This window comes from Nocardia sp. NBC_01730 (assembly GCF_035920445.1).
Classification (GTDB): domain Bacteria; phylum Actinomycetota; class Actinomycetes; order Mycobacteriales; family Mycobacteriaceae; genus Nocardia.
Genome location: NZ_CP109162.1, coordinates 2,190,253 through 2,420,938, shown reverse-complemented (window position 1 = coordinate 2,420,938; position 230,686 = coordinate 2,190,253). Strand labels below are relative to the sequence as shown.

General features: G+C 66.5%; 141 protein-coding genes and 5 pseudogenes (2 of these 146 running past the window's edge). 70 read left to right on the top strand and 76 right to left on the bottom strand.

Features of this window, described 5'->3' with window-relative positions:
* Positions 1-10,246, top strand: partial view of a non-ribosomal peptide synthetase gene (locus tag OHB12_RS09205; RefSeq protein ID WP_327118039.1) — the final stretch only. It extends 14,231 nt beyond the left edge of the window; only the last 10,246 of its 24,477 coding nucleotides appear in the window; its start codon lies off the left edge, out of view; its stop codon occupies positions 10,244-10,246.
* 190 nt (positions 10,247-10,436) lie between these two features.
* Here OHB12_RS09205 and OHB12_RS09200 read toward each other — a convergent pair whose 3' ends face one another.
* The 3 genes from OHB12_RS09200 to OHB12_RS09190 form a co-directional block, all read right to left on the bottom strand.
* Complete coding sequence (locus OHB12_RS09200; protein ID WP_327118037.1) at positions 10,437-11,435, bottom strand: DUF4185 domain-containing protein; 999 nt, start codon at positions 11,433-11,435, stop codon at positions 10,437-10,439.
* A gap of 261 nt (positions 11,436-11,696) precedes the next feature.
* Positions 11,697-13,007: an FAD-dependent oxidoreductase gene (locus tag OHB12_RS09195; RefSeq protein ID WP_327118035.1), complete on the bottom strand. Its 1,311-nt coding sequence runs from the start codon at positions 13,005-13,007 to the stop codon at positions 11,697-11,699.
* 34 nt (positions 13,008-13,041) lie between these two features.
* Positions 13,042-13,527, bottom strand: a complete 486-nt coding sequence (locus OHB12_RS09190) for a MarR family winged helix-turn-helix transcriptional regulator (RefSeq protein WP_327118033.1) — start codon at positions 13,525-13,527, stop codon at positions 13,042-13,044.
* A 527-nt stretch (positions 13,528-14,054) separates the two neighbouring features.
* On the opposite strand from OHB12_RS09190, the gene OHB12_RS09185 reads away from it, so the two are divergent.
* Positions 14,055-14,252, top strand: coding sequence for a three-helix bundle dimerization domain-containing protein (locus OHB12_RS09185; RefSeq protein WP_327118031.1), 198 nt, complete (start codon positions 14,055-14,057; stop codon positions 14,250-14,252).
* A gap of 12 nt (positions 14,253-14,264) precedes the next feature.
* On the top strand, positions 14,265-14,522 hold the full coding sequence (locus OHB12_RS09180; RefSeq protein WP_327118029.1) for a hypothetical protein: 258 nt from the start codon (positions 14,265-14,267) through the stop codon (positions 14,520-14,522).
* 6 nt (positions 14,523-14,528) lie between these two features.
* Here OHB12_RS09180 and OHB12_RS09175 read toward each other — a convergent pair whose 3' ends face one another.
* The 5 genes from OHB12_RS09175 to OHB12_RS09155 all read right to left on the bottom strand — a co-directional run bounded on the left by OHB12_RS09175 (position 14,529) and on the right by OHB12_RS09155 (position 19,059).
* A complete protein-coding gene (locus OHB12_RS09175) occupies positions 14,529-15,380 on the bottom strand; it encodes a serine/threonine-protein kinase (RefSeq protein ID WP_327118027.1) in 852 nt (283 codons plus the stop codon).
* 124 nt (positions 15,381-15,504) lie between these two features.
* A complete protein-coding gene (locus tag OHB12_RS09170) occupies positions 15,505-15,903 on the bottom strand; it encodes a rhodanese-like domain-containing protein (protein ID WP_327118025.1) in 399 nt (132 codons plus the stop codon).
* Between the two features lie 99 nt (positions 15,904-16,002).
* The gene (locus OHB12_RS09165) at positions 16,003-16,527 is read right to left on the bottom strand and encodes a cysteine dioxygenase (protein WP_327118023.1); all 525 of its coding nucleotides are present in this window, start codon (positions 16,525-16,527) and stop codon (positions 16,003-16,005) included.
* A gap of 556 nt (positions 16,528-17,083) precedes the next feature.
* Complete coding sequence (locus OHB12_RS09160) at positions 17,084-17,806, bottom strand: L,D-transpeptidase family protein (protein ID WP_327118021.1); 723 nt, start codon at positions 17,804-17,806, stop codon at positions 17,084-17,086.
* 491 nt (positions 17,807-18,297) lie between these two features.
* Complete coding sequence (locus OHB12_RS09155) at positions 18,298-19,059, bottom strand: PP2C family protein-serine/threonine phosphatase (protein WP_327118019.1); 762 nt, start codon at positions 19,057-19,059, stop codon at positions 18,298-18,300.
* Positions 19,060-19,505: 446 nt separating this feature from the next.
* Here OHB12_RS09155 and OHB12_RS09150 point away from each other — a divergent pair, with 446 nt between their 5' ends.
* The 8 genes from OHB12_RS09150 to OHB12_RS09115 all read left to right on the top strand — a co-directional run bounded on the left by OHB12_RS09150 (position 19,506) and on the right by OHB12_RS09115 (position 29,771).
* A complete protein-coding gene (locus OHB12_RS09150; RefSeq protein WP_327118017.1) occupies positions 19,506-21,155 on the top strand; it encodes a sulfatase-like hydrolase/transferase in 1,650 nt (549 codons plus the stop codon).
* A gap of 692 nt (positions 21,156-21,847) precedes the next feature.
* The gene (locus OHB12_RS09145; protein WP_327118015.1) at positions 21,848-23,074 is read left to right on the top strand and encodes a hypothetical protein; all 1,227 of its coding nucleotides are present in this window, start codon (positions 21,848-21,850) and stop codon (positions 23,072-23,074) included.
* Positions 23,075-23,178: 104 nt separating this feature from the next.
* Positions 23,179-24,159 carry a glutamate ABC transporter substrate-binding protein gene (locus OHB12_RS09140; protein ID WP_327118013.1) on the top strand — a complete coding sequence of 327 codons (981 nt, stop codon included), beginning with the start codon at positions 23,179-23,181 and terminating at the stop codon, positions 24,157-24,159.
* Positions 24,156-24,329, top strand: a complete 174-nt coding sequence (locus OHB12_RS09135; RefSeq protein ID WP_327118011.1) for a hypothetical protein — start codon at positions 24,156-24,158, stop codon at positions 24,327-24,329. The genes OHB12_RS09140 and OHB12_RS09135 overlap by 4 nt, the downstream gene beginning before the upstream one ends.
* A complete protein-coding gene (locus tag OHB12_RS09130; RefSeq protein WP_327118009.1) occupies positions 24,326-26,623 on the top strand; it encodes a serine/threonine-protein kinase in 2,298 nt (765 codons plus the stop codon). The genes OHB12_RS09135 and OHB12_RS09130 overlap by 4 nt, the downstream gene beginning before the upstream one ends.
* A complete protein-coding gene (locus OHB12_RS09125; protein WP_327118007.1) occupies positions 26,620-27,645 on the top strand; it encodes a PP2C family serine/threonine-protein phosphatase in 1,026 nt (341 codons plus the stop codon). The genes OHB12_RS09130 and OHB12_RS09125 overlap by 4 nt, the downstream gene beginning before the upstream one ends.
* A 24-nt stretch (positions 27,646-27,669) precedes the next feature.
* Complete coding sequence (locus tag OHB12_RS09120) at positions 27,670-29,007, top strand: vWA domain-containing protein (protein WP_327118005.1); 1,338 nt, start codon at positions 27,670-27,672, stop codon at positions 29,005-29,007.
* A gap of 77 nt (positions 29,008-29,084) precedes the next feature.
* The gene (locus OHB12_RS09115; protein WP_327118003.1) at positions 29,085-29,771 is read left to right on the top strand and encodes an FHA domain-containing protein; all 687 of its coding nucleotides are present in this window, start codon (positions 29,085-29,087) and stop codon (positions 29,769-29,771) included.
* 363 nt (positions 29,772-30,134) lie between these two features.
* Here OHB12_RS09115 and OHB12_RS09110 read toward each other — a convergent pair whose 3' ends face one another.
* Positions 30,135-30,335 (bottom strand): hypothetical protein, encoded by a 201-nt coding sequence (locus tag OHB12_RS09110; protein WP_327118001.1) that lies wholly within the window; start codon positions 30,333-30,335, stop codon positions 30,135-30,137.
* A 470-nt stretch (positions 30,336-30,805) separates the two neighbouring features.
* Between OHB12_RS09110 and OHB12_RS09105 the strand changes: the two genes are divergently transcribed.
* Positions 30,806-31,960, top strand: coding sequence for an FIST signal transduction protein (locus OHB12_RS09105; RefSeq protein ID WP_327117999.1), 1,155 nt, complete (start codon positions 30,806-30,808; stop codon positions 31,958-31,960).
* On the top strand, positions 31,957-32,706 hold the full coding sequence (locus OHB12_RS09100; protein WP_327117997.1) for a Mut7-C RNAse domain-containing protein: 750 nt from the start codon (positions 31,957-31,959) through the stop codon (positions 32,704-32,706). The genes OHB12_RS09105 and OHB12_RS09100 overlap by 4 nt, the downstream gene beginning before the upstream one ends.
* A 331-nt stretch (positions 32,707-33,037) precedes the next feature.
* Here the strand turns inward: OHB12_RS09100 and OHB12_RS09095 are convergent, their stop codons facing one another.
* Entirely contained in the window at positions 33,038-34,306 is a 1,269-nt protein-coding gene (locus tag OHB12_RS09095; protein WP_327117995.1) for a hypothetical protein, read from the bottom strand.
* A gap of 856 nt (positions 34,307-35,162) precedes the next feature.
* Here OHB12_RS09095 and OHB12_RS09090 point away from each other — a divergent pair.
* Positions 35,163-37,484: a hypothetical protein gene (locus OHB12_RS09090; RefSeq protein ID WP_327117993.1), complete on the top strand. Its 2,322-nt coding sequence runs from the start codon at positions 35,163-35,165 to the stop codon at positions 37,482-37,484.
* Between the two features lie 29 nt (positions 37,485-37,513).
* The gene (locus OHB12_RS09085) at positions 37,514-39,076 is read left to right on the top strand and encodes an MFS transporter (protein WP_327117991.1); all 1,563 of its coding nucleotides are present in this window, start codon (positions 37,514-37,516) and stop codon (positions 39,074-39,076) included.
* 389 nt (positions 39,077-39,465) lie between these two features.
* Here OHB12_RS09085 and OHB12_RS09080 read toward each other — a convergent pair whose 3' ends face one another.
* Positions 39,466-40,056: a hypothetical protein gene (locus tag OHB12_RS09080; protein ID WP_327117989.1), complete on the bottom strand. Its 591-nt coding sequence runs from the start codon at positions 40,054-40,056 to the stop codon at positions 39,466-39,468.
* A gap of 455 nt (positions 40,057-40,511) precedes the next feature.
* Here OHB12_RS09080 and OHB12_RS09075 point away from each other — a divergent pair, with 455 nt between their 5' ends.
* The 6 genes from OHB12_RS09075 to OHB12_RS09050 all read left to right on the top strand — a co-directional run bounded on the left by OHB12_RS09075 (position 40,512) and on the right by OHB12_RS09050 (position 46,100).
* The gene (locus OHB12_RS09075; RefSeq protein WP_327117987.1) at positions 40,512-41,066 is read left to right on the top strand and encodes a CAP family protein; all 555 of its coding nucleotides are present in this window, start codon (positions 40,512-40,514) and stop codon (positions 41,064-41,066) included.
* Positions 41,067-41,235: 169 nt separating this feature from the next.
* Positions 41,236-42,852 carry a hypothetical protein gene (locus tag OHB12_RS09070; protein ID WP_327117985.1) on the top strand — a complete coding sequence of 539 codons (1,617 nt, stop codon included), beginning with the start codon at positions 41,236-41,238 and terminating at the stop codon, positions 42,850-42,852.
* 74 nt (positions 42,853-42,926) lie between these two features.
* Entirely contained in the window at positions 42,927-43,292 is a 366-nt protein-coding gene (locus OHB12_RS09065; protein WP_327117983.1) for a hypothetical protein, read from the top strand.
* Positions 43,293-43,358: 66 nt separating this feature from the next.
* Positions 43,359-44,543, top strand: coding sequence for a hypothetical protein (locus OHB12_RS09060; RefSeq protein ID WP_327117981.1), 1,185 nt, complete (start codon positions 43,359-43,361; stop codon positions 44,541-44,543).
* On the top strand, positions 44,540-45,085 hold the full coding sequence (locus OHB12_RS09055; protein WP_327117979.1) for a hypothetical protein: 546 nt from the start codon (positions 44,540-44,542) through the stop codon (positions 45,083-45,085). Before OHB12_RS09060 ends, OHB12_RS09055 begins: the two co-directional genes overlap by 4 nt.
* A 379-nt stretch (positions 45,086-45,464) precedes the next feature.
* Entirely contained in the window at positions 45,465-46,100 is a 636-nt protein-coding gene (locus OHB12_RS09050) for a hypothetical protein (RefSeq protein WP_327117977.1), read from the top strand.
* A gap of 402 nt (positions 46,101-46,502) precedes the next feature.
* On the opposite strand, the gene OHB12_RS09040 is transcribed toward OHB12_RS09050, so the two are convergent.
* The 14 genes from OHB12_RS09040 to OHB12_RS08975 all read right to left on the bottom strand — a co-directional run bounded on the left by OHB12_RS09040 (position 46,503) and on the right by OHB12_RS08975 (position 61,096).
* Positions 46,503-47,666, bottom strand: a complete 1,164-nt coding sequence (locus OHB12_RS09040) for a C40 family peptidase (RefSeq protein WP_327117975.1) — start codon at positions 47,664-47,666, stop codon at positions 46,503-46,505.
* A gap of 412 nt (positions 47,667-48,078) precedes the next feature.
* Positions 48,079-48,831, bottom strand: a complete 753-nt coding sequence (locus tag OHB12_RS09035; RefSeq protein ID WP_327117973.1) for a FadR/GntR family transcriptional regulator — start codon at positions 48,829-48,831, stop codon at positions 48,079-48,081.
* Between the two features lie 5 nt (positions 48,832-48,836).
* A complete protein-coding gene (denD, locus tag OHB12_RS09030) occupies positions 48,837-49,880 on the bottom strand; it encodes a D-erythronate dehydrogenase (RefSeq protein ID WP_327117971.1) in 1,044 nt (347 codons plus the stop codon).
* Entirely contained in the window at positions 49,877-50,680 is an 804-nt protein-coding gene (otnI, locus tag OHB12_RS09025; RefSeq protein WP_327117969.1) for a 2-oxo-tetronate isomerase, read from the bottom strand. The genes denD and otnI overlap by 4 nt, the downstream gene beginning before the upstream one ends.
* Before the next feature lie 33 nt (positions 50,681-50,713).
* Positions 50,714-52,021 (bottom strand): MFS transporter, encoded by a 1,308-nt coding sequence (locus OHB12_RS09020; RefSeq protein ID WP_327117967.1) that lies wholly within the window; start codon positions 52,019-52,021, stop codon positions 50,714-50,716.
* Between the two features lie 77 nt (positions 52,022-52,098).
* On the bottom strand, positions 52,099-52,770 hold the full coding sequence (locus tag OHB12_RS09015; RefSeq protein ID WP_327117965.1) for a class II aldolase/adducin family protein: 672 nt from the start codon (positions 52,768-52,770) through the stop codon (positions 52,099-52,101).
* Positions 52,767-54,050, bottom strand: coding sequence for a 3-oxo-tetronate kinase (gene otnK, locus OHB12_RS09010; protein WP_327117963.1), 1,284 nt, complete (start codon positions 54,048-54,050; stop codon positions 52,767-52,769). The genes OHB12_RS09015 and otnK overlap by 4 nt, the downstream gene beginning before the upstream one ends.
* 1 nt (position 54,051) lies before the next feature.
* Positions 54,052-55,011, bottom strand: a complete 960-nt coding sequence (gene ltnD, locus OHB12_RS09005) for an L-threonate dehydrogenase (protein ID WP_327120963.1) — start codon at positions 55,009-55,011, stop codon at positions 54,052-54,054.
* Positions 55,012-55,377: 366 nt separating this feature from the next.
* Positions 55,378-56,619, bottom strand: a complete 1,242-nt coding sequence (locus OHB12_RS09000) for a PepSY-associated TM helix domain-containing protein (protein ID WP_327117961.1) — start codon at positions 56,617-56,619, stop codon at positions 55,378-55,380.
* A 369-nt stretch (positions 56,620-56,988) separates the two neighbouring features.
* Positions 56,989-57,378, bottom strand: a complete 390-nt coding sequence (gene rbsD, locus OHB12_RS08995) for a D-ribose pyranase (protein ID WP_327117959.1) — start codon at positions 57,376-57,378, stop codon at positions 56,989-56,991.
* 27 nt (positions 57,379-57,405) lie between these two features.
* Positions 57,406-58,350 (bottom strand): PfkB family carbohydrate kinase, encoded by a 945-nt coding sequence (locus OHB12_RS08990; RefSeq protein ID WP_327117957.1) that lies wholly within the window; start codon positions 58,348-58,350, stop codon positions 57,406-57,408.
* Positions 58,347-59,117 carry an ATP-binding cassette domain-containing protein gene (locus OHB12_RS08985; RefSeq protein ID WP_327117955.1) on the bottom strand — a complete coding sequence of 257 codons (771 nt, stop codon included), beginning with the start codon at positions 59,115-59,117 and terminating at the stop codon, positions 58,347-58,349. Before OHB12_RS08985 ends, OHB12_RS08990 begins: the two co-directional genes overlap by 4 nt.
* A 9-nt stretch (positions 59,118-59,126) precedes the next feature.
* Complete coding sequence (locus OHB12_RS08980) at positions 59,127-60,104, bottom strand: ABC transporter permease (RefSeq protein ID WP_327117953.1); 978 nt, start codon at positions 60,102-60,104, stop codon at positions 59,127-59,129.
* A complete protein-coding gene (locus tag OHB12_RS08975) occupies positions 60,101-61,096 on the bottom strand; it encodes a sugar ABC transporter substrate-binding protein (protein WP_327117951.1) in 996 nt (331 codons plus the stop codon). Before OHB12_RS08975 ends, OHB12_RS08980 begins: the two co-directional genes overlap by 4 nt.
* Before the next feature lie 163 nt (positions 61,097-61,259).
* Here OHB12_RS08975 and OHB12_RS08970 point away from each other — a divergent pair, with 163 nt between their 5' ends.
* The gene (locus tag OHB12_RS08970; RefSeq protein ID WP_327117949.1) at positions 61,260-62,264 is read left to right on the top strand and encodes a LacI family DNA-binding transcriptional regulator; all 1,005 of its coding nucleotides are present in this window, start codon (positions 61,260-61,262) and stop codon (positions 62,262-62,264) included.
* 166 nt (positions 62,265-62,430) lie between these two features.
* Here the strand turns inward: OHB12_RS08970 and OHB12_RS08965 are convergent, their stop codons facing one another.
* From OHB12_RS08965 to OHB12_RS08950, 4 genes are all read right to left on the bottom strand, one after another.
* Entirely contained in the window at positions 62,431-63,735 is a 1,305-nt protein-coding gene (locus OHB12_RS08965; RefSeq protein WP_327117947.1) for a cytochrome P450, read from the bottom strand.
* Positions 63,736-64,234: 499 nt separating this feature from the next.
* The gene (locus OHB12_RS08960; RefSeq protein ID WP_327117945.1) at positions 64,235-64,936 is read right to left on the bottom strand and encodes a hypothetical protein; all 702 of its coding nucleotides are present in this window, start codon (positions 64,934-64,936) and stop codon (positions 64,235-64,237) included.
* Positions 64,937-64,987: 51 nt separating this feature from the next.
* Positions 64,988-66,313 (bottom strand): FAD-dependent oxidoreductase, encoded by a 1,326-nt coding sequence (locus OHB12_RS08955; protein WP_327117943.1) that lies wholly within the window; start codon positions 66,311-66,313, stop codon positions 64,988-64,990.
* Between the two features lie 141 nt (positions 66,314-66,454).
* A complete protein-coding gene (locus OHB12_RS08950) occupies positions 66,455-68,401 on the bottom strand; it encodes an oxidoreductase (protein WP_327117941.1) in 1,947 nt (648 codons plus the stop codon).
* A gap of 223 nt (positions 68,402-68,624) precedes the next feature.
* Between OHB12_RS08950 and OHB12_RS08945 the strand changes: the two genes are divergently transcribed.
* The 5 genes from OHB12_RS08945 to OHB12_RS08925 all read left to right on the top strand — a co-directional run bounded on the left by OHB12_RS08945 (position 68,625) and on the right by OHB12_RS08925 (position 74,184).
* Positions 68,625-69,662 carry an ABC transporter substrate-binding protein gene (locus tag OHB12_RS08945; protein ID WP_327117939.1) on the top strand — a complete coding sequence of 346 codons (1,038 nt, stop codon included), beginning with the start codon at positions 68,625-68,627 and terminating at the stop codon, positions 69,660-69,662.
* A gap of 40 nt (positions 69,663-69,702) precedes the next feature.
* Complete coding sequence (locus OHB12_RS08940) at positions 69,703-70,491, top strand: SDR family NAD(P)-dependent oxidoreductase (RefSeq protein WP_327117937.1); 789 nt, start codon at positions 69,703-69,705, stop codon at positions 70,489-70,491.
* Positions 70,488-71,660 carry an ABC transporter ATP-binding protein gene (locus tag OHB12_RS08935; protein ID WP_327117935.1) on the top strand — a complete coding sequence of 391 codons (1,173 nt, stop codon included), beginning with the start codon at positions 70,488-70,490 and terminating at the stop codon, positions 71,658-71,660. Before OHB12_RS08940 ends, OHB12_RS08935 begins: the two co-directional genes overlap by 4 nt.
* A gap of 8 nt (positions 71,661-71,668) precedes the next feature.
* Complete coding sequence (locus OHB12_RS08930; protein WP_442799993.1) at positions 71,669-73,357, top strand: ABC transporter permease; 1,689 nt, start codon at positions 71,669-71,671, stop codon at positions 73,355-73,357.
* Between the two features lie 62 nt (positions 73,358-73,419).
* Complete coding sequence (locus tag OHB12_RS08925) at positions 73,420-74,184, top strand: SDR family NAD(P)-dependent oxidoreductase (RefSeq protein WP_327117931.1); 765 nt, start codon at positions 73,420-73,422, stop codon at positions 74,182-74,184.
* A gap of 34 nt (positions 74,185-74,218) precedes the next feature.
* On the opposite strand, the gene OHB12_RS08920 is transcribed toward OHB12_RS08925, so the two are convergent.
* From OHB12_RS08920 to OHB12_RS08855, 14 genes are all read right to left on the bottom strand, one after another.
* Entirely contained in the window at positions 74,219-75,238 is a 1,020-nt protein-coding gene (locus tag OHB12_RS08920) for an MBL fold metallo-hydrolase (RefSeq protein WP_327117929.1), read from the bottom strand.
* Complete coding sequence (locus OHB12_RS08915; protein ID WP_327117927.1) at positions 75,235-75,570, bottom strand: EthD domain-containing protein; 336 nt, start codon at positions 75,568-75,570, stop codon at positions 75,235-75,237. The genes OHB12_RS08920 and OHB12_RS08915 overlap by 4 nt, the downstream gene beginning before the upstream one ends.
* A gap of 71 nt (positions 75,571-75,641) precedes the next feature.
* Positions 75,642-76,265: a TetR/AcrR family transcriptional regulator gene (locus OHB12_RS08910; RefSeq protein ID WP_327117925.1), complete on the bottom strand. Its 624-nt coding sequence runs from the start codon at positions 76,263-76,265 to the stop codon at positions 75,642-75,644.
* A 45-nt stretch (positions 76,266-76,310) separates the two neighbouring features.
* On the bottom strand, positions 76,311-77,825 hold the full coding sequence (locus OHB12_RS08905) for a class I adenylate-forming enzyme family protein (protein ID WP_327117923.1): 1,515 nt from the start codon (positions 77,823-77,825) through the stop codon (positions 76,311-76,313).
* A 59-nt stretch (positions 77,826-77,884) separates the two neighbouring features.
* Positions 77,885-78,937, bottom strand: coding sequence for an NAD(P)-dependent alcohol dehydrogenase (locus OHB12_RS08900; RefSeq protein ID WP_327117921.1), 1,053 nt, complete (start codon positions 78,935-78,937; stop codon positions 77,885-77,887).
* Positions 78,937-79,716, bottom strand: coding sequence for an SDR family NAD(P)-dependent oxidoreductase (locus OHB12_RS08895; protein ID WP_327117919.1), 780 nt, complete (start codon positions 79,714-79,716; stop codon positions 78,937-78,939). The genes OHB12_RS08900 and OHB12_RS08895 overlap by 1 nt, the downstream gene beginning before the upstream one ends.
* A gap of 13 nt (positions 79,717-79,729) precedes the next feature.
* On the bottom strand, positions 79,730-80,488 hold the full coding sequence (locus OHB12_RS08890; RefSeq protein ID WP_327117917.1) for an SDR family NAD(P)-dependent oxidoreductase: 759 nt from the start codon (positions 80,486-80,488) through the stop codon (positions 79,730-79,732).
* On the bottom strand, positions 80,485-81,687 hold the full coding sequence (locus tag OHB12_RS08885; RefSeq protein ID WP_327117915.1) for an acyl-CoA dehydrogenase family protein: 1,203 nt from the start codon (positions 81,685-81,687) through the stop codon (positions 80,485-80,487). The genes OHB12_RS08890 and OHB12_RS08885 overlap by 4 nt, the downstream gene beginning before the upstream one ends.
* A 29-nt stretch (positions 81,688-81,716) precedes the next feature.
* Positions 81,717-82,673 carry a phosphotransferase family protein gene (locus OHB12_RS08880; RefSeq protein ID WP_327117913.1) on the bottom strand — a complete coding sequence of 319 codons (957 nt, stop codon included), beginning with the start codon at positions 82,671-82,673 and terminating at the stop codon, positions 81,717-81,719.
* Positions 82,673-83,899 carry an acyl-CoA dehydrogenase family protein gene (locus OHB12_RS08875; RefSeq protein ID WP_327117912.1) on the bottom strand — a complete coding sequence of 409 codons (1,227 nt, stop codon included), beginning with the start codon at positions 83,897-83,899 and terminating at the stop codon, positions 82,673-82,675. The genes OHB12_RS08880 and OHB12_RS08875 overlap by 1 nt, the downstream gene beginning before the upstream one ends.
* A 7-nt stretch (positions 83,900-83,906) precedes the next feature.
* Positions 83,907-85,058, bottom strand: coding sequence for a thiolase family protein (locus OHB12_RS08870; RefSeq protein ID WP_327117911.1), 1,152 nt, complete (start codon positions 85,056-85,058; stop codon positions 83,907-83,909).
* Positions 85,055-85,432 carry a Zn-ribbon domain-containing OB-fold protein gene (locus tag OHB12_RS08865; RefSeq protein ID WP_327117909.1) on the bottom strand — a complete coding sequence of 126 codons (378 nt, stop codon included), beginning with the start codon at positions 85,430-85,432 and terminating at the stop codon, positions 85,055-85,057. The genes OHB12_RS08870 and OHB12_RS08865 overlap by 4 nt, the downstream gene beginning before the upstream one ends.
* Positions 85,433-85,468: 36 nt before the next feature.
* On the bottom strand, positions 85,469-86,257 hold the full coding sequence (locus tag OHB12_RS08860; RefSeq protein ID WP_327117907.1) for an enoyl-CoA hydratase/isomerase family protein: 789 nt from the start codon (positions 86,255-86,257) through the stop codon (positions 85,469-85,471).
* Positions 86,258-86,367: 110 nt separating this feature from the next.
* Positions 86,368-87,507 (bottom strand): acyl-CoA dehydrogenase family protein, encoded by a 1,140-nt coding sequence (locus tag OHB12_RS08855; protein ID WP_327117905.1) that lies wholly within the window; start codon positions 87,505-87,507, stop codon positions 86,368-86,370.
* Between the two features lie 93 nt (positions 87,508-87,600).
* Here OHB12_RS08855 and OHB12_RS08850 point away from each other — a divergent pair, with 93 nt between their 5' ends.
* Positions 87,601-87,984, top strand: a complete 384-nt coding sequence (locus OHB12_RS08850; protein ID WP_327117903.1) for a nuclear transport factor 2 family protein — start codon at positions 87,601-87,603, stop codon at positions 87,982-87,984.
* Positions 87,981-88,355 carry a hypothetical protein gene (locus tag OHB12_RS08845; protein ID WP_327117902.1) on the top strand — a complete coding sequence of 125 codons (375 nt, stop codon included), beginning with the start codon at positions 87,981-87,983 and terminating at the stop codon, positions 88,353-88,355. The genes OHB12_RS08850 and OHB12_RS08845 overlap by 4 nt, the downstream gene beginning before the upstream one ends.
* A gap of 182 nt (positions 88,356-88,537) precedes the next feature.
* Here OHB12_RS08845 and OHB12_RS08840 read toward each other — a convergent pair whose 3' ends face one another.
* Positions 88,538-88,939: a hypothetical protein gene (locus tag OHB12_RS08840; protein ID WP_327117901.1), complete on the bottom strand. Its 402-nt coding sequence runs from the start codon at positions 88,937-88,939 to the stop codon at positions 88,538-88,540.
* Positions 88,940-89,520: 581 nt separating this feature from the next.
* Here OHB12_RS08840 and OHB12_RS08835 point away from each other — a divergent pair.
* The 3 genes from OHB12_RS08835 (at position 89,521) to OHB12_RS08825 (ending at position 98,188) form a co-directional block, all read left to right on the top strand.
* The gene (locus tag OHB12_RS08835; protein WP_327117899.1) at positions 89,521-90,093 is read left to right on the top strand and encodes a GNAT family N-acetyltransferase; all 573 of its coding nucleotides are present in this window, start codon (positions 89,521-89,523) and stop codon (positions 90,091-90,093) included.
* A gap of 77 nt (positions 90,094-90,170) precedes the next feature.
* Complete coding sequence (locus OHB12_RS08830; RefSeq protein WP_327117897.1) at positions 90,171-96,587, top strand: type I polyketide synthase; 6,417 nt, start codon at positions 90,171-90,173, stop codon at positions 96,585-96,587.
* Between the two features lie 218 nt (positions 96,588-96,805).
* A complete protein-coding gene (locus OHB12_RS08825) occupies positions 96,806-98,188 on the top strand; it encodes an aminotransferase class I/II-fold pyridoxal phosphate-dependent enzyme (protein ID WP_327117895.1) in 1,383 nt (460 codons plus the stop codon).
* Positions 98,189-98,560: 372 nt separating this feature from the next.
* On the opposite strand, the gene OHB12_RS08820 is transcribed toward OHB12_RS08825, so the two are convergent.
* From OHB12_RS08820 to OHB12_RS36210, 5 genes and pseudogenes are all read right to left on the bottom strand, one after another.
* Positions 98,561-98,887 (bottom strand): hypothetical protein, encoded by a 327-nt coding sequence (locus tag OHB12_RS08820; protein ID WP_327117893.1) that lies wholly within the window; start codon positions 98,885-98,887, stop codon positions 98,561-98,563.
* A 549-nt stretch (positions 98,888-99,436) separates the two neighbouring features.
* The gene (locus OHB12_RS08815; protein ID WP_327117891.1) at positions 99,437-99,760 is read right to left on the bottom strand and encodes a hypothetical protein; all 324 of its coding nucleotides are present in this window, start codon (positions 99,758-99,760) and stop codon (positions 99,437-99,439) included.
* 130 nt (positions 99,761-99,890) lie between these two features.
* Complete coding sequence (locus tag OHB12_RS08810) at positions 99,891-101,168, bottom strand: serpin family protein (RefSeq protein ID WP_327117889.1); 1,278 nt, start codon at positions 101,166-101,168, stop codon at positions 99,891-99,893.
* Positions 101,169-101,204: 36 nt separating this feature from the next.
* Complete coding sequence (locus tag OHB12_RS08805) at positions 101,205-102,122, bottom strand: MHYT domain-containing protein (RefSeq protein WP_327117887.1); 918 nt, start codon at positions 102,120-102,122, stop codon at positions 101,205-101,207.
* A 1,618-nt stretch (positions 102,123-103,740) separates the two neighbouring features.
* Positions 103,741-104,801, bottom strand: a pseudogene (locus tag OHB12_RS36210) (IS3 family transposase); the annotation flags it as partial.
* A 1,322-nt stretch (positions 104,802-106,123) separates the two neighbouring features.
* On the opposite strand from OHB12_RS36210, the pseudogene OHB12_RS36205 reads away from it, so the two are divergent.
* The 5 genes and pseudogenes from OHB12_RS36205 to OHB12_RS08780 all read left to right on the top strand — a co-directional run.
* Positions 106,124-108,766: pseudogene (locus tag OHB12_RS36205) on the top strand (type I polyketide synthase); the annotation flags it as partial.
* A gap of 6 nt (positions 108,767-108,772) precedes the next feature.
* Positions 108,773-113,281: an SDR family NAD(P)-dependent oxidoreductase gene (locus OHB12_RS36200; protein ID WP_442800079.1), complete on the top strand. Its 4,509-nt coding sequence runs from the start codon at positions 108,773-108,775 to the stop codon at positions 113,279-113,281.
* A 50-nt stretch (positions 113,282-113,331) separates the two neighbouring features.
* Positions 113,332-129,123, top strand: coding sequence for an SDR family NAD(P)-dependent oxidoreductase (locus OHB12_RS08790; protein ID WP_327117882.1), 15,792 nt, complete (start codon positions 113,332-113,334; stop codon positions 129,121-129,123).
* A gap of 25 nt (positions 129,124-129,148) precedes the next feature.
* Complete coding sequence (locus tag OHB12_RS08785) at positions 129,149-140,035, top strand: type I polyketide synthase (protein WP_327117881.1); 10,887 nt, start codon at positions 129,149-129,151, stop codon at positions 140,033-140,035.
* Complete coding sequence (locus OHB12_RS08780; protein ID WP_327117879.1) at positions 140,032-150,945, top strand: type I polyketide synthase; 10,914 nt, start codon at positions 140,032-140,034, stop codon at positions 150,943-150,945. The genes OHB12_RS08785 and OHB12_RS08780 overlap by 4 nt, the downstream gene beginning before the upstream one ends.
* A gap of 44 nt (positions 150,946-150,989) precedes the next feature.
* Here OHB12_RS08780 and OHB12_RS08775 read toward each other — a convergent pair whose 3' ends face one another.
* Complete coding sequence (locus OHB12_RS08775) at positions 150,990-151,493, bottom strand: winged helix-turn-helix transcriptional regulator (protein WP_327117877.1); 504 nt, start codon at positions 151,491-151,493, stop codon at positions 150,990-150,992.
* 62 nt (positions 151,494-151,555) lie between these two features.
* On the opposite strand from OHB12_RS08775, the gene OHB12_RS08770 reads away from it, so the two are divergent.
* Positions 151,556-152,074, top strand: coding sequence for a PaaI family thioesterase (locus OHB12_RS08770; RefSeq protein ID WP_327117875.1), 519 nt, complete (start codon positions 151,556-151,558; stop codon positions 152,072-152,074).
* A 471-nt stretch (positions 152,075-152,545) separates the two neighbouring features.
* Here OHB12_RS08770 and OHB12_RS08765 read toward each other — a convergent pair whose 3' ends face one another.
* A complete protein-coding gene (locus OHB12_RS08765; protein WP_327117873.1) occupies positions 152,546-153,127 on the bottom strand; it encodes a hypothetical protein in 582 nt (193 codons plus the stop codon).
* 679 nt (positions 153,128-153,806) lie between these two features.
* On the opposite strand from OHB12_RS08765, the gene OHB12_RS08760 reads away from it, so the two are divergent.
* Positions 153,807-154,559 (top strand): glutamine amidotransferase, encoded by a 753-nt coding sequence (locus OHB12_RS08760; RefSeq protein WP_327117871.1) that lies wholly within the window; start codon positions 153,807-153,809, stop codon positions 154,557-154,559.
* 39 nt (positions 154,560-154,598) lie between these two features.
* Here OHB12_RS08760 and OHB12_RS08755 read toward each other — a convergent pair whose 3' ends face one another.
* The 3 genes from OHB12_RS08755 to OHB12_RS08745 form a co-directional block, all read right to left on the bottom strand.
* A complete protein-coding gene (locus OHB12_RS08755; protein WP_327117869.1) occupies positions 154,599-155,948 on the bottom strand; it encodes a family 1 glycosylhydrolase in 1,350 nt (449 codons plus the stop codon).
* A 241-nt stretch (positions 155,949-156,189) separates the two neighbouring features.
* Entirely contained in the window at positions 156,190-157,017 is an 828-nt protein-coding gene (locus tag OHB12_RS08750; protein WP_327117867.1) for an alpha/beta fold hydrolase, read from the bottom strand.
* A gap of 628 nt (positions 157,018-157,645) precedes the next feature.
* Positions 157,646-158,329: a hypothetical protein gene (locus tag OHB12_RS08745; RefSeq protein ID WP_327117865.1), complete on the bottom strand. Its 684-nt coding sequence runs from the start codon at positions 158,327-158,329 to the stop codon at positions 157,646-157,648.
* Positions 158,330-158,664: 335 nt separating this feature from the next.
* On the opposite strand from OHB12_RS08745, the gene OHB12_RS08740 reads away from it, so the two are divergent.
* The 3 genes from OHB12_RS08740 to OHB12_RS08730 are packed head-to-tail and all read left to right on the top strand — an operon-like array spanning position 158,665 to position 161,581.
* A complete protein-coding gene (locus OHB12_RS08740) occupies positions 158,665-159,225 on the top strand; it encodes a hypothetical protein (protein WP_327117864.1) in 561 nt (186 codons plus the stop codon).
* Between the two features lie 11 nt (positions 159,226-159,236).
* Entirely contained in the window at positions 159,237-160,571 is a 1,335-nt protein-coding gene (locus OHB12_RS08735) for a Dyp-type peroxidase (protein WP_327120961.1), read from the top strand.
* Positions 160,568-161,581, top strand: coding sequence for a hypothetical protein (locus OHB12_RS08730; protein ID WP_327117863.1), 1,014 nt, complete (start codon positions 160,568-160,570; stop codon positions 161,579-161,581). The genes OHB12_RS08735 and OHB12_RS08730 overlap by 4 nt, the downstream gene beginning before the upstream one ends.
* Positions 161,582-161,657: 76 nt before the next feature.
* Here the strand turns inward: OHB12_RS08730 and OHB12_RS08725 are convergent, their stop codons facing one another.
* The 5 genes from OHB12_RS08725 to OHB12_RS08705 all read right to left on the bottom strand — a co-directional run bounded on the left by OHB12_RS08725 (position 161,658) and on the right by OHB12_RS08705 (position 166,564).
* Positions 161,658-161,804: a DUF1059 domain-containing protein gene (locus OHB12_RS08725; RefSeq protein ID WP_327120959.1), complete on the bottom strand. Its 147-nt coding sequence runs from the start codon at positions 161,802-161,804 to the stop codon at positions 161,658-161,660.
* A 212-nt stretch (positions 161,805-162,016) separates the two neighbouring features.
* Complete coding sequence (locus tag OHB12_RS08720) at positions 162,017-162,898, bottom strand: hypothetical protein (protein WP_327117862.1); 882 nt, start codon at positions 162,896-162,898, stop codon at positions 162,017-162,019.
* Positions 162,899-162,999: 101 nt separating this feature from the next.
* A complete protein-coding gene (gene shiA, locus OHB12_RS08715) occupies positions 163,000-164,343 on the bottom strand; it encodes a shikimate transporter (RefSeq protein WP_327120957.1) in 1,344 nt (447 codons plus the stop codon).
* A 35-nt stretch (positions 164,344-164,378) separates the two neighbouring features.
* Positions 164,379-165,713, bottom strand: a complete 1,335-nt coding sequence (locus tag OHB12_RS08710; RefSeq protein ID WP_327117861.1) for an MFS transporter — start codon at positions 165,711-165,713, stop codon at positions 164,379-164,381.
* A gap of 188 nt (positions 165,714-165,901) precedes the next feature.
* Complete coding sequence (locus OHB12_RS08705) at positions 165,902-166,564, bottom strand: TetR/AcrR family transcriptional regulator (RefSeq protein WP_327117860.1); 663 nt, start codon at positions 166,562-166,564, stop codon at positions 165,902-165,904.
* Between the two features lie 123 nt (positions 166,565-166,687).
* Here OHB12_RS08705 and OHB12_RS08700 point away from each other — a divergent pair, with 123 nt between their 5' ends.
* Together OHB12_RS08700 and OHB12_RS08695 are read left to right on the top strand one after the other, a co-directional pair.
* Complete coding sequence (locus OHB12_RS08700; RefSeq protein ID WP_327117858.1) at positions 166,688-167,566, top strand: shikimate dehydrogenase; 879 nt, start codon at positions 166,688-166,690, stop codon at positions 167,564-167,566.
* Positions 167,567-167,589: 23 nt separating this feature from the next.
* On the top strand, positions 167,590-169,542 hold the full coding sequence (locus OHB12_RS08695; RefSeq protein ID WP_327120955.1) for a sugar phosphate isomerase/epimerase and 4-hydroxyphenylpyruvate domain-containing protein: 1,953 nt from the start codon (positions 167,590-167,592) through the stop codon (positions 169,540-169,542).
* A 61-nt stretch (positions 169,543-169,603) separates the two neighbouring features.
* On the opposite strand, the gene OHB12_RS08690 is transcribed toward OHB12_RS08695, so the two are convergent.
* The 6 genes from OHB12_RS08690 to pcaH are packed head-to-tail and all read right to left on the bottom strand — an operon-like array spanning position 169,604 to position 175,536.
* Entirely contained in the window at positions 169,604-170,815 is a 1,212-nt protein-coding gene (locus tag OHB12_RS08690) for an acetyl-CoA C-acetyltransferase (RefSeq protein ID WP_327117856.1), read from the bottom strand.
* Between the two features lie 27 nt (positions 170,816-170,842).
* Positions 170,843-171,622 (bottom strand): IclR family transcriptional regulator domain-containing protein, encoded by a 780-nt coding sequence (locus OHB12_RS08685; protein WP_327117854.1) that lies wholly within the window; start codon positions 171,620-171,622, stop codon positions 170,843-170,845.
* A complete protein-coding gene (gene pcaDC / locus OHB12_RS08680) occupies positions 171,619-172,806 on the bottom strand; it encodes a bifunctional 3-oxoadipate enol-lactonase/4-carboxymuconolactone decarboxylase PcaDC (protein WP_327117852.1) in 1,188 nt (395 codons plus the stop codon). Before pcaDC ends, OHB12_RS08685 begins: the two co-directional genes overlap by 4 nt.
* Positions 172,803-174,188, bottom strand: a complete 1,386-nt coding sequence (locus OHB12_RS08675) for a lyase family protein (RefSeq protein WP_327117850.1) — start codon at positions 174,186-174,188, stop codon at positions 172,803-172,805. The genes pcaDC and OHB12_RS08675 overlap by 4 nt, the downstream gene beginning before the upstream one ends.
* Before the next feature lie 9 nt (positions 174,189-174,197).
* Positions 174,198-174,824, bottom strand: coding sequence for a protocatechuate 3,4-dioxygenase subunit alpha (gene pcaG / locus OHB12_RS08670; RefSeq protein ID WP_327117848.1), 627 nt, complete (start codon positions 174,822-174,824; stop codon positions 174,198-174,200).
* Entirely contained in the window at positions 174,817-175,536 is a 720-nt protein-coding gene (gene pcaH / locus OHB12_RS08665; RefSeq protein WP_327117846.1) for a protocatechuate 3,4-dioxygenase subunit beta, read from the bottom strand. Before pcaH ends, pcaG begins: the two co-directional genes overlap by 8 nt.
* Before the next feature lie 154 nt (positions 175,537-175,690).
* On the opposite strand from pcaH, the gene OHB12_RS08660 reads away from it, so the two are divergent.
* Positions 175,691-176,437, top strand: a complete 747-nt coding sequence (locus OHB12_RS08660; protein WP_327120953.1) for a CoA transferase subunit A — start codon at positions 175,691-175,693, stop codon at positions 176,435-176,437.
* Entirely contained in the window at positions 176,434-177,090 is a 657-nt protein-coding gene (locus OHB12_RS08655) for a CoA transferase subunit B (RefSeq protein WP_327117844.1), read from the top strand. The genes OHB12_RS08660 and OHB12_RS08655 overlap by 4 nt, the downstream gene beginning before the upstream one ends.
* 245 nt (positions 177,091-177,335) lie before the next feature.
* Here the strand turns inward: OHB12_RS08655 and OHB12_RS08650 are convergent, their stop codons facing one another.
* Complete coding sequence (locus tag OHB12_RS08650; protein WP_327117842.1) at positions 177,336-178,292, bottom strand: AraC family transcriptional regulator; 957 nt, start codon at positions 178,290-178,292, stop codon at positions 177,336-177,338.
* A 391-nt stretch (positions 178,293-178,683) separates the two neighbouring features.
* On the opposite strand from OHB12_RS08650, the gene OHB12_RS08645 reads away from it, so the two are divergent.
* From OHB12_RS08645 to OHB12_RS08635, 3 genes and pseudogenes are all read left to right on the top strand, one after another.
* The gene (locus tag OHB12_RS08645; protein WP_327117840.1) at positions 178,684-179,517 is read left to right on the top strand and encodes an alpha/beta fold hydrolase; all 834 of its coding nucleotides are present in this window, start codon (positions 178,684-178,686) and stop codon (positions 179,515-179,517) included.
* A 151-nt stretch (positions 179,518-179,668) separates the two neighbouring features.
* Positions 179,669-179,881: pseudogene (locus OHB12_RS08640) on the top strand (hypothetical protein); the annotation flags it as partial.
* Positions 179,882-179,905: 24 nt separating this feature from the next.
* Entirely contained in the window at positions 179,906-180,217 is a 312-nt protein-coding gene (locus OHB12_RS08635; RefSeq protein WP_327117836.1) for a hypothetical protein, read from the top strand.
* A 125-nt stretch (positions 180,218-180,342) separates the two neighbouring features.
* On the opposite strand, the gene OHB12_RS08630 is transcribed toward OHB12_RS08635, so the two are convergent.
* The 7 genes and pseudogenes from OHB12_RS08630 to OHB12_RS08600 all read right to left on the bottom strand — a co-directional run bounded on the left by OHB12_RS08630 (position 180,343) and on the right by OHB12_RS08600 (position 189,522).
* A complete protein-coding gene (locus OHB12_RS08630; protein ID WP_327117834.1) occupies positions 180,343-181,062 on the bottom strand; it encodes a maleylpyruvate isomerase family mycothiol-dependent enzyme in 720 nt (239 codons plus the stop codon).
* Between the two features lie 11 nt (positions 181,063-181,073).
* A complete protein-coding gene (locus OHB12_RS08625; RefSeq protein WP_327117832.1) occupies positions 181,074-181,892 on the bottom strand; it encodes a fumarylacetoacetate hydrolase family protein in 819 nt (272 codons plus the stop codon).
* A gap of 6 nt (positions 181,893-181,898) precedes the next feature.
* On the bottom strand, positions 181,899-182,966 hold the full coding sequence (locus OHB12_RS08620; RefSeq protein ID WP_327120951.1) for a cupin domain-containing protein: 1,068 nt from the start codon (positions 182,964-182,966) through the stop codon (positions 181,899-181,901).
* 132 nt (positions 182,967-183,098) lie between these two features.
* A pseudogene (locus tag OHB12_RS08615) lies at positions 183,099-184,667 on the bottom strand ((2,3-dihydroxybenzoyl)adenylate synthase); the annotation flags it as partial.
* Between the two features lie 32 nt (positions 184,668-184,699).
* Positions 184,700-186,907, bottom strand: coding sequence for an acetate--CoA ligase family protein (locus OHB12_RS08610; RefSeq protein WP_327117830.1), 2,208 nt, complete (start codon positions 186,905-186,907; stop codon positions 184,700-184,702).
* On the bottom strand, positions 186,904-188,610 hold the full coding sequence (locus OHB12_RS08605; RefSeq protein WP_327117828.1) for an FAD-dependent monooxygenase: 1,707 nt from the start codon (positions 188,608-188,610) through the stop codon (positions 186,904-186,906). The genes OHB12_RS08610 and OHB12_RS08605 overlap by 4 nt, the downstream gene beginning before the upstream one ends.
* A 99-nt stretch (positions 188,611-188,709) precedes the next feature.
* Positions 188,710-189,522, bottom strand: a complete 813-nt coding sequence (locus OHB12_RS08600; RefSeq protein WP_327117826.1) for a PaaX family transcriptional regulator — start codon at positions 189,520-189,522, stop codon at positions 188,710-188,712.
* Positions 189,523-189,753: 231 nt separating this feature from the next.
* On the opposite strand from OHB12_RS08600, the gene OHB12_RS08595 reads away from it, so the two are divergent.
* The 12 genes and pseudogenes from OHB12_RS08595 (at position 189,754) to OHB12_RS08540 (ending at position 215,620) form a co-directional block, all read left to right on the top strand.
* Positions 189,754-190,485, top strand: coding sequence for an alpha/beta fold hydrolase (locus OHB12_RS08595; protein ID WP_327117824.1), 732 nt, complete (start codon positions 189,754-189,756; stop codon positions 190,483-190,485).
* A 96-nt stretch (positions 190,486-190,581) separates the two neighbouring features.
* Positions 190,582-191,190 carry a TetR/AcrR family transcriptional regulator gene (locus OHB12_RS08590; RefSeq protein WP_327117822.1) on the top strand — a complete coding sequence of 203 codons (609 nt, stop codon included), beginning with the start codon at positions 190,582-190,584 and terminating at the stop codon, positions 191,188-191,190.
* A 66-nt stretch (positions 191,191-191,256) separates the two neighbouring features.
* Positions 191,257-192,147 carry an alpha/beta hydrolase gene (locus tag OHB12_RS08585; protein ID WP_327117820.1) on the top strand — a complete coding sequence of 297 codons (891 nt, stop codon included), beginning with the start codon at positions 191,257-191,259 and terminating at the stop codon, positions 192,145-192,147.
* Between the two features lie 369 nt (positions 192,148-192,516).
* Positions 192,517-194,681, top strand: a pseudogene (locus tag OHB12_RS08580) (acyltransferase family protein).
* A gap of 421 nt (positions 194,682-195,102) precedes the next feature.
* Positions 195,103-196,533, top strand: a complete 1,431-nt coding sequence (locus OHB12_RS08575) for an amino acid permease (protein WP_327117818.1) — start codon at positions 195,103-195,105, stop codon at positions 196,531-196,533.
* A 461-nt stretch (positions 196,534-196,994) separates the two neighbouring features.
* Entirely contained in the window at positions 196,995-203,576 is a 6,582-nt protein-coding gene (locus OHB12_RS08570) for a polyketide synthase (protein WP_327117816.1), read from the top strand.
* Positions 203,569-208,866, top strand: a complete 5,298-nt coding sequence (locus tag OHB12_RS08565) for a type I polyketide synthase (protein ID WP_327117814.1) — start codon at positions 203,569-203,571, stop codon at positions 208,864-208,866. The genes OHB12_RS08570 and OHB12_RS08565 overlap by 8 nt, the downstream gene beginning before the upstream one ends.
* On the top strand, positions 208,863-211,853 hold the full coding sequence (locus OHB12_RS08560; RefSeq protein ID WP_327117812.1) for a type I polyketide synthase: 2,991 nt from the start codon (positions 208,863-208,865) through the stop codon (positions 211,851-211,853). The genes OHB12_RS08565 and OHB12_RS08560 overlap by 4 nt, the downstream gene beginning before the upstream one ends.
* Positions 211,850-212,515 carry a glutathione S-transferase family protein gene (locus OHB12_RS08555; protein ID WP_327117809.1) on the top strand — a complete coding sequence of 222 codons (666 nt, stop codon included), beginning with the start codon at positions 211,850-211,852 and terminating at the stop codon, positions 212,513-212,515. Before OHB12_RS08560 ends, OHB12_RS08555 begins: the two co-directional genes overlap by 4 nt.
* Positions 212,512-213,720 (top strand): cytochrome P450 family protein, encoded by a 1,209-nt coding sequence (locus OHB12_RS08550; RefSeq protein WP_327117807.1) that lies wholly within the window; start codon positions 212,512-212,514, stop codon positions 213,718-213,720. The genes OHB12_RS08555 and OHB12_RS08550 overlap by 4 nt, the downstream gene beginning before the upstream one ends.
* A gap of 138 nt (positions 213,721-213,858) precedes the next feature.
* Entirely contained in the window at positions 213,859-214,497 is a 639-nt protein-coding gene (locus OHB12_RS08545) for a hypothetical protein (protein WP_327117805.1), read from the top strand.
* Between the two features lie 220 nt (positions 214,498-214,717).
* Positions 214,718-215,620: a class I SAM-dependent methyltransferase gene (locus OHB12_RS08540; protein ID WP_327117803.1), complete on the top strand. Its 903-nt coding sequence runs from the start codon at positions 214,718-214,720 to the stop codon at positions 215,618-215,620.
* A gap of 180 nt (positions 215,621-215,800) precedes the next feature.
* On the opposite strand, the gene OHB12_RS08535 is transcribed toward OHB12_RS08540, so the two are convergent.
* Positions 215,801-217,417 (bottom strand): MDR family MFS transporter, encoded by a 1,617-nt coding sequence (locus tag OHB12_RS08535; RefSeq protein ID WP_327117801.1) that lies wholly within the window; start codon positions 217,415-217,417, stop codon positions 215,801-215,803.
* Positions 217,414-218,052 (bottom strand): TetR/AcrR family transcriptional regulator, encoded by a 639-nt coding sequence (locus OHB12_RS08530; RefSeq protein WP_327117799.1) that lies wholly within the window; start codon positions 218,050-218,052, stop codon positions 217,414-217,416. The genes OHB12_RS08535 and OHB12_RS08530 overlap by 4 nt, the downstream gene beginning before the upstream one ends.
* 264 nt (positions 218,053-218,316) lie before the next feature.
* Between OHB12_RS08530 and OHB12_RS08525 the strand changes: the two genes are divergently transcribed.
* The 7 genes from OHB12_RS08525 (at position 218,317) to OHB12_RS08495 (ending at position 227,189) form a co-directional block, all read left to right on the top strand.
* On the top strand, positions 218,317-219,732 hold the full coding sequence (locus tag OHB12_RS08525; protein ID WP_327117797.1) for a purine-cytosine permease family protein: 1,416 nt from the start codon (positions 218,317-218,319) through the stop codon (positions 219,730-219,732).
* 252 nt (positions 219,733-219,984) lie between these two features.
* The gene (locus OHB12_RS08520) at positions 219,985-221,334 is read left to right on the top strand and encodes a Rieske 2Fe-2S domain-containing protein (RefSeq protein WP_327117795.1); all 1,350 of its coding nucleotides are present in this window, start codon (positions 219,985-219,987) and stop codon (positions 221,332-221,334) included.
* Complete coding sequence (locus tag OHB12_RS08515; protein ID WP_327117793.1) at positions 221,324-222,856, top strand: class I adenylate-forming enzyme family protein; 1,533 nt, start codon at positions 221,324-221,326, stop codon at positions 222,854-222,856. Before OHB12_RS08520 ends, OHB12_RS08515 begins: the two co-directional genes overlap by 11 nt.
* Entirely contained in the window at positions 222,856-224,262 is a 1,407-nt protein-coding gene (locus OHB12_RS08510) for a 3-isopropylmalate dehydratase large subunit (protein ID WP_327117791.1), read from the top strand. Before OHB12_RS08515 ends, OHB12_RS08510 begins: the two co-directional genes overlap by 1 nt.
* A complete protein-coding gene (gene leuD / locus OHB12_RS08505) occupies positions 224,262-224,864 on the top strand; it encodes a 3-isopropylmalate dehydratase small subunit (protein ID WP_327117789.1) in 603 nt (200 codons plus the stop codon). The genes OHB12_RS08510 and leuD overlap by 1 nt, the downstream gene beginning before the upstream one ends.
* Before the next feature lie 22 nt (positions 224,865-224,886).
* A complete protein-coding gene (locus OHB12_RS08500; protein WP_327117787.1) occupies positions 224,887-226,125 on the top strand; it encodes a hypothetical protein in 1,239 nt (412 codons plus the stop codon).
* Positions 226,122-227,189, top strand: coding sequence for a DUF3179 domain-containing (seleno)protein (locus tag OHB12_RS08495; protein ID WP_327117785.1), 1,068 nt, complete (start codon positions 226,122-226,124; stop codon positions 227,187-227,189). The genes OHB12_RS08500 and OHB12_RS08495 overlap by 4 nt, the downstream gene beginning before the upstream one ends.
* A 79-nt stretch (positions 227,190-227,268) precedes the next feature.
* Here OHB12_RS08495 and aztA read toward each other — a convergent pair whose 3' ends face one another.
* Positions 227,269-227,946 (bottom strand): zinc ABC transporter ATP-binding protein AztA, encoded by a 678-nt coding sequence (aztA, locus tag OHB12_RS08490; protein ID WP_327117783.1) that lies wholly within the window; start codon positions 227,944-227,946, stop codon positions 227,269-227,271.
* Between the two features lie 48 nt (positions 227,947-227,994).
* On the opposite strand from aztA, the gene aztB reads away from it, so the two are divergent.
* Complete coding sequence (aztB, locus tag OHB12_RS08485) at positions 227,995-229,989, top strand: zinc ABC transporter permease AztB (protein WP_327117781.1); 1,995 nt, start codon at positions 227,995-227,997, stop codon at positions 229,987-229,989.
* On the top strand, positions 229,986-230,686 hold the 5' portion of the coding sequence (aztC, locus tag OHB12_RS08480) for a zinc ABC transporter substrate-binding protein AztC (protein ID WP_327117778.1). 217 nt of this gene lie beyond the right edge of the window; only the first 701 of its 918 coding nucleotides appear in the window; it begins with the start codon at positions 229,986-229,988; its stop codon lies off the right edge, out of view. Before aztB ends, aztC begins: the two co-directional genes overlap by 4 nt.

The window sequence follows — 230,686 nt, the reverse complement described above, 5'->3', positions numbered from 1 at the left end:
CACGTACGGCGAGCTCGACCGTCGGGCCAACCAGCTTGCCCGTCACCTGATCGCCGGGGATGTCGGTCCGGGAGCGTTTGTCGCGCTGGCCGTGCCGCGGTCGGTCGACTATCACGTCGCCATGTGGGCGATAGCGAAGACCGGCGCCACGTTCGTCCCGGTGGATCTGCGGTATCCCCCGGACCGGATCGCGCACATGGTGAACGATTCCGGTGTCGAAGTCGGGATCACGCTCGCGGCCGCCTGTACGTCGCTGCCGGGCGGTGTCCGATGGCTTGTGCTCGACGACCCGCGCTCGGCAGCCGGGACCGCGGCGCATTCCGACGGCGCGGTCACGGATGCGGATCGCCCACGCGCACTGCAGATTCAGGATGCGGCGTATGTGGTGTATACGTCCGGATCGACGGGAGCACCGAAGGGGGTCGTGGTCACGCACGAAGGGTTGGCGGGTTTCGCGGCCGAGCAGCGTGATCGTTATCGGGTGGACCGCACATCGCGAGTGCTGCAAGTAGCAGCGCCCGCCTTCGACGCGGTCCTGCTCGAGGCGTTGATGGCGCACGCGGCCTGCGCGTCGTTGGTGGTGTCGCCACCGGACGTGTTCGGTGGCCAGGAACTGGCCGAGTTGATCCGGACGCATCGGGTGTCGCATGCGTTCCTGACACCGAGTGTGTTGGCCACGATGTCGCCGGCCGACCTCGAATCGGTGCGGATGCTGGCAGTGGGCGGCGAGATGGTGGCTCCGGATCTGGTTGCGGCCTGGGCACCGGGCCGACGGTTGCACAATATCTACGGTCCGACGGAGACGACGATCGTGATCACGATGAGTGATCCGGTCCAGGCCACCGACGTGATCACGATCGGCGGTCCGATCCGTGGTGCGGAGGCTATGGTCCTGGACGGCCGGTTGCGGCCGGTGCCGGTCGGAACTCCGGGCGAACTGCACCTGTCGGGTGCCCAGTTGGCGCGCGGATATCTGAATCGGCCTGCGACGACCGCAGGTGCGTTCGTAGCGAATCCATACGGCGGTCCGGGTTCGCGGATGTACCGCACCGGCGACATCGTCCGCTGGACCGCGGAGCGCACGCTCGAATACATCGGTCGCATCGATTTCCAGGTCAAGATTCGTGGCCAGCGGATCGAACTCGGCGAGATCGACGCCGCGCTGCTCGCGCATCCGAGGGTGGCCACCGCTGTGACCGTGAGTCGCAGCGGACCGGGCGGGCAACCTGTGCTCGCCGCGTACATCGTGCCGGAGCTCGGAACGGTCGTCGAACCGAGCGCCGTACTCGATCATGTGGCTGCCGTATTGCCCACGCACATGGTGCCCTCGACAATCACGGTGCTCGACCGCATGCCGCTGTCCTCGACCGGCAAAGTGGATCGAAAAGCGCTGCCGGAACCTGTCTTCGAGACGGCCGGAGACGACGTGGTCGCGCCGGCGACCGACCGGGAACGCATCATCGCCACCGTCTTCGCGGACGTACTCGGATTAACGTCGGTCGGCGCGACCACCTCGTTCTTCGCGCTCGGCGGTGATTCCATCATGTCGATCCAGTTGGCCTCCCGACTGAAGTCCGCAGGTGTCATCGTGACTGCTCGGGACATCTTCGAGCGCAAGACCGTTCGCGGGCTGGCGCGAGTGGCCGAAGCCGCTGAACGGGTGTCGCTCGAGGAGCTGCCCGGGGGTGGTGTGGGCGAAATCCCGTTGACGCCGATCGTGTCCTTCTTCACCGATCGACTCGGGGCCGCCGATCGGTTCGCCCAGTCGATGCTGGTGCGCTTGCCGCGCGACGTGCGAGCCGAGGACGTGACCGCGACTGTGCAGGCGATGCTCGAACGGCATGACATGCTGCGCTCGAGGCTGCGTGAACGGCGGCTGCACGTGCTGCCCGAAAGCGCCGCCGATGCCGCGGGTTCGGTGTCGACCCGCACATTCCGTGCGGACGAGGTTCCAGGCAGCGACGGTTTCACCGCCGTGGTGGAAGCGGCATTGGCCGGGGCATCCGACCGTCTCGATCCGGCCGAGGGCCGGATGCTGCAGGTCGTGTGTCTGCTGCCCGAATCGGGTGTCGATGCCGATGCCCGTGCCCTCATCGTGATCCATCACCTGGCTGTCGACGGGGTGTCGTGGCGGATCCTGATCCCCGACTTCGTGGCCGCCTGGCAGCAGATCACGCAGGGGCGGCCGGTGGAGTTGCCCGCGCAGGGCACATCCATGCGCCGGTGGGCGCACGCGTTGGCCGCCGCCGCCGCAGGTCGCGCGGGCGAGTTCCAGCTGTGGCATCGGATGAGTGCGGCCGCCGATCCGCTGTTCGGCCGTGCGGTGCTGGATCCAGCCGTCGACACCCAGTCGACTGTGCGGCATCTGGCGGTGTCCATCCCGACGGAGGTGACCTCGGCGTTGCTCGCCGCGGTGCCCGACGCTGTTCGCGGCAGCGTCGACGATGCGCTGCTGGCCGGTCTCGCCGTGGCGGTGACGCGCTGGCGCAGGCGGCGCGGCGTCGCACATGCGGGCATGAAAGTCCTGCTGGAGGGCCATGGCCGGGAGGAGCAGATTGCCGAGGGAGCAGACATCTCACGCACTGTGGGGTGGTTCACCAGCGCGTATCCGGTTGCGCTCGACCTGAGCGGAATCGAGGACGCGGATCTGCGCGCGGCAGTGAAGTCTGTGAAAGACCAGTTGCGCGACATCCCAGACAAGGGAATCGGTTACGGCCTGTTGCGTTATCTGAACACCGAGACGGCCGACCGGCTCGCAGCGTCTCCGGAGCCGCAGATCAGTTTCAACAATCTCGGCCGCGTCGGCGTCGATCTGACGACACTGTCGGACGTCGCGTGGATTCCGGCCGACGAGCAGTTCGACCGGCGGGCCGCATTCGATCCGGAAATGCCTGCGGCAGCCGCCGTCACGATCGACGTGAATATCGTGGACGCCGAGGCCGGACCTCAGCTGTCGGCGCACGTGGGCTACGCCTCGCGGTTGCTCGACCATGATGACGTGGCCGAACTCGTGGGTGAATGGGTGGACGCCGTGACCGGGATCGCCACAGCGGCCCGCGGGAACGATGACTGGGGACTTTCCCGAGCAGATGTTCCGCTCGTCCATGTCACCCAGCCCGACCTGGACGCGTTCGCCGACCGGTACGGACCGCTGACCGACGTATGGTCGCTGGCGCCGCTCCAGGCGGGGCTGCTGTTCCACGCCGAACTCGCCGCAGGCGAACTCGACGTATACACGGCACAATCGGTACTCGCCCTGGCCGGCGAAGTCGACGAGAGCCGGCTCGAACGTTCTGCGACAGCCTTGCTCGGGCGGCATCTCAACCTGCGCGCCGCCTTCACCCGTACGGCCGACGGCGTTCCAGCGCAGATTGTTCCCGCCGACACCGCCGTGCGCTGGCGCAGCGTCGATCTGAGCGACAGCCCGATGGAACTGGACGAGCTGATCGTGGCAGAGCGGGCGGTCACATTCGATCCCGCCGATCCGCCGCTGTTGCGATTCCTGATCGTTGCTGTAGCGCCGCAAGACTTCCGGCTGGTGTTGACGGCACACCACCTCTTGCTGGACGGCTGGTCATTGCCTTTGCTGTGGCGTGAGCTGATCGGCCTGTACGCGGTGGACACCAAGGCGGATCTGTTGCCGGCTGTGGCGTCCTACCGCGATTACCTGGATTGGCTGGATCGGCGCGAGTGGTCCACCGGCATCGAAGCCTGGCGAGACGTGCTGCGCGATTTCACCGAACCCACGCTGGTCGCCGACTCGCGCACGGAGACGACGGTAGACATACCGATCGATCTCGCGATCGTTCTCGATCGCGCCGGCACGGCCGAGTTGGTGGAGTTCGCTCGGGCACAAGCGGTGACGATGGCGACGATTGTGCAGTTCGCCTGGGCGGTGGTCCTGGGGAACCTGCTCGGCGTCGAACGCGTGGTGTTCGGTAGCACGGTCTCCGGGCGTCCGGCCGAGCTGCCGGGCGTGGAGTCCATGATCGGCCTGTTCATCAACACGGTTCCGATCGGCGTGAACGTGTGCCGGGACTGGACCATCGAGGACGCGCTGAACCGATTGCAGGCGGACAACACCCGTCTGCTCGACCATCACTACGTCGAACTGTCACAGATCATGTCGGCCGTGGGCGCTGGACAGTTGTTCGACACACTGGTCGTCTTCGAGTCGTATCCGGTCGACAGCAGCGGCCTCGGCGACGCCGACATCGACGGTATGCGGGTGGTCTCGGCGGAAGGAAGTGACGCCGCGCATTACCCGATCACCGTTCAGGCGCACCAGACCGACGAGTTGCACGTCCGAATCCGCTACCAGCAGTCCCGTATCGATGCTGTGACGGCGTCCGGTCTTGCCGCCCGCGTCGAAACCGTCCTGCGCGCTATCACGATCGATCCGCGAGTGCGGCTCGGTGCGGTCGATCTGTTGTCGGCTGATGAGCAGTGTGAATTGGTGCCGGCCTCGGGTGGTAGCGCCGAGGCGCCGCGAGTGCTGCCGGAGTTGCTGTCTGCCGGCGTGGATGTGAACCCTGCTGCGGTGGCATTGGTTTCGGGTGAGCGCACGGTGTCCTACGCCGAGTTGGACGAGTGGTCGAACCGGGTGGCGCGCGAGTTGATCGGTTGGGGTGTGGGCCCGGGAGATCAGGTCGCGTTGGCGATGGCGCGTTCGGTGGAGTTCGTGGTCGGGGTGTGGGCCGTGGCCAAGGCGGGCGCTGGGTTGGTGCCGGTCGATCCTCGGAACCCGGCCGAGCGGGTCGCGCACATGGTCGTGGACTCCGATGTGCGGGTAGCGATCACGGTCGACGCATGGCGGAACCTGCTTCCTGACCGGGTCCGGCTGATGGTTCTCGATGATCCGTACGCCGAGGCGTCGATCGCATCGCGATCGGCGGAGGTGGTTACCGATCCGGATCGCGTGCGTGCGCTGGATGTTCAGGATGCCGCGTACGTGATCTACACCTCGGGGTCGACGGGGACGCCGAAGGGCGTGGTGGTCCCGCACGAGGGATTGGCCAATTTCGCGGCCGAGCAGCGTGACCGTTTCCGGCTGGACAGTGGGTCGCGGGTGCTGCAGGTCGCGGCTCCGGGATTCGACGTGATGGTTCTCGAGGTGCTGTGGGCCCACACGAATGGTGCATCGTTGGTGGTGCCGCCGGCGGAGGTGTTCGCCGGCGTGGAGCTGGCGGAGTTGATTCGCACGCATCAGATATCGCACGCGTTCGTGACACCGAGTGTGTTGGCGACGATGTCACCTGCCGGATTGGATTCGCTGCAGGTGCTGGTTGCCGGTGGGGAGGCGGTATCGGCCGAGACGGTCGAGGAGTGGGCACCGGGGCGGCGGTTGTTCAATGGGTATGGGCCGACCGAGACCACGATCTTGGTCGGAATCAGTGACCCGTTGCGCGTCGGCGACCCGGTCACCATCGGTGGTCCGATCCGTGGTGTCGAGGCTGTTGTGCTGGATGCGTGGTTGCGGCCGGTGCCGGTCGGGGTGGTCGGGGAGTTGTACGTCGCGGGTGTGCAGTTGGCACGTGGATATGTGAACCGGCCTGTGGCAACGGCGGTGGCGTTCGTGGCGAATCCGTTCGGTGCGGTGGGCTCGCGGATGTACCGCACCGGTGACCTGGCACGCTGGACCGCCGATCACACCCTCGAATACCTCGGCCGCACCGACTTCCAAGTCAAAATTCGCGGTCAACGGATCGAACTCGGCGAAATCGAGACGGTTCTCGCCGGACACCCCGGAGTAGAGCACGCGGTCGTCGTGTTGCGGAAGGACGAGCGCGGCATCGACCGGCTCGTCGGCTACCTCGTCAGCGACGAGGATGTGGATCCGAGCGACGTCAGAGTTACCGCACGGTTGCGGTTGCCCGGCCACATGGTGCCCGACGCGTTCATGGTTCTCGCCGAACTCCCGCTCACCACGACCGGCAAGCTCAACCGCTTGGCGCTTCCCACGCCGGAATTCTCGGACGGTCGGGAGTGGATCGCCCCCCGCGACGATACCGAGCGGCGCGTCGCGGAAGTGTTCGGGAACGTCTTGGGCATCGAAAGAATAGGAGCAACGGACAGCTTCTTCGACCTCGGTGGCAATTCGCTGTCGGCAACTCGGGCAACTGCCCAGTTGGGCACGGCACTCGAAGTGAGCATCGGCGTCCGGGACCTGTTCGAAGCGTCGACTGTCGCCGAGCTCGCCGCGCGTCTGGCCACTTTCGATCGGAGCGTTCGGGTACCGCTGACACCGCGAATTCGGCCTGCTCTTGTGCCGCTTTCGCCTGCACAGCAGCGGATGTGGTTCCTCAATCAGTTCGACACCTCGGTCGGTGCGTACAACATCCCGCTGGTGATTCGGCTCAGGGGCGAGCTCGATATCGACGCGCTGCGGCAGGCGTGCGAACTGGTCATCGACCGGCACGAGTCGCTTCGCACCAAGTTCCCGATGACCGACGGAACGCCTCATCAAGTCGTGGTGCCTGTCGAAGAGGTCGCACCCGTACTGACTCCGGTCGAGGTTGACGAAGAGCATGTCATGGAGCGGGCCATTGCCGCGGTCTCGGCGAGCTTCGATGTGACACAGGCGCCTCCGTTGTGTGTCGAGGTGTTCGCCCTCGGTGCCCGTGATCACGTTTTGGTGATCACTGTGCATCACATCTGCGCCGACGGACAGTCGATGATGCCGCTGGCGCGGGACGTGGCAGCGGCCTACCAGGCGAGTAAGGAAGGGACAGAGCCGATGTGGCCTGTCCTTCCGGTCCAGTACGCGGACTACTCGTTGTGGCAGCGCGAGGTGCTCGGCGATGAGCGCGATCCCGACTCGGTAATGTCCCGACAGTTGCGATTCTGGAAGGACACGCTCGGCGGGCTGGCCGAGTTGCTCGAGTTGCCGACCGACCTGCCCCGACCGCCGGTCGCGTCCATGCGCGGCGCTGCGGTCGAGTTCGAGATCCCCGCCCGGTTGCGGGCGCGAATGGACGCGGTCGCGCGCGAGGCGAACGCGACGGTGTTCATGGTCCTGCATGCCGCGTTGACCGTCCTGCTGTCCAGGCTGGCAGGCGTCGACGACGTCGCGGTGGGCACACCGGTGGCCGGCCGCGGGGAACGTGAACTCGACGATCTGATCGGCATGTTCGTCAATACGGTCGTGTTGCGGTCGCGGGTACAGTCGCAGCAGCCGTTCGTCGAATTGCTCGCCGCGACGCGTGAGACGGACCTGGCCGCGTTCGCACATGCGGATGTGCCCTTCGAGCAGATCGTCGAGGCACTGAATCCGCCACGATCCACCGCGCATCTTCCGGTGTATCAGGTGATTCTCGACGTCCAGAATCTGAGCAAAGCCGCGTTGGAGCTGCCGGGGCTCACCGTCGAGCCCGTCGAGAACGGTTTCGACCAGGCGCAGGCGGACCTGAGCGTGAAGCTTGTCGAAAGGTTCACCGAGCAGGGGCGTCCGGCCGGCATGGTGGGGCGACTGACCTTTGCGACCGACCTCTTCGTCGAGGAGACGATTAGTCGGTTCGCGCATGCGTACGTGCGGATCCTGGCGGAGGTGACCGCGAATCCGCAAGTCGTGGTCGGCGATATCGAGATCGTGGATCCGGTGCAGCGGGGCGAATTGCTGGACGCGGCCGGGGACGTCGGCGTCGCGGTCACGGACGCGACGCTCGCGGAGCTGTTCGCCGCCCGCGCGGTCGCACGGCCGAATGCGGTTGCGGTGACTCATGGCAATTCGCAGCTGACCTACGCGGAGCTGGATCAGCGCTCCGCCGTGGTGGCCGCTCGACTGACCGAGCACGGCGTGGGACCGGAGTCGCTGGTGGCAGTGGCCTTGCCGCGGTCGATCGAGCTGATCGTGGGCCTGCTCGGAGTGCTGCGAGCAGGCGCGGGTTATCTGCCGCTGGATGTGGCGTATCCGCAGGAGCGATTGCGGTTCATGCTCGACGACGCAGGTCCGGCAGCCGTGTTGACGTCGGCAGACATGCTGTCCTCGGTACCGGAGTACGCGGCGCCGGTGGTGCTCGTCGACGATTGCGTGGACGCCGTCGCAAGTGGTTCCGGCCCGGTGGTGTCGGGCGTGCGGCCGGACAACGTCGCCTACGTGATCTACACCTCCGGGTCCACGGGCCGCCCCAAGGGGGTGGCGGTGAGCCATCGGGAAGTGGTCACATTGTTCACCAACGCGGCCGAGCGATTCGACGTAGGCCCCGATGACGTGTGGACGATGTTCCATTCGTACGCCTTCGATTTCACGGTCTGGGAAATCTGGGGTGCATTGCTGTCCGGCGGCAGGCTGGTCGTTGTCGATTACGACACGTCGAGGTCGCCGGAGGCATTGGTGGACGTCGTGGCGCGGGAGCGCGTGACGGTGTTGAGCCAGACCCCGTCGGCGTTCTACGGGTTCGCCGAAGCGGAGCGGGTGTATCGGGAATCCGATTGCCTCGCTGGTGATCTCGCCTTGCGATATGTCGTTTTCGGTGGGGAAGCGTTGGATGCGTCGCGGTTGACCGGCTGGTTCGCGGCGCACGAGCCGAAATCGCCGCGATTGGTGAACATGTACGGGATCACCGAGACGACTGTGCATGTGACATTCTGCGAGGTCGGTGCGGCGGGCGTGGCCGGGATCGGATCGCCGCTGCCGGGATTGCGGGTGTATGTGCTCGACGACCGGCTGCATCCGGTGCCGATCGGCGTCGATGGGGAAATCTATGTGGCAGGTGGCCAACTCTCGCGTGGGTACCTGGGAGCTCCGGCGTTGACGGCGGGCCGATTCGTGGCGAACCCGTTCGATCCGGATGGGGTCCGGTTGTATCGGTCGGGGGATGTCGGTCGGTGGCGGAAGACCGCGACCGGGCTGGAGTTGATGTACGTCGGCCGGGCCGACGCGCAGGTGCAGTTGCGCGGTTTTCGGATCGAGATGGGCGAGGTGGAGTCGGCGCTGCTCCGGCATCCGCTCGTGACGCGGGCGGCGGTGGCAGTGCATCGTCACGATCGTGGCGTGGATCAGCTGATCGGTTATGTCGTGGGCGTCGACGGTCAGCAGATCGATCCGGGCGAGGTCCGGGAGACCGCTGCTCGGGTGTTGACGAGCTACATGGTGCCGTCGGCGATCATGGTCTTGCCTGAACTGCCGTTGACGGTCAACGGCAAGCTCGACCGAAAGGCATTGCCTGCTCCCGATTTCGACGTACCGGCGAATGAGTTCGTCGCGCCGCGGACCCATACGGAGAAAGTGATCAGCGAGGTTTACGCGCAGGTCCTGGGAGTCCGGCGGGTCGGAGCATCGGACGGGTTCTTCGACTTGGGCGGCAATTCGCTGCTGGCCACGATGGTGGTGACCGAGCTCCGTGCTCGCGGTGTGACGATCGCATTGCCGTGGATGTTCGACGATGCGACGCCGAAGGCGTTGGCGGTCAGAGCCGACGACGCGGAGGGCGGCTCCGGTCTGCAGGTGCTGCTTCCGCTGCGTGCGAGCGGCCCGAAGCCCGCCGTATTCGGCGTGCACCCCGCGGGCGGGTTGGCGTGGTCCTACGGTGGCGTGGTCGAACATCTGCACAAAGACCGACCGATCTATGGCCTGCAGGATCCGCATGTGGTAGCGGGGGGACCACCTGCGGATTCCGTGGACGAACTGGCCGAACGCTATGTGGCCGAGATTCGCCGAGCACAGCCGAGCGGCCCGTATCACCTGCTCGGATGGTCGTTGGGCGGTGCGATCGCGCATGCCATGGCGGTACGACTCCAGCGCGATGGTGAGCAGATCGGCATGCTGGCGATGCTGGACAGCGCCGCCGGTTCAGAGGAGGAACTGGCCGCGTCGACGATCACCACCGAGGACGAGGCCGCACCGGGACAGCTGATGGCCGACCTGCTCGGCGGCTGGCGGGAACTGTTCGACCTCGGCGACGAGGTAACGGCGGCCACCCCCGAGCAAGCATGGGCCGTCATTCGTGAGCAGGTGACCGGAACCGGGATGTTCACCGCCGACCAGGCTGATCGGGTGATGAAGAGCTTCGAGACCGCGAGCGAAATCGCGCACGATTACCGGCCGGAAGTCTTCGACGGAGACCTGGTTTTCTTCACCGCAGGAAAAGACCGCGTAGACCACGATGCTGTGGCACAGACGTGGAGACCTTACATCGCGGGCGACATCCACAACACGATCGTCGACGCACGTCACCTCGAGATGACCCACCCGTACGCACTGTCCGTCGTCTGCCCGATCCTCGAAAGGTTCATGAACGAATGCTGACAACTCTCCGGCAAGTCCGGCTCGACAACGGCGGTACAGTCGCCTGCACGAGCCCGGCTGAGGCACGGATGCGGTGGGGCGAGATATCGCGGTGATGCCCCAGGCCATGGCTCGGGGCCGGTCGAGGGCGGCGCGGTGGGAGGCGCGCCGCCCGAGAGCCGTCACCCGGGCCGGGTCGGATCCGATGGGTCTAGGCGATCGGAACGGCCGACCAGATGCCGAAGATTCGAAATTGCATTGCGCGATAGGGGTTACCGGATTCTGCCCATTCGCTCACGATCATGCAGAATGCGCCGTCGAACCTGCTGTCTGGGTGGACATAACAGCCGTAGAGGCGGGGCACGATATCCGGGCCGCCCAGCACCCACGGCGACCCCTTGACCGGCCGGTACGTCCTGGCCGTCCGCCAATTATCGGTAATCCTCCCGGCCACCTTGACGAAGGAACTGTAAGCGCCCGCGTCGAAACCGGACATCACCCAGTTCCCCTGTATCCGGCGAAGCCCGATCTCGCCGAGCCTGGTGCCATCGGCCAGTATGCCCAGTCGCGGATCACTGCCCGGATCTCGGCCCCAGCCCCAGTTCTGGCCGTTCCATCCCCACCCCTGCCAGGCGGCCGGGTTGGTGAGGTCGGCATGATTCTCGCGCACCCGCCACAACAACATGTTCTTGTTGCGGGCGAGCCCTCCGGTGGAGATGATATAGACGTAACCGTCACCACCGCGCTCCCAGGAAATCATGGTGCGTTTGCCACCGAACACACTGGTCGACCACCGAATTGCGGTGTCGGTCCAGTTCTCCCCGTTGTCATCGGAATAGTGGATCTCACACCACCGCTCGTTCCCAAGGCCCTGAGTCACCATCACCCACAAATAGATTCGGCTACCGATGGTTATCGCATCACAGGGCAATACGGTCGAGAATTCCGGATTGTCGTGGACGTAATCCCACAACTGTCGAGCGCCACGTGCGGCCGATTGGAACTCGATCGGTTCGGCCATGTCGTGGGTGTTGCTTCGCAGCAACATCGGCGAACGCCAGTTCGGTCCGCCTACCGCGGGCTCGGTGCCCGCGAACGTGTCACCGGAAACGAATCCGATGTCACCACTCGGCATCCTGAACGGGATAAATAGATCCGAGCCGCCGATGTCGGCCATCCGGAGCGGATTCAGATTCTTGATCTTGGTCATCGCGGGACCCCCCTTGATTCGTATTGTGTTGCGTCCCGGACAGCTTGTACAGCGCACCGAGATAGCAGACCTACACGACCAGTATCGGGTTCGGTGACTGGAGCGTTGCCCGTTCTGCCCGATCTCCTCGCGAGACACGCCGCCGGGACGGCACCTGGGAGTGGGCCTGCCACTGCACATCCGGGACGAACCCGAGATTCACCTGATTCGGCAGCGGCGTTCCCCCGGCTTCTCGCGGCCGATCCCTCGATACGGAGACCGTCAGTCGGCGCCCAGCTCGGCGAACATCCTTCGTTTCAGCGCCGGAACCGATCGGGCGACGCGGAACACCGTCTTCGCCATGGCCCGCGCGACGCGACTGTCGGACACCGTCTGATTGGCGGTGGTGAGCGAAGCGCGCACCGCTGCGAATCCGTAGTCGATCATCTGCGCCTCGTATCCATGGATGGCCTGGAGCACCGGCAGCTCGCCACGGTCGGCGGCGACGAGGTTCGCGCACAGCAGCCGGGCATCGCGCAGTGCGACATTGGCGCCGATACCGCGGAACGGGGTCATGCTGTGCACCGCGTCGCCGAGCAGGGTGACCGCAGTGGTCTCCCACGGCTCGACCGGAACCGAGGTGCGGATCGGGATGAGGGTCACCGTGTCGGTGGCGGATTCGCCGACCAGCCGGCGCAACTGTGGCGACCAACCCGCGATCATCCGGTCGACGAGCTCGTGCAGTTCCCGCGCGCTGAGTGATTCCAGCTCACGGTCGGTGGCGTAGTCCGCGCGTTTGGCGGCGAACGCCCAGAACACGTAGGGCTGAGTGTTGTCGAAGAGAACGCCGGGGACCAACTCGGCGGCACCGTCGTTCCCGCCGACACGCTCGGCAGTCGGCTGCTCGAATTCGTGTGGAGCGATGAACATACCGAAGCTCTTCGGGGGCATGACAGACAGCGGCGAATTCAAGAACTCGGGCGCGATTTTCGCCCGGCTCTCCGCAGTGAGCGCGAATTTGCCGGCCACAGTGACGATTCCGGTGTCCACCCGATCGGCATGCGGCAGCAGCTGTGCCCGCACACGAGAGGTTCCGCCGTCGGCGCCGACCAATACATCACCGATTGCAGAAGTGCCGTCGGCGAAGTGGGCCTCGACCCGGCCGTCGGGGAGCTGCCGGTATCCGGTGACGGCCGTGCCGTAATGCACGAGGTCGTCCAGTTCGGCGAGCAGGATCTGTCGCAAGGTGATCCGGCTGATGCCGTAGTGCCTGCCCTTGCCCGGAGCGACGGCAGTCTCGGGGTCGAGGCTGACGAGCTCCTTCATCTGCTCGGTGACGAAGCCGAATCCGTTGCCGCCCTTGCCCGAATTGTCGATGAAGGCTCGGAACAGCTCCGGTGAGAGGAGCTCCTGCAGCGCGCGGCTGCCAGGTGGATTGATGTGGATGCGGAATCCCTGGACCCGGTCGGTCCGATGCCGATCGCGCTCGTAGACCGTGACGCTGACACCGGCCTTGCGCAGCCCGTTGGCAAGGGCGAGGCCGCCGATGCCGCCACCTGCGACGAGTACGTGCAGCGGAATTCTGTTGGACATCAGTCTTTCCCTTTCGATGGCGTCGTGGATGTCGTCAGCCCCGGCTCCAGCCGAAGGGGTTGCCGCGCCGGGTGTTTGCCCGGTTCTGTTGTTCGGTCCCGAGCCGGGCCCAGGATTCGATCAGCCGGTCGAGCAGGCCGGTGAGGGCGACGACGTCCTCGGCGTTCCAGTCGGCGACGACCGCGCCGAAGACCTGGTCACCGATCTGCAGGAACTGCCGCAACTCGATGCGGCCCGCCTCGGTCGCGTCGACAAGCACCGCCCGCCGGTCGGCTGGATCGGGGGTGGTGGTCACCAGCCCCGCGTCGGCCAGTGCCTTGACATGCCGGGTGACCGAGGACGGCAACGCGTCCAGTCGCTCGGCGACCTCACCGGCCCGCAGCGGGCCGTCCTCTGCGGCCGACTGAAGCACCCCGACCCGAACCGGGTCATAGGCCCTGGAAGTCCCCTGGCGCATCGCCTCCGCGAAGCGGCTGGTCGTGCGAGCCAGCTCGGAAACCTGCTCTTTGTTTGCTTCCATGAAACAACAGTATATTACTTGCTTCTGTGAAGCAATAGATTCGCAAGTTGGGTGTGACTCGAGCCCGTGCTGCGGCCGTTGGGGTGTGCCAAGGGGTGCCCGCAGTCGGATTCCGCTGCGCGCCAGTCGTGTTGATGGTCCGCCACGGTCGCTGCGGCGAACTCCAGTGCCGCATTCGATGCGTCGGCCGCTACCTGCCTGCGGCGCAGCCGGTTTCGCGTATATCTATTCAGGCATTGTCGCGATGGTTGCCAGTTGGTCTCAGCTAGGCCAACCGCCAAAAGTCCTGCGCCGCCATTGATCGTACCGTCGAGCAACGGTACATTAGTTAGCGTGACGATCTGGCACTTCAGCGTACGCCGGTCCGTCACGAAGTTACTGTCTCGCCGTACTACCCAGGGCGGACAGCAAGACAGTGCCGAAGAGCATCGAGACGCCCCGCCAGGGCCGTGCGGTCACTTCCGGGGAAGCCATGATGCGGGTCGGCGTGCTTGTTCGCATACAAACCACCGAGCAGGGACCGAGCCATGCAAAACGACGAGGCTACGCAGATCCGGTATGTCGTCGCGCGACTCACGGAGTGCCATTCAGAGCTGACCGCCGAGACCATCGCGTCGGTTGTCCAACGAATCCACAAACGCTTCATGGGCGCGTCGGTGCGCGAGTTCGTCCCGCTACTCGTCGAACGTCGCGCCGGTCGAGAACTGGCCGAAACCTCGAGGTGACACGAGCCGACGGTGAACGACCACGCTGACAAGGCTCAGGCCACGGTGTTCTTCGACTTGCTGGTCGCGGAGGCAGACGAGTTGGCCTACTTCATCGAAGCGATGAAACGCGCAGGGCCATCGGGTCCTGCGGGACGCACCACAGAGCTGCGTCGGCTCCGGACCGAACTGCATGAGGTCCTCCGCTGCATCTCCCAGATCCGCCGCAGATTCCCCGGGGTCTCCGCGGCGGGATCACTATCCGAGAGGGAATTGGCTGACCGACCCTAATCGGGGTCATTCGGATGGTTCGATACCACGCAACGCGTGGGCGATCAGCCGGATCGGCTCCGCGCAGGTGGCATATCGCGCGAACGGATCCTTAGCCAGCGACTTGTCCAGGATCGAGTCGACCGCGTGCGGAATCCAGTGCCGACGCCACGAGACGTCCGGCGGATGCTTATGCAGCTGCGCCTCTGCGAGCGCGAACCGAGTCGACCGGAGGAACGGCGGGTGACCGGTGAGCAATTCGACCGCCGAGCACGCGAGCGAGTACTGATCGGTCGCCGGATACAGCTTCTCGCCCCGCAACAACTCCGGCGCCGCATATGGAATCGACCCCACCACGAAGCCACCGGGGGCCACCGGTTCGACCTCCTCCCATCGGCGAGCCGTCCCGAAATCGGTGAGCATCACGGTCCTCGGATCGCCATGGCCGACAAGGATGTTCGACGGTTTGACGTCGAGGTGAGCCACACCCCGCGCGTGCGCGTAGTCCAGACCCTCCGCGATTCCGGCGAGCACATTCAGCGCCAGCGCCAGATCCGGACTCTTGTGCGGCGCCGGCGCCAGCGCAGATGCGGTTACACCGTCGACATACTCGGTCGCGAGCCATAACAAGCCTTCGGACTCGCCATGCGCATACACCTGCACGATGTGCGGGTGATGCAACGCGTGCGCGATATCGAACTCGTCGCGAAACCGGCCCCTCGCCACCTCGGACCGGCCGTCGGCGCCGCTCAGGATCTTCAGCGCCACCGCCCGCGACCGTTCCGGATCCTCTGCGAGGTACACTTCGCTGCTGCCGCCACGTCCCAGCGGCGCTCGGACGACATACTCCGCGAACCGGGCTCCTGGACTGAGCAACACCGGCACAGCCTAGAGCCACCACAACAATCTCGTCGACCAGCGGAGGTCACCAACCGACCGGTCGAGACGGCGGTCATACCTGCCGGGAATCGCTCGCCGAAACTGCTGCGAGGCGGCGCGGTGGCTACGGCACCGCTTGCGTTCCTCCCGGTACCACTGGCAACCCGGCTGCCTTCCACGCTCGGAATCCACCGATGAGGTCGGTGACGTGACGCAAGCCGAGGCGGCGTGCGTCGGCCGCGGCGAGACTTGACGCGTAGCCCTCGTTGCACAGGATCACCACCGGAGTGTCCGTGGTGATGCTCGGTAGCCGGTGGTCGCCGTTCGGATCGAGGCGCCACTCCAGCACGATCCGCTCGACCACCACCGCACCGGGAATCTCTCCTTCGGCAAGCCGGTTCGCGTACGGCCGGATATCCACCACGAGAGCTCCGTCGGTCTGCAACGCCGCCGCCTGCTCCGGGGCGACCCGATCCAGCTGTGCTCGGGCCAGGGCGACCATCTCCTCGGCGCCTGTGCTCATCGTTCGCTCCGCTCACTCATAACTCCGCCTCGCCGGCGCTCGACTCCATCATGACCGAGCGATGCTCGGCTGTGCCCACCGAGCGCTCACTGCGCTCACTCATGCGCCCGCGAAATCTGTGAGCGTTCGGTACTCGCGGACCGGCCGCAGCGGTGGCGAATACGCATGCACTGTCGCGGCGGGGCGCGCGCTGCGGTTGCGGAGCTGGTGCGCCCGATCGGGTCCGAATGCGACCGTGTCGCCGGCATGCCATTCCGCGGTCCGGACCGGCCCACCGGTGTGCAGGTATTCCTCGCTGAGTTCGCCGATGGCGACGGTGAACGCACCGGACGCGCCGCCGTGGTCGTGCGGTTCGGTGCCTTGTCCCGGAGCCCACGACAGCAGCCACAGTTCGACGCCCATGGTCAGTGCCAGTCGGGTCCACCAGCGTTCCTCGGCGCCGAACCGCACGATGTCCAGCAGCGGCGTCGCCAATTCACCAGCCACCTCGCTGGTCAGTTTGTGCAGTTCCGCGGGTGACCACAGCGCTCGGTCCGGATGGATGGCATCCCGAACCAGCGGCACATCGATGTCGGGAAGGATATCGCGAGTGTGCTTGAGATTCACCGCGAGGGAAGTGGTCACATGTGCTCCTGACGTGGTCGTGCGGACAATCCGGTGTAGCTACAGCACCGTGGCGAACCCGGCGCGGAGGCGGACAAGGATGTCGTCTACCGCGCCGTGCCGACCGCGCCTCGAACGAGTCCGCAGTGACACCGAGCGGACGCTATTGGCTCCGTCGGCGCCGAACGGCCATCTACGGGGTGCGGTTGTGCCGCTTGGATTATCCGCCATCAAGGCGCGTATGCCACCAAACACAATCAGCGCGAGTAAAATTCGAGGGCCTGATCAGAGGACATTGTCGCCACTTTCGCTATCGAGCCGGGCGGCCGGCCGTCGATGCCGCAGGGTTGTCCGACACGCCGGACACCGTGGTCGCATCCGATCTGCCCTATCGACGATGATTTTCGGAGCGGAAGAGAGCTGACTACCAGGAGATCCAGCTGAACGGGCGGTCGTTGGACGTGATCGTCGACGAGCCGCAGCCAGCTCGTCGATCACCATCCGGTCAGGTCGGCTTTTCGCGGCGGCCCGCACCGCCTACCAGCACGATACGAATCCGGCCTGCCCAGGGGGTGATTCAAGTGGAGTACATGCCGATGACCGGCTTTCTCGAGGGTTGGAGGGTGGTCAGGAGGGTGCGCATGACTTCGTCGGCGACCGCGACGCAGCCTGCGGTTGGCCTACCGGCTTCGACGTGGACAAAGAAGGCCGACCCCTTCTTCGGCACGACAGGAAAGCGGTTGTAGTCGATGACCAGCGCGTAGTTGTATTGCGGCTCGGTTCTCCCGAGGTTCTCGCTCACAGTGGTGTCGAACGGGCAGTCGGCCTCGACGCACTGGTATTTCTGGTTGTACAGCGGGCTTCTCGTGTCGGATATCCACCACCAGGTGTTCGACGAGTCGACCGACAGGTAGGGAAGTTTCGCACCCACATCGGACAACCGGCCGAAGCCTTCGGTCAACGCGAATGTTCCCTCCGGTGTGTACCTGGAGCCTTCCTCGGCTTCCTTCGAAATCCCTTCCGCGCCGACCCACGCCGACACCGTGAACGTGCGTTCCCAGTGCCGGAGCCTGTTTCGCTGCCACAGTTCCAACGTTCCGTGGTCGGCGCCGACCGGCGCCGTCACCCAAACAACCTGTGTGCCGGGGACGGTAGCCGGGTCGAACGGCGGCCGGTCGCCGGTGATACCGGGCAGCAGTACGATGCCGAGCACCGCGACGGCCACCGTCGCGGTCGCCAGAATGATCGTGATGGACCGCCGCGCGCCCCTGCCTCGGGCACCACTGTCAGCCAACTCCATTCACGCTCCTGCGATTCAGGCTTCGGTGGGCACACCACGCCCAGGTCATGCTGCCGCGAAACAACTCGCACAGCAGGTTATAGGAGAGGGCGCCGTCAGCCGACCAGTTCCCGCCGGATCGGTAGCGGCTGGATCTCGCAACCGAGTAGGCGGCAGCACCGCACTCACCCTCCCGGTGCGACATTCCACGTGATCAAGCGCCGCGTAATGACCTGGGCCGCCGCCGGGTAGCCCATCGGCGCTGTTTCAGGCGGGCGGGACGTCACTGCGGGACGCCAACCGGGTATCGACGTCGGTTCCGGCCGCTGATTGTCCGTGGGCTCGTTTGGCTGACCTCCAGCCACGACACTGGAGGACCCGTTTCCCATGTCACCGCGAACCGCTTCGGTTCCTCGCGCTGCTCGACGACACCATTCGCGTTGTGGCGAGATGGCGAGGCGGGCGGAGATCGAGCTCTCCGGCGGGCCGCGCCGACGGCCGCGTGGAATGGCTTATGAGATATTCGGCACTGGGGGACGGTAGTCCGCGACAAGGGCGGTGGCGTTGTCGGTTCCTCCGGTACGGAGGGCGGTGTCCACCAAGGTGTTCGCGATGGCCCCGACTGTGTTGCCGTCCGCGAGCAGGGCTTTAATCGTAGCGATGCCGAGTGGCTTGTGCACGCCGTCGGTGCTCAGCAGCAATCTGCCCGTGCTCGATCCGGTCACGGCGTAACCGATATCGGCCGCACGCACGGTGCGCGCCGAGGTGGTGACGAGATGGTTCATGCGTGGTGGAGGAACGAGCCCACGGGCTCGCCAGAACTCGGCGACGGTGTGATCGGTGGTGATCTGGTGCAGCACCCGCCCGTTCCACCGATACGCGCGACAATCACCGACCCACGCCACCTCACAGGGCCGATCCGGCCGACCCGCGGCGGGCAGTACCGCGACGACGAGCACACTGTCGGCCGACGGCTCCGGAAACTCGTGCAGCAATACCTGTTGCGCCACAAGAATTCCCGCTCGAGCCCCGGCGCGCGCACCTACCCGCGCCGCGGTCGAGGCAACCATGCGCGCCGCTCTGGCGGCAAGCAGATGATCCCCGACACCGTCGGCGACGACGAACGCTGTCGCCCCGGTCACCACGTCGGTCTCGGCAGCCACCGCATCAGCGTTGATCGCCCGCGCCCCACGCCGGCTCGCCGAATCCCCCAACGCTCCGGCAAGCCCCAGAATCTCGATCCGCGGCAGGCCCGATGTAGTGGCAGTATGCATGGCTGACCTCCTCGGGGCCGGATCTTGCTCGGTGAGCACCCTCTCAATACAGCGCCCCACTCCGTGCGCTCCGCCAGAATTACCCGTGTATTTGCTGTGAAGTCGCTCTCGATCAGGTCACGGCGCGCGTCCTGAGCAGTCCCCGGGTTCTGGTCGGCATGGGTCAACACCACCGCGCGGCCGGTGCCCGGCACCGGATGGCGCACCGCGCAGGGGAGGCGCGACCGCCGACCGAACCCGGCGCACGCGGGCTCGGGGAAGTCGACGCGATCGCACTCGTGGCCGCCTTGAACCCTTTCGCGGGACTACTCACTTATAGTGCCGATGGCCATCGAGTTCGGCACCAGGCGGGGTTCCCCGGATCTGTCGCGACATTTCCGACGGGTGCCGACTGATCCAGATCTGAGAAAACCGAGATGTGCGACATTCCGTGAATGGAGTAAAGCGTGTCGATCAACAGGCGTGGGTTCTTTGTCCGCGGTGCCGCGGCCGCGACGGCTGCCACCGCGATGTCGGGCGCGACCGGGGCCGGCAAAGCCCGCGCCGATATCGACCCTGACCGGCCGAATATCCTCGTGGTGCTCGTGGACGAGATGCGCGCGCCGATGTGGTTCCCCGACCAGGAAGCGTTGGACGGGATACTGCCGAATATCGCTCGAATTCGCCGAGCCGCTGTGTCATTCGAGCAGCACTACACCGCGGCGAACGACTGCACACCGTCGCGTGGGGTCCTGCTGACCGGCTTGTACTCACATCAGACCGGCTGCATGATGACCTCGCAGTCGACATTGTCGCCGCTGTTCCCCACTTGGGGCTCGATGATCCGTGAACACGGATATGAGACAGCGTGGTGGGGGAAATGGCATCTCGGGCACGACTCGGACACTGATCCGGGGTCGCTGGCGAATTACGGATTCGCGGGCGGCACCTATCCATCGCCCAACGGGGCGCCCGGCCAGGGCTTGCAGATGGACCCTGCGATCGTCGACCAATTCCTCGCCTGGCTGGACGCGGAAGCAGGTCGAGGGCCGTGGTGCTGCACGGTGTCGCTGGTCAATCCGCACGACATCCAGTGGTGGCCCCGATGGACCCGACGCCTTCAAGCGCAGCTCGATATTCCACGCTGGATGAACGACCTGCCCGCGAACTACGAAACTCTCGAACAGCTGGCCGAGAAGCCACGCCTGCAGATGGCGTTGGTAGAAGCCTCGGCAGTCGCGTTCGGGATGGCACCCTACGGAACTCCCGGTGCCGAGCAGCAGTGGATCGACATGCGCAACCTCTACCTGTGGCTGCAGCAGCAGGTCGACATCCAGATCGGCCGGGTACTCGACGGGCTGCACCAGCGCCCGGATGTCGCCGCCAACACTGTGATCGTCTTCACCTCCGACCACGGGGACTATGCCGGCTCGCACGGGCTGCACGGCAAAGGTGGCGCGGCCTATGACGAGGCGATCCGAGTGCCGCTGTATGTGCACGATCCCCGCGGCCTGCTGAGCCCCACGTCTTCCACCAGTCTCCGCGGACAGCTCACTTCCAGCGCCGATATCACCCCGCTGCTGCTGACGATCGCCACCGGCGGGAGCGAATGGCGGGGGGACGCGAGGTACGTACACCTCGCCGATCGCCTCGACATCGCCGCTCTGTGCCGCGATAGGGGCGCTCCCGGGCGGCCATGGATCGTCCATGCCACCGACGAACCCACCATCGAAGAAGTAGCCGTCCTCTTCAACCAGAATGCGCCCGGACACGTCGCAGCGGTGCGCACCGCCGCCGCCAAATACGTGTCCTACTCACACTTCGTCAACGGACGTATAGAAATCGATCCGGCTCAGCAACAAGAATACGAGCTCTACGACTACGCCGCGGCGGGCGGACAACTCGAACTCGACAACCAATCCGCACGCAACAGTGAGCTGCGCGCCCAGATGGAACCGCTACTGCAACAAGCCATTGTCGAACTGAACCAGCCGCTTCCACCTTACCTGCGCCAAGCGCAGGAACAAGGCTGGGCGGACCGCCTGGCACAGGAACACAACATCCTCGCAATCGCACAGCACACGCTGGGCGAACTACAAAACGTGCTCCCCAAATAGTCCCGACCGCTGTCCACTGTGCCGGCTGATCCCGACACCGCCGCCGCTGACTTCTCGGCCGCCGAACCACTTCTTCACGGCTGCAGCAGAACTCGGGTGAGTGGGTGACCTCGGCCTTCGAACGCTGCCTTGATCAGAACCCGCTCCGCCGTATCAGGCTGCGGCGGCGCTCTCTCGACTACGACCACATCCGCAAACCCGCCCCGCCCATCGTCGCTACACACCAACGAGATCAGCATCTCCATCCTTATTTCTCCGATCCGCTTTCCTTAGCTTGAGCATGCCGGCTGGGTACGGCGAACTTGCCCGAATCCACGGCGGCGAACCGATCGACGGCGGCGACATCTGTCCGCACAGCGGCTGGCCAGCACGTACACCACCGCGGTAAAGGCGCAGTTCGCACCGGACGGTCGCAAGCGGCGAGCATGCGCTGAGTATTGTGTCGAGCCATTGTCGAGGGCGCTCTTGCGGATCCGGCGAACAGCCGCCGATTCGTCCGGCGTGCGCGCGGGACAATCGAATTCGCCGGGCGGCGCGTCAGTGCACGGCTGGATGCACGCAGTTCCGCGATCCCCGGCGAACTGAATCAGCCTCCCGTACACTGTCGCGATCGGAGACACCCGCTGGCAATCGGATTGGGGAACGGTGTGGGACCTCGCGTACCGGCGAGCATCCGCAACGGAGGATTGTGGGTGCGACGCCTCGCCGCGACGACGCCCGGCGCGATCGGCGCGATCATCGTCGTCTCGGCCGTGCTGTGCCTGATCGCCGGACTCACTTGCGCGAATCAATTGAATGGCAAGGTAGCTCGGCGTGATGCGGTGCTGGAGCGCACCGAGCCGGTGGCCTATGCGGCGCAGAGTCTGTATGTCGCACTGTCAGCGGCCGACGCGCTGGCGGCCGCGGCGTTCCTGTCCGGCGGTATCGAGTCACCGGAGGTGCGCACCGGATACCAGCAGGCGCTGGCCGATGCGGCGGCCGCGCTGGCGGAGGCGACGACAGGCGCCTCTGATGATCTGACCCGCCGGATCGTCGCACAGATTTCCGCTGAACTGCCCGCGTACACCGGGCTGGTCGAGGCGGCGCGTGCGAACAACCGCCAGGGGTTTCCGGTCGGCTCGGCATACCTGCGAGAGGCGTCGAGCCTGATGCAGCGGTCACTGCTGCCGAGCGCCGAACGGCTCAGCAGTCAGCGCTTGGCGGCGGTCCGTGCCGATCAGCGGGATATCGGCGCCCTGCCGCTGACCAGTATCGTGCTGCTGCTGTTGGTACTGATCGCCTGCGGCGCAGGCTCGTTCGTGCTGTTGCGGCTGACTAATCGTCGCCTGAACGTGGGGTTGGCCGCCGCGGGTGGCGCGGCAGCCATCGCGCTGGTGTGGACCGTCGGGGCGACCTTGATCGCCGCGGCGTCCGTCGAGACCGGCCGATCCAGCGTGACCAGCCGGTTCGAGGCGCTGGCCCAGGCCAGGATTCTGGCTCAGCAGGCCAGGACCGATGAGACGTTGCAGTTGGTCACTCGCGGCGATATCTCGGCGGGCGAGCATGATTTCGTCATTCACACGACAGCTCTGCGGGATCGCCTGGCGAACGCGACGGGCCCGGATTCGGTTGCCTCGCAAGGATTCTCGAGGTGGGTCGCCGGGCATCGCAGGCAGCTCGATGCGTACGAGGCGGCGAACTATCCCGCGGCGGTGACGCAGGCGATCGGTTCCGGTGCGGACAGTTCGGCGACCAGATTCGCGGATCTGGACCGCGAGGTGCGTGACCAGCTCGCCGCCACGCGGGCCGAACTACGCGAGGGAGTCGACTCCGCGGGGGATGCGCTGGCCTGGAGTCCCGCGGGCACGTTGGTGCTGCTGTTGGTCGCAGGGGGCGCGGTCGTCGTCGGATTGTGGCCGCGACTGCAGGAGTTCTTGTGAGTGCGCGAAAGACGGAATGAGGCCACCCGATGCAGATCCGCGGCTGGATACGAGACCGACCGAGAACCCGAGGTCATCGGAGGATCGCGCGTAAGGCGGTTCTGGTGAGCAGGCGACTGTCGCCGTTCGAAGCGGCGGTTCTGGTCGGTGTGGCGGCGCTGGTGACCGCCTGCGGTTCCGGCACCTCCACTCGCGCGCCGATGACGCTCGGCCGGGTGAACCCGCTGCCGCCCGGCGCAGCGGAGATCACCAGCGCACCGCACCAGCGCGGTGACAAAACCTGCGATGCGACAGCGAGTCTGCGGCCCGGCCCGCTGGCGCAACCCGGCTCTATGCCACCAGGTTCGGCGATGGCGAAGATCGTCGCGAACGGTCGGGTCCGGGTCGGGGTGGAGCAGAACACCTACCTGTTCGGGTTCCGCAATCCGCAGACCGGTCAGGTGGAGGGTTTCGATATCGACCTCGCGCGGGAGATCGCCCGCGCCCTGTTCGGCGACCCGGAGCGGATCGAGCTGCGCACGGTCCCCTCGGCCGAACGTATCGACGCGCTGCGCGACAACGAGGTCGATCTGATCGTGAACACCTTCTCTGCCACCTGCGAACGTGCGAAGGACGTCGACTTCTCCAGCGTGTACTACGTTTCGGCGCAACGAATTCTGGTGGCCAAGAACTCCGGCATCCGTTCCCCGGACGACCTTGCGGGAAAACGTGTCTGCGCCGCGCACGGCAGCACCTCGGCGGAGCCGCTGTTCGCCCTTCCTGCGCGGCCGACGGTCATCGGGACGACCAGCTGGACCGACTGCCTGGCGGCGATACAGCAGGGACACGTCGACGCGGTCAGCACGGACGAGACGATCCTGCACGGACTCGCGATGCAGGACGCCAATCTCGAAGTCGTCGGCGATCCGCTGGGGCGGGACAACTATGCGATCGGTCTGCCGAAGGGGAACTCCGAACTCGTCCGCTTCGTCAACGGCGTACTCGACCGGATCCGCTCCGACGGCACCTGGGATCGGATGTACCGCACCCGGCTCAGCGTGCTCGGCCCGTCGCCAGGTCCACCGGCCCCGCGGTACCGGGAATGACCTCGACCATCACGCGGGTTCCTCCACTCGGCGAGGATCTCGACGTTCCCACCTCGAATCGGATCGCGGCGGGCCGGCTTTCATGGACACTATGGGAGCTGACGGTGGTCACCCGCCCGGTCCCCGACTGTCGGCACATCATGGCGGAGAAAGCGGGGAAGAACGCATGACCTGCGGCGAGCCCGGGTGCGGCGGAATTGTCGAGGACGGCTACTGCGTGGTGTGTGGCACGGCGCCCATCAAGGAAAGCGTGGCATCGGCGCCGCCTGCGCGGCCGGCGGGCCGTCTGTGCACCGAGTCGCGTTGCGCCGGAACGATTGTCGACGGATACTGCGACGCTTGCGGCACTGCTCCCACCGCGGCTGCTGTCGTGGGCACTCGCCCCGCCGGCAGATCGGCGCGGACCAGCCGGTCCTCGTCGTCCAGCGCCACGGCTCGCGGCAGGCTCGGCGCAGGCATGGTGGATGTGCCGCGGGTGCCGCGGATCGACCCGTTGCGAGCGGTCATGGCGGCACCGCATGTTGCCGAGAGCAAGCGCTACTGCGGGAAATGCGAGCAGCCGGTCGGCCGGACCCGCGACGGAAAGCCTGGGCGCACCGAGGGTTTCTGCGCCAACTGCGGCACCAGGTTCTCCTTCAGCCCGAAGCTGGTCAAGGGCGACCTGATCGGCGGCCAGTACGAGGTGGCAGGATGCCTGGCGCACGGCGGCCTCGGCTGGATCTACCTGGCGACCGACCACCGGGTCAACGACCGCTGGGTGGTGTTGAAGGGCCTGTTGAACTCGGGCGATTCGGACGCACTGCGAGCCGCGGTGGCCGAGCGTCGCTTCCTCGCGGAGGTCGACCATCCGAATATCGTCAAGATCCACAACTTCACCGAGCACACCGGATCCGACGGTACCGCGGTCGGTTACATCGTGATGGAGTACGTTGGCGGCACCTCGCTGAAGCAGATCCTGCGCGACCGCCTTGACATGGACGGCTCGCATCTGCCGCCCGCTCAGGCCATCGCCTACATCCTGGAGATGCTGCCCGCGCTCGGCTACCTGCATTCGCGCGGTCGCGCGTACTGCGATTTCAAACCGGACAACGTGATGCAGACCGATGAGCAGCTGAAGCTCATCGACCTGGGCGCGGTGATCGAGATGGACGACAACGACAGCCCCATTTACGGCACTATCGGCTACCAGGCTCCCGAGATCGCCGAGACCGGGCCGACGGTCGCCACCGAGGTGTACTCCATCGGGCGAACACTCGCAGTACTGATCATGACCGTGCCGCACCAGGACGGGCACATCGACGCGCTGCCCGGTCCGGACACCGAGCCGCTGCTGGCCTTCTACGAGTCGCTGTACCGGTTCCTGCTGCGTGCTACGGATCCCGATCCGCAGGCCCGGTTCTCCTCGACGGTGGAGATGTCCGATCAGCTCGTCGGCGTGCTGCGCGAGGTGTTGTCGACCGACGACGGTATTCCTCGCCCGGGAATGTCGAACTACTTCGGCCCGCCGCGGGCGGTGTTCGGGCTCGGTGGTGTGCCACTGGACCCGCGTGCGGTCATCGCCGCACTGCCGGTGCCGTTGGTGGATGCCGCCGACAGCGGGGCGACGCTGTTGGCGACGACGAACGGCACCGATCCCAGCGAACTGGAGCTTGCGTTCGCCGCTGGGCTGCGATCGGTTGTCACCGGTGGCGCCGAATCGGTGGAGATCCCGCTGCGCCTGGTGCGCGCAGGCCTCGAAGTGGGCGCGGTCGAGTACGCCCATCGGCGGCTCGACGAGCTCTCCTCGAACCTGCCCGGCGATTGGCGGTTAGCCTGGTACCGCGGCCAGGCGCGGCTTCTTGAAGGCGATTTCGGCAGGGCTGCAAAGGAATTCGACGCCGTGTACGCGGCCCTGCCCGGTGAACCCGCACCGAAGTTGGCCCTCGCCGCGGTGACGGAACTGTTCGGCAGTGATCCCGGACGGGCGGCGCGGCACTACGCGACGGTCTGGCACACCGATCACACCTTCGTCAGCGCCGTCTTCGGTCTCGCGCGACTGCGTACTGCCGTCGGTGACCATGCGGGCGCGGTGGCGGTGCTCGATCAAGTGGATCAAACCTCCGCATTGTTCACCGAGGCCAGAATCGCCGCGGTGGAAGCCCTGCTCGCTGATCGGGCCCCCGCGCAGCTGACCGAATGGGTACTGCGCGAAGCGGGTAGTCGAGTGGAGCGACTGGCACTGGACTCGAGACATCGTGTCGCTCAGATACGGATGCGGGTGCTGGCCGCCGCGCTCGGTTGGTTGCGTGCCGGCAAGGCTCCCTCATATCCGGCTCCGCTGTTGGGCGCCGAGCTGAATCAGGACGGCGTGCGCACCGGCCTCGAGCAGTGCTATCGCGAGCTGGCCCGCGGAACCGACGACTTGTGGACGCGGATCGAGCTGGTCGACAAGGCGAACGCGATCCGGCCGAGGACCACGCTGTGACCGCGGCCGTATGCCCGGACTGCGCCGCGGAAGTCGACGCCGAGGACAAATACTGCGAAGCCTGCGGACGCGAGCTCAGCATTCGACGGGTTGCTCTGCCGCGCAATGACATTCCATCGACAGCGTGCGCCGGTTGCGGCGCGACACGGTACGACGCCGACCGTTACTGCGTCCGATGCGGCGAACTGAGCCGTGCGCCCGATCGCTGCGAGGCAGACCTGGGTGCGGTGTGTGTGCTGACCGATCGCGGCATCGCGCACGCGCACAACGAGGACGCCGTGGCCGCCGCAGTGCTCGACGGCGATGTTCCCGGACGGCCCGCAGCCCTGGTGATCGTCGTCTGTGATGGAGTCTCCACCTCGGAGAACCCGCAGGCGGCCTCGGGTGCGGCGGCGCGCGCCGGTGTCGATGCCGCAGTGGCGGCGCTGGCAGGGGAACGGTCCGCCGACGCGGCGGTGATGGCAGGGCTCGAGGCGGCGGCGCAGGCTGTCCGCGCCACAGCGGCGCACGAAAGGCATTCCCCCTCCTGCACGTACGTCTCGGCCGTCGTGCGCGATCGTGGCGTCGCGGGGGTGGAGATCGCGGTTGCCAATGTGGGGGACAGCCGCGCGTATTGGCTGCGCACCGAGACGTCGCCGACTGCGCACGACGACGGCAACCCGCCCACACAGCGCCTGACAGTGGACGACTCGTGGGCACAGGCCCTCGTTGATGCTGGTGCCATGGATGAGGAGTCCGCAATGAATGATCCACGGGCTCATACGCTGCTACGCTGGCTCGGCGCGGACGGCGGGTCGCAACCCTGGTCGGACAACTGCGTGCGGACATTGCGCACAACGGGTCCTGGGATATTGCTGTTGTGCACCGACGGACTGTGGAACTACCAGTCTGATGCCGCATCGCTCGCCGCCATGGCCACTGGCGCCGTCCCACTGTCCGCCGCGCGTGAACTGGCCGAGTTCGCCCTGCGTAGCGGAGGCAGCGACAACATCACCGTCGCGCTCGCCCCCGTTCGCCCGTGACCGGTCCGACCGAGCAGGAGACGTATGTTGGGTTCTACTGACAGCAAAGGGATTTCGGTTGCCGTCGACCAGAACGAGTACTTGGGCGCCGGAGCTGGCACAGTAGATGCCGTGGTGACCGTCGAGGTGAGCAGCGACCTGATGGTGACCGCTCCGCCGCAGGAGCGAGTGGAGATCCTGATCATCGATTGCTCGGGTTCGATGGGTACGGGCCACAAGTTCGAGGGCGCGCGCAGCGCGACCTTGGCCGCGCTGGAGAAAGTGTCCGATGGCACGCAGTTCGCCATCGTCGAGGGCACCCATGTGGCGCGCTCGGTGTTTCCGACCAAGATTCCCTCGGTGCGCGCCGATCGCCGCTCCCGGGCTGCCGCGCGCCGCGCACTGAACCAGCTGCGTCCGCACGGTGGTACGGCGATGGGCACCTGGCTCGGCCAGGCCAGACAGCTGGCGACGCAGCATCCCGGCGCGATGGTGCACGCCATCCTGCTGACCGACGGCAAGAACGAACACGAGGAGCCGGAGACGCTGGCTGGGGAGATCAAGCTGTCGGAGGGAATGTTCACCTGCGACTGCCGCGGTGTCGGAACCGATTGGCGGGTGGACGAAGTGCGCTCCATTTCCTCGGCCCTGCACGGGACGGTGGACATCGTCAGGGATCCGGCGAACCTCGCGGCGGACTTCGCGGCCATGATGCAGACGTCGATGGCGAAGGCGATTCGGGAGCTGAAGCTGCGGGTGTGGACACCGCGGGGCGCGCGGGTGCAATTCGTCAAGCAGGTCGCGCCGACGATCGAAGACTTGACCGGACGCCGCGCCGAGTTCGGTCCGCAGGTGGGAGAGTACTCGCTGGGTGCGTGGGGCGTGGAGAACCGCGACTATCACCTCCAGGTCTGGGTGGAGCCCGCGGCACCGGGGCGGGAGAAGCTCGCTGCCCGGATCAGTGTGCTCGCGGGGGAGCAGATACTCGGCCAGGGGCTGGTTCGGGCGCTGTGGACCACCGACACCGCGCTGTCGGCCCGGATCAGCAGACGCGTCGCGCACTACACCGGGCAGGCCGAGCTGGCGCAGGCGGTGCGGGACGGGCTGGCGGCGCGAAAGAACGGCGACGCCGCGAGCGCGACCGCGAAGCTGCGCCGGGCGGTGGAGCTGGCCGAGGAGTCCGGCAACGAGGGCACGGCGAAGCTGCTGCGCGGCGTTGTCGAGGTCGACGAGCGCACCGGGACCGTGCGGCTGCGGTCGCACGTGGACGCGGCAGACGAGATGGCCTTGGACGCTCGGTCGACCAAGACGGCGCGGATACGGGAGGAGCTGCCCGTAGAGGCCGGCTCGACCAAGACCGCGCGGGTATGGAAGGAAATGTAGATGAGCGATCCGTATGCAGCCTTTCTCGCTGGAACCGACCGGACAAGGGCGGTCGGGATCAGATGGCAGGAGGGGTGATGGACATCTGTCCGGACGGTCATCTGTCCCTCGCGCCCTACCACTGCGATGTCTGCGGAAAGCCGGTCGGTGCACAGGCATCCGTCGCGGACGTGAACGTGTCGGCCGCGCTGTGTCCCTCCTGCGGTGCTGTGCGCACCGGTCGATTCTGTGAAGTGTGCGGGCGTGATTCGGCGCTTGCCCGGCCGTTGCAGCGCCCCGCGGAACCGGCGCCACCCGAACCGGCCGCCGCGGCACCGGCTACGCCCGAGCCGGCCGCCGCGGAACCGCCGCGCCCGGTCGCCTGGATCGCCACGATCGTCGCCGACCGGGAGTTCTACGATCGGGTCATCGCCCGCAAGGGTCCCGACGTCGAGCAGGTCGGCTTCCCCACCTACTATCCGGAGCGTCGAATCGTCTTGCACGGCAGCGAGATTCTGATCGGTAAGCGCAGCGTATCGCAAGGTATCGCGCCCGAAATCGATCTCGGCATCGCCCCCGCCGATATCGGTGTTTCGCGCGCGCATGCCATGATCCACGTCGATGGCCGCGGCCTGACCGTCACCGACCTCGGCTCGACCAACGGCACCAGCCTGAACGGCAGCGAGGACCTACTACCGCCCAAGGTTGCCGTTTCGCTGCGCAGCGGCGACCGCATCCACCTCGGCGGCTGGACCACCATCACGCTGTCCGCCGAACCCGCCTGAACGGCCGCACGCGGCGTTCGGGCAGGAAATCGCGCGGTTTGGTGGGCTCGGATAGGAGTTCTTGTACGGTCCAGCGACTGCGCGATCGTGGGGTCGGGTTGCCTCCCGGGCTGATCGCGTTCGGCCTGGTCGTCGTCGGCGCGTGCGCGGCCCGCACGGACTGCGGACTCACCTGCGACACAGGGCAATCAGCTATCTTCGGTTGCACCGAAGATAGCTGAGCGATCGGGCGAGCACAGATGTCGCGATCGTGCCGAACCCGTAGTCGGCCAGACGCTCATCTCGGTGCGGATTGTGCAACGGTATATGTCATCGCATCATCTACCGCGCGCATATCCGCGAAAGGCGTTGTGTTCGTGTCACCTACGGGCTGGGCTGGGGCACATTGCAATCCGCGATCTTCGGATTCAGGCCCATGTAGTTCAGCGGACCGGCGAGCACTGTCAGCGCGGTTGTGCCGAAGCCCGCGCAGTTGATCGGACCGCTGTCGAAATAGTCGCGCTGGCCTGCCGCGACCAAGCCGATGATCAACCAGGACAGGATCAGCAGACTTCCAAGACTCATGTTCTTCACGTGCATCGTTCCGGTCCTTCTCGCGCCTATGACCCGATTATCCGTCTCGCTGCGCGACGCGCCCGCAACTTCGACACCGATTGCGTGGCGCGTATTTCACCACGCCTCCAGCAGGGACGGCCACCGGTGTCGCCGGACCCGCACAGTTGAGCCCGACGGCGGGTGCCGACTCGGCTGACGAACGGTGACCGGTCGCCTTCAGCGATGCAATCGCCGGGAAAACCGAGTTCGAGTGGGACCGCCGCCTCGAGCGTACTTACCGCGTCCTCCGGTAACGACAGGTCGACAGCGCCCAGATTCGCCACGAACCGGGCGGCCTCCTGACGCCGAGCGCCACGTTCGACGCCGAAGACGCCACCATCGTGCTCGGCGTCGAGGGCTGAAAATACCGCGTCTCACCTGTGGAAATGCACTGTGTAGCAACAACGGCTGCGTTCGCGCGGGTTGGCTACGATGGAAGGGTGCGGATCGGAGTCGGGCTCTCCACCGCGCCCGAGGCGCGGCAGGCAGGCGTGGAAGCCGCAGCGCACGCGCGCGATCAGCTCGCGGGCGAGACGCTGTCGCTTGCCGTGCTGCTCACATCACGCGCCCACACCGACGAAGCCTCGGCCGTACTCGCCGGTGTCCACCAGACTGTCCGGGTGCCCGCACTGATCGGATGCGTGGCGCAGGCGGTCGTAGCAGGCCGCCGCGAGATAGCGGACGAGCCCGCGGTGGCAGTGTGGCTGGCATCCGGGTTGCCTGGTGCCGAGACCTTCCAGTTGGACTTCGTCCGCACGGCGACTGGAGGGCTGCTAGCCGGCTACCGCTTCGACAAGACCGCACGCGACTTCCATCTGCTGCTGCCGGACCCGTACTCGTTCCCGGCCGACCTGCTGCTCGAGCACTTGAATGCCGATCTTCCCGGCACCATCGTGATGGGCGGGCTGGTGAGCGGCGCACAGGGGGCGACCGGCAGCAGGCTGTTCCGCGACCGTGACGTTTCGACGTCCGGCGCGGTCGGCGTGCGGCTTCCCGGCCTGCGCGGTGTCCCGATCGTGTCGCAGGGCTGCCGGCCGATCGGGTACCCCTATATCGTCACCGGCGCGCGTGGCGCGCTGATCACCGAGCTCGGTGGTCAGCCACCGATCGAACGGTTGCGGGAGGTCATCGACATCCTGCCACCGGATCAGCAGGAACTGTTGACGCATGGCCTGCAGATCGGAATCGTGGCGGACGAGCATTTGGCAGCGCCTGGGCAGGGCGATTTCCTGATCCGTGGGCTCCTCGGTGCCGACCTGTCGAGTGGTGCGATCGAGATCGGCGAAGTCGTCGAGGTCGGCACGACCGTGCAGTTCCAGGTCCGCGACGCGGTCGGCGCGGACAGAGATCTGCGTGCGGCCCTCGAGCGTGCCAGCTCGGACCTGCCCGGGCGTCCGGCCGGTGCGTTGCTGTTCACATGCAACGGACGCGGCAAGCAGATGTTCGGGGTCGCGAATCACGACGCCGCGACCATCGAGGACTTGCTCGGCGGCATTCCGCTCGCGGGCTTCTTCGCCGCCGGCGAGATCGGCCCCATCGCGGGCCGCAATGCGCTGCACGGATTCACGGCATCGATGGCGCTGTTCGTCGAATGAGCGTCGACATCCGGGTCTACGCCGAGCTGAACGACTTCCTGCGGCCCGACGAGCGGTACACGGTGCTGCGCCGACTGTTCCGCCCGCACCAGACCGTGAAGGATGTCGTCGAGGCCGCCGGCATCCCGCACACCGAGGTCGACCTGGTTCTGGTCAACGGGCAACCGGTGGACTTCGACCATCACCCGCAGATCGGCGACCGGATCACGGCGTATCCCGTGTTCGAGACCCTCGACATCGGCCGGGTTACCAGGGTGCGCCCACGCCCGCTGCGCGAGCCGCGCTTCGTCGCCGACGTCAATCTCGGCGGACTCGCCAAGCTGATGCGGCTGATGGGCCTCGACGTTCACTGCCGCTGGGACGCCGACGACGCCCAACTCGCCGAGATGTCGGCGAACGAGCACCGGATCCTGCTCACCCGCGACCGCGGACTGCTGAAGCGGCGCAACGTCACTCACGGCGTATATGTCCGGTCGGACCAGCCGGTCGACCAGGTCGTCGAGGTGATCCGGCGGCTCGACCTCGTCGAGTGTCTGGCGCCGTTCACCCGGTGCCTGCGCTGCGGCGGCGCCGTCGCAGCGGTCGCGAAAGCCGAGGTCGAAGATCGGCTGGAACCGCTCACCCGCCGCTACTACGACACGTTCCGGCAGTGTCGCGACTGCGGTCGGATCTACTGGCCGGGTTCGCACCAGGTGCGGCTGGACGCGACGGTGGAGGCGATCCGCGCTGGGCTGGACCGATTCTGACCGGTGCGCCCAGCGGGCTCTGGTGGCGGACGTCTCTCGACTCCCGGACCGCGGGACCGGCTGGTCGGAGGCGCTCTCTGCTTCGCGCAGCGCTTGGAGTCGGTGAGCGCGCCCAGGTGGATGATGCACCGGTCTCGATCACTCGTGCGCCAGTCAGGTATCGTGTGCGGCGACCGGTCAGGTGGCGCCGGTCGTCGATCGGCCGGTCCGGATCACGGTCTGCGTCAGCCCGATTCCGGAACGTCTGGGCAGCCGCCGGTCGGGCAGGGCGGTGAGATTCCGGCACCCCGCAGGTGCGCGGCGCGGATGGTTTCGGCGCAGGCGCGTCGGATCAGGTTTCTGATGTTCGTTGGCGTGCGCGGCGTCGGCGAGGCCGTTGGACGAGCTTCAGACCGAACAGTAGGTCGGTGTTGCGAACAGGTGATGGTTGCTCGGACATGCGGAGAAGCCCAGCTTGTCGAATCCAGCTGTGGTGCCAGTGGTACAGGTCCGGGATGGTCAGCCCGCATGCCGCGGCGATCTTGCGCAGTCGGAAGCCCGCTCCGCCGATAGCTCCCGCGAACAGTTTGCTGTCGGATGTGTCGTGCATTTCCCGGTAGAGGCGGGCGGAGTGGAGCAACGGCCGTGCCAACGGCGGTATCACCCACACGTACAGGTCGGATGCGTGTGTGTAGCCGATCGGACCGTTGAAGATCAGCGCGTCTGCGGTGAGCGCGACGCAAGGAACCGCGTTGAGTTCGATCGCGGTGGCGCCGGTGAACAGCACGGTGGCGATCGCGGCCGCGTCGGCCAAGTTGGCGGTCCCGGCATGGATACGGGAGATGACCTCGTGATCGATCGGGACGGTCGTCAGCCCCGGACCGACTGAGTACGCCAGATCCGGCGGCAGGTCCAACCGCAGACCGTGAAGTAGGAACGCTGCTTGAGCGCCGCGAAGGCGGGTGATGGTATGTCCGCGGCTGGGACTGTCGGCGACGAGACCGCCGAGGAACCGGTACAGGCCCAGGATGTCGTTCCATTCTTCGACCAGGCCGGCGCCGCGACCGCTACGCAGGTGATCTGCGACGGAGAGACGGGGTTGAAGAACCGTGAGCATGTACTCGGCGAGGTCGGTATGCGCGCCGAGTCCGCTCCAATCGCCGTTTTGGTCCAGGTCGTGGTGGCATGGCTGGCCGCTGTTTTCGGCCAGCCATCGACAGGTTGCTCGGATTCCTTGGGTGTAGACGGCATCGATTCGTGCGAATTCGGCGGGCGGCAAGCTCCGGTAGGCATCCGCTCGGAACGTCGTGACGTCACCATCGGAGATTTGCGGCAACGGCTCGTCGCCGGCCGTCTCCGGCAACGTGACAATGCGCGACTGTCGGACTCTGATTTGTCGATAGCCGACCTGCCTGGTGGGTGCGTCGGTGAGCTCGTCGAGTTCGGCCGGCGCGGAACCCGCGCGGCGGGCCTCCAGCCACCGCCATAGGGTTTGCTCGGGCACACCCAGCTTCTGCGAGGTCGATCGCACTTGGTCGGCAGACAGAATTTTGTGCTCGTCGAGCTGACCCAGTCTGTCCAGTTCGGACAGACGCAGCGTGGGTACGCTTGCGTCGGCCACAACTACAACCTCCTGGATCGACAGACCCGCAACCTATTCGAGGGTTTCGGCATCAGTTGGAACGGGTTCCAGAGCATTCGATCACGTACCCGGCGGTAGGGACGCAAACTTTACCGAGTTTTGATGTTGCCTACCTCACCCCTTTACTTCGGGTCGACCGAAGCTTCGGTGAACTCTGGATAAACTATAGGGTGTCTCATGCCGCGGCTGATCCGACTCCGCCTCCGCCCGGGCAAATCGGTACCGGGACAGCGGACGTCGTTGCCCTCCGGCCGAGCGGGAATGCCTCACCTACTCCGTGACGACTCCAGCGCGAGAAGGATCGAGGATCCGAATGCTCACTGCGGCAACTGTCGGCGGAGGCGACAGTATGAGCTACGTCCGGACGCCTCAAAACGTTTGACGGACAACATGTTCAGCTCCTGCACTCGCAAGCTGTCGACCCGGATCGGTGTCAGCGTCGCACCACCCCGCCGCAAGCTTTCCGTTCCAATGAGTAAGCCGAACCTACACGCTGTTCCCATCCCTGTGCGGACACGGAGCAGTTCGCCGCCGCCGACCTCAGCGCGAATACCGTCAAGGACCCTGACGGTCCAGTGGTGTGTCGCTGGTCGCCGACGGACCGGACCGCTGCGCGTCAGGCCGGTCGTCTGCTCGACCTGCTCATCGATGGGCTGCGTGCCCGCCGACGGGGAGTGCCCCGCGGCGGCCGCCACGGGCCGGCTGCGACGGTGTACGTTACGCTGTGACACATTGAACTCCCAAGTAACGGCACGTTAAATAGTGAGCCAATGCACACGTAACATAAATGTAACCGATTCCAGGCTCGTGGGGGTGATGACGGATGCGACTGCACATGTCGAGCCTTGCCCAGGACTCCTGGCTCTTCTGGTCCAGGACGTGGGACACGGCGTTTCGGCCGCCGCGCGCCCTGCTGGTGCGATGTCGCGACTGGGCCAACTCCACCCTCACGCGGCGGATCGCCGTCCGGCTTCTGGTCAGCGCGCAGGTTCTGCTTGTGGTCTGGACCGCCGCCGGCGGGGTAGCCGCCGGCGGCACCGACACGGTTACCCGGGGCGGGAACATGTCCGCGATCGACGGGCTCGCCTGGACGGGTGTGCAGGACTCCTCCGGGATTCGCTTGTCGGACTATATGTTCGCCACCGACGGCGGCAGTCTCCTCGCGCCGCAGGACACGGCGTTGTCGATGGTGCTTGGCCTGGAATTCACGGTGTTCATGGTTATCGTGATCAGTGCGATCTGGCTGATCGGCTTCGTGGTGAGCTTCCGCTGGCTCGACTGGCTCGGCAAGCCGTTGAACGACGTAGCCAACGCCCTCACCGATCAGGTGGCCACGCCGATCATCTTCGCCGTGGCTGCGTCGATCGGCGCGTTCTTCGTAGCGGTCTTCGTTGTGCGGGGATATCATGCCAAGGCCGTCCTGCAGGTCGTCGTGATGCTCGCGGTCGCTGTCCTCGGCGCCACCTACCTGGCACATCCTCTGGCCGAGGTGTTGTCGTCGAACGGCCTGGTGGTCAAGGGGCGTGACGTCGGGATTGCGATCGCGGCGGGACTCAACGGGAATTCCACTCCGGATGCGAGGTCCATCGTCGGCGAGCTGAACGGCACCTTGGCCGACAACTTCGCACGGCACCCGCTGCAGGTATGGAATTTCGGTCATGTCATCGACGACTCTCCGATGTGCCGCGCGGCGTGGTCGTCGGGGGTGGCGGCGGGTAGTGACGCGCAGGTCGCGCGAGCGATGCGCGACTGCGGTGACTCCTATGCGCACGCCAAGATCGAGAATCCGAGCATGGGGCAGGTTGGTACCGGCCTCGTGCTGATGGTCTTCGGGACGATCCTGCTGCTGTTCATGTCCTACCTTGCGATCAAGATTTTCCTCGCAGCACTCTCGTCGGTCTTTCACGCTCTGATGGCCATTTTCGGTTTCGCCGCAGGGGGATTCATATACGGTCCCACCCAGGGAGTCTTGATGCGCAACCTGGTCGGCATGGTCGGTGATGCCGCGTCGATGGTCGCCTACACGATATTCCTCGGTTGCTACGCCTTGGTGCTGGACAGCGTGTTCCGGGCGGCGCCCGGCAGCGGTATGGCCGTGATTTTCGTCGGTGGCATGCTGTTGATCGCGGGCTTCGTGCTGCTGCGGCGTCTCGATCTCAACCTCATCGGCGGCCAGAGCCAGCTCACCGGGCAAATCCGAGCCGCACTCGCCGGCAATCCTGCGCCAGCGGGGGGAGGCGGTGCCACACCCGGGATCGGCGAGGCAAGCCTTCGCTACACGCTGTCACCCGGTCACCTCGCCCTCACCGGCATGCGTTGGCTCAACGACCTCAGCGCCATCAACGCCAGCCCCATAACGTCGTGGGTCTTCCGTCGCCCGATGCCGCTTACGTACTTTTCCAAGGGGCAACAGGATATGAACTATCTGAATTATCGGTTGCTCCTGGGGGAGGTGCCGCCCGAGACCGCCGAGAGCTGGATGGGCCGGCTCACCGCCGGGAAGAATGCGCACGATGCATCCGCAAGGGCGGCAGTAGCGGAATTCGGTGGTCTCAACCATCGAGCCGCTGCGGCGGCCGTCACGAATGTGCTCCATCTCGGCGGGGACAGAGGCGATGCCTTGGGTGCCATCAAGGTCGCCGGATTTTCGGAGGAAATGGCCACCGGAGCGATTCAGGCGAATGTCCGGATGGTGGCGGCTGCCGAGGAGAACCCGGTGACCTACGACCCGCTCTCGAGAGCCGCCGCTGCGTTGGAACTCGCGCATACGGCCAGAGGTTTCCGCCCATCGGAAAGGGATGCTTATATCGCGCAATTCGCGGAATCTGCAAGCTTGTTCCACCTTCTCTCCCCGCGCCCCCTCTACCGAGACAACAGGAATGTGGACCAAACTTTCGTTCGCAAGGTTCAACGGCATTGGGACGAGTCATGGGAGGGCTTCAAGGATGCCGTCCCGGTCGGAGAATGGGGATCCGTCAACGACGACACCCGCCGGTACATCGGAAGCGGCCTCGCACGTGATCTGCACCAAGCAGCCTTGCGCTATTCGAAAGACCCGTCCGACCAAAATATCGCCGATGCGATGAGGATAAAGAACAGGGCGGTGAATATTGACATGATCCTATCGAATACCCATGCAGGCCCGTGGACGAACTAGCATTCTTGAGAAAATGAGGTGATCACAAGGTGTCGACAACGCAAACGAAAGTAATTCGAAGTCTGGTCCCCGCCAGGATGGACAGGCTTCCGTGGACGAAGTTCCACTGGCTCATCGTCGTCGGTCTCGGCGTCTCCTGGATTCTGGACGGAATCGAGATCCAGATCGTCAGCAGCATGGCCGGACCGCTGCAGAACGCCGGAACCTTGCATCTGACGAGTGGTCAGGTCGGCGCGATGGCGTCGTGGTATCTGGCCGGTCAAGTCGTCGGTGCACTCGTCTTCGGTCGGCTCACCGACAGACTCGGTCGCAAGAAACTGTTCATCCTGACCCTGGCAATCTATCTGATCGGCAGTGGACTGGCCGGATTCTCCTGGAATGCGTGGTCACTCTACTTTTTCCGCTTCATCGCAGGCACCGGAATCGGTGGAGAATACACGGCGATCAATTCGGCGATCGACGAGATCATGCCATCCAAGTATCGGGGCCGAGTCGACATCGCGATCAACGGCACCTATTGGGGTGGCGCGGCGCTGGGAGCGGCGGCCAGTCTGATCCTGTTCAACGAAAATTTCATCCCGACCGGGTGGGGATGGCGAATCGGATTCTTCATCGGACCCGTCCTCGGGCTCGTCATCATCTTCTTGCGCAGGCACATCCCCGAAAGTCCACGTTGGCTGCTCACCCATGGGCGGGCCGCGGAAGCCGATCGGACCGTCGACGAGATCGAGGCGCAGGTTCGAAGTCAAGGAGTCGAACTCCCTCCGGTCGACGAGAGTAAAGCTCTGGATATCGTGGACACGGATCGACTCTCTTACGTGCAGATGGGTCGGATATTCTTCGGTCGATATCCTGGTCGTTCCTTCCTTGGATTCACGATGATGGCCACGCAGGCCTTTCTATACAACGCGATATTCTTCACCGTAGGATTGGTGCTTATCCACTTCTACAACGTGCCGGACGATCACACGGGTTACTACTTCTTCCCGTTTGCCGTCGGCAATCTGATCGGCCCATTGGTACTCGGCCCGCTCTTCGACAGCATCGGCCGTCGGAAGATGATCTGCGCGACATACGTAGGGTCCGGTATCCTGCTTTTTGTTTCCGCTTGGGCGTTCAATGCGGGCATCCTCAACGCCACTACTCAGACTTTGTTCTGGTGTGTCATCTTCTTCTTCGCCTCGGCCGGTGCGTCCTCCGCCTATCTCACGGTCAGCGAGATCTTCCCGCTGGAACTGCGCGGTCAAGCCATCTCGTTCTTCTTCGCCATCTCGCAGGGCGTCGGTGGTGTCATCGCACCGTTCCTCTTCGGTCACCTGGTCGGCGGTTCCGACAACCCGGACCCCGACCGGTTTCCGCTCACGGTGGGGTACCTCATCGGCGCCGGGTTCATGATCTTCGGTGGCGTGGTCGCCTGGTTCTTCGGCGTGAACGCCGAAGGTCAGTCCCTGGAGGACATCGCGGATCCACTGTCCAAGGTGGAATCGCCGGAAGCGGCTTCTGTGTCGGTGGAATCGCCACAAGCGGCTTCCGTGTCCGAACTCGTGGTGACCGAACCGCTCGGACAGGAAAGTCCTGCCAGCACACCATGAGTGGACATTCCCGGTCGCGGCAGGCTCCGAAGTCTCGGATTCCTCCGCTGTGCGGGAATGTCGAAACCACGTCGAGAACCGTCGGGGCCGCGGTATATCCGGTCCCGACGGTTCGCTTCGTCTGACTCGAAGCCACGAGTCCAGGGCGATGCACCGGATGGTCGTACACGGAATGCCACGGCCATGATTGCCGGATCGGTGTACAGCGATGACGCCGCTCGCGGATCCGGTTCCCCTGGAGGCTGAGCGATGCCGTTGATGCTTCTCGATCGCGGAATCTATGGGCGGTGTCTCCGCGAGGGCCACTGAGCCGCAGCAGCTCCTGAAAGACGCGGTTCACAAGTCCCGAGTGACGGTTCCCGGCGCGGCCGGTCGATGATGCAGATCTTTCAGAACTTGCCCATTTGATGGTTGATTCGGTGTCCCAGTCGCGCGCCGAACTCGGTGATGAAGCTATCGGTGAGCGGTGGCCAGCCCCAGAAATCGAAGGCGAGCGCGCCGAGGGCGAACCCGGACGGCCAGTGCCACTCGGTGACCGGAACGGCATCGCCACAGGAATGACAGCACGCAGCCCCGACACCCGTCTGCTTCCACGCGTCGATGCCGTCCCGGAATGGCTGCCAAGCCTCGGGATCGGCCTCCCACTGTTGCGGGTAGTCGATGATCAGGGTCTTCGCCTGGCAACGCGGGCACACGGCCGAGTCCGGCTCGATCGCGCCTTGTCCGCCGAAGTGATCGGCGCGCCCGACAATCACGGCTACCGGACCAGGAATCCAGTCGCCCCATTCCTGGGTGATCTGCGCCCAATCCGGCCCGGGCACATAACCTTTGTCCACGCTGAGGCTGTACATCGCCTCGCCGGACATCTCCCGTGAGAGCAGCCGTCGGGAAATCATCCAATCCAGCATCCGTGCCGCCAGCGCGTCCGCCTCCGCGGCGGTCACCTCGACGTCGACGATTCGTTCGAAGTAGTCACCCACGATTGTCGAGCACCTCCTGGAGCAGTCGTGCACACTCTGCCAGCACCATCCGACAGCGTTATCCGGTGGTGGACCCGTACGGCGGTCAGGGGCGTTCATTCGAGCAGGTCGTCGGACATTCGCTGCCCGACCCCACGCCGCGTACGAGGCGCACCGGGAACCGCTCCAGCTCTCCGCAGCTCGGCTCAGCGGGCCTGCCGTTCTCGGCACCCACGCATCATCGCGGGTCGAGTGCCGTTCCGCATCCCACTCCAGCACCGACTGGGAGACCGATCCGCGCCCGAAGTGCAGACGCATCGGTAGACTGACCGCCCGACATCTACTCCATCCCAATGACTTCCGCCACCTTCGCCACCGATTCCACCCGGGTCGGCACAGAGGGTTCGCGGGGCCGGGATGCAGCTGAGGTATCCGTTCGGACCGGTTCCACTCGCACAACATCCAGGGAGATCGCGATGCATCCTGCCCGTTTCCTCTCAGTCGCATTCGCGCTGGCGGTCGTGGCCGCCATGACCGGCGCGGGCACCACCTCGGCGCAACAGGAACCGAACTACCTATGCACCGACAATGCTTTTCGGGACGAAATGCTCGCCCTGCACAACACGTTCCGGGCCCGTCACCAGGCGCCGGGGCTCGACCTCGACCAGACACTGAACAAGGTCGCCGAGGAATGGGCACAGCATTTGGCTCGGACCCACAGCTTCGAGCATCGACCGAACTCCGAGTACGGCGAGAACTTGTACATGATGACAAGCGGTGGTTCCGGCCACGCGGGCGCAGCTGAAGCGTTCCGCGCTTGGGCGGACGAAGAGGCTGTCTACGACTACGACAATCCCGGATTCGCCTCGAAGACCGGGCATTTCACCCAGGTGGTCTGGAAAGGCACCGAGCGACTGGGGGTTGCGCGCGCCTGTGCGCCGGATTCGTCCGAGACCTACGTGGTCGCCAACTACGACCCGCCCGGGAACTACCAAGGCCGTTTTCCTGACAATGTGCATCCGGCCCGGTAAGCGACTGGCTCGCCCGGAGATCAGGAGGTGACTCGTTCTCGGTCGGCTGTCGGGAGTGCCGCTCAGGGATGATCCGGAGCTTCGGGTATCGCGGCATCACTCCAGCGGGGAGGCGGAATCCCCTCTGGAGATGATGATCTCGTAGATTCCTGCCCTTACCATGGCGGTCGTGCCTGTCGCCGTCCGCTGCCGCGCTCTGCTCGTCGCGGGGCTGTGTGCCCTGATCCTGGCGGCCGGGATGGCACCTGCCTTCGCCGACTCCCCGTCCTCCGGCGCGGATGTCGCGGTCGCACAGACCCTCGGTGATCGTGAACTCACGATCGTGCTGCGCCGGGTGACCAGCGTGCCTGGCCCGTTGCGCGTGGATGTCGTCACCCATGCCGGTACCGCCGCCGGACAGCTCAGGCTCGCGGCGACACCGACGGGGGTGACGGCGCAGTCGGCATTGCCCGCACCGGGGCAACCCACTGCCGAGGCCGTAGTCGAACTCGGCGGCATACCCGGGATGTACTCGACCACCTTGGCAATGGACCGGGCCGGCCCATGGGAACTGGGCATAGGTGACGGCGTGCGGGTGGCGCGGATTCCGTTCATCGTGTCGAAGCAGGTCACCTCTCCACCGGAGCGTCTGGTCTACGGCGGGTTCCTGGTGGCAGGTGTGCTGCTGGTGGTCTCGGTGCTGACAGCAATACGCGCCCGGCGCAGCGTGTGGGTATTGCTTCCGGCGGGGGGCATGGTGGCGGGAATCGCCGTGTCGGTGACCGCCGCAGTGCTGTCGGCATCGTTGCCGCTGCCCCCGCAGCCCGGCGGCCAGCTCGACCCGACGGTGGACAACGTCACGGATCCGTACACTCTGAACCAGCCGTTGATCTCGGACTTCTCGCGCCCACCTGTCCTGCTCACCGTCGAGGGTGTACCCGTAACCACCGGGCAGCCGAGCGATTTCGATCTTGCCCTGATCGACGCGGCCACCGGCGCACCCGTCGACGATCTCCTCGTCCACGACAGCGCCCTGATGCATCTGTTGGTGATCGGACCGACGGGCCGCTTGTCGCATCTGCACCCGATCCGGACCGGACCGGGTCACTATCAGGTCCATCTGGCATCACCAGAGCCCGGGCACCATGTACTGTCCGCCGAGCTGGCCCGGCGCGGCGGCGGGGTTCAAATGGTGCGTGGCGTAACCGGTTTCACTGTCGAGCCCGATCACGTGGCCGGCGTTGAACCGCCACCGCCGGGTGTACCACCGCATCTCGGTGCCGGCGACACAACCGCGTCGACCGTCATCGACGCAAATCCCGTCACCATCAGGACGACGACCCCGTTTGCCGGAGCACCCACGACCATCACCGTCGAGGTCGGCGATACCGCTGACCTGCAACCGTGGCTCGGCATGGTCGGGCATATGATCACGGCAGGTCCGCTGCCGGACGGCGGCGACGCGGATATCGCTGTGGCCGTACAGAACTCGCCCATCTGGGGACACGCCCACTCGATGGGTCCGACATCGATGCATGGCATGTCCGACATGCCGGGGATGAGCATGCCGGAGATGCGTGGCATGACCGACGCCGCAGCGGGACGAGGAGTCATGCTCATGCCGCCGGTCAACGGTGACAGTGCCCCCGACGAGACTGTGGCCGCGTACGGACCCGATGTTCCTTTCACCTACACCTTCCCCATCGCGGGCCGGTATCGGCTCTGGATCCAGGTCGAACGGCACTACACCGTGCTCACCGTTCCCGTCGTTCTCGACGTCGCGCCGGCCTCGGGGGCGCATCGATGAGCGCGTCGACATCCGCCGAACGGGCAACCGATCGCGGCTCTCGTCTCCGTCGTGTTCTCGTCGCAGGGGGCGTAGTGATCGCCGCCATCGTGTGGCTGGTATGGCCGAACCCGCCCGACCCGCTCGTGCTGAACACCGGTACGTCTCACCACCTCGTCACAGTCACCATCGACAGCCTCCGGATCGGCAACAACGACATCGACATCGACGTCACCGACCGTGCCGGTGCCCCGATAGGCCACGCGGCAGTACAGATTCAGGCGAACCAGCCGATCATGGGCTACGCCGGACCGCCCGTCGCGGCGATCCCCGCTGGGCGGCATCGCTTCCACGCCGCGGCGCTGCCTTTGATGATGACCGGCCAGTGGGAGCTTCGACTGTCGATCGAAGCGCACGACGGCGTCGACCAACTCGCGCTGCCGCTCTGGGTGGGTGGCTGAGACCAGGCCCGCCCGTACGCGTCAGCAGGAACCGTCGGAGCACGACCAGAGGAAGGACCGCCCGCCATGAGCACTCCAGCACCGTCCGATGCGACCGAAGGCCGCGCCGGACCGGCAGCGACCACCGCCGAAGGCGAGCCGGCATCCGCGTCCGCCACCGAATCCGCCGACGGCACAGCGGCACGCGTTGGCGCCTGGGTCGTGTTACTCGGCACGGCCGTCACATTGGTAGGGCTCAGTTGGGATATCCAGTGGCACAAAGAAGTCGGCCCCGACACCTTCTTCACCCTGCCGCACCTGTTCCTGTATTCCGGCAGCGCCATATCGGGGTTCGCCAGCCTCGCCATGGTGCTCATCACGACCTCCGCCCAACGTGCCGGGCGGCCCGTGCCCCGGATGGGCGGTACACCCATCCGAGTGTTCGGCAGTAACCTCACTGCCCCGATCGGCTACACGATCGCTGGAGCGGGCGCCGCGTTGTTCTTGCTCTACGGCCTGCTCGACCTGGAATGGCACTCGATCTACGGCTTCGACGCGGTGCTGAACACCCCATCGCACGTGGCGCTGTTCCTGTCGATCACGCTCACTATGATCGGCAGCATTATCGTCTTCGCAGCCCACCGCGACTATCTCTGGGGCCGGATCGGCATTGTCCTCGCGATCCCGATCCTGATCACCTTCGCGCCCATTCCCACCAACGCGTTGAACAACCTGCACCTGCCCGCTGACCCGACCATCCTCGGGATCGTCCTGTTCGGGCCGATGCTGCTCATCCTCGGCGGGGCATTGCTGGCCCGCCTGGGCGCCACCATCGCCATCGCGGCGGCGCTCGGCGCCATGCAGGCCATCCTGTGGTGGTTCTCGCCGTGGGCCGCGGAAACCTACGCCTCGGCAATCGGGCTTCCGCTGCGTGACGGTCTCACATCACGCCCACCGGAACTGCCCGCCATCATGCCGATGTTCCTGATCGTCGCGGCCGTCGCCGTCGAGGGTTTGTTCTGGCTGGTCCGCGCCCGCGGTTTCGACGCCGAGAAGATCGTGTTGGTGGCGGGTGTGGTGACCGGCGTCATCGTCGGCGTGACGTTCCCGCTGCAAATGAACCTCACGCATGCCATGCCGCACATCGCATTCGGCGACGTCGTGACAATCACGATTCTCGGGGTGCCACTGGGGCTGCTCGCCGGGTTCCTCGGTAGCCGATTCGCCACCATGCTGCCCGCGTTCGCACCCGCGCCGAAGGCCGTCCGATGACCGTGCTGCGCAGGCTCGCCTTCAGTGTGCTGGCGATGGTCACCCTCTCCCTGGTAGCGATCGCCCCCGCGTCCGCGTACGCGCCGGTCGACATCGTCCACACCGAGCGTGTCCAGGCCGGTCCCTATGGCGTTACCGTCGGGTTCTCCACGTGGCCCATCCGCGCAATGAAGTCGCTGGACTTCACCTTCATGCCCGACGGTGGCATCGCCGACAAGTCCGGGACGCTGCGGTTGACCGGACCGGGGATCAAACCCGGCAGGCGCGCCGGGCCGCTGGTGCGCCATCCCCGCAAGCGCGACTCGTGGGGCCTGGATGTGAAGGCCTTCGATGCCCCGGGCGTCTACACCTTCACCTTCGCGATCGACGGCCCGCTCGGACACGGGGAAGGGACCCTGGGCGGTGTAGAGATACTCGACCAGCCCGGACCGCCACTGCCGCTGAGTTGGACGATCGGCACCTTGCCACTGCTGGGCCTTGTCGTATTCCTCGCCGTGGCATGGCGTCGGACCCGGCCCGGTCGACAACCACTGATTCTCTGAACTCGTCACGGCGATCTTGTCGTCGTACGGACTGAAGTAGTGCTGGCACGACCTCCGAGGGCGGGCGCCTACGGTACCCCGGGCCGGCTGTCAGGGAGGCGAAAGATCATGCATCCAGGGGTACCGGGCAATGGTCGATCGTCCGCGGCGCGTGCGAGCCTTCAGCAACGACTTGCCCATCCGAGCGTTCACCGCCCCAGCCGCCGGATCGCCTGGTCGGCGGTGTTGCCGCTGAGGAGTCAGCCCATTGCTATGGCGAGTGTGATGTAGCGCACAACACGATGATGGTGCACCGGGTGAACCGGTGGTCGCTGTAGTTCGTAGTACGAGTGACGAGATGCACTGTGCGCCTCATCGAAAGCGACGGAAGGTCCGAAACATGAGTTCAGCCAAACGATTCCAGCGTGCCGCAGTGCCGGTGGCGGCGACCGCGGTCGTTCTCGCGGGTCTGCTGAGCGCCTGTGGTGGCGACAAGGGTGGCCAGCCCGAACCTGCGGCCGCGCCGGCGTCGCAGGTGGCGTCGCAGGTGGCTTCGTCGACCACGACCACCGCCGTGCTGGCGCCCGCTGCGGGGCAGGCCCCCGCAGTGGCGAAGACGCAGGGCTGGCTGAAGATCTACGGCGGAGCAGCCCCGGCCGGGACCGCGAATGCGGTGCAGTTCAATGTGACCAGCAACCCGAGTGTCGGACAGTACGTGTCGGACGGGTCGGGCCGGTCGCTGTACCGGTTCGACAAGGACACCGCGAAGCCGTCGGTATCCAACTGCGCCGGGCAGTGTGCCGTGACCTGGCCGCCGCTGACCGTGGCCCGTGACCAATCGGTCTACGCGTCGGGCGTCGACCCGCAGCTCGTCGGGTTCATCGAACGGGCGGACGGTACCTGTCAAATCACCATCGGGGGTTGGCCGGTGTACTACTTCTCGAAGGACCAGAAGCCGGGGGATCTGCTCGGTCAGGGTGTCGGCGGGACATGGTTCGCGGTGGCTCCGAATGGCGGCAAGGCTCTGTCGAAGTGATCCGAATGCCGCGGGATCACCGACAGGCCGTTCGGTCGGCGGCACGACGTGTTCGGCGATGACATCGTCGCCGCCGCTGATCGACCGGCTGGTCCACCACGCCGAAGTCATTTCCTCTGAGGCGACGGGTACCGCCGTGAGGACCGCGAGTCTTGGCCGAGTCCCGGCGGCCAAGGCCAGCGACTGACCGAACGTGTGATCCGCGGCATCTGAGTGTGTTGCCCCGGGACGTGGATCACCGGGCAGATACCTTGTCGGACAAGTCATTAGCGGCAGTTCGTGACGTCAGTCGCGTAGCGGCCTCTCGCAGCACTCCATTGCATCGAGCTCCGATGCCAACATGAGGCCGATAGTTGCCGCAGATCGCCGGTGCCGACCGGTAGGGACGCAGTTCGAACTCCGCTAGACCGCGACGCTTTGCGTCGGCGGCTTTACGACACCGGTGAGGCGCGGGTCGCCCACGCGATAGTTGTTGCGCCTTACCGCGTCGCTGGAGTTGCCTTCTATGGTGGTGATCGAAGTGCCGTTGACGGATTCCACGATTCCGATGTGGTCCGGTGTCCCATCGCGGTTCCAGTTGAAGATGATCAAGTCGCCGGGTTGAGCGTCCGCCGAGTTCGTCGACGTCCGTAACATTCCTCTGGCGTCATTCCAGATGGCAGCCACACCATCCTTGTTGGTCCAGTTGACCTTGTAACCGGCTTTTTCCCACACCCAGGTGGCGAAGGAGGCGCACCAGGCGGCGTTGATGTCGTACGGCGTTCTCCCGATGAAATTGCCGTCCTTGTCGTAGTACCCGGCAACGTTGTTGCCGCCACTCTCATGGACATTGAGACCCAGCTCGTGCCGTGCTCTGCTGACGATATCGTCCACAGTGCCACTTCCGTTCGGGTCAAAGCTGGCATTGCTCGCGGTCGACGGTGTCGAGAGGGTCGACGGTGTCGAGAGGGTCGACGGCGGCAAAGAACCGTTGCCGCGGGGTGCGCTCGCGAAAGACGGGCGCGAGTCATCGATGCCGGCCGCCTGACTTTCGATCTGGTCGGACGCGCCCTCGACCGCATCGTGCACGTCCTCGACGGCTTGCAGTACGTAGCGCAGCGCACGTATTTCTTCCGCGACCGAAAGCGGCAGATACGCTCCGTTCTCGTCCTTGCGCTGGTTGATATCGCGGAGATCGTTGTCGAGTTTGCCGACCCTTTCCTTGATCGACATATACGTCTCGTTCGAGAGACTGAAGGTCTTGAACGATGAGTCCTTGACTTTGCGACTCTGCCGATCCATTTCGTCTTTTTTTGTGTTGACTTCGGTCTGGCGCGAGCCGTAATTCTCGGCCATCACAGACTCACCTGGTGGCTCATCGAGTCCGTCGTCGCTGAGCAGGTTCCGTTTGTCCAGCCAACCCACCAGATCGGGTTGCTCGCTACCATCGCCGGAGGCGAACAGCAGGATCGAAACCTCCATGGCCTCTTGCGCCGCGTGGATCACGGCCGTGAGGCCGCCACTGGCGATCTTGGGAATGTACAGGTCTTCGACGAACCCGATCAGCTCATCGCGGGTAGTCGCCATTCGCGCCCCTTCCTGCGACCGCCCTGGCATCGCGTGCCAGCGGGCTTACGAGCACCATTCCGTAACCTCACTCGGCCAGGACCGCCGAATGCTGAGGCGGCACGGTTCCTGTCTACCGCCGTAGTATCGGGCATTCCCGACATTGGTAACTCGTGTGTCGCACCCTGTTGCCGTCGCTCGGGCACCGCGCCGCTCGCTGCGGCACCGGACGACAGTGCCGACACGTCGCCGAAACAGTCTGTCTGCCTGCGCATTTCACGCGAAGCCAGCGAGTCACGCGACCGGATACTCGAGGTTCCCTTCCGAGGGACGTCGGGCATCGAGGTGATTCAGCGGCGTCCCGCTGATCCGAAAGTGAAGGGTCTGGCGGAACGGGCGAACGGATATATGAATCGAAACCGGGCTGCGGGCGTCAGGGAGCGGTGTCGAGATCTACGTCGAGCTCATCGGTTTCGGTCCAGAACCGATCATCCGCATCCTGGAGCCGGGCGGCGGCATGCTTCATATGGCGGCGCGCGGCGGCCCGTGCGGCCGCAGCGTCTGCGGCCTCGATGGCGGCCAGGATGGCGTGATGCTCCTGCCGGACGGCAGCGATGAAATCGGCCCGCCGCGCCTCGTTCGCGCGTGTCACGCGGATACCGCCGTGCATCAGGTCGCCCAGGTACCGCACCGTCGAAGCCATCACCGCGTTCCCGGTCGACTCGGCAATAGCGCGGTGGAATGCGAGATCCTCGTCCACGCCGTCACCGCCTGCCCTGACCGCCGCGTCGATCGCGTCCAGCGCCTGACGGATCCGGGCAACAGTACCGGGTGTGGCTCGGGTGGCCGCGAGACCGGCGGCCTCGGCCTCCAACGCGCGGCGAACCTCGACGATCTGCAAAACCTTCGACTTTGTGTCGGCGGCCTCGGCCGCCAAGTCCAGCGGACGGGTGCGCCGCGACGTGACGAACACGCCGAGACCTTGGCGCGGCTCGACCAGCCCCGCGTTACGCAGCCGCGACACAGCCTCGCGCACCACTGTGCGACTGACCCCCAACTGTTTGACCAGCTCCACCTCGGTCGGTAGCCGGTCGCCCTCGGCGAGCTGCCCCGAAACGATCTCCTCGGAGAGCATCGCGGCAACCCGATCCGCGAGCCGGACCGGGCCGCGCACCTTGGAAAGCATGGTTGTCAGTCTATCGGCGCTCCGTCGGGCGCTGCCGCAAGGGAATACGCGATCGCCTCGGCATTGTCGGCGAGATAATCCCGTACCAGCGACTCGAAGTCCGGGTCGGCCTCCAGCCCGAGCGCGGCGGCGCGCGCGTTGTCGAAGACCGCGGGCCACGAACCGACGAGTGCCTCCATCTCAGGATCAGGCGCGATTGCCACCAGGTCGGCGACGGTATCGCCGGCCACCCTCCGCAGCGTGGCCAGCATGTCGGCGACCGAGACCGTGAGCGCCGGAAGGTTGACCGGCCCAGCGCCGTCGAGCCGGCCCGGCCCGGTGCCGCGTTCGACTTCCGCGACGCGCAGGATTCCCTCGACCGTCCGCCGCGGAGAGGCCAAGGCCACTCGCAGACCCGGATCGACGGGGCAGATCGCCTGGAGGCCCGCGAGCGGCTCCCGGACGATGCCGGACAGAAAGCCGGAGGCCGCCGCATTCGGCTTGCCCGGCCGCACCGACACGGTCATCAGCCGGGCGACGCGTCCGTCGATGAAGCCGCGGCGGGTGTAGTCCGCGATCAGCAGCTCGCAGACAAATTTCTGCGTTCCGTAGCTCGACCGCGGCGCAGGCAAGGTCGCTTCACTGACTGCTGGCGGTAGCGGCGACACCGGGTCGGACCCGTAGACGGCGACACTGCTGGAGAACACGACCCTCGGCGTCCGTCCTCCGGCATCCGACTGTGCCCGAGCGGCCTCGAGCAGCGCGCGCGTCGTATCCAGGTTGGCGCTCATGCCGAGGTCGAAGTCGGCCTCGCACTCGGCCGAGACGGCAGAGGCCAGATGGATCACCGCATCCACCGGCTCGGCGAACAGCTCCGCCAGGCCATCGATCAGATCGCCCCGGACGATGTCCACGAGGGGATCGGTCGCCACCGACGAGTCGGGCGGTACGAATCGGTCGGCGAGCACCAGGCGCTCGATCGGGGCACCGCGGAATGTCCGCCGGTCGAGGAGCGCGGCGGCGACTTGCCGGCCGAGGAAGCCGAAGCCGCCCGTGATGACGATCCTCATGCGTGTGCTCCTCGGTATGCGTCCAGCCAGCCGAGCCCCTCGCTCGTTCCGGCCATGGGCCGGTACTCACAGCCGATCCACCCGTCGAAGCCCAGGTCGTCGATGACGCGGAATAGGTGGTGGATGTCGAGCTCACCGTGGTCCGGCTCGTGGCGCTCGGGTACACCCGCGACTTGCAGATGACCGACCCCGCCGGTCGGTATGTCTCGGCGTAGGGTCGCGGTGAGGTCGCCCTCGACGATCTGGCAGTGGTACAGGTCGAGCTGCACCTTCAGATTCGCCGCTCCCACGTCACGCAGCAGAGCGTGGGCCTCGGCCTGCGTGGTCAGGAAATAACCCGGCATGTCGCGGCGGTTGATCGGTTCGATCAGGATATCGACCCCCCTGCAGGCTGCCCGCTCCGCCGCCCAGCTGAGGTTGGCCAGGTAGGCGTCACGGTGCTCGGCCACCTGCGCCGGAGTGGTGTTCGGCGGGACCAGCCCGGCCATGACATGTACCCGCGGGCAGCCCAGTGCGGCGGCATAATCCAGTGCCCGGTCGATCCCGGAGCGCACTTGCTCCTCGCGCCCGGGTAGAGCCGCGATCCCGCGGTCGCCGGCTTGCCATGCCCCGGGCGGCGCGTTGAAGAGCACCTGTCGCAGTCCGTGGTCGTCGAGTCGGCGGCGCAGCTCGGTGGCATCGTATTCGTACGGAAAGAGGTACTCGACGGCCTCGAATCCGTCCGCGGCCGCTGCGGCGAAGCGGTCGAGAAAATCGTGTTCGGTGTACATCGTGGACAGGTTCGCGGCGAACCTCGGCATGTTGGCTCCTGTGCTCGGATACTGACCATCCGGTCAGCGGTTGACGGCCTGCTTTTTGGTGGTGAGCACTGCGCCGGCGCCGATGACCAGGGCGAACGCCAGGACGTACATCGGGATCGACGTCGAGCCGGTGGCGTCTTTGAGTGCGCCGATCATGTAGGGGCTGACGAAGCCTGCCAGGTTGCCCACCGAATTGATCGCGGCGATGCCTGCCGCGGCCGCCGCGCCGCCCAGGAATCCGGTGGGCAGCGACCAGAACAGCGGCGCGCAGGTGAGCACCCCGGCGGCGGCGATGGCCAGCGCGACGAGCGACAGCGTGGTCGACCCGGTCCAGCTTGCCGCGAGCGTGAAACCGACGGCCCCCATGAGTGATGGGATGACCAGATGCCAGCGGCGCTCGCGGCGCTTGTCGGCCGAACGGCTGAACAGGTTCATCGCGACGAGTGCGGCCAGGAACGGCACGGCGCTGAGCACCCCGACCGCGAGGCCACCCTTGATCCCGGTGGACTTGACGAAGGTGGGCATCCAGAAAGTCAGGGCGTACTGGCCCATCACGAAGCAGAAGTAGATGACGCTCATCAGCCATACCTTGGGTTCGCGGAATGCGTCCCACACCCGGCCGTGCACCGTCTGGTGCGCGGCATCGGCGGCGACCGCCCGCTCGACGATCGACTTCTCCTCGTCGGTGAGCCACTTCGCACTCCGCACACTGTTGTCGAGGTACAGCAGCGTGATCACGCCGACGACCACCGCGGGCAGCGCCTCGAGCAGGAACATCCACTGCCAGCCCTGCCAGCCGTGCACACCTTGGAACCGATCGATGATCCAGCCGGAGAGCGGGTTGCCGAAGATGCCGGCCACCGGGATGGCGGACATGAACATCGCGATCACCCTGGCCCGACGGTGGGACGGGAACCAGTAGGTGCAGTAGAGGATCACCCCCGGATAAAACCCCGCCTCGGCGGCGCCGAGGAGGAACCTGAGCACGTAGAACATCGTCTCGTTGGTGACGAATACGAACAACGCGGAGACCAGGCCCCAGCTGATCATGATCCGGGCTATCCAGACGCGGGCGCCGATGCGTTGCAGCAGCAGATTCGAGGGGACCTCGAAGAGGAAGTACCCGATGAAGAACAGGCCGGCACCGAGACCGAACGCCGCCTCACTGAACCCGAGGTCGTCGGACATCTGCAGTTTCGCGAAGCCGACATTGACCCGGTCCAGGTAGGACACGACGTAGCAAAGGATGAGGAATGGAACGATGCGGCGCACGACCTTGCGGAAGACGGCGTCCTCGCGGGCGAGGTCGGGCGTCTCGGTCGTCGTGATGGGCAGGGACATGATGTGGAACTTTCTCGGCGTTGAGGAGGGTACCGGGCGTGGCCGGCGAGGTGATTTCAGGACTACGTCGGCGCCGGTCACCAGGCGGCGTCGAAGGTGGACCTCAGCTCGTCGATGGCCGAGGCGTGCAGTGGCTCGGGGCGACGGTCGGTCAGCAGCCACAGGCGTGCGGTCTCCTCGAGTTCCTCGAGGACGGCGACGGCGGTGGCCGCGTCGGGACCCCAGACCACAGGGCCGAGCCGGTCCAGCAGAATGGCTCTGATCGGCGTCCCTCGTGCCGCACGGTCGGCGATCCGAGCGGTCACGAGGTCGGCCACGCGCGGGTCGCCGGGCCGGTGGTAGGGGATGAGCGGGACGTGTCCGACCTTCATCACGTAGTAGGGCGTGAGGGGTGGGAGCACGTCGTCGGGGTTCCACACGCCAGAGAGGGTGAGCGCGACCAGGTGTGTCGAATGGGTGTGGACGACGAAACGGGCTGCGGGGTCGGCGGCATAGATACGCTGATGCAGGGCCAGCGTCTTGCTGGCGCGGTCCCCGGCGATCTGCTCGCCATCCGCGTCGACCAGCGCGAGCCGGTCGGATTCGAGGAAGCCGAGAGCGGCGTCGGTCGGGGTGATCAGGTATTCGTCGCCGACTCTGCCGCTGATGTTGCCGGCGCTGGCGTGGACATAGCCGCGGGCGAACAGGCTCGTGCCTACCCGGACCATCTCCGCGCGCGCATCGTCCACCACGGTGCTGAGCGTGGTCATGCGGCAGCCTCCTGGTCCAGCAAGGCGAACGCGGTGGTGAAGAACTCGGCACCGCCGAAATTTCCGGATTTGAGCGTGATGTGGAGGGCGTCCCCGTCGGGAAGGGTTGCCGCGCACCACGGCACACCGGGGTCGATCTGCGGTCCGATTCGAAGCCCGGTGATGCCGAGGGCCTGTACCACCGCCCCCGAGGTTTCGCCACCGGCGACGACGAGCTGGCGAACGCCCTGCTCGACGAGCCCCTGCGCGACCCGGGCAAGGGTCCGCTCCACGAGTTCACCGGCCTCGGCAGCGCCGAGGCGGCCCTGGACGTCGCGGACCACCTGCGGTGACTCGGTGGAGTAGACCAGGATGGGGCCGTCCGCCAGGTGTGCCTCGGCGAAAGCCAATGCCTGACCGACGACGTCCGTGCCGGCCGCGACGCGCAACGGGTCCACGCTGAACGCGGGACGCCCGCTGCGCAGGTGCTCGTAAACCTGGCGGTTCGTCGCCGCGGAGACCGAACCGGAGACGATGGCCCGGCGGCCGTGCGGAGGTGGCAGCTGGGTAGCGGCCCTGGACGGTGCGAACCCCCAGTTCGCGGGCAGACCGATCGCCAGACCCGAGCCCGCGGTCACCAGCGGCATTCCCCGCACCGCCGCGGCCAAGTGCACAAGGTCGTCGTTGGAGAGGGCGTCGATGACCGCCACCGCGACGCCTTCCCTGATCAGGGCATCGATGCGTGACCGGATCGCCTTCGCGCCGTCCGCGACGACCGTGTAGTCGATGAGGCCGACCGCTCGCGTCGTCTGCGCGCCGAGGACCGAGACCAAGTTCGAGTCGGTCATCGGTGTGAGCGGGTGCTGGCGCATGCTGCTCTCGCTGAGCAGCACATCGCCGACGAACAGATGGCCTTTGAAGACTGTTCGCCCATTGTCGGGGAACGCCGGGGTAGCGATGGTGAAGTCGGCGCCCACCGCCTCCATCAGGGCCTCGGTCACCGGACCGATGTTCCCTTCCGGCGTCGAGTCGAAAGTGGAGCAGTACTTGAAGTAGATCTGGTCGGCACCCGCGGACCGCAACCAGGCGAGTGCCCGGAGTGCGGCGGCGACGGCGTCGGCGGCCGGGATCGTGCGCGATTTGAGCGCGATGACCACGGCGTCGGCGTCGATCTCTCGCTTCGCGTCAGCGGGTGGCACCCCGATCAGCTGGATCACGCGCATACCTGCGCGCACCAGATTGTTGGCCAGGTCCGTGGCGCCGGTGTGATCGTCGGCGATGCAGCCGAGTCGGATTCCCATGTCAGACCTCGGCCCGCTTGGGCAGCTCGATGCCCGGGAAGATCTTGATGACCGCGCTGTCGTCCTCGGCTCCCAGACCGGAGGCAGATGCCTGGCGGAACATCGCATGCGCCGTTTCGGCGAGCGGGAGCGGGAACTGTTGCGGCCGTGCGGACTCGAGCACGATGCCCAGGTCTTTGACGAAGATGTCGACCGCGGACAGCGGAGTGAAGTCGCCGGCCAGCACATGGGCCATGCGATTCTCGAACATCCACGAGTTGCCTGCGCTGTGCGTGATGACCTCGTAGAGCGCCTCGGCCGGTACGCCTGCCTGAATGCCAAGAGCCATCGCCTCGGCCGCCGCGGCGATGTGCACGCCCGCCAGCAGCTGGTTCACGATCTTGACCTGCGAGCCGAGTCCGGCGTGGTCGCCAAGGCGGTAGACCCTGCTGCTCATGGCCTCGAGCACCGGGTCGGCGACCGCGTATGCCGCGGTGGAGCCCGACGTCATCATGGTGAGCTCGCCGGTCGCGGCGCGCGCGGCACCACCAGAGATGGGTGCATCAAGGTAGAGCACACCCTTTTCGGCCAGGCGCCCTTCGAGTTCGGCGGACCAGCCGGGGGCGACCGTGGAGCACATCACGAAGACAGCGCCCGGCCCGAGCTTGTCTGCCACCCCGTCAGCGAACAGGACTGATTCGACCTGAGCCGCGTTGACTACCACACCGACCAGGACATCCACCGTGGCAGCCAGGTCCAGGGCGGAAGCGAATGCTGTCCCGCCGTCGTGGGCGAAGGCCTCGGCCACCTCCGATCGCAGGTCGTGGACGCCGACGTCGTACCCGGCGTTCCGCAGGCTGCGGGCCATGCCGAGCCCCATGGCTCCGAGCCCGACCACGCCCACGCGCGGCCGCGCGGACCTGTCCTCTGCCGGTCTGTGCTGGTCGTCCATCGCCCATCCTTGTTGTGTGTTCGGTGCGATGCCACGCCAGGCGCGGCCTCCTAATGTGATCAGGTCATATGATGACCCGATATGTGATTGCAGACACTGTGATGTTTATCACATTCATGCTGGGAATGGTTCCCCTACCTCTCTTGGCGTCACGCAGAATCCGATCGCAAGCGTCTACGGCATGTGGTCGGGCTCTACTGCGATGGAGGCTGTTGGATCCGCACCAACTCTGACCGGGTCACCCCCTATGGGCGGTGGCGAGCGATCCGCACCCCCGCACGCTCTCGGATCAGGCACGTCGCTGGACGGGCGCGTCTCGTGTAGTTCAGATCTTCCGCAAGGTGTCGGAGTGCGTTTCGCCCACCGGGTATATCCGAGGTGCCCGTGATTTCTCGCTTATGCGTTGTCGCTGCTCGATTCGGTGCGCCCCGAAGCGTCTACCGAGCCGAATGGTGGGCCGCCGCGCGGCTGGGCGGCTCGTCTGCGGTGCTGGGTAGCGCGCTTGACAAGCCAGGTGGAGAGGCCGGTGACGGCGAGGGCCAGTGGGGTGAGGCCGAAGAGGAGCCAGATCAGGCGCCACCAGCTGTTGACCAGCCAGCCGAAGTGAGCAGCTTGGAAGACCTGGTCGTAGAAGCTGTTGGCGAGCGGCCGCGCCTGGCTGGAGTCGACGGTCATCGTGTCCGTGGGGTCGTTGGCGTTGATGTAGACGAAGACGTCGCCGCTGTAGAAGGCTCGATTTTCGTAGGGGGAGTAGGCGTCGGCGGCCGCGATGGCGGCGCGGTAGTAGTTGGTGGATTCGGTGGGAAGCATGAGGTAGGCGAGTCGGCCGGGGACTTGATGGAGGGCGAGGTCGGAGGCTTCGGTGATGGAGATCGTCCGGGTCTCGGGGGGTGCTTGCCTGGGGATGAAGCTGTCTTGTGGCAATGCGGTGACGGGCTCGCCGCCCGTTATGGCCAGCCAAGCTCGTTCCACCGCGGGAAATTCGAAAGCGGCGCCGGTGATTCCCCACATGAGCAGGAAAGGGACGCTGACGATGCCGATGACGTTGTGCAGGTCGCGGTCACGGGCGAAGCGGCCCTTTCTGGTTCGTACCCGGAAGCCGTGGCGCAAACGCTGCACGGACGGCCACCATATGATGGCGCCCGACACCGCGAGCAACACCAGAAGTAGACCCACAGTGCTGAGAATCAGCGCCGCCCAGGTGAAGCCGAGAATCGGTACGTGTCCGTTGACAGCAGGCACGGCACCCGCGTAGCGGAAGCAGCCGAAGGCGCAGTTGTGCAGGTTTTGTAGCAAGCCGAGTGCGCCGTCGGTGATACTCGCGTGTTCGTTGATTCGTCCGGTACCGGGGTCCACCGAGTAGGCCGCGGTACGGTCGCGGTCGCCGACGGCGATCACGCCGCCGTCCGAACCGACCCAGCCGACGTCGAAGTCAGGGTCGGCGGTTCGCACCAGGTCCACTGCCTGCTCGGTCGTCACGACCGGCGGGGTGTCGGTGTGCTGGTAGAACGACGGGTGGCTCGCACGGAACAGTTCCGCGTGATACAGCAGGACCGCTCCTGAGGTCGACTGGATCACCAACACGAGCCCGAGAACCAGCGACGACCAGCGGTGAGAAACGATCAGCGTCCGGCGCACCGGCTTTCGTTTTCGGATGCGAGCCGGAGATGCGCTGCCTCGATCGGCGCGTACGTCTGCCGATCGACGGCTGGACGTAGGGTTGTCGACACCGTCCGTCCGCACCCTGGCTCGAGTCATAAAGCAAAGGCTAACCTAATTATTGGTGGCGCAGCAGATACCAAATGCCTGTCGGCGATCAGGAGGCCGGCAGCGGTCGACGAGTAGACGCCTGTCGATTCCGCAACCGGACCCGAGTTCTCGACGGCTTCGGCATGCATCGACGCAGCGCGGAGTTCGGGCTGATAGTAGGCAGGCCACGGCCCGAGTTCGCCGATCGCAGTGAGGCATGGGGCCCTGGGGATTTGCCTTCGCCGGACCTTCCGCCCACTACAGCCAGGGGACCCCCGCCCGCAGCAACACATTCGCATAAGGCTGGGCCTCTCCGGTGCGAACTACGAAGCGACAGTGCCCGATGTGCCGCTTGAAGTCGTCGTGGTCGATGAGTTCGGCCTGCAGGCGATCCGTGAGCAGCGCTGCCGCTTCAGGGTTCTGGTCGGCGACGTCACGGCTGCCCCAGGCTGCCTCGACGGTGACCTCGCGCAGGATCAGGTCGAGCACCGGCTCGAATCGAGGGAATCCGTAGCTGATTCCAAGATCGATGACCGGCACGCCGACGGGCACCGGAAGCCCGGAGTCGCTGACAGCGAACAGGTCGGTGTGGCGCAGCGCGGTGAGCGCCGAAAGTAGTTCGGCGTGAATGAGTCCGGTGGTCCGCAAGTTCGGTTCCTTTTCGAAGAGGGTGGTTCAGTCGAGCCGCTGAGTCAGGGGAAGGGCCGCGAGCGCGGTGACCACCTGATCTCGGGTGGGGTAGGAGGCGTGGGTCCCGGGAGACTGCACCGCGACGGCCGCGGCGGCGGTCGCGAAGGCCACGGAGTTGCCCAGGTCCGATCCGTCGGCGAGTGCTGTGGCCAGCGCGCCGACGAACGCGTCGCCGGCTCCGGTGGAATCCACCGCATTCACCTGTGGTGCGGGTTGATACGTCCCGGCGACAGTCGCTGATTCCTCGATGCGGCGGGCCCAGACCGAACCGGAGGCACCCAGCGTGGCGACCACGGACGGTATCCCGCGCAGGCATAGGGCGCGGGCCTGATCGAATGCCTCCTCAGGCGTCTCCGCCGTCACCCCGCTGAACGTAGACAGCTCGGATTCGTTGACGATCAGCGGGTCACAGCGGCGCAGTAGTTCATCCGCCAGCGCCGCGGCAGGGGCGGCGTTGAGCACGAACCGGCGGGCGCGCCGCGCCGCCCAAGCCACCACCGGCACCGGCACTTCCAGTTGGGCGACAACGACATCCGCCGAGCCGAGCAGCTCGGCCTCGGCCAGAGTGCCGAGCTCGGTCTCCGACTCCCAGTGGAAGTTGGCGCCGGGATCGACGACGATCTGGTTCTCGCCGTCGGCGACGGTGATGTAGGCCCTCCCGGTCCGCGCGCCGGGGACCTCGCGCAGCGCAGTGAGCCCGATGCCGTATTCGCGCAATGATTTCCGCAGCTCCGGATCCGCATCCTGGCCGACCCTGGCCACGAATTCGACCCGGCCACCGGCGCGGGCCGCCGCGACGGCCTGATTGGAACCCTTGCCGCCCACGTTGGTTCGCGACCGGAGCGACAGCACCGTTTCCCCTGGCCCGGGCAGCCGTTCCACCTCGCACACCACGTCCTGGTTGACCGATCCCAGGACGACGACCTTCACGAGGCTCCCTCTGCCGCGGCGACCTCGAGGTTGCCGGGCGCGGCGCCGGTGATCAGCGCGACCAGCCGGTCGCCGTCGACCTCGTCGATTCGATGCGCCGCAACGGATCTGCCGCGGCGCAGCACCACCACGTTGTCGCAGATGCGCATCACCTGCGCCAGGTCGTGGCTGATGATGAGTACCGTGACACCGCGGTCCCGCAGGCCATGCACGAGTTTCTCCACCGCGGCGGTCTCGCGCACGCCCAGTGCGGCTGTCGGCTCGTCCATGATCACCATCGACTTGCCCCAGGCCACGGCCCTCGCGATGGCGATGCTCTGGCGCTGGCCGCCGCTCATCCGGCGCACGGTGGTGCGGACCGAGGGCACGTCGACGTCGAGGTCGCGCAGGATCTCCCCGCTGCGGGCGATCATCGCCTTGCGGTTGACGATGCCGAGTGGATACACCAGCTCCCGGTTGAGGAACAGGTTCTGCCATACGGCCAGATCATCGATGAGCGCGAGGTCCTGGTAGACGGTCTCGATACCCATCTTGCGCGCGTCCTCGGGGGAGCGCAGCCGCACCGACTCGCCCCGGAACAGAATCTGCCCCGAATCCGGCGGCTGCACCCCGGTGAGGCAGCGCACGAGCGTGGACTTGCCTGCGCCGTTGTCGCCGACCAGTGCGGTCACCTCGCCTTCCGGAATTGTCATCGTGACTCCGGCCAGCGCGCGGACCGAGTCGAACGACTTGGTGAGGTCGCGGGCCTCGAGCAATGGAATCGACATGACGTCGGCCTACTTTCGGAATCGGGAGATCCCGGCGGCCAGCAGCAGCACGGCGCCGACGGCGACCGGCTGGTAGTACTGCGAGATGCCGAGAATCGTGAACCCGTTGATCAGCGAGGTGAACAGCACAGCACCGCACACGGTGCCGAGCACCGACGCCTTGCCGCCGCTGAGCGACGAGCCGCCGAGCACCACCGCCGCGATCGAGCTCAACAGGTAGGTGGTCTGCACGGACGGGTCGGCGCCGCCGTTACGGGCGACAAGCATGACGCCTGCGACGCCGCACAGCAGCCCGGCTATCGCGTAGGCGAACAGTCGGATGCGGTCCACCGAGATACCGGTGTCACGCGCGGCTTCCAGCCGCCCGCCGGTCGCGAGGAGATGGGTGCCGATCCGGGTGCGGAAGATGATGCCGGCCACGACCAGCGCCGCCACTAGCGCCAGCAGCCAGAACCAGCGCACCGGGCCGATGCCGTCCAGCGCGAGCCGTTGCAGGAAGCGGGAATTCACCGCGACCGTGTTCCCGTGCGTCAGCAGCAGGGTGCAGCCGCTGAGCACGCTCAGCATGCCGAGCGTGACCACGAAATCGGTCATGTGCAGCCGCCCGACCAGCAGGCCGTTGACCACGCCGACCGCGAGGCCGCCGAGAATCGCCACGACTATGCCGGCCGTCACCGAATGCCCGTGGCTGGTCATGTAGCCGAGCAGAGCGGCCGACCAGGGTAGGTTGGCGCCGACCGACAGATCGATGCCGCCGACGGTGATCGCGAACTGCTGGCCCAGCGCCAGCACGGTCAGGATCGTCGAGGCGACCAGCAGATCGCCGATATTGTCGAGAGTCAGGAAGTTCGGGGTGGCGATGAAGAACGCCACCCACAGCACGACCAGGGCGAGCGGAGCCGCGAATTCGGCGACCTTGGGGAGGATCCCCGTGCGCCCCTCACGCGCACGGGGATCTGCCGGTGCGATGTTTGCGGCGGCCGTCACTTGTTCAGCAGTCCTTCCAGCGGGCTGTCGAACGCGACGATCGGGCGCGGAAACGCGGAGATCTGCTGATCGACGTTGTCCTTGCCGATGAACGCGATCGGTGAGACCACTCGCTCGGGCAGCTTCTTGCCGTGATGCTGGGCCAGGCAGCCCTGGACCGCGAGTTGGCCTTCTGCGTAGGGGTATTGGGTCACCGTGCCATAGAGGGTGCCTGCCTTGACCGCAGCGAGAGCCGCCTGGATGCCGTCGACGGAGATCACCTTGATCTGGTCGGTCTTACCGGCGTTCTTGATCGCCTGCGCCGCGCCGAGGCCCATGGTGTCGTTGGCGGCGAAGATGCCGGTGATGTCGGGGTGCGCCTTCAGGATCGCCTCGGTGACCTGCAGTCCCTTGTCCTGTTCATAGTCGGCGGGCGCCTTCTGTACGACGTCCAGCTTGCCCGCGACGGTGTCGCTGAAGCCCTTGTCGCGGTTGATCCCGTTCTGCTCGCCGGCAATCCCCTGCAGGATGGCCACCTTGCCGGTGCCGCCGAGCGCTTCCAGCATCTTCTGGCCCGCGATCCGGCCTGCGTCGAGATTGTCCGAACCGATGAACCCGGCGTAGGACACTCCGGCCTGCTCGGAGGCCTTCGGGTCGATCTGGGTGTCGAGGTTGATGATCGGGATGTTCTTGCGGGCCACCGCCGTGAGTGGGGTGATCACGTTGGTGCTGTTGACCGGAACCACTCCGAAGCAGTCGTAGCCTTGCGCGGCCATGGTAGAGATCTGGGCGTTCTCGCCGTCGGCGTCTGTCTCGGACTGACCGGCCTGCACCGTCACCTTGACTCCGAGCTCGGCCCCCTCCGCGAGCGCGCCGTCCCGCAGCGCAGCCCAGTAGGGGTTGGTGAAGTTGCGGGTGACAATTGCGATCTTGAAATCCCCCGAGCTCCCGTCATCGCCACCGCGACCGCAGGCTGCCGCAGCGAGCGCGCCGACGAGGACAAGCGGCGCCATTGCACGCCTGAATCGAGCATTCATGGTGTGTTCGACCTATCCGTATCCGATCATCAACTCGTGTTGATCAACTCGAGTTGATGAGTAGTCTGTGACTCGAGTCACCAACTGTCAAGAGGCGCCGCGAAATGCTCGCCTGGCGGTCGAACAAGGAGAGATCTGGATGGCAGTCACACGAGCCGACGTGGCCCGCTTGGCCGGCACGTCCCCTGCCCTGGTGAGCTACGTGCTCAATGGCGGCCCGCGGCAGGTCGCGCCCGCGACCCGGGCCCGCATCGAGGCCGCTATCGCCGAACTCGGCTACCGCCCCAATATGTCCGCGCGCAGCCTGCGCATGAACCGCGGTCACGCGCTCGGCATGGTGATCCCCGACGGGGCGAACCCGTTCTTCGCCGAACTGTCCGCGGTCATCGAGGCGGCTGCGTTCGCCAAGGGGTATCCGCTGTTCGTCGGCAATGCCGCCGGGGACGAGGCGCGCGAACGCGCCTACGTGCGCACGTTCATCGACCGCCGCGTCGAAGGAATGCTGGCCATCTCCTCCTCGTGGGGGACCGGCATCGCCGACGCGTGCGAGGAGGCCGGCATGGTGCTGGTCGCGCTGGACCGCATCATCGATCCAGCGCGCTGCGCCCACGTGATGTGCGATTCGGTGGCCGGCGCGCAAGAGGCCGTCGCGCATCTCATCGGGCACGGCCACCGCGACATCGCCTGCCTCAGCGGTCCGCATGTCTCCACCGCCGAGGACCGCGTGCAGGGCTACCGGAACGCGCTGGCGGCCGCGGAATTGCCCGAAGGTCCTATCGTGCGAACCGATTTCGGCGGTGCGGCCGGGTATCGGGGCCTGACCGAACTCATGACCGGCCCACGTAAACCGACCGCAGTGTTCGTCACCAGCGATTTGCAGGCCATGGGCATGCTTCGCGCGGCCTACGACGCAGGCCTGCGGGTACCCGACGACCTTGCGGTGATCGGGTTCGACGGCATCGAGTACTCCCGCTACACCCGGCCGGGACTGACCACGATGGTGCAGCCTGCGCGGCGCATCGCCGAGATGGCGGTGGACCTGCTGCTGGAACAGATCGAGAACCGGTCCCCCCGGCCCGGGGTGGTGAATCTCGCTGCGGAACTGAAGACCCGTGGCTCATGCGGCTGTTCCGACGAGTTCTGAAAGGCCTGAGTCCGCAGGCGGTTCGGGCTAGCCGGTGGCTTTGCCGATTCAGGTGACGCCGTCGGCCGAGTCCTGCGGGTTCTCGGGAGTGCCCAGTGTCGTGGCTCGACGATGGCAGCCGAGTCGAACGCCCGACGCCCACGTTCTGGACGAGTCGAGCGGCAGATCACGAATGTGCGGCCGACCAAGGAGCCGATTCGCCGTGCACGTTCAGCGGAGAAGAGGGAGGGAATGTGACCGGAAGTGCCGTCAAGGCCCGGTGGAAGGGACCCGGCCGCCAGGTCGGCGCGCCGTCCGGTAGGTCCAGCCGCATCTCGGGCAGCGCATCGAGAAGCTGATCGATCGCGTCCTGAGCGATCAGGTAGGACAAGGATTGGGCGGGGCAGGCGTGTGGGCCGAGGCCCCATGCCAGATGCGAGCGATTGCCCGTCTGCTCCTCCGTCCGGATCGCTGGGTCGTTGTTGCAGGCGGCCATGCTGATGACGACCGGCTGATGTGCGGGCAGCCAGACGCCGTCGACGAGGATCGGCTGACGAGGGTAGGTGATCAGGAGGTTCGCGAGGGGTGGGTCGTTGAACAAGACCTCGTCCAGGGCGTCGCGGGTGGACAGGTTCCCACCCAGGACACTTCCGCCGAACCGCTCGTCGGTCAGGATCAGTAGCAAGGTGTTGACGATCAAGTTCAGCTGGAACTCGATCCCCGTGCCGTAGACCTGGGACACGTGGTGGGAGACTTCCACGTCGTCCAGCGCGGAAGGATGCTGCAGCAGCACCGAGGTGATATCGCTTCGGGGTTCGGACCGTTTGAGCGTCACCAGGTTCATCAGCGCCTCGCCGAGCATCTGGTTGCCTTTTTCGGCATCGACACCTTCGAGCAACGCCGCAGTTCCCGCGGCGACCTGCTGCCCTATCTCCGGCGGGCAGCCGAGCAGAGCATTGACGACTTCGAACACCAGTGGAAACACATACTGGCGGACCAGATCCACACTGCCGTCCTGGCAGAAGGAGTTGATCAGCGGGATAGCGATCTCCTCCATGGTGTCGTGGAGTGCGTACAGATCTACCTCGTCGATGCTTGCGGTAATAGCCTGCCGGTAGCGCGTGAAGTCTGCCCCGGTACTTCTGCTCGCCATGGGCCGCCACTCCAGCAGCGGGAGGATGGGGCAGTCAGCAGGCACGTTCTTCTGCCAGGTGCGCGGATCGGCAGGGAAGTGCTCGGGATCGTTGAGAATCCGCACCGCGGTGCTGTAGCCGATCACCAATGTCGCCGGCACGCCCGGCGCGAGCTCCACCGGCGCCAAAGAGCCGTACTGCGCTCGCATTCGCCGGTAGGTGTGGTGCGGATCGTCGGCGAACTCCGGCGAGTGCAGCGGCACTCGCGGGTCGTCGGAATCGATCGGCGAGCCGTGGAAGACCGGGCAGGATTGGGCTTGCATTCGGGACAGCGGCGTACTCAAAAGATGGAACTCCATACTGTTCGTGGGCACTGCGGGTGGTGGAGCACGGATTCCGTGCCGAATCGCTGCTCCGGAGAGCGCGCTACCTGGTTCCGGCAGGAACCGGTTGATGGTACAGCGCCGGGCCTGATATCGAACGTCCACTGCACGGCAACGTGATTCGGCCGTCTCGGCCGGTACGAGCAACGGCCGGTGTGCGGTGATCGCTTCGGTCGTACGGACTTCGAGTCGCCCTGACGTGGGTTCGGTCGCAGTATTCTGCGGCGCCGTGCACTGCTCTTGATAGTGACTGGCGTTTCATCAGATGCCCAGGGCGCCAAGCGAATCGTGATCATCCAGGGCGGTGGTGATTCGCTTCAACAGTGTCAAACAGGTTTCGTCCGTCTGCATCTTGGGTTGGTATACCGCCCGGCCAGTTGTGAATGCCCATGCCGCGTAGGCGAACATAGACTGTTGTCGGCGCGCCGAGCCGCCCGCATCCGATCATCGGGCGCGGGCGGCAGGCGCTATCGGACTACTTGACTGTGAACGGGGCGGTGATGGTGGTCTGGTACTGGATGAAGGCTGCGATCGACACCGGGGCGCCGACGAAGATGGCACCGGCCAGCACGCCGATCGGGGCCAGCGCGGCCGCGCCGATGAGGCAGCCCGCGAGCGGGCCTGCGCCGAAAAGCGTGGCAAGTGGCCCGGTGAGCGCGGTGCCCGCCGCACCGCCGAGTAGACATCCGATGGCGCCGACGCCGACCGCGCCGACAACCGCGCCGATGATCGAACTGGTAGTGATGGTCGAGGTCAATCGGGTCCAGGCCGCCACCTCCCGGTCGTACGGGGTCTTCCACGGCGCTGTGTCCTCGAAAGGAAGGGCGACGGGGTTGTAATGCGCGCGCTCCCTATCGACTGCGGGGGTGAGTCTGGCGGTGTTTCCCTCGATATCGGCGTCGATGGGGAACGCAATGTCGTCGATGTTGAACTCGAGCGGAACGCCCGCCAGGATCTCCCCGGTGTTGGAGCGAATCTGGAACTGGCCGTTGTCGACGATGAGCTTGCCGGCGTCCACGCTGATCACCGCGGTGTTGCCGTCCTGATAGGCCTGGTAGTTCACGCCGGGCGCCAGTCCGACGTCCAGCGATGGCGGTTCCGCCGCCGCGGTGGTGGCGCCGAGCACGGTCGACGTGGCTACCAGCGCGAGCGCGACAGCGGTCTTGTTGATGTACATAGTTTCCTTATTCCTCATCATTCGGTGGGTTGGTTGACGCATGGACTGTGGTTATGCGGCGCGCCTCGCGGCCGCGGTATCAGCGGCGGACAGGCCGAAGACCAGTGCGGGCGCGATCCCGCCCGCATAGGCGTGGTCGTAGAGGCCGCCGATATCGGACCCGGCCGCGTAGAGCCCGTCGATGGTGCCGCCCGCCGCGCCGAGGACACGGCCGTTGGCGTCGATACGGATGCCGTGGAACGGGAAGGTCAGCGCAGGACAGGTTTCGATGACGTAGTAAGGCCCCTGGTCGAGCGGCGTCGAATCATGGGTGAGCGCCGGTCGTGCCTCGGCTCCGGAGGTGTTCGCGGCCCGGATCCGGTCGGCGATGGCAGTGCCGTCGTAGCCCCACCCCCGCGGCAGATAGGCGAAGTCAGTGAGGGTCTCGGCCAGCCCGCATCGGCCGCCGCGGCGCTGTGTGAGGTCGAACTTGTCGATCGCGACAGCGCCCTCGACGTAGCTGCCGAGAACCCAATCGCGATACACCCGTTCGTCGGCGACGAGCAGGCCGCGCGCCTGCGGCTGGTCGAGCAGCCGCATCGCACTCAGATGATCGCCGAGGGTTTCGTCGGTGAACCGCCGATTCTCCAGGTTGAACAGCAGCGCGTGCTCGCTGTAATACAGCGACAGCGCAACGAAATCGGCGGGATCGCGGAATGGGACGCCGGTCGGCACGAGGTGTCCGTAGAAGCCGGAGCATTGTTTGCCGGTCGCGGCGCCGACGCTCTCGGCCAGGCGCAGTCCGTCGCCGGTGCTGGCCGGGTTGGAGCGCAGCTGCATCGTGTTCGCGTGCGGATGGATGTACTTGCCGATCAGTTCGGTGTCGGCCTGGAAGCCGCCGGTCGCGAGAATCGTCGCGGCGCAGCGGATCTCGCATTCGGTGCCGTCCGAGCGGCGCACTCGCGCACCGGCGACCGCTCCGTCCCGAGTGTGCAGCGCAAGGGTTTCGGCGCCGGTGAACAGTTCACCCGCGCCGCTGATCCGACGCCGGCATTCCTCGATGTATTGGTTGGTGTCGATCTGATGACCGATGCCGTAACGCAGGATCGGCACCGCGTCGGCACAGGCTACGCCCAGTGCGCGGATCCACGCGATCGCGTCGGGGAACCCGTCGACGAGTGCGCGGCGCAGGGCTGGGTCACCCTCCGGGTTCACCTCGTCCATCACCGCGTGCGTCGGCGCCGTCCATGCGTATCCGGCGTACCTCGCGGAACCGCCGACCGCGGCCGCCTTCTCGACGACCATGACGGCGCTGCCTCGATCCAGCGACCGGACCGCCGCGGTGAGCCCGGCCATCCCACCGCCGATCACGAGTACGTCTGTGTGAATCACCTGCATGTCGCTCCCTCAGCACTATCGCGGCGGTAAGACACCGGACGAAGCTCTTTTAACTGAAATCAGTTCGAACATGGAAAATGGAGTGGCCCCTTTGCTCTGTTCACCCGGAGGGGTCGAGTCGGGTGACCGCCCGGGCGAACCTCAGCCGATCCGAGCCGGGGAACGATCGGCGCTGTGGATGATCGCTTCCGCCGCCGCGTACCCTTCGGCAATGGCATGCGCGACCCGGCGTGGCACGATCGCGTCACCGACGATCTGCACCCGGGCTCGTGGCAGTTGCCGTGGGAACTGCCGCCAGTCGGTGGCCATCCGCTCTCCCGCGACCACGACCCGATCGCAGCGCAGCTGGGACAATCGTCCGGACAGCAGGTTTCGGAAGGTCACGGTGATGTCCGTGTCGGTGCGTGACACGTCGGTAGGCGCCGATTCCACGATGAACTCGACCGGGCTGCCTGTCAGGCGTTTCATCAACTGGACTCGGCTCTCGGCGGGAATCGCCGACGCGACCGCCGGACCGGGTACCAGCACGGTGACCTGGGTGGCGCCCACCACCAAGGCTGCCTCGACCACGCTGATCGTCGGCCAGTATCCATAGCCGTCATCGACGATCACCACCCGATTCCCCGGCCATATCTGGTGCGGATCCGTCAGTATCGATGTCGTCGTCACCGCACCGGGCGTGAGCTTCTCTATGGCTCCGGTCGCGATGACCACTTCGTCGAAATCGTCCAGATCCTGTGGTCTCACCCGATGCCCGAGCTCGAGGGTCGCGCCGCCGAGGTTGTCCCGGTAGAACCGCAGCAACGTCGACCAGCCGGCCCGGTTCGGCGCCTGCGTGGCGGACCACAGTTGTCCGCCGATCCGTGGGCTCGCCTCGAACAGCGTGATGTCGTGGGTTGCGGCCAACCGCACGGTGGCCTCCAGTCCGGCGGGTCCGGCGCCGACGACTGCCACCCGGCGCGCGCTGTCCGGTTTCGGGCCGAACCGCAGGGGCGCGGCCGGGCGTGCGGGCAGGCCCGGCGGGCCCAGTGTCGGATTCACCGAGCAGAGCAGCGCCGGGGTGAATGAACGGCAGTCCTCGTTGCACGAAACGCACGGGCGGATCCGGGAATCGTCACCGCGCAGCAGTTTGCGGGCGAAGTGCGGGTCTGCGATGAACGGCCTGGCCATGCCGACGAGATCCGCCCCGGCAGACAAGGCCGATTCGATGTCGTTCCGGGACCGAAATGCCTGCGAGACGAGTAGCGGGCGGGTGGTCGCGGACCGGAGGCGGTGCAGCTGCGGCAGCAGAGGTGGTCCGGCGTCGGCCATATCGCGGACATAGGTGGTGCGCACCCCCGCGGTCACGTTGATGTAATCGAACATGTCGAGCAGTGGTAGCAGTTCGCACAAGCCGTCGAGATCCTGTCCGGCCTCTTCCGCCCCGTCGATCGAGACGCGCACGCCGAGAACGAGGTCAGGGCATGCCGCAGTGATCGCGGCGTGCAGCTGGTGCAGAATTCGCACGCGGGCGCCGATCGTGTTCGCGTCGGACCGATCGTTGGACGACGCGGACAGGAACTGCGCCAACAGATAACCGTGCGCGGCGTGTAGTTCGACAGCGGGAAAGCCTGCCGCTACAGCGTGGCGTGAGCTGATGGCGAAGTCCGTGATGACTCGCTCGATATCGTCGTCGGTCATCGTCCGGGCGCGGACCGGCTCGCGGGGAGACCGGATATCCGAGGGTGCTATCGGGTGCTCCCAGATATCGGCGCCCAATGTCTCGCGTCCGAGATGGGCCAACTGACAAACCGGGACCGCGCCCTCTCGTGCGATCGCGCCAGCGCGCTTTCGCAGTCCAGCCACGGCCTCCGGCCGCCATGCCTCGGTGATATTGCCGACCCGGTTCGCCGAATCCGAACTCACGACTGTTCCGCCCGCGATCACCATGGCGGCGCCACCGGCGGCACAGCGCTGCCAGTAGTCGTCGTCTCCCGGCTGCGCCAGTCCGCCGGCGACTGCGCCGGATCCGTGCGCCGTGGCGACCAGGCGGTTGTGCAGGTGCAGGGGACCGATCCGCAGGGGTGATGACACCTGGTGAGAGACCACCGTTCCTCCTTGAACTGGATTCACTTCATATTATTGGCACAAAGTGATTGACACCACAATGGGTTTCGCCTACGTTTCAAACTGACATCAGTTCAGTTAGGTGAGGGATGAGATGTTGTTCTTATGCCGCGGTCTGCGGCGTCTCGCTGCCCTTCGCCGATATCGGGACGTGCTGGCACGTCGATCACCAGCTGCGACGCAGCACCCGCAGGAGAGTTAGCGCATGAAATTGCTGTTCAAGGCTGTCGCCGCGTTCGCGGCACTCGCCATTGCATCGGTACTGGCGGCCTGCGGGGGAGGTTCTGGATCGACGAAACCCGTCTCGGGAAGCTGGGCCGACGTCGTCGCCGCGGCCGAAAAGGAAGGCAGTGTGCTGCTGTACTCGAGTCAGAAGCCAGCCAATCTCGAAGCTCTCGAGGTGGCGTTCGAAGCCAAGTACCCTCGGATCGACCTGAAGTTCGTTCGTGGCACCGACGCGGACCTCAATCCGCGGGTGGAGACCGAGAACAGAACCGGCAAGGGTACCGCGGACGTGCACATGCTCACCGATGCCGCGTGGGTCGCCACCGCGGCGCAGTCGGGTACCTACTCGACTGAGCTGGTGGGACCCGACCTTAAGGCGCCCGAGTACCAGCCGCAGTCGAGCGTGCTCGAGAACCGCTTCGCTCTCAGCAGCGCCGCAGTCTTCGCATTAGGGTGGAACACCAGCGCGGTTCCGGGCGGGTTGAAGTCCCCGCAAGACATCCTCGATCCCAAATACCGCGGCAAGATCGGGATCGTCAATCCCACCGGTATCGCCGCGTACGTGGATCTGTACCGGCACTACGCCGCCACCTATGGTGCGGACTACTGGGAGCGGATGGCCGAGCTGAAGCCACGGGTATACCCGAGTGCGCTCGGGATCGCCCAGGCGCTCACCTCGGGTGAGATCGTGGTCACTCCTTCGGTGCAGCCGCTGGTGACCGAAGTAGGCGCCGGGGCACCGGTCGACTGGGCCTTGCCGCCGTCGCCGTGGGGAACGCCTTGGTACAGCCACGTTCTGACCGTCGCGCCGCATCCGAACGCCGCGCAGGTGCTTGTCGACTTCATGGTCACCCGCGAGGGGCAGACCGCGCTCAACGGCGGCTACGCGGCGGCATTGCCGGACATCCCAGGAGCGGTGGCGCAGGCCCAGCAGATCGCCTCGCCGGATCCGCGAGAGCTGACGCCGGAGAAAGTGACGCAGTACTCCCAGGAATGGGCGAGGCATTTCCAGAGCTGATCGGTCCCATACCGCGCCAACGGATCAACGAAGGGCAGTCATGGACGATATCGCCGAGCCGCTGCGTGGCATGAATGTGCTGGTGACCGGGGCATCCGGTGGAATAGGCGGTGCCACCGCCGAGCTGTTCGCGGCGAAGGGCGCAACGGTCTACCTCACCGATGTCGACGACGCCGCGGGACAAGACCGGGCGCGGCGGCTCGGCCCCAGCGCGCACTACCGCAGACTGGACGTGACCGACGAATCCGATTGGCGAGCAGTCGTCTCCGAAATGGAATGGGCGGGACATCCGCTGCGAGTGCTGGTGAACAGCGCGGGCACGGCGATGAAAGCGCCGCTCGCGCAGACCACACTGGCGCAGTTCCGCAGGATGATCGACCTGCATTTGGTCGGCACCTTCCTCGGATTGCAGGCCGCCGCGTCGGCGATGACCACCGGGGGGACGGTCGTCACCATCTCGTCATTGCGCGGTGTGCTCGCGACGGCCGGACTCGGGGCATACGGGGCCGCGAAGTTCGGCGTGCGGGCCCTGACCAAAGTCGCCGCACTCGAACTGGCGGAGCGCGGTATCCGGGTCAACTCGGTGTGTCCGGGCAGTATCGACACCGAGATCACCTCGGTCCCGGATTTCGCCGCCGACGATGTCGGGTCCTACGTCCGCACGATTCCCATGCAGCGGCGGGGCACGCCGGACGAGGTCGCCAAGGTGATCTTGTTCCTGGCCGGCGCCGACAGTAGCTACGTCACCGGCATAGATCTCCTCGTCGACGGCGGTACCGCCGCCGGCGTGCGTACCCCGAGAAAACAAGACACAGAAGGCATGAGATGACGTCGCAATTCACCGTCTCCGGTCTCACCAAGACCTATGGATCCACTGTCGTCGTCGACCAGCTCGATCTGACGATCGAAGAGGGCCAGTTCCTGGTTCTGCTCGGGCCGAGCGGCTGTGGTAAGACAACGACGCTGCGCTGCCTCGCCGGTTTGGAAACGCCACAGGGCGGTTCGATCACATTCAAGGATCGCGCGGTCTTCGACGCATCGGCCAGGCTGAACGTGCCCGCGCACAAACGGAATGTCGGCATGGTCTTCCAGTCCTATGCGCTGTGGCCGCATATGACTGTCCGCAAGAATATTCAGTACCCGCTGAAGGTGCGCAAGATGAAGGAGGCCGTGGCCGAGGGCGCAGTCGAAGCCGCCGCCGAGATGGTCGACTGTGCCATGCTGCTCGACCGCTACCCGTCGCAACTCAGCGGTGGGCAGCAGCAGCGGGTCGCCGTCGCCCGTGGTCTGGTGGCGCGGCCGGATCTGGTGCTGTTCGACGAGCCGCTCAGCAACCTCGACGCGCGGCTGCGTGACCAGGTGCGCTCGCAGATCCACCAGCTGCACCAACGGCTGGGGTTCACCGCGGTTTTCGTCACTCACGACCAGGCGGAGGCGTTCGCGTTGGGCGACCGCCTGGCCATCATGAATTCCGGCAAGATCGAGCAGTACGACGCGCCGGAGCGGGTCTTCGAGAATCCGGTCTCGGAATACGTCGCCGCCTTCATCGGGATGGGCAATCGCCTGCTGCTGCGGCGCGGGCACGACGGGTGGACGACCTCCGCCGGTGACGCCATCGACCTGACCCACGCCGTGGTCCGGGACGCGGCCGACCAGCAGGCGACTGCCGTGGCGAGACTGCGACCGGATGACGTGCAGTTGCACGCTGCGATGGATGACGTGCCGCTGGGCAATGTCGCCCTGCACGCCGAACTGGTGACCTACGAGTACGGCGGGCGGCATTTCGACGTCACGGTCAAGACCGGCGCCGAGCAGCTGACTCTGCGCGCCCCCGCCGCCGAATACGGCTCCGCGCTGCGTAACAGCCGCCCCGGCGCACCACTGATCGTCAGCTTCTCGCCCGCCAGCCTGCGGGTGTTCGCTGCTCCGGACGACTACGACCCCCCTGGGTCCGGGACGCGGGTGCCTGTGACCGTGAGCGCGGGAGGACGTGCCTGATGGCCACGATGAGTACCACTGCCGGCGCGTCGTTCGCCATCCCGGCACAGTGGCGGGCTCGAATCGGATACCTGGCGTTGCTGGTGGTGCTCGCCTACCTGGTGGTACTGCCGATGATCCGGCTGCAGTCGCTGGCGTTCGAGGACGGCGCGCGGGGTTACCGCGCGCAGTACACCCGCTTCGATATCGCGGAGACTATCCAGACCACCATCGCGCTCGCACTGGGGTCGCTGACGATCGCGTTGGTGCTCGGCACCCTGCTGGCCTTCGCCGCCAGCAGGCTTCCGGACCGGCTCGCGTTCCTACGTGTCGTCCCGATCCTGCCGATCGTCCTGCCCGCGGTGGCCAATATCGTCGGCTGGGCCTTCCTCCTGTCTCCCGGCCCGGGCTACCTCAATGTGCTGCTGCGGAAAATGCCCTGGTGGACCGGTTCGGACACCGGGCCGATCGACGTCTACACCGTGCCGTGGATCATCATCCTCACCGGCTTCGGGCTGACGTCATTCGTCTATCTCTTCGTCAGCGCCGGTATGCAGAACATCAGCTCCGAACATCTCGAGGCCGCTCAGATCAGCGGTTCCTCGACCGTCGGCGTGTTCTTCCGAGTCGTACTGCCGTTGCTGCGGCCGTCGTTGATCTATGGCGGCGGCATCGCGCTGCTGCTCGGGCTCGGCCAGTTCACCGGCCCGCTGCTGCTCGGTCAGAACCATGGCGTGAAGGTACTCACCACCGAGATGTACCGCCGGGTGTCGGAATCGCCGTCGGATTTCGCGGCGGCGGCGGCCGCGGGCTCTCCGCTGGTGATCTTCGGACTTGCCCTGGTACTGATCCAGAAGGCGTTGCTGGGCAATCAGTCCCGGTTCGTCACCCACGGCGGGAAGGCGTTCGCGCCCTCGACAGGACGCTCCGGCTGGGCCACTGCGACGATCGCGATCTACGCGTTGTTCGCACTGGCCATTCCGCTGGTGGGCCTGGTCATCGTGTCGTTGACACCGTACTGGTCGGGCTCGCTGTCCTGGGACCTGCTGACCCTCGACAACTTTCGCGCGCTCGCTTCGGACAACGCGATCGTGGAATCGGTGCTCACCAGTGTCTCGACCTCCCTGGGAGCCGTGGTGATCTGTGTGCCCCTCGGGTATCTCATGGCCACTCTGCTGGTCCGCGGCAGGCGTTTCACAGTACTGGCCCTGCTCGCCGACCTGATCACCGCGCTGCCGCTCGGTATTCCGGCCGTGATCTTCGGTGTCGGCTTCCTGCTGACCTATACCGAGCCGCCGCTGATCCTGTACGGGACCAGAACCGTGATCATCCTGGTCTATATCGTGCTGATGCTGCCGTATGCGACCCGAATGCAGATGACCGCCATGCTTGCGCTCGGCAACACCTACAGCGAGGCATCGGCGACCAGCGGCGCGTCACCGCTGGTGACGAACCTGCGGGTGATGTTGCCGCTGATGCGCCCGACCATTCTCAGCGCCGTGGCGTTGATGTTCATCCTGCTGACCCACGAGTTCGCCGCGTCACTGCTGGTGCGGGCCTCGACCACCCAGGTGATGGGGACGCTGCTGTTCGACCTGTGGCAGAACGGCTCGTATCCGCTGGTGGCCGCGATGGCCCTGCTGATGACGGCGGTGACAACGGCGGGCGTCGCGGTCGCGATGCTGGTGGGTGGCCGGAACGTGCTGAACAAGCTGTGACCGAGTCCGGGAGCCCTCGGGCCCCTGGTCGACACAAATCACTGACAGAGAAGGGCCGCACTATGCCATCGGGCCTGTCCAGACTGCAAGGCAAGGTCGTGCTGGTGACCGGTTCGACCGGCGGGATCGGCGTAGAGATCGTGCGCAGGCTTGCGGATGAAGGTGCTTCGGTGGTCGTGACCGATCTCGACGCGACCGCGTGCGCTCGACTGGTAACAGCGACGGCCCATCCCGAACGGCATCTCGCGTCGGGGCTGGACATCACTCGGGAGAATCAGTGGCGCGATGTCGTCGCCGGTGTCCGCGAGCGCTTCGCCGGTCTGGACGGCCTCGTCAACAATGGCGCCATCGGCAGCCTTGCCTCGGTCGTAGACGAGGATCTCGACCGGTACAACCGGGTGATCGAGGTAAGTCAGACCGGCACCTGGTTGGGAATGAAACACGCGGGCGCGCTGATCGAGCAGAGCGGGGGAGGTGCCGTCGTCAACCTCTGTTCGATCCTCGGCACCGTGGGCGGGCTCGGTAACAGCCTGGCTTACGCCGCGGCCAAGGGCGCGGTCCGGACCATGACCAAGAACGCCGCCCTGCATTGGGCGACGAGAGGCGTTCGGGTCAACTCCATCCATCCCGGATTCATCGAGACCGAGCAGTTGCTGGAGCGGTACGGCGGCAGCGAACGGTACCAGGCGATGCTCGCCAAGACGCCGATGGGCCGGCTCGGCCGCGGCGCGGAGGTCGCCGCTGCGGTCGCCTTCCTGACCGGGGACGACTCGACCTTCGTCACCGGCACCGAGCTCTATGTGGACGGTGGTTGGACCTGCGCCTGAGGCAATCGGTCGACGGCAGGCGTGGACGTCTTCTTCAGCGCGCGATGGAGAAGACATCCACGCCGTCGTTGTCCTTCACCGTCAGCATGTTCCGCGCGACCAGGACGTCGAGATGCGCCATGGTCTCGCAGGTGGCCACCATCTGATTGAAGGTGTCCAATGTCGTGAACCGGCGTTCGCGCCGGGTCCAGGTCAGCGCCGCGGCGACCGCACGACCGGTGCATGGCTCCAGATCCGCGACCACGGCGAGGATCTGGGCGAAACGGCGGTCGTGATGGGCGAGCAGATCACGCGCTCGCTGCCCGACGCTGCCGCCGACCGGTCCGTGCGCGGGCAGCATCGTCTGGTCGTCGTCATCGCGCAGCATCGTCAGCGACCGCAGGAAGTTGTCCAGCGGCAGGTCCCACGGGCCCAGTTCGAATCCGATCGACGGGGTGATCGTGGGCAGCAGGTGATCTCCTGTGAAGATCAGCCGTCGTCGACGATCGTGAAAGACCATATGCCCCTTGGTGTGTCCGGGTGTCGCGAGAACTCGCAGATCGTGTCCGGCGAGCGAAACCGAACCCGGGCGCAACCAGTGGTCGGGCTGCTCCCAGTCTTGCGGGTCGAAGGGCTCGGCGACGCTGTCGGCGTAGGCGCGCGCGGCGATATCGGCCGCGTCGGCGCGTCGCAGTTCACGCAGCGAACTGTCCGGCACGCTGCTGGCCAGCAGTCGGATCGCGTCGAGTCCCGGCGATTCGTCGGCGCCGAGATGAATACGACAGCCGTGCCTGCGGCGCAGCTCGACCGCGAAGGTGTAGTGGTCGCGGTGGATATGGGTGACGAACACATCGTGGATCTCGTCGGGGGAGCGGCCGATGCGCCCGAGCGCGGCGGAGAGTTCGCGGTGCGTATCCGGGCGGTGCCATCCCCCATCGACGAGCGCGAGACCGTTGTCGGTCTCCAGAATGTAGACATTGACCGCGCGCAGGCCATCCTGCGGTAGTTGCAGAGGGATGCGATGGATGCCCTCGGCGATCGGAAAGCAGCCGGGTTCGGTCCAGGGGGCGCTCATTCGGTGGAGACGGCGAGCGGCACCATTGTCTGCTCCTCTCCGAACCAAATCATGCGCCGCCCGCGCATCGCACCGACATTCCGCACCGCGGCTTTCCATTCCGGGCTCGCCAGGGCGGCGTCGAGCGCCGCACGGGATTCGAAACTCAATATCGACAGCCCGTCCCAGCCTGCGGACTTCTCGTCGGCCGAATCGAGCAGTTCAGTGTGCTGCCAGCGCAGCAGTCCCGGTAGTGGATAGGTCACTTCGGCGTGTTCACCGCGCCACCACTCGATGAACTGATCGTGCGACCAGTCGCTGGGGCGGGATGCCAGAACGATGAGGTTGTACATCAGCTGCTCCTAGCTGAATTCTGTTTGGTTTTCGGGTGCGCGCGGAATCCGGCACCTGGCCGCGGCGGTGCCTACTGTCGCACCATCCGAACAGCCGCGTCGGTGACGGTTTCGGTGATCTGAGCCAAGGTGAGGTCACCGTCTGGCCGGTACCAGCGCCATACGCTGATGACCACGCCGAGCACCAGCCGCCCGAGAATTCGGGGCTCCTCGCCGGTGAAAGTCCCGGCGTCGATTCCCCGGGCGATCAACTCGGTCCAATTCCGCTCGATCTCCTGCACCAATTCCCGGGACCGCAGGCGCTCAGCCTCTTCTTTCTCCGATTGGCGCTGCGTCGCCAGCAGATCCATATGGTTCTGCAGAATTCGTCGCTGCAGAGCATCGGTAGGTGTGGCGCGCAGGGCGGCGGCCACCGCGGACCGCAGGGCTTGCTCGGGATCTACTTCGTCCGCGGTCGCGGTCGCGAAACGTTCGACGGAATCGGCCAATTCGAGTCGCATGATCGTCAGCAGGCAGTGGGCCTTCGACTCGAAATAGTGGTACAGGGCGGTCTGTCCGATTCCGACCTCGTCGGCGATCGCCGCCCATTTGGTGTGCTCGTAACCGATTCGTCCGAATTGCTCGATGGCGGCGGCGAGGATATTGCCGCGTTTCGAGCGCGAGCTTTCCCGGCGTACTCCGGTGTCAACGGTCATGAGCGCAAATACCCCCGGTATCGAGTGTGTATGGATGCTTCAACACTACCGCACCTGAGGTGAACTCGGGTCAGCTGCGGCGAGCCGAGAGGCCAGGCGGACAGCCTCCGGCCGGGACAATTTGCCGACGCGGTTCTGCGGCAGATCCGCGACGGTGAACACATACTCGGGCCATTTGAACTTGGGAAAGTCCGCCGCCGAGAGCTGTTCGGTCACGTCGTCCAGTGCCAGCGGCGCACCGTCGGTGACCACCAGCGCGGCCGCGCGCTCACCCAGCAGATCGTCGGGCACCGGGACAACGCACACCTGCACTACACCGGGCAGGCCCGCGACGGCCGCCTCCACCTCGTTGATATCTATATTGCGTCCGCCGCGGATGATGATCTGCTTCTGGCGCCCCATCACCCGAATCGAGCCGTCGACCGCGACCTCGACCAGGTCGCCCGTGGCGAGAAAGCCGTCCGCCGTGAGCTCCGGGGGCACCGGGACACCGCCGCGCGCATAGCCGACGAACAGCGACGGTCCCTTGACCTGGGCATCGCCGATCTCGTCGGCAGGCAGCGCATTGCCGGCGGGGTCGACCGCACGCACCACCGTTCCCGCGAATGGGCGCCCGTCCCTGCCGAGCCGGATCGCCGGTGGGTCGTCCAGCCGCGGTGTGGTGTGGCCGAGACATTCCGACATGCCGAACACCCGAAGGAAGGTGGTACCGAGTTTGTGCTCGGCTTCGGCCAGTGACCGCTGGTTCATCGGGCCACCACCCACGGTCATCGCGCGCAGCGTCGACAACCCGCCCGCACTGTCCTCGACGACCGACAGTTGCAGAGCCATGGTCGGAACCAGCATCGTCCAGGCCACCCCGTTGCCCGCCACAGCGGCCAACGCGCCCCCGGGTGACCATTTGCCGATCGCGACCATCCTGCCGCCCAAGTAGGTCGGCAAGTACATGCCGAAACAGAACGCTGCCACCGACGACAGGGGTACGAAGGCCCCGACAGCGTCACCCGGTCGCAGACCGACGGCCTCGATCGTGCTGCGGCAGGCATAGCGGATGGCTTCCTCGGACTGCACCACGCATTTCGGCCGCCCGGTGGAACCGGAGGTCATGGCGATGGCGGTACCACCACGCCAGCGATCCACCGGACCGAACGGCCCGGACCGGGCACGCAACACCTGGTCGGCGAACGCGGGCTCGCTGATCGGGAAATCGCCATCCGGAACCTCCCAGTGGCACAGCGCTTCGGGTTCGGCGACCACCAGATCGGGATCGACATCCTCGACGACCAGACGGAACTCGGACTCGGTGGCGTGCGGGCTGAACACCGCGACCACACCACCGCGCAGGCCGACCGCGACAGCGGCCGCGAGCGTATGCCAGGTGTTGTCCGCTTGCACCAGCACCGTGGGGCCGTGCCTATCGAGGGCAGCTATGCGTCCGGCCAGCATGCGCGCCGCCGCCATTATCTCGCCCACGGTATGCCTGCCGAGCTCGTCGACGACCGCGATCTCATCCGGTGTCCGCCGTGCCCGTTCGAGCATGTCCTTCGCCAGTGCCTTCATCACCTGTTCCTCGTGCCGCCGTGCTCTCTGGTTTACTCGCCGCTGTTTCCCTTGGGCATTCAGCCGGTCAACAGCGGGGGAATCAGCACCGCACGACCCGTGATGTCCCCGGCCCGAAGTCGGCGGTAAACCTCGATCGCGTCGGTGAGCGGGTACGTCGCCGCCGTGACGTGCAGCGCGCCACGCCGCGCCAGGTCGACCACCGCCATCAAATCGGAGCGCGGCCCCCAGAACGGCGCCGTGACACGCCAGCCGGCGGCGAGACCGACGTTCTTGCCGACTTCGAGGCGGCCGCCCGCGCTCCCCACCAGCGCCAACCGGCCGCCTGGTGCGAGAGCGGCTGCCGCCGATGCGGCGGTCTCGGGTGAACCGACGAAATCGAGGATCAGATCGGCGCCGTCCTCCAGGGTCGCGAGTGCGGCGCCGATGTCCGCGAGTGTCGCGTCGGCGCCGAGCCGCTGTGCCATGTCCAGGGCGTCCGCGCGATTGTCGACGGCTACAATTCGGCCGGCACCCAGATCACGCAGTATCTGTATCGCGAGATGGCCGAGGCCGCCGATGCCGATCACCAGGCAGATCGCGCTTTCATCGATCAGGTCGAGGTGCTCGTGCACGGCGTGGTAAGCGGTCAAACCCGCGTCGGCGAGCGGAGCACACGCAACGGGGCTCACGCCACCGGCTGGGACTACGAACCGGGACGAGGGAACGATCATCGCTTGGGCCAGGCCGCCGTGGTGTCCGAGGCCGTTGCCGATCGGCGCCAACCGTCCGTCAGGGCTCGGCCGCAGCCGCAGGCAGTAGTTCTCGCGACCGCGGGCACAGTTACGGCAGGAGCCGCATCCCCACACGCCGTGCACCACGACCGCTTCGTCGAGCCAGGTGCTGTCCGCGTCGGGACCGACGGCGACGACGGTCCCTGCGACCTCGTGGCCGAGCGTGAGCGGCAGCGGGTAGTCGAAGCTCCCGGCCGGGGCATCCATGACGTGCAGATCGGATCGGCACAGTCCCGCGGCAGTGACCTGCAACAGGAGCTCCTCGCCGCGTGGCAGGGGAACGGGGATGTCCCGCAGCACCGGCTCGGCGCCCCATGCGGTCAGTTGGACGGCCAGCATCAGCGCGCGGTCCAGCCACCGTCGACGACGAGCGTCTGCCCGGTCATGTACGACGATGCGTCCGAGGCAAGGAACAGCACAGCGCCGTCGATTTCACCGGTCACGCCGCCGCGACCGAGCATGGTGTTACGGCGCACCCACCCGGCCGACTTCTCGTTGCTGAACAGGCCGTCGGTCATCTCGGTATCGAACCAGCCCGGTACGACGGCGTTCACGCGGATTCCCCGCCGACCCCACTGCCCGGCGAGTTCTCGGGTGAGGCCGAGCGTTCCCGCCTTGGACGCGGCGTAGCTCGCGCCGCCGATCGGCGCTGTCGATACCAGGCCGATGACGGACGAGATATTGATATAGGACGCCCGTTCCCTGTCCGGCAGCCGGGCCGCCGCATAGGTGGCGAGGTGGAAGCCGGCGAGCAGGTTCACCTCGAGAATGGAGGCGAACCCGTCGGCCGTTTCTTCTTCGGCGTTCGGCGGTCCGGGCTTACCCGCATTGTTCACGAGGATGTCCAGGCGGCCGGACTGTTTGTAACACCGATCGACCAGCGCCCGCCGGTCCTCGTCCCTGGTCACGTCGCAGCGCACCGGAACGATCCGCGGCTCGTCGTCGGCCAGCGCCTCCAACCGGTCCAGCCTGCGCGCCGCCGCGTAGACCGTGGCGCCCGCGCCGGCGAGCACGGTGGCGAAGCCGAGCCCGAGGCCCGACGACGCGCCTGTGACGACGGCGACCTGTCCGCCCAGCCCGAACAGCCTGCTCAGTATTTCGGTATCCGATCCAGTCATCTCAGCACCCACCTCAATACACCGCGGTCCGGCCGCCGTCGACGGGGATGATCGCGCCCGTTGTGTACCCGGCGGCGTCACTCGCCAGGTGCGCGACAAGTCCTGCGATCTCGTCGGGCCTGCCAAGCCTTCCCGCGGGCAGGCGACGGACGATCTTGCCGACGAACTCGTCGTCCCAGTGCTCGGACATATCCGTTGCGAATCCACCAGGCATGACACAGTTCACCCGCACTGTCGGCGCGTATTCCTGGGCGAAGGCCATGGTCAACGCGTTGAGCCCGTTCTTGGCTGCCGCGTACATCGCCTCGGGCGGGCTCGGGCGGACTGCGCCGATGCTGGAGATGTTGATGATCGATCCACCGCCTGCGGCGGCCATCCGCGCACCCGCGACCGCCATCAGGCGGAACGGGCCCTTCAGATTGACCTCGATGGTCTTGTCCCATAATCCCTCGGTGACCGACGCGAGATTCTCCGCGAGCGGCGCGATGCCGGCATTGTTGACCACGACGTCGAGGCGTCCGAACTCGGCGATGACGCGGTCGACGGCGGGCTCTATGGAGTCCCATCTGCCGACGTGTAGTTCCAGCGGATGGGCACTGCCCGGCCCGCAGTCGCCGAGCGACGTCACCGCCTGCTCGCAGGCCGCCAGCTTGCGGCTGGAGACGATCACCGTGCTGCCCGCGTCGCACAACCCGCGGGCGATCGCCAGGCCGAGTCCGCGGCTGGCGCCGGTGACCAAAGCGACCTTCCCGGTCAGATCCGTTGTGCTCATCGGTACTTCTTCACCTCGAGACGTGCGATGGTGCGCAGGTGTACTTCGTTGGGGCCGTCGGCGATCTGCAACGCCCGGGTGATGGCATGCATGCGCGCCAGCACGGTGTCGTCGCTCACGCCAGCGGCGCCGAAGGTCTGTACGGCCCGATCCACCACCGTGTGTGCCACCTCCATGGCCGCCACCTTGATGGCCGCCACCTCTGAACGTGCCGCGGCATTGCCCTTGGTGTCCATCAGCCAGGACGCTTGCAGGACCGACAGGCGGATCTGGTCGATCTCTATGCGGCTGCGCGCGATCCATTCGCGGACCACGCCGCGATCGGCGAGCGGACCGCCGAACGCGGTGCGTTCCAGCGATCGGCGGCACATCAGCTCCAAGGCGCGTTCGGCCATGCCGATGGCGCGCATCGCGTAGTGCATTCGGCCCGGCCCCAGCCTGCCCTGCGCGATGGCGAAGCCGTCGCCCTCGGCGCCGAGCATGTTGTCGGCGGGCACCCGGACATCGGTGAACTGGACCTCGCCGTGGCCGAGGCGGTCACGGAAGCCGAACATCGGCAGGTCGCGCAGCACTTCGATACCGGGCGCGTCGGTGGGTACCAGGATCATGCTCTGCTGGCGATAGGTCTCGGCCTCGGGATCGGACTTGCCCATGAAGATGATGAGCTTGCAATCCGGGTCGAGTATGCCGGAGATGTACCACTTGCGGCCGTTGAGAACGTATTCGTCGCCGTCACGGCGGATGGTGGAGGTGATGTTGGTGGCGTCGGAGCTGGCGACCGCGGGTTCGGTCATCGCGAAGGCGGAGCGAATACCGCAGTCCAGCAACGGTTTCAGCCATTGCCGCTTCTGTTGTTCGGTCCCGTACATGGCGAGGATCTCCATATTGCCGGTGTCGGGGGCCGAACAGTTGATCGCCTCGTTGCCGATGACGGACCGGCCGACCACTTCGGCCAGTGGTGCGTACTCGAGGTTGGTGAGTCCGGCGCCGAGGTCGTCATGGGTCATGAACAGATTCCACAGCCCCATCGCCCTGGCCTCAGCCTGCAGTTCCCGCATGATCCGCGGCTGCTCATGGGGATTGTCATTGGCGGCGACCTGCTCGTCGTATGTCCGTTCGGCGGGGTAGACGTAGCTGTCCATGAAGTATTCGAGCTTGTCGAGCAGGTCCTCTGTGCGGGCGGAGTAGGAGAAATCCACGGTGCGGCTCCTGAACTGGGGAGTGGACGTTAACCGGCGAGTAGCGCGGTTCCGGTCTCGATGAGGCGGTTGATGGTGGCGGGCAGCTTCTCCTGGTCCGGGTCGTAGTGCCTGCCTTCCCGGTGCCGCCGCAGGTTGTGGCCCATGATCGCGGCCATCTTGAGTCGGCCCAGCGCGTCGAACCAGGACAGCTCTGTCAGTGCGGGCCCGCCGTTGCGGTACAGGTCCACCAGTTCCGGTGCACCGGGCAACCCTGGGACTTCGCGGCCGACACCGGGAAAGTTGCTGCCGTCGGCGAAGACGAGGAACCACCCCAGCTCGACCCGCGGATCGCCCGCGCTCCAGATCTCCCAGTCGATCAGCGCGACCGGTTCGATGCCGTCGGAGATGATGTTGCCGAGCCGGTAGTCACCGTGCACCAGCGCCGGTCTCACCGGTTCGGGGATTTGTCGTCCGAGCAGGTCGAGCAGCCGTTCGCCGCCTGCGACCAAGTCGGCGGGAACGGCGCCCAGCGTGCGCGCCCAGCGGGCTAGTTCGTCGGCCGGGGTGAGAGGTGTCTCGACGCCGGGGACGGTGGCCGGGTCGACGGCGTGCAGTCGGGGCAGCACCGCGGCGGCGCATCGCATCCGGGCCGCTGCCAGCCCGGGCTCGACGGCAGGATCGTCCAGCACCGGTTCCAGCGACTCGCCGACCACGAATTCCATAGCGAACCAAGCCGGTTCGTGATCATCGACCGCGACGATGCGCGGTACCGGGACCGAGGTCCCGGCCAGCGCCTGCATGACGCGGGCTTGGCGCAGCATGTCGTGACGGCCGATCGGTTTACGCCCCTCGGGCACCGCCTTGACCACATACGATCCGTCGGTCGCGGCAACCCGATAGGTCAGCCCAGAGTGGCCGCCGGACAATGGCTCGAACGTCGTGACCGCGACATCGCGGTCGGCGCGCAACCGGTCCCGGACGCGTTCTTCCACCGTCGTGCTCATCAGCGCGGCTCCTTGGGCAGGCCGAGCACTCGCTCGGCGATGATGTTGTGCTGGATCTCGTCGGTGCCGCCGGCGATCCGATAGCCGGGCGCCCCGAGGACGTGCTCGGTCCACGCGAAGGTGCCCCACCTACCGGAGTCCGTGGTCAGGTCGCGTCCGAGCAGCAGCCGCGCCACCTCCGAAGTCCGGGCCATGGTGTCGGTGGCCAGCAGTTTCCCGATCGACGCCTCGGGCCCAGGGTCCTGGCCAGCGAGCATGGCCGCGGCGACCCGCATGGCGGCGACCCGTTGCAGATAGCTGCGGGTGACCAGATCGGCGACCCGGTCTCGCTCGAGATCGGTCAGGCCACGTCCCAGATGCCGCGCCAGGGCGACTGCATGATCGGCGTTCGCCAGGCCGAGGTTGGCGCCGTCGAGGCGTTCGGCGGCCAGCACGGTGAGCGCGACCGGCCAGCCCTTGCCGGCCGGTCCGAGGCGGTGGTCGTCGTCGACCTGGACACCGTCCAGATACACCTCGTTGAACGAACTCCCACCGGTCATCTGCCGGATCGGGCGGATCGTGACCCCTGGTGCGTCCATCGGAACCAGGAATACGGTCAGGCCCGCGTGTTTGGCCGCGGACGGATCGGTGCGGCATACCGCGACACCGATATCGGCGACTCGTGCGCCCGAGGTCCACACTTTGTGACCGTCGATCGTCCAGGTTCCGTCGGCGTTCTGGATCGCGCGAGTGCGAACCGCCGCCAGATCGGATCCGGCCTCGGTTTCGGAGAAGAGCTGGCAGGCGATGATATCGGTCCGCAGCATGGCGCGGACATAGCGTGCCTTCTGCTCGCCGGTGCCCCACTGCTCGATGGTGGGAGCGACCAATTGCTGTGTCACCGAGAACATCTCGGTACGCCGCGGCACGTCGAATTCGTCTTCTGCCCGCCGGAAGGCGAGGACGTACGACAGGGGCAGCTCGCGGCCGCCGTAGTTCGTCGGCCAGTTCAAGGCTCCCCACCCGGCATCGAACTTGGACCGTTCGTACGCACGGATCCGGTCGGTGTGGACGTGTTCTTCCTCGGCGGTCCAGTTCTCGAAGACGGCGACCGAATCCGGTCCCTGGCCCCATGCGGACGCGGTGCGTGGCGCGGCGACGCCACGCAGCCATGCGCGGGCCTCGCCGGTGAACCGGGCGAGGTCGGGAAGAGTGTGTGCGGTCACTGTGTCACCTCGAATGGACATGCTCGGCTCATACCGAAAGGACGGTGCAGGCACTGATACCGGGCGCCCCGTATACATGGGTGAACCCGACCTTCGGAGCCCCGGGCACCTGCCGCGCACCCGCTTCACCACGTAACTGAGTGACTATCTCGTGCACCTGACGCAGCCCCGAGGCGCCGATGGGCTCGCCGTTGGCGATGCAGCCGCCGTCGGTGTTGACCGGTAGCCGGCCGCCGATTTCGGTGGCACCCGCGGCGATCATCGCCTCCTGCTCGCCATGCGCGCAGAAGCCGCACTCGGCCATATGCATGACCTCCGCACCACTCTCGGTGTCCTGTAGCTGGGCGACATCGATGTCGCCCGGTCCGATCCCGGCCTGTTCGAACGCCGCTGCGGCCGCGTCGGCGCTCACGCTGGTCGGCTCGCCCGTACCCTGGATCGCGGGACTGAAGACCTCGAAGGAGCCGAACCGGCGCGTGCGATGACTGATCGCGCGCAAGTGAACCGGTCGCCCGCCGAGTCGTCGCACCACCGACGCACCGGCGACGATCACCGCCGCGCCCCCTTCACCCGGGGAACAGAACATGTACTTGGTCAGCGGATCGTTCACCATTTCCGCGGCGGCGATCTGTTCCGCCGAGATCGGCTCTTGTCGCCAGGCGTTGGGGTTGCGGCTGCCGTTGCGGTAGGCCTTCTCGGCGACCTTTGCCAGGGTGGCGGAGGAGATCCCGTGTTCGCGCAGGTAGCGGCCGATCTTGGCGCCGAAGAATTGAGTGGTGACCATCAGCCCGGCCGCGCCGTATCCCTCAGGCAGACCCCAGTCGGCCGGCCTGGGGTCGAACGCTCCGCGCGGGTGTTTGTCGAAGCCGACGGCCAGCGCTATTTCGGCGACACCGGAGCGCACCGCGTTGACCGCCGAGAACAGGGCGCTGCCACCGGTGGCGCAGCCGTTTCTGACGTTGGTGAACGGTATTCCGGTGAAACCCAGTTCGGCGACGAGGGTGTCGGCAAGCCCCGAGCCGTCGCTGCCGCCGAAGGCGACCTCGATATCCGGCCATGTCAGACCCGCGTCATCGAGCGCGGTGTCGATCGCGGTCACCGCCATCTGCCGACCGGTGACGCCGGGTTGTCTGCCGAACCGGGACAGTCCGCTACCGATGATCGAAACTGGCTGTGTCACCGGGCCTCGCTCCGCAGAGTGGATGATGTGGTGGTGAATCGGGGCACCGGTGCCACCGCGACGAGTCGCACCGGCGCCCGGTACAGATCGGCGAAGTCCGCGCAGTCGAGTACCGCTTCGACCTTGATCCCCTCGGGAAGTTCGACGTATCCGACCGCGAATGGCGAAAAGCCTTCGGCGGGAACGGCATACGGTGGCGATTTCGGCGGGAACCGCTGCACGGTGTAGGCCCAGACCACACCCTCGCCGCTCAGCGCCAGCGGGATGGCCGTCGGCTTGGCACAGCGGGCGCATACCGTACTCGCCGGATAGCCGACCGTGCCGCACACTGTGCATTTGCTCCCTTCCAGTACTGGAGTCGCTAGCTCACCCATGTCTTTTCCTTCCGACGTCGCCCGAGAGACCGAGAATCAGCGACCGACCCACTTGGGTTCGCGCTTCTCCAGGAAGGCGTTCACACCCTCGCGCGCGTCCTCGGACTGGAGAGCGTTGCCGACGGCCAGGTGCTCCATCACCATGAGCGACTGGATATCGGCGTCCAGGCCGCGGTCGATGGTCATCTTGGTGAGCTTCATCGCGAACGGGCTCTTGTCGACGATCGGAGCGATGAAATCGGCCACCAGCCGGTCGAGCTCGTCCGCCGGGGCCGAGGCGTTGATGAGATCGAATTCGACGGCTTCCTTGCCGGACAGCAGCTTTCCGGTCAGCATCAGTTCCTTGGTCTTGCGAATGCCGATCATCCGGGGCAAGCGATAGATCGGGCCCGCGCCACCGAACAGTGCTCGCCGGATGTGGAAGTCGCCGATCTTCGCGTCGTCGGCGGCGACCGCGAAATCGCAGGAGATCATCAGCTCGAACCCGCCCGCGGTGACATATCCCTCCAACACCGCCACCGAGGGGGTGTTCATCGAGTACAGGCGATCGCACACTTTGGCCGAGAGCACCGCGACGTCCATCGCATTGGTCTTGCCGACGTAGTTGTCGCGCAATTCGTCGAGGTCGAAGCCCGAGCAGAAGGTGTTCGCGCGGCCGCGCAGGACGAGGACCTTCAGATTGGGGTCGTTGTCGACCTCCACGATGATCTCGTCGAGCCGGTGCAGCAGTTCCACGGTGACGGCGTTCTTCTTGTGTGGGCGATTGAGCCACACGCGGGCGACATCGCCGTCCTTCTCGAGCACGATGTGGTCGGTGTCAACCATCTTGACCTCTTTCAAGTTATTGAACTGGATTCACTTCAGTTGTACCGGCCGGAGCGGCAGCCGTCAATACGGGAGTGATTGCCCGTTTCCCGCTTGTCGGTCTGCGCTGCTCATAGGCCGATCAAGGTGGCGATCCTGGCACGGTGCATACGTGCATCGCCCTGTGCCGCTTCGTTTCCCAGCGCCCTGCGAAAGTAGGAGTGGGCAGGGTGCTCCCAGGTGAAGCCGACACCGCCGTGTAACTGGACAGCCTCCGCCGCGGCCTGCACGGCCGCTTCGGTGCACACGGCGCCCGCCACCGCGACGGCCAAGCGTGCCGAATCGGGATCCCCGGCGTAGACGGCGGCGGCGTACCGGGATGCCGATCGGGCACGTTCGAGCAGGACGAGTAGATCGGCCAACCGGTGCTTCACGGCCTGAAAGGACGCGATGGGACGACCGAATTGGTGACGAGTTCGGGTGTACTCCACCGTCAGCTCGAGCAGTCGATCAACGATGCCGGTGTTCTCGCAGGCCAGGGCCAGCGTCGCCAGGTCACGCAGCCGCGATGTGACCGCCTCGGTCGTATCCGGCTCCGTGAGAACGACGGCCGGACAGCGGCGCACCGTCACATCCGCTTGTCTCCGGGTCGGATCGAGCACTTGTCGTTCTGTTCGCACCGCGTCCACGCCGGGTCGCAGGGCGAACAACCGGCGTCCATCGGGGCTGTGCGCGGATGCCACGATCACGTCGGCGGTACCGCCGCCCGTCAGGTGGGTGACCGTGCCGTCGACCGACCATCCCCCCGTGGAGCGTTGCGCCCGCAGATCGTCGGTGTCGGAATCGAGTGCGCTGACCGTCGCCAAGGAGCGTCCTGCGAACACGTCCGGAAGTGGGTCGTCGGCGGGGTCGGCCAGCAGCAGCGCCTGCGCGCCGAGGACTGCCGAGCTGAATACGGGCTCGCATACCAGCGCCCGCCCGCATTCTTCGAGGACGATCGCGAGCTCTGCCGTGCTGTAGCCGAGGCCGCCGCGTTCCTCGGGGATCGCGAGGCCGGCCACCGACATGTCGTCGACGAGTAGCTGCCACAGCTTCGGCGAGTAGCCGCGATCGGACGAGGCCGCTGCGCGCACCTGTGCCATGCCGCTGTGTTTCTCCAGCAGGGCCCGGAGTGAGTCACGCAGGGCCGTCTGCTCAGGGTCGGGTGACAACGCGGCCGGTTCCGAACGAGGCCAGGGAACTTCGGCGGTGGCGACTGATGTCGAGGGCATGGTTCTCCGGTCGAGTTGAGTTCAGTTCGATAACGTCGAGGGTAACCGTTCGGGTCCTCGACAAGAAGAGGTTTATTGAACTAAGTTCATTTCATGAGGTACGTGATCGAGGGCTACTACGCGACGGTCGACAGTGGCCGGCTGCGAGACGCGGTGGCGATGTTGGCGGAGGATGTCGAATTCGCGATGATCCTGCCCACCGGCGTCAACCGCGGCCGTGGTCGCTCGGCCATGTTCGAATATCTGAGCGGCAGGCCTGAGGTGAACCGCAAACACCGGCTGCTGCGGGTGGCCGCCGACGGTGATGTGCAGTTCGCGCACGGCGCGGTCATTGAGCACGACGCCGTCACCACCGGATACTTCGTCGGCGTGATGCACATCGGCGCCGACGGTCGAGTCGATCGCTACCAGGTCTCGTTCAGCGCGGACTTCGCGCTGCTGCCGACACCGTCCACGAGCAAAGGGGCCCGGCGATGACGGCAACGATGGTGCCGGTGCTTGCTCGGTGGTTCGAATACATGGATTCCGACGACCCGGACCGGGTGTTGGACATGATCTCCGACGACTTCGCGATGTCGGTGCAGTTCTCGCAGGGGGGCGGGAAAAGCGCCGAGTTCGTGGGGGACCGGAGCGGGCTGGTCGGCTACCTGGCGCAGCGGGAGAAGAGCACCCTCGTGCATCACATCGACGTCGGTGCGGTGGTTGGCGAGCATGAGCTGGTGCTGGGCCGGACCACCAGGGCGGGGGCATTCGAGGCGTCGTTCAACGCATCGGCGCAACTGGACGCCGACGGCAAGGTGCGGCGGCTGCTCATCGCGCGCACTCCGGAAGTGGCTTTCGCCCGCTGAACCCGCTCGCCGACCCCGCGGCTGGATCCGGCAGCGGCTCACCGCCTGACCGGGCTTGCGCTGCGGCCGACGAATTGCCTGCGGTGCGAGCGGGGTCTTGGGGGTTGTGGGCACAGACCGTCGAATGCGGAGGGTTACCGCGGCTCGCAGCTGGGGCAGTACAGCACTGCGTCGATCACCTGTCAGCCCTCTCTGTTGAGCCATCGACGGACGGTGTCGGACAGCTCACCGGACTCGGCGGCCACGGTCGAGTCCCCGTAGAGCAGTGGACCGTCGCCGCAGATGACGCAGTCGAGCCCGACCGGGCGCCGGATGGGCTGGCATCGCTCGCAATGCTGCCGGGTGAGCAGTTCCTCGGGTCTGTCAGGGTCGGGGTAGAGCCAGGTGACCGTGAGGTCTTGGCGTTGTCTGGCTCGTTGCCGTTCATCGTCGGGCAGCCATCCGCAGCTCGGGCAGCGGGTCGCGGCTTGGTTGGCCTCCCGTCGCAGCAAACCCGGATGCCCTTGGTTAGCCGCGAGTTCGGCGCGCGAGAACATTTCGCCGGGTCGGCCCGTCGCGGGCGGACGCGGGTCGAGGAACGCCATGGCTCGCTCCTTCGCGCAGGCAATGCGCCGCCGTGCCGCAGACCGGTTCCGGTCTCCCGTGACGCCGTTCGGCCGAGCGAGGATCTGCTGGAGGTGGATTGACCGTAGCTCGCGGAACCGTGAATCCCGCGAGGGCGCGCCGAGGCATCCTGGACGGCGTCCAGGGGTGGGCAGTCGGCGCGGCGAAGTAGGGGTGGGCGCCGTCGCAGCGGAGTCGCCCGGCTTGGGCTAAGGCGGCCTGATGCGAAGAATTGATAGCATTTCGATCTGGTCTGAAATGCCCGATTCGTCGGAAAGTGCTGGTAGAAATGGAATCTTGTTCCCAGACGTGGCGGGGCTGAGGCTTGCAGTGTGACGCGCCGTATTCAAGACTGCCGCGCAGGGCAACGTTGGAACGTGTTGCGCATTGCACGTTACTGACCAACAACACGATGTATTGGTTCATGTAGTCTACTGGTCGGTAGCTTCACCTGTGAGCAGCCGGTGAAGTCCGGTAATCGAGATGATGTGAGGGACAAACAACTTTGGAGCAGCCGAACAGGCTGGTCGTGCGGCCGGCCTCGCGCGACGATGTGACCGATATGGTGCGTGTGCTCAGTGACGCCTTCGCCCATGACGATCCGATCGAGGACTTCGTCTTCCCGGATGAGAGATCGCGTCATCGTCGTGCTCCGCGGATGTTGCGAATGTTGATCGAGCACCGTTTCCTGCCTGCGGGCGGTGCTGAGGTGGCCATCGTCGACGACGAGTTGGCCGGTGTGTTGCTGTGGTATCCGGCCGGATACCGGACAAATGCCTGGCGCGAGCTCGTCCTGGGTGTGCGGCTGCTGTTCGCTATGGGGACCGCGACGCGACGCGGGATTGCCGTGGACACCGCCCTCGAGCAGGCGGCACCCGCGGAACCTCATTTGTGCTGTGTCTATCTGGGCTGCGACCCCGGGCTGCAGCGCAGCGGTGTCGGGCGCGCGTTGTTCGGATCGTTCGTGGAAAAGTCCGACGCGCAATCGGTTCCGTTGTATGGACTGTGTAAGGCCGCGAATGTCGACTACTACCGTGCCTTCGGCGTCGAGCCGGTGGCCGAGACGGTCTTGGGCCGCAATGGTCCCGTGATGAACGTGGTGGCTCGTCAGCCACTGCGCTGTGCCGACCCGTAGCCGGGGACCAGCAGCGCGTTTCGCATTCCCATTCTCCTCGGGGGGAGAATATTTCCGAGTTCGACCGAGGAAGTCTTGTGTCCGATATTGCAATCATCGGTATCGGCTGCCGGTACGCCGGCGGCATCGATTCCCCCGAATCCTTCTGGGAATTCATCGTCGGCAAGGGCGACGGCGTAATAGAAATCCCGGCGAGCCGTTGGGATTACCGCCGCTTCTACGACCCGAATCGAAGCACACCCGGCCGAATGTATACCAAGCGTGCGGCTTTCATGACCGGTGACCCGTGGGCATTCGACCCGGACTTCTTCGGCATCTCGCCGCGCGAGGCGGCGGCGATGGATCCGCAGCAGCGACTCGTCCTGGAGGTCACCTGGGAGGCCTTCGACGACGCGGGGATCGCCGGGCGGGTCAACGGCGCACCGCTGGGTGTCTACGTGGGCGCGTTCACCATGGACCAGCTGGGCGTTTCGGTCGGTGGCCCGGCGCTGCCGTTCGTCGACATGCATACCGCCGTCGGTGCTTCGTACACGATGATCTCGAACCGGATCGCGTACGCGCTCAACCTCGTCGGCCCCGCGATCACCATCGACACCGCGTGCTCGTCATCGCTGGTCGCGCTGCACCTGGCTTGCCAGGCCCTGGACAACGGCGACTGCGAGGTCGCTATCGCGGGTGGTGTGACCGTGCTGGCCGAGCCCGAGCCGTTCGTCTCGATGTGCAAGGGCGGCTTCCTCGCCGCCGACGGCCGCAGCAAACCCTTCGACGCCGCCGCTGACGGATACGGCCGCGGTGAGGGCGCCGGCATGGTGGTGCTCAAGAAGCTGGCCGATGCCGAACACGATGGTGACCGGGTCTATGCGGTGGTCAAGGCGACCGGATCCAATCAAGATGGCCGCACCACGGCGATCACGGTGCCGAATGCCGATTCGCAGGAGGCGCTGGCGAAGCGGGTGACCCGCCGCGCCGGCATCCGGCCGCACGAGATCACCTATGTGGAGGCGCACGGCACCGGAACCCCGGTCGGAGACCCGTTGGAACTGCAGGCGATCGGCCACGCCTATGGCGCCGTCGAGGGCCGCGCCACACCGCTGGGCGTCGGCTCGGTCAAGGCTCAGCTCGGCCACACCGAGGCCGCGTCCGGTATCGCAAGTGTCATCAAGTCGGCGCTTGCCGTGTCCAAACGGACCATCGCACCGCAGGGCTGGCTGGACACCCCGAATCCGGAAATCCCCTTCGACGAACTCGGTATCCGGCTGCAGTTGGAGGCCGAGGAGGTCGGTCCCGAGGTCGAGCGGGTAACCATCGCGGTCAACGGATTCGGCTACGGTGGCACGAACGCGCACGCGATCCTGCAAGAGTACTGTGCGCAGGAGGCGTCCGATAGGCAGCCGAAACACTATGGGGTGCTGCCAATTTCGGCCCGCAGTGAACAGGCCGCGCGAGATCTCGCCCGCGGTTTCGCCGAGCGCATCGCCGACGGCGCCGACCCGGGGCGCCTCGCGGAGGCGGCGTGGACCCGGCGCAATCACCATCTGCTCCGTGCGGGGATCCCCTTCGGAGACGACATCGAATTGGTGCGCGGGTTAGTCGAATTCGCGGGCGGCGCGGGCCGGGTGAGCCGGACCGTCGCCCGCAAGGTGCCCGAGCCGGTATTCGTGTTCACTGGTATGGGTCCGCAGTGGTGGGCGATGGGCCGCGATCTCCTGCAGGCCTGCGGTACTTTTGCCGCGGAGGCGAAGCGCATCGATGCAGTGTTCCGGGAAGTCGCCGGCTGGTCGATCGTCGAGGAATTGTTGCGGCCTGAGGAGGAGTCGCGCGTCACCACCACCGCGGTCGCGCAGCCCGCGAATTTTCTCGTGCAGGTGTCGCTTTACGCCATGCTGGAGGAACTCGGCATCAAGCCTGCTGCGATTGTCGGGCACAGTGTCGGGGAGGTGTCGGCCGCCTATGTGACCGGCATGCTGTCGTTGCGCGATGCCCTGCTGGTCGCTTATCACCGCGCCCGGCTGCAGGCCACGACCGCCGGGTCCGGCGGCATGCTCGCGGTGGGCCTGACACTCGCCCAGGCGAAGGAACTCATCGAGGGTGACGCCCGGGTCGATGTCGCGGCCATCAACAGTCCGTCGGCGGTCACCATCGCCGGTGATGTATCCCGCCTGGACGAGATCGCGGAGTCGCTCACGGAACAAGGCGTTTTTGCGCGTCGACTACAGGTCGAGGTGCCGTACCACAGTCATCTGATGGATCCCATCCTGGACGAGCTGCGCTTCGTTCTGGCGGATATGCGGTTGTCGGAGCCGCGAATCCCGTTGTACTCCACCGTCACCGGTGCGCGCGTCACCGAGGCGGATTGGGATGCCGAGTACTGGTGCGGAAACGTTCGGCAGGCGGTGCGCTTCGCCGACGCGATCACCGAACTCGTGCGTGCGGGCAGTCGCGTGTTCCTCGAGGTCGGCCCGCATCCGGTCCTGGGCGCGAACATCCGCGAAATCCTCATCGCCGCAGGCGAAACCGGATCGACGGTAGCCACCCTCAACCGCAAGCAGCCCGATGTCGACAGCATCCGACAGACCATCGGCGGCCTGTACAGCGCCGGAGCGCTCGATATCGATGCGCTGTTCGTCGATCTGCCTTCCCCGACACGGCATATCGATCTGCCGGTCTACCCGTGGCAGCGAACCCATCTGCGCAGCGACATTCCGGCGTACCAGCTCAAGCGGCACGGCACGCCGAACGCGTATCCGATGCTGGGCGACCAGGATCCCGACGACGCCTCGATCTGGCGGCTCGAGCTGGGTATCGAATCGCTGCCGTGGCTGGCCGACCATGTGGTCGGCGGATCGCGGATCCTGCCCGGTGCAGCCTATGTGGATGCGGCACTCAGCGTGGCGGTGCTGCGGACCGAGTCCGCGTGCGTGGCGGTCGAAGACCTGCGCTTTGTCGCACCGCTGATCATCGATGAGGGCGAGACGCCGATCATGGAGTTCGACCTCGAGGAGTCGACCCGGCGCTTCACCATTCGATCGCGCGGCGTGGCGGGTTCGGTCTGGACGATCAATGCTGTCGGACGGCTTGTGGAGGGCGTTTACGAACCGGCCAAGATCGATGTGCCCGACGATGGTTCGATGCTCGAGATCGATCCCGTCGATTTCTACGCCGGCCTTGCGGCGCACGGACTCGACTACGGGCCCACCTTCCGCCGCGCGACCTCGATCCGAGTCTCTGGCTCCACGGTCGTCAGCACTCTGGACGGCACCATCGCCGGCCACGCCCGACATCCAGCGCATCCTGCGGTCGTCGACGCCGCGCTGCAGAGCGTGGCCGCTTTGCTCGCGGGTACCGGCGGTAGGCAGGACGGTGCGATGGTTCCGGTCGCGGCCGGCGCGGTGCGGTTGTTCGCATCGCTGCCCGAGAGGGTCACCGTGGTGGCCCGCCTCGACACGACGGACGAGCCGACAGCGGATATCGACCTGCTCGACGCCGACCACAATCTGTGCATGCAGATCGTCGGGATGACGTTCGGATCGATCGCACCGCGACCCGGCCCGATGCAGCGCATGATCGACTTCTTCTACGAAGACCGCTGGGAGATGCGCGATCCTATCGATCGCGCCGCGCTCCCGACGACGGACGGTCTGTTCACCGTGGTCGTCGCGATGGGCTTCGCAGCCACCGCGCGTGCCGAGCAGATCGTCCGGATCACCAGCTCCGACGTCGCTGCGGAGGTTCCGGCTCTGATCGTCACCGGTGATCCATCCCGCGAGGATCTGGAATCGGTAGTATCCGAAAGCTTTCGGGCGGCAATGGCGCTCCCAGGCGTCGATCGTCTGCATCTTGTGATAGTTGCCGGCTCGAGCTACGACGATATGGACAACCTCTGGACTCTGCGCCGGATTGCGCTGGCAGCGGAACATTTCCTCGACTCGACCGCCGAGAATTTCCTCGACGCCTGGCTGATGGAGGAGGGTTCTGACCGGGATGTCCTTGGCGACGGCACCTTCTATGCCTCTTTGGTGACTGAGCACGCCTACACGCACCCCGAGGGTGATGTCGCACCGAATCCGAGCCATGCCGCGCTGGCCGGTGCCCGGCGTGCCCTGCTCAATGAGCAGACTCGGTTGCGGTGGCGGCTGATCGACGTCGAATCCGACATCGCCGACGCGGATCTCGGAGCGGAACTGACCATTCCGGGAGCCTTCGGTTTCGACCATGCCGATGAGGTATTCCTGCGCAACGGTGTGCGCTGGACCACTGTGGTGAGCCGGACGCTGCAGGATCGTCTGGACGTGCTGGAAGAGGCCGAGCCGCTGACCGATCCAGAGGCCGATTTCCGGCTGGAAATCCCCAAGACCAGGACCTTCTCGCGGCTGGGCTGGCGACGAAGTGATCGGCGCGAGCCCGGTCCTGGCGAGGTCGAGGTGCGCATGGCGGCCGTCGGTCTCAACTACAAGGACTCGTTGCGAGTCATCGGCTTGCTCGGCGAGCGCGAACTCGGTGACACCTTCTTCGGCACCGTGCCGGGCATGGAGGGTGACGGCACCGTCGTCCGCCTCGGCCCGGGGGTCACCGGATTCGAGATCGGTGACAAGGTCAGCTTGGCATGCAAGGGGATGATCGGCCGGTTCAACACTCTCAGTGTGGATCTGGTCTGGCGCGTCGGTGACGGTTTCGAACCCGGTCGGTGCAGCAGTTCGACCTCGTTCGTCGCTGCCGAGCACGCGCTGCTGGAACTGGCCCGGCTGCAGCCGGGGGAGACGGTGCTCGTGCACGGCGCGGCCGGCGGTGTCGGCTCCGCGGCCGTGCAGATCGCGAAACTTCATGGCGCACAGGTGATCGGCACCGCAAGCACACCCGAGCGCCGTGCCTACGTGCTGCGCCAAGGCGCGGACCATGCGCTGCAGTCACGGTCGCTGAACTTCGTCGACGACGTTCTCGAACTCACCGACGGCCGTGGCGCGGATGTGGTGATCAGCTCGGCTCCCGGCGAGATCGTGGTCAAGAATTTCGCCGCGGTCGCGGAATTCGGGCGCATCATCGAGGTCGGCAAGGCGGACATCTATTTCGGTGGCGTCCTGGAGCTGCGGCACTTCGACAAGAACGTGGCGTACTTCTCGTTCGACCTCGACCGGATGATGAAGCTGCGGCAGCACAAGGTCTTCGATTTCGTCAAAGCGGTCAATGGCAGACTGTACGACGGCACCTACCGGCCGCTGCCCTTCGACACGTTCGGCACCGCCGATGTCGCCCAGGCGTTCGAGGAGGTGGCGCGATCCACACGGATCGGCCGCGTCGTGTTGCGAATGGACGAGGAGGCGCCGCGGGTGCGCCCGCAGATCGCCGATTTCGTCATCGACCCAGACGCTCAGTACCTGATCACCGGCGGTTTCGGTGGGTTCGGGCTGGCGATCGGTCGCTGGCTGGTAGGCAAGGGCGCTCATCGCCTGACGCTGCTGGGACGCGCAGGAGCCGCCACGGAGGAGGCCAGGCAGCAGCTGGTCGTCTGGGATCAGCAGGGAATCGAGGTGACCACCGAGTTGGTCGATGTGGCCGATGCGGCAGCCGTGAGTGCGGTGATAGCGCGGGCGCACCGTCCCGAGCATCCGCTGAAGGGCATCTTCCACACGGCGGGCGCAGTAGACGACAAGCGGATCGGCGCGATGGATCGCGACAGCTTGGCCACGGTGTTCCGGCCCAAGCTCGACGGCGCGCGATCGTTGCATGCCGGTGTCGTGGCCGCCGGTGCAGAGCTGGACCAGTTCGTCCTGTTCTCTTCGGGCAGCGCCATATTCGGTGGTATCGGCCACTACTCCTATACCGCGGCCAATATCGCGGTGAACGCGTATGCGGAAGCCCTCGCCCGCGAGGGGGTCAACGCGCTGGCGGTCGGCTGGGGCCATATGACCGGCGCCGGAATGGCGGCGGCCGACGAGAATCTCGCTCGGTACCTGGTCAACACGGGATTCGACACGATCGAGATGGACGAAGGGCCGCAATATCTGGAGGAGGCACTGCGACTCGGTGTCACCCGGGTCGACATCTTCCCGATCAACTGGCCCCGGGTCGCGGCTACGGGACCTCAGCTGGCACTGACCGGCCGGATCGCGGCCATGATCGCGGCGGCGGCGCAGAACGATTCCGCCGCGGCCCGGTTGCGGTCCGAGCTCGTCGCCCTCGACGAGGCCAAACGCAACGAGGTGGTCGCGCACATGCTCGCTGAGCAGCTGGCCTCGGTGATGGGTGTGGCCGCCGAATCGATCGACCTGACCGTGTCCTTGCCGGAGCTCGGCCTGGATTCGCTCATGGCGGTCGAATTCGGTTCGCTGGTCACGCAAACTCTTGGTGTCGAGCTGATTTCACTGAAGCTCGGGCGGACGTTCAACCTGGAGCAAGCGGGCGTCAAGGCCGCCGAGTCGATCGTCGAGGGCGCCGGATCGCGCGGAGTGCCGCACACGCCGGTCGATGCCCCGACGGTGACCGAGGTGCCGGCATGACCGGTCAGGCCCGGAGGCGGCAGCTGGTGTCACCACGCAGGGCCCCGGCTATGCCGAGGGAGGGCACAGCATGACCGGTCAGGCCCGGAGGCGGCAGCTGGTGTCACCACGCAGGGCCCCGGCTATGCCGAGGGAGGGCACAGCATGACCGGTCAGGCCCGGAGGCGGCAGCTGGCGTCACCACGCAGGGCCCCGGCCATGCCGAGAGAGGACACAGCATGACCGAGTCGGCGCGCGACCTGGCGCGAAAGCTGCTGGCTGGCAACAGCTCAGGAAGCGCGGCGGCGGCGCCCCCGACGCAACAGGTCCGGCCGGTGGCGCAGTCCCGTCCGCACCGTGGCCCTGGGCGGCAGTTCGCCGATCATCCGGACGTAGCAGCGGCCGTGCAGAAGCGGGCGATGATCGCGTCACTGTATGAGCAGACTCGGCTGGTGAATCCGCTGTTCCTGCCCCGAACGGGGCCGAATGACACGGTGATCCACGTCGCGGAGCCGAGACTTGCGGACGTCGATCTGGTGAACTTCAGCGCCTACAACTACCTGGGGTTGGCCAACCATCCCCGGGTGGTCGAGGGCGCTAAGCGGGCGCTGGATCAGTTCGGTGCGTCGGCGTCGGCCAGTCGCATCGTCGCCGGAGAGATCCCGCTCTACCAGGAGCTGGAACGCCGCCTCGCCGACATCTACGGTGTCGGCGACGCCATGGTGACCACCAGCGGTTACCTCACCAACGCCGGCGTGATCGGATTTCTGCTCAGGCAGGGTGATGTCGCGATCTGCGATACGCTCATCCACGGCAGCGTCATCTCCGGCACCCAGTGGTCCGGAGCGCGGCGAATCAGCTTCCGCCACAACGACCCCGAGTCGCTGCGGTCGGTGCTGCGCACCTCACGCGCCGGCTTCGATCGTGCGCTGGTAGTGCTCGAAGGCCACTACAGCATGGACGGCACCATCGGCCGCATCGACGAATTGGCCGCCATCGCACGAGAATACGACTGTGCGGTGATGGTCGACGAGGCACACTCGTTCGCGGTATTCGGCGACAAAGGGCATGGCATCCGCGAGCATTACGGTCTTCCCGGTGATGCCGTGGACGTTTGGATGGCCACACTGTCCAAGGCCTTGGGCAGCACCGGCGGGTTCGTCGCGGCCGATGCGGATCTCATCGGTGCGATGAAGTCGTCCGCCCCGGGCGTCGCCATGCTCACCGGTGCGCCCGCACCGGCGGCCATCGGCGCCGCCCTGGCGGCACTCGATGTGCTGGAGGAGGAGCCGGAGCGCCTGGCCCGCCTGTGGGCGAATGCCCGCTTGTTCCATGGCGCGCTGTCCGAACGGGGCGTGAATCTCGGTGTCTCTCAAGGCACTCCGATCGTTCCCGTTGTCGTTCCTGGCGAGATTCGCGCCGGTTACGTCTCGTCCACGCTGCTGGAGAACGGCGTCTACTCCGGCCTGATCTCTTCGCCCGCGGTCCCCGCCGGACGGGAACGCCTCCGCTTCTTCATCACCTCGGAACACACCGAGGAGCAGCTGACGAAGACGGTGGATCTGCTCACGGAGACGATCGCACAGGCGGAGAAGATCCCGGACATCACGGTCGACGGATAACGTCCACCGGGCATGCCCATCGGTGCTCGTCGACTGCATGCGGCGGGCCGCGAGCTTTTCTCCTGCCGCGACTGTCGTATTTCGTGGCTATTGTGTGCGCTCGAACCGGACACGCTGGAGCGCCGCCGCGGTCTGCGATCGGGTCCGCTCGTACATGGCCGAGGCGCCGGCCTCGCCGGATGGGCTACTGGTGGTCGATCAGACGAAATCGGATCGGCGCGGTGGCGCCGCAGCAGGTGCTTCGGCGCGAAAGCGCCGAACAATCCTTCGGTCCCAACCGGGGCGAGGACGGAAAGCCATGCGGCACAAGGAGTTCCAGGTGAACCGCTGGACGCCGAGATCGTGAAGTAGTAGTTGGGAGACGAATGAGCCCTACGCCCAGATCTGCGACAGTACCGATCGCGAGAAAGTCTGCACCGGTGTCACCGTGATCAGGTCGCAGACCTCCACCAATTCATTCGGCACCGCGTCGTCGAAGTGATGCAGACTCGGTGAGATGACCGCATCGACATCACAGTCCCGGACGGCGTCGACAAGTCGGCCCACCGGCCTGTCGGTGCAGGCACCGAACGCCAGGGTCTTGGTCAGCTCGTAGCCCAGCCGTTTCGCCAAGCTCCGCATCTGCGCCTCGTCCCAATCCTGGGACACACCTGACACGTCTTTGCGGAGATATCCCAGCGCGGATGGTTTCGCCCTCATCGGGACTCCTTTGCCACGGTCGTTGCTGAATTGGTCAAAGCGCCTGTATGCCCACAGCTCTCGCGGTGTTGTTTGCACCGAGTTGATCGGGCCGAACAAGGTTTTGACATCATATGTTGTCAACAGCAGGCGATGTCAACATCGGAACGGTCACGGCCAAAACGCGCGACTCCTGCTTCGCGTGCTGCGGTGTGGTCGTGAGTTCGGCCAGTTCCGCGGCCCGACAACCTCTTACGAGTCCGGAGCGTCCACCCACCCACGCGTGCACGCGGACATCGCCGCGCCGACCGTCGTGCCGTCGGATGCGCGGAGCGACATCGCGGGCGATCGCTGTCGTATGAGCCGCTCTCCGCCGGCCGATCGGCCGGACGCTGGTCACGAGGCGGTGGTCTCGAGAAGCACGGGGAGAGTGAGGGGTCCGCAGGTGATGAACTGCGGGCTGTGGGGGATCAGGCCGGGGTAGCACGCCGGGCTCAGGCGAGGAAAGGTGTTGAACAACGTGGACAACGCAATGCGACTTTCCAATTGAGCCAAAGTGCGCTGAGGCAGTCATGCTATCTCCCATAGTGCGAACAGTTGGGCCGCACGCAGCCGGGCCGGATGCGGTGCCAATCGAGTGTGGATCACCGCCACCCGCCGCTTCAATGGATCCGAGATCTTCTGCCCCGGAACAGAACTCGACGGCACAAAACCGGTCGAATGTGGTTCCCGAATGTGAACGGTGGTGGTGTCGGCGGGGATTGCTCGCGCGCCGCCCAGCGACTGGTTATCGGTGCGGGTGGTGGTCACCGCTTTCATGGTGGTGACGTGGTGTAGTCGGCACGCGTGGCATGCCGCGTCGGCGCGCAGCAGGTTCGATGATGGCGCTGCCATTCCAGGTCGAGGTGGCCTAGTCGGCTGGGGTGGTGGACTTGCCTTGGCGGTGGCGGGGGTGATCGGCTACGGTCCGGGCAGTGTCGGCAGCGGACTTTGCCAGGACGGTGCGCTCGTGACGGCGAGCTCGTCACCGCACGGGGAGCGGTGGGGCAAGAGCTGGGGACGGTGCTTCGGAGGGGTTGGCGACCCAGCCCGCGGCGACAGCCAGCCCGGTCGGGCGGTGGACGGCGAGGAAGCCGAACGGGCGGTCGAAGGTCACCTCCAGCACAGTGGTGTGGCGCCGCGAAGGACTCGCAGGCGCCGCACCGGGTGCCGCCATCAGCGCGGTGACGGCGGTGGCCTCGAACCCATCGCGCGTGAACTCGGCGAGCACATCCTGCGCGCCCTGCTCGATCGACAGCGGGACCGGCGAGATTCGCGGGAAGTGTCCTCGGCCGGCATCGGTGGCCGCGCGCAGTCCGAACAGTTCGGCACGCGCGATGAGGTCGTGCTTCGATCGAATCGCGAACGGTGGCAGGCGAACATGCAGGGTGTCGCGCTGTGCGAAGCCGAACTCCTGCCGCATCGTCAGCCCCGGCGCGACGGGCCCTGCGTCGAGCCCGGTGCGGTAGGGCACCAAGCCGCCGAGCGCGGCCGATCCGACGGCCAGCACATCGGCGGGGCTGTCGGAACCGACCAGCAGATGAACATCGACGTCGGCCCGCCCGGTGACGAGCACCCGCGTCACCGGCCGCGGTCCGTCCAAGACGGCGACATCGGTCGGATCGTTGTCGGCGCGGGCGAGCGCGGCGAGCCGGAGTCCTTGCCACGGACCGGCTTCCGGCACCATGACGGTGTCGTGGAACGGAACCCGCCAGCTCGTCTTTGCGGCCAGCGCTGTGGCCAGGACCAGCAGCGTTTCGGAGGTGACGGGAACGGGAAACCGATCGATCAGCCCGCCGGTGTGCCGCCGCGTCCACTCGTCCAGTGCAGCCTGGCCGGTGAGCAGATCGACAGTGCCGGTGGGCAGTGCGTGTAGCCAATCATCGTGGAGCGGAAGATCTCTGCGGATCCAGATGCCGAGCGTGGCCGACACGTCGACGGCATCGGCGAGAATGTCCAGGGTCCGCAGCGCCGCCGCGTGCGCCGCGTCGGCGGAAACACCGACCGCGGCCTCCAGTTCCGACCGGGCGGGTCCGTCGGCCGCGGCGGCGAGCAGGGCCAGTAGCGGCCACACCCCGGCTCCTGAGACGACGAAGTCGTCGTCGCCCGCGACAGCGCACCACCGCGCGGTCAACTCGTTGACGGCGCCGACGTGCGGCGTCAAAAATTTCTGCACCGCATCACGATACGGACCGCCGCCGGCTCGGTTGACCCCTTGACCTGCCGCAGCCGTCGGTTCGAAGAACTCGATGATGTCTGGCACGAGTGTCTGTCGAAGACCGGCTGTGGCGACGACGAGTCAGCGCTGGTTCGGCGGTTCTCGCCGCGGCCACTCGCGGCCGCTTCGAGGCAGATCGGCGGGAGCGGTTGTCAGCGTGGCGGAATTGCGCTGTGTGGGCCCGAACCGAGCGGATCGAGGCTGGGCCGATCCGGGCTGTACTGATGCGGGCTGTACTGATGCGGGCTGGGCAGGCTCGGGGAGTGGACCGGTCTTGCCGAGTTCGTCGAGTTCGGCAAGACCGACCAGAATGACGAGCATGATGGTGACCACGGTGACGGTCATGATCAGCGGTGTGAGCAGCTGCATGGGGTCGGCGCCGTCGGGCATGCCGTGCTGACCGACGTGCTGGGCGCGCATCGATGCCATTCCGGTGTAATGCATGCCGCACACCGCGAGGCCCATGATCAGCGCCGCGCCGATGGTCGCCAGGATGCCGTGCACATGCAGCATGAACCACAGCGCCGCGGTCGCCGCGACCACGGCGATCACGAGTGACAGCATCACAGTTCCGAGCTCGTATCCGACGATCGCGTCGGTGTTCATCGCATACATACCTAGGTAGTGCATGGCGGCCACGCCGAGCCCGGTGATGGCACCGCCGATCGGCAGCGCCAGGACTTCCCGTCGCCAGCGCACGACGACAGAAAGCCCGATCCACACCACCGCAATCGCCACGGCCGCGCTGAGCAGTGTCATCGGCACGTTGTAACGAATGGTTCCACCGTGGATGGAGAAGCCGAGCATCGCGGTGAAATGCATGACCCAGATCCCGGCGCCACCCAGGGAAACGGCCGCGGCGATGAGCCAGCCTGTAGGCCAGCGCGACGATCGGGCATGCACCGCGCACCGAAGGCCGAGCAGCGATCCGACGACGGACATGATGTAAGCCAGGACGGGGGTCATCCACCCGTAGCTGAAGTGATCGAGTTCCAGCACGCACACACTCCGTAGCCAGTAACCGGCTTCTTGCCAGCAAATCGAACTGCGACGATAGCGCAACTCGCCGAGAGTTGCCTAATGCACAGTTCGCATCGTGTGATTGCCCTGCCTGCGCCCCGGCCGGAGTCGCCACTCAGTTTCGCGGCAACAAAGCTCAATATCCTGGGAGATAATCCGATCGCGTGGCGGTGGCGGTGGCAGTGGCGGTGCTGGGGACCGCCTCGAGGCTCACCGCTCGGTTGGTGTGTTACCGCCGCGGTTTGCGTCGGCCATAACGATGGGCAACCCCTTCAGGGCGATGCCTCAGGTCTATGCGCTAAGTGCTGGCAAAACCATGCGCAGGGTGGCGGCAGATCCACGCGCGAGACACCAGCGAATACCCGGACAAGATCGACGTTGTCGCCGCCGATCCGCGGCGGGGGCGTATGCCGTGACACGCTGCTCATATCCGCGAACGTCGATGCGGTCGGCCCTCACGAGGTCGCGCCGTTCGGTCCGGTCGCGCCGGTATTTGCCTACCGCGACACTGCGCACGCCCGGGAGGGGCTCGCCCGCGGTCACCGGAGCGCAGGCAACTCGTCGATGACGACCTACCGTGGACGGTCGATCCCCGCAGACGTCGGCGCCGCGGCATGGACGGATCCACACCCTGGACAACCATCGAGCAGACGACTCGCCACGGCTGCCCGCAGCCCGCACTCGAGCACGGCGGCCCCGGCCGACCGGGCGGCGGCGCGGACATGGGCGGACTAATCGGCGGGCTCGACCTCATGCAAAGAACAGTGTGATTCAGACATCCCGAGGATATGAGGAGCTTTGACGTGAATCGGCCGAAACGGAGCTGTTCTGATATCGCGCCCGGCCCAAGTCGGGTCGCGGCACGAGATCGCGTTGGAGGCGGTTTTCGGGGGCCTCTCAAAGATGTCTGCTGGAGAGCAGCTTTCGCCGCTGTGGACCTGAAACCAAGTGGTGCCGAGACTGGGCGACCTCGGGAGGAGGAAATCAGGGATGTACGACATCTGCCGCACCGATGTCGATGGACTCCAAGCGATAGGGCGGCTGGATCAGCATCAGATGGAATCGTGTGAGTACATAGGGCATCCGACGCTAGATTGATCTATCCTTCGATCCCAGCCGCTATCCGGACCTCGCACAGGCCCGGGAATGGTCGCCCGAGCTGGCGAAACTCTGGGATAAGGTACGTCACGACCTCAGGACGGCATTTATCCCTCCATGGAGATTCCTACCCGGCACAAGCGTGATGGCTCTTCGGATGTTGTTGATCCTTTCGGCGGCGCAGTAGTGCGATCCTGCACAGGATCGGATATCGCACCGTGGCGCCGAAAGCGATCGCATAGGTCGCGACGAAATCGAATCCGGTGCACAGAATCCTCGGTGTGGGACCCGTTGTCAGGAACTGCGCTGTGGTCGGATGGCGCTGAAGGTTGCTGCCGTCCGGTAAAAGACTCGGCGTTGGGCCGTAGGGGATGATCGGCGATTCGAGATTTGTTCCGGGCTGTCGCCTGTCCCATTCGAGTTGGCGGGCAACGGGGACTGTCCCCGTTACGGTCGACCGGCGGGTGTAGTTCAAGGCCGCGAGTGGAGCCCGGGTCCCATAGGCGATCAGGGTCAGGCGTCCGAGGCGGCGTCGGTGGTACGTCGGTTCGATCCAGGTGACGATGGCCAGGCGCAGTTCCTCGCGGGTCGGCCAGTGTCTGCGGTCGAGGACGTCGGGTTGCGGCAGCGCGAAGAACGACTCCACGGCGGCATTGCCACCGCATGCCCCGACTCGGCGCATCGATCCGTGTAATCCATTGGTCGACAACGCATATTCGAGCCTTGACGACCGTACAAGCCTGACTCTCTTAGCGCACGATGTACCGATCGGCGTGGGCAGCGCGACCGCGCTCCGCAACTTCGGCACTGCCCGATGCGGCGGTCATGCCGTCGTCGATGGAGCAGCCGACGATACGGTTGGAGTAACAGTCGTCGATCGCGCATCGACAGGGCTTGCCCTCGCTCGGGCGGGGCTCGGTCATATCGGTCGGCCAGACCGGGTTCGGCGCCTGCGCGGTGAATTCACGCCCGACGAGACTATCGTGGACCGGCGGTGCCGGAGCCCTGCCAAGGCCGAGTCGGCGGGAAGACCGACCCCAAGTGTTTCTGTGAGCGCAATCGGTACACCCAATTCTCCTCGGAGCAGATCCTGCGACCACCCAATTCGTGAGTGATGAACCGATATCCGAACGCGGGATCGTCATGATGGAAATCGCGGGTCCTGTCGATCAGGGGTGCATCATCGCGACCACACTGGGATAGCAGCCTCGCGTGGTGAAGCTCAGAACCCGGCAGGTCACCGCCACATGGATACTGTTCCCGGCCGGATCGAGGATCGGTGGGCAAGGCATTCGGGGCAGTTCACGGCGAAAGAACCCGCGGCCTGGCGCAGGATTTCATTCTCTCTCCAACTGCCTGCCGGGCTTGCGCAGTTCACGCGGCTTCGCCGACGCCGCGGCCTCGGCTGCGCGCCGTTTCCGATGCCGGTGGCTTCGAGTGGATGTGCACACAGCCGTCGGATATGACGAAATCCTTCGAGCCCTGCTGCAAAGACGCTGACTCTTGCGGGCGACAGCGCCGACGTCGTGACGGGAACTCATCCGGATAGGGCTTCGGCATGGCGAACATCGTTCCAGCGAGGACGAATGCTCACAGATCAGATTCGACCCTGTTGCGGGCACCCGTTTCGCTTTCGCTGCAAGCGAGCTGTGCATCTCTCCTGGTCCTATATATCGAAGATTCGGGTATGTATGTGTGGTTTGAAGAGAAAATTGCGGTGGTTGAAACTTTCGCCACCTTCGGTGACCAAACTATTCGACTCGAAAATCAATGTCCTGTCCGCCCGCAACGGGCTATGGCTGTCGGTGGCCGTGTCGCCCTTTCATCGACACCCCTGATGCCGCCGTCTCGTCATCCGCTGCGAGCGCGCTTCCGCGCTTCCGCACACTCGAGGCAACCTTCATCGTCCACGATGAGACACGTGACGAACGGCACATGAGACAGGTGTTGAACCAGCTGGATGGTCGACAGCCATCCGCGTCGCGAAGATACCTACGTAGCAGCGGGAGGAGAGCTCCGGGTTCGGGCCTTCTATCAGTCTCCCTCGGGGCTGCGTGACCAGTCGGTTTTGTTAAGTTGAGTTCGGCACGATCACCGAGCCCGAGCGTGCCGTCGAGTGTGGCTGAACTGCCCGCCGAGGGCGGCGCGAGACAGTGACGAAGGAGACAGGGGGCTCTGGCGGAGCGACGGAAGAGTCGGTGGTTCGCGATGGCACCGCGGTCGCGTTTCGGGCCCAGCGTGGCAAGGTCCGCACCGCCGCCGAGACCCCGTCGACCCGGACGATTCGGATGCCCGCCAACCCCCCGCTCGAGCTGTCGAAGGTGTCCGGATCAACGAGCCACCAGAGGACGGTACATCGGTTGCGAGAAACCGATTCGGCTGGCAGGCTACTCCTCAGCAGGAAACTTGGGCGACCGCCCAGCACGCACGCTGTCGTGTGAGCGCATTTCCTGCGGCTTGCTTGGCGAAGAGAGATATCGAATGAGCGCTGATTTCGTCTTTTGGACGGGGGAAGTAAAGCACGGGCTGGGGGTGGCGAGTCGCGTAATACCTACGATGTTGCCGTCGCACCTTTCACCGCAGGAAACGTCCGCATGGACTACGTCTTGGTAACTGTCGAGCAACCTATTCCGGTCGAAACGCGCGGTGCGCCGAAATCGATGGCCGATAGTCTGCCGATACACAAACGCGCCCGCCCGTAGCCGAGCCGGCGAGACATTGCGCAGAGAACGGCCGCCGTCGGCGACTCGTCGAGTCGCCGCCTCTGCACCGACGCCTGACCGAACGGTATCGGTAGCTCGCGGGCCCGCGTCACCGGCTTCTTCGACAACCTCGAAATACCCTGGATGTGAAACGTGGACACAAGCACTGGCGATTCGTCCGACCGCATGTTGGAGTACCTGAAAAAGGTCACTGTCGAGCTCATGACGACTCGCGACGAACTCGCGCAGCTGCGGGAGCGGATGAACGAACCGATCGCGATCGTAGGTATGAGCTGCCGCTTCCCCGGTGGAGTCGAGTCGCCAGGACAGTTGTGGGATCTGGTCGCCTCCGGTTCGGATGCCGTGGGCGAGTTTCCGGCGGATCGGGGTTGGGACGTGGAGGAGTTGTTCGATCCCGATCCGGACCGGTTCGGGAAGGTGTACACGCGGGAGGGCGGCTTTCTGCGCGGTGTAAGCGATTTCGACGCGGGGTTCTTCGGGATCGGCCCGCGTGAGGCGTCGGCGACGGATCCCCAGCAGCGGTTGTTGTTGGAGGCGTCGTGGGAAGCCTTGGAGGACGCGGGCATTGATCCGTCGTCGTTGCGGGGCAGCGACACGGGCGTGATCGCCGGGGTGATGTACGAAGACTACGGGCACACGGCCAGGGCGGCGGGTCCGGCCGCCGAGGGGCACGCGGGTACCGGTTCGTCGGGCAGCGTGGTGTCGGGGCGGGTGGCGTACACGTTGGGCTTGGAGGGCCCGGCGGTGACGGTGGACACGGCGTGCTCGTCGTCGTTGGTGGCAATCCATCTGGCCTGCCAGTCGCTGCGGCGCGGGGAGACTTCGCTCATGCTGGCAGGCGGTGTGACTGTGATGTCTACACCGATCTTGTTTGTGGAGTTTTCGCGGCAGCGGGGTTTGTCGCGTGATGGGCGGTGCAAGGCGTTTTCGGCGTCGGCGGATGGTGTGGGCTGGGCTGAGGGTGTGGGTGTGCTGGTACTGGAGCGGTTGTCGGATGCGCGACGGTTGGGGCATGACGTTCTTGCTGTCATTCGGGGTTCGGCGGTGAATCAGGATGGGGCGAGCAATGGTTTGACGGCGCCGAATGGTCCGTCGCAGGCGAAGGTGATCGCGGCGGCGTTGGCAGCCGCGGGGTTGGAGCCCGGGGATGTAGATGCGGTGGAGGCGCATGGGACCGGGACGCCGTTGGGTGATCCGATCGAGGCGCAGGCGTTGATCTCCGCGTATGGGCAGGGTCGTGCGGCGCCGCTGCGGATCGGGTCGTTGAAGTCGAATGTCGGGCATTCGCAGGCGGCTGCGGGCGTCGGTGGGGTGATCAAGATGGTGCAGGCGTTGCGGCACGAGATGTTGCCGCGGACGTTGCATGTGGATGCGCCGTCGCCGCATGTGGATTGGTCGGCGGGGTCGGTGCGCTTGCTGACCGAGGCAGAGCCCTGGCTCGCCGGTGAGCGGGTGCGTCGGGCGGGGGTTTCGTCGTTCGGGATCAGCGGTACCAACGCGCACATCATTCTCGAGGAAGCATCCGCGTCCGCTGTCCCGTCGATTGCGGGGACCGAGGTGGGTGACGCGGTTCCCTCTCGCGTGGCGGATGCGGTGCCGTTGCTGGTGTCGGCCAAGTCGAGCGCGGCGCTGCGCGCCCAGGCGAATCGGTTGCGACAGTGGCTGATCGATTATCCGGAAGCGGACGTGTGGGATGTGGCGCATTCCTTGACGACGTCGCGGGCGCTGTTGGACTGGCGCGGTGCGGTCGTGGGTCGCGATCGGGAGCAGCTGTTGGCCGGTCTGGCGAATCTCGCCTCGGGCGACGCGACGTCCTCCGTCATCGAGGGGCAGATCGCCTCGGGTAAGACGGCGTTTCTGTTCACTGGGCAGGGTGCTCAGCGTGTTGGTATGGGTGTGGATCTGTATCGGGTGTTCCCGGTGTTCGCGGCGGCGTTGGATGAGGTGTGCGCGGAGTTCGATCTCTTATTGGGGCGGTCGTTGCGGGAGTTGATGTTCGTTGACGCGGAGGGGGCGTTGGATCGGACAGAGTTCACTCAGCCTGCGTTGTTCGCGTTCGAGGTGGCGTTGTTCCGGTTGATCGAATCGTTCGGTGTGTCGCCGGATGTGTTGATCGGGCATTCGATCGGGGAGTTGGTGGCTGCGTATGTGGCCGGGGTGTGGTCGTTGTCGGATGCGTGTGCGTTGGTGGCCGCGCGTGGCCGGTTGATGGGCGCGTTGCCGGTGGGTGGGGCGATGCTGGCTGTGGCGGTCGGTGCAGAACGAGCGGCGGATGTGGTTGCCGGGTTCGGTGATCGGGTGTCGATCGCGGCGGTGAACGGTCCGTCGTCGACGGTGTTGTCGGGGGATGTCGATGCGATCGAGGAGATCGAGCGGCGGCTCTTGGTCAGTGGGGTCAAGACGAGTCGGTTACGGGTCAGCCACGCTTTCCATTCGGCGCGGATGGATCCGATGTTGGCCGAGTTCCGTGTGGTGGCTGAAGGCATCGCGTACCAGTCGCCGAGGTTTCCGGTTGTGTCGAATGTGTCCGGTGAGCTCGCCGGGGATGCGGTGACCGATCCGGAGTATTGGGTGCGGCAGGTTCGGGGTTGTGTCCGGTTCGCGCCGGGTGTGGGTGCTCTGGTCGAGGCTGGTGTGCGGCGTTTTGTCGAGCTGGGTCCGGATGCGGTGTTGGCGGCTATGACGCGTGGGTGTCTGGCCGAGGATCAGGAGATCGAGTCGGCCTCGCGGGTGGCTGCGACTGCCCGGCGATCGGTCGATGAGGTGACGCAGTTCGTCACGTCTCTGGCGCAGGCGCATGGTGCGGGTGTGCGGGTGGATTGGCGTCCGCTGTTCGCAGGCCGTGGGGTGCGGCGGGTTCCGTTGCCGACCTATGCGTTCCAACACCAGCGCTATTGGTTGGCTGCCGCAAGCACAGGGGATGTCCGGACGTCGGGCCTGGACGGTGTGGAGCATCCGCTGTTGGGCGCGGCGGCATGGCTGCCGGGATCCGAGGGGGTGGTGCTGACCGGTCGGTTGTCGTTGTCGAGTCACCCGTGGTTGGCCGATCACGTGATCGGCGGGACAGTGCTGGTGCCGGGCACGGCGTTCGTGGAGTTGGCGTTGCATGTCGGAGCGATGGTCGGCCTTCCACGGCTGGCCGAGCTGGTCCTGGCCGCGCCGTTGATCGTGCCGTCGGTGGGCGCCGTCGAGCTGCGGGTGATGGCGGCCGGACCTGATGATGCGGGCTCACGAGTCGTATCGGTGTATTCGCGCCCGCAACACGATGGTGAAAAAGACCGGGCGGAGTGGGTTCGCCATGCGACAGGGACTCTTGTCGCGCAGTCGCCGTCGTCGCAGGTCGGGCTGACGGTGATGACAGCGAGTTGGCCGCCGGTCGGAGCGCTGCCGGTGGAGATCGGTGATGTCTACGCGGAGTTGGCCGAGCGCGGTTACGGCTACGGACCGCTGTTCCAAGGGTTGACCGCGCTCTGGCGGCGTGGCGACGAGGTCTTCGCCGAGCTGAATCTGCCGGATCAGGCACAGCCGTCGGCGGACCGATTCGCGGTGCACCCGGCGTTGTTGGATGCGGCACTACACGCGATCGCTCTCGGCGGGTTGACCGAGCCCGCCGTGCCGGGCGAGATTCTCGTCCCCTATTCGTGGGAAAACGTCGACGTGCACGCCGTCGGAGCCGCGTCGGTGCGGGTCCGGCTGACGGCGGCCGAGTCCGAGGCGGGCAATCGCCAGATCACCCTGACGCTGGCCGACTCTCAGGGCGAGCCAGTGGCCGAGGTCGCTGCCTTGCGCCTGCGTCCGATCCCGATCGCCACCGTCGGCGAGCCCGGGCCAGCTGCGGCAGGCCGAGGCGTCTACCAGCTGCGCTGGGTCTCGCTATCCGCGTCTGAGTCGGGCAGGTTCCTCGCGGCCGAGCAAATCGCGGACGAGCATTGGGCAAGCACGGACAAGGGTGAGACGGTGGTCGTCGACGGCAAGTCGGCGGGCGTGCTGCGAGTCGAGGACCGGTCTGCGGACGGGGACGTGCCAGGTGCGGTTCACGGTCGGCTTGTCGAGATAGCGGCGCGGGTGGGAGAACTCCTCGCGCGGCATGAGCGGATCGTCGTAGTGACCAGGCGTGCGGTCGCGCTGGATAGCGGCGAACCGGTGGATCTCGTCGCCGCGGCGGCATGGGGTCTGTTGCGTGCCGGGCAGAACGAGAATCCTGGTCGGCTCGCGATCGTCGACGTGGACCACTGGCAGGACTACCGCGCCGGTGCCGTCGCAGCGTTGGCCATCGCGGACGAACCCCAGCTTGCGCTGCGGCAGCGCGTGCCGTATGCGCCACGGCTGAGCCGGGGCGCAGGCGACATCGTGGGTGCGAGTGATCTGCTTCATGCCCCGGCGTGGGCATTGACTCAGCTCGGCAAGGGCACTCTGACCGGTGACAATCTCGCTCTGGTCGGGAAGCCCGCCGCGTTGGGTGCGCTCGGGCCAGGTCAGGTTCGGGTGGGCCTGCGTGCGGCGGGCGTCAACTTCCGTGACGTGCTGATCGCCCTGGGCATGTATCCGGACGCGGACGCCGCCATCGGGGGCGAAGGCGCCGGAGTGGTGCTGGAGGTGGCCTCTGACGTCACCGAGTTCGCCCCCGGCGACCGGGTTTTCGGGTTCGTCCCGGATATCGGCTCGATCGTGGTTGCCGACCGAAAGCTGCTGTCGCCGGTGCCGCAAGGCTGGTCGTTCGCTCAGGCCGCCGTCATACCGGTGGTGTTCGTGACGGCGTACTACGGCCTGGTCGACCTGGCTGAGGCGAAACCGGACGAGACGTTGCTGCTGCATGCCGCGACCGGCGGCGTGGGTATGGCCACCGTGCAGCTGGCACGCCACCTGCGACTGCGCCTTTTGGTGACGGCCAGCCGACCCAAATGGGATGTGCTGCGCGGCATGGGATTCGATGACTCGGTCATCGGTGACTCGCGCACGCTCGACTTCGAGCGGAAGTTCCTCGAGGTCACCGACGGTCGTGGTGTCGACATCGTTCTCGATTCGCTGGCAGGTGAATTCGTGGACGCCTCGCTGCGACTGTTGCCGCGCGGTGGGCGCTTCCTCGAGATGGGGTTGACCGATCGTCGCGACCCACGCGACGTCGCGGAGCATCACCCGGGAGTGTTTTACCGGGGTTTCCATCTGAATGAAGTCAGCGCTGACCGGGTGCGCGAGATTCTGAGCGTCCTCGGCGACCTGTTCGACACCGGCGTGCTGGCCCCGCTCCCGGTCACCGGGTGGGACCTGCGGCAGGCGCCGGAGGCTTTCCGTTACCTCAGCCAGGCCCGCCACATCGGCAAGAACGTGCTCACCGTGCCATCGCCGCCGCGACCCGACGGCACGGTTCTGATCACCGGCGGCACCGGTGGGCTTGGCGCGGTGGCGGCTCGACACTTCGTCACCGAGTACGGCGTGCGGAGGCTGGTGTTGGCAAGCAGGCGCGGTCTCGACGCCGACGGCGCCGCGGACCTCGCGGCCGAATTGACCGCGCTCGGTGCACGTGTGGACGTGGTCGCGTGCGACGTGGCCGACCGGGCAGCGCTCGACGGGCTGTTGTCGGCCATCCCGCCCGAGCATCCCCTGACCGGCATCGTGCACACGGCGGGAGTGTTGGCCGACGGCCTGCTCGCCGATATGACACCGCAGCAGCTCGCGATGGTGTTGCGCCCGAAGGTCGACGCCGCGTGGAATCTGCATGAGGCGACCAAGGATCTGGATTTGTCGATGTTCGTGCTCTACTCCTCGATCGCGGGCACACTCGGCAGTCCGGGCCAGGCGAATTACGCGGCGGCGAACACGTTCCTCGACGCGCTGGCAGAGCACCGCCACCGCGAGGGCCTGCCCGCGATATCCGTCGCGTGGGGTCCCTGGCGTGGCACCAGCGGCATGACCAGCGCTCTCACCGGCGCCGACTTCGCGCGAATGCGTCGAGACGGCCTGGTCCCCCTCGACGATCACCACGGGACGGCGCTGCTCGACGCGGCCCTTGCCGTCGGCCTCCCGACGATCGCGGGCGTGCGTCTCGACATGGCGGTGCTCACCACACAGGCGACCGCGGGATCGCTGCCCAGAACGCTCAGATCCCTGGTCACCGTCTCGACACGGCACGTCGAGAGCGTGCGGTCGCTGGCGCAACGGCTGGCGTCCACACCCCAAGCCGACATCTCGGGTGTCGTGCTGTCCGTCGTCCGGGAACACGTCGCCGCCAGCCTCGGACACGAGTCCCGGGACATGATCGATCCCGACGCCCCGTTCCCGCAGTTGGGATTCGATTCGCTGACGGGAGTCGAGTTCCGTAACCGGCTCGCCAAGGCCACGGGGTTGCCGCTGCCTTCCACTCTTGTCTTCGACCATCCCACCGCCCGTGCGCTGGCCGATTATCTCCTCTTGCGGATCGCGGAACCCACGCCGGGCATGGCTGACACTTCCGTCGAGCGTGCCATGGACGCGGGGATCCAGGGCGGGCTCACCGATCTGGTGTCGGCCGCGCATCGGCGCGGTCGAGTCGAGGCCGCGATACCGATGCTGCTGGAGAGCGCCAAGCTCGTCGAGACGTTCGCCGTCGCCGCAGAAGAATCCGTCAAGCCGACGCCGATACCACTGAGTAGGGGCACGTCCGGTCCTTTGCTCATCTGTGTGCCGTCGTTCGTCGTCGGCACCGGACCACACCAGTTCGGTCGATTGGCGCGCGAACTCGGTGCCGACCGCATGATCGCCGCGCTACGCCTCCCGGGAACCAGGCCCGGGGAATCGCTGCCGGCGTCATGGGATGCATTGTTGGATTCCTTGGCGGCCACCGTGGAAAGCATCGAGGACCAGCAGTCGCCCGTGCTCGTCGGCTATTCGATCGGCGGCGCGATCGCCCACGCACTTGCGCACCGACTGGAGAAGAACGGGCGCGGGCCCGCGGGGGTTATCTTGCTCGACGCCTATTCGCCGGACGACGCGGAGCAAGGTCGGCGGGTACTCACGAGCGCGCTTGGTTCGGTGCTCGATCTCGGAAACGAGATGGCCCAGATCGGTGATCACGGCTTGGTCGCCATGGCCAAGTACATGCAGATCTTCGATGAACGGCAGCCGGTGTCCATCGCCGCGCCGACATTCAACCTGCGGGCTTCGACGCCGCTGCCCGGGCTGGATCTCGCCGAGCCGATGGCCGGGTGGATGCACACAGGCGAGACGGTCGAGGTCGATGCGGATCACTTCTCGATCATCGGACCGGCGTCTTCGGCCGCGGCGGAGGAGATACGACGCTGGCTCGCGGAGCGCGGCGGCCCCGAGCCGAGAAGTTCATGAGCACGAAATCGAAATTCTTGGCATCCCGTGAGGCGAGATAGAGGAATCCCATGGTCGTATCAGCGAATGAGATCGCTATTGTCGGAATGTCGTGCAGGATGCCGGGCGCTTCCGACCTCGACAACTTCTGGCGGTTGCTGCGCGATGGTCGTGACGCTGTCGGATCGGCTCCTGCCGACCGTCCGGGAATCGATGAGACGGCCGGGTTCCTTGGTTCGGCGTCGGAATTCGATGCCGACTTCTTCGGTGTGCCGCCCAATGAGGCGCGGTCGATCGATCCGCAGCAGCTGCTCGGTCTCGAACTGAGCTGGGAGGCGTTGGAAGACGCGGGCTATGGAGACCGAAACGGCGCGCGTGCAGGGGTGTTCCTGGGCAGCATTGGCACCGATTTCGCCGAAATTGTGGCGTCGCAAGGCAAATCCGGTGTCGGTAGGCATTCGTTGTCGGCCGTCGGCAGGGGGGTGGCCGCCAACCGGATCTCCAATTACTACGGGTTCACCGGCCCGAGTATCGTCGTCGACAGTGGGCAGTCTTCGTCGCTGGTCGCGGTGCATTTGGCATGCGAATCGCTGCGCAGTGGCGAATGCGATGTGGCGTTGGCGGGCGGGCTGAATCTCATTCTTTCGCCGTTGAGTGGTGAGCGCTACGAACAATTCGGCGCGCACTCGCCGTCGGGAAAGTGCTATACGTTCGACGAACGCGCGGATGGCACGGTGCGTGGTGAAGGCGGCGGCATTGTCGTGCTCAAACCGCTTGCGCGAGCGGTCGCCGATGGCGACCGGATCTACGCGGTGATCCGTGGTAGTGCGGTCAACAGCGGCAACGCGCGCCAGGTGTTGAGCGCGCCGAGTGTGGCGGCGCAGACGAATGTTATTCGGGCGGCGCTGGCGGCCGCGGACGTGGAACCGGCGTCGGTACATTATGTGGAGTTGCACGGAACTGGCACGCTCGCAGGAGATCCGGTGGAGGCGACGGCTCTTGGTGAGACCTATGGCGTCCGGCGGCCCGCGGGCGCGGCGTTGGCCGTCGGTTCGGTCAAGACCAATATCGGACATCTGGAAGGCGCCGCGGGGATCGCGGGTCTGATCAAGACCGCATTGTCGCTGCGGTATCGGGAATTGGTGCCCAGCCTGAACTTTCACACCCCGAATCCGCGGATCCCGCTCGACGCGCTCGGGTTGCGGGTGCAGACCGTGGCGGAGCACTGGTCTACTGCGGCGTCGAGCGGTGGGCCCGAAGCGGCAGCCGAGCGTAACCGCGAGGGCCGTGCGAGCGCCGCAATCAATACCGCCGCGCCGCGCCGGGCGGGGGTGTCGTCGTTCGGTATGGGTGGCACGAACGCGCATGTGATCCTGGAGGAAGCGCCTGCGGCGGCTGCAGGCGAAGCGACCACAACCGCGGATGGTTCGCGGCCTCTGGTGTGGGTGTTGTCGGGGCAGAGTCGGGAGGCGTTGCGGGAGCAGGCTGTTCGGTTGCGGGAGTGGTTGGCCGATCATCCGGAGGCCGGTGCCGGTGATGTGGCGTTTTCGTTGTCGCGTTCGCGTACGGCGCTGCAGTGGCGGGGTGGGGTGGTCGGGTATGACGTCGCTGGGATGAGTGCGGGGTTGGCGGGGTTGGTCGATCCGGTGGCGGGACCGGACAAGGACGAGCTTTATGTGGTGACGGGTCGTGCTGCGTCCCGGCGGGCGGTTTTCGTGTTTCCGGGGCAGGGGAGTCAATGGGTGGGGATGGGTGGGGAGCTGTTGGCGTCGGGTGGGGTGTTCGCGGAGTCGATCGCGGAGTGTGAGGCGGTGTTGGCGCCGTTCGTGGATTGGTCGTTGACGGCGGTGCTGCGCGGGGAGGCGGGTGCGGCGTCGTTGGATCGGGTGGATGTGGTGCAGCCGGTTCTGTTCGCGATGTTGGTGTCGTTGGCGCGGTTGTGGCGGGCTGGTGGGGTGGAGCCGGTCGCGGTGGTCGGGCATTCGCAGGGGGAGATCGCGGCGGCGGTGGTGGCCGGCGGGTTGTCGTTGGCTGATGGGGCACGAGTGGTGGCGGTGCGGTCTCGTGCTGTCGCGGAGGTGTTGGCGGGTTCGGGGGGCATGGTATCGGTCGGTTCGGCGGCCGAGGCGGTGGCGGACCGTTTGGTGGTGTTCGGTGATCGGTTGTCGGTCGCGGCGGTGAACGGCCCGGGACAGACCGTGGTTTCGGGCGAGTCGGCCGCGTTGAGTGAGTTTCTTGCCGGATGCGCGGCCGACGGGGTGTGGGCCAAGCAGATTCCGGTGGACTACGCGTCGCATTCGGTGGCGGTGGAACGAATTCGGGATCGGGTGCTGGCGGAGTTGGCGCCGATTCGACCGAGAACGGGTTCGGTTCCGTTTTTCTCGACCGTGACCGCGGAATTCGTGGACACGGCAGGGTTGGATGCCGGGTATTGGTATCGAGGGCTGCGCGAGCGGGTGCGGTTCGCCGAAGCGATCGAGACGTTGATGCGCTCGGAGCTGAACGTATTCGTCGAGACCAGCCCGCACCCGGTGGTTTCCACAGCGATCGAGTTGACAGCGGACTCGATCGGCAAAGCCGACCACGTGGCTGTCCTGGGCACGCTGCGGCGCGGCCATGGCGGTCCGCAGCAGTTCGCCGCCGCGCTGGCACACGCTTACTGCGTCGGTATCGACGTCACACCGGAGGTGTTGGCGCCACCGGCCGCGCGGGTGGATCTGCCGACCTACGGGTTCCAGCGGCGGCAGTGCTGGACGCCGGGGGTCGTGGCAGGCATGGGGCCGGGCGATGTGAGCCGTGCCGGGCTGATCCGGCCGGACCATCCGGTGCTGGGCGCCGCGGTGTCGGTGGCAGGCCGGGACGAATGGTTGTTCACCGGCCGTCTCACGCCTGAGATCCACCCGTGGCTGGCTGACCATGTGGTGTTCGGGTCGAGGGTGGTGCCCGCCGCCGTGTGGCTGGAAACCGCGCTGAGCGTCGGCGCCCGCTTGGGTGCGGACTCGGTGACGCAATTGCGGCTCTCCTCACCACTTCCGCCGCGCGCCGCGCGGTTGAACATCCAGGTGAGCGTCGCCGCGCCGGACGAGAACGCGCGGCGGAGGTTCACGATCCACGCCCGTCCTGACGGCGCGGAGCTGCGCGGGGGACAGCCCTGGGGTGAGGGGTGGGCCGCAGTATCCGACGGCGACATCCCGCAATGGCGCCAGTACGCGACGGGCATTCTCGCCCCGCACGCCGAGGACACGCCGTTGTGGTCGGGAAGCGACTGGCCGCCCGCGGCGGCCGAGCCGGTGGCAGCCGAGGAACTGTATGACCGCCTGGCTGAGCGCGGCGTGGGCTACGGTGTGGCGTTTCAGGGAGTCACGGCGGCCTGGCGACGCGGTCACGAGGTATTCGCCGAAGTGTCGCTCGATGAGACCGTCGGTGACCGCGCCGGGCGTTTCGGCGTTCATCCGGCGTTGCTGGACGCGATGCTGCACGCCGGCGTCGAGGTGCTCGACAACACCGCCGACGGCGCGTGGATGCCGTTGTCGTTCAACAATATTCGACTCTATCGCGGCGGCGTGGAAGCGGCGCGGGTCCGGATCGACCGGGTGAGCGCGGACACGATCCGGGTCACGGCCCTCACCGAGGACGGTGAACCGATCCTCACGATCAAACAGTTGATGCTCGAACCGGTCGAACCGGTCGAACCGGTCGAGCCTGCGTCTGCGGGTGTGCTGTCTGTGGATTCGCTGCCGTCGCCGCAACGTAGTGTTTCTGCGTCGCGGCGGCAGCGTGCTGTCACGGCGGGTCCGCTGGCGCCACGGCTGTTGGCCGTTGCCGAGCACGAACGCGACGCGCTGGTGCTCGCGGTGGTGGCCGAGCAGGCCGCGGTGGTACTCGGCCACAATTCGTCGGAGGCCGTGCATCCGGATTTGCCGTTCACCGCGTTCGGGTTCGATTCGCTGAGTGGACAACAGCTGCGGAATGTGTTGGTGACGGCCACCGGGGTGGAGTTGCCGACGACGCTGATATTCGACCACCCGACCCCGAGGGCGGTGGCACGGTTGGTGCGTTCGCGCCTGGAAGGCGTGGAACTCGGTGTGCGGCGGGTGACCCGCCGGACTCGTTCCGAGGAGCCGATCGCGATCGTCGGTATCGGCTGCCGTTTCCCCGGTGGTGTCGGATCGGTCGAGCAGTTGTGGGACCTCGTCGCGGCGGGCCGGGACGCGATCACGCCGTTCCCGTCGGACCGGGGATGGGATCTGGAGCGGTTGTTCGACCCGGACCCGGACAAGCCGGGCACTGTCTACAGCCGGGAAGGTGGATTCCTTTCCGATGCGGGCGCTTTCGACGCCGGCTTTTTCGGTATCGGTCCGCGTGAGGCGGCCGCGATGGATCCGCAGCAGCGGCTGATGTTGGAAGTTTCCTGGGAAGCGTTGGAGGACGCGGGGATCGACCCTGCCTCGTTGCGTGGCACCGACACCGGCGTGTTCGTCGGTGCTTCCTCGTCGGGTTACTCGCGTGGGGTGAGCGGCGAGTACGAAGCCTTCCGCCTGACCGGGACCTCGATCAGCGTGGTATCCGGGCGTGTTGCTTACCTTTTCGGTTTGGAGGGGCCCGCGGTCACGGTCGATACCGCGTGCTCGTCGTCGCTTGTCGCGCTGCATCTGGCCTGCCAGACGCTGCGCCGGGGCGAGGCATCCCTGGTCCTGGCGGGCGGGGTCAGTGTGTCGGCGAGCCCGAGTCTGTACGTCGACTTCGCACGCCAGCGGGGGTTGGCGCCCGATGGGCGGTCCAAGGCGTTCGCCGCCGCCGCCGACGGTGTGACGTGGTCCGAAGGCGTGGGGGTGCTGGCGCTCGAGCGGCTGTCGGATGCGCAGCGCTTGGGTCATGACGTGTTGGCGGTGGTGCGTGGTAGCGCGATCAATCAGGATGGTGCGAGTAACGGTTTGACCGCACCGAATGGTCCGTCGCAGGAGCGGGTGATCGCGGCGGCATTGGCCGATGCCGGCTTGGAGTCGGCGGATGTGGACGCGGTCGAGGCGCACGGCACCGGAACGAGGTTGGGTGATCCGATCGAGGCCCAGGCACTGATCGCCGCGTACGGATCCGATCGCGGCCAGCCGCTGCGGATCGGGTCGGTGAAGTCGAACATCGGCCACGCGGTCGCGGCCGCGGGTATCGGTGGCGTCATCAAAATGGTCGCGGCACTGCGACACGAAACCCTGCCGAAGACATTGCACGTGGACGCGCCGAGTCCGCATGTGGACTGGTCGGCGGGATCGGTGCGGTTGCTGACCGAGCCCGAGCCGTGGCCCGTCTCCGACCGAGTCCGCCGTGCCGGGGTGTCGTCGTTCGGCATCAGCGGCACCAACGCACACGTGATCCTCGAAGAGGCGCCCTCGACCGCAATGTCGCGCGGCGACGGCCCCAGCGGCGACTCCGGCCAAAAGCATACCGGGGCAGGCTCTGAACCCACCATGGTCGGCGACGTGGTTGCGCTGCTACTGTCGGCCAAATCCGCCGACGCGCTGCACGCACAGGCGGATCGCTTGCGGCAGTGGCTGATCGAACGACCTGAACTCGATATCGCCGATGTCGCGTATTCCCTGATCGAGGCACGCGGGCACTTCGACCACCGTGGCGCGGTCCTCGGCGCCGATCGAGAACAGCTCTTGGCAGGTCTCGCGGCTCTGGCTTCGGGCGCTGGGTCGTCTTCGGTCATCGAGGGACAGATCGCAGCGGGGAAGACGGCTTTCCTGTTCACCGGTCAAGGGGCACAGCGAGCCGGAATGGGCGCGGGGTTGTATCGCGCGTTTCCGGTGTTCGCGGCGGCCTTGGACAAGGTGTGCGGACAGTTCGATCCCCTGTTGGGGCGGTCGTTGCGGGAGTTGATGTTCACCGACACCGAAGGGTTGTTGGACCGGACCGAGTACACCCAGCCCGCGTTGTTCGCGTTCGAGGTGGCATTGTTCCGGCTGATCGAATCGTTCGGTGTCACACCGGATCTGCTGATCGGGCACTCGATCGGGGAGTTGGCGGCAGCGTATGTGGCCGGCGTGTGGTCGCTCGAGGATGCCTGCGCGCTGGTAGCAGCGCGGGGCCGGTTGATGGGCGCGCTGCCCGACGGTGGCGCGATGCTCGCCGTGGCGATCGGCGAAGAACGAGCGGCCGACATCGTCGCCGATTTCAGCGACCGAGTGTCGATCGCGGGGGTGAACGACCCCTCATCGACAGTGTTGTCCGGAGACGCCGACGCGATCGAGGAGATCGAGCGGCAGCTGTCGGGCACCGGAGTCAAAACGAATCGGCTGCGGGTCAGCCACGCTTTCCATTCCGCGCGGATGGATCCGATGCTGGCGGAGTTCCGGTCGGTGGCCGAAAACATTACATACGAATCGCCGAGCGTGCCGATCGTGTCGAACGTGTCCGGTGAGCTCGCCGGTGACGCGGTCACCGACCCGGAGTACTGGGTGCGGCAAGTGCGGGGCTGTGTCCGGTTCGCACCAGGCGTGGACACTCTCGCCGCGGCTGGTGCGCGCCGCTTCCTCGAGGTAGGCCCGGACGCGGTGTTGGCCGCGTTGACCCGTCGGTGCCTGGAGGACCAGGAGGCCGAGTCGGCCCCATGGGTGGCCGCGGCCTCCCGGCGGTCGACCGACGAGGTGACACACCTCGTCACCTCGCTCGCACAGGCCCATCTCGCAGGCGCGCGAGTCAACTGGCATCCACTATTCGCAGGCCACGAGGTACGACGAGTTCCGTTGCCGACCTATGCCTTCCAGCATCGCCGGTTCTGGTTGTCGCCGGAAGGTCCCCATGGGACTGCCGCGTCGCCGGAGTCATCGGATCATCCGATCCTGACCGGTGTGCTTCCGTTGGCGGGTACCGACGAATGGCTGTTCACCGGCCGGTTGTCTTTGCGTACTCATCCGTGGATGGCCGACCACACGACCTACGGTGTGGTGGTCGTGCCGAGTGCGACGTTGGTCGAGTTCCTCCTCGTCGCCGGCGGCCGGATCGGTTGCGGGGTGGTCGAGGAACTCACGTTACAGGCACCGATTCTGCCGACCGACAACGATGAGATCGAGCTGCAGGTGCTGGTCCAAGCCTCGGATGCGACCGGACGACGGCAGTTCGAGTTCTACTTCCGCAACTCGTCCGACACCGAATGGATCCACAACGCCACCGGGGCGCTCGCGGCGCAGCGGCACGGCGACTCGGCGTTGCTGTCGCGGCTGCGGGACGAGGAATGGCCACCGGCCGACGCCGAACCCGTGGCCGGCACCTGGATTCCGGGGCAGATGTCGAAGGGCTCCGGGCTCGAGTACGGTCCCGCGTTCATCGGTGTGCGTGCCGCGTGGCAACGCGACGACGCGGTCTTCTCGGAAATCGCACTGGACACCGAGGTGGCGGCGGAGCCGGGACGCTTCGACCTGCACCCGGCCCTGCTGGATATGGTGATGCACGCCGGCCTCGCGCGGCTGGTGTGGCGCGATGCGGACGAGGATCCGGACGCGGGCAAACTGCTGTTCCGGTGGGGCGGTGCGCGATTACACAAGCCGACGACAGACGGCGAATGGCCTGCGGAAGTGACGTCACTTCGGGTCATCGCGATCGCTACCGGAGCGGAGACCATCTCCGTCGCGACCGTCGATCCGGACGGGAATCCGATCGTGTCTGTCGATGCGGTGGTGATGCGTCCGTATGACGTCAAGGAATTCCGGAGCACCCTGTCCGGTGACGAGGCGAGCCTCTATGAGGTGCGCTGGGAGCACACCGCGGTAGGACCGGCCGACCGGTCCGCACCGCCGATGGCTGTGCTCGCGGGCACGGCAGTGCACGGCATCGATGCGTCCTATGCGTCGGTCGCCGATGTCGTTGCGGCCGAACATGTTCCCGACGTGATCGTGTGGCGGGCGACCGGGCATTCCCCGGAGGAAAGCACTTCGGGGCAGGCCGGTGTCGAGCCGCTCGCCGACGATCCAGCAGCGGTTCGGGCCGGAGTGCACGACACGCTGGTGATGCTGAAATCCTGGCTTGCGCAGGAACGTCTGTCCGATGTCCGGATGGTCGTGGTCACGACGGGCGGCGCGGGGCTGTCCGGTGAGGTTCCGCGGCTGGCGGCCGCCGCGGTGTGGGGACTGCTCAGCAGTGCGCAATCGGAGAATCCGGAGCGGTTCGTCCTTGTCGACGAGGACCCGGCCCGGCCGCTGGATGCTGATCGGATCGCTTCCGTACTGCGGGCAGGCGAGCCGCAGGTCGCGGTGCGCGGTGCGGAGATTGTGGTTCCCCGGCTGACGCGCGCGTTCGTGTCGGAGGACACCGGTGCGATGTCGTCGTTGGGGGATGGAACGGTGCTGATCACCGGCGGCACCGGTGGGCTGGGTGCGTTGTTCGCCCGGCACCTCGTCGCCGAACATGGCGTGCGCAGGCTGGTGCTGGCCTCCCGCCGGGGGCCCGAGGCGGCAGGCGCCGCCGAGTTGGTCGCCGAACTGGCGCAGGCGGGAGCGGATACCAGGGTGGTCGCGTGCGACATCGCGGACCGCGACGCGGTGCGGAAGCTGTTGGACACCATCGATCCAACTGTCGGATTAACCGCCGTCGTGCACACCGCGGGGGTGCTCGACGACGGTACCGTCGAGACACTGACCGGCGAACAGGTGGATCGGGTGTTGGCGCCGAAGGTCGACGGGGCATGGCATCTGCACGAACTGACCCGTGACCGCGACCTGTCGGCATTCGTGGTGTTCTCGTCGATCGCCGGGGTGCTCGGGATGTCCGGGCAGGGTAACTACGCTGCGGCGAACGGCTTCCTCGACGCGCTGGCGCAGCGGCGGCGGGCCGCAGGGCTGGCTGCGACGTCGCTGGCGTGGGGGCCGTGGAACCAGGGCAGCGGGATGACCGGCGAGCTGGACCGCACCGCGCTGGCGCGGTGGGAGCGGCTGGGTCTGCAACAGCTCGCCGATGCCGAAGGTCTGCGCCTGTTCGATGTGGCCGTCGCGCGCGCCGATGCGCGGCAGGCTCCGATCCGGTTCGACGCGAGCGTGCTGCGCCGCGCGTCCGAGACCGAAGTGGTGCCCGCGGTGCTGCGTGGATTCGCGCGGCGTCCGGCGCGTCCGGTGCAGGCCACGACGGGACACCCGGCGGGTTCGTTGGGTGTCCGGCTGGCCGGGGTGCCGGAGGCTCAGCGCGGCGAAGTGGTGCTGGAGGTGGTGCGCGACCAAGTCGCCGCGGTGCTCGGGCACGACTCGGGAGAGTCGGTACCGGCGGGGAAGCCGTTCAGTGAGTTGGGTTTCGATTCATTGGGTGCGGTGGAGTTCCGTAACCGGTTGGGCAAGGCCACCGGCCTGCAGTTGCCGTCGACCCTGGTGTTCGACCATCCGACCCCGGCGGCGGTGGCGAAGCTGGTGCAGTCCCGCGTCGAACCGAAGACGGTGGGCGAACCCGTCAAGAAGACTGTGCGTCGGCTTCGGGCGGACGAGCCGATCGCGATCGTGGGTATGGCTTGCCGCTATCCGGGTGGTGTCGAGTCCGCGGATGAGTTGTGGGATCTGGTGTCGTCGGGCACGGATGCCATCAGCGAGTTTCCGTCGGATCGTGGATGGCCGCTGGATCGTCTGATTCATCCGGACCCCGACCATTCGGGGACGTCCTACTCCGGAGAGGGCGGGTTCCTGACCAACGCGGCCGATTTCGATGCGAGCTTCTTCGGGATCGGACCCCGTGAGGCGATCGCGATGGATCCGCAACAGCGTTTGTTGTTGGAGGTGTCGTGGGAGGCGTTGGAGCACGCGGGCATTGATCCGACATCGTTGCGTGGCAGCGACACCGGTGTCTATACGGGCGTGATGTACCAGGACTACGAGGCCGTGACGCGTAAAGCTGGGCCCGAGGTCGAGGGGTATGTCGTGACCGGTGCCGTGGGGAGCGTGGTGTCGGGGCGGGTGGCGTATGCGTTGGGTTTGGAGGGTCCTGCGATGACGGTGGATACGGCATGTTCGTCGTCGTTGGTGGCGTTGCATGTGGCGTGCCGGGCGTTGCGTCAGGGGGAGAGTTCGCTGGCGTTGGTGGGTGGCGCGACAGTGATGGCGACACCGATGGTGTTCCTGGAGTTTTCCCGGCAACGCGGTCTGTCGCCCGACGGACGGTGCAAGTCGTTCTCCGCGGCGGCCGATGGTGTGTCGTGGTCGGAAGGCGCCGCCGTGCTGGTGGTGGAACGGCTGTCGGACGCCCGTCGGCTCGGCCACAACGTGCTGGCGGTGGTGCGTGGTAGCGCGATCAATCAGGATGGTGCGAGCAATGGTTTGACGGCGCCGAATGGTCCGTCGCAGGAGCGGGTGATCGGCGCGGCGTTGGCCGATGCCGGCCTGGAGCCGTCGGATGTGGATGCGGTCGAGGCGCACGGCACCGGAACGACGTTGGGTGATCCGATCGAAGCGCAGGCGTTGATCGCCGCCTATGGCCAGGATCGCTCGGAGCCGCTGCGCATCGGTGCGCTCAAGTCCAACATCGGTCACACGCAGGCGGCTTCGGGTGTGGGCGGCGTGATCAAGATGGTGCAGGCTATGCGGCACGAAACCCTGCCGAAGACCTTGCATGTGGACGCGTTGTCGCCGCATGTGGATTGGTCGGCGGGGTCGGTACGGGTGTTGTCGGACGCGGAGCAGTGGCCGTCGGGCGATCGGGTGCGGCGCGCGGGGGTGTCGTCGTTCGGGATCAGCGGTACGAACGCGCACGTGATCCTCGAGGAAGCACCCGCAGCCGTTGTCCCGTCGGTCGAGCGGACCGCTGGGAGTGACGCGGTCCCCGCTTCCGTGTCGGACGTCGTTCCGTTGTTGGTATCGGCGAAATCGGAGTCGGGTCTGCGGGCGCAGGCGGGTCGGTTGCGGCAGTGGTTGGTCGACCATCCGGAGGCGGATGTGTGGGGTGTGGCGTCGTCACTGACCGACACCAGGGCGCTGTTGGAGTGGCGTGGTGGGGTGCTGGGTCGTGATCGGGAGGAGTTGTTGACTGGTTTGGCGGATCTTGCTTCCGGGGCGGGATCGTCCAAGTCGGTTGATGGTGTTGCGGGTTCGGGTAAGGCGGCGTTTCTGTTTACCGGGCAGGGTGCGCAGCGTGTGGGTATGGGTGCGGGTTTGTACGGGGTGTTTCCGGTGTTCGCGACGGCGTTGGATGAGGTGTGCGCGGAGTTCGATCCGTTGTTGGGGCGGTCGTTGCGGGAGGTGATGTTCGCTGATCCGGAGGGGTTGTTGGGTCGGACCGAATTCACGCAGCCCGCGTTGTTTGCGTTCGAGGTGGCACTGTTCCGGTTGCTGGAGTCGTTCGGTGTTGCTCCCGATGTGGTCGCGGGGCATTCGATCGGTGAGCTGGCGGCGGCGTATGTGGCGGGAGTGTGGTCGCTGTCGGACGTATGTGTGCTGGTGGCGGCGCGGGGCCGGTTGATGGGGGCGCTGCCCGAGGGCGGCGCGATGTCGGCGGTCGCCGTGTCGGAGGCCGAGGCGGCGGAGGTGCTGACCGGATATGGGGATCGGTTGTCGCTTGCGGCGGTGAATGGTCCGTCGTCGGTGGTGTTCTCAGGGGATGCGGATGCCGTCGATGAGGTCGAGCGACGGTTCGGTGCGGGTGGTCGTAAGACGAATCGGCTGCGGGTCAGCCACGCGTTCCATTCGGCGCGGATGGAGCCGATGTTGGCCGAGTTCCGTACGGTGGCCGAGGGGTTGACCTATCGGGAGCCGTTGTTGCCGATTGTGTCGAACGTATCCGGTGATCTCGCCGGGAGTGCGGTGTGCGATCCGGGGTATTGGGTGGAGCAGGTGCGTGGCTGTGTGCGGTTCGCTCCTGGTGTGGACACGTTGGTCGAGTCCGGTGTCCGAAGGTTTGTGGAGGTGGGCCCGGATGCGGTGCTGACCGCGATGACCCGGGAGTGCTTGGCACAGCGCCCCGAGATCGAGGCGAAGTCGGTAGTGGTGGCGCCGTCCCGGCGATCGATCGAGGAGGCGGTCGGGCTCGTCACTGCGTTGGCGCAGACGCACACAGTGGGTATGCCGGTGGATTGGACACGGGTGTTCGCCGGGCGTGCCACAGGCCGGGTGATGTTGCCCACCTATGCGTTCCAACATCAACGCTACTGGGCGCAGCCGGTCGAAACGCCGGACATCTGGCAGTCGGGACTGGACGATGCGGGACATCCCCTGTTGGGCGCGATGGTGCGGCTGCCGAATTCCCAGGACGTGGTTTTCACGGGCAGGCTGTCGCAAGCCGGCCATCCCTGGCTGGCCGATCATGCGGTCATGGGGGTGGCATTGCTGCCCGCCGCCGCCCTCGTGGAGCTGGCCCTGCACGTGGGAACGGTGGTGGAGTGCCCACGACTGGCGGAGCTGGTGATCGAAACGCCTCTCCCGATGCCGTCCGCCGGAACCGTCGAACTGCGGGTGGTGGCGGGCGGACCGGACGAAACCGGCGCCCGGACGGTGTCGATGTACTCGCGTTCGAATGGCGACGATCCGGACCCGCGCGGTGACCATTCGGAACAGTGGGTCCGCCACGCGGTCGGGACGGTCACCGTCGGCTCGGACGCGACGACGGACGGCACCGGTCTGGTGAACTGGCCGCCTGCGGGTGCGATGGCGATGGCGATCGACAATGCCTACGCGGATCTGGCCGAGCGCGGCTATGAGTACGGACCGGCGTTCCAGGGACTGACTGCCGTATGGAAGCGCGACAGTGAGGTGTTCGCGGAGGTCGCGTTGCCGGAGTCCGCTCGATCAGAGGTCGCGGAATTCGGCGTGCATCCGGCGTTGCTGGATGCCGCGCTGCACGCGATCCTGCTCGGTGGGCTGGTTCCCGACACGCGAGCCGGTGCGGTCGTCGTCCCGTTCTCGTGGGAGAACGTCGCCCTGCACGCGACGGGCGCGACCGCCCTGCGGGTTCGTGCGGCGACCACCGGCTCCGGGCCTGGGGGTGAGCGGATCGCGGTAACCCTCGCCGACCCGGCGGGCATAGTCGTGGCCGAGGTAGGGGTGCTGACCCTGCGACCCCTGTCGACCGATGCGCTCGGCACGACGCACCGTCGGGCGGACGGCGCCGGCTACGAGTTGGACTGGGTCGCGTTGCCCGAGCCCGCGGGCGAACTCACCGTCGCGGACGCCTGGAGCGTCGCCGATGACGGTGAAACCGTCACGATCGCAGGACGGAGCGCGACGGTGTTGCGGCTCGACGATGCGGTCGGCGACGGCGATCTTCCTGCGACGGTGCGGGATCTGGTGACCGACCTGAGAGACCGGGTGCAGCGGCTGCTGACACAGGACCGGCTCATCGTCGTGGTGACCAGGCATGCGGTGGCAGTGCATCCCGGCGAGCCGGTGGACTTGGCCGCCGCGGCGGCGTCGGGTCTGCTGCGCACGGCGCAGAGCGAGAACCCGGACCGGATTCTCCTCGTCGACGTCGATGCCTGGCGGGATTATCGGCCCTGCGTGGCACTGGCTCTGGCGACAGCCGGCGAACCCCAGCTGGCTGTGCGGCGCGGGGTGGCGCATGCGCCGCGGTTGAACCGCGGCGGCTCGGATCCGCTCGGGGTCGCGTCGCGAAACAACTCGCCGTGGGCGCTGACCTTGCTCGGCAAGGGCACGTTGACCGCAGACAACTACAGCCTGAACGAGCATCCGAGTGCAGCGGAAGCGCTCGGACCAGGGCAGGTGCGGGTGAGTATGCGGGCGGTCGGCCTCAACTTCCGAGACGTGCTCATCGCGCTCGGCACCTATCCCGACGCGAAGGGCCGAATTGGCGGCGAAGGGGCCGGAATCGTGCTCGAAGTCGCGTCCGACGTGACCGAATTCGCGCCCGGAGACCGGGTTTTCGGCTTCATCTCGGGTGTCGGATCGGTCTCGGTGACCGATCGCCGACTGCTCGCGCCCATGCCGCGCGGGTGGTCGTTCGCCCAGGCCGCTGCGATGCCGATCGTCTACGCGACCGCCTACCACGGCCTCGTCGACCTGGCCGGAGCACAACCCGGCGAGACACTGTTGCTGCACGCAGCCACCGGTGGCGTCGGCATGGCGGCCGTGCAGCTCGCACGACACCTGGGCCTGCGGCTGCTGGTCACTGCCAGTGAGCCCAAATGGGACGTCCTGCGCGACATGGGTTTCGGGGACTCGGACATCGGCGACTCGCGCACCCTGGATTTCGAGCAGAAGTTCCTCGAGGCAACCGACGGTCGCGGCGTGGACATCGTGCTGGATTCGCTGGCAGGCGAATTCGTGGACGCGTCGTTGCGACTGTTGCCGAGAGGTGGCCGCTTCGTCGAAATGGGCATGATCGACCGACGTGATCCGGCCGACGTGGCCGCCGTTCATCCTGGCGTGCGTTACCACAGCTTCATGCTGATGGACGTGGGTCCGGATCGGCTCCACGAGATCCTGGCCGCTCTTGTCGAACTCTTCGACGCCGGGACGTTGGCGCCGTACCCGACCACCGCGTGGGACCTGCGGCGGGCACCGGAAGCCTACCGGTACCTCAGTCAGGCCCGGGGCATCGGCAAGAACGTGCTCACCGTGCCGACCCCGTTGCGGACGGACGGCACCGTCCTGATCACCGGCGGAACCGGGGGACTGGGCGCGGTGGCTGCGCGCCACCTGATCACCGCGCACGGCGTGCGCAGGCTGGTGTTGGCAGGCAGGCGCGGTCCGGACGCACCCGGCGCGGCCGAACTCGCCGCCGAGCTCACCGAGCTCGGCGCACATGTGGAGGTGGTCGCCTGCGATGCGTCCGACCGAGTCGCACTGGACGCGGTGCTGGCGGCGATACCGTCGGAACATCCGTTGACCGCCGTCGTCCATGCCGCGGGTGTGCTGGCCGATGGCCTGCTCGCCACCATGACGCCGGAGCAGATCGCGGACGTGCTGCGGCCGAAAGTGGACGCGGCCTGGAATCTGCACGAGGCCACCGAAGACCTGGATCTGTCGGCGTTCGTGCTCTACTCCTCGGTCGCGGGCGTGATCGGCAACCCGGGGCAGGCGAACTATTCCGCCGCCAATGTCTTCCTGGATGCGTTGGCGCAACACCGGCACGTGTCCGGTCTGCCCGCGACGTCGGTTGCCTGGGGGCCGTGGCAGCAGAGTAGCGGTATGACCAGCGCCCTCGGCGACGCCGATCTCGCCAGGTTGCGGCGGGAAGGTTTTCTTCCGCTGGGCGACGAGGACGGCATGGAGCTGTTCGACGCGGCATTGGAGGGCGGCAGGTCCATGTTCGTGGCGGTCCGGATCGACCGGCCTGCTCTCGCCGAGGCAGATCCCGACGATGTGCGCCCGGTCATGCGCGGCTTGTCGCGGCCATCGCGCCGCCGGGTGAGCGACCGGACGAGCGAGCCGCCGAATCTGGCGGCGCAACTGCTCGGCCGCTCCACGGCCGAGCAGGAACGCATCGTCCTCGACGTGATCCGTGTTCAGGCCGCGGCCGTTCTCGGACACACCAGTGCGGAGTCCACTGCCCCGGACAAGCCGTTCAGCGATATCGGGTTCGACTCGCTCGGCGTGATGGAATTCCGTAACCGTTTGAAATCGGCTGTCGGTGTGCAGTTGTCGACGACCGCGATGTTCGACTATCCCACCCCGGAAGCACTGGCCGGCTTCATCCGCCAGGAGATCGTGCCGGTCGATGACCCCGCGGAGCGGATGGCGGCCGAGATCGACTCGCTGGCAAGCAGTTTCGCCGCGGCCGATCTGTCACCCGCGGACCGATCGGACATCGCATCCAGGTTGACCGCACTGTTGCGGAAGATCGAAGGCAAGGACGCCGGCGAGATCGACCTCGGCGGCAACGCCGACAGTCTCGAAACCGCGGACGACCGCGAGCTTTTCGACTTCATCGACCACCTCAGCTGAACCAATACGATCAGGAGTTCCACCGATGGCCGACAACGACGAGCTGCGCCGGTATCTGAAGAAGACCGCGAAGGAGCTGTACGAGACCAAACAGCAGCTGCGCGAGTTCACCGACCGCTCGCAGGAGCCCATCGCCATCGTCGGCATGGCCTGCCGGTACCCCGGTGGCGTGCGGTCACCCGAGGATCTGTGGCGCATGACCGCGAACGGCGTGGATGCCGTCGGGGACTACCCTTCCGACCGGGGGTGGGATCTGGAGCGGCTGTTCAACCCGGATCCGGATGTGCCGGGCACGATCTACACCCGTGCGGGCGGGTTTCTCGACTCCATAGGCGACTTCGACGCAGCCTTCTTCGGGATCGGCCCCCGCGAGGCCGCGGCCATGGATCCGCAGCAGCGCCTGACGCTCGAGGCGGTCTGGGAGGCGTTGGAGGACGCGGGTATCGACCCGGTGTCGCTGCGCGGCAGCGACACCGGCGTCTTCGCCGGAGTAATCCACCAATACTACGGTCCCCGCATCGGCTCCCCGACCATCACCGCCGAGACGGAAGGCCATGCCTACCTCGGCGTTTCGAACAGCGTGCTATCCGGCCGGATCGCCTACACCTTCGGCTTCAAAGGCCCGGCCATCTCGGTGGACACCGCGTGCTCGTCGTCGCTGGTAGCCCTGCACCTCGCCTGCCAGGCGTTGCGGCAGGGCGACGCCACGTTGGCCCTGGCCGGCGGCGTCACCGTGATGTCGGACCCGTCCCTGCTGATCGCGTTCGCGCGTCAGCGTGCGCTGTCGCCCGATGCGCGCTGCAAGGCATTCGCGGCGGCCGCCGACGGGACCGGTTTCTCCGAAGGTCTCGGGATGCTGGTGTTGGAGCGGTTGTCGGATGCCCGACGGTTGGGACACCCGGTTCTGGCAGTGGTGCGCGGCACCGCGGTCAATCAGGACGGCGCGAGCAACGGCTTGACCGCCCCGAACGGTCCGTCGCAGGAACGAGTGATCGCGCAGGCGCTCGCGAACGCCGGTCTGGATCCGTCGGATATCGACGCGGTAGAGGCGCACGGCACGGGCACGATGCTGGGGGATCCCATCGAGGCGCGGGCACTGATCAGCGTCTATGGTGCGCGGCGTGAGAGCGCGCCGCTGCGTTTGGGTTCGCTCAAGTCGAATATCGGTCACACTTCGGCGGCGGCGGGTGTCGGGGGTGTGATCAAGATGGTGCAGGCTATGCGGCACGGTGTGTTGCCGAAGACGTTGCATGTGGATGCGCCCACCCCGCACGTGGATTGGTCTGCGGATACGGTACGGCTTCTCCAGGACAGCGAGCCTTGGCCTGCGGGGGAGCGGGTGCGTCGGGCGGGTGTGTCGTCGTTCGGGGCCAGCGGCACCAACGCGCACCTCATTCTCGAGGAAGCACCTACCGATCCGGTCGTCGCGCAGTCGGGAGGCGAGCCCGAGCAGGTGGCGGCGGCGAAGACCAGCGTGTCGGATTTCGTTCCGCTGTTGATATCGGCCAAGTCCGACGAAGCCCTGCGGGCACAGGCGGATCGACTGCGGCAGTGGTTGATCGGCGATCCCGACGCGGATGTGTGGGATGTGGCGCATTCCTTGGCGACGTCGCGGGCACTGTTGGACTGGCGCGGCGTAATCGTGGGGCGTGACCGGGAAGAACTGCTGGCAGGTCTGGCCGATTTGGCGGCGAGTGCGCCAGGCGCGATCGAGGCGAAAGCAGGTTCTGATAAGACGGCGTTTCTGTTTACCGGTCAGGGTGCTCAGCGGCCCGGGATGGGTGCGGGTCTGTATCGCGCGTTTCCGGTGTTCGCGGCGGCATTGGATGAGGTGTGCGCGGAGTTCGATCCTTTGCTCGGGCGGTCGTTGAAGGATGCGATGTTCGCCGGTACTGAGGGGTTGTTGGATCGGACGGAGTTCACACAACCTGCGTTGTTTGCGTTCGAGGTGGCGCTGTTCCGGCTGATCGAATCGTTCGGTGTGAGGCCGGATGTGTTGATCGGGCATTCGATCGGGGAGTTGGCGGCCGCCTATGTGGCGGGGGTGTGGTCGTTGTCGGATGCGTGTGTGTTGGTGGCGGCGCGGGGTCGGTTGATGGGTGGGTTGCCGGTGGGTGGGGCGATGCTTGCGGTGGGGGTCGGTGAGGAGCGGGCAGCGGAGGTGATTGCCGGTTTCGGTGGTCGGGTGTCGGTTGCGGCGGTGAATGATCCGTCGTCGACGGTGTTGTCTGGGGATGTCGATGCCATCGATGAGATCGAGCGGCTATTGTCCGGCGAGGGGATCAAGACGAATAGGTTGCGGGTTTCGCATGCGTTCCATTCGGCGCGGATGGAGCCGATGTTGGCGGAGTTCCGCGCGGTGGCTGAAGGTGTCGTGTACGCGTCGCCGCGTCTGCCGATTGTGTCGAATGCGTCTGGCCGGTTCGCGGGGGAGGCGGTGACCGATCCGGAGTATTGGGTGGGGCAGGTGCGGGGTTGTGTCCGGTTCGCGCCGGGTGTGGATGCTCTCGTTGCGGAGGGTGTGCGGCGGTTCATCGAGGTGGGTCCGGATGCGGTGTTGGCGGCGATGACTCGTGGGTGTCTTGCCGAGAACCTCGAGGTCGAGTCGGCGTCGTCGGTGGTGGCGACTTCGCGGCGATCGGTCGATGAGGTGACGCAGTTCGTGACTGCTCTGGCGCAGGTTCATGTCACCGGTGTGTGGGTGGATTGGGGGCCGCTGTTCGTGGGCCGGGCGGTGGGTCGGGTTCCGTTGCCGACGTATGCGTTTCAGCGTCGGCGCTTCTGGTTGCAGCCCAATAGCGACGCGTCGCCGGCGTCGTCGGATCATCCGATTTTGACGGGTGTGGTGGGGTTGGCGGGCGCCGACGAATGGTTGTTCACCGGCCGGTTCTCCCTGCGTACTCATCCGTGGATCGCGGATCACATGACCTACGGCGTGGTGGTTGTGCCGAGCGCGACTCTCGTCGAGTTCCTTCTTGTCGCGGGCGACAGGATCGGTTGCGCGGTGGTGGAGGAACTCACGTTGCAGGCGCCGATCCTGCCGGCCGGGGACGACGAGATCGAGTTGCAGGTGTTGGTGCAGGCGCCCGACGAGTCAGGGCGGCGTCAGTTCGAGTTCTATTTCCGTAAGTCGTCGGATGACGAATGGACCCACAATGCCACTGGTGCGCTTGCGGCGCAGTGGGATGGTGATTCGGCGTTGTTGTCACGGCTGCGGGACGAGGAATGGCCACCCGCCGACGCCGAACTCGTGGACAGTGCGGCGCTTCCGGAGCGGATCGCGAAGGACACCGGGCTCGAGTACGGTCCCGCGTTAATCGGTGTGCGTGCTGCGTGGCAACGTGGCGACGCGGTCTTCTCGGAGATCGCACTGGACACCGACGCGGCGCCGGAGCCGGGACGGCACGACCTGCATCCGGCCCTGCTGGATATGGTGATGCACGCGGGTTTCTCCCGGTTGCTGTGGCGTGATGAAGATTCCGATCCGGATACCGGCAGGTTGTTGTTCCGTTGGGGTGGTGCACGATTCCACAAGTCGGCGACGGACGGTGGCCGGTGGCCTGCGGAAGTGACGTCGCTTCGGGTCATCGTGGTCGCGACTGGGGCGGAGACTGTGTCTGTCGCGACGGTCGATCCGGACGGCAATCCGATCGTGTCGGTTGATGCGGTGGTGATGCGTCCTTATGACGTGAAGGAATTCCGCAGCACACTGTCCGGTGATGAGGCAAGTCTGTACCAGGTGCGTTGGGAGCCTACTGCGGTAGGACGTGCCGACCGGTCGGCGTCGTCGATGGCTGTGCTCGCGGATACGACGGTGTCGGGTATCGACGCGTCCTACGGTTCTGTCGCGGATATTGTCGCGGCTGAACGGGTTCCGCGTGTGGTGGTGTGGCGCGCGACGGAGTTGGCTGCCGATGATTCGGCCGATATTCCCGGAGTGGTGCGGGCGGGGGTGCATGACGCGCTCGCGATGCTGAAGTCCTGGCTTGCCGAAGAACGTTTGGCGGATGTCCGGTTGGTGGTGGTCACGACGGGCGGCGCGGGGTTGTCCGGTGAGGCTCCGGATCTGGCTGCCGCTTCGGTGTGGGGATTGGTGCGTAGTGCGCAGTCGGAGAATCCGGAGCGGTTCGTCCTGGTCGATGAAGACCCGGCCGGGCCGTTGGATGTGGATCGGATCGCGGCCGTACTGGGATCAGGTGAACCGCAGGTGGCGGTGCGTGGTGGGGAGGTTCTGGTGCCCCGGTTGACGCGCGCGTCCGCGTCGGAGGACACCAGTGCACTGTCGTCGTCGGGGGACGGGACGGTGTTGATCACCGGTGGTACGGGCGGGTTGGGTGCGTTGTTCGCCCGCCATCTGGTCGCCGAGCACGGTGTGCGCCGGTTGGTGTTGACGTCGCGGCGGGGCCTGGCCGCACCCGGCGCCGCCGAGTTGGTCGCCGAGTTGGCGCAGGTGGGGGCGGATGCTCGGGTCGTGGCGTGTGATGTCGCTGATCATGGCGCAGTACGGGCCTTGTTGGACACCATCGATTCCGATGGCCGATTGACCGCTGTCGTGCACACCGCGGGGGTGCTCGATGACGGCACTGTGGAGTCGTTGACCGGTGAGCAGGTGGACCGGGTGTTGTCGCCGAAGGTGGACGGGGCCTGGCATCTGGATGAGTTGACCCGGGATCGTGACTTGTCGGCATTCGTGGTGTTTTCGTCGATAGCGGGGGTGCTCGGGTCGGCCGGGCAGGGCAATTACGCTGCGGCGAACGGCTTCTTGGATGCGTTGGCGCAACGGCGACGGGCCGCGGGGTTGCCTGCGACGTCGCTGGCGTGGGGGCCGTGGAACCAGGGCAGCGGGATGACCGGTGGTTTGGATCGTGCTGCTGTCGCTAGGTGGGATCGGTTGGGGCTGGGGCAGCTCGGTGACGACGAGGGTGTGCGCCTTTTCGACGCCGCTCTTGCCCACTCCGACGCACGACTGGTGTCGATCCGGTTCGACGCGAGTGTCTTGCGTCGCGAGCCCGAAATCGACAGCGTTCCGGTGGTATTGCGTGGATTCGTACGGCGTTCGGCACGCCCAGCGCACGCTGCGAAAGAGGCCTCGGCAGGACACGCGGCGGGTTCGTTGGGCGCCCGGCTGGCCGGGGTGCCGGAGGCTCAACGCGCCGAGGTAGTGCTGGAGGCGGTGCGCGACCAGGTCGCCGCGGTGCTCGGGCACGACTCGGGAGACGACATCAGGCCCGATCAGCGCTTCGACGAGATCGGTTTCGATTCGTTGGGTGCGGTGGAGTTCCGTAACCGGTTGGGTAAGGCTACGGGTCTGCAGTTGCCGTCGACCTTGGTGTTCGACTATCCGACTCCGGCGGCGGTGGCGAAGCTGGTGCAGTCGCGCGTCGAGCCGAAGACGGTGGGCGAACCTGTCAAGAAGACTGTGCGCCGGGTACGAGCAGACGAGCCGATCGCGATCGTGGGGATGGCCTGCCGGTTCCCAGGCGGTGTCGAATCACCGGATGAGCTCTGGGACCTCGTTGCTTCCGGAACCGACGCGACCGGCGATTTCCCGTCGGATCGTGGCTGGGATCTGGAGCGATTATTCGATTCGAATCCGGACAAGCCCGGTACCGTTTACACCCACCGCGGCGGATTCCTCTATGACGCAGGTAATTTCGACCCGGGTTTCTTCGGGATCAGCCCGCGGGAGGCGTCCGCGATGGATCCGCAGCAGCGGTTGTTGCTGGAGGTGTCGTGGGAGGCGTTGGAGCACGCGGGCATCGATCCGGCGTCGTTGCGAGGCAGTGACACCGGCGTGTTCGCCGGAGCTGGGTACTCGGGCTACATTGATCGCGTAGTCGGCGATCTGGAGGGCTATCGGCTCACCGGTACCACGAGCAGCGTGATTTCCGGGCGGGTGGCCTACGTCTTCGGTCTCGAGGGGCCCGCGGTCACCGTGGACACCGCGTGCTCGTCGTCGCTGGTCTCGCTGCATCTGGCCTGCCAAGCGCTGCGCCAGGGCGAGAGCTCGCTGGTGCTGGCGAGCGGTGTGACAGTCGCGGCAAGTCCTTACCTCTACGTCGATTTCGCGCGGCAACGCGGTCTGTCACCCGACGGACGTTGCAAGGCGTTCTCCGCCGCGGCGGACGGTGTCGCCTTCTCCGAGGGCGTCGGTGTGCTGGTGCTCGAGCGGCTCTCTGACGCCCGACGCCTGGGACACAACGTCCTCGCTCTCGTGCGTGGGACGGCGGTGAACCAGGATGGTGCGAGCAACGGTTTGACCGCGCCGAACGGTCCGTCGCAGGAACGGGTGATCGCCGCGGCGTTGGCCAATGCCGGACTCCAGCCGTCGGACATCGATGCGGTGGAGGCGCACGGTACCGGGACCACTCTGGGTGATCCGATCGAGGCGCAGGCGTTGATCGCCGCCTATGGCCAGGATCGACCGGATCGGCCGCTGCGCATCGGATCGATCAAGTCGAACATCGGACATACCGTGGCCGCGGCAGGCGTGGGTGGCGTCATCAAGATGGTTCAGGCGCTACAACACGAAACTCTGCCGAAGACACTCCACGCGGATGAGCTGAGCCCGCACGTGGAATGGTCTTCGGGCGATGTACAACTGTTGACCGAGGCCCAGCCGTGGCCGGCGGGCGACCGGGTCCGTCGAGCCGGGGTGTCGTCGTTCGGTGTCAGCGGCACCAACGCACACGCCATCCTGGAAGAAGCACCAGTCCGTCGGATTCCGTCGTCGCAGCCCGCGCCGGCGGATCGGCCCCGGACCGGGGAAGTCGTTCCGTGGGTGGTGTCGGCCAGTTCCGAGTCGGGTCTGCGGGCGCAGGCGGACCGACTGCGGCAGTGGGTGATCGGCCATCCCGACGCAGACGTGTGGGATGTCGCGCATTCCTTGGCGACATCCCGCGCTCGCATGGACTGGCGTGGTGCGGCCGTCGGTCGTGATCGGGACGAACTGCTGGCCGGTCTGGCCGATGTGGCGTCGGGGTCACCAGGCACGATCGAGGCGACAGCAGGTTCGGGAAAGGCGGCGTTCCTGTTCACCGGGCAAGGCGCGCAGCGGGTCGGTATGGGTGCGGGTCTGTACGCGGCGTTCGACGTGTTCGCGGCAGCGTTCGACGAGGTATGCGCACAGGTGGATCCGGTGCTCGACTGGTCGCTGAAGGACCTGGTATTCGATCCGAGTAACGCGGCGCTGTTGGATCTCACGCAGTTCACGCAGCCTGCGTTGTTCGCATTCGAGGTGGCGTTGTTTCGGCTGATGGAGTCGTTCGGTGTGACACCGGATGTGCTGATCGGACACTCGATCGGGGAGCTGGCTGCCGCGTACGTGGCCGGGGTGTGGTCGTTGCCGGATGCATGCGCCCTGGTGGTGGCGCGCGGCCGGTTGATGGGGGCGCTGCCAAGGGGCGGTGCGATGCTGGCGGCGGCGGTATCCGAGCAGCGAGTGGCCATGGTGCTCGCCGAGTTCGAGGGGCAGGTGTCGATGGCCGCGGTGAACGGTCCATCGTCGGTGGTGTTGTCCGGGGACGTGTTCGCGATCGGCAAGATCGAGGACAAGCTTGCTGTCGAGGGGGTGAAGACCTCCCGCTTGCGGGTCAGTCATGCCTTCCATTCGGCGTTGATGGATCCGATGCTCGACGAGTTCCGTGGCGTGGCCGAAGGTTTGACCTACCACCTGCCGACTGTTCCGATCGTGTCGAATGTCAACGGTGCTGTCGTCGGGGCGGAGTTGACCGACCCGGGTTATTGGGTGGAGCAGGTGCGTGGTTGCGTCCGGTTCGCGCCGGGGGTCGGCACTCTGGTCAAGGCAGGGGTGCGGCGGTTCGTGGAGATCGGACCGGATGCTGTGCTGTCCGCGATGACTCGGCAATGTCTTGCCGAGACTCCGGATGTCGAGGCCAAGTCGACGGTGGTCGCGGCCGCTCGGCGCTCGACCGACGAGCCGACCCAGTTCGTGTCCGCGCTGGCACAGGCATATGTCGCGGGAGTAGAGGTGGACTGGACTCCGTTGTTCACGAACCGCTCCACGAATCGGGTGGCATTGCCCACCTACGCCTTCCAGCATCAACGGTACTGGCTGCGTCCGGCCGTCGAGGTATCGCCGACGGCGTCGGGTCACCCGGTGTTGACCGGTGTGGTGCGGCTCGCGGGCAAAGACGAATGGATGCTCACGGGCCGGCTCTCGCGCCGGACCCATCCTTGGCTCGCGGACCACACAAGTTACGGCGTCATGGTCGTGCCGAGCACGGCGCTGTTGGAGATGCTGTTGGTGGCGGGGCCGCGGTTCGGCTGCGTCGGTGTGGATGAGCTCACGTTGGAGGCCCCGGTCCTCCCGCCCGAAGACGGTGAGATCGACCTGCAAGTGTTCGTCGACGAGTCGGACGACACCGGGCGGCGTCACTTCACCTTCCACTACCGCGTCGCCGGTGACGACGACAACGAATGGATACGTAACGCCAGCGGAATTCTGGCAGGCGACCGACCGGCCGCCGAACCGCTGATGGAACGGCTCCAGGCCGAGCCGTGGCCGCCGCTGGACGCCGACCCGATCGACCCGGAATGGATTCCCGCGCACATCGCAGCCGCGGTGGGGCTCGAGTACGGTCCTTCCTTCTGCGCCACCGAACGCGCGTGGCGGCACGGGGACACCGTCTTCTCCGAGGTCGCGTTGGATCCGACCGTCGACCCCGACGGTTTCACTTTGCATCCGGGCCTGATGGACGGTATTGGGCACGCCGGACTCGCCTGTCTGATGTGGCCGGAGCTCGGCAACGATCCGAACCTCGGCAAGCTGCTGTTCCGTTGGGGCGGGGCTCGATTTCACGACATCGCACGGCCCGCACAGCTGCGGGTGATCGCCGTGTCGAAGGGCGAGGATGCCATCGCCATCGCGGCGATGGACGGCGACGGCAACCCGGTCCTCTCCATAGACGAGGCCGTCATGCGGTCCTATGACGTCGCCCAGCTCCGCGACTCCCTGTCGGGCGGCGACGCCGGGGCGTACGCACTGCAGTGGACGGAGGTCCGCGCTTCGTCCGCCGACACGGTGTCCGGTGCGATTGCCGCACTGGGCTCGATCCCGGTTGCCGGTGTGTGGGAGCGGTATCCGGACCTCCACAGCCTGGCAACGACCGAGGGCGCGCTGCCCGAGGTTGTCGTGTGGTCGGTCGCCGCAGCCGCGACTGCGCGGAACGGCGACGCCGCAGCCGCGACGTACGACCAAGCGCGCTCGACATTGCACATGCTCCAGGCGTGGCTCGACAAGGAAGCCCTGGAGCGATCGCGACTGATCGTGGTCACCCACAACGCCGCCGGACTGCCCGGCGAGACGCCGGACCTCGCCGCGGCCGCGGTGTGGGGGTTGGTGCGCAGCGCGCAAACCGAATACCCCGATCGGATCGTTCTGCTCGACTGGCAGTCCTCGCCCGGCGAACAGCCGCTGTCGGCCGACGCCGTGTTGACGGTCCTCGCGGCCGATGAGCCGCAAGTGGCCGTTCGTGGGGACACCTTGCTGACGCCGAGGCTGGAGCGCAGGGATGGGTCTGCGGAGACGAGGCCGTCGTTCGGATCCGGCACCGTGATGATCACCGGAGGCACCGGCGGGCTCGGCGGGATGCTGGCTCGGCACCTGGCTGTCGAGCACGGTGTCCGGCAGTTGCTCCTGGTCTCCCGCAGCGGTGAGAATGCGGCGGGTGCAGTGGAATTGGCGGCGGAACTGAGTGAGCTCGGCGCCAAGGCGCGCCTCGCGGCCTGCGATGTCGCGGACCGGACGGCATTGCGGGCGCTGCTCGATTCGATCCCGCCGGAACAGCCGTTGACGGCAGTGGTCCATGCGGCGGGTGCGCTCGATGACGCAACGATTCGAACGCTCACGGTCGAACAGTTGGATCGCGTGCTCGCGCCGAAGGTTGACGCTGCGTGGAATCTGCACGAGGCGACGCGGGGCTCGGATGTATCGGCGTTCGTGCTGTTCTCGTCGATTTCCGGTGTCCTCGGGTCCGCGGGTCAGGCCAACTATGCCGCTGCCAACAGCTTCCTGGACGCGTTGGCCGCCCGGCGTCGTGCCGAAGGACTGCCCGCCGTAGCACTCGCCTGGGGTCCGTGGGAGCGGACCGGAGCGGGATCGGGCGGCATGACGGACACCCTCGACGAAGCGGCAGTCGCACGACTGGCCCGCCTGGGTTTGCGACCGCTGACCCGAGCGGACGGCCTTCGGCTGTTCGACACCGTTGCGGGCATCGGATCGGCACCGGCGGAAGTATCCGCGCTCGTGCCGGCTTGTTTCGACGTGAACGCCCTTCGCCGGGAAGCTCGCGCCGACACGATCCCCGCGCTATTGCGAGGGTTCGTTCGGCATTCCGAGCGGGAAGCCGGGCACGGCAGGCAATCACGCGTCTTCGATCTGGCCCGGGTACCGGAGGCCAAACGAGAGCAGGCCGTACTCGGTCTGGTTCTCGAACAAGCCGCCGCCGTATTGGGCTACTCGTCGACGAACGATATTCGGCCCGACAAGGGATTCGACGAGATCGGATTCGATTCGCTGGGTGGGGTGGAGCTCCGGAATCGGCTTTCGAAAGCTACCGGCCTCCAGTTGCCTTCGACGCTGGTGTTCGACTACCCGACACTCTCCGAGTTGGCCGGGTATCTGCACGGCCAACTCGCCCTGACCGTCACCGCGGAACCGCCTACCGCCGTTCCCGCGTCCGATGATCTCGCTCGTCTGGAGGCGATGGTCGAACGCGTCCTCGCTGCGGCGGGCGACGACGACGCGACCGTTACCGCATTGCTCGGCATCGGCGACCGGCTTCGGTCCCATCTCGGCGACAGATGGCAGACCGACGAGTACGACGATCTTGCCGCGCATTCCAGCAGCGAGCTTTTTGACCTGATTGATGAGGAGTTCGGTCAACCATGAGCAACGAGGAAAAACTCACCCGTTACCTGCGGAAACTCACCGGAGACCTACGCACCGCCAACAAGCACATCCACGAGTTGGAGGAGCGTGCGCGGGAACCGATTGCGATTGTCGGGATGAGCTGCCGCTATCCGGGGGGCGTCGACTCCCCCGCACAACTGTGGGATCTGGTCGCCTCCGGTACCGACGCGGTCGGCGGTCTTCCGACCGATCGAGGGTGGGACCTGGAGCGGCTGTTCAACCCGGATCCGGATGTGCCGGGCACGATCTACACCCGTGAGGGCGGGTTTCTTTATTCGGCAGCCGATTTCGATGCGGGTTTCTTCGGAATCGGCCCTCGGGAAGCCGCGGTGCTGGATCCGCAGCAGCGCCTGATGCTCGAGGCATCCTGGGAGGCGTTGGAGGACGCGGGTATCGACCCGGTGTCGCTGCGCGGCAGCGACACCGGCCTCTTCGCCGGAGTCTTCCATCAGTACTACGGTCCGCGGGTCGGCTCCCCGACATTGACGGCCGAGGCGGAAGGCCATGCCTACCTGGGTGCGGCGAGCTGCGTTCTGTCCGGCCGGATCGCCTACACATTCGGTTTCAAGGGGCCCACGATGTCGGTCGATACCGCGTGCTCGTCGTCGCTGGTGGCGTTGCATCTGGCGTGTCAGGCATTGCGGCAGGGCGATACGTCACTCGCGTTGGCGGGTGGGGTGACCGTGATGTCGGATCCGTCCCTGCTGATCGCGTTCGCGCGTCAGCACGCGCTGTCGTCCGATGCCCGGTGCAAGGCGTTCGCGGCGGCCGCCGACGGGACAGGCTTCTCCGAAGGTCTCGGGATGCTGGTGCTGGAGCGGTTGTCTGATGCCCGTCGGTTGGGGCACACCGTATTGGCGGTGATTCGGGGCAGCGCGGTGAATCAGGACGGCGCGAGCAAGGGTATGACTGCGCCGAATGGTCCTTCGCAGGAGCGGGTGATCACGGCGGCGTTGGCGAATGCCGGATTGGATCCGTCGGATGTCGATGCGGTGGAGGCGCACGGTACGGGCACGATGCTGGGGGATCCGATCGAGGCGCGGGCGTTGATCAGAGTCTATGGGCAACAGCGGGAGAGCGGTCCGTTCCGTTTGGGCTCGCTCAAGTCGAATATCGGTCACACTTCGGCGGCGGCGGGTGTCGGGGGTGTGATCAAGATGGTGCAGGCTATGCGGCACGGTGTGTTGCCGAAGACGTTGCACGTGGATGCGCCTACCCCCCATGTGGATTGGTCTGCGGATACGGTGCGATTGTTGACCGAGGCCGAGCCGTGGCCTGCAGGGGAGCGGGTGCGCCGGGCGGGTGTGTCGTCGTTCGGGGTCAGCGGCACCAACGCGCACGTGATTCTCGAGGAAGCGCCCACTGATCCGGTCGCCGCGGAGTCCAAGGGCAATTCGGAGCAGGTCGACTCCGAAGAGATGTCGTCGCCGCGGCCGAGCGTCGTGTCGGATGTCGTCCCGTGGATCGTGTCGGCGAAGTCCGAGCCGGGCCTGCGGGCACAGGCGGATCGACTGCGGCAGTGGTTGATCGGCGATCCGGACGCAGACGTGTGGGATGTGGCGCATTCCTTGGCGACGTCGCGGGCACTGTTGGACTGGCGCGGAGTGGTTGTGGGACGTGACCGTGCGGAGTTGCTGGCAGGTTTGGCAGCACTCGCCGACAGTGCGTCCTCCCACAGCGTCGGCGTGGTCGGCGGCGTCGTGGGCACGGGACGCACGGCGTTTCTGTTCACCGGTCAAGGCGCGCAGCGGCCCGGAATGGGGCGGGAACTGTACGCGGCGTTTCCAGTGTTCGCGGCCGCGATGGACGAGGTGTGCGCCGCGTTCGATCCACTGCTCGGACGATCGTTGAAAGATCTGATGTTCGCCGAGGACGGCGCGGCGCTACTGGATCGGACGGAGTTCACTCAGGTCGCGCTGTTCGCGTTCGAGGTGGCGCTGTACCGGCTGCTCGAATCGTTCGGTGTGACACCGGATGTGCTGCTCGGTCATTCCATCGGTGAGCTGGTGGCGGCATATGTCGCCGGGGTTTGGTCGCTGACGGACGCGTGTGCGCTGGTGGAGGCACGCGGGCGGCTGATGGGGGCGTTGCCGGAGGGCGGGGCAATGCTGGCGGCGGCCGTATCCGAAGATGAGGCGGTCGCCCTCGTGGCCGGATACTCCGGCAGGCTGGCGGTGGCTGCGGTGAACGGCCCAGCTGCGGTGGTGTTGTCCGGCGACGTGGACGCCGTTGACGAGGTCGAACGACGGCTTGCCGACCGAGGCCGCAAGACGAGCCGGTTGCGGGTCAGCCACGCTTTCCACTCGGCGCGCATGGAACCGATGCTCGACGAATTCCGCACGGTGGCAGCGGGTTTGACCTATCAGGTGCCAAACATTTCGATTATGTCGAATGTGACCGGCGAGGTGGTGGATAGTGAACTGACCGATCCGGAGTACTGGGTACGCCAGGTACGGTCGGCCGTGCGGTTCGCTCCGGGGGTGCGGGCGCTGACCGCGACCGGGACCCGGCGCTTCCTGGAGGTCGGCCCGGACGCCGTCCTGGCGGCGATGACACGCCAGTGTCTGGCCGAGGAACCCGAGGTCGAGTCGCGGTCGGTGGTGGCCGCCGCCGCTCGGCGCAGCGCGGAAGAGGTCGAGCAGTTCACCATGTTCCTGGCCGCCGCGCACGCCGCGGGTCTCGAGGTGGATTGGCGCTCCCTGTACGAAGGACGATCGCTGCGTCGGATTCCCTTGCCGACCTATGTATTCCAACGCGCTCGGTACTGGCTGCCGCCGAGTGGTGACGTCGGCGACGTGAGTCGCGCCGGTCTGCTGCCGATCGACCACCCCATGCTCGGCGCGGCGATCTCAGTGGCCGGTAAGGACGAGTGGTTGTTCACCGGCCGACTTTCGGTGGCATCGCATCCGTGGATCGCAGATCACGCGGTATTCGGCGGGGTGCTGTTACCAGGAACTGGTTTCGTGGAGCTGGCGTTGGCGGTCGGTGCTCGATTGGGCGTCGAAATCGTCGATGAGCTGGTTCTGGAAGCTCCGCTGCGGTTGGACGACAGGGTCGAGATCGACATCCAGATCGGTGTCGAGGCGCCGGATGACGATGGGCGGCGGCGGTTCGTCGTGGCGTCCAAGGCCATCGGCGAGCAGCCGGACGACGGATTCGGAACCACGCACGCGCGTGGCATTCTTGCGCCGGGCGTGGTGATCGACGTGCTGGCGTCGCGCGGCGACAACGGGCTGTCGTCGAAGGACGAGGCGACGCCCGGTGAAGTGTTGTACGACCAGTTGGCCGCGCGCGGATTCGGTTACGGACCTGCGTTTCAAGGGGTGCGCAGGGTGTGGCGGGACGGCGACGACGTGTCGGCCGATGTGAGGTTGAGCGCCGAAGTCGGTGCGGAAGCCTCTCGGTTCGGCATGCATCCCGCGCTGCTGGACGCCGCGCTGCATGCCGCGGTGCACGAATTGGCCACGGACCTGCCACAGGACCACCTGCCGCTGCCGTTCTCGTTCAACGGCGTGCGGTTGTTCCAACCCGGAGCGACGGCCGTGGAGGTTCGAATCCGGCGCACCGGGGCTGACAGTGTGCGGCTCACGATCGTCGACGAGGCGGGCGCGCCGGTGTTGACCGTCGAATCACTGCAGTCGCGTCCGGTCGACAGTCAGGTTCTGAACCAGGGCCGATCCGTCGGTCGCCATGGGCTCTATGACGTGCGGTGGATCGCGGTCGAATCCCGTTCGCAGGTAGGTGCGGGCACCGGGCGGATCGCCGTCATCGGCTCGACGCCGGCGGCCGGGTTCGAGGAGAGCTACCCGGATATGGCCGCGCTGGGCGAGGTCGCCGGGGAGCACGGTCCGGATGTGGTGGTGTGGTTCGCCGATGACGCCGATTCGTCGCTCGCCGAGGGCGGGCCATGGTCGGCGCACACTGTGCACCGACGCGTACACGCGACATTGGCGACAGTTCGATCGTGGTTGCGCCTTCCCACGGCGGCTGACGCTCGACTGATTGTGGTGACGCACAATGGAGCGGGTCTGTCCGGCGAGGATCCCGATTTGGCGGCGGCGGCGACGTGGGGTTTGCTGCGGAGCGCGCAATCGGAGAATCCCGGCCGGATTGTGTTGGTGGACAGTGATGTCGACGGCGCAGTGACGCCGGAGCTGATATCCGCCGCCCTGGATGCCGAAGAGGCGCAGCTGGCGGTGCGTGCGGGTGCTCTGCTGGCGCCGCGGCTGACCCGTCGCGACGCGCCCGCGGTCGGGTCGAGTATCGCGGTCGGTTCGGGTGCGGTGTTGATCACCGGTGGCACCAGCGGGTTGGGCGCTCTCGTGGCGCGGCATCTGGCCGCGACGCATGGGGTGCGTGATCTGGTGTTGGTGTCCCGGCGTGGTGAGCGGGCCGACGGTGTCGCCGAACTCGTGGCCGAGCTGACCGAGCTCGGAGCTCGATCGCGGGTGCTGGCGTGTGATGTCAGTGACCGCGCGGCCGTACGGACGATGCTTGACGACATCTCCGACGGCCCCGCGCTGACAGCCGTCATTCACGCGGCCGGTGTACTGGCCGACGGCACCGTCGAATTGCTCACGCCCGATCAGGTCGACCGGGTGCTCGCGCCGAAGGTGGACGCAGCGCTGAACCTGCACGAGCTCACCCTGGATCGCGATCTGTCGGCGTTCGTCATGTTCTCCTCGGTCGCGGCGGTTCTCGGATCACCAGGGCAGGGTAACTACGCGGCGGCGAACTCGGTTCTGGACGCGTTGGCGCGGCGCCGCGCCAACGCGGATCTACCCGCGGTTTCCGTGGCCTGGGGTCCGTGGAGTCAGGTCAGCGGGATGACTGCCGAACTGGGCGCGGCGGGAGTGGAACGGCTGTCGCGCATAGGCTTTCGCCCGCTGGCCGAAGCTGACGGGCTCAGGCTCTTCGATCTCGCCGGTGCTGCGGGCGGACCGTTTGTCGCCGCGGTCGACTTCGACATGGCGACACTGTCCATCAACGCGCGCGCGGGCCTGTTGCCGGGGCTGCTGCAGTCGCTGACGCCGTCGCCACGCCGCGCGGACAGTGGTGGTGGGGACCTGGCGCGGCTGTTGGCGCCGGCGTCGCGGGACAAACACGACGCGATCGTGCTCGATTTCGTGCGGGCTCAGGTTGCCGCGGTGCTGGGTCATGCCTCAGGGGAGCTGATCGATGTCGAGAAACCGTTCAGTGAAATGGGTTTCGATTCACTGGGTGCGGTGGAGTTCCGCAACCGGCTCGGAAAGACGACAGGTTTGCGGCTGCCCACCACCCTCGTCTTCGACCACCCCACCACTCGGGCGGTGGCGACGTTCATCTTGTCCAAGGTCGGGGACTCGCCCGACGCGGAACGGCGGAGGACGAGAACCGCGCGTCGGGTGCAGGTCGATGAGCCGATCGCGATCGTAGGTATGGCTTGTCGGTATCCAGGTGGTGTCGAGTCGGCGGATGATCTGTGGAATCTGGTGTCGTCGGGTGCGGATGCCATCAGCGAGTTTCCGTCGGATCGTGGTTGGGATCTGGGTCGGCTGATTCATCCGGACCCCGACCACTCGGGCACGTCGTATGTCCGGGAGGGTGGCTTCCTGACGAACGCGGCCGATTTCGACGCGGGCTTTTTCGGGATCGGTCCCCGTGAGGCGATTGCGATGGATCCGCAGCAGCGTTTGTTGTTGGAGGTGTCGTGGGAGGCGTTGGAGCATGCCGGCATCGATCCGGTGTCGTTGCGGGGCAGCGACACCGGTGTCTATACGGGCGTGATGTACCAGGACTACGACGCCCTGACGCGTAAGGCGGGGCCGGAGGTCGAAGGGTATGTCGCGACCGGCGCCGCGGGGAGTGTGGTGTCCGGGCGAGTGGCCTATGCGTTGGGTCTGGAAGGGCCGGCGATGACGGTGGATACCGCCTGCTCGTCGTCGCTCGTGGCGTTGCATGTGGCGTGCCGGGCGCTGCGTCAGGGGGAGAGTTCGCTGGCGTTGGTGGGTGGAGCCACGGTGATGGCGACGCCGATGGTGTTCGTGGAGTTCTCCCGGCAGCGCGGTCTGTCGCCCGACGGTCGGTGCAAGGCATTTTCGGCGTCGGCCGATGGTGTGGCTTGGGCGGAGGGTGCGGCTGTGCTGGTGGTGGAGCGGCTGTCGGATGCGCAGCGCTTGGGCCACAACGTGTTGGCGGTGGTGCGTGGCAGCGCGATCAATCAGGATGGTGCGAGCAATGGCTTGACTGCGCCGAATGGTCCATCGCAGGAGCGGGTGATTGCGGCGGCGTTGGCGAATGCCGGTTTGGGTCCGGTGGATGTGGATGTTGTGGAGGCGCACGGTACCGGGACGGCGTTGGGTGATCCGATCGAGGCGCAGGCCTTGATCGCCGCCTATGGACAGGATCGGCTGAGTGGGCCGTTGCGGATTGGTTCGTTGAAGTCGAATATCGGGCACTCGCAGGCGGCTTCGGGTGTCGGTGGTGTGATCAAGATGGTGCAGGCGATGCGGCACGAGACCCTGCCGAAGACCTTGCATGTCGACGCGCCGAGCCCGCACGTGGATTGGTCCGCGGGCGATGTCCGGGTGTTGACCGAGGCGGAGTCGTGGCCCGCCGGCGATCGGGTGCGGCGCGCGGGAGTGTCCTCGTTCGGGATCAGCGGCACGAATGCGCACGTGATCCTCGAGGAACCGTCGGCGCCGTCGGCGCCCCGCGCCGTATCGGAGCCTGGCGACGGCGGCGAACTCGCGTCAACGGAGTCGGATATCGACGTCGCCGCGGTGCCACTGGTGGTGTCGGCGAAGTCGGAAGAGGGATTGCGCGGGCAGGCCGGCCGGTTGCGGGATTGGTTGGCCGACCGTCCGGATGTGGATAGCTGGGCCGTCGCGTGGTCCTTGCTGGAATCGCGGGCGTCGCTGGATCGGCGCGGCGTCGTGGTCGGGCGTGATCGCGACGAGTTGCTCGCCGGCCTGGCGGCGCTTGCGTCGGGTTCGGCGCAGCCGGGCGTGGTCGACGGCGTCACGACTCCGGGGAAGACGGTATTCCTGTTTACCGGGCAGGGTGCGCAGCGTGTGGGTATGGGCGCGGGGCTGTACCAGGCGTTTCCGGTGTTCGCGGCCGCCTTGGACGAGGTGTGTGGCGAGTTCGATCGTTATCTCGGCGGGTCGTTGCGGGATGTGATGTTCACCGATTCCGAAGGTGTGCTGGATCGGACGGAGTGGACGCAGCCTGCGTTGTTCGCGTTCGAGGTGGCCATGTTCCGGTTGATCGAATCATTCGATGTGACGCCGGATCTGCTGGTCGGGCACTCTATCGGTGAGCTGGTAGCGGCATATGTCGCCGGTGTCTGGTCACTCTCGGACGCGTGCGCGCTGGTGGCGGCGCGCGGCCGGTTGATGGGGGCGTTGCCGGAGGGCGGGGCGATGCTGGCGGTCGCCGTGTCGGAGGCCGAGGCAGGGGAGGCGCTGGTCGGCTATGGGGATCGGGTGTCGATCGCGGCGGTGAACGGTCCCGAGGCGGTGGTGTTCTCAGGGGATGAGGGTGCCGTCGACGAGATCCGGCAACGGCTTACCGGTGCGGGCCGCAAGAGCACGCGGCTGCGGGTCTCACACGCGTTCCATTCGGTGTTGATGGAACCGATGTTGGACGAGTTCCGTGCGGTGGCCGAAGGTTTGACGTATAGGACGCCATCGTTGCCGATTGTGTCGAATGTGTCGGGTGCGCCTGCGCGCGATGCGGTGTGTGATCCGGAGTATTGGGTGGCGCAGGTGCGTGGTTGTGTGCGGTTCGCTTCCGGGGTGGACACGTTGGTCGAGTCCGGTGTGCGGAGGTTCGTGGAGGTCGGTTCGGACGCGGTGCTCACCGCGATGACCCGGGAGTGCTTAGCGGAACATCCGGAGGCCAAGTCGATGGTGGTGGCGTCGTCGCGGCGGTCGATCGACGAGGTGTTCCAGCTCGTCACGCTCCTCGCGCACGCGCACGCAGTGGGTATGCCGGTGGACTTGCGGCGCTTGGTCGCTGGGCGCTCCGCGGGCCGAGCGGCGTTGCCCACCTACGCCTTCCAGCACCAACGCTACTGGCCGCAGCCGATACCCGAAGTCGTGGCAGGCTCGTTCGGGCATCCCCTGTTGACGAACGTGGTGCCGGTCGCGGGCAAGGACGAGTGGCTGTTCACCGGACGATTCTCGGTGCGGACTCATCCCTGGATCGCCGACCACACGGTCCTCGGCTCGGTGTTGCTGCCCGGGACGGCCTTTGCGGAATTGGCGTTGACCGCGGGTGGGCGACTGGACGTCGGCGTCATCGAGGAACTGCTGCTGGAAGCCCCGCTCGTGCTCGCCGGCGATGCAGAGGTCGACCTGCAGCTGAGTGTCGCGTCACCCGACGGAGAGGGTCGGCGGACATTCGCGATCTACGCCCGCTCCGAAACGGCGGATGGGGACGCGGCCGACGAGGACCCGTGGGTGCTCCACGCAGGCGGTGTCCTGACCGCCGCCGCCGACGACGACCCGGCATGGAGTGAGCAGACCTGGCCTCCCGCCGGTGCGGAGCCGTCGGACGGCGCGTCCATCTATGACCGCCTGGCGCAGCGCGGTTTCGACTACGGCCCGGCATTCCAGGGTGTGACCGCGATGTGGACCCGTGGCGAGCAGGCCTTCGCCGAAGTCTCTCTCGACGAATCCGCGAGCGGCTCGGTATCCACGTTCGGCATTCACCCGGCGCTTCTGGACGCATGCCTGCACGCGGCTATCGACGGCCTGACCTCCGACCTGCCGCCGGGGCAGTTGCCGTTGCCCTTCTCGTTCGCCGGAGTGCGGCTGTGGCGCCCCGGCGTCGGGGCAGTGCGCGCGCGAGTGGTTCGGGACGACAGCGGGCAGGTCGGGATCGACGTTGTCGACGACACTGGTTCGATCGTCTTGACCATCGATGCGGTCGCCGCGCGTCCGGTCGACGTCGGCGCTCTGAACGCGGCAAGTACGGCCCGGCGCTCGTCGCCACTGACCTTGCAGTGGATCCAGTCGGAGCTGCCTGCGCTCTCGTCCCTGGCCTCCGCCGGGGTGATGGCGACCTCGGGTGCGACGAGGACGTCCGGGATCGATCACCACTATGCCGACCTAGCGGAACTGGCCGCGGCCGAGGAGATTCCGGACGTGATCGTCTGGTCACTCGCCGACGACCTCGCCCTGTCCGACGCGGTAGCCGGGGACGGTCGGACCCCGTCCGCTGGGCGTGCCGGAGCGATTCGGACGTCGATCCACACGGCATGGGAGATGCTGCGGTCCTGGCTGTCGATCGAGCGGCTGGCGGACACCCGACTCGTGGTAACGACCCGCCGCGCGGCGGGCCTCCCGGGTGAGTCCGTGGATTTGGCCGCGGCCGCGGTGGCGGGGTTGGTCCGCAGCGCCCAATCGGAGCACCCGGGCCGCATCGTGCTGCTGGATCACGATGGCGACCTCCGCGCGGATCTCGTGGGGTGCGTCCTCGAGTCGGATCAGGCCCAGGTAGCGGTACGCGATTCCCGGATGTTCGTGCCGCGTCTGTCCCAAGGCGGCGTTCCGGCCGAGGAACGTTCGTCATCCGACACCGGCGGCGCGTTCGGAAACGGCACGGTGCTGATCACCGGCGGTACCACTGGATTGGGCGCCGTGACGGCTCGGCATGTGGTCGCTGCTCACGGTGTCGAACACCTGCTGCTGGTATCACGGCGGGGGGAGGAGGCGGAAGGAGTCGCGGAGCTGGTCGCCGAGCTGGCTCGATTGGGCGCCGAAACGCGTGTCGCCGCATGTGACGTCGGTGATCGGGCGGGTTTGGCGGCCGTGCTCGATTCGATCGGGTCCGAGCACCCGTTGACGGCGGTGATCCACTCCGCAGGCGTGGTCGACGACGCCACGATCGAAACGCTGACCACGGAGCAGATCGACCGAGTACTCGCGCCGAAGGTCGACGGTGCGCTGAACCTGGACGAACTCACCCGGGAGCACGATCTGGCGGCGTTCATCGTGTTCTCCTCGGTTGCGGCGTCGCTCGGCGCGCCAGGTCAAGGCAACTACGCGGCGGCGAACTCGTTCCTAGACGGACTCGCGCGTGCTCGCCGCGCCCATGGTCTGCCCGCATTGTCGGTGGCCTGGGGACCCTGGAACCAGGACGCGGGTATGACGGGCAATATCGACCGCGCCGCCGTGGCGCGGTTGAAACGGCTGGGTATCGAAGTGCTCGGTGGCGAAGACGGGACTGCGCTGCTCGATGCCGCGATCGCCATGGACGAAGCTATGGTCGCCTGTGTCGAGTTCGACAAGCCGAGACTGGCGGTGCAGGCTCGAGCTGGACTGCTGCCCGATGTGCTCAGTGGCCTCGTACCTGCGCGGGCGCGGCGCGCGACGAGCGGTGTCGCAGTCGGCGGCCTGTTTGCTCAACGGCTCGCCGCCGAACCGGAGGACCAACGGGATGCGCTGGTGCTCGAATTCGTGCGGGAACATGCCGCGGCAGTTCTGGGGCACCCGTCGGCCGCGGCCATCGAGCCCGAGACCCCGTTCAACGAACTGGGTTTCGATTCGCTGGGCGGTGTCGAGCTGCGGAATCGGCTCGCCGAGGCGGCGGGCATGAAACTGCCGTCGACGCTGGTGTTCGATTACCCGACCGCTACCGCTGTGGCGAAACTGTTGCGCTCGCGGTGGGATGCTACGTCGACTACCTCGGCGGTCGACGACCAGATCGCCTCGCTCCGATCGCTGCTCGCGACCCTACCGTCCGCCGGGGACAAGGCGCGCTTGGCCGAGCGGATCCGCTCGGCGCTGGCCGAAGCTCTGGAGGATCGTGAATCCACGCCCCACAGCGACCGCGTCGCCGTCGAGGCGGCGAGTGCTGACGAGCTCTTTGCTCTTATCGACCAGCAGATAACTTCACAGTAGGGAATGAAATGACACACGACGATCTGGCGACGATCTGACCAGGTTCAGGCGTCCCTGGTGCGTGGGAGCGCAGCCGCCCGCGCACCAGGGCCCGGCGTGGTGACCACGTCATGAGGGGAGTCGATGTGATGGCCTGCGGCGCAGACGAGGTGGACGCCGACCGAGGCGCCGCAGTCCCGGTGCAGCATTGCCGCCGGGGCCCCTTCCAAGTCCGCCAGGTAGCGATCGCCCCATTCCCGGACTGCCACCAGTACCGGGTACACGTCGAATCCCATGGCAGTGAGCCGATACTCGTGGCGTTCGCGCTCACCCGGCTCCCGGTACGGGTGCCGAACCAGTACGCCCATGTCGCAAAGCATGGCCAGCCGGTTGGTCAGCACCTGTTTCGGTGTGCCTGCATGGTCATGGATCTGGTCGAAACGGCGGATACCGTTGAAGATCTCGCGCAGCACCACCACTGTCCAGCGTTCGCCGAGGATCGCCATCGCACGGCCGATCGTGCAGTTCTCGGTGGACCAGTTCATTGCGGCCGGGTCGGGCTGCGACATGACTCCAGCGTAGACCTCTGGGTCTTGTTGACAGACTCAGCTGGCGGTGCGAGTCTCAGTCGATGACTCGAACTGAGGCCGACTCCGCAGTGCAGACCAGGACTTACAGCTGGACCGATCCGACCGCAGGCTTCGCCGCGTTGGCCGCGTTGGCCCAGAGCAGTGGCCTCGAGCAGATCCAAGCGATCGTGGACGGCCGGATCGCGCCGCCGCCCGCGGTGAGCATGATCGACATACAGGAGATGAAGGCCCGCGAGGGATGGATCGAAGTCACCATGCGGGCACAGAAATTCCACTACAACCCGCTCGGCACCGTACACGGCGGCGTGCTTTCCACCCTGTTGGACACCGCCGCGGCCTGCGCGGTACACACCACGCTGAAGCCGGGCCAGTTCTACACCTCGCTGGACCTCAGCGTGAAATATCTGCGTCCGGCGACCGAGGCGTCCGGCCTGCTCCGGTGCGAGGGAACCGTGATCAACCGCGGCCGCAGCACCGCCCTCGCTCAGGCCCAGGTCACCGACGAAGCCGGGCGTCTGATCGCCCACGCCACCTCGAGTTGTATGATCTTGACGCCCTGAGCGTGAGGTCCGCTGCGAAGCGCAGCGCGGGTGACCAGGCTGGTGCGCGTATCGAATGATGCTGGCAGCCAGAAGGTTCGGTAGCGCGGGTACTGCCAGGAAACACAGGTCCGAAGACGCTCATCCGGCACTGTGCTCGAAACACTGGCGGCTTCGCGCTGCTCGATTCTGGCGGGAGTTGCGAGCCGGCGTCGAAGCGGTGGCAGAAGCCGGTGCTGATAACGCTGGCCGAGCCGAAGACGAGTCCCAAGACGTGCTCGACCCGAACTCTCTTTCCAGCCCGCTGCCGTTCCGACCGTCGTGTAGCGACCGGTGCTCGTCGCCCCAACGACAGAGCCCCTGACCGGTGATGACACCTCATCCGAGAGGAGTTCCCGAGACCGCTCCAGGCCGGGTAGATCAGCGCATTTCGGAGCGACCTCGGGCACATCCACTATCAGTTGGAAGCAGAGCTACCTACCGTGATCTGACTCAGATCACGACACCACCGACGAAGGCGCCGACGATGGCACCGGCGACGAGGCCGATGAACAGGCCGGGAATAGCGCCGACCACCAAGAACAGGGCACCGACCAGCGTGCCGATGACTGCGCCGATCGCGGCACCGACGACGACGCCGCCCACGACGCCGACGGCGCCGATGTCCTTCAGCTGAGCGACATTCTGGTTGTACTCCGCGATGTCGCCGACGGGAGTGGACCTGTCTGCCGGCTTGAGCGTCAGGGCTGTGCCTTCGGCATTGATGTCAGGGTTCAACCGAACCTGTTGTCCCGTAGCCTGGAACGACAAGGGCAGACTCGCGACCACGACACCGTCGGGAGCTGTCACGGTAACCGCGGTCGCGTCGGGCGTCAACGCGAACCGGCCGGACTCCAAGGTGGTCGTCACCCCTGCGCGGTCCTCGGACAATCCGGTGGTGTAGGTGACTCCTCGGTCGGTTCCGCTGGTCGCGGTGGAGGTGATGGTGCCAGGACCGGCGTAGGCGGTACCAGCCGCGACCCCGGTAGCCGCGATGGCGAGCAGCGATGTGACGACGAATTTCTTGATTCTCATGTGATGACCCCACTCTCGGTGCCGTTCGATCGACACCGCCGTTGAATCGGAAAATTCCAGCGGCTCACATCATTCCACCCTGGGCAGCCAAATGAGAAGACTTCAGAAATTCTTTCCGTTCGAGATGATCGCTTGTCCAAGTGCGCATCTCGTGCGCAGCGACATCCGCGTCGGCTCTGCCGGTGTCGCCCGCGTTGCCCGGTGATACTCCGACCAACCATGACTTCGGTCTGCGGTTCGCCGGATTCGAGGCAGGTGACCGCACGCATCCCGCCTTCGACGTGCAGGTGTGTCAGGACGCCGGGTCCTCGCCGCGTTCCGCCTCGCCGACGAGCTCGACTGGCTAACCGGCACGGTCGCCGAGATCTACGCCCTCGACCGCGGTGCCTGCATCGGGCCCGAGGCGGCAGCGGAGCGCCGAGCGAACGCCGCGATTCGGCACGGCGCGGACCGGCTGGCCCAGATCGCCATGAAGGACCATGTCGGCCGCAGGGCTCGGCGTCCGTCCCAGCGCGGACGATGTCTACCCCCTGACCGTAACCGTCCCGGCCACGTCCGTGCTGGTCCGAGACGAATAGCTGGTCCTTCAGGTCGCGGGCACGTTCCGTTCCGGCATACGATCGGAGGGGTTTCGGTCAACACACCACCTCATGGCCGTCGATCTTCCACAATCTGATACATGCCCAAGCCCTGTCTGCTGTTGCAGTTGCGGCCCGAGCGAGTGGCCGCGGACGACGAATACCACGCCATCCTGCGCGCGGCCGAGCTCGACGTCGGCGACTTTGTCCGGGTGCAGATGGATCAGGAACTTCCCGACATCGACCTCGACGACTTTTCGGCGATTATCGTGGGCGGCGGCCCGAGCAATGTGAGCAGTCCTGACGACAAGAAGTACGACTACCAGAAGAGATTCGAGCCCAAGCTGAAGAACCTGACCAGCGAGATCGTTCAGCGCGATTTTCCGTACCTGGGCGCTTGCTATGGATTGAGCACCCTGGCTGACGTGCTGGGCGGAAAGGTGAGCGACGAACGGTACGGGGAGACGGCCGGCGCACAGACGATCGAATTGACCGCCGCCGCCCGCGACGATCCGCTCCTGCGGACCATACCGCAGTCGTTTCGGGCGTTCGTGGGCCACAAGGAGGCCTGCCAGGAAGTTCCACCCGGCGCGGTGCTGCTCGCCGGGTCGGTCGGTTGCCCCGTACAGATGATCCGAGTCGGGAACCACGCGTATGCCACCCAATTCCATCCCGAGCTGGACGGCAACGGACTCGAACTGCGTATCGAAACCTACCGGCACGCCGGCTATTTCGACCCGGACGAGGCTGACTATCTCACCGCGCTCGGCCACCGAGAATCGATCACCGTGCCGAGTGAGATTCTGCGTCGATTCACCACCCGATACTGCGGCAGTCGAAGCATCAACGCCTAGTGCCGTGTCCGGATCAGCGGCGGCGCCGCGGCCTGCACGCTACGGGCCCGCGACCGGTGTCAGGCAGCTGGCCGGTGGATCGACAAGGAAGCAGATGGCGGGGCCGCGGGTGGGGAGGTAGCCGACGGGGACACCGCCCTCGGCGACGATCTGCGTGTAGGTGCCGACGGCGTCGGTGGGACGGCGAGTGAGGGTCGGGTCGGTGCGCACGTCGACGGTGTAGAGGCCGAATCGTGGTGTGTAGCTTCCCCATTCGTAGTTGTCGGTAATACTCCAGTAGTTGTAGCCGATGACGTTGATGCCGTCTGCCTTTGCGCGCTGGATCCAGTAGACGGTGTCGCGGAGATGATCGCTGCGGGTGTAGCCGTCGGCGCGGGGATGGCCGTTCTCGGTGGGCATGCCGTTCTCGACGATGTAGAGCGGTTTGTTCGGGAAGCGGCGCGAATAGTATTGCAGCGCATAGTAGATACCTTCTGTGCGCAAGGGCAGCTCCCAGATGTGCTGCCCAGGCAGGGTCGGCATCGCCGATCCGCTGGCCCTCGCGATCGACGTAAGCAGCGACTGCGCCGGATCGTAGGCGAAGTAGTAGTCGACGCCCACATAGTCGAGCCGGTCCCCGATGCGATCGACGAGCGCACCGTTGACCTGGGCCTCCGAGCCGGCGACATAGCCGACGTTGCTGGTCACCTGGGCGCCGGGCTGGACCTGGTGGATGTAGTCGTAGATGACGTTGTGCGCCTGCGCAACCCGCTCCAGCATCTCGGCCGCGTCGGTGGCGCCGCTGCGGGCCTCGTGCACGATGTAGGCGACCGGCTCGTTCACGGTGACCCACAGCGGATTGTGGGATGCGTAGCGGTCGACGACCTTGCGCATGTTGCCCAGCCAGTCGTCGACCATGCCCGGACTGCGCCAGCCGCCGCGGTCGACCGCCCATCCGGGGTACACCCAGTGGTCCAAGGTGATCATCGGCCGCATCCCGGCCTGCTCGATACTCGCGATGACCGCATCGTAGAAACGGAACGCGGCCACGTCCCAGACCCCTGGCGCGGGCTGTAGCCGGGCCCACTCGATTCCGATCCGGAACACCCGCACGCCCAGCGCGGCCGCCATGCCGATATCCGACGCATAGCGGTCGTAGAAGTCGACCGAATCGTGAAGTTCGTCGTAATCGTGGTTCGCGGAGATGTAACGCGTCCAATTGCTGTCGGGCGCATGGCCTTCGGACTGGAATCCGGATGCCGCGACACCCCAGAGGAATCCCGCGTCGAGTGGCGGTATAGCGGCGGCCGGCCGAATCAGAGGGGTGGCCGGGGAATGCGTGCAGAGCAGCAGGGTCGACGCGGCGGCGGCGAGCGCGGCCAGGACGTACCGACGGAACCGGGATCGCATCGACTCAGGGTAACTGGATACTCTCCGAATCGTTGGAAGATCCGCGTGTATGCACTACGGCCGCGCCGAGGCAGGTCGCTACGCCGCGCATACCCCGGTCCCCTGGGAATCCCGAGAGCGAGCACTCGAACCTGATCCGGAAATGCCCAGAGATGCGCTCACACGCCGACGAACCGACAGGTACCGATGGGTCGGCGACAAGAATGCACTACCACCGAATGTGCCTACGTGAGAACCGATCTCAGGACCCGTCCGCCAGAGCGAATTGCTCGACGAGGTGTGGCAAGACCAATTCGGTTTGTTCGATCGCCGCGGAGTGGCCTGCCTTGGGAATCGTCACGGTGCGGCCGCGTGGGCACGCGTCGGCGATGTTGTCCGAGGAGATCGGCGTCGGGTAGGCGTTGTCTTCCGCACCGGCGATGGCGAGTACCGGCACCGCGCACTGGTGGAGTTCCTCGACCACTCGCTTCCGGGTGACGACACCGTAGGAGGCGTCTCCGATGGAGGGGCCGAGTTCGCTGATTCTTTCCCGCCAGGTGGAGATGAGCGAGTTGTTGTTCTGGAGGGTCCAACGGCCGAACATGATTTCGAGGATGGAGTCGGTCACCTGCGCCGCGCCGTGCTCGGTGAGATGAGCGACCAACGGCTCGTAATCGGCGCGCCGGTACTCTTCCTCAGCTGAAGACCCGATAACTGTGCAGGTGCGAATGAGTTCGGGGCGCCGTGCCGCAAGCCGCAACCAGATGAAGCCACCGAGGCTGTTGCCGATGACGTGGCACGGTCTCCATCCTCGGGCCTCGATGAACGCTGCGGCATCGGCGGTGAGGATTTCGACATCCAGATCTTCCCGCCGCTCGGCGCGAGCGCTGTCGGCTTGCCCTCGATGATCGTAGGCGATCACCAGATAGCCGCGTTCTACGAGCAGCTCCATGAGCGGGTACCACATTCGTCGGTCGAGGAACAGGCTGTGGCTGCACACGACCGGCTTGCCCTCCGCCGGTCCCGCCATGCTGTAGGCCAGCGTCGTTCCATTGACCTGAGCAGTTTCATGAACCAGATCGAATGCCATGAAGATTCCTCCCTAGGGGCAGCTCGAGCGGTATGACCGTGTCGGAGTCGGCGGCTTCGGCGGTGGCGTCGTCGGGTGATACCCGCGGTCACCTACCGCTGTCGTGGCGGTCTGAGGTTGTCGGTCGAATGTGTTGCGGACCTCTGGTATTCGACGCGCCAGGGCGTGGGGATGGCAGTGTCTTCGGCGGAGCTCCGGCCGAGTCCAGGAGCAGGGCTTGTCCATCCACCGGATGCCTGGAGGCACTGTGCAACGCGAAGAGATCGATCGTGTTGTGGGTTGTCGACCTCGGCGGTGGCATGCGTGCACGGCATCCGCGTTGTGGAGGCACTCGAGCGCTACTCCAGCCCCGGGAAGGTCAGGCAGTCGCAGGGCAGGTTCTTCCGCAGGCCGCGGGTCGGCCGGAAGTGCTCGAAATCGCAGCGGGGCGATCGCAGGAATTGTTGTGGCACAGCGGAACTCGAGGCAATCGCCCGTGTTCCGCGAGGCGGCGGCGAAGGAAGTGATCGACCGGTCGCGCTCGGTCGCGGAGGTGCGGTTCCGAACCGGCGCACCCGCCAGTTCGGCCGTGCGCGACCGAATCGCGTCGAATCGGCTGATCGGCACCGTAATCGCAGCATTGCCGTGGTCAATCGCCGTGGTTACGCAGTTGTTCGATTAATCCGGAGCGCCCCAGTATGAGGCCACTGACTACGAACACCCAGGCGGGGAACGCCAGCGTCAGCCACATGCTTGTCTCGCCGGCGATGAGCAGCGCCAGGGCAAGTATGTAGCTGAGGGCGGCGAGCCAGCGTGGCATCAGCCTGGTCTTCAGCCAAATCGTCGCGAGCGAGATCATGAACACGGCGGCCATCCGCAGTGCGTAGGTCTTGGTCGCCGACAGCACGACCATCTTGCCGAAGTGGACCACCTCGGCGTGGGCGGCTGTGTCGGTGCCGTCGGCGTTGCTTGCCGCCAGGCCGGCGGCGACGGCGGTAGCGACGAACATCATCGCCACGAACAACAGCCCGCTGCCGAGGAAGACGGACACGAAGAACCGGTCCTCGTAGCGCCCGAACCCGTCGCGTACGACGCCGATGAACCATAGGAAGCTGATGCCGGCGAAGGGCATCAGTACGGTCGCTGTAGTAATCGCGTTGTGTCGACCGTCCAGCCACTGAGTCGAATCTTCAATTCCTTCAGGCATTTCGGTGCGGATCAAGATCAAAGTTGTGCCGAACAACGCCGCGAATATCACTCCGGCCAGTGCGGCGGCTCGGGGCGTCGAGAGCTGGCGCGGCGCCCGCTCGGTGTGCTGCGGTGGTATCGACATGGCGTCATCCTGTCAAACCTGGGCGCCTGTGGCCGGGATTTCGCAGCCTACGGACGATTGGATTGTGCGGCGGAATTGCGGTAGGTAGATCGGTGATGTGGTTGAATTATCGACCACATATGCCAGGAGGTGTGGAAGAGCAGTTGGGCTCGCGCAACCGACCGAAACATTGTTGAGCCACTAATTATCCAGACGCACGTCGGCGGGTCCACGTCGTTTGCGACTTCCGCCCCGATTTCCGGCAAGTTTGGGATTTCGGTTATACGTGCGGGTCCGTAAGATGGATCTCGGTGTCCGGTGTCCGGTGTACTGCGGTAGCGAAGGTAGGTGACGACATGCCCGCGACCGATCGCGACTGGAGCAGGCCAGCGGCGATGGCCCTCCCCAAGGAAGGCTATTTCGAGCTGGAGCGGGGAAGGTATGGGCCGATTTATCCACGGACCCCGGCCTGCTATGGGTTCTCGATCATCGCAAAGGTGAAGCCAGGTCGAGAAGAGGCCATACGCGCGTACGGCAAGCAGATCGAAGATGCGGTAGCGGGCAGTCCGGATGTGCTTGCGCCGCTGCGGCTGCATTACCTGCGATGGGTGCTGTTCGATGTCGGGTCGGGATTGCATTTCCAATATCAAGGCATCTTCGACACCGATTTCGACAAGTACACCGAAGACGCCGTTGCGCTCTTCAGCCAGACCGGTATCACCACCGTTTTCACCAATCTCGAAGGATTTCCCGAGGACTGGAAGGAAAACACGGAGGCGTTCGTCGAATTCGTCCGAGAACACCAACTTCCGAGCTTCCTGGAATACGGCGAGTACCCCTACGTCACCGCCGACGAGATCAAAAAAGCGCTGCGGGTCAAGGCGGCGTTCTCCGAAATGCTCGATCAGATGCAATGAGCACTGTGGCAATGCTCGAACTCGAGGATATTCAGCACATCCTGCTGACTCGTACCCCGGCGATGACCGGCCGCTACGAGTTCCTGTCCTTCGACGACCCCGCCGGGGGCCGGGCCTGGTTGACCGCGCTGCTGGACCGGGTTCAGTCGGCCGCAGACGCGCGCGCCACGATCGACAGTTCCGAGCGCTGGATCACACTGGCCTTTACCTGGCGCGGGCTGCGGGCGCTCGGCGTGTCGGCGAAGGCGCTTGCCACCTTCCCCGACGAGTTCCGTGAAGGCATGGCCGCCCGCGCTGACATTCTGGGCGACACCGGCGCTGATCATCCCGAAAACTGGATGGGCGGGCTGGCCGATGACGGACTGCACGCCATCGTGATCTTGTTCGCCCGCACCGATGCCGAACACCAGCGGTGCACCGCCGAGCACAAGAGACTGGTGGCCCGCTGCTCCGGTGTGCGCGTGTTGTCGTTCCTGGATTTGAACGCGACGCCGCCATTCGACTACGCCCATGACCACTTCGGGTTCCGAGACCGGTTGTCCCAGCCGGTGATCGAAGGATCCGGCGAAGAACCGACGCCAGGCTCGGGTATACCGCTGAAACCCGGTGAATTCATCCTGGGCTACCCCGACGAGGAGGGGGCGCCTCGCGGGTTGCCGCTGCCGGAAGTGTTGTCCCGCAACGGCAGCTACATGGCCTACCGCCGGCTGCAAGAACACGTCGGGGAGTTTCGGAACTATCTGCGAGCGCACGCTGACACCCCGCAGGAGCAGGAGTTACTTGCCGCGAAGCTCATGGGCCGCTGGCCGAGCGGCGCCCCCCTGGTGCTGGCCCCTGACCGTGATGATCCGCAGCTGGGCGCGGATCCCATGCGGAACAATGACTTCAACTACAAAGAGATGGACCCACACGGCTACGCGGTACCGCTGGGCTCGCACGTGCGGCGACTCAACCCACGCGACACGGCAGTAAATATGAACCGCCGCAGGATGATTCGCCGCGGCGCCACCTACGGGCCTGCCCTCCCCGAGGGTGCCCCCGATGACGGGAAGGACCGGGGCATTGCCGCGTTCATCATCTGCGCCAGCCTGGTCCGGCAGTTCGAGTTCGCCCAAAACGTCTGGATCAACGACAAGACATTCCACGAACTCGGCAATGAACGCGACCCCATTTGCGGCACCCAGGACGGCACCCTGGAGTTCACGATCCCCAAGCGACCCATCCGAAAGGTGTTCAAGGGCCTGCCGGCCTTCACCACGCTCAGGGGAGGCGCGTACTTCTTCCTGCCGGGCATCAGCGCCCTGCGATACCTGGCCACGCTCGACAGTCGAGAGGTGACATCATGAGCACCCGGCCGCCGGCACGCATCTACAACCAGAATCACATCCCGCGCAAGCGCGACGGGCGACGGCGCATAAGCATTTATTGGACGTGGAACTACCCGTGGGAAGCCCAACGAGATCCCGCCGAAATGTATAACCGCTTCTCCACGATGACCGAAGTCCGCAACGTACTGTGGCCGAGCTATGAGACACCTGAGTACGACGCGGCGCACTTCCTGCAGGGCATCGCGGGCACACTGGAGCTGTTCCATCGCTCAACGCTGGCGTTTCAGCAGTTGGCCGGTGCGGCCACCGGGCATCCCGTCGCGGTGTTCCAGCGCATCGACCAGGCCGGCTACACATTGCCGATCGACGAGCGGATCCTGGCCGACACCGACACGCTGATGGTGTTCGGGCTCGATCACATCCTCTCCGAGCAGGAAGCCACACCCGAAGAAGACATCGCGATCCGGGAGTGGCTGCAACGCGAAGGCACCTGCCTGCTTCTGGCGCCGCACCACGACGTCGGCTTCACCGACGACTACACACAGCGACAAATCGAATACGAGCATCACGGCGACCGACTGGTGCCCCGTCAGCAGCGATTCGGCCGGTACACACGCTCGCTGATGACTGCGCTCGACGTGCCGGTGCACAACAAATGGGGCCTGCGTCCCGCGGTCGTCGACGGCACCGGTGAGATCGCCCCCCTCACCGGGTTCCGCGATCTGGACGCACCCCAGTTGCTGGACAACGTCACCACATTCAACTTCCACCCCCATCTGCCGCACTACGAGCTCACCGCGCCGGAAAGCGACTCGTTACGTGTCCTGGGCCGCCAGCGCGTCGACCCCCAGCGGCCCCATCCCTTTACCGCGGCGGGTAACACGGAGTTCAACGCGCTGATCTGGATGCCACCTGCCGACCGGCGTGCCGGCGACATCGTGCTCATCGACTCCACCAACTTCACCACACTGTTCGGCGGCACCGACAGCCTCGAAAACCTCTGGCACAACCTCGCCACCATGAGATGACCGAGGATTTCGTCGGCATCCCTACCCCTGCTATGTCATGGCGGTCCACGCCGCCGCGCCCTTGCTCGCCCCGGTGTCAGTAGGCGATGAAGAGGATTTCGTCCCGCGTGTAGTCGTGGCCGGGGTGGTTGGCGGCGAGGTGCGCCTGCGTCTTCTGGACGAGGTCGTCTTCGTCGACGCCGGTGATGAGTTCACCGCAGGGGCAGCTGAGCCTGGTCTTCATATCGTCTCTTCGGGTGGTCGGGATATCAACGTCAGTCATCATCCACCCGGACCGATTCCTGTGCACCTCGAGAGCTCCGCTGCACGAGATGACCGGCAACAGCACACGCTCGGGGCTGCTGACCGTGCCAGGTACGGGAATTCGATCAACTAGCCAACGCGGGACAAGTGATCCGTTCCTGAAGCCTACAGCCTCGGCCACCGCGCATAGCATCACATAACTGCGGGGTGCGTCGGGGCCAGGAGGCAGTCGTCAGGGTCCCAGGTGGAAATCGCACCGCCGAGTTCGGTCACCGATTCGCGCAGCAATCCCGCGAGGGGCTGCGGCAGGCTCAGCGGCGCGAGCATGCCCACGGCTTGGAGGTACAGATGTGCCCACCCGTTGATGAGACGGGTGCCGTGAGCGGCGGCGTAGCGGGCGACGGAGTTCGGGGTGTCCGAGTACACGAAATCGTACACGCGTGTCGTTTGGCTCAATTCGGCTGTGCCCCAGGGGAGTACATCGAATTTCCCGCTTCGGCCGAGAGGTGTGGCGTTGACGACGAGGTCGTAATCGGCGAGCTGGTCGACGCGGGCGGCCCACTCGACGGCACCCGTCACTCCGACCCGCTCATCCAGCTCCCGCGCCAATGTGACCGCCGCGTCGGCGTCGGCATCGGCGATATCGAGCACCGCGATCCGGCCGCGCAAGGCGAAAGCGAAGGCGTGTCCCGCGCCGCCCGCGCCGAGCAGCAGCACCCGGCGGAAAGTCCGGTCCTCGGTGGCCATCCGGACCGCGGTCATATCCGTATTCATCGCCCGCAGACGGCCATTGGTCGCGATCAGCAGATTCGCGACCCCCGCGGCGGTAGCATCGTCATCGGCCTGATCCGCGATGTCGAAGGCCCACGCCTTGTGCGGCATCGTGATATTCACCGCCGAGACCTCCCCGGCGCGCAGCCGCCGCTCCACTTCGGCCAAACCCGTGGCCTCCGGCACATCCCAGGCGTCGTAGCGGATGTCGAGCCCCGACCGCTGGAATACCCGGGTCCACAATGTGGGCGACATAGCCTGCGACGCGTGGGAGCCGACGAGGTAGAGCTGTTGGGTGCCCATTGGCGTCTCCTGTGTGCTGCGGGTGTGCGCGCACCTGTCGGCGAAATCCGCGCTGCCACCTGATTTTTCATTCTGTTTCGGTGCCCGGCCTGGCTTGTCTCTCAGGCCGCCTCCGTCAGCGGGATATGACTGGGGATTTCGCTGGTGGGCTCCGCCTCCGGCCCGCCCATCTTGATCAGCGCGGCGACGACGGCGGAGACCAGGCAGCCCAGGGTGAGATAGGCGGCGACGAAGTACCAGGAGCCGTCGTTCCAGCCGACCAGCGCGGAAGCGATGAACGGCGTGAAACCACCGGCGACGGCGGCGGCCACCTGGTAACCGACTCCGGCTCCGCTATAGCGCAATTCGGGTCCGAACATTTCGGTGAACAGCGGCTGCTGCACGCTGACCACCATGTCGTGCGACACGTTGACCAGGATCACCGCGAGTACCACGATGGCCACGACCGCGGCGGCCTGCAGCGAGAGGAAGAACGGTACGGCCGCGAGTGCGCCGGTCGCGGCGCCGGTGACGAAGATCGGGCGGCGGCCGAAGCGGTCCGATGCGTAGGCGTAGGCGGGAATGCTGAAGATACCGAGGAATCCGACCAGCAGTGCGACATTCAGCATGAACTGGCGTTCGTAACCGAGTTCGTTGGTGGTGTAGCTGAGCGCGAAGGTCGTGACGATGTACATGGTGAACAGCTCGGCCAGCCGCAACGCGATGATCTTCAGGAACGCGCCGGGGTGCCTGCGGATCGCCTCGATGACCGGCGCTTTCCGCTGCGTCAGCGATTCGGCGACCGCCTGCTCGAACACCGGTGATTCCTCGACGCCTGTGCGGATCCACAGTCCGACCAGCACCAGTGCAGCGCTGAGCAGGAAGGGGATACGCCAGCCCCAAGTGGTGAACGCCGCATCGCCGAGTAGGGCACTGACGGCGGATACGGCGCCGGTGGCGAGGATGAGTCCGATGGAATAGCCGACCTGGACGCCGCTCGAGTAGAACGCCTTCCACTTCGACGGTGCGCTTTCCACCGCCATCAGTGCGGCGCCGCCCCATTCGCCGCCGACCGCGAAGCCCTGGATGGCGCGCAGAATCACCAGCGCCAGCGGCGCAAACCAGCCGATCGTCGCGAAGTTCGGCACCAGGCCGATGAGGGCGGTGGCGACGCCCATGAGGACCATGGTCCAGATCAGCATTCGCTTGCGGCCCAGACGATCTCCGAAATGCCCGAAGACGATTCCGCCGAGCGGACGGAACAGAAAACCGACGCCGAAGGTGGCGAATGCGGCCAGGATGCCGATATTCGGCGCCACACTCGGAAAGAACTGGGACTTGAAAACCAGTGCGGCGACGATGCCGTAGAGCAGGAAGTCGTACCACTCGACCACCGCTCCGACGAAGCTGCCGATGGCGGCGCGACGGGCCCTGGTCCCGTCCGCTGCGGGGATATTCGTGTGTATGTCAGACCTCGTTGTGTCCGGTCGGGGGATTCGTCTCAGGCCTTGCCGAGTTCGGTCAGCGGAACCCGGTAGGTTTCGCGGGCGGTCGCCGCGGAGAGCGCGGAGACGACACAGCACACCGCGACCAGCACCGCCACCGGAAGCCAGTTGGTGCGGCTCTCGCCGACCAGCGTCCAGGCGATTGTGGGCGCGAAACCCGATGCGGCGAAACCTATTTGGGTGCCGATGGCGATGCCGGAGAAACGCACCTTGGTGGTGAACATCTCGGCGTAGAACGACGGCCAGATGGCATTGGGTGCGCTGTAGCAGACCCCGATGAGCACCAACGCGGCCACGAAGATCAGCGGCACGTTACCGGACATGATGGCCTTGAAGTACACGAAAATCATGACGGCGCAACCGAATACACCGGAAATGAACACCGGCTTGCGCCCGACGCGATCGGCCAGCAGCGCCAGCGATGGCTGCATGATCAGGGCCAGCACGTTCGCCGAGACCGCGACCAGCAGCATGGTGGTCTTGCCGAGACCGACCTCGCTGCTGGTGGCGAAGGCCAGGCCGAAGACCGAGAACGTCGTGGTGCAGACCGCGATGAACGCGCAGAGCAGCACGCGCAGGACATCGGCGGAATGGGTGCGGAACAGTTCGACCACGGGGAACTTGGCGACCTGATGGGTCTGTTGTTCTTCCTGGAACACCTCCGGCTCGTCGAGCCGGCGTCGCACGACGTAGGCGAGCACGACCACCAGCAGGCTGAACCAGAACGGCACCCGCCAGCCCCACGAGAGCAGTGTCTGCTCGGAAAGGCTCGCCACGGCGAGGAACACGATGGTCGCGAGGATGAACCCGGCCTGGGTGCCGGTCAGGGTCCAGCTGGTGAAGAACGCGCGGCGGCCGAAGGGCGCGTGCTCGAGCGTCAGTGCGTTCGCGCCGCTCTGTTCGCCCGCCGCCGAGATGCCCTGCAGCACGCGCAACAGCACCAGCAGGATCGGGGCGGCGACGCCGACCGAGGCGTAGGTGGGCAGACAGCCGATCAGGAAGGTGGACAGCCCCATCAACACCAGTGTCAATAGCATGACGCGCTTGCGGCCCACCCGGTCGCCGAAGTGGCCGAGCAGTACCGCGCCGATCGGTCGGGCGATGTAGGCGACTCCGAAGGTGGCCAGCGCGAGCAGCGTGCCCATCGCGGGATCGGACTTGGCGAAGAACACCTTGCCGAACACGAGTGCCGCGGCCGAAGCATAGATGTAGAAGTCGTAGTACTCGAGCATGCTTCCGAGGAAGCTGGCGATGGCGGCCCGCTTGACCTTGGTCGTGTCGGCCGGGCGCCCGGCGCCGGGGGCGGCCGCGTCCAGCGTGCTGGCGGTCATGTCGTCTCCTGATGTCCTGCCACCGCAAATGTTCGGATAGTGAACGGCTGTGCGTATTGCGGCGAACCGAATGTAACCCACGTCACGGGGCCGGAGCAACAGTATTAACTAAATAGTTCATTAGATGCCACAACCGGCTGCTCGTAGGGGAGTAGCCGGTTGTGTGTGAGGCTTGGGCGAAGTGCCGTTCAGTCGGTAGATGGCCGCAGGAATGCGGCAACCATATCGGCGAGGATGCGGCGTTGATGCTCGCGCGACTCGGGGGCGATCATGTCGCGACCGAACAGTGCCTGCCAGGTGTGGCGGTTGGCGACCCGGAATACGCAGAAGCTGCTGATGATCATGTGCACATCGAGGGCGTCGACATCGGTGCGGAACAACCCGGCGTGCTGACCCTCGGTGAGAATGGTGGACAGCAGGTCGGCGGCGGGGGCGCCGAGTCGCTTGAGGACCTCGGACCGGCGGATGTGCTCACCGTGCAGCATGTTCTCGGTGGCTACCAAGCGGATGAAGTCGGGGTGCTGCTCATGGTGGTCGAAGGTGAGCTCGGCGACGGCCCGGATCGCCTCGGTCGGGCCGAGTCCGGAGGTGTCGAGTTCACGTTCCAGCGCCCGGATCGCACCGTAGGACCGTTCTAGAACCGCCTGGTAGAGCCCCTCTTTGTCGGTGAAGTAGTAGTAGATCATCCGCTTCGTAGTGTGCGTGCGCTCGGCGATCAGATCCACCCGTGCGCCGGCGTACCCGTTGTCCGCGAATTCCTTGGTCGCCACCTCCAGGATGTTCTCCTTGGTGCGATCACTGTTTCGCCTGCGTTTGACGGGTTTGTCGAGGCTGATGTTGTTCGCGGGCATGGGTCAACTCTAGCGATCCGAGGGTCCACCCGACTTCTGGTGACTTGACCGGGGCGGTACGCTGAGCATTAATTAACTCACTAGTTCGTACATTAGCCCGTCGTCGACAACCAGGAGATTCCCGTGACCGATTCCGTGGTTTGTGGCCTCATCGGGACCGGTATCGGGCCCTCGCTGACCCCGCCGATGCACGAGGCCGAGGGCAGCAGGCAAGGGCTGGCCTACGTGTACCGGATCGTCGACCTCGATCTGCTCGGGTTGACCGTGGCCGACCTGCCCCGGCTGGTGCGCGGCGCGCGTGACCTCGGTTTCCGCGGCCTGAACATCACCCACCCGTGCAAGCAGGCGGTCATCGAATGCCTCGATGAACTCGTACCCGACGCGGCGCGGCTGGGTGCGGTGAACACGGTGCTCTTCGACGAGGGGCGAGCCATCGGCTACAACACCGACTGGACCGGCTTCGGCCGCAACTTCGACCGCGGGCTGTCCGGCGCCCGCCGGGAGCGCGTCGTTCAGCTCGGCGCGGGCGGTGCCGGTGCGGCGGTCGCCTACGCCCTGCTGACCCGCGAGACTCGGAATCTGGTGCTCATCGACCATGAGCACGATCGCGCGCGGCGGTTGGCCGACTCGCTGGCGGCGTTGTTCCCGGCGGCTCGCCTCGAGATCGTCGACCCCGCCGACCTGCCCGCGTGGCTCGCGGACGCCGATGGCCTGGTGCACGCGACGCCGATGGGCATGGCCGGGCACCCAGGATCCGCTGTGCCCGCCGCGCTGCTTCGACCGGACCTGTGGGTGGCCGAGGTGGTCTACCGGCCGCTGGACACCGAACTGCTGCGGGCGGCCCGCGGCGCCGGCGCCCGCACGCTCGGTGGCGGCGGGATGGCCGTCTATCAGGCGGCGGACGCGTTCCGCATCTTCACCGGCATCGAACCCGACGCCGGCCGGATGTACGCGCACCTGACCGACCTGGTGGGACGCGAGGAATTGGAGGCGGTCCGATGAATCCGGTATCGCGTACCGATTCGATGAGAGATGGTGGTCGGGCGCCGGGTCGGCCCGCGGCGCGGGTACGCACCTCGGTGGCGACGGTGTCGTTGAGCGGCTCACTCGAGGACAAACTCACCGCCATCGCCGAGGCAGGCTTCGACGGATTCGAGGTGTTCGAGCCGGATTTCGTGAGCTCGGCGCTGACTCCTGCCGAGTTACGGGCCATGGCAGCCGCTCTGGGCCTGAGCATCGACCTCTACCAGCCGTTCCGCGACCTGGATTCGGTGGACCGCGAGCAGTTCCTGCGCAATCTGGTGCGCGCGGAAAGCAAATTCGATCTGATGCAGGTGCTGGGCTGCGAGACAATGCTCGTCTGCTCCTCGCCGCTGCCCACCGCGGTGCGCGACGACGCGCGGCTGGCCGAGCAACTCTGTGAGCTCGCGAAGCGTGCACACCGGCGCGGACTGCGCATCGCCTACGAGGCGCTGGCGTGGGGCGCCCACGTCGACACCTATCGGCATGCCTGGCGGATCGTCGATGATGCCGACCACCCGGCGCTGGGCACCTGCCTGGACAGCTTCCACATCCTCTCCCGCGGCGACGATCCCAGCGGGATCCGCGACATCCCCGGCGAGAAGATCTTCTTCCTGCAACTTGCCGACGCGCCCCGGCTGTCGATGGACGTGCTTTCGTGGAGCAGGCATCACCGCAACTTTCCCGGACAGGGCAACTTCGACCTCGCCACCTTCGGCGCGCACGTGCAGGCCTCCGGTTACACCGGCCCGTGGTCGTTGGAGGTGTTCAACGATGTGTTCCGGCAGGCGGCGACCGGGCGCACCGCCGTCGACGCGCACCGCTCGCTACTGCACCTGCAAGAGCGGGTGGCCCATGTGCAGGCCGCCGAATCGGACGCTCTCGGACTCGAACTGTTCGACCCTCCGCCGCGGGCACCGATCGATGGGGTGGTGTCGCTGCGATTCGCGGCCGGACCCGGCATGGAGACCGAGCTGTCCGCGGCCTTGGCGCATATCGGCTTCCATTTGGTCGGCCGGCACCGCGACCACGATTTACAACTGTGGCGGCACGGCGCGCTCACCATCGCGGTCGACGCCACCCCCGGCACTGTCTGGACCGCGCCCGGCATCCCCGCCGATCTGCCCGCACTCACCCAGATCGGCATCCGCTCCGACGATCCGGAGGCGTGGGCGCGCCGGGCGCGGGCGCTCGAGGTGCCCGCACACGAGGTTGAGCTGCCCGGTGCCGACCACGGCCCGGGCTCGGATGTGGTGCGGCTCAAGGTGACCGACGCGACCTCGCTGGACCTGCGCGGACCGGCCAGCGCGGTGGCATGGCTGTCGGCATTCGAAATCTACCCGCGCCACGAGGCGCGGTGGCTCGGACAGGGACCGTTGCTCACCGGTGTCGACCACATCGCACTGGCGGTACCCGCCGACAGTTGGGACGGCATCATGCTGCTGTTGCGCTCGGTATTCGGCATGCAGCCGCACGAGGGCCTCGCCGTCGCCGATGCCATGGGCCTGATCCACTCGCAGGCGTTGACCCTGACCAGTGGGACGGGCGCGGCGGAGAGCACCGTGCGCATCCTGCTGAACATGGTGCCTGGCAGCGTCTCCGGCACAGCGGACCTGCCCGCGCCACGGCGCGGCGGCATCGGCCACATCGCGTTCTCGTGTACCGACATCTTCGCCACCGCGGCCGGCATGCGCGCCAACGGCTATGTACCGCTACCGATCTCGGGCAACTACTACGAAGACCTGCGAGCTCGATTCGATCTGGCTCCCGACCTGCTCACCCGCATGCGGACCGATGGCATCCTCTACGACGCCACCGACAAAGGCGAGTTCTTCCACCTCTTCACCCGGACCGTGGGCGCCGATCTGTTCTTCGAGGTCGCGCAGCGAGTCGGCGACTATTCGGGCTACGGCGAGGCCAACGCCGCTGTCCGGCTCTCCGCCCAGATGCGTATGTGATCTGGATCGGTTCGGCCTGGACACCCGCCACCGCGGCGGCCTTCGACCTCCGCACGCATGACTAGACCAGTCGTTCGAAGACCGCCGCCAATCCTTGTCCGCCGCCGATGCACATGGTTTCCAGGCCGTATCGACCCTCGCGTCGGTCGAGTTCGCGCAGCAGGGTGGCCAGGATGCGGGCGCCGGTAGCGCCGACCGGGTGGCCGAGGGAGATGCCGGAACCGTTGGGATTCAATCGATTGTCATCGGGCTCGAGCTTCCACGCGCGCAGTACCGCGAGGGTCTGGGCGGCGAAGGCCTCGTTCAGCTCGAGGACATCCATGTCGTCGAGGGTGAGGTTCAGCCGGGCCAGGGCCTTTTCGGTGGCGGGTACCGGTCCGATGCCCATGGTGCGCGGGGGGACTCCGGCCACCGCCCATGAGGCGAGCCGGGCCAGCGGGCGCAATCCGAGTTCTCGGGCCTTCTCCATCGTCGTCACGATGCACACCGCGGCGCCGTCGTTCTGGCCGCTGGCGTTGCCCGCGGTGACGGTCGAGTCCGGGTCGATGCTCGCGCGAATCGGACGCAGTGCGGCCAGAGTTTCCAGGGTGGTGTCGGCGCGCGGGTGTTCGTCGGTGTCGACCAGGAGCGGATCGGATTTACGTTGCGGTACCGCCACTCCCACGATTTCCTCGGCAAACCGTCCGGAGGTTTGGGCGGCGACGGCGCGCTGATGCGATTGGACGGCGAAGGCATCCTGATCAGTTCGGCTGATAGCGAATTCGGCGCGTAGGTGCTCGGCGGTGTGGATCATGCCGCCGGGGACCGGGAAGTTCTTGCCGCCCGCGGTGACTCGGGCCCGGGCCAGTCGGTCGCTGAGCGCTACGCCATCGCCCTTGATCCCCCAGCGCATGCCGGTCGCATAGAACTCGGCCTGGCTCATCGATTCGACACCGCCCGCCAGCACCAGGTCGCTGCCACCGGTGGTGACCTGCATGCAGGCATGGAGGATGGCCTGTAGCCCGGATCCGCAGCGCCGATCCACCTGAAGGCCGGGCACCTCGACGCCGAGTCCGGCGTCGAGCGCGGCTACGCGGCCGATCGCGGGGGCTTCGCCGTTGGGTGAGGCCTGGCCGAGGATGACGTCATCGACCTGGCTGCCGTCGATTCCGGTGCGCGACAGCAGCTCGGAGATGACTGTTGCGGCGAGGGTCTCCGGCGGAATGTCCTTGAAGACTCCGCCGAAACGGCCGACCGGGGTCCGCAGCGGCTCGCAGATGACGGCTTCGGGCATGACAGTTCCTTTGCGGTGGAAGGGGATTCACGCTTGCGTTTGGACGCGGGTGAGATCGAGAGCGATGGCCTCGGCGGCCGCCAGCAGCGGCGGAACCAGATCCTTGCGCACGGCCGCGGCCGAGTATCGGGCGGCCTGGGTGGAGATGTTGACCGCGGCGATCACCGTGCCGGCGTGGTCGCGGATCGGTGCGGCCAGTGACCGCAGCCCCTCCTCGAGTTCCTGGTCGACGACGCAATAGCCGTCGGCGCGTACCTTGGCCACTTCCTTGCGCAATCCGTCGACGGTGATGATGGTCCGTCCGGTGAGCGGGGCGAGCATGACGCGCGTGAGGTAGTCCTCGAGCGCGGCGTCGGAGAGTCCGGCCAACAGCACCCGGCCCATCGAGGCGACGTACGCGGGGAAGCGGGTGCCGATATTGATCGACACCGTCATGATCCGGCTGACCGGGACCCGCGCGACATACACCACGTCCGCACCATCCAGGACGGACACCGAGGTCGACTCGTGCACCTGCTTGGCCAGCGATTCCAGATGGGGCCCTGCTACGTCCGGCAGCGTGAGACTGGAAAGGTAGCTGTAGCCGAGCTCCAGCACGCGAGGCGTCAACCAGAACAGGGAACCGTCGGTGCGAACATAGCCGAGTTCGACCAGGGTGAGCAGGAAGCGCCGGGCGGTGGCCCGAGTCAGGTCGGTGGCTTTGGCGACGTCGCTGAGGGTGCGGCGCGGGTGTTCGGCGTCGAAGGACCGAATGACAGCCAGCCCGCGGCCCAACGATTGCACATACTCCGGTGATGGTTCGGTCATGGTCGGTGCGGTTCCTCCTCTGCGGTGGACCCGGCCGGTCCGACACCCTCCGCGAGCGCCGCTTTGCCGAGTCCGAAGGCGAGGTTACTGTTCGGCACGCCCGCATAGATCGCGGTGTGCAGGAACACCTCCCCGAGTTCGGCGGGCGCCACACCGGCCCGCAGCGCCGCGCGGATGTGCATATCCAGTTCGTGCGTGTTGCCGACCGCAGTGAGAATGGCCAGCGTCAACAGGCGCCGGGTGTGCTGGCCGAGCCCGGGTCTGTGCCATACATCGCCCCATGCGGTGCGGGTGATGAAATCCTGAAACGGAGCAGTGAATTCGGTAGTGGCGGCGTTCGCGCGATCCACGTGCGCGTCGCCGAGCACCGACCGGCGCACCCACATCCCCGCATCGAATGCGGCTGCGCGCTGCGCCGGACCGGCGATGTGCGCGGCGATCAGGGCCGACACCGGTCCAGCCTGCTCGACGCTGGCCAGGTGCGCGGCCGGATCCAGCACGTGCAGTGCGGAATTCGCGATGCCCTCGGCGATGAGGCGCAGATCCGCCGGGGTGGTGGCTGGATCCTGCGCACCCGCGATCACCAGGGTGGGAGCTGTGATGCGGGCCAGATCCGCGCGGCCGTCCCAGCTCGCGATCGCCTCGCAGCAGGCGGCATAGCCTTCGGCATCGGTGTCCGCGACCATGGTCCGGCTGTGGGCGATGAGCGCTGGATCCCGTTCGGCCAGTCCGTCGGAGAACCAGCGGGCCACCACCGTTTCGGCGATCGCCGCGGTGCCGTTCGCCCGGACCGTCGCCGCGCGGTCCAGCCACCCTGGCGCCGCACCGAATTTCGCGGCCGTGCATAGCAGTGTCAGCGTCCGCACCCGAGTCGGTGCGTGCGTGGCGATCCACTGCGCGACCGCGCCGCCGAGCGACAGCCCGACCAGGTGCACCGCGCCGCGGTCGAGTCGATCGAGTAGTGCGAGGACGTCAGCGGCCAGTTCATCGATCGTGTATGGCCCTGCGGGCGTAGGGGATTCGCCGTGACCGCGCAGATCCACGGCGATCACCTCGTGCGCGGCCGACAGCGCGGCAACCTGTGGGTCCCACATGGTGCGATCGGATCCGAGCGACCCGAGCAGCACCACGGTCGGGCCGCCGCCGTCCGGTCCGGTTCGGTGATGTGCGAGTGCAACGCTCACGATGATGCCTCCGTCGCGGTCGGTCCCGGATCTCCGGCTGCCGGGGGGACAGTGCGGGCTTCGAGTCGGTCCACGCCGCCGCGGTCGGTCAGCATCCGATCGACGAGTTCGCGAGCGTGACCGAGATATTCGGTGGCGTCGAGCAATTCGCGCAACCTGTCCGCTCCCAGGTACTCGGTGATGGCGGGATCGGTAGCAATTTCGGGGTTTTCCTTGGTGGCGGCGGCGGTGACGATCTCGCGTGCCGCGTCGGTATGCGCCGAGAGCGCCCCAGTGACCCGCTCCGCGAGCAGTAGTCCCTTGCTGGCGGCAAGATTGCGGGCCATCGCCTCCGGGTGCACGTGCAGGCCGGTCAGGCTCTGCGCCAAGCGATGCGCGGCACCGCCGGTGACCCGCAGCAGGTCGGTGATCGTCTCCCATTCGGCGTGCCAGGCACCGGCGGCGCGCTGCAGTTCGTGATCCATCGACCCGAGGGCGTCGGCAACCAGTCCTGGCACCCGGCGGGCCGCCGCCCGAGCGGCGATCGCGGCGATCGCGTTGCGCTTGTGCGGCATGGCCGAGGAGCCGCCGGGGGAGTCCTCACTGACCTCGCCGACCTCGGTGGCGGCCAGCGCGATGATGTCGGTAGTGGTCTTGGCGATCGCCCCCGCGGCAACACCGAGCGCGGCGGCCAGTTCACCGATCCGTGTCCGCTCGGCATGCCACGGGATGCCCTGATCGGCCAGTCCGAGTTCGGCGGCCAGTTCGGCGGCGACAGCCAGGCCGCTGGGGTGCAGTGCCGCGAGCGTGCCCGCGGCGCCACCGAATTGCACCGGCAGCTCGGCCAGCACCGCGGTGAGTCCGCCCGCGGCGCGGTCGAGGCCCGCGCACCAGGTCGCTGCCAGTGCGCCGAAGGTGGTGGGCAGGGCCTGCTGCCCGAGCGTGCGGGCGGCCATCGAGGTGTCGCGGTGCACGCGCGCCAGTGTCGCCGCGGCGTCGGCGGCGGCCTGCAGATCCGTGACCACGAGGACACCGGCGCGCCGGGCGAGCAGCATCAGCGCGGTATCGGAGATGTCCTGGCTGGTGGCGCCCTTGTGCACGGCGGACGCGGGCACCCCCGCCGCCGCGCATGCCGCACGCAGCTGTCCGACCAGCGGAATCACCGGGTTGCCGCCTGCCACTGCCGCCCGCCCCAATTCGGCAGGGTCGGTGCTGTCGGCCAGCTCTTTCGCGGCCGCGTCGATGGCGGCCGCGTGCCCGGACTCGATGACACCGAGTTCGGCCTCGGCCCGCGCCAGTGCCGCCTCCACATCCAGCAGTGCCGTGATCCAAGCGCGGTCGGATAATGCGGCTCCGACTGCGGCGGCCCCGAACAGGGGATCGAACAGCTCTCCACGCGACACGCAGGGCTCCTAGGCGTAGAAGAACGGCGTCTCATCGCCGTCCGGGTTCGGGTCCTGCACGACGATGTCGAGGTGGTAGCCGTCGTCGGTCGCGGTGGCGATCAGCTTGGGCCGCTGAAATTCCGGCAGTGATCCGAGCACCGGGTCGGCGGCGTTGGCGGCGGCCTCGTCCGGGAAATACAGCCGGGTGATGAGCCGGTTCAGTATGCCGCGCGCGAAGATCGACACGTTCAGGTGCGGCGCCTCGGTCGTGCCGTCGCCTGCCGGGTTGGCGCCTGGTTTGACGGTGGTGAACCGGGCGGTGCCTGCGGTGTCGGCGGGACAGCGCCCGAATCCGCGAAAGGCCGGATTCGTTTGCGGCCGTGGATCGTCCGGGTGCGCGAAGACACCGTCGGCATTGGCTTGCCAGAGTTCGACGAGCGCGTCGGCGACCGGTTCGCGTCGGCCGTCGATCACCGTGACCGAGATCGTGATCGTGCTCTCGGAGCCGGGCGTGACCACTTCGGGTCCGTCCGGCCATGGCAGGCCGATGTGCAGGTAGGGGCCCACGGTCTGGGAAGGGGTGGGTCCGAATTCGACGGTACTGAAGTCGCCGGGAACGACGGGGTATCGGGGTGCGAAGCCGGTGTCACTCATCGTGGTCGTCGCTCTCGAACGGGGTCTCGTCGCGGCCACGCAGGACGATATCGAAGCGGAAGCCGATCACCCAGTTGTCGGTGGTAGCGGCGTAGTCGAACACGCTGATCATGCGCTGGCGGGCGCCGTCGGGCACCGAGTTGTAGATCGGGTCCTGGAAGAACAGCGGATCGTCCGGGAAGTACATCTGGGTGACCAGGCGCTGGGTGAATGCCCGGCCGAACAGGGAGAAATGGATGTGTGCCGGTCGCCATGCGTTGTAGTGATTGCTCCACGGGTAGGCGCCGGGCTTGATCGTTGTGAACGAGTAGTGGCCGTCGGTGTCGGTCAAGGCCCGGCCCACACCGTCGAAGTGCGGATCCAGCGGTGCCGGCCACTGGTCGTCCTGGTGCCGATAGCGTCCCGCGGCATTGGCCTGCCAGATCTCGACCAAGGTGTTCGGTACCGGTTTGCGGTCGCTGTCCAGCACGCGGCCGTGGACGACGATGCGCTGCCCGATGGCCTCGCCGCCGTTGACGAGGGTGAGATTGGCGTCCGCGGCGGTGACCCGGCCTTCGCCGAGCACCGGACCGGTCAACTCGCCGAGCCCCTGCGGCAGCGGGTTCAGCGGCTGCTTCGGGTGGCGTAGAGCGGTCGTCCGGTAGTCCGGAAAGTCGAGGGGCGCCTCCTCGTCCTTCTCGATCCGGCGGTACCGCGATGGCAGGTGGAGCATGCTAGAGACCTCACGTTCGGAATGTGGACATCTTTGCGGTATACGAACATCATAGGGCTCGCCGTGTGCCCTGGGCAACGTACGACGGCAGAAATGTTCGCTATGCGGATCAATGTTCACAATACGCACAGTTTCGGTTATGGTGGTGCTCGTGATGGACAAAGTCATTGCCGCGGCCGCCGACGCGGTCGCGGACATACCGGATGGCGCCTCGCTCGCCGTAGGTGGATTCGGCCTCGTCGGAGTTCCCGAAGTGCTCATCAACGCGCTGCTCGTGCAGGGTGCCACCGGTTTGGAAGTGGTCAGCAATAATTGCGGCACTTCGGGTTTCGGGCTCGGTGTGCTTCTCGCCGCGCATCGGATCCTGCGCACCATCAGCTCCTACGTCGGCTCCAACGAGGAGTTCGCGCGCCAGTATCTGGCGGGTGAGCTCGAGGTGGAACTGACACCGCAGGGCACCCTCGCCGAACGCATGCGAGCCGGTGGTGCGGGCATCCCGGCCTTCTTCACCCCCGCGGGTGTTGGTACCCAGGTCGCCGAGGGTGGACTTCCACTGCGCTACGACGGCAACGGTGGCATAGCGATCGCGAGCCCGCCGAAGGAGACCCGCGTCTTCGACGGGGTCACCTATGTGATGGAGCGCGGCATCGTCACCGACTACGCCTTGGTACATGCTTGGAAGGGCGACCGGCACGGCAATCTGGTGTACCGGGCCAGCGCCCGCAACTTCAATCCACCCGCCGCCACCGCGGGCCGTATCACCATCGCCCAGGTCGAATATCTGGTGGAGCCGGGCGAGCTCGACCCGGACGAGGTGCACACCCCGGGTATCCATGTGCAGCGCGTCGTGCCCGTGGGCAAGGTCGAGGTCGGAATCGAGAACAGGACGGTGCGCCCATGAAGCTGACTCGTGAACAGATGGCGGCCCGGGTTGCCGCGGAACTCGCGGACGGCCAATATGTCAACCTCGGGATCGGCATGCCCACGTTGGTGCCGAATTATCTGTCCGACGACATCACCGTAGTGCTGCACTCGGAGAACGGCGTGCTCGGTGTCGGCCCGTATCCGACCGAGGACGAACTCGATCCTGAACTGATCAACGCGGGCAAGGAGACCATCACCGTGCTGCCCGGCGCCTCCTATTTCGACTCCGCACAGTCGTTCGGCATGATCCGCGGCGGGCAGGTCGACGTCGCCGTGCTCGGCGCCATGCAGGTCAGCGCCCGCGGTGACCTGGCCAACTGGATGATTCCCGGCGCAATGGTCAAGGGCATGGGCGGCGCGATGGATCTGGTGCACGGCGCCCGCCGCGTGATCGTGATGATGGAACACGTCTCCCGCAGGGGCGAACCCAAGATCCTCGAGCAGTGCACTCTGCCGCTCACCGGCCTGGGCTGCGTGCATCGCATCATCACCGATATGGCGGTGCTCGACGTCACCGAACATGGTCTGCTGCTGGTGGACACGGTACCGGGAGTCACCGTCGACGAGGTGCGCACGGCCACCGCCGCCGACTTTGCCATCGACTCCGCACCGCTCGAGCGCGTCGGCTGACGGTGGCGCCGGCAGGCCGTCTGGCATCTGCTACCCAACCCCGACACCCGATTCCACGATCTCGGCGCCGATCATTTCGGCCGCCATGTCAACCCGAACAGCAAGAAACGCAACCATATTCGCCAGCTCGAAGCTCTCGGCTATACGGTCACCCTCACCCCAGCCGCCTGAACATTGCCACCATTACAGCCCGAGACCACCACTCGGCAAGACACCACGTAACGGACACCGTAGCCGCGGCACCATCATTTTCCCGCGTGGCGGATATCGCGCGGGCTGGCGGCGAAGCGCTGACGGAACGCGGTACTGAAAGCACTGGCTGAGCCGAAGCCCAGTCCGATGGCTATGGAGGCGATGCTCCAGTCACGGTAGGCGGGATTACGCAAGCGCGAATATGCCACCTGTAGACGTTCTTCCTTGATCAGTTCGCGTGGTGTGGTGCCGGCTTGCTGGAGCGCGAGCTGTACCTGCCGGACCGACCAGCCGAGCGCGCGGGCGATGGTCGCGCCGGTCAGGTCGAGGTCGGTGATGTGGGAGCGGACATAGTGCCGGACCGTGGCTTCCAGGTCGGCGAGATGGCTGGGTCCGGTGGACTGATCACCGACGATGTGCATGCAGAGCAGCTCCACCGCGCGTGCGGAGACGGTGTCGAACTGATGGCGGGTGAGACTACTGCCCTCGTCGAACAGCCCGGCAACCAGGTCTGCGACCACGCGCCCCAGTCCGGAGGTGAGGTCGGTAGGATGGGCCGCCGACAACTGGGCGCGGCCGAGGCGGTGGTCGACTTCGCGGCGGGGAATGGTCATAAGCAATCCCTTGGTGTCATCACCTAGCGCGAACGCGAACGGCTGGTCGATGCTCACCAAGCAACCGACACCCGGTGGCAGGCGCATATGTTGGTCGGCCTGCCAGAGATCGACCGGTCCGGCGATTGGCAGCAGCAACCGGAAATTGTCGTCGGAATCGCCCCGTATATGTCCGTGGGTGCGGTAATAGGTGACGGCGTCGGATTGCCAGCCGACGATCTGGTAGTCACTGGTGCGCCGCAAGGTCGTTCGGCCGTCGAAGTCGCCGCCACGAGGGAACGCATAACCCAAACGTCGATGGTACGAGTTGATCAGCTCGGACCAGTACTCCGTGCGTTCCCTCGGTGCGACGGTGCGCGTCATGGCGGTCTCGACGAAAACGGCTCTGTCGCTCACCGGCGCTCACTTTCTGCTCCCTGATCCGATCCGCACCGGAGCGCGCGAGGCATGTCGCGATTCGGTGTAGCCACAGCATAATCCGGCACTGCCGCCAGCACCTGATGTCAGGGCAATACGCTGCGGTCATCTTGTCGGTGGACGCAGCATTCTTGCGATCGTGCGCAACGTTTAGTCCCGAACTCGTGACGGTTCAATGGCCCGCGGAGCCGAAACGAAACCCACGCGAGCTGTTGTGCCGGCCAACCCATTCCATGACCGCGTATTCGACATCGGCGATCGGCAATTGTGTGTGATGTGCCGGCACACGGACCGCTCCGCTGCGGCGATACCAGGAAAAAATGGCGTGGTATAGAAAGAGCAATAGCGCAGTGATGGAAGGCGGTGGTCCGTGGTAGTCGAAGATCAATACATTCCCACGCAGTTGGGCACGGTCAGGGTTCGGCTGAGCGGGTCAGGAGATCCCATCTTGATGTGGCCGAGCCTGTTGATGGACCACTCCCTCTGGGATGCTCAGGTCGACCATCTCTCGACCCGGTTCACAACGATCGCGCTCGACCCGCCCGGTCATGGGCAGAGCAGTCGGCTCGCCAGCACATTCACCTTTGACGAATGCGCTACGTGCATCGTCCAGATTCTCGATGCGCTCGGTTTCGAGCGAACACATGTGCTGGGGAACTCCTGGGGCGCGATGGTCGGCGCGACTTTCGCCGCGCGGCATCCCGAGCGGGTGGGATGCAGCATCCTGATGAACGGCACCGCCTCGCCTGCGCCGACTCGGCAGAAGGTCGAGTACGCCGCGCTTGTGACGATTATACGGATGATGGGAGGAATCCGTCCGCCGCTGACCAGATCCGTGGTCGGCGCGTTTCTCGGTCCGACCTCGCGGAAGACGCGCCCTGCGACGGGTCCCCTGATCGTGGATGTCGCCCGCCGTCAGGACGCGGCGTCGCTTGTGAAGGCGGTGCGCAGCGTGGTGCCGCTCCGGCCGGATCAACGTGACCTGCTGGCCACGATCCGTACCCCGACGTTGATCATTGCGGGACGGGAAGACGTAACGTTCCCCCCTGCGGAGGTGCAGCGGATGGCGGCGGTCATACCGAACTCGGAGTTCGTCCTCATCGAGGACGCTGCACACCTCGTCGCGCTGGAAGTGCCGGACAGGGTGAACATGTTGATCGACGACTTCATCCAGAAGCACGAGCGGACCGGGCAAGACACGTGATCGGCATCCGAATCGACCTCATCACCGGCGCGGTCGCGGCGACCACCACACTGGCCGCTGCCTTGAACGAACTCAGCGGCGTCACCAGCCACTGACGAGGCTGGATCGGCACATCGATGGCACCGTCATCCTGAACGCATTGCGGGCCTGGATGATTGGTTCCCAGGGATGTGGTGCGCGGCTGCGCCGCACCCGACCCGACCTGGCCCCACGACGCCCGGAGATCGGATTCGCCCCGCAGTTGACCGACGCCGAACTGGTAAACCTGGCGGTGATCCAGGCGCTGCTCGGGTACACCTCCGAGGCCCGCTGGCTGCGGCATGCTCACAAGCATCTGCGGCATCTGTTCCGGTACCTACCGCAACATTGAGAAGGGTTGGAATGCAGAATGGGAAAGTACGTGGCGATCTACACCGGTTACCCGGCTGAGGACTCCGATCCGCATGCGGTCCGCGCATCATGGGAGCAATGGTTCCGCGACCTCGGCGCGGCGGTCATAGACCCTGGCAGCGTGTTCACCGCCGCTAGAACCGTCACCCTGGACGGCTCGGTCATCGACGGCAACCGGACGAAGCTCACCGGCTACACCATCCTGGCCGCCGACGATCTGGACGCCGCCGCGGCGATGGTCACCCAGTGCCCCGGCCTGGCCAACGCCGCGATCGAGGTCTACGAGGCGGTTGGCCTGGACGCGGTATAACGGCGGGCTACACCTTCGGATCCGACGAACAGTCATGGGACGGCCGCTGGCTGGTGGTGCTGATCTCCACCCGGAATCGATGCGAGCGACGCAAGCGAAGTGGGCTGCCAGCCCCGGCGCTCGGCTCATAGCCAGCCTGGCGGCCCATCGAGGTGGCCTTCGATGCGCACGCCGGCCCCGCCGCGGCCGGCAGCCCACCGGGCGACGGCGGCGAGTGGGCCGGCGACCCTGGCCGTGTGAGTCGAATCCTCGTGTACCGCTATCGGTGTGGCTGCCTCGACCGCCAGGACGAGCCCGATACCGAGGCCCTTCTTACGCCACATACCGACAATGTCCGTGAGCAGGGAGCCGAGCACCGGGGAGGGAAAGTCGCCGAAGCGGCCGTCGCTCGCGAGGTCGACGGCATGTATCCATACCTCACGTGTGCGCATCCATGTCGTCTCGGCGGCGGGGACGACGCGGCCTTGGGCCGTGCGCACCTCGGCCGCCCATGCCGTCGGCGGTAGGTTGCGCCACTTCTCATCAAGGCGGGCGGCAGTGTGGGTGAACAAGTTTCGCAGGGCAGCCGGACTGAGGGTGGATCCCTCGTCGATTTCGCGGGCCCGTTGTTCGGCGGAGGCGTACATCGGTGTTTCGATGCCGGTGGCCGCCCAGTCCAGTAAGCGGCACAGGGCGGCTGCGTTGTAGCCGATGTGGGCGAGCAGATGCCTGCGTGTCCATCCGGGCAGCAGCGTGTTTCCGCCGAGGTCGGCGTCGGAGAATCTCGCCAGACGCTGGGCGAAGTAGGCGGTGCCGCGGCGGGCGATCTGTAGTTGCTCGTCGAGTGCGAGTTCATCGAATTCCACTGTCCAGGAACCTATTCGACGATCGTCCTGTTGCGGATCGTGCCGATGCCTTCGATGCTGACGGCGACCGTCTCTCCGTTCTGGATGTAACGCGGGGGTTTGCGGGCATGGCCGACGCCGCCGGTGGTTCCGGTGATGATCACGTCGCCGGGCTGCAGAGTGACGATGTGGGAGATGTAGTCGACCAGCTTCGCGGGGGTGAAGACGAGATCGTCGGTGGTGGCGTTCTGCATCACCCGGCCGTCGAGGCGTGTTTCGATTCGGCTTCCGAGGGCGTAGTCGGTGACCAGGACTGGTCCGAAGCCGCTGGTCTTTTCGAACGTCTTGCCCTGGTCCCACTGCAGCGTGCGGTATTGGTAGTCGCGCATGGTGTAGTCGTTGATCACCGAGTAGCCCGCGATGTAGGTCTCGGCGTCGGCCGCCGAGACCTGATAGGCCTCGTTGCCGATGACGACGGCCAATTCCGCTTCCCAATCCAACTCGGAGGCGGCGTAGGCCGGCACGATCACGTCGTCGTACGGGCCGGTCAGGGCCTCTTTGAATTTCGAGAACAGGGTCGGATACCGGGGTAGCTCCCGGCCCATCTCTTTGATGTGGGTGGCGTAGTTGAGCCCGACACAGATGATCTTGCCCGGATTCGGTACCACCGGTGCGTAGTCGGCGTCGGAAAGGTCGACAGTTCGGCCGGATGCCTGCTTCGCCAACGTTTTCCAGTCGGGTGCGGTCAGCAGCTCGGAGAGGTCCGCATACCCGTCGATGACGGTTGCCGTGGTGTCACCGACGAGAACCGGCGCGGTGGCGCCGTCGAGGCGAAGGGTGGCGAGTTTCATCGGTGCTCAGATTCCTTCGGCGATGTGGACGCGGTCGAGGTGGAGGCGTTCGACGATCGGTGCGTCGGAGAACATGAACAGGTCGAACTCGGTGTCGGCCTCGATGGACCACTGCGTCCAGGACGGCACGACGATCAGATCGCCCTTGCCGACCGCACTGACCTCGTCGCCGAGGCGGAATCGTCCTGAACCCTCGAACACCTGGTAGACGGCCGACCCGACCGCACGACACGGACGGGTGTGCGCGCCGGCGCGCAGGCGATGGAATTCGGCGCGGAGCGTCGGCATGACGTCACCACCGGTGGTCGGATTGGTATAGCGGACGGCGGCGTGCCCGGGCTCGGTCGTGGCGCCATATCCCTCGTCCTCGAGGGCGAGTTGCTCGCGCAGCGCGGCATCGGTGTGTTCCCACCGGTACGCGGCGATCGGCGAGCTGACTTCGGCGTCGAGGCCGACGAGCGGTCGCAAGCCGGGATGTGCCCACAGCCGTTCCGCGCGCGATACATCGGGTGTGGAATCGTCCGTGACGCCGTCGGATCCGAACTCGAAAAATCCCGCGTCGGTGTAGTGGACGAACGGGATGTCGAGTCCATCGATCCACGCCATCGGCTGGTCGGTGTCGTTGTGGTGGCCGTGGAAGTGCCAGCCGGGGGTGAGCAACAGGTCGCCGCGGCGCATCGCCACGGGGTCGCCGTTGACGACGGTCCACACGCCCTCGCCTTCGACGACGAACCGGAACGCGTTCTGGCTGTGGCGATGTTCGGGCGCGGTCTCCTTCGGGCCGAGATACTGGATGGCTGCCCACAGTGTGGGCGTGACGTATGGCACGCCGCCCAGGCCTGGGTTCGCCAGCGCGATGGCGCGTCGCTCGCCGCCACGGCCGACCGGCACGAGGCCACCGGCGCGCTGCGCCAGTGGATACAGCGTCGACCATTGCCATACGAAGGGAACGGCTTTGGCGGTGGGCGTCATCGGCATCAGATCGCCGAGCTGGGTCCACAGCGGGTTCAGGTGAGCGGTCTCGAAATCGCGGTAGAGCTGATCCAGCTCAGCGAGCGGTGCGGAGGCGGTCATCGGGCCTACTTCCTGTGCGGCGGAGTCGAGTACGGTCGTCGTGGCGATGGGAGGCCACGGCTCCGCGTGGTCCCGGGCGAGGCGTTCGCGGATGTCGTCGCGCAGCGCTTTCTTGTCGATCTTGCCGACCTTCGTGGTGGGCATCGTGGCGATGAGCTCGAGCCGTTCCGGAAGCTTGAACCTGGCTACCCCGGCAGTGTTCATCACGGCGGCGACATCGGCCAGGGCTATCGAATAGCCTTGCGCTACGGTCAGATACAGACACAAGCGCTCACCGAGTACGGGGTCGGGCATGGCGACGGCGGCGGCCATCTCGACGCCGTCGAGTTGGTATGCGAAGTTCTCGACTTCTTCGGCGGAGATCTTCTCCCCGCCGCGGTTGATCATGTCCTTGTCCCGGCCCGCGACGACCAGGTTGCCGTCCGGGCGGCGTCGGACGATATCTCCGCTGAGGTACCAGCCGTCGGTGGTGAATGCGCGCGCATTGTGTTCGGGGGCGCGGAAATAGCCACGCGGGGTGTAGGGGCCGCGGGTGAGCAGCGCGCCCGGAACGCCGTCGGGCACCGGATTGCCGCTCTCGTCGACGACCAGGATCTCGTCGGCGTCGCTGACCGGCCTGCCCTGGGTGATCAGGATGATCTCCAGGTCGTCGTCGAGCCGGGTCATGTTGATCAGTCCCTCGGCCATACCGAACACCTGCTGCAGCCGTGCGCCCAGCACCGGTTCGACCCGGGCCGCAAGCTCGTCGGGCATGCGTGAGCCGCCCACCTGTAGCACGCGCAAGCTGTCGCCGCACAATATCTTTCGCTCACGCTGATACTCGATCCAGCTCTGCGCGATCGCGGGAACGACGGCCGCGATGGTGACGCTCTCGGCGTCGATGGTGCGCAACGCGCGCTCGGGGGACGGCGAAGGCAGCATTACGGCGCGGCCACCGACGAACAGTGTGCCCAGCACGCCGGGACAGGCCAGCGGAAAATTGTGGCTGCAGGGCAGCGTACCGAGATAGACCGTGCTCGAATCGAATTCGGAAACCTCATTGCACCGCAGAATGTTGTAGGCGTAGTCGTCGTTGGTGCGGACGATCAGCTTGGGCAATCCGGTGGTGCCGCCGGAGAGCAGCATGCAGGCGACATCGGCGCCCGTGGGCTCGTAATCGGCTTCGGCGAAGCGCACGGTCGTGTCGAAAGTAGCTCGAAGGCTGTTCTCCGGAGCATATTCCGGTGAGCCGGAGGACAATTCACCATGCACCAGGACGGAGCGGAGGCTGGGCACCTGGACCGCGACCTGCTGGGCGACCTGCCGCAGATCTGTGTCACGGTCGATGTCGGCCACCACGATCGCGACGGCTCCGGCGACCGCGGCCAGATGCGTGAGCTCGTGTTGCCGGTGCGCAGGCAGTGCCATCACCGGCACCACCCCGATGCGCAGGCAGCCGAGTGTCAGCGCGACGAACTCCCAGCAGTTCGGCAGTTGCAACACGATGCGGTCGCCCGGCGCGATGTGCAGATCGAGCAGCGCCTGCGCGCAGGATGCGGCCCGATCCCACAGCTGCCGGTAGGTCAGGCGGGTCGCGCCGTCCGCGACGGCCTCGTCATCCGGGCGGCGGGCGACCTGCTCCGCGATGTGGGAGGCCAGCGATCTGCCCTGCCAGTACCCTGCCCTTCGGTATTCCGCTGCGACGTCGTCGGGCCAGGGCACGACACCGTCGATCGACACGGGAATTCGGGTGTTCACGGCAGCTCTCCTTCGAGCCGGTCCTGCGTGGCCACGACGACCGAGTCGAGCGCGATCAGGCCGGTCGCGGTCAGCCGCAGGGGATTGATTTCGATATCGCTGATTTCCGGGTGGTCGGTCAGGTAGTGCGCGAGAGTCACCGCGATGCGCGCGAATTCACCCCGATCGAGGACCGGGCCGCCGCGCCAGCCGTCCAGCAGGGCGGCGCACTGCAGGTCGTCGAGCATGGCGGCCGCGCCCGCGACGGTGACGCGGTGGCTGCGGATGGCGACATCCCCGATCGCCTCGGCCGCTGTACCGCCCGAACCGGCAACCACGATCGGGCCGAACACCGGGTCGCGGCGGGTGCCGAGGAACAAGTCGACACCGGGTTCGGCCATACTCTCCACCAGATAGGCGGGTGCGCCGATCGCGTAAAGAGCGTCGAGCGCCGCGTCGAGTTCCGTGGTGGTGCGAATGTTCAGGTGTACCCCGCCGATTTCGGTCTTGTGCAGCACCGCGGGATCGAGAATCTTCACCACCACCGGGAGTGGCAGGTCGGTCAGTGCGCGGTGGGCCGCGGCACGGTCGGTACACACTCGCCGAGGTGGGGTGGCGATTTCCAGCGCGTCGAGCAGATCCTTGGCGATCGCCTCGTCGGCCGGCAGAGCGATAGCCGGGGCCGGCTTGTTTGTGTCCGCCGAGCCGGGCGGCCGAGCCGGAGTCCCGGCCGGATCCACACCGGTGGATTCGGCAGAGGAGAGAAGGGAGGCCGGAGCGCGTTGCGAAACCGGCGTCTCACCGTTTCCTGAGTGCAGATACCGAGCCCTCGCATCTGCTACGAGTGCCCGGATCCCGACCGCGAGCGCGGAAGGACTCGACAGTACAGGGACGGCTAATTCGGCTGCTGCACAGGCAGTTCCGGCGACAGCGAAAGCCGGTCCACCGATGCCGAGCACCACCGGCATGCGCTCGTGCACCCCGGAGCGGAGCACCGCGTCGGCGAGATCGACAGCATCGGGCTCGGCGAGCGCATAGACCGCCATGGCATCGATCCCGGGATCGGCAGCGGTGGCCGAGAGCACGGCATCGAACGTCGGTCCCGGTCGGCCGGTGTCCACCGGATTCGACTGGTAGGTCATCGGGGGCAGTAACTGCGCGAGGTGCTGCTGGGTCGGCGCAGCGAGCGTAGGTACCCGAACCGCGTCTGCTAGAAGCTGATCCAGTAGCACCAAGCCGGGGCCTGCCTGCGCGGTGACCACACCGATGCCCGGCGCGGCGGAGGCGGGCAGCCTCGTGCGGCTCAGCACCGCCAACGCGTCGACCAGCTGCTGCTCCGAATCCACCACCACGGCACCGGCTTCCGCGAGCAGGGCACGCGTAGTACGCCACGAGGTCGCGAGGGCGCCGGTGTGGGATTCGGAGAACGCCGACACGTCGCTGCGTCCGACCGCCATCGCCACCACCGGCTTGTCCGTGCTGACCGTGTGAAGGGCGGACAGCAGTGCCGCGCCGTCGTCGACCGACTCGATATGCAGTGCGACAGCGGTGATCGACGGATCGGTGTGCAGATATTCGAGCACGTCGACATGGGTGACGTCGACGCAGTTACCCAGTCCCACGCCGAGCCCCACGCCGACGCGGTGCTCGGACAGCAGGAACGACAGCGCATGATTCATTCCGCCGCTGGCCGCGACGACAGCGACCGATCCTGGGACGATGTGCCGGACAGTCGGCACGAAGCTCACCGTCGCCTCGCCGGGCCGGAAGAATCCCGAGGTGTTCGGTCCCAGCAGCCGAATACCCGTGGCGGCGATGATCTTCGCCAGCTCCTCCTGTAAGCCGACACCCTCGCCGCCGACCTCGGCGAATCCGCCCGAGCAGATCAGGGCAGCGCCGACACCACAGTCCGCTGCCTCGCGCAACGCGTCGGGAGTGGCAGCCGCAGGAACACATAGCACAGCCAAATCCAGTGGACCGGCATGGAATTCGGTGGCCGCACGCAAGGAGGGATGCATGCCCTCACCCTCGAGCCTCGGGTTGATCCCATAGACCGCTCGGATGCCGGTGCCGCCGTATGTGACGGCTTCGAGCATCACTGACCCGAGTTTGCCTGGCACCGCCGATGCGCCGATGACTGCGACCGAGGCCGGACGGAAGAGCTTGTCGAGCCGCGCACGCGCCATGGACGAGGTATCGGCGGGGGAGATCTGTGTCGTGGTCATCGTGCCGCCTCGACATCGGCCGGAACCCGGGCGGCAGGCTGCGGATCCGGTTCGAACGCCACCGCGTCGGCGCGCCCGGACAGGATCAGCGTGGCCGCACAATCGTGCTCGTCGACGGCCCGGCGCGCACGGACGGCGGTGGGCGCGTCGACGAGGATCGACGGGATGTGGCGGTTCAAGCGCACGTGCTCCGAGCACAGGACTCGCGACAGCGGGGTGCCGCCGCGCACGACAACCGCGTCGGGCCGCGACGCGCACAGCCGGTCCAACTCGGCGCGAACATCGGCAGGCAGCGAGTTGGCATCGATGTCGGGGGCGATGACGAGGGGGACCGTGCCGTCACCGCCTGCTGCCCCACGCACCGCGGACAGTGCTGAGCCGCCGTCCCCGAGGCGTATCCGGTCGTCTCCGCACTCGGTCAGCTGAAGCATCCGGGAGCCGAACGTGGTCGACCCCAGCCGCAGCGGCGTGTCGAGCGGGGCCGCACCGAATTCGGCGTGCCACGCACGCTCGGTGGCCGCGATGAACTCGCCGTCGCGCACGCGGATCTTCTCCGCCGAGATGGATCGGCTGAAGAAGTGGAATCCGAATTGCCACGGCTCGAAGGCGCGGTAGTACTCGCCGAAGTGGTCCCACCACGACAGGCTCGGCATCGACGAGTCCTGGATCTTCGCCACCTGCGGCCTGCGGATCTCTTGGAATCGAGTGAGCGCGGCCTCCAGATCGGCGGGATGCTCGGCAACGGTAGCGGCTAGCGCGGCGGCGTCCTCCATGGCCATCTTGGTGCCCGAACCGACCGAGAAGTGCGCGGTGTGTACGGCGTCACCGAGCAGCACCACCGGTGTGCCGCAGGTGCCGCGGGTATGCCAGCGGTCGGTCCGGCGGGTGCGGAAGTTGGCCCAGCGAGAGTTGTTGGCCACCAGTGGTTGTCCGTCGATCTGGTCGGCGAACAGCCGCTCGAGGTAGCGCTGGGTCACCTCGTCCGACGTACCTGGCGGGGCGGACATGTCGAATCTGTCGAGACCCGCACGGCGCCAGGTGGTTTCGTCGGTCTCGACGATGAAAGTGCTCAGACCGGAGCCGATCGGGTATCCATGCACGGCGAAATTGCCGTGCTCGGACTGTTCGTGCAGGAAGGTCAGCCCCCGGAACTGGTAGGTGGTGCCGAACCAGATGAACTCGACCGCCGCCTGCTCGACCGAATGTCCGAGTTCGTTGAGGAATCTTTGCCGCACAGCGGAATTGGTGCCATCTGCCGCCACGATCAGGTGGTACTCACCCCGGGCGTCGAGCTCATCGACATCCGCCTCGGTCGAGAAGTGCAGCCGCGCGCCCAGCGCTGTCGCCCGCTGCCGCAGGGCGCTGAGCAGTTCGCGACGGTGAATGGCCGACATCCCGTTGCCGCCGGCCGCGACCGTGGCGTTCTTGAGGTGGACCTCGATGCTGTCCCAGTGCCGCCCGTGGGCGGCCAGCGCATCCCGCAGCACCGTGTCGACCGTGTCGACATTCTCCAGTGTTGCGTCGGACAATACGACCCCGAAACCGAACACATCGGATTCGCTGTTCCGCTCGAACACGTCGATGACGGAGCCCGGCACGGCGTGCGCGAGCGCAATGGCGGCGAATAGACCACCAGGGCCACCGCCTATACACGCGACGCGCAGGGGCGGCGGGGGAGCGGGGTGCTGATCTGGGAGTGACATCGGTGTCGGCCCTATCTGACTGTGGCGCGGATCGCACGTACGAAGCTATTGGCAGTATGTAACAGATTTCTCCCATTCGTCAATTGATGTGTTACATATCTAGGTGACGCCGGCTGTCGGGGCTGCGGCGACCGACGCGACGAACGACTCGGCTTCGGCGCGCAGGACGTCGTGGCACTCGGTGAACACCTCGTGCGCGGCGCGGCCGCGCCAGCCGGTAGGCAGCAGCGTCTCCGGCAGGTCTGGATCGCGGAACGGGTAGCGCCGGTAGTGCTGCACCAGCATTATGTGCTCGATCAGCGCGGTACTGCCGGTCGGGCCGCGCCGGTAGCGGGCCAGGCGCGGGCGGAACTCTTCGATGAATGTCTGATAGTCGGCGCCGAGCTCGCTGAGATCCCAGCAGCGCTGGGCGATCAGGCGGTCGCTTGGCAGGCCTGCGGTTCTACTGCGCAGGAACTGGATCCGCAGGTCGTCCTCGCCGTCCAGTGCCTCGCGCAGCTGCTTTTCCCGGTCGTGTGGCGAGAACCAGACCGTGCCACCGTAGGTGCCGAAGCCCCACCAACTCAGCGACTTCGCGATCCGCTTGCGCTGCTCGCGGTCAAGGCCGGACTCGTCGACCAACGCTTGAGTCCAGGTACGGTCCCACGCATCGTGGTTTCGCTGGAAGATGCGGCTGCGGCCGTCGTCGAGCAGCCGCCAGCTCTTGTCGTTGAGCAGGTAGGACACCTCGCGACCGGACTTCGTGGAATCGAACCAACCTTCCTTGCGCAGGCGGGTCATCACCACCCGCACCGTCGCCGATTCGACGCCGAAAACGCCCATCAGCTCGGTGAGGACCCCGAGCTTGGCGCCGCCTCCCGTGTATCGGAAGAACTCGCCGTATAGGTCGAACACCAGTGCGCGTGGTCGCATCGCACTCCTTTCGGGCCGCTGTTCATTGCCGCAATATGTTTCACTTCTCTTGACATACTATCCGTTCATGTCACATAGTGACAGGGCTCACAGATCGCCGATTTCGAAACGTCGCCCTCGGGCGTCCGTCGTCCGCGCGCGATCGAGAGAACCGAGTCGTAGGAAAGTCTGCCCGCACTCGCGGCGGCATCTCGCTTTCTCGACTGTCACCACTTGCAGAAGGAGACAACGATGTCGCGTACGTTCGTCCTCGTCCACGGCGCCTGCCATGCCGGATGGACCTGGCGGCCGGTGGCCGAGCACTTGCGGGCGCACGGCCACGTCGTGTACTTGCCGACACTGCCGGGTCTGAACGCCGGCGACCAGCGCGCGGATGTCCACCTCGCCGATACCGTCGATTACCTCGTCGACTACGTCGAGCGGGCCGACCTGCGCAATGCCGTCCTAGTCGGGCACAGTTGGGGCGGCTTCCCGGTGTCCGGTGCGGCCGCGCGGCTTGCCACCCGCCTCTCGCGCCTCGTGTACTGGAGCGCGTTCGTTCCGCACAGCGGCGAGACCCTGATCGACCTGTGCCCGCCCGCCTACGGCGAGATGTTCCGCGCGTCGGCAGCGGCGTCGCCGGACAACTCGGTGATGTTCCCGTTCGAGGTCTTCTGCGCAGCATTCATGCAGGACGCCTCCCCCGAGACACAGAACGTGGTGTACCCGCTGCTCGAGCGCCAGCCGTTCCACACCATGAACGAAGCGCTCGACCTCGACGAATGGGAACGGCTACGGCTGCCGTCCGCGTATGTGCTCTCCAAGGACGACCTCGCCCTGCCGCCTGGCGAGTTCGCTTGGGCGCCGCGATTTCCCGAGCGTCTTCCCGGAGCTCCGGTGATCTACACGCCGGGCAGCCACGAATCGCAGCTGACGCAACCCGAAGCGCTCGCGGAGGCGCTGATCCAGGCTTCGGACGGCTAGAAGCAGCGGCGAACGACAGTCGAGACCGGTTGCCACGCCATCGGGCTCGTGCTCGTGCTCGTTCGCCGGCGTTATCGGCCGTCGTACGGTGGTCGGATGCCTGACGGTCAAGACTTGCCGAGTGTGGGGCGGCCGCGGAACCGCACAGTGGACAGGGCGCTGCTCGATGCCGCCGCCCGGCTGATCGCACAGCGTGGTTACGGTGCGCTCAGCCTGCAAGCGGTGGCGGATGAGGCGGCTACGACGCGACCGGCGCTGTACCGGCGCTACGCGGACCGGGCGGAGCTGGTGGTCGCGGTGTTGATCGACCGCTACGGGCTGCATCCCGGTTCGGCGGATCTGGGCGGTATCGAGGCGGAATTGTTCGCGATCCAGCGCCACCAGATGGAGTTGTTCACCGACGAGGTCCTGGGCAACGCGTTGCCCGGCCTGCTCGACGACCTGTCGCGCAACGAGGCGCTTGCTGCCAGTTTCTACGAGCGATTCCTGCGGCCCCGCCGCAGGTCCACCGCTTCCATCCTGGATCGGGCGGTGGCAAGGGGCGAGATAGCGCCGGGCATCGATCCGGAATGGATCTGCGATCTCATCACGGGACCAATGCTGATGCGTGCGCTGCTTCCGGCCGTCGGACCGATCGATGAGCGGTTGGTACGGCTGACGGTGCGATCCGCGCTGGACGCCGTCGGGTTCTCGGGGCGTGATTGACGCCACTCGGGTCTGTCACTATTCTTCGAATAATTACGTTCCAAATTGTAACGAAAGGGGTCTGCTGTGCGCACCGACGTGGAGTTCGTCAGCAGGGGTGTGACATTGCGGGGATGGCTGTACCGCCCGACCGATACCGCGGCTGACGCTCCGCTGGTCGTGATGACCCACGGTTTCGCGGGAGTGAAGGAGTGGGTCGCCCCCTTTGCCGAGGTGCTGTCCGATGCCGGCCTGGCGTGCCTGGTCTACGACCATCCCGGATTCGGAACCTCCGACGGCGAGCCCCGTTTCGAGGTGGATCCGGAGGCGCAGATCGACGGATACCGCGATGCGATCACCTTCGCACAGCAGCTCGGCGGCGTGGACGCGGAACGAATCGGGGTGTGGGGGACGAGCTACGCGGGCGCACATGTGCTCGTGGTGGCGGCCACCGACCGTCGGGTGCATGCGGTGGTGTCGCAGGTTCCGCTGACCCAGGGCTGGGCGACCTTCACGCGGTTGGTTCCGTCGGTGCAATTGCCTTTCGTGCGGGAGGCGATCGCCGACGATCGGAAACAACGCTTCGCCGGCGCACCGCACGCGACGATCAAGGCGGCGTCCGACGATCCGTTGGAACTGGTCGCCATGCCCGGCGCCGAGGTCTACCGATGGCTCATGGACAACGGGCCTCAGGTCCCCGCCTGGCGTAACGAGGTGACGGTCTCCAGCATCGATAAGTTCCAGTCCTACGCTCCCGAGGCCTTCATCCGCCGGGTCTCGCCCACGCCGCTGCTGATGATCGTTGCCGAGAACGACACGCTCACACCGGCCGATCTGGCGTTGCGGAGCTACGCCGAGGCCTTGGAACCCAAGCAGCTCGAGCTGCTAGAGGGCGGGCACTTCTCGGTGTACGAGGAACGGTTCGGCAAGGCATCGACCGCCGCGCGTGATTTCTTCGTCCACCACCTGCGTAAGTGATCCCAGCTGACCTGGGATGAGCACAGTGGCACCAGGCCACCGATACTCGGGGATGCCCGCCGCCGCCTTTGCCTGTTTCACCAAGCACTTGCCAGAATTACACTTCTGTGGCCTGTGATTCATCTCGACGGTGAAATGAAACGGCCGGATTCTATTGCAGGAAACGGAAAGTATGGAAATAAATGTTGCGTGATGAACCATCTCGTCGGTCTTGGCGGCCCGCTGGCTGATTCACTTTTCGTGAGCGACTCGACGACCCGCGGCCACCCGATCCGATCACGCAGGGCTGTATGAAAGATCGAGGCCAGGATGCCCGGCGTGCGGCGAGTCGTCGCGACATAGCCGACGAGGCCGATAACAATGCTGCCCATGACGGCCACGGTCGGAAGCGGATTGCGAAATCGGCGGGCAGATCGGGTTCTCGACGCGGCGCCGCAACGGGGATTCAGGTCCGATATCGAGGGATTGCGTGCGGTGGCCGTACTGGCTGTCATGCTTTTCCATGCGGGTGTGCCGGGGATCAAGGGCGGATTCGTCGGCGTGGACGTCTTTTTTGTCATTTCCGGCTTTCTCATCACCGGAATCCTCTGCCGCGAAGCGGCGGGTACCGGCACTTTCTGGCTGGCCCGGTTCTACGGCGCCCGCGCCCGCCGGCTGCTGCCCGCGGCAGGTATTGTTCTGGTCGCCACCGCGGTCTTCGCGGCCGTGTTGCTGCCGCCGCTGCAGGCCCGCCAAGTGCTCGGCGACGGGATCGCCAGCGCACTGTATGCCGGGAACTATCGACTCGCCCTGCACGGCACCGACTATCTTGCCGCCGACGCGCCTCCCTCGCCGTTTCAGCACTTCTGGTCGCTCGGTGTGGAGGAGCAGTTCTATCTGGTGTGGCCTGCGCTCATCATCGCCACAGCCTGGCTCGTGCGGCGGCGCCGAACCGCTTCGGCCTCCCCGCTCCCGTATCTGATCGTTCTCGCGGTCGTCGCCGCGCTCTCTTTCGCGATCTCGCTGATCTGGACCGGCGGGCTGCGCCCATGGGCGTTCTTCTCGCTGCCCGCACGGGCCTGGGAGTTGGCCGCAGGCGGCATGGTGGCGCTCTCGGCCGTCGTATGGTCCCGGCTGCCGAAATCGGTCGCTGTTGCCGCCGGATGGGTCGGGCTGATCTTGATCGGCGTGGCCTGCACTCGACTGAGCGGGACAACACCCTATCCAGGTTCCGCGGCGCTGGTGCCCGTCCTGGGAGCGTCCCTGGTGATCGTATCCGGCTGTGTCGAACACGATTCGGAGTCGGTCGCGTCCTGGCCGTGCCCGAGATGCGGGCGATCGGCACAGTGTCCTACTCCTGGTACCTCTGGCACTGGCCGGTGTTGGTGCTGGCACCGCAGGTGCTCGGCCACCCGCTCGGGCTGGTCGGCTCACTGGGCGCGGTCGCCATGGCCGGCGGACTCGCCATGCTCACCCAGTGGTTGGTCGAGAATCCGGTCCGCTTCGCCGTCCGGCTGCGAAGTTCGGCCACACTAAGCCTCGCTTGTGGCGGCGCGAGTACCGCAGTCGCCATCGGTGTGGCGCTCATGCTGCTCGTGCTGGTGCCCGCACCGGTCGGCCGTGGCATGGCGGCGCCGACCCTGACGCTCACGGCACCCGAGACACCGGCCGTTCCCGCCGTCGACCCGCGCGATGAGGCGGTCGGGCAGTTGGTCGCACAAACGCAGTCCGCGATTGCTGCCTCGGCGGAAATTCGTGCTGTCCCTTCGAATCTCACCCCCTCGCTCGCCAACGCGGCCGGCGACAAGGCGGAGGTATTCGTCAACGGCTGCGTACGGTCCTGGCATGATGTGGGCGGCGCCCAGTGCGCCTCCGGCGATACGGGCTCAGCCACCACGGTGGCCTTGGTCGGCGATTCACATGCCGCGATGTGGACTCCGGCGTTCGAGCAGATCGCCGCCTCGCGGCACTGGCGGCTGGAAACCATGGCCAAGGTCACCTGCCCACTGCTCGACCTGCCTATCACCAGCCCCTATCTGGGCCGCGAGTACACCGAATGCGATCAATGGCGTGGCCAGATCCTGGCCCGGCTGCGGGACGAACGCCCGCGGCTGATCGTGGTGAGCATGTCCCGGCGCTATGGTGGCGACTTCGGCTTCGTCTCCTACGACCAGGCGTGGATCGCCGGCCTCAACCGCCTGGTTGCCCAGATGAGAGAGTTCGGCTCGGCCGTCCTCGTTCTCGGGGGGGTCCCCGATCCACACTCCACCGTGCCGGCGTGCCTGTCGGAACATATCGACGATGCCTCCGCATGCACCCCCGCGCGGCCGGTCGCGGTGAACGACACTGGTATCGCCGCCGAGCAGGCGGCGGCCACTACCGGCGGCGGGCAGTACGCAGACCTGACCGCGCTCTTCTGCACCGCCTCCCGCTGCCCCCTGATCGTCGGTAACAACCTGGTGTACCGCGATGACAATCACCTCACAGTCAGCTACGCCCAGACCCTCGGACCGGTCATCGGCGCGCTTGTCGACCGCGCGCTTGCCCATGGCTGAGCTGCCCCGACCGGCCCAGGGCCTGTCGACCACTCAGGCGCTGCGTGGTGCGTACATGATGACGGCGACGCCGATCAGGCAGATGGTGGCGTCGGCCATGCCCCAGGCAGTCCGGCGGCTCCGGCGGCGAGGAGGGCGAAGCCGAGCGGTTCCAGCCACGACAGGCTCAGTAGCGTGATCCCGCGGCCGAGGATGCCGGCCGCGATCAGGATGGGCCAGGCAGCACCCGCCGCAGATAGGCGTGCTCAGCGCGAGGCTGAGGAGCTTTTCGGTGACCAGAGCGGCGGCAGAACGGCAATCTTCACAGTATTGATCGTCGTGCCATTCAATGGCGGTACATTACCTGACGATATAGTTCATCGCTCGAGAGGTCTCGGCCGTGGCAATCGATCGACCTCTTTCGGAGGCTCCCTCAGACGCGATGTACGCCGAGGACGCCGGTTATCACAAGTCGCTGCGGCCGCGTCAGCTGCAGATGATCGCGATCGGTGGCGCCATCGGCACCGGACTGTTCCTGGGCGCGGGTGGGCGTTTGGCCAGTGCCGGCCCCGGATTGTTCATCGTGTACGCCATCTGTGGCGTGTTCGTGTTCTTCATCCTGCGGGCGCTCGGCGAGCTGGTGTTGCATCGCCCCTCCTCGGGATCATTCGTCTCCTACGCCCGTGAGTTCTACGGCGAGAAGCTGGCATTCGCGGTCGGGTGGATGTACTTCTTCCACTGGTGCATGAGCGGAATCGTGGACATCACCGCGATCGCCACGTATGTCCATTACTGGGGAGCGTTCGAGGTGCTACCGCAGTGGCTGATCGCCCTGGTGGCCCTCGCGCTGGTGGTGAGCGTCAACCTCGTCTCGGTGAAGTGGTTCGGCGAGCTCGAGTTCTGGGCCGCGCTGATCAAGGTGGTCGCGCTGGTCGCCTTCTTGATTGTCGGCACGGTCTTCTTGGCCAGCCGGTCCACACTGCAGGGCATGCCGACCGGTGTCGGTGTGCTCGTCGAGCACGGCGGCCTTTTCCCGGTCGGTCTGCTACCGCTGGTGACAGTGACGACAGGTGTCGTCTTCGCTTATTCCGCAGTGGAATTGGTCGGCACGGCGGCCGGTGAGGCGGAGAATCCGGAGAAGATCATGCCGCGCGCGATCAACTCCGTGATCGCCCGGATCGCACTGTTCTACGTCGGATCGCTCGTGCTGCTCGGTCTACTGCTGCCATACACGGCGTTCAAAGCGGGGGAGAGTCCGTTCGTTACGTTCTTCTCCACACTCGGAATCGGTGGGGCCGATTCGATCATGAACATGGTCGTGTTGACCGCAGCCTTCTCCAGCCTGAACGCCGGTCTGTATTCGACAGGTCGCATTCTGCGCTCGATGTCGATGAACGGCAGCGCACCGGCGGTGGCGTCGCGAATGTCGAAGGGCGGCGTGCCCTATGTCGGCATTCTCGCCACCGGCGCGATCGCGCTGATCGGTGTCGGGCTGAACGCTGTGGTACCGGAGGAGGCATACGAGATCGTGCTGAACATGTCAGCACTCGGCACCATCGCGTCGTGGATGGCAATCGTGGTGTGTCAGTTGCAGTTGTGGCGTCGGTCGCGCCGCGGGCTTGTCGAACGTCCGTCTTTCCGGTTGATCGGCGCGCCTTATACGAGCGTGGCGACATTGCTGTTTCTCGTCGGTGTCGTCATATTGATGGCATTCAGCGACGATGACGTGCAGCGCGGCGCCGTGATCGCGGCCGTGGTCATCATGGTTCCTGCGCTTGTCGTCGGCTGGCTCCTCGCGCGCAAAAACGTGGCGAGCGTCGCTCGGCGTCACGAGACTCCTGAAATCCGAACGCATCCAACGCATCTGCGCTAGCCAACGCGCCATCGATGCCCGGTCGGTTGCTTTGAGCCGTCTTGGGCTGGTTGGAGGCGCTGAGTCTCCACCGGATCCCGGACGGCTCAAACAACCGACCTTGCGGTAACGGAGCACTTGCCCGAACCTACGCAGGCTCGGGAAGGCGCTTGCGCTGCAACCGGGACGATTACCTGGATACGCCGTCGTTCGCGGGACTGCTCGAGATCGGGGAAGTAGCCACTCATGCCCGGTGAGAAAACCTCAATGATCGTGAGCTATCAGAGTTTTGACTGCTGGCGGCGATTGTAGGGCCCGGATCCTGGCGGCGCGGGTACTGAAGGCGACAGATCCAGACCCAAACCGACCAGACGGCTTTCACCTTTACATGGCGAATTCGGCAGGGATACTATCTGGTCCGATTCAGGCGAGCCGCCGGCGACACGCCAAGATCTAGTTGGTTGCTGGAGGTGGCCCTATCTATGCTGGCATGGTCTATGGAGGCCGTGCGGGACTGGCTCATAGCCAGAACCGCCGCACTGAGTGGGCTGGATCCCGCTGCGATCGATGGACGTGAGCCGTTTACCCGCTATGGGCTCGATTCACTGGCGTTGACGGCGCTCGCCGACGAATTGAGTGAGGTAGGCGGCCATCCGGTGTCGCCTGTCTTGTTATGGGCGCATCCGACGCCGGTCGCATTGGCAGGTCGGCTCACCGGAGCCGGATCGACGCCATCGGCGCAGCACGAATCGCCAGGTCAGGAGCAGCCGATCGCGATCGTCGGTCTGTCATGCCGGTTCCCCGGCGCTCCCGACGCGACGGCATTCTGGCGATTACTCAGCTCGGGTGCGGACGCGCTCACCGAACCGCCGGACGGTCGATGGGCAGGAGAGGGTCCGCCGCGCGGCGGGTTCCTCGACCGGGTCGACGAGTTCGACCCGGAGTTCTTCGGTATCTCTCCCCGGGAGGCTCCGCACGTAGACCCGCAGCAACGGCTCATGCTCGAACTGATGCAGGAAGCTCTCGATGACGCGGGCATTCCGCCTCGCAGTCTCGGGGGCAGCCGGACCGGAGTGTTCGTCGGTGCGATGTGGAGTGAGTACGGGGCAGGAATTCGGGCGGACCCCGACCTGGTCACCCAGCACACGTTGGCCGGGGGCGATCCGAGCATTATTCCCGCCCGGCTGTCCTACACGTTGGGTGCGCGCGGGCCGAGCCTTCAGGTGAACACCGCATGCTCATCGTCCCTGGTCGCGGTGCACCTTGCGGCACAGAGCCTGCGTGAAGGCGAGTGCGATCTCGCGCTCGCCGGTGGAGTCAGCCTGATGCTTGCGCCGGACACGGTGCACGCGCTGGTCCGGCTCGGCGCGCTGGCACCGGACGGGCGGTCGAAGGCGTTCGACGCGCGTGCCGATGGATACGGTCGCGGCGAAGGTGCCGGGATGATCGTGCTGAAGCCGCTCGACCGGGCACTCGCCGACGGCGATCCGATTCATGGCGTGCTCAGGGGCAGCGCGGTGAACCACGACGGGTTCAGTAATGGCCTGACCGCGCCGAGCCCGCTGGCTCAGGAATCCTTGCTGCGCACCGCTTATCGCCGAGCGGGAGTCGCGCCGTCCGACGTCGGATACGTCGAGGCGCACGGGACAGGAACGGCGCTCGGTGACCCGATCGAGGCAAGCGCGCTTGGCGCGGTGCTCGGCGAGGGCCGGGCTCGCGACCAGCTGCTGCCGATAGGTTCGGTCAAAAGCGCGATCGGGCATCTCGAAGCGGCGGCCGGGATCGCCGGGCTGATCAAGGTACTGCTGGCGATGCGGCATCGCACCGTGCCGCCATGCGGTCAGTTCGAGGAGGCCAACCCACATATCCCGTTCGACGAATGGGGTCTACGGGTGCCTTCGCGGTCGGAGGAATGGCGAGGCGATGCGGCCGGTCGCCTCGTCGCCGGGGTGAGCGCGTTCGGTTTCGGCGGCACGAACTGCCATGTGGTCCTCGAGAGCGGCGAGGACGCTCCGGTCCACCTGCTGCCTCTTACCGCGGACACCGAAGACGGCCTCCGTGCCGCGGTGCGGGAGCTGGCGATCACTCGGGACCGGCGCCCGATCTCCCGGTTGTGCGCCACCGCGTCGGCGAAGGCGGACGGCTCGCACCGGCTCGCGCTATCCGTTCGCGACCACGACGATCTCGCCTCGGGCGCGGAGAAATTCCTCAGCGGCCACGCCGGAGCCGGAATCAGTGCCGGAAAGGTCGACGGCGAACGGGCGACGATCACGTTTCTGTTCGGCGGTCAGGGCGCGCAGTGGACAGGGATGGGTGCGCGATTGCTGCGTGAGCCCGCGTTCCGGTCGGCGATCACGCGGTGCGAGACCGCGCTGCGCAGGCACGTCGACTGGTCCCTTACCCGGCTGCTGACCGCGGCCGACGAGAGCTGGATCGAGCGTACCGAGCTGGCCCAGCCTGCGATCTTCGCGATGCAGCTCGCGCTGACCGACCTGTGGCGATCACAGGGAGTCGAGCCGGACGCCGTCGCTGGAATGAGCATGGGTGAAGTCGCCGCCGCGCACGTCGCCGGAGCGATCAGCCTCGACGACGCCGCGTTGATCATGTGCAGGCGCAGCGCGATCGCCGCCGGACTGTCCGGTCACGGCGGCATGGCCGTTCTCGACCTGTCCACCGAAGACACGAACGAGCTGCTGTCCCGGCACGGCGGTGACGTATGGGTCGCGGGCAGCGCGAGCCCGGGAAGCACGGTGATCTCCGGCGATCGAGCAGCTATCCAGGCGATACGGGACGAACTCGCCGCGCGATCGGTCGCGTCGGCGCGGATCAGGGTCGATTACGCCTCGCACAGTCCCTACGTCGACTCGGTGCTGCCTGGCCTGCGGGCCGCGCTCGCCGATCTGCGGCCCGGAGAGACCCGAATACCGTTCTATTCCTCGGCCACGGGGGCACAGATGAAGGGCGCGCTGCTCGATGCCGAGCACTGGGTGCGCACCGAACGCGAACCATGGCGATTCGACACCGTGATGGAACACCTGCTCGCCGGGGGCCGCCAGATCTTCGTTGACGTCGACCCGCATCCGATTCTTACGTCGGTGGTCGAGCAGCACGGCGGCACGGCGCTGCCGACATTGCGCCGTGCGGACCGCGACCGCTCGACCTTGATCGACTCACTGGGCGTGCTGTACACGCTGGGCGCCGCCCAGCCGCCGCCGGACCAGTGCCGGACGGAGTTGCTGGTGCTTTCCGCCCGCTCGCACGATTCCCTGCTGGCATCGGCGACCACGATGGCGCGCGAGCTCAGCAGTGGCAACGACGTCGCGCTACGCGACCTGTGCTACACGGCCGCGGTACGGCGGGACCACCACGAACACCGGCTCGCGGCGACCGGTTCGTCTTCGAAGGAGCTGGCCGATTCGTTGCGTGCGACGGTTGCCGGCACTATGCCCGGCAACACGTGGATGGGCAGCGTGGAGCATGGCGAGCCGCGAGGGATCGTGTTTGTGTGCTCCGGCCAAGGTTCGCAATGGGCCGGAATGGGTCGGAACCTGTTGCGTGCCGAACCGGTGTTTCGCGCCGCGGTCGAGGAATGCGAGAAATGGCTACGGCCGCTGACCGGGTGGTCGCTGACGGCCGAGCTGACCGCGCCCCCGGAGCGCAGTCGCCTCGATGAGACCGCGGTCGCGCAACCGGCGCTGTTCGCGATCCAAGTGGGGATCGCGTGGCTGTGGCAGGCATGGGGACTTGCCCCGGACGCGCTGATCGGCCACAGCGTCGGTGAAGTCACCGCCGCGTACCTGGCCGGATCGCTGTCCCTCGCCGAAGCGGTCGAGGTGGTGTACCACCGGGGACGGTTGATGCAGGCCACGGCAGGGGAAGGCGGGATGGCTTCGGTGGAACTGCCCGCTGAGCGGGTGCGCGACCTGCTGAGCGGGTACCGAGGTGAGCTCACGATCGGTGCGATCAACGACCCCGATTCGGCCGTCGTTTCCGGCGACGCCACCGCACTGGCCGACTTGCTCGGACGGCTGCGCCGCGATGGGGCCGCGTGCCGTGAGCTCCGGGTCGGCTACGCGTTCCACAGTGCGCGGATGGACGCGGCCGGGCACGAATTGTCTCAGGCGCTCGGCCTGCTTGCTCCGGGGCCGAGCCGGTTGCCCGTCTACAGCACGGTTTCCGGGAAGCTCGTTGATGATCAGCGATTCGATGCGGACTACTGGGTGCGAAACGTGCGCGAAACCGTGCGGTTCGCGGATGCGATGAACGGCGCGATCTCCGATGGGTACCGGGTTTTCGTGGAGATCGGGCCGCATCCGGTTCTGCTGGAGAACATCCAGCGATGCCTTGCCGCCCACCCGATCGATGGTCACGCCATCGGTTCGCTGCGCAGAGGCGTGGACGAACGGTCCGCGCTGCGCCGCGCGGTCGGCGCACTGTACGCCGGTGGCTGCTTGCCGAACTTCGATCGGCTACTCGATACCGGCCGGGTCGTTTCGTTGCCCGCTTACCCATGGCAGCGGAAGCGGTACTGGCTCGCGGCCGACCGGCGCACCGCGCCCTCCGGCGCTGACGGGAGCCATCCGCTGCTCGGCGCGGGCTTGGTCTCGGCGGTAGAGCACGGAACCCGCTACTGGCAACGCGCGCTGGACCCGGCAAGGCTGCCGTATCTCACTGACCTCACGGTGCGCGGGAACACCGTGCTCTCGGCGGCCATTTTCGCCGAAATGGCACTGGCTTCGGGCGCCGAAGCGTACGGAACAGAGGACATCGCCGTTACTGATCTGGCGTTCGAGCGAATGCTGGAAATTTCCGAGGCAGTGCTACCCGCGACCCAGGCAGTGATCAGCACGCGGGATGAACTCTTCCAGGTATTCAGCCACCACGGTCCGGACTGGGTACGGCATGCGCTGGCCACCGTCGGCCCGGACACCGGCAATCCGGATATGCGCGAGGAGCCCGCACTGATCCGGCACCGCTGCACCGAACACAGGGACGGGACCGTGCACTACCGCGCGCTGGCCGGGGCGGGGCTGGACATCGGAGAGCACCTTCGTGGGGTCTCGGAGCTGTGGTTCGGCCAGGACGAAGTGCTGGCCCTGCTCGTGCCGCCGGAGCAGGCACACCGACGAGGCACCGATTACCGCATCCATCCCTCGGTGCTGGACGCCGGTCTGCAGGCGCTGATCGCCCTGTGCAACGGTTCGTCCGGCAGCAACGTGGTGACCGGGATCGGTCGGTTGCGAGTGCATCGGACGCCGGAGGGCCCGGTATGGGCGCATGGCCGACCGGCGGGGCCGGGTTTCGACCTCTACCTGCTCGACGACGACGGCCGGGTACTGGTGGAAGCCGAGGAGGTGCGCCTGCAGCCGCTCCACTATCCCGATCCGGTCGCGGACTGCCTGTATACCGTGGAATGGCGCGAGCGAGCCCACCGAGAACCGGTGCGAGACCGAGTTGAGCCGTGGATCGTGTTCGCGGGCGAGGATCGCCTCGGCGCCGAGCTCGTGGACGAGCTGCGGGCTCGGGGCAAGCAGTGCGATCTGGTGGCTGCGCGGACAGCGGACCTGACCGGAATAGCGTCCCTGCGGGCGGTTCTGGCTGGACCGGCGCCGGCCGGAGTGGTGCATATCGGAAGTCTCGGCAGCGCGAGCGCGCGGATGCTGGCCGACGCGCTGGCCGGAATGGGATGGCGCGATCAGCCACGGCTGTGGCTGGTGACCCGTGGCGCACAAGCGGTCGGCGAGCACACCTCGGCGGTGGATGTCGACCAGGCGGCGTTGTGGGGACTCGGCAGGGAAATCGGGCTCGACCATCCGGAGCTGTGCGTCACGCGGGTGGACCTTGCCGAGCGGCCGACACCGGATGCGGTGGCCACGGTTGTGTCGGAATTGCTCAGCGACGATCGGGAGACCGATATCGCCCTTCGCCCCGGTGGCCGGTTCGTGGCCAGGCTGATCCGCGTGCCGGATGTCCGTGAGCGGGCAGCGACGTTGCGGCCCGACGGCTCATACGTGATCGTCTGCGAGGACGCAGCACTCGCGGAGTCGTTCGCCGGGTGGATGACCGACCGCGGTGCGCGCAACGTCGTGATCCTGGACCGGACCGGTGCCGTCGGGCCGATCAGCTTTCCTGGGGCACGGGTCCTGACCATCGACACCTGCGTTACCGACGACCGCGAGATGATCAGGCTGATCGCCGCGATCGAGGCCGCCGCGGGCACCGTGCGCGGACTCATCCACGCCGGGGGCGACGACAGCGCGTGGCGCTGGCATCAGCACACGCTCGATCGCACACTCGATCTCTTCGTGCTCTGCTCATCGGTCGCCTCGTTGTTCGGGTGCCTGGGCGACCCGATGGGAAGCGCGCGGCTGGACGCGATCGCACACCATCGCCGCGCCATCGGCCTGCGGGCATTGAGCCTGAATCTCGCGCAGGATGGTATGGCGGTACAGGGCATCACCGATGCGTCCTCGGCGGGTCTCGCGCGGGCATTGGACAATGGGGTGCGCGCGGACCTCGGGCAGCTCGCGGTCATGAAGCTGAACCTCCGGCACTGGTTCGAGTCGTTTCCCAGCGTGGCGGGGACACCGCTGTTCGACGAGATCGAATCCCGTGCCTCGGACATCGCCACCGCATTCGCCGGCAGGCTGGCCGCGACCAGCGCCCAGGAACGGGCCGGGGTGATCGAAGAGCACCTGATCGAGCAGGTTTCCCTGACGCTGCACCGAGATCCCGCGAGCCCGAGCCGGAAGGCGACGTTCCAGGACATGGGTATGGACTCGCTGATGGCGGTGGAGCTACGCAACCGGCTGGAATCCACGCTCGGCGTCCGATTGTCGGTCGCGCTGGTCTTCACCTACTCCACCATCGCCGCGCTCGCCGAGTTCATCGCGGTCGAACTCGGGGTGGCCGAACTCGGGGTGGCCGAACCTCCGGCTGCGGACCCGGACCCGGACGATTGGTCTTCTGTCGCAGCGGACATCGATCTGCTCTCCGACGCGGAAGCCGAGGCCATGCTGCTGGCCAGCATCCGGCTCGTCGAACAGGAACAGCGCGATGATTGAGTCGGTGTCGCCGGTGAAGCAGGCCCTGGCGGCCATGCGGACCTTGCAAACAAGACTGGACCGGGAGCTGCTGGCGAAGACCGAGCCGATCGCCGTCATCGGCATGGGGTGCCGGGTGCCGGGCGGCGGCACCAGCCCTGACGAGTTCTGGCGGCTACTCGACGACGGCGTCGACGCCATCACCGAGGTCCCCCCAGACCGGTGGGCGGGCGAGGACGCCGGAGCTCCGACACGCTGGGGCGGTTTTCTGTCCGATGTGGACAAATTCGACGCGGCTTTCTTCGGTATCGCGCCACGGGAGGCCGAGGCGATGGACCCGCAACAGCGCCTGCTGCTGGAAGTGGCCTGGGAGGCGTTGGAACGCGCCGGGCATGCTCGGCCCGACCGGCTGACCGGCTCGAGGACCGGCGTGTTCGCCGGCGTCGTCGTCACCGACTACGACCGGCTCAGCGTCGGAAGGCGGGACATCTATACCGTGACCGGCAATGGGCACTCGTTCCCCGCGGGACGGTTGTCCTACGTGCTCGGGCTTCAGGGCCCGAGCATGGTCGTGGACACGGCGTGCTCGTCGTCGCTGGTTGCCGTGCATCTCGCGGTCCAAAGCCTGCGATCCGGAGAGAGCACGATGGCGCTGGCCGGCGGGGTCAATCTGATGCTGGCCAGAGACATGACCGACATGCTGGCCAGTTCCCGTGCGCTGTCCGAGGACGGGCGATGCAAGACCTTCGACGCGCTGGCCAACGGCTATGTCCGGGGCGAGGGCTGCGGGATGCTGGTCCTCAGACGGCTTTCCGACGCGGTGGCAGACGGCGATCCGGTGCTCGCGGTCATCCGTGGTTCCGCGGTGAATTCCGACGGCCGTTCCTCCGGACTGACCGCGCCGAACGTCTCAGCGCAGAAGGCATTGCTGCGTCAGGCCTTGCGCAGCGCTCGCGCCGACGCGGCGGACATCGGTTATGTCGAGACACACGGCACCGGAACGCCGCTCGGCGACCCGATCGAGGTGGATGCGCTGGTCGACGTGCTCGGCGGGCTGCGGGACAACGGTTCGCGGTGCGTGCTCGGCGCGCTGAAGACCAATATCGGGCATCTGGAGGCGGCGGCCGGGGTCATCGGGCTGATCAAAGTCGTGCTCGCGCTGCAGCGGGAGCGTATCCCGGCGAACCTGCACCTGCGCACCGCCAACCCCAGGATCGACCTCACCGGAACCGCCCTGGTACTGCCGAAAAAACCGGTCCCGTGGCCGAAACAGGACGGCACGCCGCGGATGGCGGGCGTCAGCTCGTTCGGTATCAGCGGCACCAACGCGCACGTCATCGTCGCGGATCCGCCGGAGCACGCCGAGCCTTACGCGACCGAACCAGGACCGGCACTGGTGCCGATCTCCGCGCGCCATGCGGGCGCGCTGGCAGATCTGGTCGCCGCCTTCCTGGCCGGTGTCGCCGAACGGAAGGCCGAGGTCGCCGATATCGCCTACACCGCGGCTGTCCGCAGGCACCATCACGAGCACCGCGCCGCACTGGTGCTACCGGGCGACGGGCCTGCGCGACTGGTGCCGGGCACCGCGCCAGGCGAACGGCCGCGAGTGGTGTTCGTGTTTCCCGGCCAGGGCTCGCAATGGCTCGGTATGGGACGCGCACTGCTCGCCGGTGAGCCCGCATTCCGCATGGCCATCGAGGCGTGCGACGACGCGATCCGGAACGAGACCGGATGGTCGGTTCTTGCTGAATTGACCGCCGAGCCGTCCAGGTCTCGGCTGGACCGGGTCGATATCGTGCAGCCGGTGCTGTTCGCGATCGAGGTCGCCTTGGCCGCTCTGTGGCAGTCGAAGGGCATCGAGCCGGACGCTGTCATCGGCCACAGCATGGGTGAGGTCGCCGCCGCGCATGTGGCCGGCGCGCTCACCCTGGCCGACGCGGCGCGGATCATCTGCCGCCGCAGTCGGTTGCTGCGCGGACTGGCCGGGCGCGGTGCGATGGCACTGGTGGATCTGCCGATAGCGGCGGCGCGCGCGGTGCTGTCCGGATTCGTCGATCGGGTGTCGATCGCGGCGAGCAACAGCGCACGCTCGACCGTGCTCTCCGGCGACCCGGACGCGCTGGAGGAACTCCTGGCCGAGCTGGCCGGTGCGGGGGTGTTCTGTCGTCGGATCAAGGTCGAGGTCGCCGCGCACAGCCCGCAAGTCGACGCCATCACCGATGAGCTGAGTCGCCTGCTCGGTACGCTGACACCGGAGGCCGCCGCGGTGCCGATGTGGTCCACTGTGCTCGGAAAGGTCTGTGCCGCGGCCGAGCTGGATACCGCGTACTGGATACGCAACCTTCGTGAACCCGTGCTGTTCTCGGAGACGGTCCGTGACTGCATGGCGCAGGGGCGCACGGTATTCGTCGAGCTGAGCCCGCACCCGATCCTGCTGCCCTCGATCGAAGAGGACGGGGGCACGGCCGTTCCGTCCGGGCGGCGCGAACAGGACGAGCGCGCGGTGTTTCTCGAATCGCTTGCGGCGCTGTATGTCCGGGGCCGCCAGGTGGACTGGTCCGCGCTCCACCCGAGGGGCGGGCGCTGCGTGCCGCTGCCTGCTTACCCGTGGCGGCGCGAGCGGCACTGGGTGGACCGAGTTCCGGGTCCCCGCGCCGATCATGGGCATCCATTGCTCGGTGAGCCGGTCAGCCCGGCGACCTCGCCGGGCACCCGGATCTGGGAGCGCGAACTGGATCTGCCGTATCTGGCCGACCATACGGTGGACGGCGTGGTGGTGTTCCCGGCGTCGGGCTACGTGGAGATGGCGCTCGGTGCGTTCGGGCGATCGTCGGCGCTGGAGGAGCTCGCATTCGACCGGATGGCGATTCTCGGGAAGGACGGCTCCGGACACGTCCAGTTCATCGACGACTCCGGCCGTTTTCAGGTCTACGGCCGAGCGACGAGAGACGAGCCGTGGGTTCCGTGCGCGCACGGAACGGTTCGTGTGAGCGACGACGGGCCACCGACGGCCGAGCCGCCATCGTCGGTGCGGGACCGGTGCCGCACCGAGGTCGCCGTGGCCGAGCACTACGAACGGTATGCCAGGCGAACCATCGGCTACGGCCCGGCTTTCCGTGGTGTGCAACGGATCTGGGCCGGTGACGGTGAGGGCGTTGCGTTGGTCGAGCTGGCCGGGTCGCCCTCGGGATATGTCTGCCACCCGGCGCTGCTGGACGCCTGCTTCCAGGTACTCGGGGGTGTGCTGCTCGACCGACGGGCGACCGGCGGGGTCATACCGGTGCGGATCGACCGGCTCCGCGTCCACCGGCCACCCGGTGGCCGCGTGTGGGTACACGCGCGCGCACGGTCCACCGAGGACAGTGGGGATCTGTTGGTCCTCGACGAGGACGGAACGGTGCTGGTCGAGGTCGAGGGGCTCACGGTGGCAAGACCTGCCGAAGCAGAGCCCTACCGGGACTGGCTCTACCAGGTGACATGGCGTGTGGGGGAACGGCTCGTGGCACCGGATCCCGGTGAAAGGGCTGTCGGGACCTGGCTGGTGCTCACCGATTCCACCGGTGTCGGCACGTCGCTGGCCACGCTGCTCGAACAGCGTGGCCAGACCTGCGTACTGCTCGACAAGGAGGACATCGATATCGCCGACGACGATGCGTGGAGCGCGCTGCTCGACAACGTCGCCGACGGTGGGCGGGCCTGCGTCGGGGTGGTGCACCTGTGGAGCTTGGACACCACCGGTACCGAACACGTCACCGCCGACACGCTGACCGCCGATCAGCAGATCACCGGCCTCAGCACGGTGCGCCTGGTCCGCGCGCTCGTTCGCCTTCGCCTGCGGGACCAGCCCCGGCTGTTTCTGGTCACCAAGGGAGCGCAGCAGGTGGGCCGCGAACCGGTCGCGGTGTCGCAAGCGCCGTTGTGGGGTCTGGCAAGGACATTGAGCGTCGAACATCCCGAACTGGAGTGCACGCGGGTCGACCTCCAATCGGGATGGGCGCGAAGCCGTTCCGCTGCAGAACTCCTCCCCGAGCTGGTCGGGGCGGACGGCGAAGACGAGGTCGCGTTACGCGAGGAAGGGCGGAACCTGGCCAGGCTGGTACGGGCCTCGTTCGAGACCGGAAACGCCGAGCTGACCCTCAGCGGGGGGACATACCTGATCAGCGGCGGGCTCGGCGGGCTCGGCATCGGCCTGGCGGCCTGGCTTGCCGCGCGCGGGGCGCGGCACCTCGTGCTGGCCGGACGGCACGATCCGGCTCCGGACGTGCAGGCCAGGATCGCTGAGCTCAGGAGGGACGGCGTCGAGGTCGTGGTCGCGCGGGCGGACGTGGCCCGGCGCCAGGACGTCGCCCGGGTGCTCTCGGATATCGACGAGCGGATGCCGCCACTGCGTGGAGTGCTGCACGCGGCCATGGTGCTCGACGATCGAACCATTCTGGAACTGGACGCTGAACGGTACGACCGCGTGCTGGCACCCAAGATGCGGGGCGCATGGAATCTGCATGAGCTGACCGGCGACCGAGAGTTGGAGTTCTTCGTGATGTACTCGTCGGCCGCGGCCCTGCTCGGCTCACCGGGACAGGCCAACTACGCGGCCGCCAACGCATTCCTCGGCGCGCTCGCGCGGCATCGGGAACACGGTGGCCTGACGGCATTGTGCGTGGACTGGGGGTTGTACTCGCAGGAAGGCATCATGGCAGGACGGAACGCGGAAGGGGAGCGCCTCGCGCATCGGGGGGTCGGCACCCTGACCCCCGAGCAAGGCATGGACATCCTCGGTCGGCTGCTGAGTGGCAGCACCAGTCAGATCGCGGCGGCCGATCTCGATCTCCGACAGTGGCTGGCGTTCTACCCGGCTTCGGCCGGTGCGTCGCTGTTCGCGGAACTCCCTGACGACGGCGGGGAGAGCGGCAGGGTGCCATCGGCTCCTTGGTTCGCAGACCGGCTGCGTGCGGCCACCCCTGCCGAACGCCCGAGCTTGATCGACGCCGTCGTGACTGAGCAACTCGGCCAGATCCTGCACCTCGACGCCGCTCTCATCGACCGGAAGGCGCCGCTGACTGCCGCGGGAGTCGACTCGCTGATGGCGCTCGAACTCCGGAACCGGCTGGAGTCGGCGCTGGGCGTCCGGCTGTCCGCGACGCTGCTGTACGCCGCGCCGACGGTGCGAGCACTGACCGAACAGCTACTCGGCGTGCTCGGCATGGCAGAGCCGCAGGCGGCCACCGACGAGTTCGACGACCTGGCCATAGACGACCTTCTCGCGCAGATCGATGGTTCGATCGACCGGCTCGAAAGCGGGGAGCTGCCGTGACCCTCGTCGACGAGGAAGGCTACCGCTCACGTCTTGTCAAAGCCGCGTCCGCGCTGCGCAGTCTGGAGGCCGAGGTCGCGCGGCTGACGCGGCTGCACACCGAACCTGTCGCGGTGATCGGCATGGGTTGCCGCTTCCCCGGCGGCGCCGATGACCCGGAATCATTCTGGACACTGCTTTCCGACGGCGTCGACGCAGTCTCCGAGCGATCAGCCCGCGCCACCGCGGATGCCGCGAGAACAGGGGCCTTTCTGTCCGCTGTGGACGGTTTCGACGCGGCGTTCTTCGGGATCTCGCCGAGAGAGGCCGCTGCGCTGGACCCGCAGCACCGGCTGCTGCTCGAAGTCGCATGGGAGGCGCTGGAAGACGCCGGAGTGGTGACCGAGCGGCTGGCCGGCAGCAGAACCGGCGTGTTCGTCGGTATGAGCGGCAACGACTACCTGCTGCTCAGCGCCCGATCCGGCGCTATGGGCGGGTACGCGGGCACTGGAACAGCCCACAGTTTCGGCGCAGGCCGGTTGTCGTACCTGCTCGGGCTGCGCGGGCCGAGTCTGTCGGTGGATACCGCGTGCTCGTCGTCGCTGGTCGCGGTGCACCTGGCGATCCGGAGCCTGCGAACAGGGGAGAGCTCGCTCGCGCTGGCCGGCGGGGTGAACCTCGTTCTCGACGACTCGGTGACCGAGATGGTCGCGGATCTGCAGGCGCTGTCACCGGACGGCCGCTGCCGCACGTTCGACGCGCGCGCGAACGGGTTCGTCCGGGGCGAGGGTTGCGGAATCGTGGTGCTGAAGAAGCTGTCCGACGCGCTGGCCGACGGTGATCGGGTGCTCGGCGTGCTGCGGGGTTCCTCGATGAACTCGGACGGTCGCTCGGCCGGACTGACCGCGCCGAATCCACTGGCGCAGCAGGACATGCTGCGTCAGGCGTTCGCCGATGCGCGCGTGCGCCCTGGCGACATCGGATACGTGGAGACCCACGGCACCGGAACCGCGCTCGGGGACCCCGTGGAGATCGAGGCCTTGACCGAGGTTTTCGGCGAGTCGGATCCGGACAGCGGCGGTTGTGTGCTCGGCGCGGTCAAGACCAACATCGGGCATCTCGAGGCCGCCGCCGGTATCGCTGGACTGATCAAGGCGGTGCTGGTCTTGCGGCACGCGGAGATCCCCCGCAACCTGCACTTCAGCACTCTGAATCCGCGGATTTCCCTGACCGGAACACCATTCGTGATACCGAAGACGGCCATCGCGTGGCCCGAAGGCGAGCGGCCACGGATCGCCGGCGTCAGCTCGTTCGGCATGAGCGGCACCAACGCGCATGTCGTCGTCGCCGAAGCGCCCACCGCCGAGCAGGTGCCACCGCACGCCGGACCGATTCTGCTTCCGCTGTCGGCACGAAGCCGGGCGGCACTGACCGAGCTGGCTTCGGCACACGCGAGTGTCCTCGAGCGGCAGAGCGATCCGCACGACATCGCCTACACCGCGGGCGCCCGGCGTGATCATCATGAGCGGCGGATCGCGGTGGTCGGCGAGTCCGCAACCGAGCTGGCCGAGAAGCTGCGCGCCTTGGCGCGGGATGGTGTCACCGCGGCCCGAGTCGGCGCACCGCCCGCGCTCACCTATGTCTTCTCCGGACAGGGCGCGCAGTGGATCGGCATGGGACGGCAGTTGCAAGCCACTGAGCCGGTCTTCGCCACCGCGCTCGGTAGATGCGATGAGCTCATCGCGCAGAACGCGTCGTTCTCGCTGCTCGAGGAACTGGCCGCGCCGCCGGACCGGTCGAGGTTACAGCGCACGGAGATCGCCCAGCCCGCGCTGTTCGCCATTCAGATCGCGCTGTCCGCCCTGCTGTCCAGATGGGGTGTTCGACCGGACGCGGTCATCGGGCACAGTGTCGGCGAGATCGCCGCCGCGCAGGTCGCGGGTGCGCTGACTCTTGCGGAAGCCATCAGGATCGTGGTGGCGAGGGGCCGCATCATGGCCCAGGCAGACGGTTCGGGGGCGATGGTGTCGGTCGCGCTCAGCCAGGATGAGATCGCGGCCTCGATGTCGACAATGGACACTTCGGTCGTGGTGGCGGCTGTCAACGACGACAGGTCCGTCGTGCTGTCCGGCACGGTGGACGAGCTGCACGTGGTGCTCGACCCGCTGCAGCGACGAGGCGTTCGCTGCCGCCGGCTACCGGTCGACTACGCGTTCCACTCGCCGTCGATGGCGCCGCTGGCCGTCGAACTCGCGGAGGAACTCGGCACGGTCGAAGCCGGTCGTACCGTGTGCCCCCTGTACAGCACGGCCCGCGGCGGCCGGATCGCCGGAAATGAATTGACCGGGGACTACTGGGCGGACAATGTCCGGTATCCGGTCCGGTTCGCCGAGGCTGTGCACGCCGCGGCCAGAGATGGGCAGCAGGTTTTCCTCGAGATAGCACCGCATCCGGTGCTGTCCGGCCATGTCGCGAACTGTCTCGGCAGGGGAGCGGCGATACCGACCCTGCGCAGGGAGCGCCCGGAACTGCACGGTCTGCTCAACTCGGTCGCCGAGCTCTACACCGCGGGGTATCCGGTGGACTTCGCCGGCCTTTACCGGGATCGCCGCGGGGTGGTGTCGTTGCCGCGGTATCCGTGGCAGCGCAGGCGTTACTGGCTCGACGCCACGGAACCGCCGAGAGAACAGGCGGCCGTGGAGCCGGTGCACTGGGTCGAGGAGCTGATCGAATTGCCGGACGGCGAGCAGGAGGCCGCGATCGAGTCAGCCGTGCGCGCAGACGCGGCTGCCGTGCTCCAGTTGGCTTCGCCTTCCGATGTGCCGGTCGACGGCATGTTCATGGAACTGGGCATGGATTCGCTGATGACGGTGCAACTGCGGCACGAACTGGCCGCGCGAACTGGCCTCGCGCTGCCGGCGACCCTGGCCTTCGATCATCCGACTCCACGGGCGATCACTCGGTACTTGCTGAAGGTGCTCGCTGCGCAGGGAGAAAATGGATCATGATGAAGGTATACGGGACGGCCACCAGCGCGTGCACGCACAAGGTGCTGATGGTGCTCGCGGAGAAAGATCAACACGCCGAGCTGGTCGAGGTGAGTGTCCTCCAAGGACACGACAAGTCGCCCGAACACCGGGAACGCCAGCCCTTCGGCGAGATTCCGGTACTCGAAGACGATGGGTTCCTGCTGTATGAATCGCGGGCGATCATCCGCTATCTCGATCAGCGGCTGCCGGGCCCCGCGCTGACGCCGGATCACCTCCAGCTGCGCGGGCTGATGGAACAGTGGATCAGCATCGAGCAAAGCTATGTCAGCGGCCCGGTCTGGGAGCTGGTCCGCGGCGGGCCGGTCTACGAGATCATCCGGGAAAGCCCCGCGGCGCCGCTTTTGCCGCCGCCCCCGGACCAGGACGCGATCGCCGCGGCCCGCGCTGCGCTGGCCGCACCATTCGACGTCGCGGACGCCACGCTGGCCGGACAGGAGTTCCTCGCCGGCCCCGAGTTCTCACTCGCCGAGGTCACCTGGCTGCCCTATTTGCAGTATCTGGTCGCCTCCAACGGCGCGGACCTGATCACTGCGCGGCCGAACCTGGCGCGGTGGTGGCGGGAGATCAGCGGAAGACCGACCTGGCTCCGGGTCGGCAAGGTGCTGGAGCGGCCCGAATGAACCGGTTCGATCTCTGGGGTGAGCAGATGCGCGTCGATCCGTTGCCGACGCTGGCGCTGATGCGCGCCGAAGCGCCGATCGTCCGGCTGTTCAACCCGCACCAGGGTGCGCCCGAGTGGCGCGTGACCCGCTATGCCGACGTGGTCGAACTGCTCCGTGATCCCCGTTTCAGCAAGGACAAGCGGAAGCTGTCCGATCAGGCGCGCTCCCGGTACTTCCGGGTCACCGAATTCGACCGGCTGGACAAACACATGCTCTACGCCGACCCGCCGGAGCACACCAGGATGCGCGCATTGGTGGCCAAGGCCTTCACTCCCCGCCGGATCTCGGAACTGCGCCCCCGCATCGCCGAAGCGACCGTGCGGCTGCTGGACCTGGCCGAGCGCCAGGACTCGGTGGACCTGCTCGACGCATTGGCCTTCCGGCTGCCGATCACCGTGCTGGTCGAGCTGATCGGGGTTCCGATCGAAGACCAGGAGCGCTTCCGGGAGTGGACCAGGATTCTGATTGCTCCGCCGTCGGAAGGAGACTTCGATGCGCTGCGCCGGATGGCGATCGAGTTTCAGCAATACCTCGAGGAATTTCTCGCGCTGCGCCGCAGGCGGCCCCGCGACGATCTCACCAGTGCGTTGATCGAGGCGGAGACGCATGGCGACCGGCTGTCATCGGTGGAACTGATGAGCATGGTGTTCCTGCTCATCGCGGCGGGTTTCGAGACGACGGGCAACCTCATCGGCAACGGTGTGTGGGCGCTGCTGCGGCATCCAGCGGAACTGCGGCGGCTGCGCGCCACGCCGGAACTCATCGAACCGGCCATCGAGGAAGTGTTGCGATACTGCCCGCCGGTTGCGAACAGCACCGGGGCCTTTCCCCTGACCGATGTCGAGTTCCGGGGCACCGTCATTCCGGCCGAGGAACTGGTCGTCGCTTCGCTGCTGTCTGCACATCATGATCACGCGCAGTTTCCCGAACCGGACCGATTCGACATCACCAGGACACCGAACCGGCACCTGGGTTTCGGCCTCGGCCTGCACTTCTGTCTCGGGGCGTCGCTGGCAAGACTCGAGGCGGCGGTGGCCATCGGCACCCTGGTGCGGCGCTTTCCCGGACTGCGATTCGCGGCCGATCCGGACGCATTGCGATGGAAGAACGGCGTATTCGTCAACGGCCTGAAATGCCTTCCCGTCACCTGGGAGGCGCGATGAGACACAATCGCGCAGCGCTCATCGAGCCGACGGGGTGCGGGAACCCCCGCAGGACACAGGAGGCGCGATGAGACACAATCGCGCAGCGCTCATCGAGCCGACGGGGTGCGGGAACCCCCGCAGGACACAGGAGGCGCGATGACGATCCGGGTACGGCAGGCGGCGCTGGACGACCTGGACGAGATCATGGCCGTCGAGCAGGACTGGGAGGAATCCCAGCGGGCGAGCCGAGACCAGATGATGGCTCGCCTGCGCGCGTTCCCCGAGGGGTTTTGGATTTTCGAGCAGCACGACGAGGTCGTCGGCACATTGATGGGCTTCCCCCTGCGATACACGGCGGACAGGATTTCCGAGCTCAGCGATTGGGACACGGTGACCGGCCACGGCTATTACCCCGAGATCGACTTGGACACCGCGAACGCCATCTACCTTGCTTCCGGCTCACTGAAGCGCACCGCGCGCGGCGGCACGGCATACGCGGTAATGATGGAGACCCCGGTTGAGCTGGCCAAGCGATTCGCGCTGAACTATGTCCTCACCGGAGCAAAGATCCCCGGCTATGACGCCTACTGCCGTCGGTTCGGCGAGATCGACGCCCGAGACTACGCGTTTCGCCGGCTCGGTGGCTGCCTTGTCGATCCGTTCCTGGAGATGTACCGGGGGCACGACTATCTGGTGCCCGACCGGAAGCACATCGTCCCCAACTACTATCCGGATCCGCCGAGCAGGGATTACGGCGCGATCGTCGTGCGGAGCGTGCGGGACACGCCCGGGTGATGATCGTCATCGAGCCGCCACGCGAAGGCCGCGTTGCTGCAAGGATGCGACTTATCCTGTCGAGGGCCCAATCGTCGTAGAATCGCGAGTAGATGGGTGATTCCGGCTTGGTGCGAACGAGTAGCTCGGTGTGAGGCCGTCGAGTTTGCGACACTCTTCGCCGTCCTGCTGGTTGGTTGTCACGTCCACGTATGTCGACAAGATCGGTAGGTGTTCGGCTATGCGAACTGATGGAGACGTGTGGGACATCGTCAGTAGTGTGGGGCTCACCGCGTTGGGGGTCGCGACGTTTCGGGCGTTGGAGGCGGCCGATCCCGATCCGTTGATCCAGGACGATTACGCGCCGCTGTTCGTCGAGGCTGCGGGTGAACCGCATTTCACCGGATTGCTGGCCGATCCCTCCCCGCTGGCTGGTACGCCGCTGGTTCCCGGGTTCATGGGCTTTCGGACGAAGTTTTTCGACGAGTTGTTCTTGTCGGCCGTCGCGAACGGGGTGCGGCAGGCGGTGATCGTGGCCGCAGGGTTGGATGCGCGGGCGTATCGCCTCGACTGGCCGACGGGTACCACGGTGTTCGAGATCGACCAGCCGAAGGTGTTGGAGTTCAAAGAGAAGGTGCTCGTCGAACACGATGCGCGACCGAAGGCCGATCGGCGGGCGGTGGCGGTGGACCTGCGAGAGGACTGGCCTGCTGCTCTCGAGGCGGCGGGCTTCGATCCCGACAAGCCCACCGTGTGGTCGGCGGAAGGGCTGCTGCCGTATCTTCCCGGTGCGGCGCAGGACGCATTGTTCGAGCAGATCGTCGAGCTCTCCGCACTGGGTAGCCGCCTCGGCGTGGAGAGTTTCGTGACCGGAACCGATGTCAAACGCTTCGCGACCATCGAGTCGAAGTATTTCGACAAGTCCCTGTTCGGCGATATCGACCTGGCCGAGCTGTTCTACGACGACGAACGGGCCGATCCGGTGCAATGGTTGACCGAAAGCGGCTGGTCGGTACAGACATTCAGTCCAGCCGAACTGGCCAGTGCCTACGGTCGATCGGCTCCGCAACTCCCCGACGAGCTTACCGAGCTGTGGCAGCAACCGAGGTATCTGACCGCAGTGTGTGAGCCACGCGGACGTTGAGGATGTGCGGCCGAAGTCCATCGCTTCTCGGGGCTCAGGCCGAGCCGGTCCAAGGTCGCGTCCGCCAACGACACTGACAGCGTTTCGGGCCGAGACCAGGACGGAGCCCCGAACCGTTCACTACTCGGTTCGGGGCTCCGTCCTCGTCTCGGCGGGTCACTCGATGCGTCGTGCTGCGCCTCAGCGCTCGGCCACGAGCTCCGGTTCCGGATCGAGATCCGGCTGCTGCGCGTCTTCCTCCATCACCGCTTCGCCGCGGGCGACCATGCCCGCCTCGTCGGAGAGCTTCATGTGCGGAATGAACAGCGCGAGCACGAACGCGATCACCACTCCCGGAATCAGGTACCAGAAACCGGGGACCAGGGCATCGACGTACGACCCGACAATCGCGTCGTGCAGGCTCTCGGGCAGGTTCTTGACCACCGATGGCACCAGCGCGCTCGGGTCGAGTTTCGCCTGGACCGCCTCCGGACCGTGCGTTCGGAACACATCGGTCAGACCTTCGGTCAACCGGTTGGTGAAAATCGAACCGAAAATAGCGACACCAAGTGCGCCACCCATCTCACGGAAGTAGTTGTTGGCGCTGGTCGCGGTGCCGATCTGATTGGGTGACACCGCATTCTGCACGACGAGCACGATGATCTGCATCATCAGGCCGAGGCCCGCGCCCATCACGAAGAGCATCGCCGAGACCACCCACATCGGGGTGTCGGCGTCCAGCTGCGTCAGCCATAGCATGTCCACGAACATGAGCGTCGCGCCCAGCGGCGGATAGGCCTTGTAGCGACCGGTCTTGGTGACCATCGTCATCGAAGCGATCAGGGTGATCATCAGACCGACCATCATCGGTATCAACAACAGGCCCGAGACGGACGCCGAAGCGCCGGTGGCCATTTGGAGATAGGTCGGTATGAAGGCGAGCGCGGCGAACATCACCAGGCCGACCAGGAATCCGATCGCCGAGGTCAACACGAACGTCCGATTGCGGAACAACCACAGCGGCAGCATCGGCTCCTCGGCCCGGGCCTCCACTATCACGAACGCGGCCACGATCACTACGAACGCGGCGATCATCGTCACCATCACCGTCGAACCCCAGGCGTACTGCTTGCCGCCCCAGTCGGTGATCAGGATCAGCAGCGTGGTCGCGGCCGACATGAGCACGACACCGAGGTAGTCGGGCCGGGTCTTGGGGCGATGGCTGGGAATGCTCAGGTAGCGGAAGGCGATGAACAGTGCGGCAATACCGATCGGCACGTTGATCCAGAAGCACCAGCGCCAGCCGAGGTGATCGGCGAAGAAGCCACCGAGGAGCGGACCGGCGACCGAAGTGATGCCGAAGATGGCGCCCATCGGGGCCATGTATTTGCCGCGATCCTTTGCGGGCACCACATCGGCAATGATGGCCTGCGCCAGGATCATCAGGCCGCCGCCACCCACGCCCTGCAGGCCGCGGAAGGTGATGAACTCCCAGAAGCTCGTCGACGCGGCGGCGCCGACGGACGCGACGGTGAAGATGGTGATCGCGAACAGGAACGGCCAGCGCCTGCCGAACAGGTCACCGAATTTTCCGTAGATCGGCATCATGATGGTGGTCGCCAGCAGATAGGACGTCGCGGTCCAGGCCATGTGGGAAATGCCACCGAGATCTCCGACGATGGTCGGCATGGCGGTGCCGACGATCGTCTGATCGAGGCTGGCCAGGAACATGCCCGCGATCAGCGCGGTGAAGATGAGTCCGATTCGCCTCTGGGTCAGGACAATAGGGGCGGGCGGCGATTCCGCGGTCGTGGTCATTCGGCATGTCTCCTTTTCCTGCCCGCCGGCTCGAACAGCCGGGCGGCCATTGCGCAGTGGTCGCGCATCGCCGCGGCCAGCGATACGGTCGGATCACCCGCCGAGGACATCGCCGCCCTCGTGGTGATGGTTGTCATGACTCCCGCTGCGAGCGAAGCGAATTCGGGCGATACCTCGCTACCCAGCCGTGCCGAGAGAAGATCGCCCAGGGTGGCCTCCAGCCGGACGCCGGAGGCGACAAAGGCCGCGAGGACCCGCGGTTCGGTCTTGATGATCTCGGTGACCAGCGAAATACCTTCGCGTACTTCACTTTCGGGTTCGAATCCCGCGGCGAACAGCCAGGTGAGATCGTTTATGAGCACACCGGTCGGCCCGCCCGCGGTGAAATGCTCCCGCAGTTCCGGTGTGCCGATCTCGCCGACCGGGCCCACCACCGCGTCCATCTTCGTCTCGTAGTAGTTGAAAAACGTACGCGGCGAGACGCCGACCGCTCGCGCGATGTCCTCGACAGTCGTGGCATCGAGCCCTCGCTCGACCGTCAGCCGCCGCGCGGCCATGCAGAGGTCGAGTTGGGTCCGCAGCTTCTTCTGTTCGCGCAACCCGATCGTCGGCTCGGCACGCTTCGACGGGGACATGCGCAAAAATTTAGCACAAACTGCAAAATTTCAGAAACTGCAAGTTCTGGGGCGGATCTGGGCGGTCCTGGGCGCGGCAAACCGACCGTCTGCTATCCGGATCGACTGCGCACCACTGCCGTCGTGATTTCAGGACCGTCGACGAGCGACGTGCGCGCACGGCCGCACCGGCGACGCTTCCCGCGCCGAGAACTCATCCGGAGCCTGCCTGCTCCCAATTCAGCCTCTGTTGAATGAGCCGTTGATTGACGGTACATTCACCCGATGAACGAAGCCGGTGCTGCCGACTCCGATTCGTGGTTGCGGCGAGTAGGTGGCGAAGTCGAGACGGTCGGCGTGGCGCCCGTACCCGACAGCCAACGCATTGCCACGCCGGGAAAGTTGTTCATTGTCTGGGCCATGACGTCCGGCTCCGCGATGACACCACTGATCGGCGCGATTCTGTATCCCTTCGGGCTCTGGTACATGATCGGCGCGATCGTGGTGAGTTGGCTGATCTTCCTGATTCCCTGTGGCCTGTTCTCCGAGATGGGCCGTGAGCTGCCGCTCACGGCGTTGGTGGTCGCTCGCCGCACCTACGGATGGTCGGCGACGTTCCTGCTCTCGGCGCTGTTCTCCTTTGTCAATATGGTCTTTTTCGGGCTGAACACTGCCACTGGCGCCCTCATCATCGCGGCGTTGTGGCACACCACTGCGACACCGTGGTACTGGATCGTCGGCGGCATCGATATCGTGCTCGTGTTGTTCGGGTTCAAGTGGCTCGAGTACTTCTACCGCTACACGGCGCTGCTGTTCATCGTCTGCTACGCCGCGCTGACCGTCTATCTGGCGACGCACTACTCGCTGCACGTTCCGCGCCAGACCGCTCCGATGGCATGGGGCACGGCGGTTTCCGCGGTCGCCGGGTTCTCGATTCTGTCCTGGACATATAAGACGTCGACGATTTCGCGCTTCTGTTTGCCTGCCGACCGGACTGTCAAGCGGACTTGGTATTTCGTGATGCCGAGCCTTGGGATCATGATGCCCACCGTGATCATGGGCGTGATGGGCGCCTACTCGCAGGAGGCGACCGGCGACTGGAACATCGCCGTCCTCGGCGCGCAGATCACGGGTTGGGGCGCGGTGGCGGCGATCGGCGCGGCGCTTGCCGTACTGCATACCAACGCGATGAATCTCTACCCCTCGACCGTCGACCTGCTCGTGACCCTCAACACGGTGCGCAAACCGCGCAGCTGGGAACAGCCCGTCGTCACGGTCGTCCTCGGTGTTCTCGGTGTCCTGCTGGCCCAGGCCGGCATCCTGACGCACGCCGAGGTGTTCGTCACCGGCGCAGGAGAGTTGCTCGGCCCGTTCGCCTTCGTCATGATCGTCGACTGGCTGTGGGGCTTGGTCGACAAACGCGACGTCGACAGTTACTTCCGCCCTGCGCGTGGTTTCGCCGACCGGTGGCGCATCCCGGCGCTCGCCTGCTTCCTCGCAGGCTTTGCGGTGAATTTCTGGGGGAAGGACTTCCTGCCCGAGGGCTTCTACCGCACGGTGCCGCTGAGCCTGGTCGGATCCCTTGTCGCAGGCGTCGCGTACGGAGCCGTTCTCGGGACGCGCCGCTCGGGCAGTCGACGTCCCGGCTCCAAGGCGCTCGCCGACCGGAACCCCGAAGAACACCCGGCGCGGAGGATCTAGGTCGCCGGGCTGGTTCCTTTCTTCTCGGCGCGGATTCGGTGATGGGCGCGGGATGCCGACGATAGTTCCAGCACCGGGCTCGGGTGTCCTGCTCTCTGGTGGCACGCCGAACCCCTTGCCTAGCAGTCTAATTGCACGCCTTGGAGACTCCGTGCAGCGGACCGGAGAAACTTCACACCTCATTGATTGGGCCGTTATCCAATGGTACGTTACCTGAGTCACATGCTGCTCGGGAAAGTCATAGGGTGCCCGATGTTGAAATCGTCCGACAATGAACGCCTCGTGCGGGTGAGTAGCGGAACCCCGATGGGCGAATTGATGCGTCATTACTGGCATCCGATCGCGCCCGTCGCGGAATTGGACGCCAGCCCGCTGCGCACCAAGGAGGTGCGCCTGCTCGGCGAAGATCTGGTGCTGTTCCGTGATCGCGGTGGGCGACTGGGGCTGATCGATCGCTACTGTTCGCACCGTCGGGTGAACCTCGCGTTGGGCATGGTCGAGCAGGATGGCATCCGATGCCCGTACCACGGCTGGAAGTTCGCCGCCGATGGTTCGTGCATCGACCAGCCCTTCGAGATGACCGTGCAGGGCAACGATCATTTCGCCCGTAGCTGCGGCATACCCGGGTATCCGGTCCAGGAACTTGCGGGGCTGGTGTGGGCATATCTCGGCGCCGGATCCGCGCCGCTGCTGCCGCGGTGGGCGCCGCTGGTGTGGGACGAGGCCGTGCGTGACATCTCCATTGCCGAGCTACCGTGCAATTGGCTTCAGTGCCAGGAGAATTCGCTCGATCCGGTGCACACCGAGTGGCTGCACACCAACTACCCGAACTATCTGCGCCAGGTCACGAACATGGGGGACGAGACCCGGTTCGAAGGGCTCGGCCCGACAGCGGGCAAGCGGCATCGTCGAATTCGCTTCTACGACTTCGAATACGGCATGGCGAAAGCGCGGATGGTGGAGGGCGACATCGGAACCGAGGAGGACTGGACGGTCGGCCATCCGGTGATCTTTCCGCATATCCTCGTCACCGGCTGCCAGTTCGCCTACACGATGCAATTCCGGGTGCCGATCGACGACACGCACACCAACCACATCTCGCTCTACGTCTTTCCCACTGCGCCCGGAACCAAAGCTCCTCGGCAGCGGCAGATCCCGTATCGCTACGTACCACTGAAAGACGAATTCGGCGACTGGATCCTGAATTTCAGCTTCAACCAGGACTACATGGCCTGGGTGGAGCAGGGTGCCATCGCTGAGCGCGATCGGGAGAAGCTGGGCGTCTCCGACACCGGCATCATCAAGTACCGAAAGCTGCTGTTACGCGAACTGCACAAGCTGGAGCGGGGTGACGAGCCGATGAACATCTTCCGGGATCCGGCGGCCAACGTGTGTGTCGACTTCCCTCGCGAGCGAATCAAACACGGCATGGTGACCCGCCCGATCTACAAGCCAGGACCGGGCGAGGTCAGCGGAATCGCGGGCGAATACGGCTGGAGCTCCGACACCGAGCTCATCGAGCAAGCCCTCGCCACCTGGGACACGATTCCCGAACACGCCCGTCCGGCCCGCACGACGGAGACCGGGCCGCATGTTCGGTGAACGACTCGCGACCGCGCTTGCCGCCTGGCCGGACCACCGCCCTGCCGTCGTCGACGAAGAACACACGCCCCCGCGAGTGATGACGTTCGGTGAGCTGCGGGTGGCGGTCCGCCGGTACCGCAGGCAACTCGCCGCGCTCGGCGTCGGCCCCGGCCACCTGGTGCCGCTGCTCACCCGGCAGACCCCGGAATCCGTCGCGGTGGCCTGTGCGCTGCTGCTGCAAGGTGCCGCGTTCTGCTTTCTCAGTGAACGGTTCTCGCCCGCCGATCGGCGATGGCTCGTCGAGCGAATGGATCCCGTCGGAGTGCTTGTCGACGAGTTCGGCACCGGGCTGCTGTCGGACGACGACCGGGCGGCATTCCCCCCGATTCGAGTGCGGCCCGGCGGCCTCGACCGGTCGGTGGACCAGGTTCGCGCCGGTTCTGCCCGTTTTCCGGGCATCGCGGAGGCACACTTTTCCTCGGGGTCGACCGGGCGCCCGAAAGCCGTCCTCGGCACCCGTCGGGGGTTGGAGCACTTCGCCGACGTGCAGATCGCCGGAAGTGGGATCACGGCGAACGACCGGCTGTTGTGCAACGTCGGTTTCGGCAGCAATCTCGGTCTCGTCCAGATCTTCAGTGCGCTGTTCACCGGCGCGGCACTGCATTTGAGCCGGGCCAGGGGCAAGGAACTCGGCGACGTGATCAGGCGGTCGGGGATCACCGGTCTCGGCGGGGCCACGCCGATGTGGACGGCCGCACTGGCGACCGGCGCCGTCGACGAGCCGCTGTTCGGCGATGTTCCGACGCTGCGCTACATCTTCACCGGTGGACTGCACATGCCGCGTTCACGTCTGCGGCAACTGTTCGCCCGTCTCGGTCCCGGTGTCCGTGTCTTCGAGATCTACGGGCAGGCCGAGGTGCGGCAGATGACGCACTTTCCGATCAACGCACCGGAGCACCGGCACCGGATCGACAGTGTCGGAAGGGCTGTCGAGGGCTCCACATTGTTCATCGCGCGCGATGAACAGGCACTGGCACCGGTCGGGACCGTCGGCGAGATCGCCCATATCGGGCCCGGGATCATGCATGGCTATCTCGGTCGGCCGGAACTGACGGCGGCCGAACTGCGTACCCACGGCGCCTTCCCCGGACAGACGGTGGTCTACACCGGCGACCTCGGTTACCAGGATGAAGACGGCTACGTCTACATCAAGAGCCGTGGGTCCCGGGTGATCACGCTCGATGACGGGACCCGAGTATGGCCCACCGAGGTCGAGAGTGCGCTCGCCGCGCACCCCGAGGTTGTCGATGCCGTCGCGGTGGGCGTGCGCGTGGACGGCCGCACGGCGGTCGCCGTCGCCGTGCTGGCCCGCGATGGTGTCGAAGCGGCCGAGCTGTCGACGGAACTGGTGCACGCGCTGCCCACATCCGCGGTGCCCGCGCACATCGCGATCTGGCCGGAACTACCCGTCACGCCGAACGGGAAACCCGCTGTGGCACAGATTGCGACCATGCTGGCGGCCGAGATCGACGGTGCGTAATGGACACAACGACGCGAAAAGCGCCGTCGAGCGTCATCGACAAGATCTGGGCGCAGCATGTGGTGGCCGACCTCGGCGGTGGCGCCTGTGTCCTGCATATAGATCGACTCATGCTGCACGACCGCGGTGGTGGGCTGGTATTGCGCAAGTTGACCGACGCGGGCACACCCGTGGCGCGACCGGAGTCGGTGTTCGCGACGGTCGATCACGTCGTGGAGACGAAGCCCGGCCGCACCGATCGGACATCGGTGCCGGGTGGTGCGACATTCATCGGTGAACTGCGCGCGGGAGCGCGCCGGCACGCGCTGCGCCTGTTCGATGTGAACGATCCCGGTCAGGGCATCGTCCATGTGATCTCGCCCGAGACCGGGATCGCGCTGCCGGGAATGACGTTGTCGTGCAATGACAGTCACACCTGCACGGTCGGCGGAGTCGGAGCGCTCGGCTGGGGCGTCGGCACGACGGAGCTGGAGTACGCGCTCGCCACCGGATGTGTGCTGATGGAAGCGCCGCGCCCGATGCGGATCGAGTTGACCGGATCGATGCCGGCGGGCACGACCGCCAAAGACCTGGTGTTGCATCTGATCGGTGTGGTCGGCGCCGACGGAGCGCGCGGATACGCGGTCGAATTCACCGGAGACGTGGTGCGGCGTATGTCGATCGAGGAGCGTTTGACGATCTGCAATATGGCTGTCGAATTCGGCGCGCGCACGGCGATTGTCGCCCCGGACGACACGACCTTCGAGTTCCTGTCCGGCACACCGCATGCCCCGACGGGACCCGCCTGGGACCAAGCGCTGAGCCAGTGGCGTGTTCTGTTCTCGGATCCCGGTGCACCCTATGCCGCGGCACTGTCGGTCGCCTGCGATTCTGTCGCCCCGCAGGTGACTTGGGGGACGAGCCCGGCGCAAGTCGTCTCGGTTCGCGGCTGCGTCCCCGCGCCCGAAGGAATACGGGCCGACGACATCGACCGGGCGCTGCGCTATATGGGGCTCTCCCCTGGACAGCCGGTTCTCGGCATACCGATCGACGTGGCGTTCATCGGATCCTGCACGAACAGTCGCCTGTCGGATCTGCGTGCGGCGGCGGCGGTGCTGCACGGCCGGACGGTCGCCCCAGGCGTGCAAGCGATCTGCGTGCCCGGTTCACAGGAGGTGAAGCGCCGAGCCGAACTCGAGGGTCTTGCCGAGGTATTCGTCGCCGCAGGCTTCGCCTGGCGGGAGCCGGGGTGCTCGATGTGCTTCTACGCCGGAGGGGAAGGATTCGGCGGCCGCCGCGTGATCACGACCACGAACCGGAACTTCGAGCACCGCCAGGGGCCGGCGGCGCGCTCCCACCTGGCCGGCCCGGCTACCGTAGCCGCCTCGGCCGTGGCGGGCGCGATCACCGACCCGAGAGCGCTCTGATGGCCGGCTCGACCCGCACCGGGGTGGTTGCTCCCCTGCTGATCGATAATGTGAACACCGATCTCATCATCCGTTCCCGCGACATTCCGCCCCGTGCGGGCGACGACTGCGGCCGGCACCTGTTCGCCTGCTGGCGGGGCCGGTCCGACGCACCGTTCGTGTTGGAACGCCCGGAATTTCGCGCGGCGAGCCTGCTGCTCACCGGGGCGAATTTCGGCTGCGGCAGTTCCCGTGAGGCCGCGGTCTGGGCGCTGCGGGACGCAGGCATCGAAGCGATCATCGCGCCGAGCTTCGGATCCATCTTCGCCGCCAACTGCGTGCAGAACCAGATCGTGCCCGTGATGTTGCCGAGCAGCTGGATCGGCGAGATCGCCGCCATGATCACCGCGCGCACGACTATCGCCCTCACCATCGATATCGCGCGGACCGCGGTCGTGCTCCCGGACGGGCGCTCGGTGCGATTCGAGCTGACGACCGTGCACCGCACGCTGCTGGGTACCGGCCGCACGGCCATCGACCTGATCCGGGCGCACAGTGGCGCCATCGCCGACTTCCGGTCTCGCGACCAGCACCGTCGACCGTGGGTCTACCAGGGTCGATAAACATCATCGGAGAGGACGTCCCATGGGCGCACACGACCGGCCGAAACAGGCCGCATCCCGTGGCAGACTTGTGATCTGGGAGGAGTGCGCGCGCGACGGAGCGCAGGCGAAGACCATCATGAGAGGGTCCGAACGCGCGCTCATCGCCTGTGAGACCGGCGGCATCTTCGGCTCCGAAGGGCCGAGCCAGGTGATCTTCGCCGCAGGTTTCCCCGCGATCGGCCCCGAAGAGGTGCAGGCCATGCGGGTGCTCGCCGAGAGTGTCGACAATTGCTCGCTCGCCTCGCACGGCCGAGCCACGCGGCACGATATCGACCTCGGACGGACCGCGCTGCGCGACGCCGCACACCCCCGGATCACCTTCTGGATCCCCGCGTCCGAGGCGCTGGCGCACGCGCTGGGCATGGCGTCGCGGGCGCAGGCACTCCAGCGCGGTCTCGACTGCCTCGCCTACGCCCTCGACACTTGTGGCGGTATCCCGATCGACGTGGCACTGTCCGGCGCGGACGCCAACGAACCCCAGTACGTCGCGGACGTCGTTGCCGCGCTCGATGCGGCGGGAGCATCGATCGTCAAGGTGTGCGATACCGCCGGGCGTTTCTTTCCGCGGCAGACCAGAGATTTCGTGGAACGGCTGTGCGCGGATCCCAGCATCGCGGACGCGGTGGTGGGGGTCCATCTGCACAACGATCTCGGCTTTGCGCTGGCCAACATCATGGAATCGGTGGCGCAGGGCGTCCGTGTGGTCGCGTCCTCCTGGATGGGTTTGGGCGAGCGGAACGGGCTCGCGGCGACCGAACAAGTGATCGTCGCACTCTCCGGCGTCGTCTGTTCCGTGAAGAGCGCGGTGGGGGAGCCCGTCGACCTGTGGGAGCAGCCTCCCGATCTGCACCGGGTCGTGCCGATCGCTGCGAGTGTCAGTCGCATCACCGGGGTGCCGCTGAAGGTTACCGACCCCATCTGCGGCACCGGCGTGAATTCGATCTCCACCGGCACACCATTCCTGGATCGAGGTGTGTTCCGTCCCTTCGATCCGATGGCCGTGCTGGGAGTAGAGCCGCGGATCGAGATCACTCAGCTGGCCAGCAAAAGGGTGTTGCAGGCGGTGGTCGCACAACACGGCATCGTCCTCACCGATGGTGAACTCGACTCGGCGTTGCGCTGGGTCAAATCCGTTGCCTACGAGCGCAATGAGCCGATCATCGACAAGGAAGAACTGTTCGCCTTCCTCGGCAGGAACGAAGGCGGCGATTTCCGATGAGCCGCGCCGACGGCTTCTCCCCGGCGCGGAAGCGGCCGTGGTTCCTGCCGCTGAACAACCCGCCGGTCGTCGATGCGAACCACGCGGGTCACATGCGTGACGACGATCCGGTGGTCGGCGTGCTCGTCGGTGCGCAGGCGCGAGCCTATCCGTGGTGGATCCTCGCCAACCACCACCTGGTCAACGATACGTTTCTGCTGTCCGAGGAGCCTGAAGGCTACCTGTGGACCGAGGCGATGACCGGCACCGGTGAACCGGGCTATCCGTGGTTTCCCAGCACCCCGGTCGTGTTGAGCCTGTGCGAGGCATGCAGTGCGACATCGGCGTTCGTTCCGATCCCCGACAGCGACAGCGCGCAGCCACTGGTATTCAGCCTGGTGGAGCGAACAGCCAACAGCCCGTACCGGGCGCTCGGCACCTTCACCATCGCGGATGTCGAAACGCACAGCCGCTGGCATCCGTTCACCGGCCGCGCGCACAGCGGACCGCTCGCGGGCGCGCAGCTGCGCCGGCTCCCGGCCTTCATCGACCACTGGGGTTCCTGGTCGCGCGACTTCCCTGCGACGACCGTGGCGCTGGCCGGTGACGAGATGCGCATCCGTCCGCATGTGGCGCACCTGCCCGGGGTGCTCGATCCCGACGCCGCCCACACCAGTCTGCGCGAGGTGCGCCTGCACAGTCCCGCACTCATCGATCATCGACTGCCGCCGGCGGAGCTGGTCTTGGGCGCCGGTGACGCGGCCACGGGCGCCGCGATCGCGATACCGGTGGCCGCACTGCGTTCGCACGGCGGCGTCCTGCAGACTGAACTCGCTAAGCGACCGTTGCTGTTCACCCTGGCGGGCGACTTCCGTGGGCTGGTCTTCGAACGCGAGCTGGACGAGGCTGCCGTCGAGTTCCGCGCCGGCAGCCTCATCGACCATCTCGGCGGCACCTGGGATCATCTCGGCGCCTGTCACAGCGGTCCGCATCTGGGTCGTCAGCTGTCCCAAGCCCCGGACGGCTATCTCTCGAAATGGTCTGAATGGAGCCTCGCTCACCCCGGTGCCGACATCATCGGATGATGCACCCGGTGGAATCGCCCCGGCTCCCGTCGCCCGCGACCACTGAGAACCGTGTGGCAGTGGGCTCGCGTCAGCGCGGTCACCGGTCGGACAGCGCCGTTGCCGGGGGCCCCTCGGCCCGGACCTGCCCATCGCGCAGGACGAGGCAGTGGTCGGCACGCCGTGCTTCCTCGTGATCGTGGGTGGCTTGGACGATGGTGACACCCTGGTCGCCGAGCTCGGTGAGGACGCGCGAAATCTCCTGGTGTGACTCCGAATCTAGGCCGGCGGCAGGTTCGTCGAGCAGTAGCACGTCGGATTCCTGGGCCAGCGCCTGGGCGAGTAACACGCGCTGGCGCTGACCGCCAGAGAGGGTGTCGAGGCGGCGCGGCGCGAGATCGCCGACGGCCATGCGTTCCAGACAGCGATGCACGATGGCGTGGTCCTCGCTGGACAGCCGCCGCCACGGGCCGCGATGTGCCCACCGGCCCATCGCGACCGTGTCGCGGACCGTCAACGGTAGCGTCGCGGGAATCGCGGTGTGCTGCACCACGATTGCGGGACGGTGCGCGGTCGTACGGTGCACCGCGCCCTGCTCCGGCGGCACGACGCCCGCCAGTACGCCCAGCAGCGTCGACTTTCCCGATCCGTTGGGTCCGACCAGCGCTGTGATCCGTCCGCGCGGAATCGACGCGGTCACGTCGTAGAGGACCGGCCGTCCGTGGTATCCGGCGTGGACCCGCTGGACGCGGATCGCGTGCACCGTAGTGTGTCGCATGTCACCTCAATTGAAACGATAATCGTTATCACTATAGTGTGCTGCGCTATGGAGTGGCTGTTCGCCCCGTTCGAGGTGGCTTTCGTGCAACGAGCGATGTGGGGCGGGCTGCTGGTGTCCTGCGTGTGCGCACTGGCCGGAACGTGGGTGGTGGTGCGCGGCATGGCCTTTCTCGGCGATGCGATGGCCAACGGCATGCTGCCAGGGGTCGCGGTGGCCTCGTTGCTCGGCGGCAACCTGCTGTTGGGTGCGGCGATCAGCTGCGCGGCAATGGCGTTCGGTGTCTCGATCCTCGGACGCAATAGACGGTTCGCGCCCGACACCGCGATCGGACTTCTGTTCGTCGGGATGCTTGCGACGGGTGTGATCATCGTTTCGCGCTCCCAGTCGTTCGCGGTCGACCTGACCGGCCTCCTGTTCGGCGACGTGCTGGCTGTGCGGGAACGCGACCTCGGCTATCTGGCCGCTGCGCTCGTGGTCGCGGCGGCGGTGGCCGTCCTCGGCCATCGGGCCTTTGTCGCGCTCACCTTCGACCCACGCAAGGCGCACACGCTCGGGCTGCGCCCCAGGGCGGCGCACGCAGTGCTGGTCGGTCTGGTGACGCTGGCGATCGTCGCGTCGTTCCACATAGTCGGCACCCTGCTCGTCTTCGGGTTGCTGATCGCCCCGCCCGCGGCGGCGATGTACTGGTCGAGCCGCATCCCGGTGATCATGCTCGCCGCCGCCGCGCTGGGATCGCTGTCCACCATTGCGGGACTGTGGATTTCATGGCATGCGGACATCGCTGCCGGGGCCACGATCGCTGCCGTCGCGGTGGGGACGTTCTTCGTGTCCGCAATGGCCTTCGCGCTACGAGATCGGGTCCGGTCGGTCAGAGGAGGAGCGGGGGCGATGCTGATGGTCGTTCTCGCCGCTCTGCCATTGGTGGGCTGCGGCGCGGGCGGCGGGGACGCTTCAGTCACCGAGGAGACGACACACGGCTATGTCACGGGCGCGGAGGAAATGGCCGAGCCGCAGACACGTCTGGTGGTGGCGGACGGGAGCACCGGCGCGGTCCGGGTCATCGACCTCATCACCGAAGGGGTCCTGCCGGCCGACCGGGTCGAGGGCGTACGCCGCATCGCCGGTGACGGTCGGTTCGCCTACCTTGGCGCAGCGGACTCGGTGCGAGTCGTCGACAGCGGCGCATGGATGGTCGACCACGGGGACCATGTCCACTACTACCGCGCACAGCTCCGCACCGTCGGCGCCGTGCCCGGCGCGGAAGTGGCTGACGCGCAGAGCGATCCGATGGTCGCGGCCGTCGGCTTCGACAACGGCGGGACGATTCTGCTCGACCGCGGCGCGCTCGATGCCGGTTCGATCACCGACCGCGGTCGCGTCGACCGCGGTGCCGCTGTGCCCTTCGCCGAGCACCTCGTCGTCGCCACCGCCGACCGAGTCGAGGTGCGGACCCGAGATGGAGCGGTCGCGGCGACCGCCACCGAGCCCTGCCTGGACCCCCGCGGCCACGCGGTGACACGGCGCGGACTCGTGATCGGTTGCGTCGACGGCGCGTTGGTGCTCGCGCGGCGCGACGGAGGATTCGGTACCGAGAAGATCCCGTACCCGCACGGAATGGCCGGCCGCGTCGCCGAATTCACCCATCGCCCGGGCAGCACCACCCTGACCGCCCTTGCCGGGAGCGACGGCGTCTGGGTGCTGGACATCAGGAAGAAGACCTGGACTCGGGTGCCGATCGCGGACGCCGTCGCGGTGAACACCGCAGGCGAGGGCTCCGCACTGCTGGTGCTGACCCGCGACGGCGTCTTGCACGCCCTCGATGTCGGAACCGGGGGGCAGGCCGCGCAAGTTGCGCTGCTCGCCGCGCCGGTGGTCGACGGGACGCCGCCGCCGGTGATCGAGGTCGATGCCAACCGCGCCTACGTGAACGACCCGGCGGGCCGCACCGTGCACGAAATCGCCTACAACGACAACCTTCGCTCGGCCCGCACCTTCCCCTTGGACATCGCCCCGACACTGATGGTGGAGACCGGCCGATGACGATACTGATCCGCGTCCTGGTCGCCTGCCTGCTACTCGCGGCGCCGACGGCCTGCGGTAGCACGGCCGACCGCAGCGGAATCGTCGTCACCACCAACATCCTCGGCGACCTGACCCGCGCCGTCGTCGGTGACGCGGCCGACGTGACGGTGCTGATGGCCCCCGACACTGATCCGCACTCCTTCGCGATCTCGGCCAGGCAGGCAGCTGAACTCGAACGTGCGGGCCTGGTCGTGCACAACGGACTCGGCCTCGAGGAGGGTGTGGCACGCAACGTGGCCGCGGCCCGCTCTGCGGGAGTACCCGCGTTGGCGGTGGCCGATCACATCGATCCGATCAGCTACGTGGCCGACGAGTCGGCCGGTCGGGCCGACCCGCATTTCTGGACCGATCCACATCGCGTGCACCGCGCCGTCGAGGTGATCAGCGCACACGTCCTCGACCATGTACGCGGCATCGACGCCGACACGGTGCGAGCGAACACTGACCGCTATCTCGCCGAGATCGACGAGCTCGACCGGTGGATGGCCGAACAGTTCGCCGTGATACCACCCGAACGGCGGCAGCTGGTGACCAACCATCACGTTTTCGGTTACCTGGCACAGCGTTTCGGTTTCCAGGTGATCGGGGCGGTGATCCCCAGCGGTACGACGCTCGCCTCGCCCAGTCCGTCGGATCTCGGCGCGCTCGCCGGCGC

Bases quoted from the DNA above. Each gene is read 5' to 3' on its own strand.
- OHB12_RS08760 (WP_327117871.1), top strand. From the start codon at position 153,807: ATGCCCAAGCCCTGTCTGCTGTTGCAGTTGCGGCCCGAGCGAGTGGCC.
- aztB (WP_327117781.1), top strand. From the start codon at position 227,995: ATGGAGTGGCTGTTCGCCCCGTTCGAGGTGGCTTTCGTGCAACGAGCG.
- OHB12_RS08705 (WP_327117860.1), bottom strand. From the start codon at position 166,564: ATGCCCGCGAACAACATCAGCCTCGACAAACCCGTCAAACGCAGGCGA.
- OHB12_RS08875 (WP_327117912.1), bottom strand. From the start codon at position 83,899: ATGTCCATTCGAGGTGACACAGTGACCGCACACACTCTTCCCGACCTC.
- OHB12_RS09155 (WP_327118019.1), bottom strand. From the start codon at position 19,059: ATGCATACTGCCACTACATCGGGCCTGCCGCGGATCGAGATTCTGGGG.
- OHB12_RS08775 (WP_327117877.1), bottom strand. From the start codon at position 151,493: ATGTCGCAGCCCGACCCGGCCGCAATGAACTGGTCCACCGAGAACTGC.
- OHB12_RS08965 (WP_327117947.1), bottom strand. From the start codon at position 63,735: ATGGAGTTCCATCTTTTGAGTACGCCGCTGTCCCGAATGCAAGCCCAA.
- OHB12_RS08755 (WP_327117869.1), bottom strand. From the start codon at position 155,948: ATGCGATCCCGGTTCCGTCGGTACGTCCTGGCCGCGCTCGCCGCCGCC.
- OHB12_RS08845 (WP_327117902.1), top strand. From the start codon at position 87,981: ATGACGGCAACGATGGTGCCGGTGCTTGCTCGGTGGTTCGAATACATG.
- denD (WP_327117971.1), bottom strand. From the start codon at position 49,880: ATGAGGATCGTCATCACGGGCGGCTTCGGCTTCCTCGGCCGGCAAGTC.
- OHB12_RS08840 (WP_327117901.1), bottom strand. From the start codon at position 88,939: ATGGCGTTCCTCGACCCGCGTCCGCCCGCGACGGGCCGACCCGGCGAA.
- OHB12_RS08890 (WP_327117917.1), bottom strand. From the start codon at position 80,488: ATGAGCACAACGGATCTGACCGGGAAGGTCGCTTTGGTCACCGGCGCC.
- OHB12_RS08730 (WP_327117863.1), top strand. From the start codon at position 160,568: ATGAGCACCCGGCCGCCGGCACGCATCTACAACCAGAATCACATCCCG.
- OHB12_RS08945 (WP_327117939.1), top strand. From the start codon at position 68,625: ATGAAATTGCTGTTCAAGGCTGTCGCCGCGTTCGCGGCACTCGCCATT.
- OHB12_RS08850 (WP_327117903.1), top strand. From the start codon at position 87,601: ATGAGGTACGTGATCGAGGGCTACTACGCGACGGTCGACAGTGGCCGG.
- OHB12_RS08570 (WP_327117816.1), top strand. From the start codon at position 196,995: ATGCTGGCATGGTCTATGGAGGCCGTGCGGGACTGGCTCATAGCCAGA.
- OHB12_RS08860 (WP_327117907.1), bottom strand. From the start codon at position 86,257: ATGGTTGACACCGACCACATCGTGCTCGAGAAGGACGGCGATGTCGCC.
- OHB12_RS09195 (WP_327118035.1), bottom strand. From the start codon at position 13,007: ATGTCCAACAGAATTCCGCTGCACGTACTCGTCGCAGGTGGCGGCATC.
- OHB12_RS09120 (WP_327118005.1), top strand. From the start codon at position 27,670: ATGTTGGGTTCTACTGACAGCAAAGGGATTTCGGTTGCCGTCGACCAG.
- OHB12_RS08495 (WP_327117785.1), top strand. From the start codon at position 226,122: ATGAGCCGCGCCGACGGCTTCTCCCCGGCGCGGAAGCGGCCGTGGTTC.
- OHB12_RS08595 (WP_327117824.1), top strand. From the start codon at position 189,754: ATGTCGCGTACGTTCGTCCTCGTCCACGGCGCCTGCCATGCCGGATGG.
- OHB12_RS08500 (WP_327117787.1), top strand. From the start codon at position 224,887: ATGGGCGCACACGACCGGCCGAAACAGGCCGCATCCCGTGGCAGACTT.
- OHB12_RS08610 (WP_327117830.1), bottom strand. From the start codon at position 186,907: ATGACCACGACACAGATCTCCCCCGCCGATACCTCGTCCATGGCGCGT.
- OHB12_RS08710 (WP_327117861.1), bottom strand. From the start codon at position 165,713: ATGACCGCCAGCACGCTGGACGCGGCCGCCCCCGGCGCCGGGCGCCCG.
- OHB12_RS08620 (WP_327120951.1), bottom strand. From the start codon at position 182,966: ATGACCGCCTCCGCACCGCTCGCTGAGCTGGATCAGCTCTACCGCGAT.
- OHB12_RS09100 (WP_327117997.1), top strand. From the start codon at position 31,957: ATGAGCGTCGACATCCGGGTCTACGCCGAGCTGAACGACTTCCTGCGG.
- OHB12_RS08865 (WP_327117909.1), bottom strand. From the start codon at position 85,432: ATGGGTGAGCTAGCGACTCCAGTACTGGAAGGGAGCAAATGCACAGTG.
- OHB12_RS08510 (WP_327117791.1), top strand. From the start codon at position 222,856: ATGGACACAACGACGCGAAAAGCGCCGTCGAGCGTCATCGACAAGATC.
- leuD (WP_327117789.1), top strand. From the start codon at position 224,262: ATGGCCGGCTCGACCCGCACCGGGGTGGTTGCTCCCCTGCTGATCGAT.
- OHB12_RS09040 (WP_327117975.1), bottom strand. From the start codon at position 47,666: ATGGCGACTACCCGCGATGAGCTGATCGGGTTCGTCGAAGACCTGTAC.
- OHB12_RS08970 (WP_327117949.1), top strand. From the start codon at position 61,260: ATGGCAGTCACACGAGCCGACGTGGCCCGCTTGGCCGGCACGTCCCCT.
- OHB12_RS08820 (WP_327117893.1), bottom strand. From the start codon at position 98,887: ATGAGGGCGAAACCATCCGCGCTGGGATATCTCCGCAAAGACGTGTCA.
- OHB12_RS08915 (WP_327117927.1), bottom strand. From the start codon at position 75,570: ATGTACAACCTCATCGTTCTGGCATCCCGCCCCAGCGACTGGTCGCAC.
- OHB12_RS09015 (WP_327117965.1), bottom strand. From the start codon at position 52,770: ATGACCACGCTCAGCACCGTGGTGGACGATGCGCGCGCGGAGATGGTC.
- OHB12_RS09190 (WP_327118033.1), bottom strand. From the start codon at position 13,527: ATGGAAGCAAACAAAGAGCAGGTTTCCGAGCTGGCTCGCACGACCAGC.
- OHB12_RS08935 (WP_327117935.1), top strand. From the start codon at position 70,488: ATGACGTCGCAATTCACCGTCTCCGGTCTCACCAAGACCTATGGATCC.
- OHB12_RS08720 (WP_327117862.1), bottom strand. From the start codon at position 162,898: ATGGGCACCCAACAGCTCTACCTCGTCGGCTCCCACGCGTCGCAGGCT.
- OHB12_RS09020 (WP_327117967.1), bottom strand. From the start codon at position 52,021: ATGTCCCTGCCCATCACGACGACCGAGACGCCCGACCTCGCCCGCGAG.
- OHB12_RS09110 (WP_327118001.1), bottom strand. From the start codon at position 30,335: ATGAGTCTTGGAAGTCTGCTGATCCTGTCCTGGTTGATCATCGGCTTG.
- OHB12_RS08565 (WP_327117814.1), top strand. From the start codon at position 203,569: ATGATTGAGTCGGTGTCGCCGGTGAAGCAGGCCCTGGCGGCCATGCGG.
- OHB12_RS08545 (WP_327117805.1), top strand. From the start codon at position 213,859: ATGACGATCCGGGTACGGCAGGCGGCGCTGGACGACCTGGACGAGATC.
- OHB12_RS08735 (WP_327120961.1), top strand. From the start codon at position 159,237: ATGCTCGAACTCGAGGATATTCAGCACATCCTGCTGACTCGTACCCCG.
- OHB12_RS08790 (WP_327117882.1), top strand. From the start codon at position 113,332: ATGGTCGTATCAGCGAATGAGATCGCTATTGTCGGAATGTCGTGCAGG.
- OHB12_RS09135 (WP_327118011.1), top strand. From the start codon at position 24,156: ATGACCTCGACCATCACGCGGGTTCCTCCACTCGGCGAGGATCTCGAC.
- OHB12_RS08825 (WP_327117895.1), top strand. From the start codon at position 96,806: ATGACCGAGTCGGCGCGCGACCTGGCGCGAAAGCTGCTGGCTGGCAAC.
- OHB12_RS08575 (WP_327117818.1), top strand. From the start codon at position 195,103: ATGTACGCCGAGGACGCCGGTTATCACAAGTCGCTGCGGCCGCGTCAG.
- OHB12_RS08770 (WP_327117875.1), top strand. From the start codon at position 151,556: ATGACTCGAACTGAGGCCGACTCCGCAGTGCAGACCAGGACTTACAGC.
- aztA (WP_327117783.1), bottom strand. From the start codon at position 227,946: ATGCGACACACTACGGTGCACGCGATCCGCGTCCAGCGGGTCCACGCC.
- OHB12_RS08725 (WP_327120959.1), bottom strand. From the start codon at position 161,804: ATGAAGACCAGGCTCAGCTGCCCCTGCGGTGAACTCATCACCGGCGTC.
- OHB12_RS08515 (WP_327117793.1), top strand. From the start codon at position 221,324: ATGTTCGGTGAACGACTCGCGACCGCGCTTGCCGCCTGGCCGGACCAC.
- OHB12_RS08660 (WP_327120953.1), top strand. From the start codon at position 175,691: ATGGACAAAGTCATTGCCGCGGCCGCCGACGCGGTCGCGGACATACCG.
- OHB12_RS08625 (WP_327117832.1), bottom strand. From the start codon at position 181,892: ATGAAACTCGCCACCCTTCGCCTCGACGGCGCCACCGCGCCGGTTCTC.
- OHB12_RS08550 (WP_327117807.1), top strand. From the start codon at position 212,512: ATGAACCGGTTCGATCTCTGGGGTGAGCAGATGCGCGTCGATCCGTTG.
- OHB12_RS09115 (WP_327118003.1), top strand. From the start codon at position 29,085: ATGGACATCTGTCCGGACGGTCATCTGTCCCTCGCGCCCTACCACTGC.
- OHB12_RS08520 (WP_327117795.1), top strand. From the start codon at position 219,985: ATGTTGAAATCGTCCGACAATGAACGCCTCGTGCGGGTGAGTAGCGGA.
- OHB12_RS08765 (WP_327117873.1), bottom strand. From the start codon at position 153,127: ATGAGAATCAAGAAATTCGTCGTCACATCGCTGCTCGCCATCGCGGCT.
- OHB12_RS09055 (WP_327117979.1), top strand. From the start codon at position 44,540: ATGACCGTGCTGCGCAGGCTCGCCTTCAGTGTGCTGGCGATGGTCACC.
- OHB12_RS08590 (WP_327117822.1), top strand. From the start codon at position 190,582: ATGCCTGACGGTCAAGACTTGCCGAGTGTGGGGCGGCCGCGGAACCGC.
- otnK (WP_327117963.1), bottom strand. From the start codon at position 54,050: ATGGGAATCCGACTCGGCTGCATCGCCGACGATCACACCGGCGCCACG.
- OHB12_RS08955 (WP_327117943.1), bottom strand. From the start codon at position 66,313: ATGCAGGTGATTCACACAGACGTACTCGTGATCGGCGGTGGGATGGCC.
- OHB12_RS08540 (WP_327117803.1), top strand. From the start codon at position 214,718: ATGCGAACTGATGGAGACGTGTGGGACATCGTCAGTAGTGTGGGGCTC.
- OHB12_RS09035 (WP_327117973.1), bottom strand. From the start codon at position 48,831: ATGCTTTCCAAGGTGCGCGGCCCGGTCCGGCTCGCGGATCGGGTTGCC.
- OHB12_RS08975 (WP_327117951.1), bottom strand. From the start codon at position 61,096: ATGGCGCCGCTTGTCCTCGTCGGCGCGCTCGCTGCGGCAGCCTGCGGT.
- OHB12_RS08910 (WP_327117925.1), bottom strand. From the start codon at position 76,265: ATGACCGTTGACACCGGAGTACGCCGGGAAAGCTCGCGCTCGAAACGC.
- OHB12_RS09200 (WP_327118037.1), bottom strand. From the start codon at position 11,435: ATGACCAAGATCAAGAATCTGAATCCGCTCCGGATGGCCGACATCGGC.
- OHB12_RS08690 (WP_327117856.1), bottom strand. From the start codon at position 170,815: ATGCCCGAAGCCGTCATCTGCGAGCCGCTGCGGACCCCGGTCGGCCGT.
- pcaG (WP_327117848.1), bottom strand. From the start codon at position 174,824: ATGAGTGACACCGGCTTCGCACCCCGATACCCCGTCGTTCCCGGCGAC.
- OHB12_RS08600 (WP_327117826.1), bottom strand. From the start codon at position 189,522: ATGCGACCACGCGCACTGGTGTTCGACCTATACGGCGAGTTCTTCCGA.
- OHB12_RS08855 (WP_327117905.1), bottom strand. From the start codon at position 87,507: ATGCCCTCGACATCAGTCGCCACCGCCGAAGTTCCCTGGCCTCGTTCG.
- OHB12_RS09060 (WP_327117981.1), top strand. From the start codon at position 43,359: ATGAGCACTCCAGCACCGTCCGATGCGACCGAAGGCCGCGCCGGACCG.
- OHB12_RS08685 (WP_327117854.1), bottom strand. From the start codon at position 171,622: ATGACCGAACCATCACCGGAGTATGTGCAATCGTTGGGCCGCGGGCTG.
- OHB12_RS08985 (WP_327117955.1), bottom strand. From the start codon at position 59,117: ATGTCGATTCCATTGCTCGAGGCCCGCGACCTCACCAAGTCGTTCGAC.
- OHB12_RS09090 (WP_327117993.1), top strand. From the start codon at position 35,163: ATGTCGAGCCTTGCCCAGGACTCCTGGCTCTTCTGGTCCAGGACGTGG.
- otnI (WP_327117969.1), bottom strand. From the start codon at position 50,680: ATGCCGAGGTTCGCCGCGAACCTGTCCACGATGTACACCGAACACGAT.
- pcaH (WP_327117846.1), bottom strand. From the start codon at position 175,536: ATGCTCCACCTGCCATCGCGGTACCGCCGGATCGAGAAGGACGAGGAG.
- OHB12_RS09185 (WP_327118031.1), top strand. From the start codon at position 14,055: ATGCAAAACGACGAGGCTACGCAGATCCGGTATGTCGTCGCGCGACTC.
- OHB12_RS08835 (WP_327117899.1), top strand. From the start codon at position 89,521: ATGGTGCGTGTGCTCAGTGACGCCTTCGCCCATGACGATCCGATCGAG.
- OHB12_RS09160 (WP_327118021.1), bottom strand. From the start codon at position 17,806: ATGGAGTTGGCTGACAGTGGTGCCCGAGGCAGGGGCGCGCGGCGGTCC.
- OHB12_RS08905 (WP_327117923.1), bottom strand. From the start codon at position 77,825: ATGAAGGCACTGGCGAAGGACATGCTCGAACGGGCACGGCGGACACCG.
- OHB12_RS08880 (WP_327117913.1), bottom strand. From the start codon at position 82,673: ATGAGCACGACGGTGGAAGAACGCGTCCGGGACCGGTTGCGCGCCGAC.
- OHB12_RS08525 (WP_327117797.1), top strand. From the start codon at position 218,317: ATGAACGAAGCCGGTGCTGCCGACTCCGATTCGTGGTTGCGGCGAGTA.
- OHB12_RS08750 (WP_327117867.1), bottom strand. From the start codon at position 157,017: ATGGCATTCGATCTGGTTCATGAAACTGCTCAGGTCAATGGAACGACG.
- OHB12_RS08940 (WP_327117937.1), top strand. From the start codon at position 69,703: ATGGACGATATCGCCGAGCCGCTGCGTGGCATGAATGTGCTGGTGACC.
- OHB12_RS08535 (WP_327117801.1), bottom strand. From the start codon at position 217,417: ATGACCACGACCGCGGAATCGCCGCCCGCCCCTATTGTCCTGACCCAG.
- OHB12_RS08780 (WP_327117879.1), top strand. From the start codon at position 140,032: ATGAGCAACGAGGAAAAACTCACCCGTTACCTGCGGAAACTCACCGGA.
- OHB12_RS09170 (WP_327118025.1), bottom strand. From the start codon at position 15,903: ATGAGCACAGGCGCCGAGGAGATGGTCGCCCTGGCCCGAGCACAGCTG.
- OHB12_RS08785 (WP_327117881.1), top strand. From the start codon at position 129,149: ATGGCCGACAACGACGAGCTGCGCCGGTATCTGAAGAAGACCGCGAAG.
- OHB12_RS08740 (WP_327117864.1), top strand. From the start codon at position 158,665: ATGCCCGCGACCGATCGCGACTGGAGCAGGCCAGCGGCGATGGCCCTC.
- OHB12_RS08930 (WP_442799993.1), top strand. From the start codon at position 71,669: ATGAGTACCACTGCCGGCGCGTCGTTCGCCATCCCGGCACAGTGGCGG.
- OHB12_RS08920 (WP_327117929.1), bottom strand. From the start codon at position 75,238: ATGAGCGCCCCCTGGACCGAACCCGGCTGCTTTCCGATCGCCGAGGGC.
- OHB12_RS08530 (WP_327117799.1), bottom strand. From the start codon at position 218,052: ATGTCCCCGTCGAAGCGTGCCGAGCCGACGATCGGGTTGCGCGAACAG.
- OHB12_RS08960 (WP_327117945.1), bottom strand. From the start codon at position 64,936: ATGTACATCAACAAGACCGCTGTCGCGCTCGCGCTGGTAGCCACGTCG.
- OHB12_RS08605 (WP_327117828.1), bottom strand. From the start codon at position 188,610: ATGTCACTCCCAGATCAGCACCCCGCTCCCCCGCCGCCCCTGCGCGTC.
- OHB12_RS08815 (WP_327117891.1), bottom strand. From the start codon at position 99,760: ATGGCAGCGCCATCATCGAACCTGCTGCGCGCCGACGCGGCATGCCAC.
- OHB12_RS08635 (WP_327117836.1), top strand. From the start codon at position 179,906: ATGGGAAAGTACGTGGCGATCTACACCGGTTACCCGGCTGAGGACTCC.
- OHB12_RS08925 (WP_327117931.1), top strand. From the start codon at position 73,420: ATGCCATCGGGCCTGTCCAGACTGCAAGGCAAGGTCGTGCTGGTGACC.
- OHB12_RS08745 (WP_327117865.1), bottom strand. From the start codon at position 158,329: ATGTCGATACCACCGCAGCACACCGAGCGGGCGCCGCGCCAGCTCTCG.
- OHB12_RS08895 (WP_327117919.1), bottom strand. From the start codon at position 79,716: ATGACTGGATCGGATACCGAAATACTGAGCAGGCTGTTCGGGCTGGGC.
- OHB12_RS08655 (WP_327117844.1), top strand. From the start codon at position 176,434: ATGAAGCTGACTCGTGAACAGATGGCGGCCCGGGTTGCCGCGGAACTC.
- OHB12_RS09075 (WP_327117987.1), top strand. From the start codon at position 40,512: ATGCATCCTGCCCGTTTCCTCTCAGTCGCATTCGCGCTGGCGGTCGTG.
- OHB12_RS09050 (WP_327117977.1), top strand. From the start codon at position 45,465: ATGAGTTCAGCCAAACGATTCCAGCGTGCCGCAGTGCCGGTGGCGGCG.
- OHB12_RS08900 (WP_327117921.1), bottom strand. From the start codon at position 78,937: ATGCTGGCCGTCCAACTGACCGCATGGGGCGCCGAGCCGGTGCTGCGG.
- OHB12_RS08555 (WP_327117809.1), top strand. From the start codon at position 211,850: ATGATGAAGGTATACGGGACGGCCACCAGCGCGTGCACGCACAAGGTG.
- OHB12_RS09130 (WP_327118009.1), top strand. From the start codon at position 24,326: ATGACCTGCGGCGAGCCCGGGTGCGGCGGAATTGTCGAGGACGGCTAC.
- OHB12_RS08695 (WP_327120955.1), top strand. From the start codon at position 167,590: ATGAGAGATGGTGGTCGGGCGCCGGGTCGGCCCGCGGCGCGGGTACGC.